Origin of the sequence: Streptomyces sp. KM273126 (assembly GCF_004337435.2) — a bacterium.
Taxonomy (GTDB): domain Bacteria; phylum Actinomycetota; class Actinomycetes; order Streptomycetales; family Streptomycetaceae; genus Streptomyces; species Streptomyces acidicola.
In genome coordinates this window covers 1,385,001-1,607,296 of sequence record NZ_SJXB02000002.1, presented here as the reverse complement: position 1 = coordinate 1,607,296, position 222,296 = coordinate 1,385,001, and the positions used below count along the sequence as shown (strand labels likewise).

The 222,296-nt window shown below is 70.8% G+C and carries 216 protein-coding genes, 2 rRNA genes, 7 pseudogenes and 3 riboswitches (2 of these 228 cut by a window edge); of the genes and pseudogenes, 93 read left to right on the top strand and 132 right to left on the bottom strand.

Annotated features, from left to right (window positions below):
• The 6 genes from E0500_RS37775 to E0500_RS37750 form a co-directional block, all read left to right on the top strand.
• Nucleotides 1–329, top strand: partial view of a type 1 glutamine amidotransferase gene (locus E0500_RS37775; protein WP_131561906.1) — the 3' portion only. Its footprint begins 400 nt before the window's first position; the window shows 329 of its 729 coding nt (coding positions 401–729); its start codon lies off the left edge, out of view; it ends in the stop codon at nt 327–329.
• Nucleotides 330–551: 222 nt separating this feature from the next.
• Complete coding sequence (locus E0500_RS37770) at nt 552–1,577, top strand: 6-phosphofructokinase (RefSeq protein ID WP_131561904.1); 1,026 nt, start codon at nt 552–554, stop codon at nt 1,575–1,577.
• Between the two features lie 231 nt (nt 1,578–1,808).
• Nucleotides 1,809–2,753, top strand: coding sequence for a cytochrome c oxidase assembly protein (locus E0500_RS37765; RefSeq protein WP_131561902.1), 945 nt, complete (start codon nt 1,809–1,811; stop codon nt 2,751–2,753).
• A 155-nt stretch (nt 2,754–2,908) separates the two neighbouring features.
• Nucleotides 2,909–4,384, top strand: a complete 1,476-nt coding sequence (locus E0500_RS37760; RefSeq protein ID WP_258573756.1) for a PASTA domain-containing protein — start codon at nt 2,909–2,911, stop codon at nt 4,382–4,384.
• A gap of 115 nt (nt 4,385–4,499) precedes the next feature.
• Nucleotides 4,500–6,278, top strand: coding sequence for a serine/threonine-protein kinase (locus E0500_RS37755; RefSeq protein WP_131561898.1), 1,779 nt, complete (start codon nt 4,500–4,502; stop codon nt 6,276–6,278).
• A 13-nt stretch (nt 6,279–6,291) separates the two neighbouring features.
• Entirely contained in the window at nt 6,292–6,450 is a 159-nt protein-coding gene (locus tag E0500_RS37750) for a hypothetical protein (protein ID WP_131561896.1), read from the top strand.
• 31 nt (nt 6,451–6,481) lie between these two features.
• Here E0500_RS37750 and E0500_RS37745 read toward each other — a convergent pair whose 3' ends face one another.
• Genes E0500_RS37745 through E0500_RS37730 form a run of 4 tightly spaced genes read right to left on the bottom strand, consistent with a single transcriptional unit; the run spans nt 6,482 to nt 10,617 of the window.
• Nucleotides 6,482–7,657 carry a sensor histidine kinase gene (locus E0500_RS37745; protein WP_131561951.1) on the bottom strand — a complete coding sequence of 392 codons (1,176 nt, stop codon included), beginning with the start codon at nt 7,655–7,657 and terminating at the stop codon, nt 6,482–6,484.
• A 43-nt stretch (nt 7,658–7,700) separates the two neighbouring features.
• A complete protein-coding gene (locus tag E0500_RS37740) occupies nt 7,701–9,479 on the bottom strand; it encodes a cation acetate symporter (RefSeq protein WP_131561894.1) in 1,779 nt (592 codons plus the stop codon).
• Between the two features lie 9 nt (nt 9,480–9,488).
• Nucleotides 9,489–9,848, bottom strand: a complete 360-nt coding sequence (locus tag E0500_RS37735; protein WP_131561892.1) for a hypothetical protein — start codon at nt 9,846–9,848, stop codon at nt 9,489–9,491.
• 13 nt (nt 9,849–9,861) lie between these two features.
• Entirely contained in the window at nt 9,862–10,617 is a 756-nt protein-coding gene (locus E0500_RS37730; protein WP_131561891.1) for a LytTR family DNA-binding domain-containing protein, read from the bottom strand.
• 78 nt (nt 10,618–10,695) lie between these two features.
• Between E0500_RS37730 and E0500_RS37725 the strand changes: the two genes are divergently transcribed.
• The 3 genes from E0500_RS37725 (at nt 10,696) to rocD (ending at nt 13,424) form a co-directional block, all read left to right on the top strand.
• The gene (locus E0500_RS37725; RefSeq protein ID WP_131561889.1) at nt 10,696–11,187 is read left to right on the top strand and encodes an Lrp/AsnC family transcriptional regulator; all 492 of its coding nucleotides are present in this window, start codon (nt 10,696–10,698) and stop codon (nt 11,185–11,187) included.
• A 147-nt stretch (nt 11,188–11,334) separates the two neighbouring features.
• Nucleotides 11,335–12,156, top strand: coding sequence for a dimethylargininase (ddaH, locus tag E0500_RS37720; protein ID WP_131561887.1), 822 nt, complete (start codon nt 11,335–11,337; stop codon nt 12,154–12,156).
• Nucleotides 12,153–13,424, top strand: coding sequence for an ornithine--oxo-acid transaminase (rocD, locus tag E0500_RS37715; protein WP_131561885.1), 1,272 nt, complete (start codon nt 12,153–12,155; stop codon nt 13,422–13,424). Before ddaH ends, rocD begins: the two co-directional genes overlap by 4 nt.
• A 25-nt stretch (nt 13,425–13,449) precedes the next feature.
• Here the strand turns inward: rocD and E0500_RS37710 are convergent.
• The 6 genes and pseudogenes from E0500_RS37710 to E0500_RS37685 all read right to left on the bottom strand — a co-directional run.
• A pseudogene (locus E0500_RS37710) lies at nt 13,450–13,817 on the bottom strand (universal stress protein); the annotation flags it as partial.
• Nucleotides 13,818–13,823: 6 nt separating this feature from the next.
• Nucleotides 13,824–14,717 carry a pyridoxamine 5'-phosphate oxidase family protein gene (locus E0500_RS37705; RefSeq protein WP_131561884.1) on the bottom strand — a complete coding sequence of 298 codons (894 nt, stop codon included), beginning with the start codon at nt 14,715–14,717 and terminating at the stop codon, nt 13,824–13,826.
• A gap of 171 nt (nt 14,718–14,888) precedes the next feature.
• Nucleotides 14,889–15,359 (bottom strand): Hsp20/alpha crystallin family protein, encoded by a 471-nt coding sequence (locus tag E0500_RS37700; RefSeq protein ID WP_131561882.1) that lies wholly within the window; start codon nt 15,357–15,359, stop codon nt 14,889–14,891.
• A gap of 126 nt (nt 15,360–15,485) precedes the next feature.
• A complete protein-coding gene (locus E0500_RS37695; RefSeq protein ID WP_131561880.1) occupies nt 15,486–15,770 on the bottom strand; it encodes a DUF1876 domain-containing protein in 285 nt (94 codons plus the stop codon).
• Nucleotides 15,771–15,781: 11 nt separating this feature from the next.
• Nucleotides 15,782–17,176, bottom strand: coding sequence for a nicotinate phosphoribosyltransferase (locus tag E0500_RS37690; protein WP_131561878.1), 1,395 nt, complete (start codon nt 17,174–17,176; stop codon nt 15,782–15,784).
• Nucleotides 17,177–17,230: 54 nt separating this feature from the next.
• On the bottom strand, nt 17,231–17,836 hold the full coding sequence (locus tag E0500_RS37685; RefSeq protein WP_131561876.1) for a hypothetical protein: 606 nt from the start codon (nt 17,834–17,836) through the stop codon (nt 17,231–17,233).
• Nucleotides 17,837–18,038: 202 nt separating this feature from the next.
• Here E0500_RS37685 and E0500_RS37680 point away from each other — a divergent pair, with 202 nt between their 5' ends.
• A complete protein-coding gene (locus tag E0500_RS37680) occupies nt 18,039–19,064 on the top strand; it encodes a 6-phosphofructokinase (RefSeq protein WP_131561874.1) in 1,026 nt (341 codons plus the stop codon).
• Between the two features lie 72 nt (nt 19,065–19,136).
• Here the strand turns inward: E0500_RS37680 and E0500_RS37675 are convergent, their stop codons facing one another.
• Together E0500_RS37675 and E0500_RS37670 are read right to left on the bottom strand one after the other, a co-directional pair.
• The gene (locus E0500_RS37675; RefSeq protein ID WP_131561873.1) at nt 19,137–20,027 is read right to left on the bottom strand and encodes a universal stress protein; all 891 of its coding nucleotides are present in this window, start codon (nt 20,025–20,027) and stop codon (nt 19,137–19,139) included.
• Between the two features lie 68 nt (nt 20,028–20,095).
• Nucleotides 20,096–21,337, bottom strand: coding sequence for a PP2C family protein-serine/threonine phosphatase (locus tag E0500_RS37670; protein ID WP_131561871.1), 1,242 nt, complete (start codon nt 21,335–21,337; stop codon nt 20,096–20,098).
• Between the two features lie 445 nt (nt 21,338–21,782).
• On the opposite strand from E0500_RS37670, the gene E0500_RS37665 reads away from it, so the two are divergent.
• Nucleotides 21,783–22,523, top strand: a complete 741-nt coding sequence (locus E0500_RS37665) for a 1-acyl-sn-glycerol-3-phosphate acyltransferase (RefSeq protein ID WP_131561869.1) — start codon at nt 21,783–21,785, stop codon at nt 22,521–22,523.
• A gap of 127 nt (nt 22,524–22,650) precedes the next feature.
• On the top strand, nt 22,651–23,673 hold the full coding sequence (locus E0500_RS37660; protein WP_165934940.1) for an NAD-dependent epimerase/dehydratase family protein: 1,023 nt from the start codon (nt 22,651–22,653) through the stop codon (nt 23,671–23,673).
• Nucleotides 23,674–23,742: 69 nt separating this feature from the next.
• On the opposite strand, the gene E0500_RS37655 is transcribed toward E0500_RS37660, so the two are convergent.
• The 8 genes from E0500_RS37655 to E0500_RS37620 all read right to left on the bottom strand — a co-directional run bounded on the left by E0500_RS37655 (nt 23,743) and on the right by E0500_RS37620 (nt 31,044).
• A complete protein-coding gene (locus E0500_RS37655; RefSeq protein ID WP_258573913.1) occupies nt 23,743–25,353 on the bottom strand; it encodes an alpha/beta hydrolase in 1,611 nt (536 codons plus the stop codon).
• 148 nt (nt 25,354–25,501) lie between these two features.
• Nucleotides 25,502–26,263, bottom strand: a complete 762-nt coding sequence (locus E0500_RS37650; RefSeq protein WP_131561945.1) for an urease accessory protein UreD — start codon at nt 26,261–26,263, stop codon at nt 25,502–25,504.
• A complete protein-coding gene (gene ureG, locus E0500_RS37645; RefSeq protein ID WP_131561867.1) occupies nt 26,260–26,949 on the bottom strand; it encodes an urease accessory protein UreG in 690 nt (229 codons plus the stop codon). Before ureG ends, E0500_RS37650 begins: the two co-directional genes overlap by 4 nt.
• Before the next feature lie 290 nt (nt 26,950–27,239).
• Complete coding sequence (locus E0500_RS37640; RefSeq protein ID WP_181587359.1) at nt 27,240–27,923, bottom strand: urease accessory protein UreF; 684 nt, start codon at nt 27,921–27,923, stop codon at nt 27,240–27,242.
• Between the two features lie 10 nt (nt 27,924–27,933).
• Nucleotides 27,934–29,655, bottom strand: coding sequence for an urease subunit alpha (locus tag E0500_RS37635; RefSeq protein ID WP_131563797.1), 1,722 nt, complete (start codon nt 29,653–29,655; stop codon nt 27,934–27,936).
• Nucleotides 29,648–29,959, bottom strand: coding sequence for an urease subunit beta (locus E0500_RS37630; RefSeq protein WP_131563796.1), 312 nt, complete (start codon nt 29,957–29,959; stop codon nt 29,648–29,650). The genes E0500_RS37635 and E0500_RS37630 overlap by 8 nt, the downstream gene beginning before the upstream one ends.
• 17 nt (nt 29,960–29,976) lie before the next feature.
• Complete coding sequence (locus E0500_RS37625) at nt 29,977–30,279, bottom strand: urease subunit gamma (protein WP_010355509.1); 303 nt, start codon at nt 30,277–30,279, stop codon at nt 29,977–29,979.
• A 114-nt stretch (nt 30,280–30,393) separates the two neighbouring features.
• Nucleotides 30,394–31,044, bottom strand: coding sequence for a TetR/AcrR family transcriptional regulator (locus tag E0500_RS37620; protein WP_131563795.1), 651 nt, complete (start codon nt 31,042–31,044; stop codon nt 30,394–30,396).
• A 135-nt stretch (nt 31,045–31,179) separates the two neighbouring features.
• Between E0500_RS37620 and E0500_RS37615 the strand changes: the two genes are divergently transcribed.
• Nucleotides 31,180–32,214, top strand: a complete 1,035-nt coding sequence (locus E0500_RS37615; protein WP_258573754.1) for an ABC transporter permease — start codon at nt 31,180–31,182, stop codon at nt 32,212–32,214.
• A gap of 110 nt (nt 32,215–32,324) precedes the next feature.
• On the opposite strand, the gene E0500_RS37610 is transcribed toward E0500_RS37615, so the two are convergent.
• Nucleotides 32,325–32,600 (bottom strand): type II toxin-antitoxin system Phd/YefM family antitoxin, encoded by a 276-nt coding sequence (locus E0500_RS37610; RefSeq protein ID WP_131563794.1) that lies wholly within the window; start codon nt 32,598–32,600, stop codon nt 32,325–32,327.
• Between the two features lie 250 nt (nt 32,601–32,850).
• Here E0500_RS37610 and E0500_RS37605 point away from each other — a divergent pair, with 250 nt between their 5' ends.
• The 3 genes from E0500_RS37605 to E0500_RS37595 all read left to right on the top strand — a co-directional run bounded on the left by E0500_RS37605 (nt 32,851) and on the right by E0500_RS37595 (nt 34,818).
• Entirely contained in the window at nt 32,851–33,486 is a 636-nt protein-coding gene (locus E0500_RS37605) for an ATP-dependent Clp protease proteolytic subunit (RefSeq protein ID WP_131563793.1), read from the top strand.
• 7 nt (nt 33,487–33,493) lie between these two features.
• Nucleotides 33,494–33,802 carry a hypothetical protein gene (locus tag E0500_RS37600; protein ID WP_131563792.1) on the top strand — a complete coding sequence of 103 codons (309 nt, stop codon included), beginning with the start codon at nt 33,494–33,496 and terminating at the stop codon, nt 33,800–33,802.
• A 336-nt stretch (nt 33,803–34,138) separates the two neighbouring features.
• A riboswitch (cyclic di-AMP (ydaO/yuaA leader) is annotated at nt 34,139–34,341 on the top strand.
• 3 nt (nt 34,342–34,344) lie between these two features.
• Nucleotides 34,345–34,818 (top strand): C40 family peptidase, encoded by a 474-nt coding sequence (locus E0500_RS37595; protein ID WP_131563791.1) that lies wholly within the window; start codon nt 34,345–34,347, stop codon nt 34,816–34,818.
• 295 nt (nt 34,819–35,113) lie between these two features.
• Here the strand turns inward: E0500_RS37595 and E0500_RS37590 are convergent, their stop codons facing one another.
• Entirely contained in the window at nt 35,114–35,572 is a 459-nt protein-coding gene (locus tag E0500_RS37590; RefSeq protein WP_131563790.1) for an ATP-binding protein, read from the bottom strand.
• Between the two features lie 250 nt (nt 35,573–35,822).
• On the opposite strand from E0500_RS37590, the gene E0500_RS37585 reads away from it, so the two are divergent.
• Together E0500_RS37585 and E0500_RS37580 are read left to right on the top strand one after the other, a co-directional pair.
• Nucleotides 35,823–36,683 (top strand): helix-turn-helix transcriptional regulator, encoded by an 861-nt coding sequence (locus tag E0500_RS37585; RefSeq protein WP_131563789.1) that lies wholly within the window; start codon nt 35,823–35,825, stop codon nt 36,681–36,683.
• Between the two features lie 9 nt (nt 36,684–36,692).
• A complete protein-coding gene (locus E0500_RS37580; RefSeq protein WP_131563788.1) occupies nt 36,693–36,923 on the top strand; it encodes a DUF397 domain-containing protein in 231 nt (76 codons plus the stop codon).
• A gap of 97 nt (nt 36,924–37,020) precedes the next feature.
• Here E0500_RS37580 and E0500_RS37575 read toward each other — a convergent pair whose 3' ends face one another.
• Entirely contained in the window at nt 37,021–38,148 is a 1,128-nt protein-coding gene (locus E0500_RS37575) for an 8-amino-7-oxononanoate synthase (protein ID WP_131563787.1), read from the bottom strand.
• A 174-nt stretch (nt 38,149–38,322) separates the two neighbouring features.
• Between E0500_RS37575 and bioB the strand changes: the two genes are divergently transcribed.
• From bioB to E0500_RS37555, 4 genes are all read left to right on the top strand, one after another.
• Nucleotides 38,323–39,486 (top strand): biotin synthase BioB, encoded by a 1,164-nt coding sequence (gene bioB / locus E0500_RS37570; protein WP_131563786.1) that lies wholly within the window; start codon nt 38,323–38,325, stop codon nt 39,484–39,486.
• On the top strand, nt 39,479–40,768 hold the full coding sequence (locus tag E0500_RS37565; protein WP_131563785.1) for an adenosylmethionine--8-amino-7-oxononanoate transaminase: 1,290 nt from the start codon (nt 39,479–39,481) through the stop codon (nt 40,766–40,768). The genes bioB and E0500_RS37565 overlap by 8 nt, the downstream gene beginning before the upstream one ends.
• Before the next feature lies 1 nt (nt 40,769).
• Nucleotides 40,770–41,525 (top strand): dethiobiotin synthase, encoded by a 756-nt coding sequence (gene bioD / locus E0500_RS37560; protein ID WP_131563784.1) that lies wholly within the window; start codon nt 40,770–40,772, stop codon nt 41,523–41,525.
• 321 nt (nt 41,526–41,846) lie between these two features.
• Nucleotides 41,847–42,515 (top strand): class I SAM-dependent methyltransferase, encoded by a 669-nt coding sequence (locus tag E0500_RS37555; RefSeq protein WP_131563783.1) that lies wholly within the window; start codon nt 41,847–41,849, stop codon nt 42,513–42,515.
• Between the two features lie 103 nt (nt 42,516–42,618).
• Here the strand turns inward: E0500_RS37555 and E0500_RS37550 are convergent, their stop codons facing one another.
• Together E0500_RS37550 and E0500_RS37545 are read right to left on the bottom strand one after the other, a co-directional pair.
• Nucleotides 42,619–42,996, bottom strand: a complete 378-nt coding sequence (locus tag E0500_RS37550) for a fic family toxin-antitoxin system, toxin component (RefSeq protein WP_131563782.1) — start codon at nt 42,994–42,996, stop codon at nt 42,619–42,621.
• Nucleotides 42,997–43,000: 4 nt separating this feature from the next.
• Nucleotides 43,001–43,291 (bottom strand): toxin-antitoxin system HicB family antitoxin, encoded by a 291-nt coding sequence (locus tag E0500_RS37545; RefSeq protein WP_131563781.1) that lies wholly within the window; start codon nt 43,289–43,291, stop codon nt 43,001–43,003.
• A gap of 229 nt (nt 43,292–43,520) precedes the next feature.
• Between E0500_RS37545 and E0500_RS37540 the strand changes: the two genes are divergently transcribed.
• From E0500_RS37540 to E0500_RS37525, 4 genes and pseudogenes are all read left to right on the top strand, one after another.
• Complete coding sequence (locus E0500_RS37540; protein WP_131563780.1) at nt 43,521–44,384, top strand: ABC transporter ATP-binding protein; 864 nt, start codon at nt 43,521–43,523, stop codon at nt 44,382–44,384.
• Between the two features lie 4 nt (nt 44,385–44,388).
• Nucleotides 44,389–46,956, top strand: a complete 2,568-nt coding sequence (locus E0500_RS37535; RefSeq protein WP_131563779.1) for an FtsX-like permease family protein — start codon at nt 44,389–44,391, stop codon at nt 46,954–46,956.
• Nucleotides 46,957–47,002: 46 nt separating this feature from the next.
• Nucleotides 47,003–47,884 carry an LLM class F420-dependent oxidoreductase gene (locus E0500_RS37530; RefSeq protein ID WP_131563778.1) on the top strand — a complete coding sequence of 294 codons (882 nt, stop codon included), beginning with the start codon at nt 47,003–47,005 and terminating at the stop codon, nt 47,882–47,884.
• A gap of 84 nt (nt 47,885–47,968) precedes the next feature.
• Nucleotides 47,969–48,171: pseudogene (locus tag E0500_RS37525) on the top strand (GNAT family N-acetyltransferase); the annotation flags it as partial.
• Nucleotides 48,172–48,492: 321 nt separating this feature from the next.
• Here E0500_RS37525 and E0500_RS37520 read toward each other — a convergent pair.
• A complete protein-coding gene (locus tag E0500_RS37520) occupies nt 48,493–48,894 on the bottom strand; it encodes a hypothetical protein (protein WP_309505284.1) in 402 nt (133 codons plus the stop codon).
• Between the two features lie 473 nt (nt 48,895–49,367).
• Between E0500_RS37520 and E0500_RS37515 the strand changes: the two genes are divergently transcribed.
• The 9 genes from E0500_RS37515 to mug all read left to right on the top strand — a co-directional run bounded on the left by E0500_RS37515 (nt 49,368) and on the right by mug (nt 57,025).
• A complete protein-coding gene (locus E0500_RS37515) occupies nt 49,368–49,688 on the top strand; it encodes a hypothetical protein (protein ID WP_131563799.1) in 321 nt (106 codons plus the stop codon).
• 654 nt (nt 49,689–50,342) lie between these two features.
• Nucleotides 50,343–50,762: a GNAT family N-acetyltransferase gene (locus E0500_RS37510; RefSeq protein ID WP_131563775.1), complete on the top strand. Its 420-nt coding sequence runs from the start codon at nt 50,343–50,345 to the stop codon at nt 50,760–50,762.
• Between the two features lie 69 nt (nt 50,763–50,831).
• Entirely contained in the window at nt 50,832–51,011 is a 180-nt protein-coding gene (locus tag E0500_RS37505) for a hypothetical protein (RefSeq protein WP_399120686.1), read from the top strand.
• Between the two features lie 262 nt (nt 51,012–51,273).
• On the top strand, nt 51,274–52,650 hold the full coding sequence (locus tag E0500_RS37500; RefSeq protein ID WP_131563774.1) for a hemolysin family protein: 1,377 nt from the start codon (nt 51,274–51,276) through the stop codon (nt 52,648–52,650).
• Entirely contained in the window at nt 52,647–53,663 is a 1,017-nt protein-coding gene (locus E0500_RS37495) for a hemolysin family protein (protein ID WP_131563773.1), read from the top strand. The genes E0500_RS37500 and E0500_RS37495 overlap by 4 nt, the downstream gene beginning before the upstream one ends.
• Nucleotides 53,664–53,756: 93 nt before the next feature.
• Nucleotides 53,757–54,548, top strand: coding sequence for an SGNH/GDSL hydrolase family protein (locus E0500_RS37490; protein ID WP_131563772.1), 792 nt, complete (start codon nt 53,757–53,759; stop codon nt 54,546–54,548).
• 61 nt (nt 54,549–54,609) lie between these two features.
• Complete coding sequence (locus tag E0500_RS37485; RefSeq protein ID WP_131563771.1) at nt 54,610–54,960, top strand: DUF4326 domain-containing protein; 351 nt, start codon at nt 54,610–54,612, stop codon at nt 54,958–54,960.
• 80 nt (nt 54,961–55,040) lie between these two features.
• Nucleotides 55,041–56,483, top strand: coding sequence for an adenylosuccinate lyase (purB, locus tag E0500_RS37480; RefSeq protein ID WP_131563770.1), 1,443 nt, complete (start codon nt 55,041–55,043; stop codon nt 56,481–56,483).
• On the top strand, nt 56,480–57,025 hold the full coding sequence (gene mug, locus E0500_RS37475; protein WP_131563798.1) for a G/U mismatch-specific DNA glycosylase: 546 nt from the start codon (nt 56,480–56,482) through the stop codon (nt 57,023–57,025). The genes purB and mug overlap by 4 nt, the downstream gene beginning before the upstream one ends.
• Before the next feature lie 85 nt (nt 57,026–57,110).
• Here the strand turns inward: mug and E0500_RS37470 are convergent, their stop codons facing one another.
• The 3 genes from E0500_RS37470 to E0500_RS37460 are packed head-to-tail and all read right to left on the bottom strand — an operon-like array spanning nt 57,111 to nt 59,267.
• Nucleotides 57,111–57,557 (bottom strand): hypothetical protein, encoded by a 447-nt coding sequence (locus E0500_RS37470; protein WP_131563769.1) that lies wholly within the window; start codon nt 57,555–57,557, stop codon nt 57,111–57,113.
• A gap of 58 nt (nt 57,558–57,615) precedes the next feature.
• Nucleotides 57,616–58,335: an ABC transporter permease gene (locus E0500_RS37465; RefSeq protein WP_131563768.1), complete on the bottom strand. Its 720-nt coding sequence runs from the start codon at nt 58,333–58,335 to the stop codon at nt 57,616–57,618.
• 2 nt (nt 58,336–58,337) lie between these two features.
• Nucleotides 58,338–59,267, bottom strand: a complete 930-nt coding sequence (locus E0500_RS37460) for an ATP-binding cassette domain-containing protein (protein ID WP_131563767.1) — start codon at nt 59,265–59,267, stop codon at nt 58,338–58,340.
• A gap of 109 nt (nt 59,268–59,376) precedes the next feature.
• Here E0500_RS37460 and E0500_RS37455 point away from each other — a divergent pair, with 109 nt between their 5' ends.
• The 3 genes from E0500_RS37455 (at nt 59,377) to E0500_RS37445 (ending at nt 62,537) form a co-directional block, all read left to right on the top strand.
• A complete protein-coding gene (locus E0500_RS37455) occupies nt 59,377–60,531 on the top strand; it encodes a sensor histidine kinase (protein WP_131563766.1) in 1,155 nt (384 codons plus the stop codon).
• 65 nt (nt 60,532–60,596) lie between these two features.
• Entirely contained in the window at nt 60,597–61,259 is a 663-nt protein-coding gene (locus E0500_RS37450) for a response regulator transcription factor (RefSeq protein WP_131563765.1), read from the top strand.
• Nucleotides 61,260–61,379: 120 nt separating this feature from the next.
• A complete protein-coding gene (locus tag E0500_RS37445; protein WP_131563764.1) occupies nt 61,380–62,537 on the top strand; it encodes an ROK family transcriptional regulator in 1,158 nt (385 codons plus the stop codon).
• Nucleotides 62,538–62,621: 84 nt separating this feature from the next.
• Here E0500_RS37445 and E0500_RS37440 read toward each other — a convergent pair.
• The 3 genes and pseudogenes from E0500_RS37440 to E0500_RS37430 form a co-directional block, all read right to left on the bottom strand.
• Nucleotides 62,622–63,382: pseudogene (locus tag E0500_RS37440) on the bottom strand (GntR family transcriptional regulator).
• A gap of 146 nt (nt 63,383–63,528) precedes the next feature.
• On the bottom strand, nt 63,529–64,431 hold the full coding sequence (locus tag E0500_RS37435; protein ID WP_131572268.1) for an RNA polymerase sigma-70 factor: 903 nt from the start codon (nt 64,429–64,431) through the stop codon (nt 63,529–63,531).
• Entirely contained in the window at nt 64,428–65,381 is a 954-nt protein-coding gene (locus E0500_RS37430) for a DMT family transporter (RefSeq protein WP_131572269.1), read from the bottom strand. Before E0500_RS37430 ends, E0500_RS37435 begins: the two co-directional genes overlap by 4 nt.
• 47 nt (nt 65,382–65,428) lie before the next feature.
• Between E0500_RS37430 and E0500_RS37425 the strand changes: the two are divergent.
• The 3 genes and pseudogenes from E0500_RS37425 to E0500_RS37415 all read left to right on the top strand — a co-directional run bounded on the left by E0500_RS37425 (nt 65,429) and on the right by E0500_RS37415 (nt 70,269).
• Nucleotides 65,429–66,882: pseudogene (locus tag E0500_RS37425) on the top strand (PLP-dependent aminotransferase family protein).
• A gap of 232 nt (nt 66,883–67,114) precedes the next feature.
• Nucleotides 67,115–68,710: an alkaline phosphatase gene (locus E0500_RS37420; protein ID WP_131561462.1), complete on the top strand. Its 1,596-nt coding sequence runs from the start codon at nt 67,115–67,117 to the stop codon at nt 68,708–68,710.
• Nucleotides 68,711–68,844: 134 nt separating this feature from the next.
• Nucleotides 68,845–70,269, top strand: coding sequence for a GNAT family N-acetyltransferase (locus tag E0500_RS37415; protein ID WP_131561464.1), 1,425 nt, complete (start codon nt 68,845–68,847; stop codon nt 70,267–70,269).
• Here E0500_RS37415 and E0500_RS37410 read toward each other — a convergent pair.
• The gene (locus E0500_RS37410; protein ID WP_131561466.1) at nt 70,202–71,449 is read right to left on the bottom strand and encodes a PLP-dependent aspartate aminotransferase family protein; all 1,248 of its coding nucleotides are present in this window, start codon (nt 71,447–71,449) and stop codon (nt 70,202–70,204) included. The genes E0500_RS37415 and E0500_RS37410 overlap by 68 nt on opposite strands.
• Nucleotides 71,450–71,509: 60 nt before the next feature.
• Here E0500_RS37410 and E0500_RS37405 point away from each other — a divergent pair, with 60 nt between their 5' ends.
• Both E0500_RS37405 and E0500_RS37400 read left to right on the top strand, forming a co-directional pair.
• Nucleotides 71,510–72,001: an Lrp/AsnC family transcriptional regulator gene (locus tag E0500_RS37405; RefSeq protein WP_131561468.1), complete on the top strand. Its 492-nt coding sequence runs from the start codon at nt 71,510–71,512 to the stop codon at nt 71,999–72,001.
• 79 nt (nt 72,002–72,080) lie between these two features.
• On the top strand, nt 72,081–73,772 hold the full coding sequence (locus E0500_RS37400; protein WP_131561469.1) for a DUF885 domain-containing protein: 1,692 nt from the start codon (nt 72,081–72,083) through the stop codon (nt 73,770–73,772).
• 70 nt (nt 73,773–73,842) lie between these two features.
• On the opposite strand, the gene E0500_RS37395 is transcribed toward E0500_RS37400, so the two are convergent.
• The 3 genes from E0500_RS37395 to E0500_RS37385 form a co-directional block, all read right to left on the bottom strand.
• Nucleotides 73,843–74,688: an SDR family oxidoreductase gene (locus E0500_RS37395; RefSeq protein WP_131561471.1), complete on the bottom strand. Its 846-nt coding sequence runs from the start codon at nt 74,686–74,688 to the stop codon at nt 73,843–73,845.
• A gap of 71 nt (nt 74,689–74,759) precedes the next feature.
• On the bottom strand, nt 74,760–75,275 hold the full coding sequence (locus tag E0500_RS37390; RefSeq protein ID WP_131561473.1) for an immunity 21 family protein: 516 nt from the start codon (nt 75,273–75,275) through the stop codon (nt 74,760–74,762).
• 54 nt (nt 75,276–75,329) lie between these two features.
• On the bottom strand, nt 75,330–75,809 hold the full coding sequence (locus tag E0500_RS37385; protein ID WP_131561475.1) for a rhodanese-like domain-containing protein: 480 nt from the start codon (nt 75,807–75,809) through the stop codon (nt 75,330–75,332).
• Between the two features lie 95 nt (nt 75,810–75,904).
• Between E0500_RS37385 and E0500_RS37380 the strand changes: the two genes are divergently transcribed.
• Nucleotides 75,905–76,351 carry an Lrp/AsnC family transcriptional regulator gene (locus tag E0500_RS37380; RefSeq protein ID WP_131561477.1) on the top strand — a complete coding sequence of 149 codons (447 nt, stop codon included), beginning with the start codon at nt 75,905–75,907 and terminating at the stop codon, nt 76,349–76,351.
• A 16-nt stretch (nt 76,352–76,367) separates the two neighbouring features.
• On the opposite strand, the gene E0500_RS37375 is transcribed toward E0500_RS37380, so the two are convergent.
• From E0500_RS37375 to E0500_RS37340, 8 genes are all read right to left on the bottom strand, one after another.
• Entirely contained in the window at nt 76,368–79,361 is a 2,994-nt protein-coding gene (locus E0500_RS37375; protein WP_131561479.1) for an AAA family ATPase, read from the bottom strand.
• Nucleotides 79,358–80,521 carry an exonuclease SbcCD subunit D gene (locus E0500_RS37370; RefSeq protein ID WP_131561481.1) on the bottom strand — a complete coding sequence of 388 codons (1,164 nt, stop codon included), beginning with the start codon at nt 80,519–80,521 and terminating at the stop codon, nt 79,358–79,360. The genes E0500_RS37375 and E0500_RS37370 overlap by 4 nt, the downstream gene beginning before the upstream one ends.
• A gap of 87 nt (nt 80,522–80,608) precedes the next feature.
• Complete coding sequence (locus tag E0500_RS37365) at nt 80,609–81,235, bottom strand: YigZ family protein (RefSeq protein ID WP_131561483.1); 627 nt, start codon at nt 81,233–81,235, stop codon at nt 80,609–80,611.
• Between the two features lie 70 nt (nt 81,236–81,305).
• Complete coding sequence (locus E0500_RS37360; RefSeq protein WP_131561485.1) at nt 81,306–81,857, bottom strand: histidine phosphatase family protein; 552 nt, start codon at nt 81,855–81,857, stop codon at nt 81,306–81,308.
• A complete protein-coding gene (locus E0500_RS37355; RefSeq protein WP_131561487.1) occupies nt 81,854–82,525 on the bottom strand; it encodes a hypothetical protein in 672 nt (223 codons plus the stop codon). The genes E0500_RS37360 and E0500_RS37355 overlap by 4 nt, the downstream gene beginning before the upstream one ends.
• A 269-nt stretch (nt 82,526–82,794) precedes the next feature.
• On the bottom strand, nt 82,795–83,646 hold the full coding sequence (locus E0500_RS37350) for an ABC transporter ATP-binding protein (RefSeq protein WP_131561489.1): 852 nt from the start codon (nt 83,644–83,646) through the stop codon (nt 82,795–82,797).
• A complete protein-coding gene (locus E0500_RS37345; RefSeq protein WP_131561491.1) occupies nt 83,643–84,656 on the bottom strand; it encodes an iron chelate uptake ABC transporter family permease subunit in 1,014 nt (337 codons plus the stop codon). The genes E0500_RS37350 and E0500_RS37345 overlap by 4 nt, the downstream gene beginning before the upstream one ends.
• Nucleotides 84,653–85,678 carry an ABC transporter substrate-binding protein gene (locus tag E0500_RS37340; RefSeq protein WP_131561493.1) on the bottom strand — a complete coding sequence of 342 codons (1,026 nt, stop codon included), beginning with the start codon at nt 85,676–85,678 and terminating at the stop codon, nt 84,653–84,655. The genes E0500_RS37345 and E0500_RS37340 overlap by 4 nt, the downstream gene beginning before the upstream one ends.
• Before the next feature lie 234 nt (nt 85,679–85,912).
• A riboswitch (cobalamin riboswitch) is annotated at nt 85,913–86,099 on the bottom strand.
• Nucleotides 86,100–86,322: 223 nt separating this feature from the next.
• Here E0500_RS37340 and E0500_RS37335 point away from each other — a divergent pair.
• The 4 genes from E0500_RS37335 (at nt 86,323) to E0500_RS37320 (ending at nt 89,850) form a co-directional block, all read left to right on the top strand.
• On the top strand, nt 86,323–87,273 hold the full coding sequence (locus E0500_RS37335; RefSeq protein ID WP_131561495.1) for a TIM barrel protein: 951 nt from the start codon (nt 86,323–86,325) through the stop codon (nt 87,271–87,273).
• 128 nt (nt 87,274–87,401) lie between these two features.
• Nucleotides 87,402–88,421, top strand: coding sequence for a Gfo/Idh/MocA family protein (locus E0500_RS37330; RefSeq protein ID WP_131561496.1), 1,020 nt, complete (start codon nt 87,402–87,404; stop codon nt 88,419–88,421).
• Nucleotides 88,418–89,287 carry a sugar phosphate isomerase/epimerase family protein gene (locus E0500_RS37325; RefSeq protein ID WP_131561498.1) on the top strand — a complete coding sequence of 290 codons (870 nt, stop codon included), beginning with the start codon at nt 88,418–88,420 and terminating at the stop codon, nt 89,285–89,287. Before E0500_RS37330 ends, E0500_RS37325 begins: the two co-directional genes overlap by 4 nt.
• Nucleotides 89,288–89,442: 155 nt before the next feature.
• The gene (locus E0500_RS37320) at nt 89,443–89,850 is read left to right on the top strand and encodes a CoA-binding protein (RefSeq protein ID WP_131561500.1); all 408 of its coding nucleotides are present in this window, start codon (nt 89,443–89,445) and stop codon (nt 89,848–89,850) included.
• A 275-nt stretch (nt 89,851–90,125) separates the two neighbouring features.
• Here the strand turns inward: E0500_RS37320 and E0500_RS37315 are convergent, their stop codons facing one another.
• The 4 genes from E0500_RS37315 to E0500_RS37300 are packed head-to-tail and all read right to left on the bottom strand — an operon-like array spanning nt 90,126 to nt 93,798.
• On the bottom strand, nt 90,126–90,944 hold the full coding sequence (locus tag E0500_RS37315; protein WP_131561502.1) for a fumarylacetoacetate hydrolase family protein: 819 nt from the start codon (nt 90,942–90,944) through the stop codon (nt 90,126–90,128).
• Nucleotides 90,941–92,476: an aldehyde dehydrogenase (NADP(+)) gene (locus E0500_RS37310; RefSeq protein ID WP_131561504.1), complete on the bottom strand. Its 1,536-nt coding sequence runs from the start codon at nt 92,474–92,476 to the stop codon at nt 90,941–90,943. The genes E0500_RS37315 and E0500_RS37310 overlap by 4 nt, the downstream gene beginning before the upstream one ends.
• A gap of 33 nt (nt 92,477–92,509) precedes the next feature.
• Nucleotides 92,510–93,007: a nuclear transport factor 2 family protein gene (locus E0500_RS37305; protein ID WP_131561506.1), complete on the bottom strand. Its 498-nt coding sequence runs from the start codon at nt 93,005–93,007 to the stop codon at nt 92,510–92,512.
• Nucleotides 93,004–93,798 (bottom strand): ribonuclease activity regulator RraA, encoded by a 795-nt coding sequence (locus tag E0500_RS37300; RefSeq protein ID WP_309505283.1) that lies wholly within the window; start codon nt 93,796–93,798, stop codon nt 93,004–93,006. The genes E0500_RS37305 and E0500_RS37300 overlap by 4 nt, the downstream gene beginning before the upstream one ends.
• 227 nt (nt 93,799–94,025) lie before the next feature.
• Between E0500_RS37300 and E0500_RS37295 the strand changes: the two genes are divergently transcribed.
• The 3 genes from E0500_RS37295 (at nt 94,026) to E0500_RS37285 (ending at nt 97,593) form a co-directional block, all read left to right on the top strand.
• The gene (locus tag E0500_RS37295; protein ID WP_220141477.1) at nt 94,026–95,435 is read left to right on the top strand and encodes an MFS transporter; all 1,410 of its coding nucleotides are present in this window, start codon (nt 94,026–94,028) and stop codon (nt 95,433–95,435) included.
• Between the two features lie 127 nt (nt 95,436–95,562).
• On the top strand, nt 95,563–96,696 hold the full coding sequence (locus tag E0500_RS37290) for an L-talarate/galactarate dehydratase (RefSeq protein ID WP_131561538.1): 1,134 nt from the start codon (nt 95,563–95,565) through the stop codon (nt 96,694–96,696).
• 126 nt (nt 96,697–96,822) lie between these two features.
• Nucleotides 96,823–97,593, top strand: a complete 771-nt coding sequence (locus E0500_RS37285; RefSeq protein ID WP_165934918.1) for an IclR family transcriptional regulator — start codon at nt 96,823–96,825, stop codon at nt 97,591–97,593.
• A 324-nt stretch (nt 97,594–97,917) separates the two neighbouring features.
• Here E0500_RS37285 and E0500_RS45620 read toward each other — a convergent pair.
• Nucleotides 97,918–98,036, bottom strand: a pseudogene (locus E0500_RS45620) (IS630 family transposase); the annotation flags it as partial.
• Nucleotides 98,037–98,038: 2 nt separating this feature from the next.
• On the opposite strand from E0500_RS45620, the pseudogene E0500_RS44560 reads away from it, so the two are divergent.
• Nucleotides 98,039–98,182, top strand: a pseudogene (locus E0500_RS44560) (MBL fold metallo-hydrolase); the annotation flags it as partial.
• Nucleotides 98,183–98,366: 184 nt separating this feature from the next.
• Here E0500_RS44560 and E0500_RS37280 read toward each other — a convergent pair.
• The 3 genes from E0500_RS37280 to E0500_RS37270 are packed head-to-tail and all read right to left on the bottom strand — an operon-like array spanning nt 98,367 to nt 101,384.
• Nucleotides 98,367–99,863 (bottom strand): tripartite tricarboxylate transporter permease, encoded by a 1,497-nt coding sequence (locus E0500_RS37280; RefSeq protein WP_131561510.1) that lies wholly within the window; start codon nt 99,861–99,863, stop codon nt 98,367–98,369.
• 1 nt (nt 99,864) lies between these two features.
• The gene (locus E0500_RS37275; protein WP_131561512.1) at nt 99,865–100,404 is read right to left on the bottom strand and encodes a tripartite tricarboxylate transporter TctB family protein; all 540 of its coding nucleotides are present in this window, start codon (nt 100,402–100,404) and stop codon (nt 99,865–99,867) included.
• Complete coding sequence (locus E0500_RS37270) at nt 100,401–101,384, bottom strand: tripartite tricarboxylate transporter substrate binding protein (protein WP_165934920.1); 984 nt, start codon at nt 101,382–101,384, stop codon at nt 100,401–100,403. Before E0500_RS37270 ends, E0500_RS37275 begins: the two co-directional genes overlap by 4 nt.
• Nucleotides 101,385–101,676: 292 nt before the next feature.
• On the opposite strand from E0500_RS37270, the gene E0500_RS37265 reads away from it, so the two are divergent.
• Both E0500_RS37265 and E0500_RS37260 read left to right on the top strand, forming a co-directional pair.
• On the top strand, nt 101,677–103,329 hold the full coding sequence (locus tag E0500_RS37265) for an ATP-binding protein (protein ID WP_131561516.1): 1,653 nt from the start codon (nt 101,677–101,679) through the stop codon (nt 103,327–103,329).
• A gap of 23 nt (nt 103,330–103,352) precedes the next feature.
• On the top strand, nt 103,353–104,072 hold the full coding sequence (locus E0500_RS37260) for a response regulator (protein WP_399121048.1): 720 nt from the start codon (nt 103,353–103,355) through the stop codon (nt 104,070–104,072).
• 33 nt (nt 104,073–104,105) lie between these two features.
• Here the strand turns inward: E0500_RS37260 and E0500_RS37255 are convergent, their stop codons facing one another.
• On the bottom strand, nt 104,106–106,493 hold the full coding sequence (locus E0500_RS37255; protein WP_131561520.1) for a phosphoketolase: 2,388 nt from the start codon (nt 106,491–106,493) through the stop codon (nt 104,106–104,108).
• Between the two features lie 39 nt (nt 106,494–106,532).
• Nucleotides 106,533–107,438, bottom strand: coding sequence for a universal stress protein (locus E0500_RS37250; protein WP_131561522.1), 906 nt, complete (start codon nt 107,436–107,438; stop codon nt 106,533–106,535).
• Nucleotides 107,439–107,628: 190 nt separating this feature from the next.
• Between E0500_RS37250 and E0500_RS37245 the strand changes: the two genes are divergently transcribed.
• A complete protein-coding gene (locus E0500_RS37245; protein ID WP_131561524.1) occupies nt 107,629–108,093 on the top strand; it encodes a cyclic nucleotide-binding domain-containing protein in 465 nt (154 codons plus the stop codon).
• Nucleotides 108,094–108,136: 43 nt separating this feature from the next.
• Nucleotides 108,137–108,802, top strand: coding sequence for a CBS domain-containing protein (locus E0500_RS37240; RefSeq protein ID WP_131561526.1), 666 nt, complete (start codon nt 108,137–108,139; stop codon nt 108,800–108,802).
• Nucleotides 108,803–108,833: 31 nt separating this feature from the next.
• Here the strand turns inward: E0500_RS37240 and E0500_RS37235 are convergent, their stop codons facing one another.
• The 3 genes from E0500_RS37235 to E0500_RS37225 all read right to left on the bottom strand — a co-directional run bounded on the left by E0500_RS37235 (nt 108,834) and on the right by E0500_RS37225 (nt 111,947).
• Nucleotides 108,834–110,285, bottom strand: a complete 1,452-nt coding sequence (locus E0500_RS37235) for a VWA domain-containing protein (RefSeq protein WP_131561527.1) — start codon at nt 110,283–110,285, stop codon at nt 108,834–108,836.
• Complete coding sequence (locus tag E0500_RS37230; RefSeq protein ID WP_131561529.1) at nt 110,282–111,175, bottom strand: MoxR family ATPase; 894 nt, start codon at nt 111,173–111,175, stop codon at nt 110,282–110,284. Before E0500_RS37230 ends, E0500_RS37235 begins: the two co-directional genes overlap by 4 nt.
• 115 nt (nt 111,176–111,290) lie before the next feature.
• Nucleotides 111,291–111,947 (bottom strand): TetR/AcrR family transcriptional regulator, encoded by a 657-nt coding sequence (locus E0500_RS37225; RefSeq protein WP_131561531.1) that lies wholly within the window; start codon nt 111,945–111,947, stop codon nt 111,291–111,293.
• Between the two features lie 128 nt (nt 111,948–112,075).
• On the opposite strand from E0500_RS37225, the gene E0500_RS37220 reads away from it, so the two are divergent.
• Both E0500_RS37220 and E0500_RS37215 read left to right on the top strand, forming a co-directional pair.
• Nucleotides 112,076–112,636 (top strand): NAD(P)H-dependent oxidoreductase, encoded by a 561-nt coding sequence (locus E0500_RS37220; protein ID WP_131561533.1) that lies wholly within the window; start codon nt 112,076–112,078, stop codon nt 112,634–112,636.
• Between the two features lie 182 nt (nt 112,637–112,818).
• Nucleotides 112,819–113,964 carry a cation diffusion facilitator family transporter gene (locus E0500_RS37215; RefSeq protein WP_131561534.1) on the top strand — a complete coding sequence of 382 codons (1,146 nt, stop codon included), beginning with the start codon at nt 112,819–112,821 and terminating at the stop codon, nt 113,962–113,964.
• A 39-nt stretch (nt 113,965–114,003) separates the two neighbouring features.
• Here the strand turns inward: E0500_RS37215 and E0500_RS37210 are convergent, their stop codons facing one another.
• From E0500_RS37210 to E0500_RS37200, 3 genes are all read right to left on the bottom strand, one after another.
• Nucleotides 114,004–114,561, bottom strand: a complete 558-nt coding sequence (locus E0500_RS37210) for a YbaK/EbsC family protein (protein WP_131571992.1) — start codon at nt 114,559–114,561, stop codon at nt 114,004–114,006.
• A gap of 42 nt (nt 114,562–114,603) precedes the next feature.
• Nucleotides 114,604–115,176 carry a helix-turn-helix domain-containing protein gene (locus tag E0500_RS37205; protein ID WP_131571991.1) on the bottom strand — a complete coding sequence of 191 codons (573 nt, stop codon included), beginning with the start codon at nt 115,174–115,176 and terminating at the stop codon, nt 114,604–114,606.
• Nucleotides 115,177–115,349: 173 nt separating this feature from the next.
• Nucleotides 115,350–116,153: an acyltransferase gene (locus E0500_RS37200; protein ID WP_131571990.1), complete on the bottom strand. Its 804-nt coding sequence runs from the start codon at nt 116,151–116,153 to the stop codon at nt 115,350–115,352.
• Between the two features lie 105 nt (nt 116,154–116,258).
• Here E0500_RS37200 and E0500_RS37195 point away from each other — a divergent pair, with 105 nt between their 5' ends.
• On the top strand, nt 116,259–116,789 hold the full coding sequence (locus E0500_RS37195) for a gamma carbonic anhydrase family protein (protein ID WP_131571989.1): 531 nt from the start codon (nt 116,259–116,261) through the stop codon (nt 116,787–116,789).
• 28 nt (nt 116,790–116,817) lie between these two features.
• Here the strand turns inward: E0500_RS37195 and E0500_RS37190 are convergent, their stop codons facing one another.
• Both E0500_RS37190 and E0500_RS37185 read right to left on the bottom strand, forming a co-directional pair.
• Nucleotides 116,818–117,468, bottom strand: coding sequence for a DedA family protein (locus tag E0500_RS37190; RefSeq protein WP_131571988.1), 651 nt, complete (start codon nt 117,466–117,468; stop codon nt 116,818–116,820).
• A 72-nt stretch (nt 117,469–117,540) separates the two neighbouring features.
• The gene (locus E0500_RS37185) at nt 117,541–119,097 is read right to left on the bottom strand and encodes a carboxylesterase/lipase family protein (protein WP_131571994.1); all 1,557 of its coding nucleotides are present in this window, start codon (nt 119,095–119,097) and stop codon (nt 117,541–117,543) included.
• Nucleotides 119,098–119,247: 150 nt separating this feature from the next.
• Between E0500_RS37185 and E0500_RS37180 the strand changes: the two genes are divergently transcribed.
• Nucleotides 119,248–119,664 carry a hypothetical protein gene (locus E0500_RS37180; protein WP_258573751.1) on the top strand — a complete coding sequence of 139 codons (417 nt, stop codon included), beginning with the start codon at nt 119,248–119,250 and terminating at the stop codon, nt 119,662–119,664.
• 110 nt (nt 119,665–119,774) lie between these two features.
• Here the strand turns inward: E0500_RS37180 and tkt are convergent, their stop codons facing one another.
• The 7 genes from tkt to E0500_RS37145 all read right to left on the bottom strand — a co-directional run bounded on the left by tkt (nt 119,775) and on the right by E0500_RS37145 (nt 128,056).
• Entirely contained in the window at nt 119,775–121,874 is a 2,100-nt protein-coding gene (gene tkt / locus E0500_RS37175; RefSeq protein WP_181587358.1) for a transketolase, read from the bottom strand.
• A gap of 118 nt (nt 121,875–121,992) precedes the next feature.
• Nucleotides 121,993–122,868 (bottom strand): phosphogluconate dehydrogenase C-terminal domain-containing protein, encoded by an 876-nt coding sequence (locus tag E0500_RS37170; RefSeq protein ID WP_131564352.1) that lies wholly within the window; start codon nt 122,866–122,868, stop codon nt 121,993–121,995.
• Complete coding sequence (locus E0500_RS37165; protein WP_131564350.1) at nt 122,868–123,668, bottom strand: sugar phosphate isomerase/epimerase; 801 nt, start codon at nt 123,666–123,668, stop codon at nt 122,868–122,870. Before E0500_RS37165 ends, E0500_RS37170 begins: the two co-directional genes overlap by 1 nt.
• Nucleotides 123,668–124,444 (bottom strand): triose-phosphate isomerase family protein, encoded by a 777-nt coding sequence (locus E0500_RS37160; RefSeq protein ID WP_131564348.1) that lies wholly within the window; start codon nt 124,442–124,444, stop codon nt 123,668–123,670. The genes E0500_RS37165 and E0500_RS37160 overlap by 1 nt, the downstream gene beginning before the upstream one ends.
• Nucleotides 124,444–124,944: a ribose-5-phosphate isomerase gene (locus E0500_RS37155; RefSeq protein WP_131564346.1), complete on the bottom strand. Its 501-nt coding sequence runs from the start codon at nt 124,942–124,944 to the stop codon at nt 124,444–124,446. The genes E0500_RS37160 and E0500_RS37155 overlap by 1 nt, the downstream gene beginning before the upstream one ends.
• Before the next feature lie 11 nt (nt 124,945–124,955).
• Nucleotides 124,956–126,692, bottom strand: a complete 1,737-nt coding sequence (locus E0500_RS37150; RefSeq protein ID WP_131564345.1) for a dihydroxyacetone kinase family protein — start codon at nt 126,690–126,692, stop codon at nt 124,956–124,958.
• Nucleotides 126,689–128,056, bottom strand: a complete 1,368-nt coding sequence (locus E0500_RS37145) for an MFS transporter (protein WP_131564343.1) — start codon at nt 128,054–128,056, stop codon at nt 126,689–126,691. The genes E0500_RS37150 and E0500_RS37145 overlap by 4 nt, the downstream gene beginning before the upstream one ends.
• A 233-nt stretch (nt 128,057–128,289) precedes the next feature.
• Between E0500_RS37145 and E0500_RS37140 the strand changes: the two genes are divergently transcribed.
• From E0500_RS37140 to E0500_RS37130, 3 genes are all read left to right on the top strand, one after another.
• Nucleotides 128,290–129,057, top strand: coding sequence for a FadR/GntR family transcriptional regulator (locus E0500_RS37140; protein WP_131564341.1), 768 nt, complete (start codon nt 128,290–128,292; stop codon nt 129,055–129,057).
• A 120-nt stretch (nt 129,058–129,177) separates the two neighbouring features.
• Complete coding sequence (locus E0500_RS37135) at nt 129,178–130,191, top strand: hypothetical protein (protein ID WP_131564339.1); 1,014 nt, start codon at nt 129,178–129,180, stop codon at nt 130,189–130,191.
• A 114-nt stretch (nt 130,192–130,305) separates the two neighbouring features.
• Nucleotides 130,306–131,631 (top strand): MFS transporter, encoded by a 1,326-nt coding sequence (locus tag E0500_RS37130; protein ID WP_131564337.1) that lies wholly within the window; start codon nt 130,306–130,308, stop codon nt 131,629–131,631.
• Here the strand turns inward: E0500_RS37130 and E0500_RS37125 are convergent.
• From E0500_RS37125 to E0500_RS37115, 3 genes are all read right to left on the bottom strand, one after another.
• A complete protein-coding gene (locus E0500_RS37125; protein ID WP_131564335.1) occupies nt 131,593–132,438 on the bottom strand; it encodes a spermidine synthase in 846 nt (281 codons plus the stop codon). The genes E0500_RS37130 and E0500_RS37125 overlap by 39 nt on opposite strands.
• Before the next feature lie 115 nt (nt 132,439–132,553).
• Complete coding sequence (gene tuf, locus E0500_RS37120; protein ID WP_131564333.1) at nt 132,554–133,744, bottom strand: elongation factor Tu; 1,191 nt, start codon at nt 133,742–133,744, stop codon at nt 132,554–132,556.
• 126 nt (nt 133,745–133,870) lie between these two features.
• Nucleotides 133,871–134,116 carry a hypothetical protein gene (locus E0500_RS37115; protein ID WP_131564331.1) on the bottom strand — a complete coding sequence of 82 codons (246 nt, stop codon included), beginning with the start codon at nt 134,114–134,116 and terminating at the stop codon, nt 133,871–133,873.
• A 383-nt stretch (nt 134,117–134,499) separates the two neighbouring features.
• On the opposite strand from E0500_RS37115, the gene E0500_RS37110 reads away from it, so the two are divergent.
• Nucleotides 134,500–135,282: a TVP38/TMEM64 family protein gene (locus tag E0500_RS37110; protein ID WP_131564329.1), complete on the top strand. Its 783-nt coding sequence runs from the start codon at nt 134,500–134,502 to the stop codon at nt 135,280–135,282.
• 14 nt (nt 135,283–135,296) lie between these two features.
• Here E0500_RS37110 and E0500_RS37105 read toward each other — a convergent pair whose 3' ends face one another.
• Nucleotides 135,297–136,466 carry a thiolase family protein gene (locus tag E0500_RS37105; protein WP_131564327.1) on the bottom strand — a complete coding sequence of 390 codons (1,170 nt, stop codon included), beginning with the start codon at nt 136,464–136,466 and terminating at the stop codon, nt 135,297–135,299.
• A 134-nt stretch (nt 136,467–136,600) separates the two neighbouring features.
• On the opposite strand from E0500_RS37105, the gene E0500_RS37100 reads away from it, so the two are divergent.
• Nucleotides 136,601–137,068, top strand: a complete 468-nt coding sequence (locus tag E0500_RS37100) for a helix-turn-helix domain-containing protein (protein ID WP_131564325.1) — start codon at nt 136,601–136,603, stop codon at nt 137,066–137,068.
• 181 nt (nt 137,069–137,249) lie between these two features.
• On the opposite strand, the gene E0500_RS37095 is transcribed toward E0500_RS37100, so the two are convergent.
• The 3 genes from E0500_RS37095 to E0500_RS37085 all read right to left on the bottom strand — a co-directional run bounded on the left by E0500_RS37095 (nt 137,250) and on the right by E0500_RS37085 (nt 140,234).
• The gene (locus E0500_RS37095; RefSeq protein WP_258573908.1) at nt 137,250–137,864 is read right to left on the bottom strand and encodes a cupin; all 615 of its coding nucleotides are present in this window, start codon (nt 137,862–137,864) and stop codon (nt 137,250–137,252) included.
• Between the two features lie 163 nt (nt 137,865–138,027).
• Nucleotides 138,028–138,990, bottom strand: a complete 963-nt coding sequence (locus tag E0500_RS37090; RefSeq protein ID WP_131564321.1) for a PmoA family protein — start codon at nt 138,988–138,990, stop codon at nt 138,028–138,030.
• Nucleotides 138,987–140,234, bottom strand: coding sequence for a Gfo/Idh/MocA family protein (locus E0500_RS37085; protein ID WP_131564319.1), 1,248 nt, complete (start codon nt 140,232–140,234; stop codon nt 138,987–138,989). The genes E0500_RS37090 and E0500_RS37085 overlap by 4 nt, the downstream gene beginning before the upstream one ends.
• Before the next feature lie 574 nt (nt 140,235–140,808).
• Here E0500_RS37085 and E0500_RS37080 point away from each other — a divergent pair.
• Complete coding sequence (locus E0500_RS37080) at nt 140,809–141,684, top strand: undecaprenyl-diphosphate phosphatase (protein ID WP_131564317.1); 876 nt, start codon at nt 140,809–140,811, stop codon at nt 141,682–141,684.
• 508 nt (nt 141,685–142,192) lie between these two features.
• Here the strand turns inward: E0500_RS37080 and E0500_RS37075 are convergent.
• Together E0500_RS37075 and E0500_RS37070 are read right to left on the bottom strand one after the other, a co-directional pair.
• Nucleotides 142,193–142,474 carry a hypothetical protein gene (locus tag E0500_RS37075; protein WP_131564315.1) on the bottom strand — a complete coding sequence of 94 codons (282 nt, stop codon included), beginning with the start codon at nt 142,472–142,474 and terminating at the stop codon, nt 142,193–142,195.
• Between the two features lie 260 nt (nt 142,475–142,734).
• Complete coding sequence (locus E0500_RS37070) at nt 142,735–143,646, bottom strand: N-acetylmuramoyl-L-alanine amidase (RefSeq protein ID WP_131564313.1); 912 nt, start codon at nt 143,644–143,646, stop codon at nt 142,735–142,737.
• Nucleotides 143,647–144,160: 514 nt separating this feature from the next.
• Here E0500_RS37070 and E0500_RS37065 point away from each other — a divergent pair.
• The 3 genes from E0500_RS37065 to E0500_RS37055 are packed head-to-tail and all read left to right on the top strand — an operon-like array spanning nt 144,161 to nt 145,465.
• Nucleotides 144,161–144,610 carry a methyltransferase domain-containing protein gene (locus tag E0500_RS37065; protein WP_131564311.1) on the top strand — a complete coding sequence of 150 codons (450 nt, stop codon included), beginning with the start codon at nt 144,161–144,163 and terminating at the stop codon, nt 144,608–144,610.
• Between the two features lie 45 nt (nt 144,611–144,655).
• Nucleotides 144,656–144,835 carry a hypothetical protein gene (locus tag E0500_RS37060; RefSeq protein ID WP_131564309.1) on the top strand — a complete coding sequence of 60 codons (180 nt, stop codon included), beginning with the start codon at nt 144,656–144,658 and terminating at the stop codon, nt 144,833–144,835.
• 12 nt (nt 144,836–144,847) lie between these two features.
• Nucleotides 144,848–145,465, top strand: a complete 618-nt coding sequence (locus E0500_RS37055) for a chloramphenicol phosphotransferase CPT family protein (RefSeq protein ID WP_131564307.1) — start codon at nt 144,848–144,850, stop codon at nt 145,463–145,465.
• 445 nt (nt 145,466–145,910) lie between these two features.
• Here E0500_RS37055 and E0500_RS37050 read toward each other — a convergent pair whose 3' ends face one another.
• The gene (locus E0500_RS37050) at nt 145,911–146,096 is read right to left on the bottom strand and encodes a hypothetical protein (protein WP_131564305.1); all 186 of its coding nucleotides are present in this window, start codon (nt 146,094–146,096) and stop codon (nt 145,911–145,913) included.
• 263 nt (nt 146,097–146,359) lie between these two features.
• Between E0500_RS37050 and E0500_RS37045 the strand changes: the two genes are divergently transcribed.
• Together E0500_RS37045 and lnt are read left to right on the top strand one after the other, a co-directional pair.
• Nucleotides 146,360–146,839 (top strand): nuclear transport factor 2 family protein, encoded by a 480-nt coding sequence (locus E0500_RS37045; RefSeq protein ID WP_131564303.1) that lies wholly within the window; start codon nt 146,360–146,362, stop codon nt 146,837–146,839.
• A gap of 238 nt (nt 146,840–147,077) precedes the next feature.
• Complete coding sequence (gene lnt, locus E0500_RS37040) at nt 147,078–148,643, top strand: apolipoprotein N-acyltransferase (protein WP_131564301.1); 1,566 nt, start codon at nt 147,078–147,080, stop codon at nt 148,641–148,643.
• Here lnt and E0500_RS37035 read toward each other — a convergent pair.
• Nucleotides 148,567–149,472: a Gfo/Idh/MocA family protein gene (locus tag E0500_RS37035; protein WP_131564299.1), complete on the bottom strand. Its 906-nt coding sequence runs from the start codon at nt 149,470–149,472 to the stop codon at nt 148,567–148,569. The genes lnt and E0500_RS37035 overlap by 77 nt on opposite strands.
• 35 nt (nt 149,473–149,507) lie before the next feature.
• Entirely contained in the window at nt 149,508–150,725 is a 1,218-nt protein-coding gene (locus E0500_RS37030; RefSeq protein ID WP_131564297.1) for an FAD-dependent monooxygenase, read from the bottom strand.
• Nucleotides 150,726–150,828: 103 nt separating this feature from the next.
• Here E0500_RS37030 and E0500_RS37025 point away from each other — a divergent pair, with 103 nt between their 5' ends.
• The 3 genes from E0500_RS37025 (at nt 150,829) to E0500_RS37015 (ending at nt 152,559) form a co-directional block, all read left to right on the top strand.
• Entirely contained in the window at nt 150,829–151,428 is a 600-nt protein-coding gene (locus tag E0500_RS37025; protein WP_131564295.1) for a TetR/AcrR family transcriptional regulator, read from the top strand.
• 80 nt (nt 151,429–151,508) lie between these two features.
• The gene (locus E0500_RS37020) at nt 151,509–152,021 is read left to right on the top strand and encodes a DinB family protein (RefSeq protein ID WP_131564293.1); all 513 of its coding nucleotides are present in this window, start codon (nt 151,509–151,511) and stop codon (nt 152,019–152,021) included.
• A 73-nt stretch (nt 152,022–152,094) separates the two neighbouring features.
• Nucleotides 152,095–152,559, top strand: a complete 465-nt coding sequence (locus E0500_RS37015; protein ID WP_181587357.1) for a hypothetical protein — start codon at nt 152,095–152,097, stop codon at nt 152,557–152,559.
• 32 nt (nt 152,560–152,591) lie between these two features.
• Here the strand turns inward: E0500_RS37015 and E0500_RS37010 are convergent, their stop codons facing one another.
• The 9 genes and pseudogenes from E0500_RS37010 to E0500_RS36970 all read right to left on the bottom strand — a co-directional run.
• Nucleotides 152,592–153,119: a tetratricopeptide repeat protein gene (locus tag E0500_RS37010; RefSeq protein WP_131565210.1), complete on the bottom strand. Its 528-nt coding sequence runs from the start codon at nt 153,117–153,119 to the stop codon at nt 152,592–152,594.
• 141 nt (nt 153,120–153,260) lie between these two features.
• Nucleotides 153,261–153,944 carry a uracil-DNA glycosylase gene (gene ung, locus E0500_RS37005; RefSeq protein WP_131565207.1) on the bottom strand — a complete coding sequence of 228 codons (684 nt, stop codon included), beginning with the start codon at nt 153,942–153,944 and terminating at the stop codon, nt 153,261–153,263.
• Nucleotides 153,945–154,107: 163 nt separating this feature from the next.
• Nucleotides 154,108–155,688, bottom strand: a complete 1,581-nt coding sequence (locus E0500_RS37000; protein WP_131565205.1) for an ABC transporter substrate-binding protein — start codon at nt 155,686–155,688, stop codon at nt 154,108–154,110.
• A gap of 202 nt (nt 155,689–155,890) precedes the next feature.
• Nucleotides 155,891–156,658, bottom strand: coding sequence for an SDR family oxidoreductase (locus E0500_RS36995; protein ID WP_131565203.1), 768 nt, complete (start codon nt 156,656–156,658; stop codon nt 155,891–155,893).
• 17 nt (nt 156,659–156,675) lie between these two features.
• The gene (gene fabG / locus E0500_RS36990; RefSeq protein WP_131565201.1) at nt 156,676–157,437 is read right to left on the bottom strand and encodes a 3-oxoacyl-ACP reductase FabG; all 762 of its coding nucleotides are present in this window, start codon (nt 157,435–157,437) and stop codon (nt 156,676–156,678) included.
• A gap of 182 nt (nt 157,438–157,619) precedes the next feature.
• The gene (locus E0500_RS36985) at nt 157,620–158,030 is read right to left on the bottom strand and encodes a DUF3037 domain-containing protein (RefSeq protein WP_309505280.1); all 411 of its coding nucleotides are present in this window, start codon (nt 158,028–158,030) and stop codon (nt 157,620–157,622) included.
• Nucleotides 158,027–158,782, bottom strand: a complete 756-nt coding sequence (locus E0500_RS36980; protein WP_131565197.1) for a HipA family kinase — start codon at nt 158,780–158,782, stop codon at nt 158,027–158,029. Before E0500_RS36980 ends, E0500_RS36985 begins: the two co-directional genes overlap by 4 nt.
• Before the next feature lie 66 nt (nt 158,783–158,848).
• Complete coding sequence (locus E0500_RS36975) at nt 158,849–159,055, bottom strand: hypothetical protein (RefSeq protein WP_258573903.1); 207 nt, start codon at nt 159,053–159,055, stop codon at nt 158,849–158,851.
• A gap of 209 nt (nt 159,056–159,264) precedes the next feature.
• Nucleotides 159,265–159,571: pseudogene (locus E0500_RS36970) on the bottom strand (IS3 family transposase); the annotation flags it as partial.
• Nucleotides 159,572–160,142: 571 nt separating this feature from the next.
• Here E0500_RS36970 and E0500_RS36965 point away from each other — a divergent pair.
• The 4 genes from E0500_RS36965 (at nt 160,143) to E0500_RS36950 (ending at nt 164,526) form a co-directional block, all read left to right on the top strand.
• Entirely contained in the window at nt 160,143–160,991 is an 849-nt protein-coding gene (locus E0500_RS36965; RefSeq protein ID WP_258573746.1) for an alpha/beta hydrolase, read from the top strand.
• A gap of 501 nt (nt 160,992–161,492) precedes the next feature.
• Entirely contained in the window at nt 161,493–162,695 is a 1,203-nt protein-coding gene (locus tag E0500_RS36960; protein ID WP_181587356.1) for an acyl-CoA dehydrogenase family protein, read from the top strand.
• Nucleotides 162,692–163,720 carry a phosphotransferase family protein gene (locus tag E0500_RS36955; RefSeq protein ID WP_131565189.1) on the top strand — a complete coding sequence of 343 codons (1,029 nt, stop codon included), beginning with the start codon at nt 162,692–162,694 and terminating at the stop codon, nt 163,718–163,720. The genes E0500_RS36960 and E0500_RS36955 overlap by 4 nt, the downstream gene beginning before the upstream one ends.
• A 47-nt stretch (nt 163,721–163,767) precedes the next feature.
• Nucleotides 163,768–164,526, top strand: a complete 759-nt coding sequence (locus E0500_RS36950) for an SDR family NAD(P)-dependent oxidoreductase (protein WP_131565187.1) — start codon at nt 163,768–163,770, stop codon at nt 164,524–164,526.
• A 147-nt stretch (nt 164,527–164,673) separates the two neighbouring features.
• Here the strand turns inward: E0500_RS36950 and E0500_RS36945 are convergent, their stop codons facing one another.
• The 16 genes from E0500_RS36945 to E0500_RS36870 form a co-directional block, all read right to left on the bottom strand.
• Entirely contained in the window at nt 164,674–165,711 is a 1,038-nt protein-coding gene (locus E0500_RS36945) for an MBL fold metallo-hydrolase (protein WP_131565185.1), read from the bottom strand.
• Complete coding sequence (locus E0500_RS36940; RefSeq protein WP_131565183.1) at nt 165,708–167,216, bottom strand: class I adenylate-forming enzyme family protein; 1,509 nt, start codon at nt 167,214–167,216, stop codon at nt 165,708–165,710. Before E0500_RS36940 ends, E0500_RS36945 begins: the two co-directional genes overlap by 4 nt.
• Nucleotides 167,217–167,424: 208 nt before the next feature.
• Nucleotides 167,425–167,745 carry an EthD family reductase gene (locus E0500_RS36935; RefSeq protein ID WP_131565181.1) on the bottom strand — a complete coding sequence of 107 codons (321 nt, stop codon included), beginning with the start codon at nt 167,743–167,745 and terminating at the stop codon, nt 167,425–167,427.
• Nucleotides 167,746–167,763: 18 nt separating this feature from the next.
• Nucleotides 167,764–168,141, bottom strand: a complete 378-nt coding sequence (locus E0500_RS36930; RefSeq protein ID WP_131565179.1) for a hypothetical protein — start codon at nt 168,139–168,141, stop codon at nt 167,764–167,766.
• Nucleotides 168,138–168,491 carry a nuclear transport factor 2 family protein gene (locus tag E0500_RS36925; RefSeq protein WP_309505279.1) on the bottom strand — a complete coding sequence of 118 codons (354 nt, stop codon included), beginning with the start codon at nt 168,489–168,491 and terminating at the stop codon, nt 168,138–168,140. The genes E0500_RS36930 and E0500_RS36925 overlap by 4 nt, the downstream gene beginning before the upstream one ends.
• 375 nt (nt 168,492–168,866) lie before the next feature.
• A complete protein-coding gene (locus E0500_RS36920) occupies nt 168,867–169,490 on the bottom strand; it encodes a TetR/AcrR family transcriptional regulator (RefSeq protein ID WP_131565175.1) in 624 nt (207 codons plus the stop codon).
• A 94-nt stretch (nt 169,491–169,584) separates the two neighbouring features.
• Nucleotides 169,585–170,733, bottom strand: a complete 1,149-nt coding sequence (locus E0500_RS36915; RefSeq protein ID WP_131565173.1) for an acetyl-CoA C-acetyltransferase — start codon at nt 170,731–170,733, stop codon at nt 169,585–169,587.
• Nucleotides 170,734–170,844: 111 nt separating this feature from the next.
• Nucleotides 170,845–171,639 carry an enoyl-CoA hydratase/isomerase family protein gene (locus E0500_RS36910; protein WP_258573744.1) on the bottom strand — a complete coding sequence of 265 codons (795 nt, stop codon included), beginning with the start codon at nt 171,637–171,639 and terminating at the stop codon, nt 170,845–170,847.
• Nucleotides 171,636–172,421, bottom strand: a complete 786-nt coding sequence (locus E0500_RS36905; RefSeq protein ID WP_131565169.1) for an SDR family NAD(P)-dependent oxidoreductase — start codon at nt 172,419–172,421, stop codon at nt 171,636–171,638. Before E0500_RS36905 ends, E0500_RS36910 begins: the two co-directional genes overlap by 4 nt.
• Nucleotides 172,418–173,194, bottom strand: a complete 777-nt coding sequence (locus E0500_RS36900; protein ID WP_131565167.1) for an SDR family oxidoreductase — start codon at nt 173,192–173,194, stop codon at nt 172,418–172,420. The genes E0500_RS36905 and E0500_RS36900 overlap by 4 nt, the downstream gene beginning before the upstream one ends.
• A complete protein-coding gene (locus tag E0500_RS36895) occupies nt 173,191–174,444 on the bottom strand; it encodes an acyl-CoA dehydrogenase family protein (RefSeq protein WP_131565165.1) in 1,254 nt (417 codons plus the stop codon). The genes E0500_RS36900 and E0500_RS36895 overlap by 4 nt, the downstream gene beginning before the upstream one ends.
• Before the next feature lie 92 nt (nt 174,445–174,536).
• On the bottom strand, nt 174,537–175,517 hold the full coding sequence (locus E0500_RS36890; RefSeq protein WP_131565163.1) for a phosphotransferase family protein: 981 nt from the start codon (nt 175,515–175,517) through the stop codon (nt 174,537–174,539).
• Nucleotides 175,514–176,728 (bottom strand): acyl-CoA dehydrogenase family protein, encoded by a 1,215-nt coding sequence (locus tag E0500_RS36885; protein ID WP_181587355.1) that lies wholly within the window; start codon nt 176,726–176,728, stop codon nt 175,514–175,516. The genes E0500_RS36890 and E0500_RS36885 overlap by 4 nt, the downstream gene beginning before the upstream one ends.
• A 61-nt stretch (nt 176,729–176,789) precedes the next feature.
• A complete protein-coding gene (locus E0500_RS36880; protein ID WP_131565159.1) occupies nt 176,790–177,935 on the bottom strand; it encodes a thiolase family protein in 1,146 nt (381 codons plus the stop codon).
• On the bottom strand, nt 177,932–178,333 hold the full coding sequence (locus E0500_RS36875; protein WP_399120654.1) for a Zn-ribbon domain-containing OB-fold protein: 402 nt from the start codon (nt 178,331–178,333) through the stop codon (nt 177,932–177,934). The genes E0500_RS36880 and E0500_RS36875 overlap by 4 nt, the downstream gene beginning before the upstream one ends.
• The gene (locus tag E0500_RS36870; protein WP_131565157.1) at nt 178,318–179,106 is read right to left on the bottom strand and encodes an enoyl-CoA hydratase/isomerase family protein; all 789 of its coding nucleotides are present in this window, start codon (nt 179,104–179,106) and stop codon (nt 178,318–178,320) included. The genes E0500_RS36875 and E0500_RS36870 overlap by 16 nt, the downstream gene beginning before the upstream one ends.
• 254 nt (nt 179,107–179,360) lie before the next feature.
• On the opposite strand from E0500_RS36870, the gene E0500_RS36865 reads away from it, so the two are divergent.
• Entirely contained in the window at nt 179,361–180,224 is an 864-nt protein-coding gene (locus E0500_RS36865) for a 3-hydroxybutyryl-CoA dehydrogenase (protein ID WP_131565155.1), read from the top strand.
• A gap of 187 nt (nt 180,225–180,411) precedes the next feature.
• Here E0500_RS36865 and E0500_RS36860 read toward each other — a convergent pair whose 3' ends face one another.
• Nucleotides 180,412–181,557, bottom strand: coding sequence for an acyl-CoA dehydrogenase family protein (locus E0500_RS36860; protein WP_131565153.1), 1,146 nt, complete (start codon nt 181,555–181,557; stop codon nt 180,412–180,414).
• Between the two features lie 251 nt (nt 181,558–181,808).
• Between E0500_RS36860 and E0500_RS36855 the strand changes: the two genes are divergently transcribed.
• Nucleotides 181,809–182,879, top strand: coding sequence for an NAD(P)-dependent alcohol dehydrogenase (locus tag E0500_RS36855; protein ID WP_131565212.1), 1,071 nt, complete (start codon nt 181,809–181,811; stop codon nt 182,877–182,879).
• A gap of 72 nt (nt 182,880–182,951) precedes the next feature.
• Nucleotides 182,952–183,701 (top strand): SDR family oxidoreductase, encoded by a 750-nt coding sequence (locus E0500_RS36850; protein ID WP_131565151.1) that lies wholly within the window; start codon nt 182,952–182,954, stop codon nt 183,699–183,701.
• 147 nt (nt 183,702–183,848) lie between these two features.
• Here E0500_RS36850 and E0500_RS36845 read toward each other — a convergent pair whose 3' ends face one another.
• The 3 genes from E0500_RS36845 to E0500_RS36835 form a co-directional block, all read right to left on the bottom strand.
• Nucleotides 183,849–185,150, bottom strand: a complete 1,302-nt coding sequence (locus E0500_RS36845) for an MFS transporter (protein WP_131565148.1) — start codon at nt 185,148–185,150, stop codon at nt 183,849–183,851.
• Between the two features lie 297 nt (nt 185,151–185,447).
• Entirely contained in the window at nt 185,448–186,053 is a 606-nt protein-coding gene (locus E0500_RS36840; protein WP_131565146.1) for a TetR/AcrR family transcriptional regulator, read from the bottom strand.
• 500 nt (nt 186,054–186,553) lie between these two features.
• On the bottom strand, nt 186,554–186,694 hold the full coding sequence (locus tag E0500_RS36835; RefSeq protein ID WP_165935046.1) for a hypothetical protein: 141 nt from the start codon (nt 186,692–186,694) through the stop codon (nt 186,554–186,556).
• Nucleotides 186,695–186,892: 198 nt separating this feature from the next.
• Here E0500_RS36835 and E0500_RS36830 point away from each other — a divergent pair, with 198 nt between their 5' ends.
• Entirely contained in the window at nt 186,893–187,390 is a 498-nt protein-coding gene (locus E0500_RS36830; protein WP_131565144.1) for a Rieske (2Fe-2S) protein, read from the top strand.
• A gap of 12 nt (nt 187,391–187,402) precedes the next feature.
• Here E0500_RS36830 and E0500_RS36825 read toward each other — a convergent pair whose 3' ends face one another.
• A complete protein-coding gene (locus tag E0500_RS36825) occupies nt 187,403–188,047 on the bottom strand; it encodes a cysteine hydrolase (RefSeq protein WP_131565142.1) in 645 nt (214 codons plus the stop codon).
• Between the two features lie 117 nt (nt 188,048–188,164).
• On the opposite strand from E0500_RS36825, the gene E0500_RS36820 reads away from it, so the two are divergent.
• Entirely contained in the window at nt 188,165–188,632 is a 468-nt protein-coding gene (locus E0500_RS36820; protein ID WP_131565141.1) for a pyridoxamine 5'-phosphate oxidase family protein, read from the top strand.
• Nucleotides 188,633–188,715: 83 nt separating this feature from the next.
• On the opposite strand, the gene E0500_RS36815 is transcribed toward E0500_RS36820, so the two are convergent.
• Nucleotides 188,716–189,633, bottom strand: a complete 918-nt coding sequence (locus tag E0500_RS36815; protein ID WP_131565139.1) for a LysR family transcriptional regulator — start codon at nt 189,631–189,633, stop codon at nt 188,716–188,718.
• A gap of 75 nt (nt 189,634–189,708) precedes the next feature.
• Here E0500_RS36815 and E0500_RS36810 point away from each other — a divergent pair, with 75 nt between their 5' ends.
• On the top strand, nt 189,709–190,677 hold the full coding sequence (locus E0500_RS36810) for a DMT family transporter (RefSeq protein WP_181587354.1): 969 nt from the start codon (nt 189,709–189,711) through the stop codon (nt 190,675–190,677).
• Between the two features lie 15 nt (nt 190,678–190,692).
• Here the strand turns inward: E0500_RS36810 and E0500_RS36805 are convergent, their stop codons facing one another.
• On the bottom strand, nt 190,693–192,024 hold the full coding sequence (locus E0500_RS36805) for an aminotransferase class I/II-fold pyridoxal phosphate-dependent enzyme (protein WP_131564237.1): 1,332 nt from the start codon (nt 192,022–192,024) through the stop codon (nt 190,693–190,695).
• 35 nt (nt 192,025–192,059) lie between these two features.
• Here E0500_RS36805 and E0500_RS36800 point away from each other — a divergent pair, with 35 nt between their 5' ends.
• Nucleotides 192,060–192,743 (top strand): pyridoxamine 5'-phosphate oxidase family protein, encoded by a 684-nt coding sequence (locus E0500_RS36800; protein ID WP_131564242.1) that lies wholly within the window; start codon nt 192,060–192,062, stop codon nt 192,741–192,743.
• Complete coding sequence (locus E0500_RS36795; protein WP_131564235.1) at nt 192,743–193,417, top strand: FMN-binding negative transcriptional regulator; 675 nt, start codon at nt 192,743–192,745, stop codon at nt 193,415–193,417. The genes E0500_RS36800 and E0500_RS36795 overlap by 1 nt, the downstream gene beginning before the upstream one ends.
• Nucleotides 193,418–193,537: 120 nt before the next feature.
• Here E0500_RS36795 and E0500_RS36790 read toward each other — a convergent pair whose 3' ends face one another.
• The 3 genes from E0500_RS36790 to E0500_RS36780 form a co-directional block, all read right to left on the bottom strand.
• A complete protein-coding gene (locus E0500_RS36790; RefSeq protein ID WP_131564234.1) occupies nt 193,538–194,497 on the bottom strand; it encodes a DMT family transporter in 960 nt (319 codons plus the stop codon).
• 232 nt (nt 194,498–194,729) lie between these two features.
• Nucleotides 194,730–195,785 (bottom strand): DMT family transporter, encoded by a 1,056-nt coding sequence (locus E0500_RS36785; protein ID WP_131564233.1) that lies wholly within the window; start codon nt 195,783–195,785, stop codon nt 194,730–194,732.
• A gap of 112 nt (nt 195,786–195,897) precedes the next feature.
• Nucleotides 195,898–196,449, bottom strand: a complete 552-nt coding sequence (locus tag E0500_RS36780; protein WP_309505278.1) for a Clp protease N-terminal domain-containing protein — start codon at nt 196,447–196,449, stop codon at nt 195,898–195,900.
• Nucleotides 196,450–196,708: 259 nt separating this feature from the next.
• Between E0500_RS36780 and E0500_RS36775 the strand changes: the two genes are divergently transcribed.
• Nucleotides 196,709–197,137 (top strand): SRPBCC family protein, encoded by a 429-nt coding sequence (locus E0500_RS36775; RefSeq protein ID WP_131564231.1) that lies wholly within the window; start codon nt 196,709–196,711, stop codon nt 197,135–197,137.
• Nucleotides 197,138–197,242: 105 nt separating this feature from the next.
• Here E0500_RS36775 and E0500_RS36770 read toward each other — a convergent pair whose 3' ends face one another.
• Nucleotides 197,243–197,881, bottom strand: coding sequence for a PadR family transcriptional regulator (locus tag E0500_RS36770; protein ID WP_131564230.1), 639 nt, complete (start codon nt 197,879–197,881; stop codon nt 197,243–197,245).
• Nucleotides 197,882–198,046: 165 nt separating this feature from the next.
• Here E0500_RS36770 and E0500_RS36765 point away from each other — a divergent pair, with 165 nt between their 5' ends.
• Both E0500_RS36765 and E0500_RS36760 read left to right on the top strand, forming a co-directional pair.
• The gene (locus tag E0500_RS36765) at nt 198,047–198,826 is read left to right on the top strand and encodes an SDR family NAD(P)-dependent oxidoreductase (RefSeq protein WP_131564228.1); all 780 of its coding nucleotides are present in this window, start codon (nt 198,047–198,049) and stop codon (nt 198,824–198,826) included.
• Nucleotides 198,827–199,015: 189 nt separating this feature from the next.
• Nucleotides 199,016–199,825 carry a PhzF family phenazine biosynthesis protein gene (locus E0500_RS36760; protein ID WP_131564227.1) on the top strand — a complete coding sequence of 270 codons (810 nt, stop codon included), beginning with the start codon at nt 199,016–199,018 and terminating at the stop codon, nt 199,823–199,825.
• 51 nt (nt 199,826–199,876) lie between these two features.
• Here the strand turns inward: E0500_RS36760 and E0500_RS36755 are convergent, their stop codons facing one another.
• Nucleotides 199,877–200,677 (bottom strand): CPBP family intramembrane glutamic endopeptidase, encoded by an 801-nt coding sequence (locus tag E0500_RS36755; protein WP_131564226.1) that lies wholly within the window; start codon nt 200,675–200,677, stop codon nt 199,877–199,879.
• A gap of 183 nt (nt 200,678–200,860) precedes the next feature.
• Between E0500_RS36755 and E0500_RS36750 the strand changes: the two genes are divergently transcribed.
• Entirely contained in the window at nt 200,861–202,624 is a 1,764-nt protein-coding gene (locus tag E0500_RS36750) for a substrate-binding and VWA domain-containing protein (RefSeq protein ID WP_131564225.1), read from the top strand.
• A gap of 106 nt (nt 202,625–202,730) precedes the next feature.
• Here E0500_RS36750 and E0500_RS36745 read toward each other — a convergent pair whose 3' ends face one another.
• Entirely contained in the window at nt 202,731–204,251 is a 1,521-nt protein-coding gene (locus tag E0500_RS36745; RefSeq protein ID WP_131564224.1) for a glutamate--cysteine ligase, read from the bottom strand.
• 568 nt (nt 204,252–204,819) lie between these two features.
• On the opposite strand from E0500_RS36745, the gene E0500_RS36740 reads away from it, so the two are divergent.
• Both E0500_RS36740 and E0500_RS43345 read left to right on the top strand, forming a co-directional pair.
• The gene (locus tag E0500_RS36740) at nt 204,820–205,398 is read left to right on the top strand and encodes a hypothetical protein (protein ID WP_131564219.1); all 579 of its coding nucleotides are present in this window, start codon (nt 204,820–204,822) and stop codon (nt 205,396–205,398) included.
• A 391-nt stretch (nt 205,399–205,789) separates the two neighbouring features.
• Nucleotides 205,790–205,984: a DUF5999 family protein gene (locus tag E0500_RS43345; protein WP_131564240.1), complete on the top strand. Its 195-nt coding sequence runs from the start codon at nt 205,790–205,792 to the stop codon at nt 205,982–205,984.
• A gap of 95 nt (nt 205,985–206,079) precedes the next feature.
• Here E0500_RS43345 and gcvP read toward each other — a convergent pair whose 3' ends face one another.
• Nucleotides 206,080–208,965: an aminomethyl-transferring glycine dehydrogenase gene (gcvP, locus tag E0500_RS36735; RefSeq protein WP_131564218.1), complete on the bottom strand. Its 2,886-nt coding sequence runs from the start codon at nt 208,963–208,965 to the stop codon at nt 206,080–206,082.
• A gap of 175 nt (nt 208,966–209,140) precedes the next feature.
• Nucleotides 209,141–209,235: riboswitch (glycine riboswitch) on the bottom strand.
• A 121-nt stretch (nt 209,236–209,356) separates the two neighbouring features.
• Between gcvP and E0500_RS36730 the strand changes: the two genes are divergently transcribed.
• Nucleotides 209,357–209,725, top strand: a complete 369-nt coding sequence (locus E0500_RS36730; protein WP_181587353.1) for a PRC-barrel domain-containing protein — start codon at nt 209,357–209,359, stop codon at nt 209,723–209,725.
• A 159-nt stretch (nt 209,726–209,884) separates the two neighbouring features.
• Here E0500_RS36730 and E0500_RS36725 read toward each other — a convergent pair whose 3' ends face one another.
• The 12 genes from E0500_RS36725 to E0500_RS36670 form a co-directional block, all read right to left on the bottom strand.
• A complete protein-coding gene (locus E0500_RS36725; protein WP_131564214.1) occupies nt 209,885–211,291 on the bottom strand; it encodes a DNA polymerase IV in 1,407 nt (468 codons plus the stop codon).
• A 75-nt stretch (nt 211,292–211,366) separates the two neighbouring features.
• Entirely contained in the window at nt 211,367–212,032 is a 666-nt protein-coding gene (locus tag E0500_RS36720) for a MerR family transcriptional regulator (RefSeq protein WP_131564212.1), read from the bottom strand.
• A 442-nt stretch (nt 212,033–212,474) separates the two neighbouring features.
• The gene (locus E0500_RS36715; protein WP_028797289.1) at nt 212,475–212,948 is read right to left on the bottom strand and encodes a bifunctional nuclease family protein; all 474 of its coding nucleotides are present in this window, start codon (nt 212,946–212,948) and stop codon (nt 212,475–212,477) included.
• Between the two features lie 85 nt (nt 212,949–213,033).
• Nucleotides 213,034–213,792, bottom strand: coding sequence for a MerR family transcriptional regulator (locus E0500_RS36710; protein ID WP_131564210.1), 759 nt, complete (start codon nt 213,790–213,792; stop codon nt 213,034–213,036).
• A 17-nt stretch (nt 213,793–213,809) separates the two neighbouring features.
• Nucleotides 213,810–214,640, bottom strand: coding sequence for an FHA domain-containing protein (locus E0500_RS36705; RefSeq protein ID WP_181587352.1), 831 nt, complete (start codon nt 214,638–214,640; stop codon nt 213,810–213,812).
• A gap of 190 nt (nt 214,641–214,830) precedes the next feature.
• Nucleotides 214,831–215,769, bottom strand: coding sequence for a DUF881 domain-containing protein (locus E0500_RS36700; protein WP_258573740.1), 939 nt, complete (start codon nt 215,767–215,769; stop codon nt 214,831–214,833).
• Nucleotides 215,770–215,774: 5 nt separating this feature from the next.
• A complete protein-coding gene (locus E0500_RS36695; protein ID WP_131564207.1) occupies nt 215,775–216,107 on the bottom strand; it encodes a small basic family protein in 333 nt (110 codons plus the stop codon).
• Nucleotides 216,104–217,009, bottom strand: coding sequence for a DUF881 domain-containing protein (locus tag E0500_RS36690; protein WP_131564205.1), 906 nt, complete (start codon nt 217,007–217,009; stop codon nt 216,104–216,106). Before E0500_RS36690 ends, E0500_RS36695 begins: the two co-directional genes overlap by 4 nt.
• Nucleotides 217,010–217,120: 111 nt before the next feature.
• Complete coding sequence (locus E0500_RS36685) at nt 217,121–219,616, bottom strand: mannose-1-phosphate guanyltransferase (protein WP_131564203.1); 2,496 nt, start codon at nt 219,614–219,616, stop codon at nt 217,121–217,123.
• Nucleotides 219,617–219,731: 115 nt separating this feature from the next.
• Complete coding sequence (locus E0500_RS36680) at nt 219,732–220,340, bottom strand: CDP-alcohol phosphatidyltransferase family protein (protein WP_131564201.1); 609 nt, start codon at nt 220,338–220,340, stop codon at nt 219,732–219,734.
• Between the two features lie 108 nt (nt 220,341–220,448).
• A 5S ribosomal RNA gene (gene rrf, locus E0500_RS36675) occupies nt 220,449–220,565 on the bottom strand.
• 88 nt (nt 220,566–220,653) lie between these two features.
• A 23S ribosomal RNA gene (locus E0500_RS36670) occupies nt 220,654–222,296 on the bottom strand; it runs 1,479 nt beyond the window's last position.

Below are 222,296 nucleotides of genomic sequence, written 5' to 3'. Positions count from 1 at the left end.
TGCTCGCCGACATCGACCCGCGCCTCGGCCTGCCGCCGCTGACCGGCTTCGAGAACCACCAGGGCGTCACGCACCTCGGCCCCACCGCCCGCCCGTTCGCACAGACGCGCATCGGCAAGGGCAACGGCACCGGGGACGGCACAGAGGGCGCGTACAACGACACGGTCTTCGGCACGTACATGCACGGTCCCGTACTCGCCCGCAACCCGCAGATCGCGGACCTGCTGCTGAAGCTGGCGCTCGACGTGAACGCGCTGCCGCCGACCGACGACCGCTGGTACGAGGCCCTGCGCGACGAGCGCATCGCGTCCGCCCAGCAGCCCGCCTGAGACGGCTGAGGCCCCAGGGGGCAGGGATCCGGGGAGCGGTTTTCCGGCCTTCTCGGGGCCCGTGCGACGGCCCGTCTGACAAGGTCACCGCTCAGGTGTGCGGGGGCGTCCAGCAGGCGGACTCCCCGTACGGGCCTGCCCCCTCCCGCCGGTAGGGTGGCCGCGATCCTGCCGGACAGGGTGGTCCGGTTCCCGGCCCACGTGGAGAAGGTGTTTCGGGCTATGCGCATTGGTGTCCTCACGTCGGGCGGCGACTGCCCCGGACTGAACGCCGTCATCCGGTCCGTCGTGCACCGTGCCGTCGTCGACCACGGCGACGAGGTCATCGGCTTCCGGGACGGCTGGAAGGGCCTCCTGGAGTGCGACTACCTCAAGCTCGACCTCGACGCGGTGAGCGGCATCCTCGCTCGCGGCGGCACGATCCTCGGTTCCTCCCGGGTCCGTCCCGAACACCTGCGTGACGGGGTGGAGCGGGCCAAGGGCCATGTCGAGGAACTCGGTCTCGACGCGATCATCCCGATCGGCGGCGAGGGCACCCTCAAGGCCGCCCGCCTGCTGTCCGACAACGGCCTGCCGATCGTCGGCGTGCCGAAGACCATCGACAACGACATCGCCGTCACGGACGTCACCTTCGGCTTCGACACGGCTGTGGGCGTGGCCACCGAGGCCCTGGACCGGCTGAAGACCACCGCCGAGTCCCACCAGCGTGTCCTCATCGTGGAGGTCATGGGCCGCCACACCGGCTGGATCGCGCTCCACTCCGGCATGGCGGCCGGCGCCCACGCCATCGTCGTCCCCGAACGGCCCTTCGACATCGAGGAGTTGACCGCGAGGGTCGCCGAGCGGTTCTCGGCGGGCAAGCGGTTCGCGATTGTCGTGGCTGCCGAGGGGGCCAAGCCCAAGGCGGGCTCCATGGAGTTCGACGAGGGCGGCAAGGACATCTACGGCCACGAGCGGTTCGCCGGGATCGCCCGGCAGCTCTCGGTCGAGCTGGAGCAGCGCCTCGGCAAGGAGGCACGGCCGGTGATCCTCGGGCACGTCCAGCGCGGGGGTACTCCGACGGCGTACGACCGGGTGCTGGCCACCCGCTTCGGGTGGCATGCGGTGGAGGCCGTGCACCGGGGGGAGTTCGGGCGGATGACCGCGTTGCGGGGTACCGACATCGTGCTGGTGCCGCTGGCCGAGGCCGTGGAGACGTTGAAGACGGTGCCGGAGGAGAGGTACGCGGAGGCGGAGTGCGTGCTGTGAGGGTGTGGGCTCGGTAGCGCCGTTGGGGTGCGTGTGTGAGTCCGGCTGCGGGTCCGTTGTGGTTGCTCGCGCCCACGCGGCGAAGCCGCATATGGACACAGTCCCGCGCCCCTTTCAGGAGCGCAGCCCGGCGCGTTGAAAGAACCGCCCCCGGTGGCCGACGCCGCCGGGGGCGGTTCTAGTCTGGTGCGGACAGACGGCGCTCAACCCCCACGAACCAGGAGCAGGCGGATGGATCACAGCGGGCACGGCATGGATCTCCTGCCCTTCACGCTGGGGCGGGGACTCGGATGGTCGGCGGACCCGTTCTTCCTCGTCGGCTGCCTCGTGGCGCTGGGACTGTACGGATGGGGGGTCGCCCGGCTGGTGCGGCGCGGGGACAAGTGGCCCGTGGGGCGGACGGTCGCGTTCGTCTTCGGGGTGCTGCTCGTGCTGCTGGTGACGTGCACCGGGCTGAACGACTACGGGATGGTCATGTTCAGCGTGCACATGGTGCAGCACATGGTGATCAGCATGCTGGCGCCGATCCTGCTGTTGCTCGGCGCGCCGATCACGCTGGCCTTGAGGGCGCTACCGGTCGCGGGAAAGGGGCGCAAAGGGCCGCGCGAGGTGCTGCTGATGCTGCTGCACAGCCGCTATCTGCGGATCGTGACGCACCCCGCGTTCACCATCCCCCTCTTCATCGCCAGCCTGTACGCGCTGTACTTCACGCCGCTGTTCGACTTCCTGATGGGCTCCAGGCCGGGGCACATCGCGATGATGGTGCACTTCCTCGCGGTCGGCCTGGTGTTCTTCTGGCCGATCATGGGCGTCGACCCCGGTCCGCACCGCCCCGGCTATCTGATGCGGATGCTGGAGCTCTTCGCGGGCATGCCGTTCCACGCGTTCTTCGGCATCGCGCTGATGATGGCGTCGGAGCCGATGGTCGAGACGTACCGGAACCCGCCGTCCTCGCTCGGCATCGACGCGCTCGCCGACCAGAACGCGGCGGGCGGCATCGCCTGGGCGTTCAGCGAGATTCCCTCCGTGCTCGTGCTCATCGCGCTGCTCTACCAGTGGTACGGCTCCGAGCAGCGGCAGGCCAAGCGCGCGGACCGCGCCGCCGACCGCGACGGAGACAAGGAGCTGGAGGCCTACAACGCCTATCTGGCCTCACTCAACGCACGCGGTCGCTGAGTCCCGTTTCCCGTCCGGCGTCTCGTTTCTCCTTTCGGTCACTCACTCCTCTTCTGAATTCTCCTTGACTGAAAGGCATTGCCTTTCAGTAGCATGATGCGCGATGCCCTGCCTCCGTTCTGCAGGGTACGGGGGAACCGCTGGGGGGAGCGGTCATGACAATACGCACGTGTCTGGGAAGGGCCGGGAAATCGTCGGCCCGAAGGATCGCCGTGCTACTGGTGGGTGTTCTCGTCGTCGGCGGGTGCGACGCGAAGCCACCCGCGTTCGTGGTGAAGGCCGTCGCTGTCGGACTGCCGTCGCTCGCACCATTTTTCGATGAGGACAGCGGGCTGGGCGACGACGCCGAGATCGCGGCGCAGGAAGCGGTCGGTGGCCTGCAGCAGGGCAATACGCCGGGGCTGTACGGGGGTACGACGAAGGCGACGGTGTGCGACATCGCCCTGCTCAAGAAATTTCTCACCGATCCCAAGAACGTCAAAAAGTCCCGGGAATGGGCCCGGGTCGTGAAGATTGACCCCTTGGAGATCGAGGAATATCTCGACACGCTCACACCCGTCCTGCTGCGTCACGACACCCTCGTACGGAACCATGACTACAAAAAGGGCAGGGCAGTCGCATTCGACGCGTTGCTGGAGGCCGGCATCGCGGTATTGGTGGACCGGGACGGCCTGCCCGCCGTGAAGTGCTCGTGCGGAAATCCGTTGCGGCCCTTCGACAAGGATCCCGAGAACATCTCGGTCGAGTTCACGGACGGCAGCAAGAAGTGGGACGGCTACGACCCGTCCGCACTCGTCAGCGTCAAGGCCGCGCCACAGCCGCTGAAGCGGATCGCTCTCGTCGACGTGCGGGAGCCGGACCGGGGCATCAGCCGCGCGGTCGGCAGCGCCGGCGAGGACGACAAACCGTTCGACGCGGCCAAGCGGCAGGCGGTGCCGGACGTGACCGGGATGACGGTCGACGCGGCCGTCCAGCTGCTGGTGGGGCGGGGCCTCGCGGCGACGTTCTCCGGGGCCGGGGCGCCGCCCGGCGACGCCCGGGTGTCCGGCTCCGAACCCGGACCGGGGACGGAACTGCGGTTCGGGGCCCCGGTGGCCCTGAGCGTGGACCGGGAGACGACCGGCGTGTCCACCACGCCGCCGGCTGAGAAGGCACCACCGGAAGGGAACAGCACCGACTCGCCCACGGCGACTTCGGGCGGCACGACGGGCGAGGGTACGACGGACAAGGGCGCGGCGGACGGCGGCGCAACTGATGAGGGCGCGACGGACGGGGGCGCGCCGGAGGGCGACGCGACGAAGAGCGGGAGCGCGGACGGAAGGGCGACGGACGGGGGCACGGCCGATGGCGGCACAGCCAATGGCGGGGCCACCGAGGGAGGCACGAGTGACGGGGGCACGACCGACGGAGGCACCACCAGCGGGGGCACGACCGACGGAGGCACCACCGGCGGGGGCACGACCGACGGAGGCACCACCAAGGGCAGTACGGCCAATGGCGGGACCACCGACGGAGGCGACGCCAATGGAGGCGCCGGCTCCCCGCCCCCTCCGCCCCCACCCCGTCCCCGCCCGAGCCCTCCTCCCCGCGCCCTCCGCCGAAGACCCGACGTCCGCGATGCCCACGGGTGAGCCGGGATCCGATGACCCGGTGCCGAGCGCACCTACGTCGTCCGGAGGTCCGGCCGTAAGCGGGCTCGCCCAGAAGGCGGCGTAGTCCGGACAGCGCACCGGGGGGAGCGAGCGCATGGCATCTGGAACATCGCAGTCCGGGGTCGGCCGGGTCATCGCCGGCCGGTACCTCCTGCTGAACCAGCTCGGCAGCGGCGGCATGGGCCACGTCTGGCTGGCTCATGACCAGCAGCTGGACTGCGAGGTCGCGCTCAAGGAGATCGTGTTCCGCGATCCGGGCGAGGCCGCGCAGGACCGTACGGCCCGCGTGGCCCGCGCCCGCGCCGAGGCCCGGCACGCCGCCGGGCTGCGCGGCCACCCGCACGTGGTGACCGTGCACGACGTGCTGGAGCACGAGGGCCTGCCCTGGATCGTCATGGAGTACGTGGCGGGCGCGCTCGACCTGCGCGCCCTGGTCAGCCGGCGCGGCCCCCTCGCTCCCGCCGAGTGCGCCCGCATCGGCCTCGCGGTGCTCGACGCGCTGACCGCCGGGCACGAGCGGGGCGTCATGCACCGGGACGTGAAACCGGCGAACATCCTGCTGGCGCCGGACCGCACCGGTTCGCCGTACGCACGCGTCCTGCTGACCGACTACGGCATCTCGGTGCAGCCCGACGGCGACGAGACCCGGTACACGCGCACGCACGTCATCGTCGGCACCGCCGGATACCTGGCACCCGAGCGGACCCAGGGCGGGCCGCCCACCGCCGCGGCGGACCTGTTCTCGCTGGGCTGCACGCTCTACTACGGCGTCGAGGGCTACGCCCCCTTCGAGCGCGACACCGGCCTCGCGACGCTCACCGCCGTCGTACTGGAGGAGCCACGTCCACCGCTGCGGGCCGGTGCGCTGGAGCCGGTGCTGGCCGCCATGCTGGCCAAGGATCCCGTCCACCGGATCACGGCGGCTCGGACCGAGGCCGCGCTCGCCGCGATCCTCACACCCCAGTCGCCTCCGCGTCCCCGGCTCGACCCGGGCTCGGAGCCACCCTGGGCGAGCGGGACGCCCGATCAGGCCGCACAGAGCCGGGGCCGGCGCCGCCGCAGGCGCCCCCGCCTCCTCCTCGGGCTGCTGGCCGGTCTGCTGGGGTTCGTCCTCGCCGGCGGGGGCGCCTGGTACGCCCTGGCGAACCTGCCCGGCACGGGCGACGGGCAGCCGTACGGCAGGGCCGTGGGGCTGGCCCGGCCGCTCAAGGACGGCGACTGCGTCCAGGCCGTCTGGCCGGACGCGCCGTTCACCGGCACACCACGGCTCACCGTCGTACGGTGCCTCGGCAACACCACGGACGGACAGGTCATGACGGTGTACGAGGCCGGGTCCGCGGACGAGGCCAGGACGACCGGCGGCACCCAGTGCGAGCAACGCACCGAGGAGACCCGCGAGAAGCTCGCGGCCGTCCGCACGTACGCCGTCATCCCGACCGGCGACGGCTTCGACGCCGCGGGAGGCCGGGTCGCCTGTCTGCTGCTGGGCACCACCGGGCCGGTGTTCGGCCCGCTCGGGCGGCACCGTGAGATGGGCATGCGGATCCCGGACACGGCCACCCTGCAGAAACAGGACTGTCTCGACCGGGTGTCGGACCACTCCGCCCGGCTGCGCCCGTGCGACGGGCCCCATGGGGAACGCGTGCTCGGCTTCGCCCGGCTGAGCCCTGACACGACGTTCCAGCAGGCCCGGGACGGCGAGGCGCAGGAGGTCTGCGAGGAGAGCCTGCCTCCCCAGGACTACGGATACGACCCCGGCAGTCACGAGAGCGCCTTCTGGGCCAGCAAAAGTGCCTGGAAAACGACCTCGCATTACGTCGTATGCACTGTCAGGCCGCAGAACGGGGGCACCATGGAGGGAGACCAAGTCTGAGGAGGGTGTCGCGATGCCCGGTTCTACGAAGACGATGGGGGTGCTCACCATGGGTGGGCTCGTCGTGGTGACGGCCTACACGGTGGCCCTCGGCTCCAATGGCTGGCTGTGGTTCGGCTGGGTCGTCCTCGGCCTGATCACGCTCGCCATGGTGGCCTCGCACACGACCTGATCCCGCGGCACCCGGTCCGCGCACCCGCGCATCACTCCCGGGGCAGCCGTCCTCCCGAGTGCACGCCCGGCTGGTACTTCGGCAGCCGGGCGGTGATCTTCATGCCCGCGCCCACCGCGGTCTCGATGACGAGGCCGTGGTCGTCGCCGTACACCTGGCGGAGCCGCTCGTCGACGTTGCACAGGCCGATGCCGCCGGAGGGGCTGCCCTCCCCGGCGAGGATGCGGCGCAGGAGTGCGGGGTCCATGCCGACGCCGTCGTCCTCGATGACGACCAGCGCCTCGGCGCCCGCGTCCTGGGCGGTGATGCTGATGTGACTCTTGCCCCCGGCAGTCACGGCCTTGCCCTCCAGGCCGTGCTTGACGGCGTTCTCCACGAGGGGTTGGAGGCAGAGGAAGGGCAGGGCGACCGGGAGGACTTCGGGGGCTATCTGGAGGGTGACCGAGAGGCGCTCGCCGAAGCGGGCCCGGACGAGCGCCAAATAGTGGTCGATGGCGTGGAGTTCGTCCGCGAGAGTGGTGAACTCGCCGTGCCTGCGGAACGAGTAGCGGGTGAAGTCGGCGAATTCCAGGAGGAGTTCACGGGCGCGCTCGGGGTCGGTGCGGACGAACGAGGCGATCACCGCGAGCGAGTTGAAGATGAAGTGCGGGGAGATCTGGGCGCGCAGTGCCTTGATCTCGGCCTCGATCAGGCGGGTGCGGGAGCGGTCGAGATCGGCCAGTTCGAGCTGGACGGAGACCCAGCGGGCGACCTCCCCCGCCGCGCGGACGAGGACGGCGGACTCGCCGGGTGCGCAGGCGACGAGGGCGCCGTGGACGCGGTCGTCGACGGTGAGGGGCGCGACGACGGCCCAGCGCAGCGGGCAGTCGGGCTCGTCGCACTTCAGGCGGAACGCCTCGCCGCGCCCGGTCTCCAGGGGGCCGCCGAGCCGTTCCGTGATCTCGGCGCGGTGGTGCTCGCCCACGCCGTCCCAGGCGAGGACCGTCTCGTCGTCGGTGAGGCAGAGCGCGTCCGTGCCGAGCAGGGTGCGCAGCCGGCGGGCGGACTTGCGGGCCGTCTCCTCGGTGAGTCCGGCGCGCAGCGGGGGCGCCGCGAGCGAGGCGGTGTGCAGGGTCTCGAACGTGGCGTGCTCGACGGGTGTGCCGAGCCCGCCGAGGCTGCGCTGCCGGGCGGTGCGGCGGCCGAGCCAGAACCCGGCGGCCAGCATCGGAAGCACCGCCACGCACAGGCCGGCGAGGAATCCGGTGAGCTCACCCGTTCCCACGTGTTCTCACCCTCCTCCACGAGTCGGCGCCCGCCTCGATCTCCGTGGCCGCGCCGTGCGCCTGGCCACCGGCGAGCGCCTCCGGCAGATGGAAACGCGCCAGTATCGCCGGCGTCCCGGCCGGGACCTTCCCGGGCGTGGCCAGCGACACCAGCACCATCGTCAGGAACCCGAGCGGCACGGACCAGAGCGCGGGCCAGGCCAGCAGTGCGTGCAGGGGCCCGCCGCGGGGGTAGCCCGCCATGGTGGCCGCGACCGCGACGAGCGCCGAGCCGCCGCCGACCAGCATCCCGGCGGCCGCGCCGGGCGGGGTGAGCCGGTGCCACCAGATGCCGAGCACGAGCAACGGGCAGAAGGACGAGGCGGACACGGCGAAGGCGAGGCCCACCGCGTCGGCCACCGGCAGGCCGCCCGCCAGCGCGCTGGCCGCGAGCGGCACCACCATCGCGAGCCCCGTGGCGAACCGGAAGTGCCGCACCCCGCGCGAGGGCAGCACGTCCTGGGTGAGCACGCCCGCCACGGCCATGGTCAGCCCGGACGCGGTGGACAGGAACGCCGCGAACGCCCCGCCGGCCACCAGCGCGCCCAGCAGGTCCCCGCCGAGCCCGCCGATCATGCGGTCGGGCAGGAGCAGTACGGCCGCGTCGGCGTCGCCGGTGAGGGTGAGTTCGGGGGCGTACAGGCGGCCCAGGGCGCCGTAGACGGGCGGCAGGAGGTAGAAGGCGCCGATCAGACCGAGGACGACGACGGTGGTGCGGCGGGCGGCGACGCCGTGCGGGCTGGTGTAGAAGCGGACGACGACGTGGGGCAGTCCCATGGTGCCGAGGAAGGTGGCGAGGATCAGTCCGTAGGTGGCGTACAGCGGGCGTTCCTCGCGGCCCGCGGCGAGCGAGGTCGACATGCCGCCGTTGCTGCCGCGGTCGGCCACGGGGACGGCGTCGCCTTCGGTGAAGGTCAGCCGGGTGCCGCGCTCGACGCGGTGGGTGCCGGCGGAGAGGGCGACGCGCCGGTCCTCGTAGCGGCGGCCGTCGATCGTGCCGGTGGCGGTGACGTCGAGCGGGCGGTCGAGCTTGAGGTCGAGGCTGTCGTCGATGCGGACGACTCGCTGCTCGCGGAACGTGGCGGGTTCGTCGAAGGCGTGGCGCGGGGCGCCGTCGCCCTGCCAGGCGAGGACGAGGAAGAGGGCGGGGACGAGCAGCGCGGTGAGTTTGAGCCAGTACTGGAAGGCCTGCACGAAGGTGATGCTGCGCATGCCTCCGGCGGCGACGGTCGCGACCACGACGACTGCGACGATCACTCCGCCGAGCCAGTCGGGCGCATCGGTGAGTACGGCCAACGTCAGCCCGGCGCCCTGGAGTTGGGGCAGCAGGTACAGCCAGCCGACGCCGACGACGAAGGCCCCCGCAAGCCGCCGTACAGCCGGTGAGGCGAGCCGGGCCTCGGCGAAGTCCGGCAGGGTGTACGCGCCGGAGCGGCGCAGCGGGGCCGCGACGAACAGCAGCAGCACGAGGTAGCCCGCCGTGTAGCCGACCGGGTACCAGAGCATGTCGGGGCCCTGGACCAGGACGAGGCCCGCGATGCCGAGGAAGGAGGCCGCGGACAGGTACTCGCCGCTGATCGCGGCCGCGTTGAGGCGGGGGCCGACGGTGCGGGAGGCGACGTAGAAGTCGGAGGTCGTCCGGGATATGCGCAGGCCGAACGCGCCGACGAGGACGGTCGCCACGACGACGAGGGCGACTGCGGGGACCGCGTAGTTCTCGTTCACGGCCGGCCCTCAGCGGTCCTCGACGAGCCGTACGAAGTCCCGCTCGTTGCGCTCGGCACGGCGTACGTGCCAGCGGGCGAGGAGGACGAGCGGCGGGTAGATGCCGAAGCCGAGGACGACCCATTCGAGGCCGGCGCTGTCGGGCATCGCCAGGAACACCAGCGGCAGCGGCCCGACGAGCAGCACCAGCACCGTGAACACCGTCAGCGCGGTGCGGAGTTGGCTGCGCATGAGGGAGCGGACGTAGGTGTGGCCGAGGGTGGTCTGTTCGTCGATCTCGGTGCGGGGCCGGTAGTAGCCGGAGGTGCGGCGGGTACGGCGGGGCACTCCGGTGACGACGACGCGGCGTTCGGTGGGGTCCTGGGGCATCGGGAAGGCCTCCTCAGCCCGTGGTCCGGCGCATCAGCAGGTCGCGCAGCTCGCGGGCGTGGCGGCGGCTGACCTGGAGTTCGACCTCGCCGACGAGGACGCTCACGGTGCCCGCGTCGAGGCGGAGTTCACCGACGTGGCGGAGGGCGACGAGGTGGCGTCGGTGGATGCGGACGAAACCGCGGGCCCGCCAGCGTTCCTCCAGTGTGGAGAGCGGGATGCGCACGAGGTGGCTGGCCTGGGCGGTGTGCAGCCGGGCGTAGTCGCCCTGGGCCTCGACGTGGGTGATCTCGTCGACGGCCACGAAGCGGGTCACGCCGCCGAGTTCGACGGGTATGTGGTCCGGGTCGGGTTCGTGTACGGGTATCGGCGGGGCGGCGTCGAGGAGTTCGGCGGCGCGGCGGACGGCTTCGGCGAGCCGTTCCCGGCGGACGGGCTTGAGCACGTAGTCGACGGCCTTGAGGTCGAAGGCCTGGACGGCGAAGCCCTCGTGCGCGGTGACGAAGACGACGAGCGGTGGGCGGGCGAAGCCGGTGAGCAGGCGGGCCATGTCGAGCCCGTCGAGGCCGGGCATGTGGATGTCGAGGAAGACGACGTCGATCGCCTCGGGGCCGTCGGGGCCGGACTCCAGCGCCCGGTTGATGCGGCGCAGCGCCTCGGTGGCGTCGCTCGCGCCCTCGGCACTGCTGACCCGGGGGTCGGCCCTGAGCAGGTAGAGCAGTTCCTCAAGGGACGGGTTCTCGTCATCGACGGCGAGCACGCGCAGCATGAACGTGGAGTGTAGGAGTAATTCGTACCCCAGGACATGTGCCGGGCGTGGATGTCCCGGCTGGATAGGGTTCCGACCATGAACAGCAGGCCTGCGCCGTTCGACGAGCTCGACAGGAAGATCATCACCGCCCTCATGGCGAACGCCAGGACCAGCTTCGCCGAGATCGGTGCGGCGATCGGTCTGTCGGCGACGGCGGTCAAGCGGCGCGTGGACCGGTTGCGGGAGACCGGGGTGATCACCGGGTTCTCGGCCACGGTGAAGCCGTCGGCGCTGGGGTGGCGCACGGAGGCGTACGTGGAGGTGTACTGCGAGGGCGCGGCCCCGCCCCGGCGACTGGCCGAGGTCGTGCGCAACCACCCGGAGATCGTGGCCGCCATGACGGTGACGGGTGGCGCGGACGCGTTGCTGCATGTGCGGGCGCGGGACGTCGAGCACTTCGAGGAGGTGCTGGAGCGGATCCGGATCGAGCCGTTCATCCGGAAGACGATCAGCTACATGGTGCTGTCCCACCTCCTCCCGGAAAGCCCGGAAGCGGGCGCCAGCCAGCCGGCACCGGAAGGCATGTGAATAAACGCACCAGTCCTGCGTTGTTCCCGTTCAGAACGCAGTGTTCCTGCGTGAACACGCAATCTTCGGCACTTGTCGGTCGTCTCCGCCGCTTCCTACCTTGGTATCACTCTCCCACCACACCGCAGGAAGCGGAGGAACCCCTCTGTGCCCGAGAGCCGTGTGCCGCGCCGGCGGCGCTTCCTCGTCTGCGAACCCAGACACTTCGCCGTGCAGTATGCGATCAATCCCTGGATGCACCCCGACAAACCCGTCGACATCGATCTCGCCCGCGGCCAGTGGGCGGAGCTGATCCGCGCCTACCGCGATCACGGCCACACCGTGGACACCGTGGAGCCCGTAGCGGACCTCCCGGACATGGTGTTCGCGGCGAACTCCGCGCTCGTCCTCGAGGGCCGTGTGTTCGGCTCCCTCTTCCACGCGCCCGAGCGGCGCCCGGAGTCCACCGCGTACGAGACCTGGTTCCGGGCCGCGGGCCACGACCTGTCCCGGGCGGGCTCGGTGTGCGAGGGCGAGGGCGACCTGGTCCCGGCGGGCCGCTGGGTCCTGGCCGGCACCGGCTTCCGTACGACTCGCGAGGCGCACCACGAGGCGCAGGAGTTCTTCGGTGTCCCCGTGATCAGCCTGCAGTTGGTGGACCCGTACTTCTACCACCTGGACACCGCGCTTTTCGTCCTCGACGAGGGGTACGAAGCAAACATCGCCTACTACCCGGAGGCGTTCTCGCCGGGCAGCCGCAAGGTGCTGGCCCGGCTGTACCCGGACGCGGTTCTCGCCACCCGTCAGGACGCGATGGCGTTCGGGCTGAACTCGGTGTCCGACGGCCGTCACGTCTTCATCGCCCCGCGCGCCAAGGAGCTGGCCGACCAGCTCGCGCGTCAGGGCTACGTTCCCGTCCCCGTCGACCTGTCGGAGTTCCACAAGGCCGGCGGCGGCATCAAGTGCTGCACTCAGGAGATCCGCTCATGAACGCTCCCGTCCGTACGCAGTCCTCCGCCGACTCCCCTGTGCAGTCCTCCGATCCCGCTCGCCGTTCGTCCGCCGAGCTGATCCGCGCCGAGGAGCCGGTCCTCGCGCACAACTACCACCCGCTGCCCGTGGTGGTCGCCCGTGCCGAGGGCACCTGGGTCGAGGACGTCGAGGGCCGCCGCTACCTGGACATGCTGGCGGGTTACTCGGCGCTGAACTTCGGCCACCGCCACCCCGCGCTGATCGAGGCCGCCCACCGCCAGCTCGACCGGCTGACCCTCACCTCGCGCGCCTTCCACAACGACCGGCTCGCCGAGTTCGCCGAGGGCGTGGCCGCGCTGACGGGCCTGGACATGGTGCTGCCGATGAACACGGGCGCCGAGGCCGTGGAGAGCGCCGTGAAGGTGGCCCGGAAGTGGGCGTACGACGTGAAGGGCGTCCCCGACGACCGGGCGACGATCGTCGTGGCGGCCGACAACTTCCACGGCCGTACGACGACGATCGTCAGCTTCTCGACGGACCCGACGGCCCGTACGGGCTTCGGCCCGTTCACGCCGGGCTTCCGCGTGGTCCCGTACAACGACCTGGCCGCGCTGGAGGCCGCCGTCGACGAGACGACCGCGGCCGTGCTGATCGAGCCCATCCAGGGCGAGGCGGGCGTGATCATCCCGGATCAGGGCTATCTCGCCGGAGTCCGCGAGCTGACCCGCCGCACCGGCTGCCTGTTCATCGCGGACGAGATCCAGTCGGGCCTGGGCCGCACCGGCCGCACCCTGGCCGTCGAGCACGAGGGGGTTCTGCCCGACCTCGTGCTGCTCGGCAAGGCGCTGGGCGGCGGCATCGTGCCCGTGTCGGCCGTGGTCGGGCGCCGGGACGTCCTCGGGGTCCTCCGTCCGGGCGAGCACGGGTCGACGTTCGGCGGCAACCCGCTCGCCGCGGCGGTCGGGTCCGCGGTCGTCGAACTGCTGGGGACGGGTGAGTTCCAGCGCCGGGCGACCGAACTGGGCACGGTCCTGACCGACGGCCTGACGGCTCTGCTGGGCAGGGGCGTCCTCGGGTTCCGGGCGCGCGGGCTCTGGGCGGGCGTCGACATCGACCCGGTGTTCGGCACGGGCCGCGGCATCAGCGAGCGCCTGATGGCCGAGGGAGTCCTCGTCAAGGACACCCACGGCTCGACGATCCGCCTCGCCCCGCCGCTCACCATCACCGCCGGGGAACTGCGCTCGGCTCTGGGTGCCCTGGAGAAGGTGCTGGCGCACGGGGCGTGAGAGCCGGGGTGACGGGGTTTCGGGCCCGCTGACGGTTGACGGCGACGACCGGGCAGTCGGAGTGATGCGGCAGGGTGTGGGCGCCCCTGCCGAGTCGGGGACCGAAGTGCCCGTGCCGCCGCAGGGCACCGACGACGATCAGGTCGGCCCGGGCCGACGCGTCCAAGAGGATCCTGTGGGCCGGGCCCTCGGCCGGTCGTCGGTGCACCTCGACGCCTGGGTGCTCACGTACGGCGTCGCGCAGCGCGTCGGTGAGGTGGGCCGATGCCCGTTTCCCGTGGAGACGGGCATGGTCCACGCGGTCGTGAACCGGACAGCGCCATGCGCGCACGGCCTCCAGGGCGCAGCCCCCGCCTCGGCCTCGCGCAGGGCGAACCGTACGGCGGCCGTGCTGGGGGCTCACTCGTCGGCCGGAGTGATGCGGCGGCCCGTGAGGCGGGTGGGCCGGATCGACACCCACATCTCGCGTTCGCCGCCCGGCCAGGGCTCGGAGTGGGCGTGCTCGGCCAGTCGCCGAGCGGCGTCGGGCTCCGCGACGACCCGCGCGGGTCCGACGACGAGGACGCTCCAGCCCTGGCCCATGGCCTCGTCGACGTGGTCGACCTCGAAGGCGACGTCGGTTCCCACGGCCGCCGCGGGCACGGAGCCGGGCGACGTACGGAAGGCGATGGCGTCGTCGACGACCTCGTAGTTGACCGGGACGACCGCCGGGCCTTCGGGCGTGGACACCGCGATGCGCCCCACACCATGCGTGGACAGCAGAGCGCGGCACTCGTCGAAGCCGAGGTCCCGCAGCTGCGGGTGCAGCAGCGCCTGCCCCTGGCCGGGCGGCAGATCGGCGCCGCCGCCGCGCAGGGCCGCGGGGCTGATGCCCAGCGCTGCGGCGAGGTTGATGACCGTTGCCACGGTCGGGTCGGCCGGCTGTTCCTCCAGATACGCCAGGTACTCCGGCGACATGCGGGCGCGGCGGGCCGTCTCCTCCCGGCTCAGCCCCTGCCGCCGCCGCTCGGCCGCCGCGCGCCGGCCGATGTCGCCGGGGTTGGGCGGCTCTGCCGACGGGGACCTGCCGGAGACGCCTTCCGCCGCGTCCGTGCCCGGCCGCCGGGCCGGCTCATGCCGGACGTGCGCGTCGGGCCCGGGGAAGACCAGCGTCACCTCATGGGTGTCCGACCACCGCACGTCATAGGGAGGTGTTCCGTCCTCGTGGTGGAGTCCGACGATCTCGCCGTCACGCCTGGTGGCACCGGTCACCGGGCTCTCGATCACAAGGTGATCGCCGAGATGAGCTCGCATGGTCGCCGTCCCTTCCTCACATCCTCACGATGGTGGCGCAAGTCCGTCGACCACGAAGCCGGCACGGCAGGCCGGGCCGGCCTGCCGTGGTCGGCGTCGGCGTCGGCGTCGGCGTCGGCGTCGGCGGTCCAGGGCGCCCTGCCCCGTCGCCAGGGGGGCTTCTGACGCCCTTTAACCGGAGATCTCGATGCGGTGCGGCTTGGCCTGCTCGGCCTTCGGGACACGCACGCTGAGGACTCCGTTGGTGAGTTCCGCGCTGATGTGCTCGGTGTCGGAGTTCGGCGGCAGACTCGTGCGGTAGTCGAACTCACCGATGTGTCGGCTCTGCTTGCGGACCACGCCGGCGCGATCCCTCGCCTCGATCTGGCCGCGGACGTCGAGTTCGCCCTCGCTGACCTCCACGGTGATCCGGTCCTTGTCCACCCCGGGAAGCTCCAGCTCCACGACGTATGCGTCCTCGGTCTCCTCGACGTCGGACAGCGGCGCCCACGTCTGGGCCGCACCCGGCTCGGTGGAGCCGGCGCCCGCGAAGGGGAAGGTGGAACGCATCAGCTGTTCCATCCGGGTGCGGAGATCCTCGATCTCACGGAAGGGGTCCCACGCGGGGGACGCGCCCCTTCCGCGACGTACGGGAAGCGTCATCGTCTTCCTCCTTGCTTCTGGAGCAGCAGCTGCCCGCCCCTGGAGACGGACCGGCCGCTCACCGGCCGGGCTTCCGGACCGGCGCCCGTCAGTGCGAGGCCGGCCCGGTTGCTTCACCCCCATCGGTCACTTGAGCCATCCGACGACCGGGCGGGAACCGGGGCCTGTCGCACCCATGCCCTCGATGTCGCGCTCGGCGGCGCTCACGAGTTGCTGGGCGAGGTGGTGCATGGCCCTGCCCGCCGCCAGTTCGTCGCCGATCTCCGGCACATCCACGTCCGCCGGATTGCGGTGCGCGGCACCGTGGCCGGTGAGCACCGTGGTTCCGTCGTCGAGTACCACCTGTGCCTTCGTCGTTCCCTCGTCCTCGAAGAGGTACAGACGAACCTTCCATTCCACGGTATGCGGCATCGGCTTTCTCCTCACCTCAGTACGGAACGGCGCGATCCGTACACGGTTCGTTCCGGGCCCCTCAGCCGCGCGGCGATGGCCCGTGTCTCCTCCTCGATGCCACGGCGGATCTGGTCGGCGAGTGCGCTCAGCCGCTCGGAGTGCGTCGCGCGAGGGGCGACCGGTGCGCGGATCCGACGGGCCGCCGGTGGCAACTCGGCCAGATCGGCGGCGAATCGCTCCCGGCACTCGTCGAGCGTGGGGCTCGTACCGGTGCGCTGCCCGCTCCGCATCACCGTCCCCAGCAACGGCCTGCCGACGCCGGCGGCGGGCTCGTCGGCAAGACCGATCACGTCGACGCATCCGGGACGGCGGAACACCTGCTTGGCGCCGGGTGCCGAGGCTTTCGCCGAGGAGAGCTTCATCACCGGCCGGCCGTCGTACTCCACCATCTTGTAGGCGGAGTCGAGATACGGTGCGTCGGCCGAGACCCCGAAGCGGGTGCCGACCGCGTAGACGTCGACGGGCGCGCCGGAGCGCACCAGTTCGTCCACACCGTGCTCGTCGAGGCCGCCGCTGGCGATGATCCGTACGTCCGGCAGGCCCTCGGCATCGAGGACGGCCCGGGCCCGGACGGCCAGGGCTCCGAGGTCACCGCTGTCCAGCCGTACGGCGGATCCGGGCCCGCGGTCCGCCAGGTCCCGCAGCACGCGCGCCGCGACACGGACGCCGGACTCGGTGTCGTAGGTGTCCACCAGCAAGGTCACCGGACCGGGGTGGCAGCGTGCGAAGGCACTGAACGCCTCTTCCTCCGTCGGGAAGGCCTCCACGTAGGAATGGGCCATCGTGCCGACGGCGGGTACGTCCAGGGCCGTGGCCGCGGCCACGTTGCTGGTCCCGGTGAAGCCGGCCATCACACCGAGGCGGGCGGCCTGGAATCCGGCCTGCGGGCCATGGGTCCGCCGCAGGGAGAAGTCCACGACGGGGCGCCCGGCTGCCGCGAGCACGCATCGCGCGGCCTTCGAGGCGATCGTCGTCTGATGGTTGAGCTGGTTGAGCACATACGTTTCGACGAGCTGCGCCTGTGGGAGGGGCGCGGTCACCTCCAGGAGCGGCTCCCCCGCGAGGACGATCCGGCCCTCGGGCACCGCCCGCACCCGGCCGGTGAACTCCAGTCCGAGCAGCGGCTCCAGATCGCGGGGCGGCCGGTGCAGCGCGGACGCGAACGCGTCGACGTCCTCCGGGCCGACCCGGAGACCGGACAGGTAGTCCAGTGCCGACTCCAGCCCCGCGGCAACCAGAAAGCCCCGGTCAGGGGGCAGCTCGCGGACGAAGAGGCTGAACGTCGCGGGGCCGGTCCTGCCCTCCCTCAGATAGGACATGGCCATCGTCACTTCGTACAGATCAGTGGTCGCCGCATCGGACATCAGCACCACCTCCTCGGCTCCCGTGCGTGTCCTGCGCCCGTCACTGCCGGAAGGTCACTGCCGGAAGCGCGCGGACCACAGGGGCTCCACCAGGGCCCACTCGGCTTCCCACCGCGCGTACCTCCTCCGGTCCAGCACCTGGCGCATGCCTGCCCGCGCCGCCAGGAACCCGGCGAACACCCCGGCCGCCGCCGAACTGCCCGCGAACCAGCCCGTGGTCCTCGCGTTGTACTCGGTCATCGGCGGACCGGTGACGATGCCGTCCCGGTCGAGCCAGACGCGGACGGTGGTGCCCTTGGGAGTTCCCGACCTCACGAGAGTGGTCCCGCTCCGCTCCTTGCCGTTCCTGTCGGTCCAGTGGATCTGCGCCTGTCGTGTCCCGTCTCCGGCACCGCCCCCGGCATCCGACGTCAGCCGGGCTGTGACCTGCTGCCGTTGCGCGGTCTGGGCCTGCACGGTGCGCATCGAGGACTCGTATGCCGTCACCCCGGCACTGATCGAGGCCATGGGCAGTCCGAGGGTGAGGACGAGCAGCAGGAAGCGGCAGAACCAGGTCTCGATCTTGTCGGACGTGCGTCGCAGCGGGTTGGCGCCTCTGGACACCCGCTCCCGGTGCGGCGGGTGCGGGTCGGACGCGTACGGCGAACCGTGTGCATTCATGAGCCGGCCTCCAGCGGGTCGCTGGTCCGTTCCCCCACCGCTTCTCCTCTCCACCATCCGACAGCGGCGGCCCGGCTCACAAGTGCCGAAGGTCCCTGACCTTCCTGTCCCTGCGCACCCTGCCGCGCAGGCCCCCGTCGAGTGGCCGGAGCGGATCGAACGGGAGGAGGCTGGAGGGAGGACCGGAGGATGGGAGGAAACCATGAAGGTCGGCGTGCTGACCGGCGGCGGTGACTGCCCCGGCCTCAATGCCGTGATCCGCAGCGTCGTCCGCAAAGGCGTCCAGGAGTACGCCTTCGAGTTCGTCGGCTTGCGGGACGGCTGGCTCGGCGCGCTCCAGGGCAACGTCGTGCCGCTGGACATCCCCAGCGTGCGCGGGATCCTCCCCCGCGGTGGAACCATCCTCGGCTCCTCCCGCACCAACCCGTTCAAGCACGAGGACGGGCTGCGGCGCGTGCAGGACACGCTTGCCGCCCACGACGTGGACGCGCTCGTCGCAATCGGTGGCGAGGACACGCTCGGTGTGGCCGCCGAGCTCAGCCGTCACGGGATCAAGCTGGTCGGTGTGCCGAAGACCATCGACAACGACGTCTCCGGCACCGACTTCACCTTCGGCTTCGACACCGCCGTAGGTATCGCGACCGAGGCCATCGACCGCCTCCACACCACCGCGGAGTCGCACATGCGCACCCTGGTGGTGGAGGTGATGGGGCGGCACTCCGGATGGATCGCGCTGCACGCCGGTGTCGCGGGCGGAGCCAACGTGATCCTCATCCCGGAGCGGCCCTTCGACATCGATCAGGTCTGTGGGTGGGTGACGAGCAGATTCAAGATCAACTACGCGCCGATCGTCGTGGTCGCCGAGGGGGCCGTCCCCAAGGAGGGGCAGATGATCCTCAAGGATCGGACGCTGGACGAGTTCGGCCATGTGCGGCTGTCCGGCATCGGTGAATGGCTGGCGCGGGAGATCTCGCAACGCACCGGCACGGATGCCCGCACCACGGTCCTGGGGCACATCCAGCGCGGTGGCACTCCGAGCGCCTTCGACCGGTGGCTGGCCACACGCTTCGGGCTGCACGCCATCGACGCGGTCAAGGACGGTGCCTTCGGTGTGATGGTCGCCCTGCAGCGTACGCAGATCGTCCGTGTGCCCCTCGCCGATGCCACGGCGAAGACCAAGGTGGTCGAGCCATCGCTGTACGACGAGTTCGGGGTGTTCTTCGGCTGACTGGCCGACTGGCCGACTGGCCGACCGTGGCCGGACACTCGCCGGACCGTCATCGGCGCTGCTGGTCCGCTCTCAGCCGGTGTGCGGTACGACCGCCACCGGGCAGCGGGCGTGGTGCAGTACGGCGTGGGTGACCGGGCCGAGCCGGCCCTCGGACGCCCGTGGATCGGTACGGCGCCCGACGACGAGCAGGTCCGCCGTCCGGGACGTGTTCAGGAGCGCTTCCGCGGGGTGGAGCAGCATGACATCGGTACGGACCGTCACCCGCGGGTACTTCTCCTGCCACGCGCGCACGGCGTCGGAGAGCTGCAGAACCTCCTGGTCCTCCCAGGTGGCGCGGTCCTCCTCGGTCACCACCAGGGTCCGGGGAGACACGGACTCGGCAGGGAGGGCCCAGGCCTGGACCACCCGCAGACGCGCTCCGCGTGCCTCAGCGGCCGAGAACGCGAAGTCCGCCGCCTCACCGACCTGGTGATGGGCGTCGAACCCCAGCACGACCTGGGCAGCACCACGTGCCGTGTGCCTGCCTTCCCCCGAGGCGCCCGGAGACCGCCAGGGCACCAGCACGACGGGGCACGGGGCCGCCGCCGCCATCCGCAGGGCCACCGAGCCGACCGCGAGACCGTCGAAGCCTCCCGTCCCCCGTGTGCCGACGACGAGGAGCCGGGCAGCACGTGCCGCGGCGAGGAGCGCCGGGGCCGGGGCGTCGTCGGCCTGTTCGCCGCGTACGTCGAGGTCCGGGTAGCGGTCGCCGAGCTCGGCGACCGCCCGCTGGAGCATCCGCTCCCCCATGTGACGCAACCTGTCCATGGCCTGGACCGGCACCGCGGTGCCCGGAAGCGGCGGGGAGGCATGGACCAGGCACAGTGGGACGCCACGCAGCACGGCCTCCCGAGCCGCCCAGTCGGCCGCCGCCGAACTCCGCGGAGACCCGTCGACGCCCACCAGCACGGGGTGACTCATCGCGCCCTCCTTCGCCCGGCGTGCACCTCCGCGGCCACCTGATCCTGTTCCGCCACGAGTACCCCGAGTCACAGGCGGATGACGATGAGGGCGACGTCGTCGGGTGCGCCACCGGCGACGCCGAGGCGGTCCAGCAGCCCGTCGGCCAGCTGGTCGGGGGCGAGGGCGTTTTCCTGAGCCAGCGCCGTGGTCAGGCGTGCCAGGCTGACGTCGATGTCCTCGTCGCGGCGCTCGATGAGGCCGTCGGTGTACAGCACGAGGGTGTCTCCAGGGGCGTAGGTCAGACCGGCCTGGGGGCGCGGGACATGGTGCAGACGGGCGCCGAGCGGTGGATCGGTGGCCTGGTCCAGCAGCTCACAGCTCCCGTCGGTGTGGAGCAGGACGGGCGGCGGGTGGCCGGCGTTGCTGTAGATGATCAGTCTGGACCGGGGGTCGATGAGTACCTTGACCGCGGTTGCGGCCGTCGCGCCTTCCAGGGAGCGGGCGTACAGGCCGAGGACCTCCAGAGCCTGGGCAGGGCTGGGGACGGCGCGGATGGCCGCGCTCAGGGCGCTGCGGAGCATGCCCATGACGGCCGCGGCGTGCAGTCCGTGGCCGATGACGTCCCCGACCGCCGCGGCGTAGCGGTCGGGCGGCAGGTCGACGACGTCGTACCAGTCGCCGCACACGTTCAGTGAGGTGGTCGCCGGCAGGTACCGCACGGCGATGTTCTCGTTGTACCGGTGCAGGTCGGGGACGTAGAGCATGGCTTCCTGCAGAGTGACGGCGACCTGTCGTTCACGGGCATGGGCCTCGCGCAGCTCCTGGTTCAGCCGGTGCAGTTCCCGGGCCCGTACGTACAGCTCGGCCGCCATGCCCTTCTCCCGCTCGGTGAAGTCCGCGGAGAGCTCGTGCGCCCGGTGCGAGTGGACGAAGGCGGTGACGTCCTCGGCTCGCTGGACGACCCACTTCACCGTGCCGTCGGGTTCGGACAGCGGGGTGAGGATCTCGGACCACCACCGCTCCTCGAATCCGCCCGGCCGGTCGGGAGCGGGCATGTCGTACCGCTGCAGCACCAGGGTTTCCGATTTCCCCGTGTCCAGGACCCGGCGCAGTGACGTCTTCACGTTCCGTTCCGCGTCGTCGTCGGGGGCGCGGGGGTTTTCCGGCAGGGCGTCGAAGAAGTACTTCCCGATCAGTTCTTCGCTGGTCCGTCCGGTGGACTGCAGGCAGGCCGGGTTGGCGTAGCGGATCACCAGGTCCGTGTCGAGTACCAGGTACGGGCTTGGTGTGGCGTCGAAGAAGGCCGTGAAATCGATGTCCGCTGTCATGACGCGCTCTCCGTGGCCTGCGAGCGCGACTACCCGCATGTCCAGTGTACGAGCGATACAGCGTCCGGGCCCGCCGGTCGGGGATCAACCGGACGGGGGTCGACCGCACGGGGATCAAGACCAGACGCCGACGCGGGGCTCCGGCACGGCTCCCGCCTCGTCGGGCCGACGGTCACCTGACGGGTGGTCATGGCACTTCCCCGAGGTGACAGAGGCGGACCGAGGGCTCCAAGTGGCACGGTGAGTCGGGCTACGATCGCCGTCGAGTACCGCAGGGCGAGCCTCACCAGCACTCAGGCACCTGACGAAGCGCCAGCACAGGCATGAGTACCAACGGACCTGACCACAGGCGGCTGCACCCTCAAAGCGATTGATTCCGTGGTTGTGCGCTGTGACCTGGCAGAACACACCTACAGTGCCCGCCCGGTCGAGTGAGAGGGACACCGTGTTCTACTACGTGCTCAAGTACGTGCTTCTGGGGCCGCTGCTGCGACTGGTCTTCCGGCCCCGAATAGAGGGCCTCGAACACGTGCCGTCGTCAGGCGCGGCCATCATCGCGGGCAACCACCTGTCGTTCTCGGACCACTTCCTGATGCCCGCCGTACTGAAGCGGCGCATCACCTTCCTCGCGAAGGCCGAGTACTTCACGGGCCCCGGCATCAAGGGCCGGCTGACGGCCCACTTCTTCCGCAGCGCCGGGCAGATCCCGGTCGACCGCTCCGGCAAGGACGCGGGCCAGGCCGCGATCCGCGAGGGCCTGGGCGTCCTGAGCAAGAACGAGCTCCTCGGCATCTACCCGGAGGGCACGCGCTCGCACGACGGCCGCCTGTACAAGGGCAAGGTCGGCGTGGCGGTCATGGCGCTGAAGGCCGGGGTCCCGGTCATCCCCTGCGCCATGATCGGCACCTTCGAGGCGCAACCGCCGGGCAAGGTCATCCCGAACATCCACCCGGTCGTCATCCGCTTCGGCAAGCCCCTCGACTTCTCCCGCTATGCCGGCATGGAGAACGAGAAGGCCATCCTGCGCGCCGCCACCGACGAGATCATGTACGCGATCCTCTCGCTCTCCGAGCAGGAGTACGTCGACCAGTACGCGGCCGTGGCCAAGGCGCAGCAGTCCGAAGAGAAGGCGGCGAAGGCGTCGAAGGCGAAGGAACGCAGGTTCCCGCGGATACCGCTCAGCTGACGGGTCGCTCCGCTCGGGGCGCGGGACCGTGTCGGCCGTGTCCCGCCTCACCCGTCGGCTCTGCTCTCGGCAGAGTCGCCTGGGAACGGCGTCGCCGGGCTCGTACGGTCGCCTCATGACACGAGCTGTGGTGATCGGAGCGACGGGACAGATCGGGCGCGTGGCCGTGGGCGCGCTGGCGCGCGACGGCTGGGACGTGACAGCCCTCTCACGGGGCGGTGGACGTGACGACGGGTGGCCCGACGAGGTGCGTGCCGAGGCGGCCGACCGGACGGACGACGCCGCGCTGGCCTCCGTCATCGGCGACGGCTGTGACGTGGTGGTGGACATGGTCGCCTACGGCCCGGAGCACGCACGCCAGTTGACGTCCCTGGCCGACCGGATCGGCTCGGCCGTGGTGGTCTCCAGCATGGCGGTGTACGAGGACGGCAAGGGCCGTAACTTCGACACCCAGGCGGAGCCGGACGGCTTCCCCGAGTACCCCGTGCCCCTCACCGAGGAGCAGCGCACGATCCGGCCGGGCGAGACCTCGTACAGCACCCGCAAGGCGGGCCTGGAGCGTGACCTCCTCGCCGCCGCCGACCGGCTGCCGACCACGCTGCTGCGCGCGGGCGCGATCCACGGACCGCACTGCCGCACGCCCCGCGAGCTGTACTTCGTGAAACGCAACCTGGATGGGTGCCCCGTGCGCGTCCTCGCCTACGGCGGGAAGAGCCGCTTCCATCCGGCGAGCGTCCACAACATCGCCGAACTCATCCGGCTGGCCGCCGCACAGCCGGGCTCACGCGCCCTGAACGCCGTCGATCCCGACGCGCCGACGGTGGCGGAGATCGCGGCGGCGATCGACGCCGTGATGGGCGTCAGCACGGAGAGCGTGCTGGTCGAAGGCCCCGCCCCGTCCCCCACGGTGGGTGACACACCGTGGTCGGTCCCGATGCCCGTGGTCTGCGACATGTCGGCGGCGGAACGGGAGCTGGGCTACCGCCCGGTGGCCCGGTACGCGCAGACGCTCCCGGACACGGTCGCCTGGATCGAGCGCCGGCTGGACGGCCGGGACTGGCGCGAGGCGTACCCCAGGATGGCCGAGGTGTACGGGGATCTCTTCGACTACGCGGCGGAGGACGCCTGGCTGGCCGGCCGGCAGGCGTGAGGAGACCGCAGAAGAAGAGGGAGTAGGGGCGGCCGGAATCCCGGCCGCCCCTACTCCCTCTTCGTGCGCCTACGGCTTGGGCGTGGCGTGCGGCGCGCACGTCACGTCGGCCTTGTCCACCTTGCCGGTGAGCAGGTAGGCGTCCACGCGGTCGTTGACGCACGGGTTCGTCAGCCCGGTGACGCCGTGCGAGCCCGCGTCCTTCTCGGTGATGAGGCGGGAGCCCTTGAACCGCTTGTGCAGTTCGACGCCGCCCTCGTACGGGGTGGCCGCGTCGCGCTCGGCCTGGACGATCAGGACGGGCGGCAGGCCCTTGTTCGTCCTCACCTCGACCGGGGTGCGCTGCTGGGACTTCCAGGTGGCGCAGGGCAGGTTGAGCCAGGCGTTGGCCCAGGTCATGAACGGGTACTTCGCGTGGAGCCGCGTGTTGTCGCGGTCCCAGGTCGTCCAGCTCGTGGGCCACTTGGCGTCGGCGCACTCGACCGCGGTGTAGACGGCGTTCCCGTTCTCGGAGGCGGCGTTGCCCGCGGTGTCGGTGAGGTCCGGTGCGGCGGCGTCGACGAGCGCCTGGGTGTCACCGGCGGCGTACGCGCTCCACACGGTGGCGGTGGGCACCCACGAGGAGTCGTAGTACGGGGCGCTCTGGAAGAAGGAGATCAGCTCGGCCGGGCCGACGAGCCCTCCGATCGGGTCCTTCTTGGCGGTGGCGCGCAACTCCAGCCATTCGGCCTGCACTTCGGCCGGGGTGTCGCCGAGGTGGAACGTCGCGTCGTTCTGCGCGACCCACTGGATCCAATCCTTCCAGCGGCCCTCGAAGGCGACGTCCTGGTCCAGGTTGGCCTGGTACCAGATCTTCTCCCGCGACGGGTTGACGACACTGTCGGCGACCATGCGGCGCACATGGCCCGGGAAGAGCGTGCCGTAGACGGCGGCGATGTACGTGCCGTACGAGACACCGAGGAAGTTGAGCTTCTTCTCCCCCAGCGCGGCCCGGATGACGTCCAGGTCGCGGGCGGTGTTCGGCGTCGTCATGTGCGGCAGCATCGCGCCGCTGCGCTCCTTGCAGCCGTCCGCGTACTCGGCGGCGAGCTTGCGCTGCGCGCGCTTGTCGGCCTCGGAGTCCGGGACCGGGTCCATCTTGGGCGCCTTGACGAACTCCTGGGGGTCGATGCAGGAGATGGGAGCCGAGTGGCCGACGCCGCGGGGGTCGAAGCCCACGAAGTCGTACGCCTTCGCCGTGTTCACCCAGAGCGGGTTCTTGGTGGTGACTCGGCGCGGGAAGCGCAGGCCCGAACCGCCCGGCCCGCCCGGGTTGTAGACGAGAGCGCCCTGCCGCTCGGACTTGGTGCCCGTGTTGCCGATACGGTCGACGGCGAGCTTGATCTGTTTGCCGTACGGCTTGGCGTAGTCGAGCGGCACGGTCACCCAGCCGCACTGGATCGGTTTCTCCAGGCCCCAGTCCGTGGGGCAGTCCTTCCAGTCGATGCCCTTCTTGGCGGCCCTGGCCGCTGCGACGGCCGTACCGCGCGCCTCCGGGTCCTTGACGATGCGGGCGTCCGCGCCCGCCGGGGGCGCGGTGACGACACCTGCTATCAGTGCCGCCGAGACGAGTGCTCCTGCGGAACCGAACGCCGTCGCGCGCCGGGCGGGTCGCTTGCCTCTCCGGCTCATCAGGTTCATCAGGCTCAAGTGAGAACTCCCCCTGCTTCGTTGCGAGTGGTCACGGGGGATCCTCGCCGCTGTGAGGCGGCCGGGAACAGACACGGCGAGGCTTCTTTACTAACCCGATAGCCGGTGTGCGACGTTCCGCCCAGCGGTGAGACCCCTGTCAGTCGAGTGACGCGAGTGCCTCGTCGAGCACGCGCCGCAGCCGCAGCGCATCACCCGCGAGCGCCGTCACGAGAACGGCGGGCCCGACGAGCGGGCTGATCGCCGCGTACTCGCCGAGCGCCCTCGCCTCGGGCAACGACTCCTCGAACTCGGGACGTACGACGACGAGTTGGCCGAGGGCGCGACGCCCCGCGAGCACGGCGGGACCGTCCCATCCCCCGGGAGCGCCCGGCCCGCACGCCATCTCCTGGTCGAGCAACGTCCGCCCGCCCAGCCTGACGGTGAGCCGGCTGGTGAGCCGCCCCGGCTCCTCTCCGGCCCGCCCGAGCACCTGCTCCTCACGAAAGACGAGCCGGGCGCCGGGCGCCAGCTCCACGAGCGAGGACACCTCCAGCTCGCTCCCCTTCGCGGAGATCAACTGCTCGGGCAGCCACCGCAGTTCGCCCCCGGCGGCGACATTGAGCCGCAGGTCGTAACGTGCCTCGCCCTTCCCCTGACCCGGCAGGGCGATCGTGGCGGCGGCCGACCCCACGTGCAACCGGGCCCCCTCCCCGACCTCCGCCTCCACGGCGAAGTGATCCCCACCGAGCGGCCCGCTCATGGCCCCCACGAGCATGACCCGTGCCTCGTCACCACGGGCTGCCCGGGTGCGCCGCAGGGCGAGTGGCCCGTCACCTTCCAGCACGGGGAGCGCGGTCCCGCCCCTCCCGTCGTCCCGCGCCGAGATCCGAGCGGTGGCCCGCACCCCCGCCGTCGTCATGCCGTCCACGCGGCGAGCTGTCCCCGCACCCACGCGGCCACGGCCGCGACGCCTCCCTCGCTCCTCAGCGACTGGAACACCACGGGCAGCTCGGCCCGCTGCGCCTTCGCGTCCGCGGCCATCCGGGCCAGATCGGAGCCGACGTGGGGCGCGAGGTCCGTCTTGTTGACGACGAGCAGGTCGGCGGTGGTGACACCGGGCCCGCCCTTACGCGGAATGTCATCCCCGCCGGCCACATCGATGACGAAGATCTGCGCGTCGACGAGCCCCTTGGAGAACGTCGCCGTCAGGTTGTCACCCCCGGACTCGACAAGAATGAGATCGAGCGGCCCCACCTCGTCCTCCAGATCCTCGACCGCTTCCAGGTTCGCGGAGATGTCGTCCCGGATGGCGGTGTGGGGACACGCACCCGTCTCGACGGCAGTGATCCGCTCGGCCGGCAGCACGGCCTCCCGGAGGAGGAACTCGGCGTCCTCCCTGGTGTAGATGTCGTTGGTGACGACGGCCAGCGACAGCTCGTCCCGCAGGGCACGGCAGAGCGCGGCGACGGTGGCGGTCTTCCCGGAGCCCACCGGACCGCCGAGCCCGATCCGCAGGGCACGACGGGTGCCGTCGGGCCGATGGGCGTCGGCACTGACGGCGGAGGGCCCGTCGTGGGTGTGAGTGTGGGCGTGATCGAGGTGCATGGCAGCGGCTCCTGTCATTCATCCGGGTTGCGACTACTGATGCGGGCTGCGACTACTGGTGGGGGCTGCGACTACTGATGGGGCGCGACTACTGATCCGGGTTCGACCACTGATCCGGGTTCGACCACTGATCCGGTCGCGGCTACCAATCCGGGCTGCGGCATTCAGCCCGGTCCAGCCACACCCAGCCCGTCCGGCGTTTGAGGACGAGGCCGTTCAGGCCGATAGGGGTCTGGGGGCGGAGCCCCAGGCAGGATGAGAATGGGTAAGGGCGGCGGGGGCGACCACCTCTAGGACGCGAACAGCCGCACAGGCCACCCCGCATGAACCTCCGCACTGATCTCCAGCAAGGGAGCCGAACCCGCAGGCAAGGCATCAACCCCTCCGTCGAGGACCCTCCGCCCCGCCTCCACCGCCCGCCGCACCACCAGGTCCATCTCGGGCGCCAACCGAGCCATCACCCCCGTCGCATCGAACGGATCAAGGCTCAGCAACCGCACCGTGGCGGTGGCCGGTCCACTCACGCACTCGTACACGGAGCAGTACGCCGCGTCCTCGGCCTCCAGCCCCGCGGCCCGGGCCGCCAGCCCGAGCACCACCGGCTGATGCGCCCCCTTCGGAAACTGGCGTGCCAGCGCATCGAGTTCCCCTGAGGGCCACGTGGCCCGAGCCGCCCGCATCAGCTGCCGCCCCAGCTTCCGCGCGGCGACCCGCAGAGCGGCCGACGGCGTACGGGCATCGGCGGCGCCGTCCAGCTCCACGGGATCAGCCCCGAGCGCGGCTGCCGCGGCCAGCCCCGCCGACACCAGCCCGGCGGTGTGCAGCCGCCCCCGGCAGAACTCCTCCAGCCCCGCCGCCCCCGAGGCACCGGTGATCCGCCCGGCCTTCACGGCCGCCTCGGCCCCACCGGAGTGCGCGTGGCCCCCGGCGGGAAAGCGGCCGTCGGCCAGGACAAGTAGTGCCGCCCGTGTCATCGACGCCCCCTCAGAAGAGGAAGTACCGCTGGGCCATGGGCAGTTCGGCGGCGGGAGCGGCCTCGACCAGCTCCCCGTCGATGTGCACGGCGAAGCTGTCGGGGTCCACACGCACCTCGGGCCGCGCGTCGTTCTCCCGCATGTCGGCCTTGGTGACCCCGCGCGTCGACTCGATCGCGACGAACCGCTTCCCGAGCGAGAGCCGCTCCGGCAGCCCGTCCTCGATGGCGAGCGGCGCCACGAAGTTGAACGAGTTGGCGGCGGGCGCCCGCCCGATCGCCCCGTACATCGGTCGCGGAAGGACCGGCTGCGGCGTCGGGATCGAGGCGTTCGCGTCGCCCATCTGCGCGTAAGCGATCTGGCCGCCCTTGATGACGAGATGCGGCTTGACCCCGAAGAACGCGGGCTCCCACAGCACCAGGTCGGCGAGCTTGCCGGTCTCGACGGAGCCGATCTCGCGGGCGAGTCCCTGCGCGAGCGCCGGGTTGATCGTGTACTTGGCGACATAGCGACGCACACGACGGTTGTCCGCACGCCCGTCACCGGGCAGCGCGCCCCGCCGCCCCTTCATCACGTGGGCGGTCTGCCAGGTCCGCAGGACGACCTCACCGACGCGCCCCATGGCCTGGGAGTCGGACGAGATGATCGAGATGGCGCCCAGGTCGTGGAGTATGTCCTCGGCCCCGATCGTGGACGGCCGGATCCGGGACTCGGCGAAGGCGAGGTCCTCGGGCACCGCCGGGTTGAGGTGGTGACACACCATCAGCATGTCGAGATGTTCCTCGGCGGTGTTGACGGTGTACGGCCGGGTCGGGTTGGTGGAGCTCGGCAGTACGTACGGCTCGGAGACCACGGTCATGATGTCGGGCGCGTGCCCGCCGCCCGCGCCCTCCGTGTGGTACGCGTGGATGCCGCGCCCGGCGATGGCGGCGAGGGTGTCCCCGACGAACCCGGCCTCGTTCAGTGTGTCCGTGTGGATGGCGACCTGGATGCCGGTCTGGTCGGCGACGGTCAGGGACGCGTCGATGACGGCCGGGGTCGACCCCCAGTCCTCGTGCAGCTTCAGCCCCAGAGCACCGCCGCGGATCTGCGAGAGCATCGCCTCGTGCGAGACGGTGTTGCCCTTGCCGAGGAACCCGATGTTGAGCGGGTACTGCTCCATCGCCTCCAGCATCCGTGCGAGGTGCCAGGGTCCGGGCGTAACGGTGGTGGCCTTGGACCCCTCGGCCGGACCCGTGCCGCCGCCGACCAGCGTCGTGATGCCCGCCGACAGTGCCTCGTCCGCGATCTGGGGGCAGATGAAGTGGACGTGGGCGTCGATGGCGCCGGCCGTCAGGATGCGGCCGTTGCCCGCGATGACCTCGGTCTCCGGGCCGATCACCAGGTCCGGGTGCACCCCGTCCATGGTGTCGGGGTTGCCTGCCTTGCCGATGCCCGTGATCCGGCCGTCGCGGATGCCGACGTCGGCCTTGACGATGCCCCAGTGATCGACGATGACGACGCCGGTGATGACGGTGTCCGGGGTGCCGTCCGCGCGCGTGGCGCGCGACTGGCCCATGGATTCGCGGATGACCTTGCCGCCGCCGAACACGGCTTCGTCACCGGCGAGTCCGGGTCCGCCGCTGCGGTCCTCCTCGATCTCGATCAGCAGATCGGTGTCGGCGAGCCGGATGCGGTCACCGGTCGTGGGCCCGAAGAGGTCGGCGTATGCCGCACGAGAGATCTCAGGCATCGAGGGCACCTCCGGTCTCGCCGCGCAGTCCGGGCACGATACGGGCGCCGGTGAGCGGGACGAGTTCGACGTCGACGGGGATTCCGGGTTCGAAGCGGACGGCGGTGCCCGCGGCGACGTTCAGCCGTCTGCCACGGGCGGCCTCGCGGTCGAACTCCAGGCCGGGGTTGGCCTCGGCGAAGTGATAGTGGGAGCCGACCTGGACTGGGCGGTCGGCGGCGTTGAGGACGGCGAGCCGGGTGACGTCGCGGCCCTCGTTGTAGACGATCGGCCCGTCGTCGAACAGGATCTCTCCGGGAATCATGCGCGGCCCCTCCCTCGTCAGACGATCGGGTCGTGAACGGTGACGAGCTTGGTGCCGTCCGGGAAGGTCGCCTCGACCTGGACGTCGTGGATCATCTCCGGGATGCCCTCCATGACGTCGTCCCGGGTGAGCAGCTTCCGCCCGGACGCCATGAGTTCGGCCACGGTACGGCCGTCGCGGGCGCCTTCGAGGATGTGCGACGTGATGAGCGCGACCGCCTCGGGGTGGTTCAGCTTCAGGCCGCGGGCCCGGCGCTTCTCGGCGACGTCGGCCGCCACATGGATCAGCAGCCTCTCTTGCTCGTGCGGCGTCAGTTGCACGGCGTCCCACCTCACAGTCCTCGCTCCGGACCGTGCGGGGTCCGGCTGCCGCGGCCACCGGGAGAAGGCGCTGGTGGCGTGGGCGCAGGCTAGTTGGGCGGCGTTTCAGCGAGGTTAACCGTCCCTTGGCCCGCTCAGCTCCGCGCGTCCGGATCCCCCCATGCTCATCAGCGCCTCCAGCCCCAGCTCCACCGCCTGCACCGGCACGTCACCGAAGAGGGCGTACTGCGCGGCGAAACCCTGGACCAGCGCGACCATGGTCCGCGCGACGCTGAGGGCGGGAATATCGGCCCGCATCATGCCGGCGTCCTGATAACCCTCGACGATCTTCACCCACAGCACGCGGACCGTCTCGAATCCCTGCCGCAGGACGGCCGCCAACTCGGGGTCACGCAGCGTCTCGGCCCACACCTGGATCATCAGCCGGGGGTAGAGGGAGGCCCATTCCTCACCCTGCGCCGACTTCGCACGGAGCACTCTGCGCAGGACCGTCCCGATGAGGACGTCCGGGGGTGGCGGCGGGCTGGTGCGGGCGGCCTCCTCGAAGGCGCTGCGGATCTCCTCAAGTACCTCGTTGACGACCGCGGCGATCAACTCCTCCTTGCCGGCGAAGTACCGGTAGACGGCACCGGCGGAGAGGCCGGCCTCCTTCAGCACGTCCTGCATCGACGTGGCATGGAACCCGTTGCGGGCGAAGCAGCGGGCCGCAGCTTCGAGAATCTGGCGGCGGCGGGCGTCGAGGCGTTCCTGGGATACGCGGGGCACGCCGCCCAACGTAAAACGAACGTTCCTTTCTTGACAAGCCAGTACGCCGGGAGGATGGTGACCCAAGAAAACGAACGATCCTTCTTTTTAGCGCGGCCCCAAGTCGAGATCCGCCAACCCGAACCGAGGAACGCCATGCCCGCCCCTACTCCACCGCCCCGGCCCGAAGAAACCCTGGAACTCACCCAGCAGCAAAACCGCCGGCTGATCGCGGTCATCGTGCTGGTCCCCGTCCTCGTGACGCTGGCACTCTGGGCCTTCGCCTGGCCGGCCGCCCGCATCGCCCCCCGCGACCTGCCGCTCGGTGTGGCGGGGCCCGCGACCGCCACCGCCCCGGTCCAGCGGCAGCTGGAACAGCGCGACGGCGCCTTCGAGATCCACCGCTACGCCGACGAGGCCTCCGCCCGGGACGCCATCAAGGACCGGACCGTATACGGCGCGGTGGTCGTCACCGCCGAGGGACCCAAACTGCTCACGGCGTCGGCAGCGAGCCCGTCCGTCGCCCAGATGCTGCAGCAGGCGGTGGCCGAGCAGACGCCCGAAGGCACCAAGCCGACGACGATTGACGTCGTGCCCACCTCCGCCGGAGATCCGCGCGGCTCGGCCTTCGCCGCGAGCGTGCTGCCGCTGGCGCTGGCCGGGGTCGCCTCCGGGGCCGTGGTCACCCTGCTCGGACTGCGCGGGACGCGCGCGGCCGGAGCGCTGCTCGGTGCCGCCGCGCTGGTCGGCGTGGTCGCCACCGCGATCACTCACAGCTGGCTGGGCGTCCTGGAGGGGAACTGGTGGACCGAGGCCGGCGTGCTCAGTCTGACGGCGCTGGCCGTGGGCGCCGCCGTAGCCGGGCTCGCCGCGCTGATGGGACCGGCCGGGACGGGGCTGGGCGGGCTGCTGGTGGTTCTACTCGGAAACCCCTTCGCGGGCGCGTCCTCGGCGCCGGAGCTGCTGCCCGAGCCGGCCGGGACCATCGGCCAGTGGCTGCCGCCGGGCGCGAGCGCGTCGCTGCTGCGCTCGGTGTCGTTCTTCGACGGCGCCGCCGCGACCGGTCCCGCACTGACCCTCACCTGGTGGGCGACGCTCGGCCTGGGAGCGGTGCTGCTCGGCAGCGCGCTCACACGACGCCGCAGGACCGGCAACCCGATCCCGAAGCAGGAACCCGCCCTGGCCGGCTGAGCCGGGGGCCCGGAACCAGCACCAGACCGACCGTGCGCTCCCCGCAGTAGCGGACGGGGGCGCACGGTCTTTCTCCGTAACACTGCCCCTGCCAGGAAGCGCTGATTCCGTCAGGAAGCGCCGGTCCCGCGGTGCTCCGCCGTGATCCCGAACCGCTGGCGTTCGCGTGGGGCCGACGCGACGTCCCGGACACCGGAGACCGAGGTGATCACCGGCTCCTCCGCCGAGGCCGACTCCTCCAGCCGCTCCAGATCGGCTGCGGAGACCAGGGCGACGAGGGGCTTCCCGTGCCGCGTCACGACGACGCGCTCGCCGCCGTACACGACGCGGTTGATCAAGTCGGCGAGTTCAGCCCTGGCTTGCGTCACCGGAATCTCGTAGGCCATGCCCCCAGCTTACGGGGCGTCCGCGCGGCACGACCGGGGAACGGCGGCGAAGACCCAGGTCAGAGCCGCTTTGGCGAGCACGTTCCGGATCGCGGCCCGCGGCCTCGACCAGGCAGGGGGATGTGGGCACGGCTATCAGCCGGCAGCCGATCGGAGACTCACGGCAACAGAGCGAAGGCGAAGAAGATGGAGAACGCCAACGTACGTCCTGTACATTTCTTACAGAGACCGCCGTGAGGAGGGGTACCCCATGACCCGACCGACCGCCCGACATGTCCTGCCCGAGTTCACCGAACGCACGACCGCGGGCCACCGGACGATGGATCCGTACTCGAAGCTGCTGGAGGAGCGGATCGTGTTCCTCGGGACGGCGATCGACGACACGGCCGCGAACGACGTGATGGCGCAGTTCATGTACCTCGAACACGCCGCGCCGGACCAGGACATCTCGCTCTACATCAACTCGCCGGGCGGCTCGCTCAGTGCGATGACGGCCATCTACGACACGATCCAGTTCGTCACCTGCGATGTGGAGACCGTCTGTCTGGGCCAGGCGGCGTCGGCCGCCGCGGTGCTACTGGCCGGCGGCACCCCGGGCAAGCGATCCGCGCTGCCGGGCGCCCGCGTGCTCATCCACCAGCCCTCGCTGCCCGAGCCGGTCGAGGGGCAGGCGACCGACCTGGCCATCCAGGCCGACGAACTGATGCGCAACCGCCGGATGCTGGAGGAGATGCTCGTCCGGCACACCGGCCAGAGCGCGGAGCGCGTGCGCGACGACATCGAGCGGGACAAGATCCTGGACGCCGAGGCGGCCGTGGAGTACGGCCTGGTGGACCGGATCATCCCGAGCCGGAAGACCTCTCGCGCCCTGCCCGGTGCGAGGTGAGCCGTCGATGCTCCCGCCCGAACTGCCGCCGCTGCCCGCGCTGACCCGCGCCGAGGCCGAGTTGATCGACCGTTACCTCGACGTGGTCGACCTGCTCGGCCGGATCAACCCGGCTCGCCCCGGTGACACCTATGGCGGGCTGCGGGCGGCCCAGGCCCTGGTCGCCAAGGCGACCGCCCTGCGCAGCGCACTGGAACTGATGCACACCCGGGGTGAAAGCGTGGTGCATGCATCGACTCTCGCGCGGGCCCTGCGGGTCCTTGACGGAGAGCGCCGTGTGGCACGCGTCGCGCTGCCTCCCGGATCGGAGAGTTGACGCAACGACACGGGCCCGGGTCGCGCGCCGAACTGACGAGGCGTCCGATCCGGACCTCGAACGGACCAGACGACGTACCTGCGAACGGGCAGTCTTCGCTCCCGCCGCGGGCCCGGGCGAGTTGCGCGACACGCGTACCGCAACGGCGGAATCCACTGTTTCATCGCTGGTCGGAGGCTCATCGGGCTCCTTGGCTTCCGGACAGGCGAAGGGTTGTCCACCCGAACGGGTGAGTGGTGACCAACCCCACAAACAGCCGATTCCGTTCGCTGCTTCCAACATTCGTGCGCCAAGATCCGTATCTGACGACAAGTCCCCGCCGCAGCGGCGGGGCGGTCCGGGCGGACGCCGAGTCCTGCCGCCGCCCGGATGACCGGTCGACAGGAGTGGATCGGCAGGAGTGGAGGACCCGAGCACGACGGGCCGCCGGAGCGTCAGTTCCGAGCAGTCCTTGGGGTGAAGCCGCGGCAACGCGGCCGGGCAACTTCGCCAGCCCGAATCCGACAGGTCATCCTTCACAGGCGGCTGACGAAGGGTTGCGCATGACTGCGCTCAATCGTGTCCCGTCGCTCATGGCCCGGGCCGGCACGGCCTCGGCTCTCACCATCGCCGCAGTAGGCGGCAGCATCGCGGTCCCTGGCGCCGCGTCGGAGGCCGAGGCGGCCTCACTGGCGTCGAAGGCGCTCAAGGTCGCGGCCTCCAAGAAGGGCTCGCCCTACAAGTGGGGCGCCGTGGGCCCGAAGCGATTCGACTGCTCCGGTCTGACGCTGTACTCGTTCAAGAAGGCGGGCAAGAAGCTCCCCCGTACGGCCGCAGCGCAGTACAACAAGACGAAGCACATCTCCGCCAAGAGCCGCAAGGCCGGGGACCTCGTCTTCTTCCACTCGGGCTCGTACGTCTACCACGTCGGCATCTACGCCGGTAAGGGCAAGATCTGGCACTCCCCGAAGACCGGGGAGGTCGTGAAACTGGAGAGGATCTGGACGAAGAGCGTCTGGTACGGCCGGGTCCGCTGACCCGCCCGAGGGGCGGCGGCCGTGAGGGCAGCCGCCGCCCCTCGGGGCCCCGGCCCGCGATGTGGCTGCTGGGCCGTCTCGCGGCGCATGACACGGTCCTCACTGCACCTCACCCAAGCCAGGTGCAGGTCCTCGTCACCCAGGCTGGGTGCAGCTCCTCTTCGCCTTCCCGCTGCCCCGGCGTTCACCCCGCGGCCGCCGCCCTTCAGGGCCCAGCCCGCGATACCGGCCGCGCACCAGCGCTGAATCCGCCGCCCTGACCCGACGGCAGCCACTCGACGCCCTCCGCGTCAACTCAGGGTTCTTGCTGTCCCCCGGTGGTGACCGGTTGTACGGGGATCGTCCAGGGCAACTCGATGGACACCGTCTTGCCTCCTTCCCGCGTGGGTCTGACGCTGAGTCTGCCGCCGTACTCGGCGGCCAGCCAGCGGATGATGACCATGCCCCGGCCGTTGTCCTGCTGGACGGCCGCGGGCAAACGTTTCGGGAAGCGCGGATGGCTGTCGGTGACGCCGATCCGCAGCTGCTCGTCACGGTCGAGTGCCATGTCCACGGTGAACGTGGGCGACTGCCCGAACGTGTGCTGGACGGCATTGGTGGCGAGTTCGGACACGATCAGCCGTACGGTGTCCGCGACTTCGGTGTCGCTCGGCAGGCCCCATTCGGCCAGCACGGTGGCGACGTATTTTCGAGCCGCGGAGACCGAGGCCGGATCGCTCGGCAGAGTGACGGATGCTTCCTGGTGGTCTGCCATGGCGACGTCGTCCCTTTCCCAGGGGACCGGAGTCCGACACGGAGCGAGTGGATTCGAGTACGGTCCCGGACTGGTGCTTCGCGCCAGATTGCCATCAACCAGGGCCGTCACGGTGCCGATCCACCAAGATATGCATATATCTGTCGCTCGAAGCGGTGAACTATCCGACGACCGACCGTATTTGGGTGGGCCTTTCGGTCCATCCTCTACCGTCGCCCCGACACCGCGGCCGGGCGGAAGGAGACGACCCATGCAATACGGTCCTGCGGTGCGCCGACGCAAGCTCGGCGCTGAACTGCGCGACCTGCGCACCCGCGTCGGCCTCACCAGCATCGAGGCGGCGCGCCTCGTCGGCTGGCACCAGTCGAAGGTGAGCCGTATCGAGACCGGCTCCAGCGGAGTGAAACCGGCCGACGTGCGCCGTCTGCTCGACGCGTACGAAGTCCGGGATCCCGAGTTCCGGGAACTGCTGCTGATCCTCGCGGGCGGGGAGGACGGCGGCGGGCGGCAGAACTGGTGGCACGCCTACCGCGGGGTGCTGCCGGCGGCATACCGCGACTTCATCAGCCTGGAATCCCAGGCCAGCGGCATACGCACCCTGGAGACCTCGGTGGTGCCGGGGCTGCTGCAGACGCCCGAGTACGCCCGCGCGGTGACCCGCGCCGCGGTGGAGGGAGTGCCGGAGGACAAACTGGACGCACTGGTGGAGGTGCGCATCGCCCGGCAGGACGTGCTGCGCTCCGATACTCCGCTGAAGTTGAACGCGCTCCTGGACGAGGCCGTGCTGCGCCGGGAGGTCGGCGGCCCGGAGGTGATGGCGCGGCAGTTGCGACAGCTGCGGGAGGCGGCCCTGCTTCCCCAAGTGCGACTCCAGGTGCTGCCGTTCACTGCTGGGGCGCATGTTGGCGTCACAGGGCCGTTCGTAATCTTTTCATTTTCGAGCGCATCTGATCTGGATGTGGTTGTTCTCGACAACTTGACGAGTAGCCTCTACCTGGAGCGGAAAGAAGACCTCCAGGCGTATGTCGAGGCCTTCAACGCCCTTCAGATCCACGCCCTTTCGCCCGAGGAATCGTTGGATTACATCGCCGGGATAGCCGCCGGCGCGTAAGGAGGCACCATGTTCACCCCCCCACTGCCTCGGAACATCCCCTCAAGTACCGAACTGCACGATGTGCGGTGGCTGCGCAGCAGCCGCAGCACCGGAATGAACAACTGCGTCGAAACGGCCCGTCCAGGCCCCGGCCCCTGGGCCGGACTGGTCGCGGTGCGCGACTCGAAGAACACGGCAGGGCCCGCCCTGCTGTTCCCCCCCAAGGCATGGGAGGGGTTCATCACAGCACTTCGGTGACCGCCCCGACCACCACAGCCACCACAGCCACCACAGCCACGATCACTCCTTCGTGATCATTTCCATCGATCGCGACCCGCGGCCGTGTCACGCCGACTCACGGTCGGGTATCGCCGATCACCCGTACAGCTCGGTCGAGTTGCCCGTCGGTGAGGTCAGCACGGGCGGTCAGCCGCAGCCTTGAGATGCCGTCGGGCACGGACGGTGGGCGGAAGCAGCCGACGGCGAGACCGGCCGCGCGGCAGTCCGCCGCCCACCGCACCGCCTGTTCGGGAGACGGCGCGCGCACGGACACCACGGCGGCGTCGGGCCGCACCGCTTCCAGGCCCGACGTCGTCAGCCGTGTGTGGAGCAGTGTCGCCACCTCGCGCGCCCGCGCGGCGCGCTCCGGCTCGCGGCGCAGCAGCCGCAGCGCCGCGAGGGCCGCGCCGGTCGCGGCGGGGGCCAGACCGGTGTCGAAGATGAAGGTGCGGGCCGCGTTGACCAGGTGGTCGATCACCCGCGCCGGGCCGAGAACGGCGCCGCCCTGGCTGCCCAGCGACTTGGACAGCGTGACGGTCGCGACGACGTCCGGCGCACCGGCGAGCCCCGCCGCGTACGGGGCACCCTGGCCCCCGTCACCCAGGACGCCCAGCCCGTGCGCGTCGTCCACGAGCAGACCGGCCCCGAACTCCCGGCAGACGTACGCCAGTTCGCCCACCGGGGCCGCGTCGCCGTCCACCGAGAACACCGTGTCGGACACGACCACCGCCGGCCCGCTGCCGGTGCCGAGCACCTTACGGACGGCCTCCGGTTCGGCGTGCGCGACCACCTGGGTGGCACCCCGGGCCAGCCGGCACCCATCGATGAGTGAGGCGTGGTTGCCCGCGTCCGAGACGATCAGCGAGCCGTGCGGGGCCAGCGCGGTGACCGCGGCGAGGTTGGCCGCGTACCCGGAGGAGAAGACCAGGGCCGCCTCGAAACCGCAGAAGCCGGCCAGCTCGCGCTCCAGCTCGCCGTGCAACTCGGTCGTGCCGGTGACGAGCCGGGACCCGGTGGCGCCACCGCCCCACCGCCGCGCGGCCTCGGCGGCACCCTCGGTGACCTCGGGGTGCCGGGCCAGGCCCAGGTAGTCGTTGCTCGCGAGGTCCAGGAGAGGCGAGTCGGCGGGGCGCGGGCGCAGGGTCCGCAGCAGTCCCGCGCGGCGGCGCGCTTCCGCCTGCTCGTCGATCCAGCCGAACGCCATGGTTCCTCCGAGCGTGCGTGACGTCTCCTGACGTCTGACGTCTTTGTAGGCAGTGCACAGACCCTAGCGGCGCGGCCGGCCACGCAGGATGTGGCCATACCCACACGTCGAACCGACTCTGTTGTGCGAACCCTCCTTGGCCCGGAGTGCCCGCGTAGGCCAGGATCGGCTCTCATGGACCTGCTGACGACGCTGGTGGACAAGGGGCTTCGGCGCGAGCTGCCGACCCGCGAGGAAGCGCTGGCCGTACTGGCCACCTCCGACGACGACCTGCTCGATGTGGTGGCCGCGGCCGGCAAGCTGCGCCGGCACTGGTTCGGCCGCCGGGTCAAGCTCAACTACCTGGTCAACCTCAAGTCCGGGCTGTGCCCGGAGGACTGCTCCTACTGCTCCCAGCGGCTCGGCTCCACGGCCGGCATCCTCAAGTACAGCTGGCTCAAGCCTGATGAAGCGTCGAAGGCGGCGGCCGCCGGTTTGGCGGGTGGCGCCAAGCGGGTGTGTCTGGTGGCCAGCGGCCGGGGCCCGACGGACCGGGACGTGGACCGGGTCTCCGACACCATCAAGGCGATCAAGGACCAGAACGAGGGCGTCGAGGTGTGCGCCTGTCTCGGCCTGCTCTCCGACGGGCAGGCCGAACGGCTGCGCCAGGCGGGCGCGGACGCCTACAACCACAACCTCAACACCTCCGAGGCCACCTACGGCGACATCACCACCACGCACACCTACGCCGACCGCGTCGACACCGTGCACAAGGCGCACGCGGCCGGTCTGTCCGCCTGCTCCGGGCTGATCGCGGGCATGGGCGAGAGCGACGAGGACCTGGTGGACGTCGTCTTCTCGCTGCGTGAGCTGGACCCGGACTCGGTGCCGGTCAACTTCCTGATCCCGGTCGAGGGCACGCCACTGGCCAAGGAGTGGAACCTCACCCCGCAGCGGTGCCTCAGGATCCTGGCGATGGTGCGGTTCGTCTGCCCGGACGTCGAGGTGCGGATCGCGGGCGGCCGCGAGGTCCATCTGCGCACCATGCAGCCCCTCGCCCTGCACCTGGCCAACTCGATCTTCCTCGGCGACTACCTGACCACCGAGGGCCAGGCGGGCAAGGCCGACCTGGAGATGATCGCGGACGCCGGGTTCGAGGTGGAGGGCGCCGACCAGGTGACGCTGCCCGAGCACCGGGCGCCGGGCGGGGGCGGGTGCGGCTCGCACGAGAGCGACGGTGGCTGCGGGCCCCAGGGAGTGTGCGGTTCCGCCCCCGCGGCCGCGGTCCAGGAAGCCCGTACGGACCTGGTGGCCGTGCGCCGCCGGGGTGCCGGAACGGATCTCGCGCCCAATGCCTGACCTGCCCGTACCGGAGTTGCTGGCCCTCGACCGGCGGCACGTCTGGCACCCGTACGGCCCGATGCCCGGCCGCCAGGAACCGCTCGTCGTGGAGTCGGCGAGCGGCGTACGCCTGAAGCTGCGGACGGCCGACGGAGCCCAGGACGAAGTCGTGGACGGGATGTCGTCCTGGTGGTCGGCCATCCACGGCTACAACCACCCGGTGCTCAACGACGCGGCGCACGAGCAGCTGGCGCGGATGAGCCATGTGATGTTCGGCGGGCTCACCCACGAGCCCGCCGTCCGGCTGGCCAAGCGCCTTGTCGACATCTCGCCCGAGGGCCTGGAGCATGTCTTCCTGGCCGACTCGGGCTCGGTGTCGGTCGAGGTCGCGGTCAAGATGTGCCTGCAGTACTGGCGATCGCTGGGGCGACCGGCCAAGCAGCGGCTGCTGACCTGGCGCGGCGGCTACCACGGCGACACCTGGCAGCCGATGTCCGTGTGCGACCCCGAGGGCGGGATGCACGAGCTGTGGCAGGGCGTGCTGCCCCGGCAGGTGTTCGCGGACCCGCCCCCGGCCACGTACGAGGAGTCGTACGCCGACCAGTTGCGCGAGCTGATCGGGCGGCACGCGGACGAGCTGGCCGCGGTCATCGTGGAGCCGGTGGTGCAGGGCGCGGGCGGCATGCGGTTCCACTCCCCCGCGTATCTGCGGGTGCTGCGTGAGGCGTGCGACGCGCATGACGTGCTGCTGGTGTTCGACGAGATCGCGACCGGGTTCGGGCGCACGGGCGCGCTGTTCGCGGCCGGGCACGCCGGAGTGACGCCGGACGTGATGTGCGTGGGCAAGGCGCTGACCGGCGGCTATCTGACGATGGCGGCGACGCTGTGCACCGCGCGGGTGGCCGAGGGGATCTCGCGGGGCGAGGTGCCGGTGCTCGCCCACGGGCCCACGTTCATGGGCAACCCCCTGGCGGCGGCCGTGGCGTGCGCCTCGATCGATCTGCTCCTCGGCCAGGACTGGGGGACCGAGGTGAAGCGGATCGAGGCCGGCCTGAGGGAGGGGCTCGCCCCGGCGGCGGAGATCGAGGGCGTCCGGGACGTCCGTGTCCTCGGAGCCATCGGCGTCGTGCAGCTCGATCGCGAGGTGGATGTGCGGGCGGCGACGCGGGCCGCCGTGCGGGAGGGCGTGTGGCTGCGGCCGTTCCGCGATCTCGTCTACACGATGCCGCCGTACGTGACCGGCGACGCGGACGTGGCACGGATCGCGCGTGCGGTGTGCGCGGCGGCGCGGGAAGGCTGACATGCCGGTACTGGTGATCACGGGAACGGGCACGGAGGTCGGGAAGACGGTCACCACGGCCGCCGTCGCCGCGGTGGCCGTCCGGGCCGGGCGTTCCGTTGCCGTGCTCAAGCCCGCGCAGACCGGGGTGCGGCCGGACGAGCGCGGCGACGCCGACGAGGTGGCCCGGCTCGCGGGCGCCGTGACGACGCTGGAACTGGCCCGTTATCCCGAGCCGTTGGCTCCGGCGACGGCCGCCCGGCGGGCCGGTCTTCCTCCGGTCCGGCCCGAGGAGGTGGCCGATGCCGCTGCCAAGCTCGCCGTGGACCACGACCTCGTGCTGGTCGAGGGCGCGGGCGGCCTGCTCGTACGGTTCGACGAGGCGGGCGGCACGCTGGCGGACGCGGCCCGGCTGCTGGACGCGCCCGTGCTGGTCGTCGCCTCGTCGGGGCTCGGCACGCTGAACACGACCGAGTTGACGGCGCGTGAACTCCGGGGTCGTGGGCTCGGCCTGGCGGGCCTGGTGATCGGCAGCTGGCCCGCCGAGCCGGACCTGGCGTCCCGGTGCAACCTCGCGGACCTGCCGCTGGTGGCGGGGGCGCCGCTGCTGGGTGCGGTGCCGGCGGGGACGGGAGCGTCCGACCCGGCCGGCTTCCGGGCCGACGCGGCACGTTGGCTCGCGCCCCGGCTGGGCGGGACGTGGGAGGCGGAGACCTTCACGGCTCGGGAAGCCGCCAGGCGCGGGCCGGGTGGGCACGCCGCTGACCCGGCGGTGTGACCTGGCTAGGGCCTGTCGTTCGGATCACGCCGGCTTCGGACCAGGGCTCCTTGTGACCGCCGGTGAGCGGGGCTTGGTGCGTGCAGCTGCAAGGCGGAGGAGGGCGTCAACGCGATGGGGTCCCCCGCGCGAGCGAAGCCGAGCGTGGGGGAGTTGGCAACCGACGACAACGCCGCAGATGTGCGTACCAAGCCCCGCGGCCCAGGCGGGATCCACACGACAGGCCCTGGGCCCGCCGTGTGTTCCCGTCGCGCGAGGGGTGAGCCGGGGCGCGGCGAGGGACAATCGCGGTAACCAGCCGCGCTTCTCGGGAGGTCCGCCATGGCCCGCGCCACCAAGAACGCCGTCCACCACCCCCTCTTCGCCCGGTTCTACGTCCGTCTCAGCGAGGCGGCAGAAAAAGAGGTGGGCCCCCACCGCGGCGAGCTGCTCGCCGGTCTCTCGGGACGGGTCGTCGAGATCGGCGCGGGCAACGGGCTGAACTTCGCGCGCTACCCCTCCACCGTCTCCGAGGTCGTGGCGATCGAGCCGGAGCCCGTGCTGCGCCAGTCGGCCCTGAACGCCGCCCGGCGCGCCGAGGTCCCGATCGACGTCGTGCCCGGCACGGCGGAGGCGCTGCCGGTCAAGAGCGAGGCCTTCGACGCGGCCGTGGTGTCACTGGTGCTGTGCAGCGTGCGGGACGTCCAACGAGCCCTCGCGGAGGCGCGGCGTGTGCTGCGGCCCGGCGGGGAGCTGCGGTTCTTCGAGCACGGCCGGGGCGGCGGGCGCGCTATGACGACGGCTCAGCGAGTGCTGGACCGCACGGTGTGGCCGCTGCTGTTCGGGGGGTGTCACACGGCACGGGACCCGATCGGTTCGATACGGACCGCCGGGTTCGACATGGGCTCGTACCGGAACGTGCTGGTGCCCGGGAAGGGGTTGCGTCTGCCGAGCTCGTACTGCGTGCTCGGTACGGCGCGGAGGCCCGAACCCGAGGAAGCGGGCGGCTGAGCCGTTCGCAGGACGGCGGGCCGTCCGCGGCTGCCGTGGCCGCGCGGCATGGCGGCATGTCCGTATATCCCGTATACCCGTATGCCGACAGGGCCCCGCACCGCTACGGGGTGCTCCACCTCCGGAGCTCGTCCGCGATGTCCCGCAGCGTCGCCTCGCCGCTCTTCACCAGTCTGGCCAGGTCCCGTACCTGCACGGGCGAGGTGATGACCTTGACGCCGCTGGCGACGAGGTAGGCGTACGCGACGGCGGAGGCGAACAGCGCGTTGGAGCGCTCCAGGGCCGGCACGTGCAGGAGGAGCTGGAGCAGCGCGGCGGCGCGGGCGTGCGGAGTGTCGTAGACAGGGACGTCGAAGATCTCGGCCTGGTGCCGGGCGACGGCCGCGACGAGGGCGCCCCAGTCGGTGACCTCGGGGTCTCCGGGTGTCTTCTGCTCGGCGACCATCAGAAGCCAGGCGAGGTCGATGCTGAGATTACTCAAGGGTTCAGAGCTGTCCTCGGCGGCCTTCGCGCTCCTCCCCCGCTCTCGGCTTCTCCCCCACTCTTGACTTCGCTCGAGCGGGGGCACCCCCGTCGAATTCCTCGGCGAAGACGCTCTCGTACTGCTTCATGAAGTCGGCGGCGGCCTCGACGAAGGTGTGTCCCACCTCGCCGGTGTCCTGTCTCACCAGCTCCTCGATGTAGCGGTTGACACTCATCCCACGCTCCAGGGCTCGCTCCCGGGCGGCGCGGGCCGTGTCCTCGTCCACCCGTACGTTCAGCTGGGTCTTGGCCATGTCTCGAAGCTAGCGCCAGAGCGCTAGCAGGGCAAGAGGGCCTGACGCCGCCCCGGAGACCGTATTGGGTGCCCCTTACATGCGCATCGGGGAACCGACCTACGGGGGGAGGGCGTCTGGGCCTTCGGGAGGATACCGAGTGTGTACTGGATCACACTACGCTCGCCGGGAACACCGGGGTCCGTCCCGAAAACACCGGAGTCGTTCTGGTCCGACCAAGGAGGCCGCCTTGCCCACAGCTGCTCCGGAGCACGCCCGCGGCCATGCGGAGGCCGACGGGATCGCCGCCCGCGCGCGGGGGCTGACGAAGGCGTACGGCTCGGGCGAGACGACGGTGCTCGCCCTCGACGCGGTGGACGTGGACATCGCGCGCGGCCGTTTCACCGCCGTGATGGGCCCGTCCGGCTCGGGCAAGTCCACGTTGATGCACTGCCTGGCCGGGCTCGACACCGTCTCGGCCGGTCAGGTGTGGCTCGGCGACATCGAGATAACCGGGCTGAAGGAGCGGGAGCTGACGCGGCTCCGGCGGGACCGGATCGGGTTCATGTTCCAGTCGTTCAACCTGATCCCGACGTTGAACGCGGCCGAGAACATCACGCTCCCCATGGACATCGCGGGCCGGAAGCCCGACCAGAAGTGGCTGGACGAGGTCATCGACACCCTCGGGCTGCGCGCCCGGCTGCGGCACCGGCCCTCCCAACTGTCCGGCGGCCAGCAACAGCGCGTGGCCTGCGCCAGGGCCCTCGCCTCGCGCCCCGAGCTGATCTTCGCGGACGAGCCGACCGGCAACCTCGACTCACGGGCCGGCCTCGAAGTGCTCGGCTTCCTGCGGCAGGCGGTCGACAACCTCGGCCAGACCGTCGTGATGGTCACCCACGACCCCGGCGCCGCCGGCCACTCCGACCTGGTGCTCTTCCTGGCGGACGGGCGCATCGTGGACGAGATGCAGCGCCCCACGGCGGAGGCGGTGCTGGAGCGTATGCGCCTGTTCACCGGGGGAACCGGCACCCCGGCGCAGGTACGCCCCGACGGTGGCGCGCTCCCCGGCGCCATCCCGGAAAAGTCCCCCGAAGGCTCCCCCGACAAGGACTGAGGCCGTGCTCAAGGCGACGCTCCGGAGCTTTCTCGCGCACAAGGGCCGGCTGCTGCTGTCCGCGCTGGCCGTCCTGCTGTCCGTGGCCTTCGTCGCGGGCAGCCTGATCTTCTCGGACACGGTCAGCCGCACCTTCGACCGGCTGTTCGCCTCCACATCGGCCGACGTGACCGTGACACCCAAGGAGGACCTGGAGTCACAGATCCCGTCGGGTGCGACGCCGACGGTGCCCGCGTCGCTCGCGCAGCGGATCGCCCGGATCGACGGCGTCGCGGACACCCATGTCGACGCCTCCGTGGAGAACATCACCGTCGTCGACCGCGACAACGAGCCGGTCGGCCCGACGACGGGCGCCCCCACCATCGCCACCAACTGGTACGTCACCGACCGCAGCCCGGTGAAGCTGACCTCGGGACACGCGCCCGAGGGGCCCGGTCAGGCGCTCCTCGACGCGGACACCGCGAAGAAGAAGGACGTGAAGATCGGCGACACCCTGACGGTGCTCGCCCAGCCGGGCTCCTTCAAGGTGGAGGTCGTCGGGATCGCCACCTTCACCACCACCAACCCGGGTGCCGCACTGGTGTTCCTCGACACCCGGACGGCACAGACCGAGTTGCTCGGTTCGCCCGACGCCGCAACCGGGATCTCGGTGACCGCCGCGCCCGGCGTCGGCGACACGGTGGTCAAGCAGCGCATCGCCGCCGAGCTCGGGCGCACCACGTACGCCTACCAGACCGCCGACGAACAGGCCGAGTCGTCCGCGGCCTCCCTCGGCGGCTTCCTCGACGTCATCAAGTACGTCATGCTCGGCTTCGCCGGGATCGCCACGCTCGTCGGCATCTTCCTGATCGTCAACACCTTCTCGATGCTGATCGCCCAGCGCACCCGCGAGCTGGGCCTGTTGCGGGCGCTGGGTGCCGACCGTCGGCAGGTGCGCCGGTCCGTGCTCACCGAGGCGACACTGCTCGGCCTGGTCGGCTCGACGCTGGGGCTCGCCGCGGGTATCGGGCTCGCCTTCGGGCTGATCGGGCTCATGGGTGCACTCGGGATGAACCTCAAGTCCACGGAGATCGTGATCGGCTGGGCCACTCCCGTCTCGGCGTACGCCGTGGGCGTCGGCGTCACCTTCGTCGCGGCGTACCTCCCGGCGCGGCGCGCGGCGGGCGTCTCGCCGATGGCGGCGCTCGCGGACGCCGAGATCGCCGGTGTGGGACGGCCCCTCAAAGTGCGTGTGGTGGTCGGTTCGGTCGTCGGCGTGGCCGGTGCCGCCGCGCTCGTGGGGTGCGCCGTCTCCACACAGACCGCGTCGGCGGCCTCACTGCTGGGCCTCGGTGTGGTCCTGACGCTCGTCGCGACCGTGACTGCGGGCCCGCTCCTGGTGCGGCCGGTGATCCGGGTGCTGGGCGGGGCCTTCCCCGCGCTGTTCGGCTCCATCGGGCGGATGAGCCAGCGCAACGCCCTGCGCAACCCGCGCCGTACGGGCGCCACCGCGGCCGCGCTGACGGTGGGGCTCGCGCTGGTCTGCGGGATGTCGGTGGCCAGCGCCTCCATGACCAAGTCGTTCGACGACCAGATCGACAGGACGCTGGGCGCCGACTTCATCGTCCAGAACCAGAACTTCACGCCGTTCCCGCGGGAGGTCACCGACAGGATCCGCGCCACGGACGGCGCCGGACTGGTCGTGCGGCAGCGGTTCTCACCGGTCGCGGTACGGCTGCCGGACGGCGAGCGGATCGAGAGCACGGCCGCCGCCTACGACCCGCGGCTCGACGATGTCGCCCACATCACGTACACCGAGGGCGACACCGCGGCAGCACTCGCCGACGGCTCCCTCGCCATGGACGGGAAGTTCGCGAAGGAGCACGGCGTGAGGATCGGCAGCACCATCCCGGTGGAGTTCCCGGCCGGCCGGAAGGCGGACCTGACGGTGGCCGCGCTCACCGACCAGGACACCGGCGACAGCTTCGGGACCCAGGGCGGGTTGTACTTCGGCTTCGGGACCATCGAGAAGTACGTGCCGGACGGGCAGGACTCGGCGCTCTACGTGAACGCCGCCCCCGGAACCACCGCCGACCAGCTGCGCTCTCGGCTGGAGAAGACCCTCGACCCGTATCCGCAGGTGCAGGTCCGCGACCAGGCCGACTACAAGAAGCTGGTCCGCGACCAGATCGCGGTGCTGCTCTACCTGGTGTACGCGCTGCTCGGCCTCGCGATCGTCATCGCGGTGCTCGGCGTGGTCAACACCCTCGCCCTGTCGGTGGTCGAGCGCACCCGCGAGATCGGACTGCTGCGCGCGATCGGGCTCGCCCGGCGGCAACTGCGGCGGATGATCCGACTGGAGTCGGTGGTGATCGCCGTGTTCGGCGCGGTCCTCGGGCTGGCACTGGGGCTGGTCTGGGGCGTGTGCACACAGCAGGTGCTGGCGCTGCAGGGCATGAAGGCGCTGGCGATCCCCTGGGGCACGGTCGTCGCGGTCGTCGTAGGGTCGGCCGTCGTGGGCATCGTGGCGGCGCTGCTGCCCGCGCTGCGCGCATCCCGGATGAACGTGCTGGCGGCCATCGCGCACGAGTGATGTACTCGCCAGGCGCGCTCAAGTCCCTTGAATGTGAGGAGAGTTCATGCCACGGCCGTTCCGCTTCGGGGTCAGTCTGCTGCAGTCCACGACCACCGAGGAGTGGCGCGCGAAGTGCCGCAGGGCCGAGGAGCTCGGGTACGACGTGATCCTGGTCCCCGACCATCTCGGCATGTCGGCACCGTTCCCCGCCCTGGTCGCGGCGGCCGAGGCGACCGAGCGGCCACGCCTCGGTACGTTCGTGCTCAACGCGGGCTTCTGGAATCCCACGCTGCTGGCCCGCGAGGTGGCCACCACGGACGCGCTGACGAACGGCCGTCTCGAACTCGGGCTCGGCACCGGGTACGTGGAGGCGGAGCACGAGACCGTCGGCCTTCCGTGGGGTTCGCCGGGCGAGCGCGTCGACCATCTGCGGCGCACGATCGAGGAGCTCGACCGGCTCCTCGGCTCGGACGAGTTCCGGCCCCGGCCCGTGCAGCGCCCAGGTGTGCCGCTTCTGGTCGGCGCCAACGGCGACCGGATGCTGCGGCTCACCGCCGACCACGCGGACATCGCGGCGTTCACGGGCGCCCGGTCGCTGCCCGGCGGCATGCTCCAGCCGATCACGGCCGAGGAACTCGACGAGCGCGTCGCCCTGTACCAGGAACTGGCCGCCGGACGGAAGGAACCCGCCGAGCTCAATCTGCTCCTCCAGGTGGTCGTCATCACGGACGACCGGAGCGCGGCCGTCCAGGAGTGGCTGCCCCATATCCCGCACCTCACCGAGGAGCAGGCCCTTCAGCTGCCGATCGTGCTGGTGGGGACGCTGAAGGAGATCGCCGACCAGGTGCGTGCGCAGCGCGAGCGGTACGGGATCTCGTATCTGACGGTGCTGGAGCCGAACATGGAGGTGTTCGCGCCGGTCATCGACGCGCTGCGCGACGAGTGAGGTCCCGCTGTCCCGCTCCACCGCGGGCGGTGTGCGGATCCTGGAATTCCGGGTGCGGTGCGGCACGGCTGCTGGGATCACCGCATGACCGACCTGCGCATACGGGCCGCCGCACCCGACGACCTCGACACCGTGCTCGCCTTCCGGAAGGTGGCCGCCGAGGGCACCAGCGTCAGCGACGACCGGGAGGGCGTGGAGCGGCTCCTCGCCCGCGATCCCGAGGCACTCGTCCTGCCGAGCGGGGCGGGGAGCTGGTGGGCACGGTGATCGCGGGCTTAGACGGATACAGCCCCGGACAACGCGGGGCCCCTTCCGCCGAAGGACGGCGCGGGGCCCGCCTCGGCGACGAAGGCAAGGTCCGCGCAGAGCTGACTGGCTTGGGCAGCGCAGGGGTGGAGCGGGACGCGGCCCGTGCACCTCGCCATCGGTGCCGCTGCCACCACCACCCGGGCGGGTGGCTGCCATGGACAGCGCCGACCCACCCGGAGGCCTTTTCGAGGTGTCCGCGCCGCTGCTCACCACCGCGGCGCAGCGAGCCGGGCAGAGCGAGCCCGACCGGCTACGCCGCCAGCCTCGTGCCACGGCGACACTGCGCGGGCAGGGCCCGGTTACCAGCTGTGTGCCACGTCCACCACCAGCCGGTCGGGCAGTACCAGCACCCGGAACGGCAGCTTGGCCCGGACACCGAGTCCGATGTGAGTCCCTCCGTAGTAGTAGCCGCCGAACTTTGCGTCCCGGAAGGTCTGGTAGCCGCTGAAGTCCAGTCCCGGCAGTGGATCCGCGAGTCGGACGGGGTACTGCGAGTCATCGACCGGCGCGGTGAACTCGATTTCGATGACGGCCCCGCCATCGACAGGGATGCCGGTCTGGGACGGCGGGTGGGCGAAGCCGGGGACGTACTGCACCCAGTACAGGGCCGGGTCGTCCGTCGTCATGCCCGGAATATCAAAGACCATCCGGTCGTAGCACGCGTGACGGCCGGTCCTGACGTCCGTCAGGGAACCGGTCATCGCTGTCGACCCCGGTGCCGACTTCGCCATACTCCCCCAGCCCGTCTCGCAAGCGCCGGCCTGCGGCGCGGCAGCAGCAGCCGGCACGGCGCCCGCTCCTGTCAACACCAGTGCCAGCAACGCCAGCAACGTTGCACAGCGTCTCATCGATGAACAACTCCTCTCGCTTTTTGCGTATTACGCATCTGCGTCATGTGAGACAAAGAGGGCAGCGAAAGGGTTGGAGGGGGTGACGGTCAGGTTTCAGACATTTCTGCCTGACGGCCCGTCGCCCGGTACTCCAGTCCGGGTGCGTGATCTGACGTGGGTGCAGTCGCTGATCATGAGTGGGCCCATGAGTTGCCGACGCCGAGCTATTCAACGGGCGGGAATTCTGGCGCAGCGGGGGATATCCCGTTGTGAGGCCGGGAGCGCGGCCATAGGGTCCCGGCATGTCCCTACGTGTTCGTATGCGTCAAGCCCTCCCGGAAGCGATGCGCTCCCGTGACAAGGCCGCGGTGAGCGCCCTGCGCTCGACGCTGGCCGCGCTGGACAACGCGGAGGCGGTCCCCGTGGCCGAAGCCGCGACGCGCGGCCTGGCCCTCGAACAGTCACCGGTCGGTGTCGGCGCCACCGAGGCAGTGCGGCGTGAGCTGAGCGAGTGCACTGTGGCGGACATCGTGCGAGCCGAGGCCACGGAACGACTGGAAGCCGCGGCACAGATGACTGCACCCGCCCACGCCGACCGAGTCGCGCGGCTCCGCGCGGAGGCCGCTGTGCTGCTTCGCTTTCTCGACGGCCACCCCAGCGCGTAGAACACGGCAGGACCGTGTCGTCCCGTGCCCGAATCGGCACCGGAGTACAAGTAGCCCGTGGCCCCGGTTGTGAGCGTGTGGCCATCGCTTGATCATCAGAGGTTGTGCGGACTCCTGCCCGGATGTCCATCCAGGGCAGCCACCCCCGGCCCGTACCCGCCGGGCCCGCCCGGCGTCCCGCTCCACACTGGGGCTGGAGCAGTGGCTGCGCACCGGCGTCCAGGTCAACCTGTACGCGTCGTGGACCTCCCGCGAGGGCTTCGGTGTACGCAAAAGATCGCCGGCCTCGCGCCTGTCGACGAACGCCGCAAGGCGTTCAGGCTGGCTGCCCAGCGTTGCCGAGAAGGCCGCCGGCCCGAACGTGGATCTTCAGGATCTAGGACTGGCCATCCTCCCAGTCCTCGTCCTCGAAGACGTGGGGCCAGGTATCACAGCGGGGGCGTGAGCCATCGTAACGGTGTGTCACCAGACCATCGCCTGGTTCGACTGCTCCCGCTACCCCGTGCCCCTGCACGCAGGACGCATGCCATCGGCGGGACCAGGAGGAGGGGCAGCTCCCCCTGGCCCCGCCGATGACGGTGAGCAGCCCACGATGTCCACACTCGGCACGGAAACCGTTCGCCAGACAGGCCGGCGCTCTGCTTGGCTCACCCCATGAGCGATCTCCACATCCGCCACGCCACCCTCGCGGACATCGACACCGTGCTGCGGTTCTGGCGCGACGCCGCGGAAGGAACGAGCATCAGCGACGACCACGACGGAGTGGCCCGACTCATCACACGAGACCCCGAAGCCCTGCTCCTCGCAGAGCGCGACGGCCTCCTCACCGGAACCGTCATAGCCGGATTCGACGGATGGCGATGCTCCGCCTACCGGCTCGCCGTACACCCCGGCCACCGTCGGCAAGGCATCGCCACCGCCCTGCTGGAAGCAGCAGAACAACGCTTCACCGCCCTGGGCGGGCGACGCGCCGACGCCATGGTCCTGGAAGTCAACGAACAGGCCCACCACACGTGGGCCGCGGGTGGCTACCATCGCGAGGACCACTGGCGACGCTGGGTCAAGCCCCTGTAGATACCGGCAGCGGATGTTGGTGAGCGGCCAAGATTCGACGGCTGGCGCTGCCATCTGTACCGGCTCGCGGTGCACCCGGAGCACCGCCGTCTCGGCATCGGCACGGCGCTGTGGCCGCCGCGGAGGAGCGGTTCGTGCGACTCGGTGGATGGCGCGGGGACGCGATGGCGCTCCAGCGGAACGGGACCGCGCACCATGCGTGGCGTGCGGCGGGGTAAGCGCCCGAGGAGAAGTGGCGGCGGTGGGTAAGCCGCTCGACGACGGGACGGCGTGACACGGCCTGACGCGGACTTGACCCGGAGTAACCCGGACTGACGCGGAAGGCCCCGGACTGATCGGCGCAAGTGGCATTTCCGGTCCTTACCATGGGGGCACCGTCCCAACCCGTACAGAAAGGTTGTGAGCGTCCACCCATGGGCGAGCCTCCCAGTAGCCGGCCCTCCGGTCCGCGCGCCGCTCGGCGTCGCGCGAGCGGTTCATCCCTGCCGGATTCTGGGACGGGGGTGAACCGATGACCGAAGTGCTGCTCCTCCTGGTGGCGGTGCTGCTGTGCCTCATCTGCGGCGCCTTCGTCGCCGCCGAGTTCTCGCTGACCACAGTCGAGCGCAGTGAGCTGGAGCGGGCCGTCGAGCGAGGCGTGCGCGGCGCGCCGGGCGCCCTCAAAGCCGTACGGAACCTGACGTTCCAGCTCTCCGGGGCCCAGCTCGGCATCACCGTCACCAACCTGGTGGTCGGCATGCTCGCCGAGCCGTCGATCGCCCGGCTGATCGCGGGGCCCCTTGAGTCCCTGGGCGTGCCGAGCTCGGCGTCGGGCACGCTCGCGCTGGTCATCGGCACGGGCCTGTCGACCGTCTTCCTGATGGTGGTGGGCGAGCTGGTGCCCAAGAACTGGGCGATCTCGTCCCCGCTCGCCGTGGCGAGGCACGTGGCGAACCCGCAGCGCTGGTTCAGTGCCGCGTTCCGCCCCTTCATCACGCACCTCAACAACACCGCGAACCGTCTCGTGCGCCGCCTCGGCATCGAGCCCGCCGAGGAGCTGGCCTCCGCCCGCGGCCCCCAGGAACTGGCCGCTCTCGCCCGGCACTCCGCCCGGGAGGGCGCCCTGGAGGCGGACACGGCCGAGCTGTTCGTGCGCACGCTGAACCTCGCCGACCTGACCGCGGAGAACGTGATGACCCCGCGCGTCCAGGTCATCGCCCTGGACGCCCAGGCGACCTGCGAGGACGTGACGAACGCGACCCGGGCCACCGGCCTGTCCCGCTTCCCGGTCTACCGGGACAGCCTCGACTCGGTCGTCGGCACGGTCCACATCAAGGACTGCCTGGCCGTGCCCGCCGAGAACCGTCTCCACGTCTTCGTGGCCGAGCTGCTGCGCGAGCCGCTCTTCGTCCCGGAGACACTCACCGTGGACCGGCTCCTGGACCGGCTGGGCGGCAAGCGCACGATGGCGGTCGTCATCGACGAGTACGGAGGCACCGCCGGCGTCGTCACCCTGGAGGACATCGTCGAGGAGGTCGTCGGCGAGGTCCGTGACGAGCACGACCCGCACGAGACGCCCGACCTGGCGCCGGCCGGCACGGACGACGACGGCCGCGCGCTGTACTCGGCCGACGGCTCGGCCCGTACCGACCAGCTAGTGCGCGTGGGGCTGCGCGTGCCGGACGGGCCGTACGAGACGCTCGCGGGTCTCGTCGCGACCGAACTGGGCCGCATACCGGCCGTGGGCGACACCGTCGATATCGCCGGGTGGCAGCTCGACGTGGTGGACGCCTCGGGGCGCCGGGCCGCTCGGGTACTGATGCACGCGCCGCTCCTGTCCGGCGACCCCGGTGACCCCGACGGTCCCGGCTGCCCCGACGACCCTGCCGACGAGGAGGGGCAGCGATGACCGTCCTCCAGTTGCTGATCGGTCTCGCGACGCTGGTCGTCAACGCCTTCTTCGTCGGCGGCGAGTTCGCGCTGATCTCCGTGCGCCGCAGCCAGATCGAACCGCACGCCGACCAGGGCGACCGGCGTGCCCGCAGTGTGCTGTGGGGCCTGCAGCACGTGTCCGCGCTGATGGCGGCCGCGCAGCTCGGCATCACCCTGTGCACGCTGGTCCTGGGTGTGGTGGCGGAGCCCGCGATCGCGCATCTGCTGGAGCCGGTGTTCCACGCGGTCGGCGTCCCGCCGGGCGCCGGGCACGCGGTGTCGTTCGTGATCGCGCTGACCCTGGCCACGTATCTGCACATGCTGCTCGGCGAGATGGTGCCGAAGAACGTCGCGCTCGCGGAACCGGTGCGCAGCGCGCTGCTGCTGGGTCCGCCGCTGGTGACGCTGGCCCGGGCGCTGCGGCCGGTGATCTTCACGGTCAACGCCTTCGCGAACGCGCTGCTCAAGCTGCTGCGGATCGAGACGAAGGACGAGGTGACCGCGACCTTCTCGGACGCCGAGCTCGCCCGTCTCGTCCAGGACTCCGGTGAGGCGGGGCTCATCGACGACCGGGCGCAGGAGCGGCTGCACGACGCGCTGGAGCTCGGCCGCACGGCCGTCCGCAACGTTGCCCTGCCACTGGAACGCGTCGTCTACGCGCGCGTGGGGGTTGTCCCCGAGGAGCTGGAGCGGTTGTCGGCCGAGACCGGCTTCTCCCGGTTCCCCGTGGTGGACGAGGGGCGCCGCATCGTCGGCTATCTGCATGTGAAGGACGCGCTGGACGCGGCGTCGCGTGACGAGCCCTTCCCGGTGAAGGACATGCGGCAGATCGCCCGGGTCCGGGAGACCGCACCGCTCGACGACGTGCTGACGGCGATGCGGCGCAGCCGTACGCACCTGGCGGCCGTGCTGGGCTCGGACGGACGGCTCGCGGGACTGGTGACCATGGAGGATGTGTTGCGGGAGCTGTTCGGGCAGCCGGCCGTCTGAGAGCACGGGCGCCGACCGATTTACGGGTCTCCGGCCGGGCCACGAAGGCCGACCGACCGCCGGGTATGTGCACGGGATACTATCTCTGTCGCCATGCGGACGAACCCCACGAACCCCACGTACACCAGCCTTGTCACGGTCGGCGACTCCTTCACCGAGGGCATGTCGGACCGGTTGCCCGACGGTTCCTACCGGGGCTGGGCGGACCTCCTCGCGGCGCGGATGGCCGCGCGGGCGCCAGGGTTCCGGTACGCCAATCTGGCGGTGCGCGGGAAACTCATCGGACAGATCGTCGACGAGCAGGTGGACACGGCGGCCGCGATGCGGGCGGACGTGGTCACGCTGGTCGGCGGCCTCAACGACACGCTGCGGCCCAAGTGCGACATGGGGCGGGTGCGCGGGCTCCTGGAGGAAGCCGTGGAACGCCTCGCCCCGTCCTGCGGGCAGCTCGTCCTGATGCGCAGCCCCGGCCGTCAGGGCCCGGTGCTGGAGCGGTTCCGGCCGCGGATGGAGGAGCTGTTCGCCTGCGTCGACGAGCTGGCGGCCCGGCACGGCGCGCTGGTCGTCGACCTGTACGGGGCGCCTTCGCTGAGTGATCCCCGGCTGTGGGACGTGGACCGGCTGCACCTCACGGCCGAGGGCCACCGACGGGTCGCCGAGGCGGTCTGGCAGACCCTCGGCCACGAACCGGAGGACCCCGGCTGGCGCACCCCGCCGCCGGTCACGGCACCGCCCGCGTGGGGCGCGCGGCGAGCGGCCGACGTCCGCTTCGCCCGGCAGCATCTGCTGCCCTGGATCGGCCGCCGCCTGACGGGACGCTCATCGGGCGACGGGCGCCCGGCGAAGCGCCCCGAGTTGCTGCCGTACGAGGGTCCGGCAGCCTAGTACTCCAGTCAACGAAGAGCCCGTACGGGACCGCACCGACGCATCGGAGGGAGAGCCGGGCGTGGCCACCACCGTGATCAACCTCAGGGGCCGCATCCGCGAGTTCGGCCCACGGCTGGAGAACGCCCCCGATGATCTGGTCTACGTCGGCCGGCGCTGGACCATGGGCCACTGGGACCTGCCCCGGCACCCGCTCTACAACCCCTTCCAGTACGACACCGCCAAGAAGAAACGGGACGGGACGCGGGCCGAGATCATGGTGAAGTACCGCGCGTACCTCATGGAGCGGCCCGGCCTCCTCGCCCTGGTGCCGGCACTGCGCGGCAGGACGCTGGCGTGCTGGTGCGCGCCGGAGCTGTGCCACGCGGACGTCCTGGCGGAGATCGCGGACGCCGCGGAGCCCGCTTCGTAAGTCCCGTACGGTTTCTCGTAGCTTCCGCCGAAGAACCCCGGGGCGCCGGCCTGCACTAATCGCCAGTAGAATCACGACACGTGACTCCTGCGCCAGCCAAGCCCCGCATCCCGAACGTCCTCGCCGGACGGTACGCCTCCACCGAGCTCGCCACGCTCTGGTCGCCCGAGCAGAAGGTGAGGCTGGAGCGGCAGCTCTGGCTGGCCGTGCTGCGGGCCCAGAAGGACCTCGGGATCGAGGTGCCGGACGCGGCGCTCGCCGACTACGAGCGGGTACTGGACCAGGTCGACCTGGCCTCGATCGCCGAGCGCGAGAAGGTCACCCGGCACGACGTGAAGGCGCGGATCGAGGAGTTCAACGACCTCGCCGGGCACGAGCACGTGCACAAGGGCATGACGTCCCGCGACCTCACCGAGAACGTGGAGCAGCTGCAGATCCGGCTCTCCCTGGAGCTGGTGCGCGACCGTACGGTGGCCGTGCTGGCGCGGCTCGGGAAGCTGGCGGGCGAGCACGGCGAGCTGGTCATGGCCGGCCGCTCGCACAACGTGGCGGCGCAGGCCACCACCCTCGGCAAGCGCTTCGCGACCGCGGCCGACGAGCTGCTCGTGGCGTACGGCCGGGTCGAGGAGCTGCTCGGCCGCTACCCGCTGCGCGGCATCAAGGGCCCGGTCGGTACGGCGCAGGACATGCTGGACCTGCTGGGCGGGGATGCGTCGAAGCTGGCGGACCTGGAGCACCGGATCGCCGGGCACCTGGGCTTCTCGCAGGCGTTCACCTCGGTCGGTCAGGTCTACCCCCGCTCGCTGGACTACGAGGTCGTGACCGCGCTGGTGCAGCTGGCGGCCGCGCCGTCGTCGCTGGCCAAGACAATCCGGCTGATGGCCGGGCACGAGCTGGTGACCGAGGGCTTCAAGCCCGGCCAGGTCGGCTCGTCCGCCATGCCGCACAAGATGAACACCCGCTCCTGCGAGCGCGTCAACGGCCTCATGGTGATCCTGCGCGGCTACGCCTCGATGACCGGCGAGCTGGCCGGCGACCAGTGGAACGAGGGCGACGTGTCGTGCTCGGTGGTACGCCGGGTCGCGCTGCCGGACGCGTTCTTCGCGCTGGACGGGCTGCTGGAGACGTTCCTGACGGTGCTCGACGAGTTCGGTGCGTTCCCGGCGGTCGTGGCGCGGGAGCTGGACCGCTACCTGCCGTTCCTCGCCACGACCAAGGTGCTGATGGGCGCGGTGCGCGCGGGCGTGGGCCGCGAGCTCGCGCACGAGGCCATCAAGGAGAACGCCGTCGCCTCGGCCCTCGCGATGCGCGAGCAGGGTGCCGAGCGCAACGAACTGCTCGACAAGCTGGCGGCGGACGGACGCATCCCACTGGACCGGGCCCAGCTCGACGCGCTGATGGCCGACAAGCTGTCCTTCACGGGCGCCGCCGCCGGCCAGGTCGCCGCCGTCGTCGGCCGCATCGAGGAGATCGTGAAGCAGCGCCCCGAGGCCGCGGGCTACGCGCCGGGGGCGATCCTCTGACGCGGTTCACCGCTGCGGAGCTTCAGGCCGCCCGCGACCGTCTCGTACCGGATGTCGTCGCGGACGGTCTCCGTGTGCTCTTCTGCGGCATCAATCCGGGATTGATGACGGCCGCGACGGGCCATCACTTCGCCCGTCCAGGCAACCGCTTCTGGCCGGTGCTGCACCTGTCCGGCTTCACCCCACGGCTCATGAAGCCGTCCGAGCAGGGCCAGTTGCCCGCGTACGGGCTCGGGATCACGAACGTCGTGGCGCGGGCGACCGCCCGTGCCGACGAGCTGACCGCCGAGGAGTACGCGGAGGGCGGACGTCTGCTCACCGCCAAGGTCGAGCGGCTGCGGCCGCGCTGGCTGGCCGTGGTGGGGGTGACCGCGTACAGGTCGGCGTTCCATGACCGCAAGGCCTCGACAGGTCCTCAGGAGCGGCGGATCGGCGACACGCGTGTGTGGGTGCTGCCCAATCCCAGTGGGCTGAACGCGCACTGGACGGCGGCGACGATGGCGGAGGAGTTCGGGCGGTTGCGGGAGGCGGCGCTCGCCTAGGACTTGTCGTCATGGCCGGACTGTCCACGGGACTGCGGCCGGACTGTCCCCGGGACTATGGCCGGGCTGTCCGGGCTGTCCGGGGCTACGGTTGGGCCGTCTCCGTCACTATGGCCAGGAGCCGTATCTCGTCGTCCGGCTCCCGGTCGGCGACGCCGACGGCGACCCAGCGGCCGGATCCGTCCGCCTGCCACACGTTCAGCTCGTCCACGACGTGGCTCGACGTGTTCCAGGGCTCGGGTATCACCTCGCCACGATCGATGCGCACCCTGAGGGTGAGCATGCCCCAGGGTGGCTGCTGCCGTCCCCAACGGCTGTTCAGCTGCTCGGAGATGGCCTCCTTGACGTCGTGGAAGTCCTCCGCTGTCCCTGTTCGCTCCACCGCGTCGGCCGTCCGTGCCCCGTGGCTCGTCGCTAACTCCGCGATGAAATACCCCGGTCCCGCCAGGCCTACGTCCGACCTGCCGTGCTCTGCCGGGAAGGGGCGGGAGCACACCTCGTCGATCGCGGCCAGGTACCGCTCGATGTCCATGGGGTCCAGTAAACCTGCCGGGACTGACAGTTGGAGGCGGGGGCACCTGCCCTGCAGGTCACGCGTCCCGGCGCCGTATGCTCCAGGCTCCCGCCAGCAGCGCCGCCGCTGTCCAGCACGCCGTCACCGCCAGTCCGCTCCAGGGCCCGAGCGTTCCCTGCTGCGTCTCGTGGAGAACCACCTGTCCCGCCTTGTCGGGCAGGAAGTCGGCGACGGTTCCCGACTTGTCTCCGACCACGAAGGACACGAGGAGCAGAAAGGGGATCAGGATGCCGAGTGTGGCGACACCGCTGCGCAGCAGGGCCGTGAGTCCGGCCGCGAGCAGGGCCATCAGCGCCAGGTAGACGCCACAGCCGACGGCTCCGCGCAGGCCCTCGGTCCAGGTGAGCCCGTTCGCCTTCTCGCCGAGGACCGCCGTGCCCACGGCCAGGCTCACGACGCCCGTGAACAGACCGACGGCCAGAGCCGGTACGCCGACGGCCACCGCCTTGGCCGCGAACCACCGCCCCCGCTGGGGCACGGCGGACAACGAGACGCGCAGGGCGCCGGCCTGGAACTCGGACGAGACGGCCGTCGCGCCGAAGGCGACCGCCGCGACCTGCCCGAAACTGACCCCGAAGAACGCCGCGAACAGCGGGTCGAAGTCCCCGCCTCCGTCGAGTGCGGCGAGCGCCGAGAAGGCCGCGGTGGCGAGAACGATCGTACCGAGGGCCCAGAGCATCGACCGCAGAGTACGGATCTTGATCCACTCGGCGTGGAGTACGGGTGCGAACGCCATGATCAGGCCTCCTGGGGCTGGGCGGGGGTCGAGGTGAACTCGGCTTCTGCGGCCGTCAGATCGAGGTAGGCCTGTTCCAACGTGCCCTCTTCCGCCGAGAGTTCGAGGAGGGGCAGTCCGGCATCCGAGGCGAGGCGGCCGATGTCCTCCACGCGCGCTTGGTGGACGGTCCACCGCCCCTCGTCGTCCACGCTCGCTTCGTAACCGTGCCGCGTGAGGAGCCCCCGCAGTGCGGGGCCGTCGGTGGTGCGTACCCGGACGCGCGGCTCCACGCGCGCGTGGATGAAGTCCCGCATGGGAGTGTCGGCGAGCAGCCGTCCGCGGCCGAGGACGATCAGGTGGTCGGCGAAGGACGCGGTCTCGTTCATGAGGTGACTGGAGACCAGGACGGTGCGGCCCTCGCGGGCGAGGCGGCGCAGCAGTTCGCGGATCCAGATGATGCCCTCGGGGTCCAGACCGTTGGACGGTTCGTCGAGCAGCACCACGGGCGGGTCGCCGAGCAGGGCGGCCGCGATGCCCAGGCGCTGGCGCATCCCCAGGGAGTACGTCTTCACTCGGCGCCGCGCGACCGAGGCCAGTCCGGCCTCCTCCAGGACCTCGTCGACGCGGCCGGCCCCGATGCGGTTGCTTGCCGCGAGCGCCCGCAGATGGTCGCGGGCGGTCCGTGAACCGTGCGGGGCCTGGGCGTCGAGCAGCGCGCCCACGTGGCGCAGGGGTTCGTCGAGGGTGGCGTAGGCGCGGCCGCCGACCGTGGCGGTGCCGGACGTCGGGCGGTCCAGGCCGAGGACGAGGCGCAGGGTGGTGGACTTCCCGGCGCCGTTCGGGCCGAGGAAGCCGGTGACCCGGCCGGGGAGCACGCGGAAGGTGAGGTGGTCCACGGCGCGCTTGCTGCCGTACTCCTTGGTGAGGTCCTGTATGTCGATGCTGGTCATGGTGGACAGCCTGGCCCGGGGAACGGGGTCGGTTCCTCCCCCGCGCGCGGAGATCGTCTCCCCCGCTCGGGGGAGGTCCGTTGTCAGTGGTGGCTGGCAGGATGCCGGAATGGCCCGCTTCCTGCGCCCGCTGTTCCGGGGGACGACGTACACGCGCTGGTTGCACCTGTGGGTGCCGATGCTGTTCGAGAGCGTGTGGCTGTTCATCGACATGTCGAAGCCGTGGGTGCCCGCGCTGCTGCTGATTCCGGTCGGGTTGATCCCGGCCGTGCGGCACGGTGAGGGTGTGCAGGCGCAGTTGCTGCTGGTGCCGGGTGAGCGGGACTCGGGGATCTCCACCGTGCCGTCGGCGACGTGGCGGGACCGGCTGCGTACGGTGCTGTGGCTGGAGGTCCGGATGGCCCTGGGCGCGGTGGCCATGGGCACCACCACCTGGGGACCGTTGCTCACCTTCGACCTGATGGCGGCGGCGTTCGGGCGCGTTCCGTACGACAACCCCCTCCTCGACATCGCGCAACCGCACTGGGTGTACGGCCTGCTGGCACTGCTCCCCCTCATCGCGCTGTACGGCCTCGTGGTCGGTCTCGGTGAGCTGGTCACCGCCATCGCGCGCCGCCTGCTCGGGCCCTCCCCGGCCGAGCGGCTCGCCGCCCTGGAGGAGCGCACCGAGCAGCTGTTGGAGCGCAACCGCATCGCCCGGGAGCTGCACGACTCCATCGGGCACGCGCTGACGGTGGCGGTGGTGCAGGCGGGCGCGGCGCGGGCCGCGGGCGACCCGGAGTTCACGGACCGGGCCCTGGGCGCCATCGAGGACACCGGCCGGGCCGCGCTGGAGGACCTGGAGCGGGTCCTCGGCATCCTGCGCGAGGCGGACCGCCCGGTGAGCAGCCGCCCGACCCTGACCGAGGCCGACCGGCTGCTGGAGTCGGCGCGGGCCTCCGGCGCCAAGGTCGACGCCGAGCTCTCCGGGCCCCTGGAGACCGTGCCCGGCCCGGTCTCCCGCGAGGGTTACCGCATCCTCCAGGAATCGCTGACCAATGTGCTGCGGCATGCGGGCGGCGTGCCCGTCCAGGTCCGCGTCGCGGTGGCGGGCGGCTCGCTCGGCCTGGAGGTCCGCAATCCGCTGACGGCGGAGATACCCGGGCCGGGGCGGGGCAGCGGGCTGCGGGGGATACGGGAGCGTGCAGCGTTGCTCGGTGGCCGGGCGCAGACGGGCCCGGACCGGGGCGACTGGCAGGTGCGGGTCGAGCTGCCGCTGCGCTGACCGGTGGCGGCCCGCGCAGGCCGGAAGCCGACCCTGGTGCCGCACTGTTGATCTAGGCTGGCCGGATGCCGGTCACCGTCCTGCTCGTCGACGACGAGCCCCTCGTGCGCGCTGGGCTGCGAGCCGTACTGGAAGCGCAGCCCGACATCGAGGTCGTCGGGGAGGCGGCCGACGGTGCCGCGGTGATCCCCTTGGTGCGGCAACTGCGGCCGGACGTCGTGGCCATGGACGTCCGCATGCCGCTGCTGGACGGCATCGAGGCCACGCGTGCGGTGCTGCGGACCGTGCCGGAGCCGCCGAAGATCCTCGTGGTGACGACGTTCGAGAACGACGAGTACGTGTACGAGGCGCTGCGGGCGGGCGCCGACGGATTCCTGCTGAAGCGGGCCCGGCCTGCGGAGATCGTGCACGCCGTGCGGCTGGTGGCGGAGGGCGAGTCGCTGCTGTTCCCGGCGTCGGTGCGGCAGTTGGCCGCCGAGTACGGGGACGACGGCGGGAACCGGGAGGCGCGGGCGGCCATGGAGCGGGCCGCGCTGACGGGCCGGGAGGCGGAGGTGCTGCGGCTGATGGCCCGCGGACTGTCGAACGCGGAGATCGCCCGGCGGCTGGTCGTCGGCACGGAGACGGTGAAGTCGCATGTGAGTTCCGTCCTCGCCAAGCTCGGCGCGCGGGACCGTACGCAGGCCGTGATCGCGGCGTACGAGTCGGGGTTCGTGGCTCCAGGCTGACGGGAGCGCTGGTACTGGGCCGTCCGGGCCCGCCACCGGTCCGGACGCTGCGGCCCTCGCCGCTGTCGGCCAGGACGAGTACCATCCGCCCAACACGCGCACGAGCTGGGAGGACGGACGTTGGGGCGGCTGACCGGCGGGGACCCTTCGCTGCTGCGCAGGATCAATTCAGCGGTGGTGCTGCACGCGTTGCGCGCCACGGACCACGCGACGCTGACCGAGATCACCCGGGTGACCGGTCTGTCCCGGCCGACGGTCGAGGGCGTGGTCGAGGGGCTGGTCGAGACGGGACTCGTCGTGGAGCGGGCGGCCGACGAGGGTGCCGCACGGCGGCAGGGGCGGCCCGCGCGACGGTTCCGGTTCCGGGCGGAGGCCGGTCATCTGCTGGGCCTGGACATCGGAGCCCACCGGGTGACGGCGCTCGTCGCGGATCTCGACGGTCAGGTGCTGGGCACCCTGTCCAAGGACGTCGACGAGAAGGCGTCGGCGGACGAACGGCTGGAGCGGCTGCGCACGACGGTCGCCGAACTGCTGCGCCGCGTGGGCGTCTCCCGCGGCTCGCTGCGCGCGGTCGGTGTGGGAAGCCCCGGGGTCGTCGAGACCGACGGCACGGTGCGGCTGGGCACGGCCCTTCCGGAGTGGACGGGGCTGAAGCTGGGCGAGCGGCTGAGCCGTTCGTTCAAGTGCCCGGTGCTGGTCGAGAACGACGCCAACGCGGCGGCGGTCGCCGAGCACTGGAAGGGTGCGGGCACCGACTCCGACGACATGGTGTTCGTGCTGGCGGGCCTCAGCCCCGGCGCCGGTTCGCTGATCGGCGGGCGGCTGCACCGGGGGTTCGGGGGCGCGGCCGGGGAGATCGGCGCGCTGCATCTGCTGGGCCGCGGGGCCAGGCCGGAGGCGTTGCTGTCGACCACCGACGAACCCCTGCATCCCCTGGACGAGCAGGCGGTGGCCGAGGTGTTCGCGCACGCGCGTGAGGGCGACGAGCGGGCCCGCGCGGCCGTCGACCGCTTCGTCGACCGGCTCGTCCACGACGTGGCGACGCTCGTCCTGGCACTCGACCCCGAGGTGGTCGTCATCGGCGGCTGGGCGGCCGGCCTGGACGGTGTGCTCGACCCGCTGCGCGGCGAACTGGCGCGCTGCTGTCTGCGCCCTCCCAGGGTGACGCTCTCCAAGCTGGGTGCGGCGGCCGTCGCGACCGGGGCACTGCGGCTGGCGCTGGACCATGTGGAGGAGGAGTTGTTCGCGGTGGAGAGCACGGTGACGGCGCGGCGCTGAGCGGCATATGAGCCTCGCTCGGTCGGGCACAAAAATCGCGCCCCGGGCATCCCGGGGCGCGACTGGTGCGGTTTCTCGGACGGTTCAGGAGGCGCGGCGCTCCGGACCGTGGTGGATCTCGACGCCGTCGTGGTCACCGAAGGTCAGCCGGCAGGTGTCGGCGCGGTAGGTGGCCACGGAGACCGCCGCGGTGCGCCCCGCGGCGAAGAAGCGGGTCGTGACGACGAGGACCGGGGCGCCGGGCAGCCGGTCGAGCTCCTTGGCGTCCTCCGCGCTGGCGGAGCCGAGCTCCACCGCACGGTCCTGGCCCTCCAGCTCCAGGTGCTGGAGCTCGCGCAGCACGGCACGCGCGCGGGCCGCACCGGAGGGGTGTCTATGGCGGGGAGGGCGGGCACGGAGGATGCCGGGACGTAGACCAGTTCGGCGGCGACGGGCTGGCCTCGGCTCACCCGGGAGCGGCGCACCGTGTGCACCTGCTCGCCATGGACGGACTCCAGGAGGTCTGCCACCGCCGCGGGCGGAGCCGCCACCGTGCAGTCGGCGGGCTGCCAGGCGTCGCCGGCCGCGCCCGGCCAGGTGTGCTCCTCGGTTCCGACGGCCACCCCCATGCGCGGCGGGGCGACAGTGGTGCCGACTCCGCGGCGGCGCTGGAGCCGGCCTTCCAGTTCGAGCTGCTCCAGTGCCTGGCGGAGCGTCGCGCGGGCCACGCCGAAGCGGGCCGCGAGGTCACGCTCGTTGGGCAGGATCTCGCCCACCGAGAACTCGGAGTCCAGTGCTTCACTGAGCACGGTCTTGAGATGCCAGTACTTCGGCTCCGGCGCCGTTTCGAGCTGCGTGGTCCCCACCCTGTCCTCCGCGTTTCGCCGTGGCCGGCGGCGTTTTAGCGCCCTTGTTTATTAAAGGTTGTTGCACTTTCTCTGCGACGATAAGGCGGCCCTCACCCTTGGTCAAGACCAATCCCGGGGAGTAGGACGGCTGCGTGGTGAGGTGGCTAGTCCTGCGACGGCTGGTGGTCGACCGTCAGCGACAGCAGCTTCTCCGGGTTGCGAAGGATGTAGACGCACTGGACCCGGCCGTCCACGACGTCGAGTTGCAACACGCTGTCCACCTTGCCGCCGGACAGGGTGACGAGCGCGGGGCCGCCGTTGATCTCCATGAAGCGGAACGACGCGTCCGGTACGCCCTTCCGGGCCGCACCGTGCAAGAACCGCCCCACCTTGTCGGCCGACTCCAGCACCCGCACGGGCGCCTGCGCGAGGCCGCCGCTGTCGCCCACCAGGCGGACGTCGGGGGCCAGCAGCGACATGAGGTCCTCCAGGTCGCCGCCGGCCGCGGCGGCGAGGAACTTCTCCGTCATCTCGCGGCGCTCGGCCGGGTCCACCTCGTAGCGCGGCCGCCGCTCGTGCACGTGCTTGCGGGCCCGCCCGGCGAGCTGGCGCACGGCGGGCTCGCTGCGGTCGAGGACGGCCGCGATGTCGGCGTACGGGTAGCCGAAGGCCTCGCGGAGGACGAAGACCGCGCGCTCCAGCGGTGACAGGGATTCCAGGACGACGAGGACGGCCAGCGACACGGAGTCGGCGAGCACGGCCCGCTCGGCGGCGTCCGGAACCGTGTCCGCGAAGTCGGTGGCGTACGGCTCGGGCAGCCAGGGGCCGACGTACGCCTCGTTGCGGGACTTCACGTGGCGCAGCCGGTCGATGGCGAGCCGGGTGGTGATCCGGACGAGGTAGCCGCGTGGTGCGCGCACGTCGGAAGGGTCGGTGCCGGACCAGCGCAGCCACGCCTCTTGGACCACGTCCTCCGCGTCGGCCACCCGACCGAGCATGCGGTAGGCGACGCCCATCAGGACGGGCCGGTGTTCTTCGAAGACCTCGGTCGCGGTGTCGGTGGTCACGCCCTCCATCCCATCCGACGGGTGCCGCCCTGTCCAGGCGACGCCCGGCGGCCACTTCGGCGTACCGGACCGGACGTGGCGCGGGCGGGCACCCGCGATCCCAGCGCGACCCCGGCACCGACCAGCGCGCTGCCGAGGGCCTGCGCGAGGCCGTACGAGCCCGTGCCGACGAGGGGGGCGGTGCAGGCGGCGGCCACGGGGATGAGACCGGAGAAGAGCGTGGCGCGCTCCGCGCCGATGCGCTCCATGCCCATGTACCAGCAGACGAAGCCGATGACGGTGACGACCACCGCCTGCCACAGCAGCGCGGCCGTCTCGGTCGGGTCCGGTGTGCGCAGCCAGGCGGTGCCCTCCGTGAGGACGCCGGCCGCCGCCGACTCGACCGCGGCGATCCCGCACACCGTGGCCGACAGCAGCCGTGGTCCGAGCGGGCGCAGCACCGGCACGGCGAGCACCGCGAAACCGACCTCCCCCACCAGGGCGCCCAGGGAGAAGGCGATTCCGGCGCCGTCGGTACGGCCCCACCCCTGGACCGTGAACGCGCCCGCCGCGACGAGCGACGCGCCGTACAGGACGAGCCGCTGCGCTCGACGCCCCTCCATGAGGGGAATGACCACGGCGACGACCACGGGCGCACAGCCCACGAAGACGCCGGGTACGGCGGGTTCCGCGGTGCGCTCGGCCGCGATCACCGCGAGGTTGAACCCGACCATGCCGACGGCCGCGAGCAGCGCCAGCCGCGCCCACTGACGCGGGGCCAGCCGCCGCAGGGGTGCCAAGGCGCCGCGGCCGACCAGCGGGAGGAGCAGCAGACAGGCGAGGCCGTAGCGGAGGAACTGGCCGCCCGCGTACGGGTAGTCGCCGAGGAGGCTGTTGGCGGTGAAGGAGGCGCCGACGAGGACGCAGGCGAGGGCGGTGAGGAGGGTTCCGCGGGTGGTCGTGGCGTTCATGGTGGTGACGCTATGAAGGCGGGCGGTCCGGTTTAAGGTCCACTTCCATGACGTCATCGGGGACCAATCCGGAAGGTCGGCAAGGCCGGCAGGGTCCGCCGTCGGGTTCCGCTCCCTGGGCCGCCGCCTGGGAACTGCTTCTGCCGGCCGCCTCCGCACCGGCACGCGCGCGTGGGCGCACGTTGCAGGCGGCGCTGCGCGAGGCGGTCCGTACGGGACGCCTCGCGCCGGGCACGCGGCTGCCGTCCAGCCGTGAACTGGCCGCCGATCTCGGCGTGTCACGGGGACTGGTGACGGAGGCGTACGAGCAGCTGGCCGCCGAGGGGTATGTGAGGAGCGGGCGGGGCTCGGGCACCTGGGTGGGCGATGCCGTACGGTCCGCACGCCCCCGGGCGCGTGACCTCGCCCCCGTCCCCCCGGGGCCCGCGCCGACTTCCTCCCTGGAACGCCGGACCTGTCACTGTTCCCGCGTGCCGCATGGGCGGCGGCTCAGCGCTCAGTGCTCGCCGAACTCCCGCACCACGCGCTGGGCTACCCCGATCCGCGCGGGCTGCCCCGGCTGCGTACGGCGCTCGCGGAGCTCCTCGCCCGGCGCCGGGGCGTGGTCGCGGACCCGGAACGGATCGTGGTGGTCTCGGGCGTGGCCCAGGCGGCGGCCCTGCTGGGCTTCGTGCTCCACGCGCGCGGGGTACGCGCCGTCGGCGTCGAGGATCCTGGGAGCCCCCAGCACAACGCGCTGTACGCCTCGGCGGGCATCGGCGCCGTACCGCTGCCGCTGGACGCGGAGGGACTGGCCATGGGTCCGCTGCGGGAGGCGGGGGTAGGGGTCGTCGTGACCACGCCCTCCCACCAGTTCCCGTCCGGGATCGCGTACTCGGCGCGTCGACGGGCCGAACTCCTCGACTGGGCACGCTCGTTGGACGGGCTGCTCGTCGAGGACGACTACGACGGGGACTTCCGCTACGACCGGGCCCCCGTGGGTGCGCTTCAAGGCCTCGACCCCGAGCGGGTCGCGTACACCGGGTCCGTCAGCAAGTCCCTCGCCCCGGGGTTGCGGCTCGGCTGGCTACTCGTCCCTCAGACGCTGGCCGAGGAGGTCGTGGAGCGCAAGCGGACCATGGACCTCGGCCATCCGACGCTCGACCAGGCGGTGTTCGCCCGCTTCGTCGAGCGGGGCGACTACGACCGGCAGCTGCGGCGCTGCCAGCGCGCGTACCGGGAGCGGCGCGACGCGCTCGTAGCCGCCCTGGAGGAACACCTTCCCGGCACGGAGGTGTCCGGGATCGCTGCGGGGCTGCACGTCATCGCCACGCTGCCCGACGCGTACGGGCCGTTGGACCTGTTCATGAGGCGGGTGACGGCGGCCGGGGTCTCGGTGCGTCCGCTCGCGGACCACGGGCGGGTTCCGGACGACCGGGTGCGGTTGGTGCTGGGATACGCGCATCTGCCGCCGGGGCGGATTCGTGAGGGTGTGCGACTGATGGCTCGGGCCGCTCCGTGATGGCACGGGCCGCTGCGTCCCATGCCCGAGGACCCGTGCCTGAGGTCACATGCCCGAGGACCCGTGCCTGAGGTTCCGTGAACCGTCTCCCGAGGGCGCGACGCGCCCGGAGTCGCACGCCGGTTCCTTTCTTCGCGGGGTCGGCTGTTCACTTGTGGTTTCCGTGTGAGCCGTGGTGCCCCAGTAGTTGTGGCATTGTCCATTGGCCGGATCCGTCCCTGGAGGCGCATTCATGTCACACCGTTCGCAGAGCCCCCTGCCCGGCCGTCGCAGCGTGCTGCGCGGCTCTCTCGCCGCGTCTGCGGCCCTGGCCGTGCCCGCCACCCTCGGCGCGGCACCGGCGTTCACCCTGTCGGGACGGCCGCAGGCCGGATGGGGCGTGCAGACCGGGGACGTGACCACCGATTCCGGACTGGTGTGGGTGCGTTCCGACCGTCCGGCCCGGATGATCGTCGAGACGTCCGCGACCGAGTCCTTCCGTAACCCGGTCCGCCGGCACGGCCCCCTGCTCGGCTCCGGCACGGACTTCACCGGGACGACCCGGCTGCGCGGCCTGCCGTCGGGCGAGCAGATCCACTACCGCGTCCTGCTGGCCGACCCGGACGACCCGCGCCGCACCGGCGAGCCGGTCACCGGCACGTTCCGTACGGCACCGGTGAAGCGCCGTGACGGAGTGCGCTTCGTGTGGTCGGGCGACCTGGCGGGCCAGGGCTGGGGCATCAACCCGGACATCGGCGGCTACCGCATCTTCGACGCGATGGGCGCGCTGGACCCGGACTTCTTCCTCTGCAGCGGCGACAACATCTACGCCGACGGGCCGATCGCGGCGACGGCGGCGCTTCCCGACGGCAGCGTCTGGCGGAACATCACCACCGAGGAGAAGTCGAAGGTCGCCGAGTCCCTCGCGGAGTTCCGCGGCAACTTCCGCTACAACCTGCTGGACGAGAACCTCAGGAACTTCAACGCCCAGGTGCCGTCCATCATCCAGTGGGACGACCACGAGGTGCGCAACAACTGGTACCCGGGCCAGGTGATCCTGGACTCCGACACCCGCTACACCGAGAAGAGCGTCGACGTCCTGGTGGGGCGCGCGCGGCAGGCGTTCAGCGAGTACTTCCCGATCTCCACGCTGCGGCCGGGCGAGCGGGACGGCCGGGTCCACCGGGTGCTGCACCAGGGCCCGCTGCTGGACGTGTTCGTGCTGGACATGCGCACGTACCGCAACGCGAACTCGCCGGACGACCAGACCACCGACCCGCAGGGCATCCTGGGCGCCGAGCAGCTCGAGTGGCTGAAGCGCGAGCTGTCCCGGTCGCGTGCGGTGTGGAAGGTGATCGCCGCCGACATGCCGCTCGGCCTGGTCGTGCCCGACGCGACCGAGGGCAAGAAGCACATCGAGGCCGTGGCGCAGGGCGACCCGGGCGCGCCGCTGGGCCGTGAGCTGCAGATCGCGGAGCTGCTGCGGTTCATCAAGCACCGCAGGATCACGGGCACGGTGTGGCTGACCGCCGATGTGCACCACACCTCGGCCCAGCACTACCAGCCGTCGCGGGCCGCGTTCACCGACTTCGAGCCGTTCTGGGAGTTCGTCTCCGGCCCGCTCAACGCGGGTGCGTTCCCGGCGAGCGCCCTCGACAACACCTTCGGCCCGGAGCGGGTGTTCGTGAAGGCGCCGACCGCCTCGAACGTCTCGCCTGCCGGCGGCTACCAGTTCTTCGGCGAGGTCGACATCGACGGTGACAGCGGGGAGCTGACGGTACGGCTGCGCGAGCAGGACGGGACCGTGCTGTTCACGAAGGTCCTGCAGCCGGGACGGGTCGGACAGTAACCCTGGGACGACCCTGACACCGATGGCGTCCGCACCTGCGCGCACAAAGAGCAGCAAAAGGTGCGGAACGCCACTTAACCGATCAGTCACAGAGAGTTCGTGATCACGCAACACCCTACTGTCACAGTGATTGCATGACTCCTGACATGACTGGTGTGAAGCGGGCGAGAGACGGTCGCCCCGTCCACCACTGGCGACGGGACGTGGTGGAACTCGCCGCGCTGTTCACGGCCGTGGCGGTTGCCGACGCCGTGGCGAACCTGATCGGACACGGGCCCGACGGTCCGGCGCTGCTGCTGATCTCGGCGTTAGTGCTCATCGCCACGGCCGGCTTCCACATGTGGTGGTCACGCCGCCACGGCCACGCACCGCCGGCGGACGATACCGGCGCCCGGCCGCTCGCCGAGGAGCAGCAGGCCGGGCCGTCCGGGGCCGACGGGGTGTCGGCGCTGTGGCGGATGAGGACGACGGTGAAGGACGAGCCCGGCTCGCTGGCCACGCTGTGCAGCGCGCTGGCCGGTCACCGGGTGGACATCCTCAGTCTGCAGACGCATCCGCTGGCCGAGGGCACGGTGGACGAGTTCCTGCTGCGTTCGCCCGAGGAACTGGCCGCGTCCGAGATCACCCGTGCTGTCTCGCAGGCGGGCGGCGGAGATACGTGGATCGAGCGGGCCGACGCCCATGACCTCGTCGACGCACCCACCCGGGTGCTGGGCCTGGCCACCCGGACGGCACTGGACGCGGCGGAACTCCCGCTCGCCCTGCGCCAGTTGCTCGGCCGGTGCACCATCCGTTCGCTTCCCTCCCCCAAGCTCTCATCTTTGTCCGAGCAGGGGGGACCCTCATCCACCCCCGACGCGGCCCTGCCCCAGGAAGGGGCCCTGGAGGACACGGTGATGCGACTGCGGGCGCCGGAGGGCGGGGAGATCACGGTGGAGCGGCCGTATCTGCCGTTCACGCCGACGGAGTTCGCGCGGGCGCGGGCCCTGGTGGAGCTGGACGCCCGGCTGGGTCCGCGGATTCCGCGCAGCCAGGACGTGCTGAAGCTGGCGGAGGGCAGCGACATAAAGGTACGGCGCGCCGACACGGACGACCTCGACGGGGCGAAGGCGATGCACGCGCGGTGCTCGGCGCGCACGCTGGGCCTGCGCTACCACGGCCCGGTGGGCGACGCCGACCGCTACCTCAACCACCTCCTCAGCCCCCGCTTCGGCCGCACCCTGGCCGTGCAGACGGCCTCGGGGAAGATCGTCGGTCTCGGCCACCTGCTGTGGGACGGCGACGAGACGGAGGTCGCGCTGCTGGTCGAGGACGCGTGGCAGCGGCGCGGCATCGGAAGCGAACTGCTGGGCCGTCTGGTGACGATGGCGGCCGAGGCGGGCTGCGCGAGCGTGTACGCCGTGACGCAGTCCTCCAACACCGGCATGGTCGCCGCGATGCGCGGCCTGGGGCTCCCCCTCGACTACCAGATCGAGGAGGGCACCCTGGTCGTCACCGCCCGCCTGGACGCGACGCCAATGGCCTCCCGTCTGCCGTACGAGAGGGCCCAGGAGCGCTGACGCTCCGCCGGGAGCACCGGTCCGTGCCCAGCGCTCCGTCGAGGTCGCCCCACAGGTCCTCGACGTCCTCCAGGCCCACCGACATACGGAGCAGACGGTCGCTGACCCCGGCCCCGTGCCGGTCCGGCTCCGCCACGATGCGGTGGCTGATGGACGCGGGATGCTGGATCAGCGTGTCGACGCTGCCGAGGCTCACGGCCGGTGTGACGAGGCGCACGCCTGCGATGACCTCGTGGGGGTCGCCGTGGACCTCGAAGGCGACCATGGCGCCGCCGATGCGCGGGTAGTGGACGCGGGCGACGCGCGGGTCGGCGGCGAGCCGCCGGGCGAGTTCCGTGGCGGTCGCGGAGGCCGCGCGGACCCGTACCGGCAGGGTCGCGAGGCCGCGCAGCAGCAGGTAACCGGCGAGCGGGTGGAGGACGCCGCCGGTGGCGAAGCGGACCTGGCGCAGCCGCCCGGCGAACTCCTCGTCGCAGGCCACGACCCCGGCCATGACGTCCCCATGGCCGCCGAGGTACTTGGTGGCGCTGTGCAGGACGAGCCGGGCGCCGTGTTCCACCGGGCGTTGCAGCACGGGCGTGGCGAAGGTGTTGTCCGCGAGGAGCGGCACCGAACCGCAGGCGTGGGCGATGGCCCGCAGGTCGAGTTCGGCGAGGGTCGGGTTGGCCGGGGACTCGACGAGCACCAGCCCGGTGTCGGGGCGCAGGGCGTCCGCGATGCCGGCCGGGTCGACCCAGGTGACCTCCGAGCCGAGCAGTCCCGCGGTCAGGAGATGGTCACTGCACCCGTACAGCGGGCGTACGGCGACGACGTGGCGCAGCCCCGTCGAGGCACGTGCGAGGAGCACGGCGCTCAGCGCGGCCATGCCGCTCGCGAACGCGACCGCGCTCTCGGTGCCTTCGAGCCGGGCGAGGGCCGTCTCGAAGCGGGCGACGGTCGGGTTGCCGAGCCGCCCGTAGACCGGTGTTCCCTCCGGCAGTGCGCCGTCGGCGGCGAAGGCGTCGATACGGGCGGCCTCGCCGCGGCTGTCGTACGAGGGATAGGTGGTCGACAGGTCGATCGGCGGGGCGTGCAGGCCCTGGCGCGCGAGGTCGTCGCGGCCCGCGTGCACGGCTTCGGTGGCCAGCGCGCGCGGCGTGGTGCGTGCGCGGTCGTACGCGTGCGTGCTCGATGGGTTCATGGGCGCCAGGGTGAACATCGAGCGGGCTGTCAGCGGCGAGCCCCGTGTTACGTTCGGCCCATGGCTGAATCCGTCGCACTGGATCCGGTGGATCTCCACCTTCTGCGGTTGCTGCAGAACGACGCCCGGACGACCTACCGCGATCTCGCGGCGCAGGTCGGGGTGGCTCCGTCGACCTGCCTGGACCGGGTGACGCGGCTGCGCCGCTGCGGCGTGATCCTCGGTCATCGGCTGCGGCTCGATCCGGCCAAGCTCGGGCGCGGCCTGGAGGCGCTGCTGTCCGTGCAGGTCAGGCCGCATCGACGGGAACTGGTGGGGCCGTTCGTGGAGCGCATCCGGGCCCTTGAGGAGTCACGGACGGTCTTTCATCTGACCGGGCCGGACGACTATCTCGTGCATGTCGCGGTCGCGGACATGGCGGATCTGCAGCGGCTGGTCCTCGACGAGTTCACCTCGCGTCGGGAAGTGGCGCGGGTGGAGACCCGGTTGATCTTCCAGCAGTGGGACTGCGGGCCACTGCTGCCACCGCGCGCCGACCGCGTCACGCCCTGAGCGGAATCCGGCCGTCCGGCGGCGCGGCCCCCGTTTACCGGGCTGACGCCGCCCCCACCGCCGTACCAGGATGGCCCGTATGTCTGACACCAAGAGCCCACTGCCCCGTGAAGTCGCCGACGCCTACGTCGACGAGCTCGTCGCCCTCGACCCGGTGACCGGTACGTACCTCGGTGTGAAGGAGAGTTCGAGCAAGCTGCCCGACACGTCGCCCGCAGGCCAGGAGGCCGAGGCGGAGCTGATGCGGGCGACGCTCGCCCGGCTGGACGAGGCGGAGCGGCAGCCGGGCGCGGACAGCGACATCGAGCGGCGCTGCGCGCGCCTGCTGCGCGAACGGCTCACCGCGCAACTGGCCGTGCACGAGGCCGAGGAGGGCCTGCGGGCGGTCGGCAACATGTCGACGCCGGCACACCATGTGCGAGACATCTTCACGGTGACCCCCACCGACACGGACGAGGACTGGGCGGCGATCGCCGCCCGGCTGCGCGCGGTGCCGGCCGCGCTGGCGGGCTACCGCGAGTCCCTCTCCCTCGGTCTGGAGCGCAAGCTGTACGCGGCTCCACGCCCCACCGCCACGTTCATCGAGCAGCTCACCGAGTGGGCGGACATGGACGGTTCGGGCCGTGGCTGGTTCGAGGACTTCGCGTCGGCGGGCCCCGACGCGCTGCGCGCCGAACTGGACGAGGCGGCCCGCACGGCGACCGCGGCCGTCGTCGAACTGCGGGACTGGATGCGCGACACGTACGCGCCCGCCGTCGAGGGCGCGCCGAACGTGGTGGGCCGCGAGCGGTACGCACGCTGGTCGCGCTACTTCAACGGTACGGACCTGGACCTGGACGAGGCGTACGCGTACGGCTGGTCGGAGTTCCACCGTCTGCTCGCCGAGATGAAACAGGAGGCCGAGAAGATCCTCCCGGGCGCGAAGACGCCGTGGGAGGCGCTGGCGCACCTCGACGAGCACGGCCGGCACATCGAGGGCGTCGACGAGGTCCGGGAGTGGCTGCAGGGCCTGATGGACCGGGCGGTCGAAAAACTGGACGGCACTCACTTCGAACTCGCCGAGCGGGTACGGAAGGTGGAGTCCCGCATCGCCCCGCCGGGCGGCGCCGCGGCCCCGTACTACATGGCACCGTCCGAGGACTTCTCACGCCCGGGCAGCACCTGGCTGCCCACCATGGGGCTGACCCGCTTCCCGGTGTACGACCTGGTGTCGACCTGGTACCACGAGGGCGTCCCCGGCCACCATCTCCAGCTCGCACAGTGGGTGCACGTCAAGGACGACCTCTCCCGCTACCAGGCCGCCGTCGGCGGCGTGAGCGCGAACGTCGAGGGCTGGGCCCTGTACGCGGAGCGCCTCATGGACGAGCTGGGCTTCCTGACGGACGCGGAGGAGCGGCTCGGCTATCTCGACGCGCAGATGATGCGTGCGGCCCGCGTCATCGTCGACATCGGTATGCACCTGGAGCTGGAGATCCCGGCCGACTCCCCCTTCCGTCCGGGGGAGCGCTGGACGCCTGAGCTGGCCCAGGAGTTCTTCGGTGCGCACAGCAGCCGCCCGGCGGACTTCGTGGAGAGCGAGCTGACCCGCTATCTCACCATCCCCGGCCAGGCCATCGGCTACAAACTCGGCGAGCGCGCCTGGCTGTTGGGCCGCGAGAACGCGCGGCGGCGCCACGGCGACGCCTTCGACCTGAAGGCGTGGCACATGGCGGCCCTGTCCCAGGGTGCCCTGGGCCTGGACGACCTGGTGGACGAACTGTCGCAGCTCTGACGGTGCGGTGGGCGGGGGACGGATGCCGGCGGGTCTCCGCGGCATCCGTCACGCGCCCACGCGTCCCGTCTCAGCGACGGAACCCGCCCTCCGAGTCGATGACCTGCCCGGTGATCCACGCGGCCTCGTCCGTGGCGAGCCAGGAGATGAGGCGGGCGGGGTCGTCGGGCATGCCCCAGCGGCCGGCCGGGAACATCGCGGCGATGGCCGCGTAGTCGTCGCCGGTTCTGTAGTCCGTGTCCACGGGGCCGGGGTTGACGGTGTTCACGGTGACGGCGAGGTCGGCGAGGGTGGTGGACAGAGAGCGGGTGATCGAGGCGAGGGCGCCCTTCTGGAGGGCGTACGCGATCTCGCCCGGCATGCCGCCCGCGATGTCCTGCCCGGAGGTCATCATCATCACGCGCCCGCCCGGCGTGCGCGGCGGGAGCGCGGCCCGGAGCCGGGCGTACGCCTGGACGAGAAGGAGCACCGAGCGGGTGTCGACCGCCCAGTGGGCGTCGAGCATCGCGGAGTCGATGGTGTCGAGTGTGCCGTCCGAGCCGGAGAGGGCGTGGTTGGCGACGAGGATGTCGAGGCGTCCGCCGAGCGCGTCCGCGGCCCGCGAGACCAGTTCGGCGGGCGCGGCCGGGTCGGACAGGTCGCCCGGCCCGTCGATCACCCGCGTGTCCGGGTCGCCCAGCACCTCGCGCACACCGGCGGCCACTTCCTCGGGATGGTCGGCGCCCCAGGGCATGGCGGTGTCGTGCGGCACGTGGTGGTGCAGGTACACGCTCGCCCCGTACGCGGCGAGACGGCGGGCCACGGCGTAACCGATGCCGCCGCGTCTGCTCGCCCCGGTGACAAGGGCCGTGCGACCGCTCAGGGGCAACGGGTCGCGACGCAGTTCTTCCGGCGCGGGGTGTGGGAACTGAGGCATGGGCGACCATGATGCGGGGCGGGCGCGTGCGGCGCATGCGAATTTCGTACGGCCCGCGCCGCGGCTCCGGGTCAGGCGGCGAGCCGTCGCAGGCTGACGAGCCCCAGCCAGGTCTCGGGACCGGCCGACACGTACGCGGCGCTCACCCCGTAGCGCCCCGGCTCCAGTTCGACACGCAGGTGGTCCGTGCGACGCGAACCGTCCCCCGGCCAGGCGGCGTCGAACACGACCACCGAGCCCGGCACCCGCCACTCCACCTCCGGTTCCCACAGCGCGGACTCCAGCGCCGTGGGAACCCCCGCGAGGAGTTCGTCCTCGGAGTTCGCGGCGTACCACCGGACGAAGGTGCCGTGCTCGGGGAGGTAAGCGGTCGAGGCGGGTTCGTCGCCGAGCACGAGAGCCCTGGTGTCACCGACGGGGAGTAAACCGATGGAGCCGTTGATGTCGCAGGCCCGATCGTAGTCGGACGACATCTCGCCGCCGTCCGCTCCCGTCCAGAACGGCAACACCACCTCAGGTACCGCGACGAGCGGTCCCCCGCCCGACTCCACCCACTGCGTCACACCTGGATCCGCGTATCGAGACATGCGAAGAGAAACTACACGGGGCGCACCGGACGAAGATCAGTGTCCCCTACATGTTCAGCAGCCGCAGTCCTCCGCGTCCACCGGTGCGGTCAGCATGTCGGTGGCGCGGCGTTCAGGGCCCTCCCACGTCTCGTACGCGAGACCCTCCCGCACCCAGTACTCGAAGCCGCCGAGCATCTCCTTTACGCAGAAGCCGAGTTCGGCGAGGGCGAGGGCTGCGCGGGTGGCACCGTTGCAGCCCGGACCCCAGCAGTACGTGACGACGGGGACCGCCTTGTCGAGGAGTCGCTCCGCCTGGTCGGCAATGAGGGCTGTGGGCAGGTGGACCGCACCGGGGACATGGCCCTGGTCCCAGGACTCCGTGGAACGGGAGTCGAGGACGACGAAACCGGGGTCGCCGTCGGCGGCGAGGGCGACGGCGACGTCGGACACGTCGGTGTGGAAAGCGAGGCTCGCGCGGAAGTGGACGGCGGCGGCCGCGGGGGACGCCGGGGCGACGCGCAGGACGGGGTTCACAACAGTCGTCGTGGTCATGGCGGGAAATCTATGTCCGGTGATCCAGCTCTCTGAAGAGGCAATCCACGGCGTGGGTCTTGATTGGCCGGGGATTCCCCTGTTGTGTGAGGGACATGACCTCGTATTCCCCGGACGCCACCGACTGGCGCATCCTCGACGTCCTCCAGCGGGAGGGCCGGGCCAGCTTCGCCGAGCTGGCGCGGGCCGTCTCGATGTCCGCGAGCGCGGTCACGGAACGGGTGCGGCGGCTGGAGGAGGCGGGCGTCATCCAGGGGTACGCGGCGGTCGTGGACCCGGAGCGGCTGGGGCTGCCGATCCTGGCGTTCGTACGGCTGAGGTACCCGCACGGCAACTACAAGCCGTTCCACGACCTCGTCGCCGCGACCCCGGAGATCCTGGAGGCGCACCACGTCACGGGCGACGACTGCTTCGTCATCAAGGTCGCGGCCCGTTCGATGCGTCATCTGGAGGAGGTGACGGGGAGGATCGGCGCGCTGGGGTCGGTGACCACGAGCGTCGTCTACTCGTCGCCGCTGCCGCGCCGCCCGCTGGGCCGGTGACCGCGCCCGCCCCGCCTCAGCCGGCACCCCTCTGCCGTACGACCGACCCCGACCTGCCCTTCACGATCTCCAACTGGGCGTGGATGCGCCGTCGGAGGTCCGCGACGTGGCTGACGATGCCGACGCTGCGGTCGCGCTCACGGAGGGCGTCGAGGACGTCCAGGACCTCGTCGAGGGTCTGGTCGTCGAGGCTGCCGAAGCCCTCGTCGATGAAGAGGGTGTCGAGGCGCACGCCGCCCGCCTCGTCGGTGACGACGTCCGCGAGGCCGAGCGCCAGCGCGAGCGACGCGAAGAACGTCTCGCCGCCGGACAGTGTCGCGGTGTCCCGCTCCCGGCCGGTCCAGGCGTCGACGACGTGCAGTCCCAGTCCGCTGCGGCCGCGTCCGGCGCGGTCGGCGGAGTGGACGAGGGTGTAGCGCCCGGCCGACATGCGCCGCAGCCGTACGGTAGCCGCGGCGGCGACCTGTTCCAGGCGGGCGGCGAGCACGTACGCCTCCAGGCGCATCTTGCGTTCGTTGTCCGCGGAGGTGCCGGCCGCGAGGCCGGCCATGCGGGCCACGCGGTCGTACTCCTCGCGCAGCGGCGCGAGCCGCCGGACGGAGACGGCGGCCCGGGCGGACAGCCGGTCGAGTTCGGTGCAGCGGCGCGCGGCCGCGTCCCACGCGGAGACCGTGTCCTGGAGCCGCCTCCCGGCGGCTTCGGCGGCCCGCTCGGCCGTGTGCAGGTCGGCGGGCGGCTGCTGGGCGGCCGCGGCGGTGTCGGCCTCCGCCAGGACGGCGCGCACGGCGGCCTCCTCCGACTGCCAGGCGTCGAGCCGCCGTTGGAGGTCGCGGTGCTCCGCGTCGTCGAGAAGCGCGGCCGCCGCGGCCTGCGGGGTGTCGAACCCGGCGCGGAAGGCGGCGTCGGCGAGACGGGCGTCGGCGTCCTTGAGCCGCTGCGCCGAGTCGTCGGCCGCGCGGGCCGTGTCGGCCGCTTCGGTGAGCAGTGCGGCCTGCCGTTCCAGTTGGGCGGCGCGTGCGGCCACGGAGTCGGCGGTGCCGCGCGCCTCGGCCAACCCGGCTTCCAGGGAGGCCTTCTCGCGGTCCAGCGTGTCCCGCCGGGCGACCCTGGACGCGGCCCGGACCGCGGCCTCCTGCCCGGCGGCGAGCCGTAGCTCCCGCTCGTGCTCGGCCCTGCGCAGCTCCTCCTGCACGGAGTGCAGCCCGGAGGCACCTCGACGGGCCTCGGCGTACCTCTCCTCCAACTCGGCCATCTGCTGGGCGAGTTGCCCGGTGGGCGTGTCTCCCGCCTCGGCGGTGGCCGCGGCCAGCGCCTCGCGTACGACACCGAGGCGCCGCTCGTCCTCGGCGCTCTCGTCCTCGGCGCGCTGGTGGGCGGCGAGGGCCTGCTCCTCGTCCTCGCGGCCGACGTGCCCGGCCACCTTGCGAGCGGGCCTCGGGTGTTCGGTGGCTCCGCAGACGGCACAGGGCTCGCCGTCGGCCAGTTGGGCGGCGAGTTCGGCGGCGATGCCCCGCAGGCGCTGCTCCTTGAGGTCGAGCCAGTGGGCGCGGGCGTCCGCGGCCCGTTCGCGGGAGGCGAGCGCACGCTGGTGAGCCTCGTCCGTGTCGCCGGCCAGCTGGTCGCGCAGCCGCGCGGCGTCCAGCCGCTTGCGCGCGGGTTCGCGCTGCACACCGAGCTGTTCGGCCCGGGTGGCGGCCTCCTGGGCGGACTCGATACGGCTCTGGAGGGCGGCGCGGGCCGTGTCCCAGCCGGAGAGCCAGTTCTCGGCCTCGTGGAGCACGTCCTCGTCCGCCCGCTCCTGGCGGTCCAGGTCGGCGCGCTCGGCGACGAGGCCGGCCAGCCGCTGCTCGGCGCGCCGGGCCGACTCCAGTCCGCCCAGCTCCTCGGCGGCCTTGCGCGCGGCGGCGGCGAGCCCCGCCGCACCGGCCTCGGCGTACGCCCGCGGGAGCAGGGCACGCGCGCGGGTCTCGTCCGTCGCGGCGCGGTGGTGCTCGGCCTCGGCCGCGTCCCGGAGGTCCAGCGCGGGCGCGACGGTCTCGGCCTTGCGGCCGCGCTCCATCCGCGCCTGCGCCCGGCGGTGGGAGTCGGCCCGCTCCTGGAGGAGCCCGGCCCGCTCCCTGGCCTCCGCGAACCGCCGTTGCAGCCGCGCCAGTTCGCGTACCTCGTCGAGGGTGCGTTCGGCGGCGGCCCGTGCCGAGTCGGCGGCGGCCCGTGCGCAGTGCGCGATGGTGAGCCGCTCGCGCGCCGTGCTGCGGGCCACGGCCGCCCAGGCCAGCACCGCCTCGGCGAGCCCCGGGTCGCCCGGCGCCAGCTCGGGCGGGGGCGTCGCGTCACCGGCGGCCTGCTGCATGCGGTGCGCGTCGGCGAGCAACTCCGTGTCGCCCGCGCGGACTTCGGCCTCCGTGGTGCGCCTGCGCTCGGCGAGGCGCTTCTCGACCTCGGCGAAGCGGTGCGTGTCGAAGAGCCGCCCGAGGAGCCTTCCGCGGGCCTCGGCGTCGGCGCGCAGGAAACGCGCGAAGTCCCCCTGGGGCAGCAGCACGACCTGGCAGAACTGCTCGCGGCTCATGCCGAGGAGCTGGGTGATCTCCTCGCCGATCTCCTGGTGGGAGCGGCTGAGGTCCTTCCAGGAGCCCGCCACCGGGTCGTACTCGCGCAGCCAGCTCTGCGCCTTGTCGAGCGTCGTGCCCGTGCCACGCTTCTTGGGGCGCTCCCAGGGCGGCTGCCGGGTGACCTCCAACCGGCGTCCGGCGACGGTGAGTTCGAGCCGGACCTCGGTACGGGTCGTGGGCGCCGCATGGTCGCTGCGCAGCGTCAGCCCCTGGCTGCTGTGCCGGGCGCCCGGCACCGAGCCGTACAGCGCGTAGCAGACGGCGTCGAGGACGGACGTCTTGCCCGCGCCCGTCGGACCGTGCAGCAGGAAGAGCCCGGCCGCGGACAGTTCGTCGAAGTCGACCTGCTGGGAGCCGCCGAACGGCCCGAAGGCCGTGATGTCCAGGTGGTGCAGCCTCACCGGGCGCCCTCCCGCACGGCCTCGTCGGCACGCACCGCGTCGAACGCGTCCTGGAGCACGGCCTGTTCACTCTCGTCGGGCCCCGCGCCGCGCACATGGGCCACGAAGTCCTCCGCGATCTGCCGGTCGTCGCGCCCCGCGAGGCGTCTGGCGTAGGAGACGTCCGGGTCCTCGGGGGACCGCTCAGGGGCGAAGACGAGGCTGAGCGTGTGCGGGAAACGCTCACTCAGCCGTGCCATGGGGTCGGCGGGGCGGACGGGGTCGGTGAGGGTCGCCTCGATCCACGCGTCCTCGTACCGCGCGAGCTCCGGGTCGGCGAGCAGGTCCTCCAGCTCCCCCCGGACACGGGCCAGCGGGCGTGGCACCGGGCAGTCGATCCGCTCGGCCTCGACCGAGCCGTCGGCTCCGAGGTCGACGAGCCACATGCTCTTGCGGTGGTCGGCCTCCGAGAACGAGTACGCCAGAGGGGAGCCCGAGTACCGCACGCGCCCGGTGATGACCTGGCTGCCGTGCAGGTGGCCCAGCGCCACGTAGTCCACGCCGTCGAAGACTCCGGCGGGCACCGAGGCGACTCCTCCCACGGAGATGTCCCGCTCGCTGTCGCTGGCCTCGCCGCCGGTGACGAAGGCGTGGGCGAGCACCACGGAACGCGTACCCCCGGCGCGCGTGGCGAGATCGGCACGGACCCGGTCCATGGCGGCGGCGAGCAGAGCCTCGTGGCCCGGCTTGTCGACCCCGAACTCGTCCTTCACCAGCGCCGGTTCCAGATACGGCAGTCCGTAGAACGCCACGTCGCCGTGCGTGTCGCCGAGCACCACGGGCGTGCCGCACGCCGCGGCGTCGGTCCGCAGATGGATGCCCGCGCGGCCGATGAGCCCGGCGCCGACGCCGAGCCGGCGCGCCGAGTCGTGGTTCCCGGAGATCATCACCGTCGGCACCCCCAGCTCCGCCAGCCGGTGCAGGGCGTCGTCGAACAGCTCGACCGCGGCCAGCGGGGGCACCGCCCGGTCGTACACGTCCCCCGACACGACCACCGCGTCCACCTCGCGCTCGCGCACGCATCGGACGAGGTGGCCGATGAACTCGGCCTGGGCCCCGAGCATGTTCACCCGGTGGAACGCCCGGCCGAGATGCCAGTCGGAAGTGTGCAGCAGCCTCATGATCCCCGAGACTAACGGCCGGGTCGGACAGCACGGGCGGCTACTCCGGTAACGCCCCGTTTTGTGGTGGCTCCGGCCGACAGCTCGTCACCCGTCGCCGTACGCCTCTCCCCCGAGCTCGAACCGCGCCGTGCCCGCGGTCGCGTCGGCGAGCCAGGCGCGGAAGGATTCGACGTCGGCGTCCGGCAGGCCGATCTCGATCGTGACGGCCTCCCCGTACCGCACGTCGCGCACCTCGCGCCCGGTGGACCGCAGGTCGTTCTGCACCTTGCCGGCGCGCTGGTGGTCCACGGTCACGGTCGCCAGGCGGAAACGTCTGCGGGTGATGATCCCGAGGGTGTCCAGGGCTTCGCCCACCGCGCCCCCGTACGCCCTGATGAGTCCGCCCGCGCCCAGTTTGACCCCGCCGTAGTAGCGGGTGACGACGGCGACGACGTACCGCATGTCCCGCCGCAGCAGCATCTGGAGCATGGGGACGCCCGCGGTGCCGCCCGGTTCCCCGTCGTCGCTGGCCTTCTGGACGGCCGCGTCGGCGCCGATGACGTACGCGTAGCAGTTGTGCGTGGCGTCGGCGTGCTCCTTGCGGACGCGTGCGACGAAGTCCTGGGCCTCCCGCTCGGTGGCGGCCGGGGCGAGCGCGCACAGGAAGCGGGAGCGGTTGACCTCGGTCTCGTGCACGCCCGAGCGGGCGACGGTGCGGTACTCGTCCTGCATCGGGCCAGCCTATGCGCACCGCCGGGGCGTCTTCCCCGGGCTCCTCCCAGGGTGCTTCCCAGGGCTGTTCCTAGGAGTGTTTCTTCCCCCTCGGCACGGTCATCGCGGTCAGCAGCGCCGTGCCGGGGGCGAGGTCCTTCCAGGAGTGGCCGTGCCAGTCGAGGACCGCGATCGCGGAGGTGGGGAACTTCGTGCGGACGGCGTCCAGCGCGTCATCGACATCGTCCCCGGCCAGTTCCAGGACGAGTTCCTCCAGGCCCGGGTTGTGCCCGACGAGCAGCAGTGTCGTCACCTCGTCGGGGACCGCGCGCACGGCCGCCAGCAGCTCCGGCACGTCGGCCGCGTACAGCCGCCGCTCGTGTCGTACGGGCGGTGCGGTGCCCCACTGGGCGGCGGCGAGCTCCCAGGTCCGGCGGGCGCGCTCGGCGGTGGAGCAGAGGGCCAGGTCGGGCAGGCGGCCGGCCGCGGCGAGGGCGCGTCCGGCGGCGGGTGCGTCGCGCAGGCCACGGGGGGCGAGCGGGCGGTCGTGGTCGGGGACGCCCGCGGGCCAGGCGGACTTGGCGTGCCGCAGGACGACGAGTCTGCGCGGCGTACACGGGAGTGCGCCGGTCGTGTCGGTCATGGCGCGGCTCCGATGTCGCGGGTGAGGTCGAGGCCGAGGAGGCGGTCGGCGTAGGCGTACGTCTCGAAGCGGGCGCCGTCGGGCAGGTCCTCGGCGCGCTCGACTCGGCGCAGGACGTCGAGCACGGCGGGCACGTCCAGATCGTTCTCCCAGGCGGTGCGCAGGTCGTGTCGTACGGGCTCGGGGACGGGCCGGGAGGGGCGGGTGGCCCAGGTGGCGACGGCCTTGCGCCAGCGCCCGAGGGTGGCGCGGGCCTCGTCGGCGCTCGCGCCCGGGTCGGCGGGTTCGGTGCGGGGAACGGCCAGCAGGGCGAACCGCAGGACGGATTCGTCCGCCGTGCCCGCTGCCGGGGCGACCCGGATGTGGATGCCGCCCTCCGGTGCGGGGGTGTCCGGTCCGGCCACGTGCAGGGTGCGGCCGGTGACCGGGGCGGTGCTCCCGGCCGGTCGGATACCGAGGGCCTCGGCGCGTCTCCGAAGGTCAGGGGGCGGATCGGCGATGGTGAGGGCGGGGATGCGGTCCAGTTCCAGGGCCCGTGCGAGCACGTCGGCGACGAGCAGTACGCGCAGCGCCGAGGTCCCGGCCCCGGTCACGTGCGCCTGGACGCGGGTGAGGGTCCGGCGGACCTCGGTGGGTGCGCCGGTGCGGGCGTCGGTGATACGCAGCACGGGGTGAGCGTAGGACGGAACGGCCCTCGGCGCAGGATCGCGGCAGGCGCGGACCCGGTCGGGTGGTCCGGGCATCTTGCCGGGTCTTCCGGGTATCTGGCCGGGTCTTCCCGGGTGTCCGGCCGGTCTTCCCGGGTGTCCGGCCGGGTCTTACAGGGTGTCCGGCCGGTCTTCCCGGGTGTCCGGCCGGGTCTTACAGGTATCTTGCCGGGTCTTCCGCACACGGCACGGTCTCCTTGGCCCCCGTTCGGGTCTCCCGCGTCACCCGGTCAGCGAAGGGTCCCCAGGTACCGCACGTGCGGCCGGTCCCCCGGGCAGGTGACGGCCGCCCTCACCCCGTACACCTCGGCGATCAGTTCCTCGGTGAGCACGTCGCGCGGTGTGCCCCGGGCCACGACACGCCCTTCGCGGAGCACGAGCAACGCGTCGCAGTACTGGGCCGCGAGGTTGAGGTCGTGCAGGGCGATCACGGTGGTGGCCGGGAGGCCGGTGACGAGGTTCAGCAGCTCCAGCTGGTGCTGGATGTCGAGGTGGTTGGTCGGCTCGTCCAGGAGGAGTTCCCGTGGCTGCTGGGCGAGGGCGCGGGCGATCTGCACGCGTTGGCGCTCGCCGCCCGACAGGGTGTGCCAGGACTGGCCGGCGCGGTCGGTGAGGCCGGTGCGGTCCAGGGCCTCGTGGACGGCCCGTTCGTCCTCGGCGGAGGCGGGCGTCCACGCCCGGCGGTGCGGGACCCGGCCGAGCCGTACGACATCGAGGACGCTCAACTCGACCTGCGTGTCGGCCTGTTGCTCGACCACGGCGACCCGGCGGGCGATGTCCCGGCGGTGCAGCGCGGTGAGCGGGCTGCCGTCGAGCGTCACGACCCCGGAGGCCGGGGCGAGCACTCCGGCGAGCAGGCGCAGGAAGGTGGACTTGCCGGAGCCGTTGGGTCCGAGGAGTCCGACGGTGGAGCCGGGCGCCGGGGCGAGGCTGACACCGTCGAGGATGAGGTGACCGTGGGCGCCGCGGCTGACGCGGTCGGCACACAGGCCCTCGCTGTGCTCCGAGCCCTCATGCGGCCCTTTCGGCCGTTGTGGCCGCTGCGGCCGTTGCAGCCGTTCGTCGCGCGGCCCCGGCCTCATCGTGCCCTCCTCGTCCGGTACAGGACGAGCACGAACGCCGGCACCCCGATCAGCGAGGTCACCACCCCCACGGGGACCTCCTGGGGATCGAGCACGGTCCGGGCCAGCGTGTCCACCCATACGAGGAGCACCGCTCCGGACAGCGCGGCGACCGGCACCAGCCGGGCGTGGCCCGGTCCGACCAGCGCACGCGCGGCATGCGGCAGGACGAGACCGACGAAGCCGATGGCTCCGGCGGAGGCGACCAGCGCGGCCGTGAGCAGCGCCGTCACGCACAGCAGGACGAGGCGGGTGCGGGCGACGGACACGCCCAGCGCGGCCGCCGCGTCCTGCCCGAAGGCGAAGGCGTCGAGCGTGCGCGCGTACCCGAGGCAGACCAGCAGGGCGGCCACGAACACGCCCAGACACACCCACACGTCCGTCCAGCCCGCACCCCCGAGCGAGCCGAGCAGCCAGAACAGCACCCCGCGGGTGGTCTCGGCGTCGGCCGCGGTCAGCACGACGAACGAGGTCAGCGCGGAGAAGAGCTGCATCGACGCCACCCCCGAGAGCACCACCCGGTCGGTCGTGCCGCCGAGCGTGTGGCTGAGCAGCAGCACCAGCGCGAACGACAGCAGCGCGCCCAGGAAGGCACCCGCCGACAGCGACAGGGCCCCGCCGCCGATCCCCAGCACGACCACGGCGACCGCTCCGGTGGACGCCCCGGACGACACCCCGAGCACGAACGGGTCGGCGAGCGGGTTGCGCAGCAGGGACTGCATGACCACCCCGCAGACCGCGAGCCCGGCCCCGCACACGGCGGCCAGCAGGGTGCGCGGCAGCCGCAGCTGCCACACGATCCCGTCCCTGACGGGGCTCAGTCCGGTGCTCCCCCAGCCAACGTGCGCGGCGACGACCGACCACACGTCACCGACGCGGATGTCGGCCGGCCCGATGGTGATCGCCACGGCGAGGGACCCGCAGAGCAGAGCGCCCCCGGTCACTCCGAGGACCAGCCCGCGCGTTGTCACCCGGCGAGCCCGAACTCGCGCAGTCCGGCAGCCACTTGCTCCACACCCTCCACCGTGCGGATGGTCGGGTTCATGGCCTGCCCGCTGAGCAGTACATACCTCTTGTTCTTCACGGCCGTCATGTTCCTGGTGACCGGGTTGGACTCCAGGAACGCGATCTTCCGATCGGCGGACTCGGCGGTTTCCGAGTCGCGCGTCAGGTCGCCGATGACGAGCACGTCGGGATCGCGGTCGGCGACGGTCTCCCAGTTGATCTGGGGCCATTCCTCGTGCGTGTCGTCGAAGACGTTCTTCGCACCCAGGGCCCGGGTGATGACGCCGGGTGCGCCGCAGCAGCCCGCCATGTAGGGGGACTCGGAGTTCGCGAACCAGTACAGGAGAGTCACGTCGGAGGCGTCGATCCCCGAAGTGGCCGTGGCCATGCGCTTCTTGAGGGACGCGACCAGCTTCTCGCCGCGCTGCTCGACTCCGAACACCTTGGCCAGGTCACGGACTTCGCCGTACACGGTGTCGATGGTCAGCGGTTTCGCCCGGGACCCGTCACCGTCGCCCGAGTTGTCCTTGCCCGCACAGTCGGACGGGGAGACGTACGTGGGCACGCCGAGCTTCTCGAACTGGTCGCGGGTGGCCACACCGCCCTTGCCGAGGGTGGAGACGAAGGAGGCGGCGACGAAGTCGGGGTCGGTGTCCAGCACCCGCTCGAAGGAGGGGTTGTTGTCGGCGATGCGCTGCACGCCGCGGTTCGCCTTCTCCAGCCCCTTCATCACGGGGTCCGTCCAGGTCGCCGTGCCCGCCATGCGGTCGGCGAGACCGAGGGAGAGCAGGATCTCGGTGGTGCCCTGGTTGAGGGAGACGGCCCGCTTCGGCGGTGACTCGACGCGCACGGCGTGCCCGCAGTTGGTGAGCGAGACCGCGACGCGTGCGGCCGGGGCGGCGGACGAGCCGGACCCGCATCCGCTGGTCAGGGTGAGCGCGGCGACAGCGAGTGGAACGGCGGGGCGGGCGAAACGTGCGAACGGCACGGGAGTGAGTCCTTGGTCGTCGAGGGCTCTAAGCGGGTCCGGGGAAGTGCGGGTGCGTTTCCGCGTCGTTCGGTGCGTGCTCTCGGCGTGCCGGACGAAGGTCCTCGTAGCGGAGCTACTTGGGCCTTTGGCCGGTGCGGCGAGAGTGCGTGCCGGGCGGCGTGGGGGCGCGCCCCCGCTTCCCCGGGGTCGCTTAGCGCGGAGCCCGGTCGTACGGTGCTCCCCCGCTGTCGTACGACCACGGGGGCCGCCAGCAGGTCTTCGGACTCGGGATCACCCGGACGGAACGCCTTCCCGGACCGTCGTACGGTCCAGTGGCCGATGCCCCGCCCGTCCCCCTCACCGCTGCGCGTCAGCTCCGGATTCGCACCGGATTCCCTGACCCACGCACGTGGGTTCGACTGGCGTCGGCAAGCTATCACGCCGGTCGGCACACCCGACTGACGGGCGGTCCCGAAATCCCCCGGCAACAAGCTATTGACATGACATTCGGACAGGGGTCATCGTACTCGCACACTAGAGCGCGCTAGTAGAGCGCAGCAACCACATCACTGCCGCAACGATCCATCGCCCTGAGGGCATCCGCTTCTCCACCCGCCCCAACGTCGTCACCACCCCCAGTCCCCTTCCGAAGGACGTACACCATGGCAACGACGCCATCCCCCCTCCGCACCGTCGTGGGCAACCTGTGTCTCGGCTCCGCCCCCGACTCCTGGGGCGTCTGGTTCCCCGAGGACGAGCACCAGGTCCCGTACACCCGCTTCCTCGACGAGCTGGCCGAGGCCGGCTACAAGTGGCTCGAACTCGGCCCGTACGGCTACCTCCCCACCGACCCGCAGCGGTTGAGGGAGGAGCTGGACGCCCGTGGACTGAAGGTCTCCGGCGGGACCGCGTTCGGCGCGCTGCACCGCCCCGAGGCGTGGGACGAGATGCTCGCCCACGTCCGGCAGGTGGCCGCCCTGACCGCCGCCGCGGGCGCCCACCACCTCGTCCTCATCCCGCCGATGTACCGGGACGAGAAGACCGGCGCGTTCACCGAGCCGCCGGAACTGACCGCCGCGCAGTGGGCGGGCTTCGGACGGGCCGCCGACCGGCTCGGCACCCTGCTCCTCGACGAGTACGACGTACGGCTCGTCATCCACCCGCACGCCGACAGCCACATCCAGACGCAGCCGGAGATCGAGCGGCTGCTGAACGAGTCCGACTCCCGCTACACGAACCTCTGCCTGGACACCGGGCACGTCGCCTACGGCGGCGGCGACAACCTCGACCTGATCCGCCGTTTCGGCGAGCGCGTCGGCTACGTCCACATCAAGCAGATGGACCCCGAGATCCTCGCCCAGGTCGCCGCCGAGAACCTCTCCTTCGGCGAGGCCGTCAAACGCGGGGTGTGCGTGACGCCTCCGGCGGGCGTACCCAAACCCACCGACGTCGTGGCCGAACTCGCCAGGCTGGACGCCGAGTTGTTCGTGATCGTCGAGCAGGACCTGTACCCGTGCGCTCCCGAGGTGCCGCTGCCCATCGCCGTCCGCACACGTGAGCACCTGGCCGGCTGCGGCCTGACCGGTACCCGGCGCCCCGCCGTGGACAAGTAGGAGGTGGCCCGACGGCTTTGTCATCGCTACCGAGCGCGACGCATCGTAGCGCAACGCGGACGCTCCGCATCCGGCGAGTCCGTTTCCTTCCCGGCCTGCAGACCGGAGTTTCCATACAAGGAGTTTTCATGACCGTACGTGTAGGTGTCATCGGCACCGGAATGATCGGCCAGGACCACATACGACGCCTCACCGACGTCGTCACCGGGGCCGCCGTCACCACCGTGACCGACCTCGACGCCGCCCGCGCCGCCGAGGTCGCCGCCCGCGTCGGCGCCACTGCTCTGCCGACGGGCGCCGACCTGATCAACTCCCCCGAGGTGGACGCCGTCCTCGTCACCTCCTGGGGTCCGACCCACGCCGAGCACGTCCTGAACGCCATCGTGGCCGGGAAGCCCGTGTTCTGCGAGAAACCCCTCGCGACGACCGCCGAGGACTGTCTGCGCGTCGTCGAGGCCGAGCAGGCCCACGGCCGCCGTCTCGTCCAGGTCGGCTTCATGCGTCGCTTCGACGCCGGCTACCGCCAGATGAAGGAGGTCCTCGCCTCCGGCTCCCTCGGTACGCCGCTGATCGTGCACTGCGCGCACCGCAACCCGACCGTGCCCGACGCGTACCACTCCGCGATGGCCGCCCAGGACACGGCCGTGCACGAGATCGACGTACTGCGCTGGCTGCTCGACGACGAGATCGTCTCCGCCCAGGTGATCACCCCACGGGCCACGAGCAAGCGGTTCGCGCATCTGAATGACCCGCAGATCATGCTCTTCGAGACCGCGGGCGGCGTCCGTATCGACCTGGAGGTCTTCGTCAACTGCCAGTACGGATACGACATCCAGTGCGAGGCCGTCGGCGAGGAGGGCCTGGTCCGGCTGCCCGACCCGGCCGCCGTCGCCGTCCGCACCGCCGGGCGGCACAGCACCGCGGTCCTTCCGGACTGGAAGGCCCGCTTCGCCGAGGCCTTCGACACCGAGTTCCGTGAGTGGATCAACGCGGTCGCGGCCGGTGCCGAACCCACCGGGCCGTCCGCCTGGGACGGCTACGCCGCCACGGTCATCACCGACGCCGCCGTCCGTTCCCTCCAGTCCGACGGCACCGTTGTCACCGTCGGCATGAAGCCCCGACCCGCGTTCTACGGAGGCACCGCGTGAAGATCGCCCTCGACCCCTACATGTTCCGCGCCCTGCCGCTCGACGACATGGTGCGCACGGTCGCCGAACTCGGCTACGGGTACATCGAGCTGTCCCCGCGCGAGGACTTCATGCCGTTCTTCCTGCATCCGCGGGCCGACGACGAACGCATCGCCGCACTCAAGAAGTCCCTGCGGGCCCACGGCGTCCAGCTGTCCTCCGTGCTGCCGCTGTACAAGTGGTCCTCGCCCGACGAGACCGAGCGGCAGGCCGCCGTCCGCTACTGGAAGCGGATGATCGAGATCACCGCGGACCTCGGATGCACGCTGATGAACTCGGAGTTCAACGGCCGCCCCGAGCACGCCGCCGAGAGCGAGGCCGCCTTCTGGCGCTCCCTGGAGGAGCTGCTGCCCCTCTTCGAGCGGGAGGGGATCGCCCTGAACCTGGAGGCCCACCCGGACGACTTCTGCGAGGAGAACACCCCCGCGGTCGACCTCGTCCGCGCGATCAACAAACCCTGGGTGAACTACCTCTACTGCGCCCCGCACACCTTCCACCTCTCGGGCCTCGCGCAGACCGGAGCGGACATCGCGTCGATGATGCGCTACGCCGGCGACAAGCTGAGGCACGTGCACATCGCGGACTCCTTCAACCACAAGGGATCCTCCGGCCTGCGCTACATCCTCAACCCGCCCGGCACCCCGGCCCGCATCCACCAGCACCTGGACATCGGCCAGGGCGAGGTCGACTGGGACGTCTTCTTCACCACCCTGCGCGAGCTGAACTTCGACGGGGTCGCCACGGCGTGCGTCTTCGCCTGGGAGGAACGCGCCCGCGAATCCTCCGCGTTCATGCTCGACCGCATCACCAAGGAGCTCGCCACCTGAGTCCGGCCCGGGCGTGTCCGCGCCCGCGCTCCGCACAAAGCCCTGCCGGGCACCGACACCCGCCCGGCAGGGTACGCAGCGCGAGGGAATCACCGCCCGCCGCCTGCTGTTGTGTGGCAGAGCAGGCACCGAAAGAAGCTCTAGGGAGGCCGACCGTGTACGGCGACTCAGCAACGATCCGCAAGATCCTGACCGAGGTCGGAGACACCTGGGCGATCGTCGGCCTCTCGTCGAACCAGAGCCGCGCGGCATACCGCGTCGCCGAGGTCCTCAAGCGCTTCGGCAAGCGCGTCGTCCCCGTCCATCCGAAGGCCGAGACCGTCCACGGAGAGACGGGGTACCCGTCCCTCGACGCGATCCCCTTCGAAGTCGACGTGGTCGACGTCTTCGTCAACAGCGAGCTCGCCGGACCGGTCGCCGACGAGGCCGCCGCCATCGGCGCCAAGGCGGTCTGGTTCCAGCTGGGCGTCGTCGACGAGCAGGCGTACGAGCGCACCCGCGCGGCCGGCCTGGACATGGTCATGGACCGTTGCCCGGCGATTGAACTCAATGCACTGCGTTAGCGAGGCTCGGCGAGCGGTTCCAACCCGCCTTCATCCGCAATCTCCACGACCGCGAAGCGGTAGCGCGAAACGACACCTTGCCGATCACTGTGTTCGGCCGTCACAAGGCGCAGTCTGCAAACGACATCCCGATCTGCCCTCTGCCACGCCGGATCCGCCTGCAGAGCTTTGATCGACTGCACGGCATACGAGACGCCGTGCACACCTGGAACACTCCCGTATCGAAGGCCTCCACGAGACGGAACCACATCGTCACAGCGTGTCCGCGCTTTCACTCAGAGCTCGTGTGGTGTGGGAGCCGAAATGTTGGAGTGCTGGCGGCCGAGTCCGGCGACCTCGACCTCGATGACGTCACCCGGTCGCAGGGCCACAGCCGGAGACCTGAAGTCACCGCAGCCTGCCGGTGTCCCGGTGAGGATGACATCCCCCGGTGCCAAGGTGAAGAACGACGAGCAGTAGGAGACCAGTTCGGCGATGCTGAAGATCATCGAGGCTGTGGACCCGTTCTGCATCAGCTGACCGTTGACCCACGTCCGGATCGCGACCTGTTGCGGGTCCGGCACCTCGTCCTTTGTGAGAATCCAGGGCCCAAGAGGGCAGAAGGTGTCGAGTCCTTTGCCGCGCACCCACTGGCCGTCCTGCTCCTGCAGATCGCGAGCGGAGAGGTCATTGGCCGCGACGTAACCGGCGACGTAGGACATCGCTTCGTTGACGGGCACGGACTTGGCGGGACGGCCTATGACGACGCCGAGTTCCGCTTCCCAGTCTGCTCGGGCGGTCAGTGCCAGGTCCACGACGATGTCGTCATGGGGACCGCATGCAGAGGACGAGAGTTTCGGAAAGAGGTAGGGGGCCGTCGGGGTCTTCCACCCCATCTCGGCCACGGTGTCGGCGTAGTTGAGGCCGATGCCGTGGATCGTCGGGGGCCGGTACGGCAGCAGGTACTCCAGCTGCTCTTCGGCGACCTGGTCGCCGGGCCCGGCGTCGGCTCCGGTGACAACGTCGAGGGCGGGCACCCGGCTGGTGCGCCACCCCTGGCCGCTGTCGACGACCGTTGTGACGACCCCGTCGACGCGGGCGGTGGCAATCCTCATCGTGCATCCTCCTGGCCGGCTGGGGAGGGAACGACGAGTCGCCCGTCGACCCGACGCGGAATGGACGTGTACGCGTCGTGCAGCTCGTGGGGGAGCACCTCCGCCGGGGCCGACTGCCAGGTCACCGGGCGCAGGAAGCGCCTGATCGCAGTGGTGCCGACCGACGTGTGCTGGCTGTTGGTCGCCGGCCACGGGCCACCGTGGTGCTGGGCCCACGAGACCGACACGCCGGTCGGGAACCCGTTGAACAGCAGCCGCCCGGCTATGGGCAGCAGCGCACGGACGATGGCGCGAATGTCCTCGCCGGGCTCGGAGTGGATCGTGGCGGTGAGGGAACCTGGCAGGCTAGCAATGATGTTGGCAAGGTCCACTTCGGCATACCGAACGACGACGGTGGTGGGGCCGAAGCACTCACCGACCTGTGACCCGACCAGGTCACGCGCTTCCACGGCCAGCAGCCGCGGCGCTACGGCGAAGCCACTGCCGGACGGCCTTCCCCCCTCGGCCACCACGCGGAGGCCGGGGATGCGCCGCAGTTCCGCGCTGCTCTGCTCGTATCCGTCGCGAATGCGCTCGTTGAGGAGGGTAGCTGCGGGCCGGTCGGCGATGAGGTCGCCGGCCGCGTTGACCAGGGCGTCACCGGCGGGACCGTGGGGTACCAGCACGAGCCCCGGCTTGGTGCAGAGCTGGCCGCCTGAGCCGGTGAGCGACAGGACGAGGTCTTCGGCGAACGTTGTTCCCCGCGCCGCGGCTGCCGCCTGCGTGACAACGACCGGGTTGAGGCTGGCGAGCTCACCGAAGAAAGGGATCGGCGTCCGGCGTTGCTCGATCAGCCGCATCAGTGCCCGACCACCGTCCAACGAACCCGTGAACCCCACGGCGCTGATGGCGGGGTGCTGCACCAGCCGCGCGCCGGCCTCGCGGCCGTGTACTAGCCCGATCGTCCCGGCGGGCGCCCCGGCGTCGTACGCCGCTGCGCTCAGGATGCCGTGCATCATGACCGACAGGGCCGGGTGGGAATCGTGGGCCTTGACCACGACCGGGCAGCCCGCCGCCAGGGCGGACATGGTGTCGCCGCCGGGCACGGAGAAGGCCAGTGGGAAGTTGCTGGCGCCGAACACCGCGACCGGTCCTGTCGGGACCAGCATCCGGCGCAGGTCGGGCCTTGGACCCATGGGTGTGTCACCGGCGTGGTCGATCGTGACCTCGAGGTGGCCGCCTTCGTCGACGGCATCGGCGAACAGGCGGGCCTGGTACACGGTGCGGGTGAGTTCGCCTTCGAGGCGGGCGCGGGGCAGCCCGGTCTCACGGACGCCCAGCGACACGATGTCCGCGCGCCGGGCCGCCATGGCGTCCGCCATGGTTCGCAGGAGCTCCCCGCGGAAGGCGCGCTCACGCTCTGCGAGCTGCACGAACGCCGCCGCGGCAGAGCGGCACACCTCCTCGAGCTCCTCGTGCGATGTGGCGGTGGCGACTTCCTCGACTTCGGTTCCGGTGGCCGGGTTGATACTGACGATGGTCTCGGCAGTCATGCTGCTCCTGGGGCGTTGGCGGGGGCGGACGCTTCAGCGGGCGGGCGCGTCCGGATGGGGGCGGTCGACCGGCGGGACGAGCTGGTAGCCCTCCGCCTCGTAGTCGAAGCCTTCGAGCGTGACCTCGTCGCGGCCGTCGGAAGCGGCGGCGTAGAAGGCCCTGATCTCGGTGATCAGTCCGGTCTCAGGGTCGAAGCGGTACCACTCGTCACCGCGCAGGTATCCGCCGATCGCGGTCTTCCAGTGGGTCCACTCGATGACCGCCTGCAGTGACTCGGGTTCGGCGATCAGACGCTCGATGCTCCAGGCCGAACCGATGCGCATGACGAGCGCGCGCCAGTTCTCCGCGATGGTGCGGGCACCCCGCCAGGGGCCGTCGAGTCCGGGCGGGAAGTAATGGACGGCCTCGGGGTGGAACGTCGCGGCCATGCCCTGGACGTCCGCGTCGTTGCAGCCCTGGAAGTAGGTCCGGATGGTGGCCTCCATCCGGGTGCGCTGCTCCTCGCGCGGGAGGTCGGCGAAGCGGGTCATCGCGCGGCCTCCGCCCCGGTTGCAGCGGCGGACGTCTGGAGGGCTCCAGGGGTGCCGTCCACGGAGTTCGCCGACCGCCAGGCCTGATAGGAGGCTATGGTCTCCTCGCTGGGCGGATAGGTGCCCCACAGTGGCTCCCCCGCCTTGACCCTGTCGTGGAGGTAGGACTCGAGCCGTTCCTGCTCGGCCGCAGGACCGGCAATCTCGGCTGCCAGGGCGCGGGGCACGACGATGACGCCGTCGCGGTCACCGATGAGGATGTCGCCCGGGTAGACCGCGACTCCCGCGCAGCCGATCGGGACGTCGAGGTCCGCAACGTGGAAGGAGGCCGGTCGCGTCGTCGCGGTGATCGCCCGCGAGTAGGTCGGGAAACCCAGCTCGGCGAGCGCGGCCCCGTCGCGGAAGGCACCGTCGGTCACGAAGGCCGCGGCGCCCCGCTTCATCGCCCGGGTCACGAGCATGTCACCCGCCGAGGCCGCGGTGACGTCGCTGCGCGAGTCCACGACCAGGACATCGCCGGAGCCGAGCCGTTCGACCGCTTCCCACTGGAGGACGTTACCCGTGCGGTAGGGGTCGTCCATCGGATCCACGTCCTCGCGGGCAGGGACGAAGCGCATGGTGCGCGCCTGCCCTACGAAGCCGTCGAAGTGCGTGCCCACAGGGCTGAGGCCGACGAGGAACGGTTGACGGATCCCGCGCCGGTAGAGCTGGGTCGCCAGTGTCGCGGTGCTGGCGCGGCCCAGATCAGCCAGCACGTCCGGGGGAACAGGGGGAAGATCCAGCGCTGTCACGGTCCACCTTCCGCAGGGACTGGGATGAACGACCTCACCCTAGACGGCATCCCATTCAGCGGACAAGCATCCCGTTAATCGGGTCTCACTTCTTGACTTGTTCCAGAACAGACACTTAGCGTCCCCACGTCGGCACACCGATGAACGATAAGTCGTCCCGAAAAATGGGACGAGGATCGTCTGCTGACACGTATCCGAGGCGCAGCGTTGCGAGAGGATCGAGACATATGTCCACCGCCATTGCAGACGAACACCCGGCAGTCGCTACTGCCAGCCGGAAGATCTACCGGCGCATCATCGTGCTGTTCGCGCTGATGATGATGCTCAACCAGATCGACCGCTCGAACATCGGCTTCGTCCAGGAGGACCTGAATGCCCACTTCGGCATCGGGGCGGCCGCGTACGGCCTCGGCGCCGGCCTGTTCTTCGTGGGCTACTTCCTGTTCGAGGTGCCCAGCAACGCACTGATGCAGAAGGTGGGGGCGAAGCTGTGGATCACCCGCATCTGCGTCACCTGGGGCGCCGTCTCGGCTGCGATGATCTTCGTCCGCGGTGAGACCAGCTTCTACATACTCCGCTTCCTGCTCGGCGTGGCCGAGGCCGGGTTCGTTCCAGCGGTACTGTTCTACATCGCCTCCTGGCTCCCCAACCGCTACCAGGGCCGGGCCACCGGCACCTGGGCGGTGGGCGCCCTCTTCGCCTACTCCGCCGGCAGTCTGGTCTCAGGACCGCTGCTCTCGTTGCACGGCTTCCTCGGCCTCGACGGCTGGCAGTGGCTGTTCCTCATCGAGGGCCTGGTCACCATCGGACTCGGCATCGTCGGCTATTTCCTGCTCGACTCCAGGATCAGTGAGGCGAAATGGCTCACCGAGGAGGAGCGCACACAGCTCAGCCTGCAGATCGCCGTGGAACGGACCTCCGACGCCGAGCAGGGCTCGACCGTGCAGACCATCAAGAAACTGCTGCGCAGTCCTGTGATCCATCTCTTCATGTGGATCTACTTCGCCGTGCAGATGTCCATCTACTCCACGACGTTCTGGCTGCCGAGCGTGGTGCGCGACATCGGGGTCAGCAGTGACAACATGGTCGGGCTGTTCTCCGCCCTTCCTTGGCTCTGCACCATCCCGTACCTGTACTTCGTCTCCGGGCGCGGCGACCGTCACCCCGAGCAGCGCTCCACCTTGATGACCACGTCGTTCGTGCTGGCCGCGGCCGGAACCCTGGCTGCGGCCCTCACCGGCTCGTGGCTGGGCCTGGTGTTCATCATCCTGGCCACCCTCGGATTCAAGACCGTCGCACCGGTCTTCTGGCCGCTGCTGCGCGAGCGCACCGACCCCCTGACCGCGGCGACCGCGATCGCCCTGGTCAACTCCGTCGCCAACCTCGGTGGCTTCGTCGCACCGTACGGCTTCGGCCTGGTCAAGGATTCGACCGGCAGCACCAGTCTGGCGATGCTCGGACTCGGAGTGATCATCGCGATCGCGGCCGGGGCCACACTCCTGGTACGCCGCATCCCCCGCCGACCTGCGGCCGGCCAATCGGCCATCGACCGGACGAGCCTCGACCAAGTCGGTCTCCAGACACCACAGGCCATGACGCGTGCGGGTCTCGACGGGCCCGCCCCTGATCCGCGCTGAAGCGCAAGGCCGACCGCACCATTTCCCCGTAGAAAAGAAGAAAGGACACCCGTCCGTGAGTACCGCTTTCCTCAACCGGACCAGCGCCACAGTCACCAGCAAGACCAACGAACGCCACTTCGCGGCGCTGGAGCGCGGCGAAGCCAGCACCGATGCCATCGCCTCGGTCACGCTCTCCCTCGTCAGCCTGCCGCTGGCCGCACCCATCAGTGACGCCAAAGTACTGACCGGCCGCCAGAAGCCCCTCACCGAGATCGCCTTCCTCTTCGCCGAGATCCGCACAGAGGCGGGATTCGAGGGCGTGGGCTACAGCTACTCCAAGCGCGCCGGCGGGCCCGCCCAGTACGTCCACGCGAAGGAAATCGCACCTGAGCTGATCGGCGAGGACCCCAACGACATTCAGCGGATCTGGACCAAGCTCGTCTGGGCCGGCGCCTCCGTCGGCCGCAGCGGGCTGTCGACCCAGGCAATCGCCGCCATCGACATCGCCCTGTGGGACCTCAAGGCCAAGCGCACCCAGCTCCCCCTCGCGAAGCTGCTCGGCGCCCACCGCGACTCGGTGCAGTGTTACAACACCTCCGGCGGCTACCTGTCCATGTCCATCGAGCAGGTGGTCGAGAACACCCGGGCATCCGTCGAGCGCGGCATCGGCGGCATCAAGATCAAGGTCGGCCAGCCCGACACGAACATCGACCTCCAGCGGGTCGCGGCCGTCCGCGAGCAGCTGGGCGACGGCTTCCCGATGATGGTCGACGCCAACCAGCAGTGGAACCGCAGTACGGCAATCCGCATGGGCCGGAAACTGGAGGCGTTCGACCTGACCTGGATCGAGGAGCCGCTCGACGCGTACGACGCTGAAGGCCACGCCGCTCTCGCCGCGGAGCTCGCCACCCCGATCGCCACCGGCGAGATGCTCACCAGCGTCGCCGAGCACGCCGAACTGGTCCGTCACCGCTCGGTCGACTTCCTCCAGCCTGACGCGCCGCGGGTGGGCGGGATCACCCCGTTCCTGAAGATCATGGCCATGGGCGAGCAGGCGAAGATGCGGATGGCGCCGCACTTCGCCATGGAGATCCACCTGCACCTCGCCGCGGCGTACGAGATCGACCCGTGGGTGGAGCACTTCGAATGGCTCGAGCCGATGTTCAACGAACGCCTCGAGATCCGCGACGGACGGATGATCGTGCCCAACCGCCCCGGACTGGGCTTCAGCCTGAGCGAGCAGGCTCGTGCCTGGACCCAGGAGACCGTCACGGTCTGAGACCATCTGCTCCCAGCCCGCCCACGGCAACGTCGTCCCGGAGGGCTGCGAGACTGGCAGCGGACATCACCCGCCCGACCAATGCGGGCGGGCCCACCGCGACCGGCCAAGCAGAGGAACGAGAACGTGACCGAGCAGGACGAAGGCCGCAAAGGCGCACTCGACCGAGGACTCAGCATCCTGAGCCACCTCGCCGACGCGCGAGAGGCGTCCACGGCGGAACTGGCAGCCGCCGCCGACATCAGCCGCAGCGCCGCGTACCGCATCGTCGAAAAGCTCAGCCAGTACGACTTCCTCCACGCCACCTCGAACGGCCGCTGGCGCCTGGGCCCGGCCGCCGCCCGTCTCGCCATGGCCGCCGTCCACTCCACCGACGTGTCCGACGTCGCTCCCGAACTGCTCCGGGTCCTGGTCCAGCAGACCCGCGAAACCGTCAGCCTCGGCGTCCTCAGCGGCGACGAAATGGTGTTCATCTACCGCGAACGCGGCCCCCAGTCGGTCAGCGTCAACGCTGACCTCGGCGCCCGCAGGCCCCTGCACGCCACCTCGGTCGGCAAGGCCTACCTCTCAGGCCTGAACCCCCGCGAGAGAGCAGACCTGCTCCGCACCCTCACACTGACACCCTTCACCCCGCAGACACTCACCACCACCGACGCCCTCGAACACGACATCACCACGGCCCAGGCCCGGGGCTGGACCGAGGAGCACGGCGAGTTCGACCTCGCCAGCGCCTGCTGCGGCGCCCCCATCTTCGATCACACCGGCCATGTCGTGGCCGCCATCAGCGTCGCCGGCCTCAAGGACCGCGTCGAACCCGCCCTCGACCGCCTCGGCCCTCTGACAGCCGCCACAGCAGACGCCATCTCGCGCCGGCTCGGACACAACCCGGGGCTGTAAAGACGTTCGGTGTAACTCCAGATCATGGAAGATGCGTCGATGCCCAGTGAGAACGTGTCCGCTTCCGGGCCGTCGAGCCCACGACGGCTGTGTCGGCGAAGGCCGCGGACGGCCAGTTGATCGATCAGTGCCGCCCTCATCATCTGCTCCCCGCCCGCGGGGATGGTCCCTGGGTGGGCCCGATAGGCTCGTGACCTGGCTCGAAGGTTGTCAGCGATAGGCAGCGACTTTGTCGAGCTTGGCCAGGAACTTCCTGAACTCGGCGGCCCGGTGGCGTCGGTGGAGGGATCCGGTCACCTTGCGCATCATCGAGAGCACGGGCTAGGACCGGTCCAGGGCCTGGACCTGTGATTTCTCGTCCACGCACAGGATCAGGGCCTTCTCCGGCGGGTCGAGGTAGAGCCCACGACTTCGCGGACCTTGTCGATGAACAGCGGGTCCGTGGGCCTCGCGTCGCAGGCTGCTCGGCTCGGTCGCCGACACGGACACCCTCGTCCTGGGCACCCACTTCGCGCCGCCCACCGCCGGCCACGTCGTCAGCCATGAGGGCGCCTACCGGCTCTCGCCGGTCCCCGCCGACTCGCACTGACCCGAGCAGAGCCCTGGTCTGTCGCAGTTTCGGGATGCTGTCCGACGTCGGCGCACGCCTCACCCGCCTCACGAGTTTCACCCGCCTCACGGGCACGGCGCCGGGGGACTCCCGGGCCGCGCACCGTGACGGCGGGTGAGGCGTGGGTCGGCGTGGTGGCTCGCCCGGCCGGGGCACTGCTGCGTCAGGGGCTCGCCACGCGGTTGCGCGTGACCGCCTTCTTCAGCAGGGGCCAGGCCAGCAGCAACACGATCACCGCGTACACGGTCACCGAGAAGGGCGTGTTGACCAGTCCGGTGACACTGCCGTCGCTGATCTGCAGGGCGCGCCGCAGCTGTTGTTCGGCGTTGGGGCCGAGGATCACACCGATGACGGCCGGGAGCACGGGCAGCCCGTAGCGCCGCATGCCGAAGCCGATCAGGCCGATGATCAGCAGGATGATCAGGTCGATCACCTCGCCGCCGACCGCGTACGCCCCGACCGCCGCGAAGAACATGATCCCGGCGTACAGGTACGGCCGCGGAATGCGCAGCAGCTTCGCCCACAGCGGCGCCAGCGGCAGGTTGAGCGCGAGCAGCAGCACCATGCCGACGAACAGGGAGGCGATCAGGCCCCACACCAGCTCGGGTTCACGCTCGAACAGCAGCGGGCCGGGCTGGATGCCGTACTGCTGGAAGGCGGCCAGCATGACGGCCGCGACCGCGGTGGTGGGCAGGCCGAGGGTCAGCATGGACACCAGCGTGCCCGCCGCCGAGGCCGACGCCGCCGACTCCGGTCCCGCCACACCTTCGATGGCGCCCTTGCCCCACTCGTCCTTGTGCTTCGACAGGCGCTTCTCCGTGACGTAGGAGAGGAACGTGGGGATCTCCGCGCCGCCCGCCGGGATCGCGCCGAACGGGAAGCCGATGAACGGGCCGCGCAGCCAGGACTTCCAGGTCCGCTTCACATCGCCGCGGCCGAGCCACGGACGGCCCACCGGGATCGGCTCGCCCGTCGTGCGCCGCAGGTGGGCGGCCACCCACAGGGCCTCGCCGATCGCGAAGAGGCCGACCGCGACGATCACCACGTCGATGCCGTCGGCGAGCTGGAGCGAACCGAAGGTGAGGCGCTGCTGCCCGGTCATCTGGTCGAGGCCGACGAGGCCGATCGTCAGGCCGATGAGCAGGGACGCGAGGCCGCGGATGCGCGACGAGCCGAGTACCGACGTCACGGCGATGAACGCGAGCACCATGATGGCGAAGTAGTCGGGCGCGCCGATGTCCACCGCCAGGTCGGCGACCGTCGGTGCGAGCGCGACCAGCAGGATCGTGCCGACCATGCCGCCCGCGAAGTGGCCGATGGCGGCGGCCGCGAGCGCCTGTGCGCCGCGCCCCGACTTGGCCATGGGGTTGCCCTCCATGGCCGCGACCACGGCCGCGCTCTCGCCAGGGGTGTTGAGCAGGATGGAGGTGGTCGAGCCACCGAACATCGCGCCGTAGTAGATGCCCGCGAACATGATGAACGCGGCGACCGGGTTGAGCCCGTAGGTCACCGGCAGCAGCAGCGCGACCGCCATCGCGGGGCCGATGCCGGGCAGGACACCGATCGCGGTGCCGAGCAGCACGCCGAGCGCCGCCCACAGCAGGTTGACCGGACTGAGGGCCGTGCCGAAGCCGTCCAGGAGGGAGTTGAGGGCATCCATGTCACAGCACTCCCATCAGGGGACCGCCTGGCAGCGGCACTCCGAGCAGGTTGTTGAAGGCGGCGTAGGTGGCCAGGGAGAGGACCGCCGCGATGAGCGGATCGCGGTCGAAGCGGCGGCTGCCGAGAGCGAACGCCGCTCCCCAGAACAGCAGCGCTCCCGCCACGGGGAAGCCGAGGGGGTTGATGAGGACGGCCGCGCCGAGGAAGACCCCGGTGAGCAGGGCCACGGTGCGCCAGTCGGCGGGTTCGGACAGGTCGACGTCCTCACCGGACTCGGCCTGGCCGCGGCCGCCGCGCAGCACGTCCAGGGCGAGCAGGGCGGCGATGACCAGCAGTCCGGCGCCGACCACGATGGGCACGGTCCGCGGTCCGACCGGACCGCGCTGGGCGATGTCGACGTCCATGGTGAGCGCGTCGGTGAGGACGAGCACGCCGAGGGCCAGCAGCAGGACGCAGACGCCGAGTTCGGAGTGGTCGCGCAGCCAGGAGCGGCGCTCGGTCGCGGGTGCCGGGGAGGTGCCGGTCGATTGCGTCGTCACAGCCCGAGCTCCTTCAGCACCGAAACCACACGCTTGTCCTGGGCCTCCAGGAACTCGCCGAACTTGTCACCGGTGAGGAACGCGTCGTCCCAGCCGTTCTGCTTCATGGACTTCTGCCACTCGGGCGAGTCGTGGAGCTCCTCTATCAGCCGGGTGAGCTTGTCGCGCTCGCTGTCGGTGAGGCCGGGCGGGGCGACGATGCCGCGCCAGTTGGTGAAGTTCACGTCGTAGCCCGCCTCTTGGAGCGTGGGCGCGTCGAGACCGTCGACGCGTTCGGGGCCGGTGACCGCGAGGAGGCGCAGCTCACCCGCCTTGATCTGGTCGAGGTACTCGCCGACGCCCGAGACGCCGAAGGCGACCTTGTTGCCGAGGATCGAGGCGAGCAGTTCGCCACCGCCGTCGAAGGGGACGTAGTTGACGTCCTTCGGCGCGATCCCGGCGGCCCGCGCCATCAGCATCGGTGCAAGGTGGTCGGGCCCACCGGGCGACGAACCGCCTCCCACCGGGAGCTTGCCGGGCTTCTCCTTCCAGGCGCCGATGAGGTCGTCGATCGTCTTGTACGGGGAGTCCTTGGCGACCACGACGACGTCCTGCTCCTCGGTGAGCCGGGCGATCGGAGTGGTGTCGGCGAGGGTGCTCGGCGCGTCGTTGGAGCGGACGGCGCCGACGACGCCGAGGCCCATGGACATCGCGAGCTTGCCGTTGCCGTGCTCGCTGACCAGCCGGGTCAGACCGACGGTGCCGCCGGCACCGGGCAGGTTGAACACCTCGATGTTGTGGGTGAGCCCGGCGTCCTCGGCGTTCTTCGCTGCCGTACGGGCCGTGATGTCGTAACCACCGCCGGGTGTGTTGGGGACCATGAAGCGCAGGCCGGGTATCTGCGTGCCGGTCTCGGAGCCACTGCCCGTGGTCAGCAGCGGCGGACCTACGAGTACCAGCACGGCGGCCCCGACCAGGGCGAGAGGGGCGCGCAGGCGCACTAATGCCACCACCTGTCTGAAATTGTTGTTGCGGGTACGGGACCCCTGTGGGGGGAGGGTGATGTGCGCCACATCGTGCCCGCACGTCGGCGGCCTGTCTCTCTTGCGGAACCAACGGAGGTTGTGTTCTTTGCGGTCGGGACGTGCGGCCGTGGGGCGGCAGGTTACCGGGGGCGCGCGTGCCGGAACAGTCCCCGCAAGTCTCTTTCCTCCACCGCAGGCGAGGGCCATGATGGGGCGACTCGGCAGATGAGCCGCCCGGGTCGTGTCAGTGGTGGAGATTGAGTCAACTGTGGTCGCCACGTTTCGTCGCCATACCCTCGCGGGCCAGATGCTGGTGCTGCAGCTCGCCATCGTCGTGGTGGTGCTGTTCGCCGTCGCCGCGGTCTCGCTCGCGCAGTCGGAGGCCACCTTCAACCGGGTCGAGGGCCGCCGGGTCGCCGCGCTGGCCGAACAGCTGGCCGCCAATCCCCTCGTACGGAGCCAGCTCACGCAGCCGGGTCCGCGGGAGGCACTGGACGCGCTGGTGGAGTCCACCCGGGTGCAGTCCGGGGTCACGTCCGTCACCGTGGCCGTCACGGACGGCCGTATCGTCAGCTCGACGAATCCCACGGTGGTCGGCGACCGGATTCCGCTGGGGGCCGGAGTCGCCACGGGCCGTGGCTGGTCCGGCTCGCTTACCTGGGACGACAGCCATGAGCTGGTGGCGCAGGTGCCGGTGCTCGGGGCGCTGGAGGAGAACCTCGGGCAGAACCTGGGCACCGTCATGATCGGCGAGGCGTCCCCGACGGTGTGGCAGCGGCTCAGCGGGGCGTCCTCGTATCTGCTGGCCTATCTCGGCATCGCCAGCGGACTGGGTCTCGCCGGCTCCTGGCTGCTGTCGCGGCACGTCAAGCGGCAGACCCTGGGTCTGGAGCCACGCGAGATCGCCGGTCTCGCCGAGCACCGGGAGGCGATGCTGTACGGCATCGCGGAGGGCGTGGTCGCCCTGGACCCGGGGTCCCGGCTCACCCTGGTGAACGACATGGGCCGGCGCCTGCTGGACCTGCCCGAGGACTGTGTGGGCAAGAGCCTGTCCGACCTCGGTATCGAGGGGCGCCTGCGGGACGTCCTGGTCGGCGCCCGCGACAAGTCGGCGGATCCGCGGGACGCGGTGGTCATACGGCACGGGCGGGTGCTCGTGATGAACCGGATGACCGTCACCAAGGACGGCCGCCTGCTCGGCTCGGTCACCACGCTGCGGGACCGTACGGAACTGGCGCGGCTGGAACGGGAGATCGGCTCCTTCCGCAGCTCCTCCGAGCTGCTGCGCGCCCAGGCCCACGAGTTCGCCAACCAGTTGCACACCATCTCCGGGCTGATCCAGATCGGCGAGCAGGACGAGGTGGTGCGCTACATCCGCGCGCTGAACCAGCACCGCCAGTCGCTCGACATGACGCTGACCCGCCGGGTGCGGGACACCGCGGTCGCCGCCCTGCTGATGGCGAAGACGTCCCTCGCGGCCGAGCGGAAGGTCACCCTGCGTATCTCGGACGACACCGCCCTCGGCCGGCTGGCACCGGAGGACGCCGCCGACGTGGCGACCGTGGTCGGCAACCTGGTCGACAACGCCGTCGACGCGGCCACCGGGGGCGAGTACGCCGACGGGGAGGCGGCCTGGGTGGAGGTCGAGCTGCGGCAGGACGCCGCCAGCGTGGAGATCGTCGTCCGCGACTCCGGCCCCGGCATCGCACCCGAACTCGCCCACGAGGTCTTCGTGCACGGCTTCACCACCAAGGCGGCCGAGGAGGGCGAGCGCGGTATCGGCCTCGCCCTCACCCGGCTCGTCTGCAAACGCCGCGGCGGGGAGATCGCCGTGGCCAACACACCCGACGGCGCCATGTTCACCGCCCGCATGTCCGTGAGCCACCCCACCGGCGCCGTGGCGGAAGGAGCGCCCCGATGAGCTCGTTGCCCGCGACGATTCCGATGATCGGCACGAACCACATGAACAGCACGAACACCGCGAACAACGCCATCGATGTGCTCGTCGTCGACGACGACTTCATGGTGACCCGGGTCCACCGCACCTTCGTCGAACGCGTCCAGCCGTTCCGCGTGGTCGGCACGGCCGGCACCGGCGAGCAGGCGATCGCCGCGGTCGACGACCTCCGCCCTGACCTGGTCCTGCTCGACCTCTACCTCCCGGACATCTTCGGCCTGGACGTCATCCCCCGGCTGCGCACGGCCGGGCACGACTGCGACGTCATGGTCATCAGTGCCGCCCGCGAGGCCGACGCGGTGCGCGGCGCCGTCCGGCACGGGGTGGTGGACTACCTCCTCAAGCCCTTCGAGTACGAGGACCTGCGCGTCCGCCTGGAACGGTACGCCGCGCAGCGCGGCCGGCTGCTCACCACCGTCGTCCGGGGCCAGGCCGACGTGGACCGCGTCCTGGCCGGAGCGTTGGCGCCGAGCCCCGGCAACGCCCTGCCCAAGGGCCTCAGCGTGGAGACGGCCGACCTCATCGAACGGGCCCTCCGCGACACCGACAGCACTCTCTCCGCCACCGAGTGCGCGACCGCCACGGGCATCTCCCGCGTCAGCGCCCGCCGCTATCTGGAGTACTTCCACGCGGCCGGCAGCGCCGACGTGTCCCTGCGCTACGGCGCGGCCGGCCGCCCCGAGCGGCGGTACAGCTGGCGCGGGTGAGGAGCCACGGAAGCATCCGGCCGGGCGCCGGGTTCAGCCGGCCCACGTCCACTCCGCCACCTCCGGCAGGTCCGTGCCGTGCTCGCGGATCCAGGCGTGGTGCCGGGTGCGGGCGTCGGCCATGCGCTGGCGTACGGCGGCGGCGCGGACACCGAGGCCGGGGACCCGGTCGATCACGTCCATGACCAGGCGGTAGCGGTCGAGGTCGTTGCGGACGACCATGTCGAACGGGGTGGTCGTGGTGCCCATCTCCCGGTAACCGCGCACGTGCATGTTGCGGTGGCCGGTGCGGCGGTAGGCGAGGCGGTGGATCAGCCACGGGTAGCCGTGGTAGGCGAAGATCACCGGCTGGTCGGTGGTGAACAGTCCGTCGTACTCGAAGTCGGGCATCCCGTGCGGGTGGTCCTCGCGCGGCAGCAGCCGGGTCATGTCGACGACGTTGACCACGCGCACGGCCAGTTCCGGGAGGTGGCGCCGCAGCAGGTCGGACGCGGCCAGCACCTCCTGGGTGGGCACGTCGCCCGCGCAGGCCAGGACCACGTCGGGGTCGCCGTCGCCGTTCTCGGTGCCCGCCCAGTCCCAGATCCCGGCGCCGCGGGCGCAGTGGGCGCGGGCCTGGTCCAGGGGCAGCCAGTCGAAGCAGGGCTGCTTGCCCGCCACGATCACGTTCACGTAGTCCCGGCTGCGCAGTGCGTGGTCCGTCACGGACAGCAGGGTGTTGGCGTCCGGCGGCAGGTAGACGCGCACGACCTCGGGGCTCTTGTTGAGGACGTGGTCGACGAAGCCGGGGTCCTGGTGGGAGAAGCCGTTGTGGTCCTGGCGCCAGACGTGGGAGGTGAGCAGGTAGTTGAGCGAGGGGACCGGGGCCCGCCACGTCAACTCCCGTGATGTCTTGAGCCACTTGATGTGCTGGCTGACCATGGAGTCGACGATGTGCACGAACGCCTCGTAGCAGGAGAACAGCCCATGCCGTCCGGTCAGCAGATACCCCTCCAGCCAGCCCTGGCAGAGGTGCTCGGAGAGGATCTCCATGACCCGGCCGTGCCGGTCCAGGTGCTCGTCGACCTGGATCGTCTGGGCCTGCCATGCCTTGCCGCTGGCGGCGAAGACCGCGTCCAGCCGGTTGGAGGCGGTCTCGTCGGGGCCGACCAGGCGGAAGTCGCGGCGGGTGGCGGTGTCCCGCATGATCTGCGCGAGGAAGCCGCCGAGGACCCGGGTCGGTTCGTGCAGGGTCACGCCGGGCTTGTCGGCGGGCACGGCGAAGTCGTCGAGGGGCGGCAGCGGCAGTTCACGGGTCCGCAGTCCTCCGTTGGCGTACGGGGTGGCGCCGAGGCGCCTCGCGCCCTCGGGGACGCAGGCGAGCACGTCCGCGGTGGGACGGCCCTCGGCGTCGAAGAGCTCCTCGGGGCGGTACGAGCGCAGCCAGGCCTCCAGCTGCCTCCGGTGCTCCGGGTTCTCGCGGACACCGGCGAGCGGCACCTGGTGGGAGCGCCAGGTGCCCGCCACCGGCTCCCCGTCCACCCAGGCGGGTCCGGTCCAGCCCTTCGGTGTGCGCAGCACGATGACGGGCCAGTGCGGGCGCTCGCTCCCCCGCTCCTGACGTGCCGTGCGCTGCAGCAGCGCGATGCGGTCCAGCGACCGGTCGAAGGCCTCGGCCAGGGCCCGGTGGATCTGGACGGGGTCGTCGCCGGTGACGTGGATGGGCTCGTGGCCGTATCCCTTGAGGAGTTCGTCGAGTTCGGGCTCCGGGAGCCGGGCCAGCACGGCCGGGTTGGCGATCTTGTAGCCGTTGAGGTGGAGGATCGGCAGGACGGCACCGTCGTACACGGGGTCGAGGAACTTGTTCGCGTGCCAGGAGGCGGCCAGCGGCCCGGTCTCGGCCTCGCCGTCGCCGATGACACAGGCGACCAGCAGGTCCGGGTGGTCGAGGGCGGCGCCGTACGCGTGCGCGAGCGAGTAGCCGAGTTCGCCGCCCTCATGGATCGAGCCCGGCGTCTGGGGCGCGATGTGGCTGGGCACCCCGCCGGGGAACGAGAACTGCCGGAAGAGCCGCGCCATGCCCTCGGCGTCACGGGTCACGTCCGGGTACGTCTCGCTGTAGCTGCCCTCCAGCCAGGAGTTCGCGAGGACGGCGGGTCCGCCGTGGCCGGGTCCCCACACGCAGAGCGCGTCGAGACCGCGGGCCTTGATCACCCGGTTGAGGTGCGTGTACACGAGGTTGAGCCCCGGTGACGTGCCCCAGTGGCCGAGGAGCCGCGGCTTGATGTGGGCGCCGGTGAGGGGCTCGGTCAGCAGCGGGTTGGCCAGCAGGTAGATCTGTCCGGCGGTGAGGTAGTTGGCGGCCCGCCAGTGGGCGTCCAGGGCACGCAGTTCCCCGTTGGTCAGGGTGGTGCGGCGGTCCTGGTGCGGGGTCTTCGGCATGGGTGACTCCCTGGGGCGTCGACGGGTCCTCGGACGGGGTCAGCCGTGCGCGACGACGGCGACGGGGGCGGTGGCGTGGTGCAGGACGGCGTGGGTGACGGGCCCGATGTGGGCGCCGATCGGGGAACGGCGGACACGGCGGCCGACGACCACCAGGGACGCCTCGCGGGACGCGTCCACGAGGTGGTGGGCCGGTTTGCCGGGCCGGGAGTCCTCGACGACCTCGACGGAGGGCAGCTTCTGCCGCCAGGGGCGCAGCACGTCGGTCAACGCGACGGCCTCCCACTGGCCCCGCTCGGCTTCGAGCCCCGGGTGCTCGGGGATGCCGTGCGCGAAGTGGGGCGGCGGACTCCAGCCGTGGACGACCTTCAGGGTCGTGTCGCGCCGGGCCGCCGCGTCGAAGGCGAACCCGATCAGTGTGTCGTCCGGGCTGTCGGTGTCGAGGCCGAGGACGACCGGCCGGTACGGGGTGTCGGCGGACGGGTCGCCCGCCGGGTCCCTCAGGTGCTCGTCGGTGGCCTGTTCCCCGGCGCGTACGAGCACGACGGGCACTTCCGAGTGCGCGACGACGGACTGGCCGACGGAGCCGAGCAGGAAGCCGCCGATGCCGCCCAGCCCGCGGGATCCGAGGACCAGGAGCTCGGCGTCCTTCGTCTCCTCGGTCAGCACTTCGGTGGCCGCGCCGAAGAACTGTCCGACGATCACCTCGACCCCTGGGTGGCGCCCCCGGATGCCGTCCGCCGCCTTACGGGGAACGCGATCCCTCCACTCGTGCTCGACGTCCGCGCCCAGCAGGGGAGCCCGCCCCATGGGTTCCGGCACCGGTTCCCAGACGTTGACCAGCCGCAGCGGCACCCCCCTGAGCCCGGCCTCACGCGCCGCCCACTCGGCGGCGGCCAGGCTCTCGGGCGACCCGTCGAGCCCGACGGTGACAGTGCGTGACATGGCGCGCACCTCCCAGTTCGGAGGACTGGTTCCAGCATCGCCGAGGGCGAGTACCCGCGCTCCGCGCGACAAGCCACGACGCGTCCGGAGCCGGGAAAGGGCCCGGGTCGGGGCCGGAAGCCCATGGCGAGGACGGGGGCGCAGAGCGACGCTGGAGGTGGCAGTTCTTACGCTCCGTGGAGGCACCGCCATGAACGCTCCCCCCGCCACCCCCATGTTCCGCGCACTCCCCGCCGAGCACCGCCGGCGCCTGTTGGCCATGGCCAAGCAGGTGTCGTTCCCGCAGGGCGCCCGGCTCTTCGAGGAGGAGGGTCGCGCGGACCGGTTCTGGGTCATCCGCACCGGCACGGTTGACCTCGACATGCGCGTGCCGGGACGTCGCGCGGCGGTGATCGAGACCCTGGGCATCAACGACCTGGTCGGCTGGTCCTGGCTGTTCGCCCCGCACACCTGGCACCTGGGCGCCGAAGCGACGAGCCCGGTCCGGGCGTACGAGTTCGACGCCGTGGGCGTGCGCGCCCTGTGCCGGGAGGATCCTGCGTTCGGGCTGGCCGTCTCCGAGTGGATCGGCAGCATCCTCGCCCACCGGCTGCGGTCGGCGCGGACCCGGCTGCTGGACCTGTACGCCCCCTACGGCAGCGGCGGCGGCCGCTGACCGCGACAGCTCGCACCACCTGGAACGCGTACTGGGAGTCACCGTGCACAGCACCCCCCGCATCGTGAGCGACGTGATGACCCACACGGTCGCGGCCGTCGGCCGTGGGGCGGGCTTCAAGGAGATCGTCCGGCTGCTGGAGCAGTGGAAGGTCAGCGCGCTGCCCGTCCTGGAGGGCGAGGGCCGGGTCGTCGGGGTCGTCTCCCAGGCGGACCTGCTGCCCAAGGAGGAGTTCCGCGACAGCGACTCGGACCGGCCTGTCGGGTTCGGCCGGCTGGCGGACCTGGTCAAGGCCCGGGCGGTGACGGCCGGGCAGCTGATGACCAGTCCGGCTGTCACCGTCCACGCGGACGCGACGCTCGCTGCGGCGGCCCGCACCATGGCGCACGCCAGGGTGAAACGGCTCCCCGTCGTCGACGACCACGGCATGCTGCAGGGCATCGTCAGCCGTGCGGACCTGCTCAAGGTGTTCCTCCGGGACGACGAGGACATCGCCGAGGAGGTGCGGGACGAGGTGGTCTCGTATCTCTTCCCGGCCCCGTTGGCTCCGGTCCATGTGACCGTCCACGACGGCGTCGTCCGAGTCACCGGCCGGGTCAGGGACATCGCGCTGATCCCCGTGGCGGTGCGCATGGTCCGCGCCGTCGAGGGCGTCGTGGACGTCGAGTGCGATCTGACGGGCCCGCAGCGCACCCCCGAGGCGTACTGACCGCGGCGGTGTCCGTCGCCCTGCCCTGACGTCACACGGGCAGCAACCGGGTCACCAGTTCCCCGAGACGCCGGGCGTTGGGGCATGCGTGCATGTCGACGACCTCCGCGTAGACGTGGGCCGCGGAGTCGCCGGTCCCCCAGTGGGCGGGTCCTTCGGGGTTGAGCCAGTGGACGCGGCGGGCGCGGGCGGCGATGCGGCGCAGGGCGGGCACGTTCGGGTCGAAGCCGTTGGTGCGGGCGTCGCCCAGGACGAGCACGGAGGTGCGCGGGCCGACCGCGTCGAGGTGACGCTCGGCGAACTCGCCCAGCGCGGAGCCGTAGTCGCTGCTGCCGTGCCAGCCGGACACGGTGGCCTCGGTGGCGATCCTGTGGCCGAGTCCGGCCGGGTCGGCTCCGCCCGTGGTGATGAGGTGGGTGACCTCGTCGACACGGTTGACGAAGGCGTACACGCGGACCCGGCTGAACTGGTCGCGCATCGCCTGGACGAGCAGCATCGTGAAGTTCGCGAACCCGGCGACCGAGCCGGACACGTCACACAGGAGCACGATCTCCGGGCGGGCGGGCCGGTGCCTGCGGTGGGCCGGGCGCAGGGGCACGCCGCCCGTGGACAGGGAGCGGCGCAGCGTACGGCGGATGTCGATCTGGCCGCGGGCCGCCCTGCGCCGGCGGGCGGCCAGCCGGGTGGCGAGCTTGCGGGCGAGCGGCTGGAGGGTGCGGCGCAGTTCGGCGAGCTGCTCACGGTTCGCGACGAGGAAGTCGACCTGGTCGGCGCTCGGGGCGACGCCCCGCCGGGCGATCTCGTCGGTGCCCCGGCGCTCGGCGACGCGTCGGCGCGCCTCGCCGCGCACCCGGCCGCGGAAGCCCTCGATGCGGCGGCGGATCTCGTCGGCTTCGAGCCGCTCGGTGAAGCCCCCCGATGCACCGGACCCACCGGACCCACCTGATCCACCCGATCCACCCGATCCGCCTGTGCGGCCGGACGCGAGGACGCGGGCCAGGAGCGTCTGGGGGCGGAGCCGGTCGAGTGTCTGGTGGGCCGACCAGCCGCCCGTGCCGGTCGAGCCGCTCGATCCGGTCGGGCCGGTCGATCCGTATCCGCCGAGCATGTCCACGGCCTCGCCCGCGAGCTGGGTCAGCGCGGGCGCGTCGTTCGCGGCCAGAGCCTCGGCGAGGCGGTCGCGCAACTCGGTCAGGTCCGCGGCGGGTGCGGCGCGCGTGGCCGCCAGCTCGCCCGTGCCGAGCGGGAAGTACAGGTCGAAGGTGGCGTCGAACACGGTGCGCTGCCGGTCGGCCCGCAGCAGCGCCGCCGCCAGACCCTCGCGGATCCGCTCCCGGTCGGCCAGGCCCAGCACCTGAAGGACGGCCGCCGCGTCCACGGTCTCGGCCGGACCGACCCGTATCCCGTGGCCGCGCAGTGCCCGTACGAAGGCGGTGAGCCGCTCGGGCAGCACGGTGCTCGCCGGGGCGCCCTGCGTGCTCATACCAGGGTCAACCCCTGGGCGGCCTTGGCGATGTCGTCCTGGTGTTTGAGGACGACGCCCAGGCTGTCGCGTACCACCGACTCGTCGAGGGTGTCCGCGCCGAGCGCCAGCAGGGTGCGCGCCCAGTCGATCGTCTCGGCCACCGAGGGAGCCTTGCGCAGCTCCATCGCGCGCAGGGCGGCGATCACGCGGACGAGCGAGTCGGCGAGCACGGCGTCCAGGCCGGGCACCTTCAGCCGTACGATCCGCTGCTCCAGCTCGGCGTCGGGGAAGTCGAGATGGAGGAACAGGCAGCGGCGGCGCAGGGCCTCGGAGAGCTCGCGGGTCGCGTTCGAGGTGAGGACCGTGAAGGGCCGCCGGGTCGCGGTGATCGTGCCCAGCTCCGGGACGGTGACCTGGAAGTCGCTCAGCACCTCCAGGAGGAGGCCCTCCACCTCGACGTCCGCCTTGTCGGTCTCGTCGATGAGCAGCACGGTCGGCTCGTCGCCGCGGATGGCGGTGAGCAGGGGCCGGGTGAGCAGGAACTCGTCGCTGAAGATGTCGGTGCGGGTGTCGTCCCAGCTCTCGTCGCGGCCGGCGGTGATGCGCAGGAGTTGCTTGGCGTGGTTCCACTCGTACAGGGCGCGGGACTCGTCGATGCCCTCGTAGCACTGGAGCCGGACCAGCCGCGCGCCGCCGACCCGGGCCACCGCCTTGGCCAGCTCGGTCTTGCCGACGCCCGCCGGTCCCTCCACCAGCAGGGGCTTGCCGAGCCGGTCGGCCAGGAACACCGTGGTCGCGACGGCGGTGGAGGCGAGGTACCCCGCCTCCGCCAGCCGTCCGACGACGTCGTCCACGGAGGAGAAGAACCCGGTTCCGTCGCCCCCCGGGCGGTCTTCGTGCTCGGCCATGTGCCCAACTCCCCCTCGCCCGGCGTGCGGTGCGTCGTCCAGCCCTGCGTGCGCTACGTACGCAAGTTACCAAGCGGTCACTTCTGGCGCGCCCCCGGCGGACCGAACGGCGCCGTCACTCCACCGCCACCAGACGCCCGACGAGGTCGCTCCACCCGGCCTCCAGCCGCTCCAGCGTCATCCCGCGGCGCGATATCAGGTGATCGACGAGGGTGATGTCCAGGTACCCCAGCAACGTCTGCGCCAGGAGCTCGATGTCGCCCCGGGCCCCGGCCCGGCGCAGGAGCATGCAGATGTGGCTCAGCCGGAGGAGGGTCGCCGGACTGGTGTGGTGGCGTGAGGCGTCCGCGCTGGCCGCCAGATACAGGTCGCGGTGGGCGTGGTCATGCCGGACCACGGCCGCACCGAAGGCCTTCAGCCGCTCGGTGGGGGGCGCGTCCGGGCCGAGGGGCGGCGGTCCGGTCAGGAAGGCGCTCTGCAGCTCCCGCTCGTGGTGGTCGAGGAGGGCGATGAGCAGCCCGGTGCGGTCGCCGAACCGCCGGAAGACCGTCCCCTTGCCGACCTCGGCGGCGGTGGCGACGCCCTCCATGGTCAGGTTGGCGGCCCCGCACTCCCCCGCGAGCCGCGAGGCCACCTCCAGCAGCCTGGTGCGGTTGCGCGCCGCGTCGGCCCGCAGTCGTGGTGGGTCGTCCGGGGTCGGTATGAGCTCCATGAGCCCGTCGAGGGGGTCGCGCTCCTGAGACACGGGAAGGTGCGGCAGCGGCTCTGTCATGGAGTGAGAGTAACGCTCGCCACAGACAAGTGGACCGCGGTCCGAATAGGTGCTACAAATTTCAACGGACCCCGGTCCGCTTAACCAGCCCCGCCCAGTCTCTCATTGCTTTTGCTAGGAGTCAGTTCATGTCCGTTCGCATCCTCGCGCTCGTCGGCAGCCTCCGCGCCGGTTCGCACAACCGCCAGCTCGCCGAGGCCGCCGCCAAGCACGCCCCCGAAGGCGTCGAGATCGAACTGTTCGCGGGCCTCGCCGACGTGCCGTTCTACAACGAGGACATCGACGTCGAGGGCAGCGTCCCCGCCGCCGCGGCCCGCCTGCGCGAGGCCGCCGGCCAGGCCGACGGCTTCCTGCTCTTCTCCCCCGAGTACAACGGCACGATCCCGGCCGTCCTGAAGAACGCCATCGACTGGCTGTCCCGCCCGTACGGCGCCGGCGCACTGTCCGGCAAGCCGGCCGCCGTGGTGGGCACCGCGTTCGGCCAGTTCGGCGGCGTGTGGGCGCAGGACGAGGCACGCAAGGCCCTCGGCATCGCCGGCGGCACGGTCCTGGAGGACGCCAAGCTCTCCATCCCCGGCTCCGTGACCCGCTTCGCGGAGACCCACCCGGCCGACGACACCGAGGTCGTCACCGGTCTGACCCAGGTCCTGGAGCAGCTCACGGCGTCCACGAACACTGCGGCTGCCTGATTCGACCACGGCCGCGTGATGCACCGGCCGTGACCCACGAACGGTTCCGGGCGGAGGCACGCACCCTCCGCCCGGAACCGTTTTCCGTAGTCCGGTCTCCGACGCGGCACCCAGGTCGAGTCAGCTGTCGGCCCCGCCCTCACTGTGCGACTGCACATCATGCGCAAGTGACAGGTGCATGCATGCGCTCATACGCACATAATGGCCGTAGGGGCACGAGCACGTCCACTCCCGCACACCGGAAGGGGAACGACGTGACCGACCACCGGAACGAACACGCCCGCGACCTCGGGTACGGGGACGGGCCTGCCCATCTCCGCGGGCACGACCACGGCCACTCCCCCGGCCCTCTCACCCGCGTCCGCCATCTCCTCACCCCCCACTCCCACGAGACCGCCGACAAGCTCGACTCCGCGCTGGAGTCCTCCGCTCGCGGCATGAGAGCGCTGTGGGTCTCGCTGACCGTGCTCGGGATGACGGCGGCGATCCAGGCGGTCGTGGTCGTGGTGTCGGGCTCGGTCGCGCTCCTGGGCGACACCGTGCACAACACGGCCGACGCCCTGACCGCCGTTCCGCTGGGCATCGCCTTCGTTCTGGGCCGCCGCGCGGCGACGCGCCGGTTCACGTACGGCTACGGGCGTGCCGAGGACCTGGCGGGCATCGCGATCGTGCTGACGATCGCGGCCTCCGCGGCCTTCGCGGGCTGGATGGCCGTCGACCGGCTGATCGCCCCGCGCCCGATGGATCACGTCCCGGCCGTCGCCGCGGCCGCGGTCATCGGCTTCCTGGGCAACGAGTGGGTGGCCCGCTACCGCATCCGCGTCGGCCGCGCGATCGGCTCGGCCGCGCTCGTCGCGGACGGACTCCACGCGCGGACGGACGGCTACACATCACTGGCGGTCCTGGTGAGCGCGGGCGGCGCCGCGCTCGGCTGGCACCTTGCCGACCCGCTGGTGGGCCTGGCGATCACGGCCGCCATCCTGATGGTGCTGCGCGACGCCGCGAGCGAGGTGTTCGGGCGCGTGCTGGACGCCGTCGATCCGGCGCTGGTGGATCGCGCCGAGCAGGCACTGCGGGACGTGCCGGGTGTACGGGAGGTGGGCGAGCTGCGGCTGCGCTGGGTCGGCCACCGGCTGCGGGCCGAGGTCGCGGTCGTCGTCGACGGCGACGTGACCGCACGTCAGGCGCACCGCACCGCCGTCGAGGCGGAGCACGCCCTGCTGCACGCGGTTCCTGGACTCACCGCGGCCCTGGTCCACGCGGACCCCGCACCGGCACCGGGCGAGGCGGACCCGCACCTCGCGCTGGCCCACCACACGGCGCCGTAGGCCCGCCGGCGCCCGCTCCCGCCCCCGCCCCAGTCCCCGTCAGGCGACCCCGAGCCCCTCCAGCACCACCGCGTTCGGCAGCTCCGCGAACGCCTTCCCGGGCACCAGCAGCTTCCCGCGCCGCCGGCCGCTGCCCACGAGCACGTACGGCAGGTCGACCACCGCGGAGTCCACCAGCACGGGCCACAGACCGGGCAGTCCGATCGGCGTGATGCCGCCGTACTCCATGCCGGTCTCCCCGGTCGCCGTGTCCATGGGGGTGAACGAGGCCTTGCGGGCGCCGAGTTGGCGCCGGACCGCACCGTTCACGTCGACGCGGGTCGTGGACAGGACGACGCACGCGGCCAGCGTCGACTCACCGCCCCGCTTGCCGGCGACGACCACGCAGTTCGCGGACTGTTCGAGCAGCTCCTGCCCGTAGTGCTGGACGAACACCGCGGTGTCGGCCCACTCGGGGTCGGTGTCGACGTACACGATCTGGTCGACAGGGACGCTGCCGCTCCAGTTCCGTACGGCCTCGGCGACCGGGGCGGTGAGGTCGTCCAGACTGTCGGGGGCGGGGGCCGCGTGGTCGAAGTGTCCGATGGGTGCGCGCATGACCGCACGCTAACAGGCCACGCAGGCGGGCAAGTCGGCGTCTCAGTGCACGGGCGGCACCGACACCGTCAGCACCATCTCCGTCGGGACGTCGCCCTGATTGCCGTACATGTGCGTGGCGTTGGCCTCGAAGGTGACGCTGTCGCCGGCCGGGACGCGGTACTCCGTGCCCTCGACGGTGAGCGTCAGCTCGCCCGCCGTGACATGGGCGATCTCGACCGTGCCGACGGGGTGCGGGTCCGACCGGCTGCTCTCGCCCGGCATCAGCCGCCACTCCCACATCTCCAGCGGGCCGGGCGCCTCGGTACCGGCGAGGAGCCTGCTGTAGCTTCCCGCGTCGGTGTGCCACAGCCGTACCACCTGCTTGGCCGGGACGACGCGGACCTTGGGCCCCTGCTCGTAGTCGAGCAGTGTGGTGATGCTGACGCCGAGGGCGTCGCCGATCTTGACGACGGTACCGAGGCTGGGATTGGTGCGGGCCTGCTCGATCTGAATGAGCATGCCGCGGCTGACTCCGGCCCGGGCGGCGAGCGCGTCCAGCGTGAAGCCGCGCTCGGCGCGCCAGCGCTTGACGTTTCGCGCCAGGGACTGGGTCAGCAGGTCGAGGTCCGACACATTCCGTCCAATATTCTGAATGAGATGGTCCAGCATGATGAACTACCGTGTAGTGCACCCTCTGTTCACCGCACTGTACTGCGACGCCCCCATGACAGCGCTGCTCGCAGTCCCTCACGGCGTCGCCGCCGACGGCACCTGAACCGGCCGGGGCCCACGACACTCCCCTGGGACTACGACTCCCCCTGCTGGGCCGGCTCCGCCAGCGCCTTCGCGGCCCCCTCGCCCAGTGCCCCCAGCGCCCGCAACTGCTCCGGCGTCACCCCGTCCGGGATCGGAACCGGTGCCGGCGTCCGCAGCGGAGGCTGCCAGCCCGCCATCGGGTCCCAGCTCCGTACGACCCTGGCGGGCGCCCCGGCCACCACCGAGCGGTCGGGCACGACACCCCGGACGACCGCGCCCGCGGCCACGACCACGTTCCGTCCGATCCGCGCCCCGGGGAGGATCACGGCGCCGGTCCCTATCCAGCAGCCGGGCCCGATCGACACCGGCTCCATGCGCGGCCACTGCTTGCCGATGGGCTCGTGGGGGTCGTCGTACGAGTGGTTCGTGGATGTCACGTACACGTACGGCCCGAAGTAGCAGTCGCTGCCGACGCTGACCGTGGTGTCGGCGATGACGTGGCTGCCGCGGCCGAGGACGACGCCGTCGCCGATGCGCAGGATGGGGTCGGGGCCGAGGTCGAGGTCGGGCATCAGCCCGGCGGTCAGCGTGACCTGCTCACCGACGATGCAGTGGGAGCCGAGGTGGATCCAGGGCTCGCCGAACACCGTGCCGAGCGGGAAAGCCAGCCTGGTACCTGTTCCTATCGCACCGAAACGGAACCGCCCAGGGCAATCGGCGGTCACGGAACCCGTGCGCTGCACCCAGGCCCAGCCCGCGTGGACGGCGCGCTGCGCCAGACGGCGACGCCGGGATGAGAACGTGTTCTTGCGCTCGGGCACCCGCTCACCGTACTCAGCGACAGCCGTGCCCATGAGGCCGTTCGGCTGTGATCTTCGCCCCACGGCGGAGGGCACCGATGGCTTACGGTGCCTCTACCGACGAGCCGACGAGCCGTCGAGACGAGGAGTGAGTGAACGATGACGCACGAGGCCCTGATCGCCGGCGTGGGCGGCAAGGACCCGAAGGTGGATCAGGCGGCGTTCGCGGCGCCGACGTCCGTGGTGCTCGGCGATGTGACGCTGAACCCGGAGGCGAGCGTCTGGTACGGCGCGGTACTGCGTGCTGAGTTCGAACCGATCGTGGTGGGGGCCGGGAGCAACGTGCAGGACAACTGCACGCTCCACGTCGACCCCGGTTTCCCGATCTCCGTCGGCGAGCGCGTCTCGATCGGGCACAACGCGGTGGTGCACGGGGCCACCGTCGAGGACGACTGCCTGATCGGGATGGGGGCGACCGTGCTGAACGGGGCGGTGATCGGCGCGGGGTCTCTTGTCGCCGCTCAGGCCCTTGTGCCCCAGGGCATGCGGGTGCCGCCGGGGTCGCTTGTCGCGGGGGTGCCCGCGAAGGTCAAGCGGGAGCTGACGGAGGAGGAGCGGGAGGGGATCGCGCTCAACGCGGCGGGCTACGTGGAACTGGCTCGGACGCACCGGGAAGCGCATGGGGGGTGACGGCATCGCCGAGTAGGGGCAGTGGCCTCTACTCGGCGGCCGGCACCGGCTCCGGGTCGGTCGCCGAGGCCTGGGCCTGCGTCTTCTTCGCCTTGCGCTTGAGGATCAGCATGGAACCCACACCGAACAGCACCGCCGCCACCAGCCCCAGCCACGAGAACCGCTTGAGCCAGGCCTCGGCGACCACACCCACGTAGTAGATGACCGCGGTCGTGCCGCCCGCCCACAGGATGCCGCCGAGGACGTTGGCGGTCAGGAACTTCCAGTACGGCATCCGGAGCACGCCCGCGAGCGGGCCGGCGAAGATGCGCAGCAGGGCCACGAACCGGCCGAAGAAGACGGCCCACATGCCCCACTTCTCGAAGGACCGCTCGGCGGTCGCGATGTGACCCTCGCTGAAGTGTTTGGGGAACTTCCCACCGAGCCAGGCCAGCAGCGGCCGCCCGCCCTTACGGCCGATCGCGTAGCCGATGGAGTCCCCGATGATCGCGCCCGCGGTGGCGCACGCGCCGAGGACGAACGGGTCGATCTCACCGTGCTGGGAGGCGAGCAACGCCGAGGAGACCAGGATGATCTCACCGGGCAGCGGGATGCCCAGGCTCTCCAGGCCGATGACCAGACCCACGAGCAGATAGATGCTGATCGGGGGCACCGATTCGAGCCATTCCTGGACGTGCAACGCCGCTCCTCCCATGGCAGTGGATCCTGCGTTTCCGGCGTGCGCCCGGCCATGGGCGCACGCCGGGGCAGCCTACCTGTTCACTGTGACGGCGGGGGCGTCCCAGAGGTTGCACTGGTGCTCACCGTGCACGGTGGTGCTCACCACGTTGCCGCCCGCCGAGGCCGTCCGCAGGGAGAGCACGGAATCGCGCCCGTCCGGCGGTGACGGCTGCCCTGCCGCACGCGGCACGCCGTCACGGATGAACGAGCCCCAGTACTGGATCATCTGCCGGGACAGCACCCGCTGCTCGGCGTTCAGCGGGGTGTCGAGGCCGAAGTGCTTGAAGAGGTACTGCACCTCGTTGACATGGGTCGCCCCGAAGTCGAAGTCCGTGCCGAGGTTCCGCAGCGACGCGAAGGGCGGTGAGGTGCGGTCGGCGAACTCGTACGCGTAGACCGGTCCACGGGCGGCGAGCACGTCGTCGAGCCGGAGCGCGGGGCAGGCGAACAGCACGTCGCCCATGGCGGCACCGAACCCGAGGGTCGGTGAGGGGTGCGACGTCAGCGGATAGCGCTCCAGGGCACGCTCACCGAAGGTCGCCCGCATGACGACGGGATACTGCTCGGCGGTGAGCGGGGTGCCGCCCGCGTCGAACTGCCCGAAGGCGAACAGCCGTCCCTCGTCCTTGTTGGCGCCGTTGAGGACGGGTACGCGGGCGGCCGCACCCTTGGCGAACGCCTCGGCGGGCTGGACGGGCAGGAAGTCGCCGCCGGCCACGGGTGCCCAGTCGAAGCCCGCCTGTGCGGCCAGGACCTCCTCGGCGGACTTGTCGCGCAGGCACGCCAGGCTCGCACAGCCGAGCTTCTCCATGAAGGCCGCGCCCTGGTCGGCCGCCTCGTCGTGGGCGCGGGCCGCGCAGTCGCCGTACGCGCCGCTCTGGATGATGCCGGCCCGGAACAGGCCCTTGCCGGCCGGGGAGGCCAGCTGGGAGCAGACCGAGCGGCCTCCCGCCGACTCGCCCGCGATGGTGACGCGGCCCGGATCGCCGCCGAAACGGCCGATGTTGGCGCGCACCCAGCGCAGCGCGGCCTGCTGGTCGAGCATCCCGAAGTTGCCCGAGACGCCATCGCGGGCCTCGGCGTCGAGTCCGGCCGTGGCGAGGTAACCCATGGCGCCCAGGCGGTAGTTGACGGTCACGACGACCGTGCCGGTCTGCCGGGCGAAGGCGTCCGGCACGACGTCCTCGCCGGCGCCCGCGGTGAGCCCGCCTCCGTGCAGCCAGACCATGACCGGACGGCGTACGGAGTCCTCGGGGACGTACACGTTGAGGTCGAGGCAGTCCTCGGTGAGGCTGGGCCGCTCGTAGCCCGGGTCCCAGCTCGCACCCTGTACACACCTGTTGCCGAAGTCCTCCGCGGCACGCACGCCCTGCCACGGGCGGACGGGTCGCGGGTCCTTCCAGCGGAGCTTCCCGACGGGCGGCTGGGCGTAGGGGATCCCGAGGAAGTGCCGTCCCTCACCGGTGGTTTCACCCCGGACCCAGCCCGCGTCGGTGCGTACGACAACAGGGTCCTGAGCCGCCTGGGCGGGCAACGGGGCCACGAGGGCGGCCGCAAGGGCCGTCAGCCCGGTGACGAGTCTGCGCATCGCTGGTCGGCGTAACACTTGATCACCTCCATGGTGGTACACGGTCGCGGATCTCGGACCGAGGCACCGACCGCAACGCAACTTGACAAGCCGTCAGAAACCATGGGTCCGGCGCGAAAGCTATGACCGGGAGTGACTCGTGTCAATGAAGTGAACAAGAGGAACCGCACGGACGGGGCGAACGGCGATCCCGTCCACGCGTCCACTCATGGTTCGTCGATCGCTCAGTGCTCTGCTCGCCGCGGTGGGTCCGCCCTCCTGGTGGCCCTCACTCCGCCCACCGCTCAGGCCGCTCCGTTCCAGGGCGGCAACTACGGGGCCTACGGGTTCGAGGGCCTGTACTCCACCCACGCGCGCTGCGCAGGCTCGTTCCGGCAGACAGGTCCCACCAGGTCGGCCGAGGGAATATCGCTGAAGTACTTCTACTCCGACCGCTGCGGGTCCTTCGCACGGATCGAGAACGCCCGTCAGAACTGTGCCGCGGCGCTGGAGCGTTCGAACGGCCGTGTGTCGCGCGCCCTGCCCGCCTGCGACGGTCACGCCCTGACCAGCACCGCCTGGTACTGACCAGCCCGGTACTGAACAGCAGGCTGAGCAGCAGGCGGGAGGCTGCCGGGACGGCTGGGCCGTCCCGGCAGCCACACACGGGCCGGCCCGTGCCACGGCCGCCTCAATCGTCAGGAGCCCTGGGCGGCGGTGAGGGATTCCTGGGCGGCCGCCGTGATGTTGTCGGCAGTGAAGCCGAACTCGTGGAAGAGGACCTTGCCGTCGGCCGAAGCGCCGAAGTGCTCCAGCGAAACGATGCGGCCCGCGTCCCCGACGTAACGGTGCCAGGTCAGTCCGATCCCGGCCTCGACCGCCACCCGCGCGGTGACGGCCGGCGGCAGGACGCTGTCCCGGTACCCCTGGTCCTGCTCCTCGAACCACTCCACCGACGGCATGGACACCACCCGCGTCGGCACCCCCGCCGCCTGGAGCTGCTCACGCGCAGAGACGGCCAGGTGCACCTCGGAGCCGGTCGCGATCAGGATGACCTGAGGTCCGGTGCTCTGCCCGGCGGCGGTTTCGGCGTCGAAGAGGACGTAACCGCCCTTCGCCGTGCCCTCGTTGGGCTCGTACACCGGCACGCCCTGACGGGTCAGCGCCAGACCGTGCGGGGCGCCCTTGCCGAACTCCTTGGTGTACCGGCGGAGGATCTCCCGCCAGGCGATGACCGTCTCGTTCGCATCCGCCGGACGCACCACGTTCAGGCCCGGGATGGCGCGCAGCGAGGCGAGGTGCTCGACGGGCTGGTGGGTGGGGCCGTCCTCGCCCAGGCCGATGGAGTCGTGCGTCCACACATACGTCACCGGCAGATGCATCAGCGCCGACAGGCGCACCGCGTTGCGCATGTAGTCGGAGAACACCAGGAACGTGCCGCCGTAGATGCGGGTGTGGCCGTGCAGGGCGATCCCGTTCATCTGAGCGGCCATCGCGTGCTCACGGATACCGAAGTGGATCGTCCGCCCGTAGGGGTCCGCCTCCGGCAGCGGGTTGCCGGCCGGGAGGAACGAGGACGTCTTGTCGATGGTGGTGTTGTTGGAGCCGGCGAGGTCGGCGGAGCCGCCCCACAGCTCCGGGATCACCGCGCCGAGCGCCTGCAGGACCTTGCCCGACGCGGCACGCGTGGCAACACCCTTGCCCGGCTCGAACACCGGCAGCCGCTCCTCCCACCCCTCGGGCAGTTCACCGGAGCTGATCCGGTCGAACTCCGCCGCACGGCCGGGGTGGTTGGTGCGCCATTCCTGGAGCTGCTTCTCCCACTGGGCACGCACCTCACGGCCGCGTTCGCCCAGCTCACGGGTGTGGGCGAGGACCTCGTCCGCGACCTCGAAGTGCCGTTCGGGATCGAAGCCCAGGACGCGCTTGGTGGCCGCGACCTCCTCCTCACCCAGAGCGGAGCCGTGCGCGGCCTCGGTGTTCTGCGCGTTCGGAGCGGGCCAGGCGATGATCGACCGCATCGCGATGAACGACGGCCGGTCCGTGACCGCCTTCGCCTCCTCGACCGCCGCGAACAGCGCGGCCACATCGAGGTCACCGTCCGGCTTCGGCTCCACCCGCTGCACATGCCAGCCATACGCCTCATACCGGCCCACGACGTCCTCGGACACGGCCGTCTCGGTGTCGCCCTCGATCGAGATGTGGTTGTCGTCCCACAGCAGGACCAGATTGCCCAGCCTCTGATGCCCGGCCAGCGAGGACGCCTCCGCGGAGATCCCCTCCTGCAGACAGCCGTCCCCCGCGACCACGAACACGTGGTGGTCGAACGGCGAGGCACCCGGCGCGGCGTCCGGATCGAACAGGCCCCGCTCGTACCGGGCGGCCATCGCCATACCCACCGCGTTCGCCACCCCCTGCCCCAACGGGCCGGTCGTGGTCTCCACACCCGCCGTGTGCCCGTACTCCGGATGCCCCGGCGTCTTCGAACCCCACGTACGGAAGGCCTTCAGATCATCCAGCTCCAGCCCGAAACCGCCCAGGAACAACTGGGTGTACAGCGTCAGCGACGAGTGCCCCGCGGACAGCACGAACCGGTCACGGCCCGCCCACTGCGGATCAGCGGGATCATGCCGCATCACCTTCTGGAACAAGGTGTACGCGGCGGGCGCAAGGCTCATCGCCGTACCCGGATGGCCGTTACCGACCCTCTGGACGGCATCGGCGGCCAAAACGCGGGCAGTATCGACGGCCCGCGTGTCCAACTCGGTCCACACGAGATCGGACAGGGCGGAAGGCATGGGTCTCCTTGGGGCGACGGCCGGGAGCGGAGCCTGCGGCCGGTTGCGGTGCGGGTTCACGGCCGGGTCCGTGCCCCTCGGGCGGGGAGGAAGAGCACGGACCCCGGAAGGGGGCAGGTCAGCGCTTGATTTCCTTGATCTTCAGCATGCGCGTGATGACCTTGTCGAGTTCGTCGTCCTCGAAGACCTTCTTCCAGTCGTCGCGCACGATGGACTCACGGCCGTAGTCCATGGCGATCAGACAGGCGTCCGAGAACGGGTTGGAGCCCTTGAGGGTGTTGGCCAGGGCAACCTGGGTGTGTCCGAGGAGCATGGCGCGGGCGGCCTTCTCCGGTACGCCGACGGTGTGCACGGTCTCGTGCAGGGCCTCGGTCAGGAGGGCGCCGACCATGCAGGCGATGGTCTCGACGAGGGTCGGCTCCAGGACGGCGAGCTGCTTGACGGTCACCCAGTGGACGTCGACGACGGGCGCGTACATCACGCGGATGACGGAGTCGGCCAGCTCCTGCTTGGCGTCGTCCCCGCCCTCGTACGCGGCGACGACCTCCTGCGGGGCGGCGATGCCGCCGAAGGTGTCCTGCCACTCCTCCTTGGTGGTGCGCTCCAGGAACACCGACGGGTGGCAGGGGTGGGCGCAGGCGTAGTGGATGTCGTCGCGGGCGAACAGCAGTCCGGCGTAGGCGGCGGCCGGGTCGAGGGTGAGGACGATCGTGCCCGGCTTCATCAGGGGCACGAGTTCCTCGGAGACCTTGCCGAGGACGACGTCGGGGACGGCGAGGATGACCACGTCGGCCTCGGCGGCCGCGGCGGCCGACTCGGTCAGCTCGCGGCCGAGGCCGCGGATGAGTTCCTGACCCTTGGGCGAGGCCTCGCTGAAGAGCACCCGGAAGTCGCTCTTGACCAGGTTGTTGGAGACACGCTGGCCCATCTTGCCTGCGGCCCCGATGACAGCGACGGTCTTGGCGTCGGCCTGGGTCTGGATCTCGGTGGCCATTACTCGCTCCTCAAAAGGGTGTTGATGCTGTGTTGCGTCCACTGGTGTTCGAGCCGGGCGGTGGCGTCGAAGCCCTCGTCCTGCCACGGGAGCCAGTGCTCCACGATCTGGTTGATGCCGCGTTCCTCGGGCCGGACGGCGGCGATCATGGCGTCGTAGTCCAGGAGGCCCTGGCCGAGCGGGCAGCCGGCGTAGGTGAAGCCGACCCAGCCGTCGCGCCGGGTGAAGGCGAAGTCCTTGACGTGGATGTTGACCACGTACGGCGCGGTGGCGTTCACGACGTCCGTCGGGCGTTCCAGCCGGGCGACGCTGTTGCCGGGGTCCAGGACAACGCCGAGATGCTCGCTGTCGACCCCTCGTACGACAGCCAGCAGGTCGTCGGTGGCGACTTGCTCGTAGGTCTCCAGGCCCAGCGTGACGCCGGCGGCGGCGTAGCGGGGTACGGACTCCTTGAGCAGGGCGACCGCCTCGGCCGGATCCGGCTGGTGGTCGGCCGTGTTGAGCATGGAGCGGACCAGCGTGACGCCCAGTTCCTCCGCCAGGTGCAGATAGGTGCGGAGGTGCTCGGTGCGTACGCCCCGGGTGCCGAGCTCAAGGCGCAGTCCGAGGTCGTGCGCGGTGGCGCGGACGTCGGCGAGCTGGGCCGAGTCGTAGGACTCGATGGGGAGGTAGTCGCAGATCTGGAAGACCTGGCCGCCGAGCCGTGCGGTGTCGCGCAGCATGTCGGTGAGGTCCATCGGCCGCGGCGCGCGCCGGGAGATGCGCCAGAAGTAGGCGTAGGTGCTGATGCCGTAGGCCATCACGCCACCTCCGCGGGTGCCGGGGTACGGATCTCGTCCAGGATGGCCGCGACGTTCGCGGGGTCGTGGGCGAACCGGCCGAGGAAGAGGCCTTCCGCCGTGCCCGCGAGCCGGGTGAGCAGGCCGGGGCCCGCGCTGCCGCCGTAGATGACCGTCGAACCGGTGTGCTGGGGGCGGCTGTCGAGCCACTCCCGCAGGGCGGTGCAGACGGTCCCGATGTGCTCGGTGGAGGCGGGCTGGGGCGCGCCGATGGCCCACTGCGGTTCGTAGGCGAGGACCACGGTGCCGTCGAGGCCGTGCAGCAGGCGGGCGGTCTCGGCGACCGTGCGTTCGGCTGCCTCCTGCGGCGTGCCCCGGTCGCTTTCGCCGACGCACAGGACCGGGGTGAGGCCGTTGCGCAGGGCGGCGGCCGTCTTGGCGGCGACGACCGTGTCGTCCTCGCCGTACAGGCGGCGGCGTTCGGCGTGGCCGACCTCGGCGTAGCGGCAGCCGATCTCCTTCAGGGAGGGGCCGCCGACCTCTCCGGTGTAGGGACCGGTGTCCTCGGTGGCGATGTCCTGGGCGCCGACGGAGATCCCGTACGGGTTGAGGATGCCGCCCGCGGGGACGAGGGCCGGGAAGGCCGGAAGGACGAACAGACGGGCGGCGCCGGAGGTGACGGCGGAGTGGTCACGAGCCAGGTCGGCCACCTTGCGCGCCCAGTTGAGGGTCTGGTGGTGGCCGAAGTACATCTTCAGGCTCACCCCCAGCAGGACGGGTGCTGCGGGGCCGGACATCAGGCGGCTGCCCCGGTCTCGGCAGCGCTCTCGGTGTTCTCGGAGTTCTCGTAGTCGCACATCAGCTGGACCTTGTCGGCCGACGGGGAGGTCTCGTCGAAGCGGTAGGTGAGCCACTCGGCGGCCAGTCGGCGGGCGAGTTCGAGGCCGATGACGCGCTGGCCGAAGGTCAGGATCTGCGCGTTGTTGGAGAGGATCGCGCGTTCGACGGAGAAGGAGTCATGGGCGGTGACGGCGCGGATGCCCTTGACCTTGTTGGCGGCTATCGCGACGCCGAGGCCGGTGCCGCACACCAGCAGGGCTCGGTCGGCCTCCCCGCGGGCCACCATTTCGGCGGCGGCGATGGCGATCCTGGGGTAGGCGGTGTGGCCGTCGGCGTCGACGCCGACATCGGTGACCTCGGCGACGAGGGAGCTGCTCTGCAGGTCCTGCTTGAGGGCTTCCTTGTACTGGTGGCCGGCGTCGTCGGATCCGACGACGATGCGAAGCTTGTCGGTCATTTCGGCTTTCCTCAGTGGTGGTCGAGCAGGACGCCGTGGACGGCGCGGGCGATGAGGGCGAGCGAGTGGGCTCCCGCGTCGGGGGTGCCGAGGGACTTCTCGGCGTGCGGGCGGGCCCGGCCCTTGCGGGGCAGGAGGTCGGCGGTGGCGGCGGCCGCGGTTTCGGCAGCGGTGGCGGCGCGGTCCCAGGCCTCGGTCAGCGGGGTTCCGGTGGCCGTGGCGGCGGTGAGCGTGTCGGCGAAGGGCACGAGGACGTCCACCATCGTCTTGTCGCCGACCTCGGCGCCGCCGAGGCGGCGTACGCCGGCGGAGGCCTGCGCGACGCCGTCGGCGACGCGGGTGGCGGTGGGGGCGTCCCGGTCGCCGAGGGCGGTGCCGAGGGCACGCAGCATGGTGCCCCACAGGGCGCCGGAGGTGCCGCCCGCCTCGTCGGCCCAGGCGTCGGCGGCCCGGGCGAGGACCGTGCCGGCTCCCGCGCCCTGTGCGTGGGCGCCGGCGGCGGCCTGCCGGGCGGCGGTGGAACCGCGTTGCATGCCGATGCCGTGGTCGCCGTCGCCGGCGACGGCGTCGATGCGGCCCAGTTCCTCGGCATGGGTGTCGATGATGTCGGCCACCGTGTTCAGCACCGCGAGGACGGTGGCGGCGGCCCCCCGGGAGTCGTCCGACGCCTCGGGGACGACGGTGTCGTCGGTGTCCTCGGCCACGGAGGCGTTGCCCACGCCCGGCGCCTCGGGAGCGTCAAGAGAGCCCTTGCGGTAGGCGGGGGCGTCGGCCGGAGCGCGCCACAGCCGCTCCAGGTAGTCGTCCAGCCAGGTCAGGGTGAGGGAGACACCTGCCATGTCGAAGCTGGTGACGAGTTCGCCGACCTCCGGTTCGACGATGTCGACGCCGGCCTCGCCGAGGAGTTCGGCGACCTTGCGGTAGACGACGAAGAGTTCCTCGTACTTGACCGAGCCGAGCCCGTTGAGGATGACCGCGGCGCGCTGTCCCTCCGGGCGTTCGACGCCCTCGGGCAGTTCCCCGAGCAGGGAGGTGACCAGCAGGCGGGCGGCCTCGTCTGCGGTGGGCAGGGCGTCCTCGCCGATGCCGGGTTCGCCGTGGATGCCGAGGCCGACCGCCATCCGGGCCTCGGGGACGGTGAACAGGGGGTGGTCGGCGCCCGGGAGGGTGCAGCCGGAGAAGGCGATGCCGAAGGAACGGGTGCGGGCGTTGGCATGCCCGGCGACGGCCAGCACCTCGTCCAGCGGCAGGCCCTGCTCGGCCGCGGCAGCGGCAGCCTTGAAGACGGGAAGGTCGCCGGCGATGCCACGCCGCTTGGCGGACTCCTCCGGAGCCGCGCTGGAGATGTCGTCGGTGACGGCGAACGTACGGGCCTCGATGCCGTCGGCGGTCAGGCGCTCGGCGGCCTGGCCGAAGTGGAGGACGTCACCGGCGTAGTTGCCGTACATCAGCAGGACGCCGGCTCCCCCGTGGGCGGCGCGGGCCACGGAGCCGATCCGCCCGGCGGAGGGCGAGGCGAAGACGTTGCCGACGGCGGCTCCGTGGGCCAGGCCGCGGCCGACCAGACCGGAGAAGGCCGGGTAGTGGCCCGAGCCGCCGCCGATGACCACGGCGACCTGCCCGGCCGGGGTGGCCCCGGCCCGGACGACCCCGCCGGTGACCGGGCGGACCCGGTCACGGTGGGCCGCGGCGAAGCCTTCGAGTGCCTCGTCGGCGAAGGCCGCGGGGTCGTTGAACAAGCGGGTCATCGAACGGTCTCCATCTGCTGGTGCTCGGTTCCGGAGGCCGGTTCGGCGGTGTGGCCGCGGGCGGAGAGCCAGATCATCAGGACGGCCGACAGCAGCATGAAGAAGCCGACCATGTAGAGCGGTGCGTAGTAGGTGCCGGTCCAGTCCTTGAGCCAGCCGGTGATGTAACTGGCTGCGAATCCGGCGACGTTGCCCATGGTGTTGATGAGGGCGATACCGGCTGCCGCGGCCGCTCCGGTGAGGAAACGGGAGGGTACCGACCAGAAGACGGGCAGGGCGGCGAAGATGGAGCAGGCGGTCACGGTGATGACGGCGACGGTGGCGGCCGGGGAGCCCATGTAGAGGGCGACCGGGATGCTCAGGCCACCGACGACGGCCGGGCCGGCGATGTGCCAGGTGCGGGTGCCGTGGCGGGTGGCGTGCCGGGTCCAGAAGAACAGCACGATGGCCGCGGGCAGGTAGGGGATGGCGGTGATCCAGGCCTTGTCCATCACGCTGAACGTGGTGTCGTACTGCTCCTGGAAGCCGCTGATGATCGTCGGCAGGAAGTAGGCGAGCGCGTACAGGCCGTAGACGAAGCCGAAGTACACCAGCGCGAGGACCCAGACGCGACCGCTGCTCAGGGCGGTCTTGAGGTCACCCTTGGCGTGCTTGCCGTCGTTGCCGGTCTTGTGCGCGTTCTCCGCGGCCAGCTCGTTCGTCAGCCAGTCACGCTCGGCCGGGGTGAGCCACTTGGCGTCTGCGGGCTTGTCGATCAGGTAGAACCAGGCGACGACGCCCAGGACGATCGCGGGCAGCGAGACGAACAGGAACATCACGCGCCAGCCCTCGAGGCCGAACAGTCCATGGTGCCCGATGAGCCAGCCGGCCAGCGGGGCGCCGAACACGGTGGTGAGGGGCTGGGCCAGGTAGAACAGGCCGAGGATCTTGGTGCGGTGGCGGGAGGGCACCCACTGGCTGAGGAACAGGATGGCGCCGGGGAAGAACCCGGCCTCGGCCACGCCCAGAAGGAAGCGCAGGGTGTAGAGCTCGCCGCTGCTGTTCACCCAGGTGAAGAGCAGGGAGACGATGCCCCAGGTCACCATGATCCGGGCCAGCCAGCGCCGGGCTCCGTAGCGGTGCAGGGCCATGTTGCTGGGGACCTCGAGCACGATGTAGCCGAGGAAGAAGATCCCGGACGCGAAACCGAACTGCGCGGCCGTCAGGGCGAGGTCCTCCCCCATCCCGTTCGGTTCGGCGAACGAGACGGCCGTGCGGTCCAGGTAGTTCACGAAGAACATCAGTGCCACGAACGGCACGAGGCGGACTGAGATCTTCTTGATGGCAGTTCTCTCGACTGCCGTGGATGGCGCGTCGGCGACCATGGCGACTCCTCGGCTCGCCCGGACAACTCCGTCCGGGGTGGGTGCTCCGGCGGCTCGCGTCAGGGCGCGGTCGGCCGGTTCGATGTCACGCTAGGCGCCAGATCTAAATTGGTCACCAATTTACCGGTGTGGCGACGATCATAGACACGACACCGCCCCAACTCTTGACAAACCCGACCCATAGGACTGATGAACTGGCTGGTCAAACTCGCGAGAACCCATCTGGTTGACTGGTGACCGTGACCAGTCAGCCTGATCAGCAGCCCTCCGGCGCCACCTCCGACCTCGCGCAGCTCCTGCGTCCCGTTGTCCGCGAGTCCTCGGTCAGCGAGGTCGCCAAGCGCCTGCTCGACCATCTGTCGGCCGGCGACATCAGCCCCGGCACCCGGCTGCCCGCCGAGCGTCAGCTCGCCGAGGCTCTCGGTGTGGCGCGTTCCAGTGTGCGCGGTGCCCTGTCGGCCCTGGACGTGCTCGGCATCATCGAGATCCGCCCCGGATCCGGCTCGTACGTACGTGAGGGCACCTCGGAGTTTCTGCCCCGCGCGATCAACTGGGGCTTGATGCTGGGCCAGCGCCGGACCCAGGACCTGGTCGAGGTGCGCACCTACATGGAGGCGGTCTCGGCCCGGCTGGCCGCCGAGCGGGCGACGGACGAGGATCTGGCGCTCCTGGAAACGCACCTTCAGCACATGCACGCGGCCGCCGGCGACGCGAAAGCCTTCATCGACGCGGACATCGACTTCCACCTGGAAACGGCCCGTATCGCCCGTAACAGCGTACTCAGCGACATCCTGCACAGCATTCGCGCGCTGCTGCAGGTGTGGATGGAGCGCGTCAGCGACATCGAGGGGACCGTCAGCGGCACCCTGTGCGAGCACGAGGCGGTGCTGCAGGCCATCCGCGCCCGCGACCCCGAGGCGGCGGACCGGGCCATGGCCGAGCACATGCGCATGGCCAGTGCCCGGCTCCGCGCCTCCATGACCGACGAAGCACCGGCATGACGCGCACCCCTCGCCGCGGACGTCCCGCCCCGGGGCGGAGCCGGCGCTGCCCCGGTACAGGGCTGACGTAGGGACGGTACCGAAACGTGTTGCGGGCGACAGGGCCTAAGGTGACTGCCCATGTGGCCAGGACAGCAGCAGCCGCCCGGGGGCGAGCACCACCCGCAGGACCAGAACCCGTACCAGCAGCCGGGTTACCAGCAGCCCAACCCGTACCAGCAACCTGGGTACCAGCAGCCCAGCCCGTACGCGCAACAGCAGTGGGGCACGCAGTCGCCGACGGGTGCCCCGCAGCCACCGAGCGGTGACGCGGGCGGTGACGGGAACAAGACGAAGATCACCGCCATCGTGGCGGCCACGGCTGTCGTGATCGCGGCCGGGGTGACCGGCTTCCTCGTCCTCGGCGGCGACAAGGAGGAGAAGGCCAAGGGCGACAACGGCAAGGAGACGCCACCGGCGAGCGCTCCGGCCGAGCCGCGCGCCTCCACGTCCGCCTCCGACGACAGCACGGACGACTCGCGCAGCGCCGAGGGGGAGAAGCCGACCGTCCCGGGCTGGAAGGTCGTCATCAACCCGAAGTACGGCACGGCGTTCGACGTCCCCGCCGACTGGGAAGTCGGCACCCCGGGCAGGATCACCGGCTTCGAGTGGAAGGAAAACGGCGAGAGGGGCCAGATCAGCGTCAGCTCCCCCGCCTACCTGAAACCCACCTGGTGCACGAGCGAGGACGACGACGGCGCCAAGAACGAGACGGCGCTGGCCATCACCGGGACGAGCGGCGACAACGGCGCCAGTTCCACGGACGAGGCGGCCGAGAACCGGGTGCCGCTGTATGTGTACGGCGGCTACACACAGCCGGACACGAAGAGCATCACGTACACCAGGGCGAAGTCGTACACCACGAAGTCAGGCCTCACCGGCAGTCTCGCCACGGCCTACTCGGCCAACACACCGCACGAGGGCAAGTGCGACAGCGACGGAAAGGCCATCACCTTCGCGTTCAAGAACGGCTCGGGCGATTTCGTGGCCTGGAGCCTGTTCGGCGCCAAGGGCGTCGACGGGGAGATCCCGGAGGCCACGGTCCAGAAGATCCTGAGCACGGTGCGCCTCGCCGAGGGCGAACCCGATCGGTGAGCGCTCCGCCCCGAGCCGCGCTCGGGCCTCGGTCGGCCGGAAGCCGGGCGCTCCCGCCGACCGAGGCCGAAAACATGTTTGGCAAGCGGGCGCCACGGCGGCGATAGTCGCTCGGTGACCTCACCCGCCGCCTCCCGCCTCCGCCCCGCCTGGGCGGGCCGCAACTACACCCTGCTGACCGCCGCCGCGGTCGTCACCAACCTGGGCAGCCACGGCGCCCTGATCGCCGCGGCGTTCGCGGTCCTGGAAACGGGTGGCGACGGTGGTGACGTCGGCCTGGTCGCGGCGGCGCGGACGCTGCCGCTGGTGCTGTTCCTGCTGATCGGCGGCGCCGTCGCGGACCGCATCCCCCGGCACCACGTCATGGTCGCGGCGAACACCCTCAACTTCCTCTCTCAGGGCGCCTTCGCGGTGCTCATCCTGGCCGGCGAGCCGCAGTTGTGGCAGATGATGCTGCTGTCGGCCCTCGGCGGCACCGGGCAGGCGTTCTTCAATCCGGCGGCCGAGGGCATGCTGATGGCCTCGGTCACAGGTGAGCAGGCGGGCCGCGCCTTCGCCCTGTTCCGGTTCGCGTCGCAGGGCGCGACGCTGAGCGGCGCGGCCCTCGGCGGCGTGATGGTGGCCGTGGTCGGGCCCGGCTGGGTGCTGGCGCTGGACGCGGCGGCGTTCGCGGTCGCCGCGGCGATGCGCTCCTTCCTCGATGTGAGCCACATCCCGCCGCGCGAACCGGGAGGCGGCCTGCTCGCCGATCTCCGGGACGGCTGGCGGGAGTTCACCGGCCGTACCTGGCTGTGGGCGATCGTCGTCCAGTTCTCCCTGGTGAACGCGGTCGTCTCCGCGGCCGACGCGGTCTACGGGCCCCAGGTCGCCCGGGACAGTCTGGGCGGGGCGGGACCATGGGGCCTGGCACTGGCCCTGTACGGGGCGGGCATGGCGGCCGGTGCGCTGCTGATGACCCGCTGGAAACCGCGCCGGCTGCTCCTCGTGGGCATCGTGTGCGTCTTCCCCTTCGCCCTGCCGTCCGCCGCGCTCGCCGTGCCCGTGCCGGTCACCCTGCTGTGCGTGGCGATGTTCGTGAGCGGTCTGTCGATCGAGGTGTTCGGCGTCTCATGGATGACCGCATTGCACCAGGAGATCCCGGAGGAGAAGCTGTCCCGCGTCTCCGCGTACGACTGGTTCGGTTCCGTGTCGGTCGTACCCATCGCCACGGCGCTCGCGGGCCCGGCGGAGGGCGCCTTCGGGCGGTCGGGCGCCCTGTGGGGCTGTGCGGCGCTGGTCGTGGTGGCGACGGCGGCGGTGCTGTGCGTGCGGGACGTACGGAATCTGACGCGGCGCAGCAAGCCGGTGGCCCAGGGAGCGCCGGACGGTGGGTCCGGGCCGGAGCCCGCCTCGGCCGGCGGCTCAGCCGATACTGAAGGCCCCGTCGGGCGGCTCGGGTGACGGTACGGCGTCCTCTTCGCGCACGGGCGTGGCGCCGCCGATGAGGTCGCGCAGCGCCCGGCCGTGCTCCACCCGCGCCGGGAAGGCGTCGGCGGCGGTGCGGCGGATGAGCGCGGTGGTGTCGAGCGGGTGGTGGGCGGCGAGGAGCACGGCGTTGCCGAAGCGACGGCCGCGCAGCACGGCAGGCTCGGCGATCAGCACGAGTTCCTCGAACACCGCGGCGAACGTGGCGAGTTGGGATACGAGAAAGGCGAACGGCGCCGCGTCGGCGAGGTTGGCCAGGTAGACGCCGTCGGTGCGCAGCACCCGCTCGGCGGCGCGCGCGTACGCCACGGTCGTCAGGTGCGCCGGGACGCGAGAGCCGCCGAAGACGTCCGCGACCAGGACGTCCACGGAGTCGGCCGGGGCGCTTTCGAGCCATTCCCGGGCGTCCGCGCCGTGCGCCGTGATCCCGTGGCCGTCGGGCAGGGGCAGGTGCTCGACGACGAGGTCCAACAGCCCGCGGTCGAACTCCACCACGTGCTGCCGCGAGCCCGGCCGGGTCGCCGCGACGTACCTCGGCAGGGTGAGTGCTCCCCCGCCGAGGTGCAGCACGTCGAGCGCCCGCCCCGGCGCGGCGACCGTGTCCAGCACGTGCCCCAGCCGCCGCGCGTACTCGAACTCCAGATGCGTGGGCGCGTCCAGGTCGACGTACGACTGCGGCGCCCCGTCCACCGTCAGCAGCCAGGCCCGCTTCCGGTCGACGTCCGGCATGAGCCTGGCGGTCCCCAGGTCGGTGACGCGGGTGACGGGTATGGGTTCGGTCACGGGTCCATTGTGCCGGTACAGGGTCACGATGGGCCGCGCCCGCAAGGGGCGCGGGGAACTGCGCGACCAGCCACAACGGACCCGCAGTCCCCCACACACACGACAACCGCCCCCTTCAGTGGACCGAAGTCACCGTCCCCGCACCAACAGTCCGCCCGCCCTCACGGATGGCGAACCCGAGCCCGGCCTCCAGAGGCACGTCACGTCCCAGTTCCACCGTCATCGTGACGGTGTCACCGGGCCGCGCGACCGCCACCTCACCGAGGTCGACGTCACCCACCACATCCGCGGTGCGGATGTAGAACTGCGGCCGGTACCCCGTGGCAACGGGCGTCGTACGCCCGCCCTCGCGCGTCGACAGCACATACACCTGCGCCGTGAAGCGCCGACGCGGTACGACACTGCCGGGCGCCGCCACGACATGCCCGCGCCGGACGGAACCCCTCGCCACCCCGCGGAGCAGCAGCGCCACGTTGTCCCCGGCCTGGGCCTCCTCCATGGGCTTGCCGAAGGTCTCCAGCCCGGTGACCACGCTCTCCAGCTCGGCGCCGAGCACGTCGACCCGGTCGCCGACGCGGATCGTGCCCCGCTCGACGGCACCGGTGACGACCGTGCCGCGACCGGTGATCGTGAGCACGTTCTCGACCGGCAGCAGGAACGGCGCGTCCAGGTACCGCTCGGGGATGGGTACGTACGTGTCCACCGCGTCGAGCAGCGCCTCGATGGACGCCGTCCAACGAGGGTCGCCCTCCAGGGCCTTGAGGCCGGAGACCCGTACGACGGGTACCGAGTCGCCCCCGTACCCGTGCGCGGTGAGCAGTTCCCGGACCTCCAGCTCCACGAGGTCGGTGAGCACCGTGTCCTCGCCGTCGTCGACGGCGTCGGCCTTGTTGAGCGCCACCACGATGTGGTTCACGCCCACCTGCCGGGCGAGCAGCACGTGTTCGGCGGTCTGCGGCATGATCCCGTCGAGCGCGGAGACGACGAGGATCGCCCCGTCGAGTTGCGCGGCGCCGGTGACCATGTTCTTGACGTAGTCGGCGTGGCCGGGCATGTCGACGTGCGCGTAGTGCCGGGTGTCGGTCTCGTACTCGACGTGCGCGATGTTGATGGTGATCCCGCGCGCGGCCTCCTCCGGGGCGCGGTCGATGCGGTCGAACGGCACGAACCGGGTGCCGGCGCCGGCGCCGCGCTCGGCGAGGACCTTGGTGATGGCGGCGGTCAGGGTGGTCTTGCCGTGGTCGACGTGACCCATCGTGCCGATGTTCAGGTGCGGTTTCGTGCGGACGTAAGCCGTCTTGGGCATGGCGGTACCTCGAAGCCTCTCAGTGATGCTGAGTGAAGGCCCCGGCGCGGGAACGCGGCCGGAACGGGGACCCCGAGGACTTGCCGACCCTCCCCCTGCGGGGTCCGCCGGACGATCCGGGGAGGGTCAGCTTCGGGCGCCGTCCGGGGCGGCCGCGACGATCAGAAGGGCAGCCTTCGGGGCATCCGCGACGGGCGCGGATGCTGCGAGGACGAAGGCGTGCCGGAACATGCCGTCGATCATCGCCGACCCGGCCGTCCGCGTCGAATGGTTTTCGGTGGAGGTGGCGCCTGTCGGGGTGGCCCGTGGTGGGGGTGGTTCTTGGGGGAGGTGGTGCTTGGCGAAGGCGAGTTGGGACGAGAGATGCTTCACATGAACGCTGGGTCGTCTTCTCCGTGGCGCTCTCCGTAGCGGTGGTGCCCACGCACCAGCAGGAGCGGCGGCGCGCGCCACGAACCGCGGTGGCCTCGCTTCGGGACGCGCGGGGGATTTCAGAGCACCGTCCGCGCCAGGCCGGGGTCATCGGACCTGCTCAGGCCCGGTGATCCCGTGACGTCCCGCGGACCCGCGCCCCTGGCGGCGTCCCGCTCCCGGTCGTCCGCGGGTGCGGTGCGCGCCGGCGGTTCGCGTCAGCGCGACGCCCGCGGGGCGACCGTACGGCACTCGGACGGACGTATCCGGCTGTTCCCCTTCCCGTGACGCCGATGAGACGAACCGTACGGCGATCACTCACATTGGTCGGTTAGTGTCGCCGGATGCTCGATGCCACCACCCGCTCTGGAGGCACCGCCACGGCCGATCCCCAGGCCACCGCTGCGGAGCTCGCCGTCGTCCCGGACACCGTCGCCCCTGAGGCGCCGACCGGTCTCGTCGCCCGGTGCACCAGAGTGCTCCGCTCGCCCTGGTCGCGGTTCGCGCTGCTCGTCGCGCTGCTCGCGGGCGCCGCGTCGAGCATGCTGCTGTTCGAGCCGCAGCGCCTGCTGGCCGAGGGCTGGCCGCCACAGCTCGGCGGGGCCGCGGCGGCCGTGGTGTTCGCTGCGGCCTACGGGCTGTGCACGGCCGCGTTCGTGCCCCGGCCGCTGCTCAACCTGGCGGCGGGCGCCGTGTTCGGTTCGGAGCTCGGGCTGGGAACCGCCCTCGTGGGCACGGTCCTCGGGGCAGGGATCTCGTTCGGCCTCGGCCGGCTCCTCGGGCAGGACGCGTTGCGCCCGCTGCTGCGCGCCCGCTTCCTGAAGGTGGCCGACGAACAGCTCAGCCGGCACGGCTTCCGTTCGATGATGGCGTGCAGGCTGTTCCCCGGGTTGCCGTTCTGGGCGGTGAACTACTGCGCGGCTGTCTCCCGCATGGGCTGGCTGCCGTTCCTGCTCGCGACGGCGCTCGGTTCGATCCCGAACACCGCCGCGTACGTCGTCGCCGGCGCCCGTGCCTCGACGCCGACCTCGCCCGTCTTCCTGATCGCCATCGGTGTCATCGCGGTGCCGGCCCTGATCGGCGCGGTCATCGCCTGGCGCAAGCGGCACCACCTGCGCGGGCACTGAAGCCGGCGCCGCGATCAGACGCTCTCCAGCACCATCGCGTTGGCGAGCCCGCCCGCCTCGCACATCGTCTGCAGCGCGTACCGGGCGCCCCGCGCGCGCATGGCGTGCACGAGGGTCGTCGTCAGCCGGGTGCCGCTCGCGCCCAGCGGGTGACCGATCGCGATCGCGCCGCCGTGCACGTTGACCTTGGCGAGGTCGGCGCCCGTCTCCTGCCGCCAGGCAAGGACGACGCTGGAGAAGGCCTCGTTGACCTCGAAGAGGTCGATGTCGTCGAGCGTCAGCCCCGCCCTGCGGAGCACCTTCTCGGTGGCGGGGACGACCCCCGTGAGCATGAGCAGCGGGTCGGAGCCGGTGACGGCGAAGCTGTGCAGCCGGGCGAGGGGGCGCAGGCCGAGGCGGGCCGCCGTCTCGCCGGACGCGATGAGCACGGCGGAGGCGCCGTCGTTGACGGGGCTCGCGTTGCCCGCGGTGACGTTCCACTCGATCTGCGGGAACCGCTCGGCGAATTCCGGGTCGTAGTAGGCGGGCCTGAGTCCGGCGAGGATCTCCGTGGTACTGCCGGGGCGTACGCACTCGTCGCGTGTCACACCCTCCAGGGGCGCGACCTCGGCGTCGAAGAGGCCGCCGTCCCAAGCTGACGCGGCCTTCTGGTGGGAGGACACGGCGAAGGCGTCCATCTGCTCACGTCCGATGGACCACTTGGCGGCGATGAGCTCGGCGCTGATGCCCTGCGGCACCAGGCCCTCCGGGTAGCGGTCGGCGACCCCGGGGCCGAAGGGGTCCTTGCCCGCGGGCACGTTCGACCACATCGGCACACGGCTCATCGACTCCACACCACAGGCGACGGCCAGGTCGTACGCCCCCGACATGACGCCCTGGGCGGCGAAGTGGACCGCCTGCTGGGAGGAGCCGCACTGGCGGTCGACCGTGGTGGCGGGCACCGTCTCGGGGAAACCCGCGGAGAGCACGGCGTACCGGGTGGTGTTCATGGCCTGCTCGCCGACCTGGTCGACGGTGCCGCCGATGACGTCGTCGACGAGTGCCGGGTCCACACCGGAGCGCTCGACGAGGGTGCGCAGGGTGTGGGCGAGGAGCTCCACGGGGTGGACGTGGGCGAGGGCGCCGTTCGGCTTGCCCTTGCCGACGGGGGTGCGTACGGCTTCGACGATGACTGCGTCGCGCATGGTGCGGCCCTCCTTGGCCGGCGGATGCCAGGGCGATTACCAGTGAGTAGGTAATCCAAACCCACCATAGCCGAGCGAGTTGGAAAAACAAACTAGGAGAGTTGGAAAGGCAAACTCTCCCCTAGACTGGGCGTATGCCCGCCGCCAAAGACCCCCGACCCTGTTCGATCGCCGACACCCTGGCGCTCGTCGGGGAGAAGTACTCCCTGCTCGTCCTGCGCGAGGTGTGCCTCGGCAACGGACGGTTCGACCAGCTCGTCCGCAACATCGGCGCCCCGCGCGACGTGCTGGCCACGCGCCTGAAGCGGCTGGTGGACGTCGGCGTGCTGGAGAAGACCCCGTACAGCGAGAAGCCGCTGCGCCATGAGTACCGGCCCACCCCGGCCGGACTGGAACTGGAGCCGGTCCTGGTCACGCTCAAGGAGTGGGGCGACCGCCACCTCAACCCGGAGTCTCCTCCGATGGTGCTGGAGCACGTCTGCGGCCACGAACTCGTCCCTCGCGTCGTCTGCTCGGAGTGCGGCGACGAGATCCGGCACGACGACCTGACGGCTCACCCGCAGACCCCGGGCTGGACGGTGGCGGGCCCGGCGGTGGCGTAACGAGTCGCGGGATGAGAACGAGGGCGAGCGAGAGGGAGAGGAACAAGGGCGAGGGCGAGGGCGACGAGAGGCCCGACGCGTGCGCCGACCGGGCTTTCCCGCCCGCGATTCCGTGGGGAGCCCAGGGACTCCCGGGGCCCCACGGAATCCTCAGGAAGCCCCCTTAGGAGGCCCCCTTGTATCAGGCAGTCCCCTTGTAGACGTCGAGCCGCCCGCACATCCCGAACTTGCCGTACGCCGCGGGCTGTTCGGCCTTCACCACGGCGTCGGAGAGGTGCGACAGATCGCCCCGGTCCAGCCGGTCGAGCTGGTCCCCCGTGGCCGCGGCAGCCGCCTGCGCACCGCGCTGCCAGCGCGCCCGCCACTCGGCGAGCCGGGGCCGTACCAGCGCGGCCGCGGCCCGGTGGAAGGCGGCCAGCGGCTCGGGCCCGTCGGCATCGCGCAGCGCCCGGAAGCCCCGCAGGGCGAGGTCGCGCCTGGCGCGGGCGATCCGCTCCTGCTCCTCCTCGGGCACGTCCGCCGGGACGGCCGTGGCGGCGGCGTACGTCTCCGGGTCGGTGAGGTACTCGGGCGGCAGGGTGAGCACGGCGTCACCCGCCTCGGGGAGCCCGTTGTTCTGCATCAGCACCGTGATGCGCAGGGCGTCCTCGTTCACGAGCCGGTGGATGGTGCCGGGCGTGAACCAGGCGACCGTGCCGGGCACGAGGGGCGTGACCTCGTACCCGGACGTCGTGAGGGTCTGCACCGCGCCGTGCCCGCCCGTGACGACGTACGCCTCCGAACAGGTCAGGTGCATATGGGGAGTTCCGCCGCACACTCCGTCCGCTGCGGGCCAGTCGTAGACGGACAGATGCGAGACCGCGACGGCTCCCGGCAGTCCCGTGAACTCCACAGCACTCACCTCCCGCACCCCTCGCATCCCTCGTACTCGTCGTACCCTTCGTGCTCGTCGCGGGGGCTCACCACGGGTGCTCCTCCAGGTACTTGGCGATCTCCGCCCGCTCCCACGCCCCGTCGGCCACGACAACCCGGTAGCGGCGGGTGAGCGTGTCGCCGGGAGCGAGCTCCAGCTCCTCGAAGAAGGCCCAGGAGGGGGCGACGGCGGCGAAGGGCTCGTTGCGGACGAACCAGTGGGCCGGGTGGGTACCCCCGGTGCCCGCGTGGTCGTTCTCGGGTGCGTGGGCGAAGACGAGGGTCGCGTGCCCGTCCGTGACGTCGTGCTCTCCCGAGTAGGCGAGCCAGGGCGCCTGCTCGCCCATCAGCTCGGGCCCTTCGGAGTCGGGCCCGATGATCCGCCCGTCCCGGAAGGCCCGCGGCCCCCGCCAGAACAGACCCGTGTAACCGGCCATCTCGCGCCCGGCGGTGGTCGGACTGCCGAACCGCAGCGGCTCGTCACGCCTGTTCGTGATGGCGCTCGTCCAGGTCAGCGCCCAGGACCCCGCCGCCGGATCGACGTCGTGCACCTCGATCCGGCGCTCCTCGTCGGCCCACAGCTCCCCGGTGTACGGGTGCCACGTGAGCCGCTCGGCGATCACGACCCGGGTGCCGTCCGAGGCGACCTCGTCGAAGCCGACGTGGGCCATCGACCCCACCCGCTCAGGGAGTTTGAGATATCCCTCTCCGTGAACGTATGTGTTGCCGCCCCACAGGTTCTGGCCGGACAGGTGCGAGGCCGTCAGCTGCAGGCCCTTGTGCCAGCGGTGGTCGTTGGGGCGGTAGTCGGTGACGACGTCGCCGGCCAGGGTCCTGACCGGGTGCAGGTACGGCTTCGGCGCCTCCCAGGCCGCCTCCGGCTGGTAGACGTAGCTGAAGAGCTCGACGCCGGTGGTGGATTCGGTGACGGTGATGCGATCGCCGTGGGCATGGACGATACGCAGACCGCTGGACTCCGGAGCCTGCTGGGCCTGCTGGTTCGCGCTCATGCGGGGATCTCCTCGCTCGGGGCGGTCTCCGATGCCGGTGCCACTACAGGTGCCCAGCCGGGGGCGCCCCCGTGCATGGCGGTGTAGTACGGGTCACCGGGTCCGATCTCGCCGGCCCGCACGGTCGTGTCGGTGAACGCCGACTTGTAGATCGCGGTGATCAGTTCCAGGCTGGTCCGCCCGTCGGCACCGCTGCTGCGCGGCCGCTCCCCCGCACGCATGGCGGCGACCAGGTCCCGCAGCTGCTCCAGGTGCGAGCTCGGCACGTCCGCGCCGAAGTCCTGCCAGGCCGCAGCCTCGGCCTCCGGGACGCCCGGGGCGGCGGTGATCCGCCAGTTGTCGTTGCTGTGGCCGTACAGGTGGGTCAGCTCGACGGTGGCGCGCTCGCAGTCGATGCGGATGCGGCTGACCTCGTCGGGGCTCAGAACGCTGTTCACGATGGTGGCCATCGCACCGTTCTCGAAGCGGACGAGCGCGGTGGAGACGTCCTCGGTCTCCACGTCGTGGACCAGGCGCCCGGCCATGGCCCGTACCTCGCTCCACGGTCCGAGCAGGTCGAGGAGGAGGTCCATCTGGTGGATGCCGTGGCCCATGGCAGGTCCGCCGCCCTCGCTCTGCCAGCGGCCACGCCAGGGCACGGCGTAGTAGGCGGCGTCGCGGTACCAGGTGGTCTGGCAGTGGGCCACCAGCGGGCGCCCCATGGCCTGCTCGGCGATCAGCCGCCGTACGTGCCGCGAGCCCGAACCGAAACGGTGCTGGAAGACGATCGAGGCGTACGGTCCGCCGTCGGTGCCCTCCTCCGCCTCCACTGCGTCGAAGTCCGCGAGCGTGGGCACGGGCGGCTTCTCGCACCACACCCAGGCGCCGGCCCGCAGCGCGGCCACGGTCTGCTCGCGGTGCAGCGTCGGCGGGGTGCAGACACTGACCAGATCGGGCCGCTGCTCCGCCAGCATCCGGTCCAGATCGGTGTACGCGTGGGGAACGCCCCCCGCTTCACAGAACGCCTTCACCGCGTCGGCGTCGATGTCGACCGCGGCGACCACCTCCGTCTCGTCCTCCGCGGCGAGCTGGGCGAGTGCGGGCAGGTGGGAGCCGCGGGCGATGGCACCGGTGCCGATGATCGCGGCCCGGATGCGGCGGCCGTTCAGCGGGGCCGCGGGGTGGTCCGGAGCCGAGCCCGGGGCCGCACCCGGGTCCGGATTCTGGGCGGGATCAGGACTGTGGGCGTTGCTGGGTGTGGGCATGGACGTGATCAGCACTCCATCGGACGGGACGTCAGACGCTGGCCAACGCCTGTTGGCTCCGGGCGGACCGGTGACAGCAAGCGCTTTCTCCTCCGGCTGAAACGTATGTGTCGACATAGTGACCGGTCAACACCGCCGACGCCTCGACCGGCCAGACGGACCGAAGCCCCGCACCGCCGCGGCTCGGGAGCCCCACCGCCGCGGCTCGACCGCCCAGCCGCCCGCGGCCCGGGCGCCCCACCGCCGAGACCGCCGGCCTGCCACCGCCGGTACCGCAGCCCAGCCACTACGGATACCCGCTCAGCCACCGCCGATACGGCCACCCCGTCCACCCCGGCCACGCCTGGGCCACACCTGACGTGCACCTCGACCTCAGCCCCGAGCCCGCACCCGCCCTGCCGCACCCCGTGCCGCTCGGTCACCCCCAGTCCCGGCCGACCGCCCCGGGACGCCCCCGTGACAACCCTGTCACCGGAGGACGCTACGCTGCCCCTCAACACCCGTGATCAGCCGCCCCGCGGCCACGGCGTGTCCGTCGGCCCTCCCACGAGCAGCGCTTGGACCACCTAACTCCATGTCTTGGTTTGAATCCCTCATCCTCGGACTCGTCCAGGGGCTGACGGAGTTCCTCCCCGTCTCCTCAAGTGCGCACCTGCGCCTGACCGCCGCGTTCTCCGGCTGGGAGGACCCCGGTGCCGCCTTCACGGCGATCACACAGATCGGCACGGAAGCCGCTGTGCTGATCTACTTCCGCAAGGACATCGTGAACATCATCTCGGCGTGGTCCCGCTCGCTGGTGAACAAGGAGATGCGCAGCGACCACGATGCCCAGATGGGCTGGCTGGTGATCATCGGCTCCATCCCGATCGGTCTGCTCGGCGTGACGCTCAAGGACCAGATCGAGGGGCCGTTCCGCGATCTGCGCATCACCGCCACGATGCTGATCGTCATGGGTATCGTCCTCGGCGTGGCGGACCGGCTGGCCGCCCGCGACGAGGCGGCCGGGAAGCACCGGGTGCCCAAGCAACGCAAGACGCTCGACCAGCTGACCGTCCGGGACGGCCTGATCTACGGCATGTGCCAGGCCATGGCCCTCATCCCGGGCGTCTCCCGTTCCGGCGCCACGATCAGCGGCGGCCTCCTCATGGGCTACAAGCGTGAGGCCGCGGCCCGCTACTCCTTCCTCCTCGCCATCCCGGCGGTGCTCGCCTCGGGCGGCTACGAACTGAAGGACGCGTTGGAGGGGGGCCACGTCGCCTGGGGCCCGACGCTCTTCGCCACGTTCGTGGCGTTCGCGGTCGGTTATGCGGTGATCGCCTGGTTCATGAAGTTCATCTCCACCAAGAGCTTCATGCCGTTCGTCTGGTACCGCATCGCCCTCGGAGTGGTGATCATTGTGCTGGTCAGCGTGGGTGTACTGAGTCCTCACGCGGCCGACTCGGCGGGCTGATCCGGGAAGTCGATCGCGAGCTTCGCCCAGTCGGGGCTAGAGGCAACTAGAGGAGATTCGCCAACTTTCGAGCCCGCCCGACTGGATCATCTCGCTGTCGTCTCCCGCTCCCAGTCCGGTACGTACGAAAACGGCCCCCTCAGAGCACTCACGCTCTGCGGGGGCCGTAATCATTCGCCAGGAGACCAGGGTGAGGGGAACCACCCGGGAGATGCTCACGGCAGACAGGCGTGTTACGGACCGGGCCCAGCCCGACGGGTACGCCCACGGTCCTCAACGTGCCGCTCACCGATCTGGTGCGGTGACCCGCCGCCGGGCACCGGGGAAGAATGTCGGCGGCGGGCGCGGGCTTCGGCGCCGCCGCTTACCTCCTGTATCTGCTCACGCAGCGCAAGGATTCACGCGCCCCGCCCAGGCAACTGGCACCGTCGAACGTCGCGAAGGCTGAGTCTCCTACGCACCAGTACAGGCTCGGCCACCACGCCTCCAGCGGTCAGATCGGTCCGCGTCACGGCGCACCCCCGAACCGTGTCACCAGCAACCGCAGCCGGCTGGCATCCAGTTCGAGAACCTCGACGCGGGCCTCCGCCTTCGTCTGATCAGCCTCCGCCTGATCCACCTCCGCCTTGTCCCGCTCGGCGATGAGACGCTGAGTGAGGCTGCCGTATCCCGTCGCTGCGCCGGCCTCCCTGGCCCCCCGGTTCGCATCGCGGGTGCCGTATGCGACGGCGATGGCGGCCACGGGCCCCGCGATCAGCGCGCCGATCGCCGTCACCATGGCCGCGTCCACGCCACCGCCCTTTCCCCGACGCGCTCATGAGGCGGAATCAAGCCTCCGACGGAGGCGGCGCGGAGAGCTTCGGTGCCTGCCGGTTCGGTACCGCCCACGTCAGCCAGAGCGCACTGAGCACCGCGATGCCCGCAGTCACCCACTCTCGCAGGCGATCTGACCATCCTGCGCCGCAGCCGTCACAGCAGCCGCACCCGCGGCGAGGCCGCCCACGAGGGCCTCAACTACGCCGAGATCTGTATGGGTTCGTTCTTCCAGGCTCAGGCGACGACGGTGAAGCCGTACGTCTTGCCGAGCTTGGTCAGCGAGGTCTTGCCAGGGATGCCGTCCGCCGCCGGGCCCGAATACCCCAGGCGCCGCTGCCACTTCGCGTACGCGTCGACCGTCGCCGACCCGAAGTGCCCGTCGCTGTACTTCTTTTCGAGCAGCCCGGCATCCACCAACGCCGCCTCCACCACCTTCACGCCGCTGTACGTGACCGGCGTCCCCGACCGTGCCGGGTCGCTCTTGGCCGCCGCGACGAGCTTCGACAGATCCACCACCGGAACCGTGGGCTTCGGCGGCGTGGCCTTCGGCGGGGCCTCGCCGAGCCGCTTCGCGACCCGCTCCCGCATCGAACTCATCGTGAACCCGCGGGGGTCCACCTTGCCCGGCTGCCACTCCAGATGACCGATCACCGAACGCCCCGACCAGCCGTGATGTCGGCAGATCGCCGCCGCCACCTTCTCTATCGCGAGGAGCTGCGCATCCGGCCACGGGTCCTTGCCGTCGCCGAGGTTCTCGCACTCGAAGCCGTAGAAGTGCCGGTTGCCGTCCACGCCGGCCTCGTTGTCTGCCGGCAGGGCGCGCTCGGCGATGACGGCCTGGAGGACATCCGGGTCGCCCAGGCCGGCGTGGTTCGCCCGCCCGTAGCCGACCAGATGGACCTTGCCGTCCTTCGTGATCACCCCGTGGCACAGCGGGCCCGGCAGCGACGAGTGACCGTTGCGGCAGAGCTCCACCGTGCGCGCCGACCCGGACGTCACCGTGTGGTGGACCATCACCCCGTTCACGGGCCCCCACGGGCCCATGCGGTTGCGGTTGTGGGTCTCCCAGTCGCCCACCTCGACGACGTTGGCGCCCTCGTTGAGGAGTGCCTGTCTGAACTGGGCGGCGGTCATCGGTGTAGCCATGGTCAGGGCCCCTTCGTTGGGTGGACGAACGCTTGAACTCGGCGAGCACCAGCAGCCGGGCCACGCCGTCGCTGTGGGAGACGCGCAACGCCAACGGCACGTCCGGGTAGACGAAGATGCCGTGCCCCTTGGTGAGTCACTGCATCCTGGTGCTCGGCGGCCGATGGTCCGTGGCAGTCATGTCCGGCGTCCCGAGCGGGTCCCGGACGAACTGGTCGCGCAACTCGCTGTAGCCGCACGGCCTCCCACTGGACCATCGCGTGCAACTCGCCCCACCCTACGATGCGCTGCCGGATCAGCCCGACCGGTCGTCAGACGCCCAGTCCGAGACCACAGTCCCGTCAGGCTGGTCGGCGGGGAGCATGCCCAACGGGTCATACGACTCGCCCGTCCCGTACGGGAACGCACGATGCGGTAGCCGCCCGGCTCCACGAGCCGCGACGTGTCGATCTTCAAGGAGACGAACCCGGACGCCGGTCACACAGGCCTCCAACATGACGAAGGCCCCGGCCGGATGACACGGGGCAGCGGGCGGAACGGGCCGGACGCCTCGGTGGACGGCTACCGGGCCGACAAGGCGTTCCACGAGCTGGCCCGGCCTGAGCGGGCTTTGACAGAGGCCCGCAGGTCTCTTGTGCCCGGAGGGCGGATCCTGCTGGTGGGCCACGACTGGGACACCGTCGTCATCGACTCCGCCGATCCCGCCCTCGCCCGCACCGTCCTGCACGCCCGCGCAGACCTGGTCGCCATCGCGCGTGCCGCCCGCCGCAACCGCAACCTGCTGCTGAACACCGGCTTCGGCGCCGCGGCGATCGAGGTGCACACGGGCGTGTTCACCGGGTCGACCATGAGACCCGCCAAGAGGGCCGCCGCGTCGTCGTCCGGACCGGCTGACGAACCCCGTGGACCGACCGGCCGAGGGCCCGAAGTCCGCATCGTGACCAACCACATACCACACGAGTAGCGGCGCGGTAGCGCACTGTCAGTCCTTGCCCCTACGCTGGTCGGCATGTCCCCCGATTCCATGACCCCTGGTTCCGTGCGGTCCGCTGCCGACTTAAACGAGCAGATCCGAGCGCTGTGGATGCGTGCGGGCGGCTCGCTGTCCGCGCAGGAGCGGGCCGAGTACGAGCTGCTGGTCGTCAAGTGGGCGGCGGCGATACGCGGAGAGATCATCGAGGCGGCTTGAGGGGGGCACAGTTTGAGCGAGGCGTCCTGCTCGGAGCTCGACGACCGGCATCCGGATCCCGGCGCGTCACGGGGGACCGTCATCTTCCTGAACGGCACGTCCAGCTCGGGCAAGTCGAGCATCGCCAACGAGTTGCTCCGGATCCTCGACGAGCCGTACTTCCACCTGCCGGTAGATGCGTTCCACGCGATGCGGACGCGTCAGGAGATGCCACCCGAGCAGCTCACCACCGTTCTGCACAACACCTGGCGCGGCTATCACCGAGCGGTGGCCGGAATGGCCGCCGCCGGCAACAACGTCGTCGTGGACCACGTGTTGAGCGAGGAGTGGCGGCTGCGGGACTGTCTCGATCTCTTCGTGCCGCAGGACGTCGTGTTCGTAGGAGTGCGCTGCCCGCGCGACGAGGTCGAGCGGCGAGAGCGCAAGCGTGGTGACCGGCCGCCCGGTCTGGCCGTACGGCAGCTGGCGCAGGTCCACGCGCATGGCGTGTACGACGTCGAGTGCGACACCAGTCGCGCCGATCCCGACCAGTGCGCCCGCCTCATCAAGGAGTTCCTGCAGCACCGGCCCATACCCACGGCCTTCCAGCGGCTGCAGGAGAAGAACCCCGATGCCGTGAGCCTCGGCTGAGCCTCCGCGCCCATGGTTCGGTCCAATTTCCTCGGTGAGGCCCGGCGTGAGGGAATCCACGGCCGCATTTGCAACATCTTGATAATGGGAGCAACGGGAAGCGTGGTGGATGGGGAACAGGGACACGCGAACACGCGGACGTGTATACACGCCTCCTCGCCCACCCATCATTACTTCGGAACCACTCATACTCATACAGTCCCGGCCCAGCGGCACAGCGAAATCCCATTCGCCGCCCTCGAAGGCGGGAACCGCACTTTCTTATGCTCCTCCTACACCCCCTGATATCTACATCCCCTGCGATCTGCACCTGCGATCTGCACCCCTTGAGATATCGGTCCGTGCACAGCGGCGACTCATACTCGCCCAGGCCAGACACGGCGGGCGTCGGCGACCTGGCCAGAGTCGGCCGACGCCCCCCTTTACGCCGAACGGCGCCTGTCTCTTACGGAACCTTGAACTCGATCCGGCTGATGGCCGGTCCGTCCCCGGTGACCTGGCCTTCGCTGATCGCTTCACTCCAGGAGCCGTCCTGTTGGAGTTTCGCCAAAACCGCGGGGGAAAGACTGACGGTGATCTGGATGCCGCCCGCGGAAGCGGGGGCACGGTCTATGCGGATTTCATGACTCATAGCGGCGACGTTACCCGCAACGACCGCGCTGGCAACGACGTTTGGACTTTTACCCAGGGTCGTGAAGTTATGGGACGATCAGTCCTGTCTTGTCAGTAGAATTTCGATATTGACGGCGGCCTTTGAGGGCGGCGATATCGAAAGCCGTTCCAGCCGGGTGGCCCGTGCGATCGGAGCCTGCGCCGTCGCAGCACCCCGTTGCCACCGAATATCCCCCTGCAGGCCCCTTGGCGTGGCCCGCCCTCTCCCTCAACACTGAGCCGATGACGCAGCGTGTGGATCTCGCTACCGTGATGGACCGGCTCGCCGTGGACGAGGTGATCACCGAATACGCCGTCGCCGTGGACGACGGCGACTGGGAGACGTACCAAGGGTTGTTCGCCCCGGGCGGGCGCGCGGACTACCGCTCGGCCGGAGGCATCGAGGGGGACGCAGCCGAGGTCGGCGGATGGCTCACGCGGAGCATGGAGCTGTTCCCCATGCGGCAGCACCTGATCGTCAACCGGCGCATCCGCTTCGGCTCCCTGGAGCACGACACGGGCGACACCGCCCGCGTCCAGGCGGACTACATCAACCCGATGCGGTTCGCCGGCCACGACAGCGGGTCCACGGCCCCCGATTTCGTGTGCGGCGGCCGTTACGCCTTCGCCCTGGTGCGTACGTACGAGGGCTGGCGGCTGCGCGAGGTGGTGGTCCGGGAGAAGTGGCGCCACGCGCCCGACCGGCAGCCCGCCATGCCCTGAGCCTGGCCCCCGGCCAAAGGCCCGCCATGCCCTGAACGGCCTCCAAGCCGACCCCAAGCCGCCCCCAGCCGGCCCTGAGCCCACCCCAAGCCGCCCACAGCCGACCCTGAGCCGCCTTCAAGCCGCCCTCACGCGGAGATCGCCGTGGCCGGAGACCACCGTGGCCGGAGACCACCTGTCGGAGATCGTCCGCCGCGCGCACACTGGAGGTACGCACCACCGGGGAGGGAGGCGCTCCATGAAGATGCCCGATCACTGGCTGGCCTCCCCGTGGCGGCGCGGACTGCTGGCCGCGTCGTCCGGGGCCCTGCCGATGTTCGCGTTCCCGGCGCCGTCCCTGTGGTGGTTCGCGTACGTCGCCCTGGTGCCCTGGATGCTGCTGGCCCGCTCGGCGCCCACGGGCAGGCGGGCCGCGTACGACGGCTGGCTGGGCGGTTTCGGTTTCCTGGTGGCCGTGCACCACTGGCTGCTGCCGAGCCTGCACGTGTTCATCTTCGTGATAGCCGCGCTGATGGGTGTGCTGTGGGCGCCCTGGGGCTGGCTGGTGCGCCGGTTCCTGGCCGGTGCGCCCTCGGCCGGGCGGGTGGCGGCCGCAGTGGTCGTGCTGCCGTCGGGCTGGCTGATGGTGGAGCTCGTACGGTCCTGGCAGGGACTGGGCGGGCCGTGGGGGCTGCTCGGGTCCAGCCAGTGGCAGGTGGAGCCCGCGCTGCGGCTGGCCTCGGTCGGCGGTGTGTGGCTGCTCAGCTTCCTGGTGGTGGCGGTCAACGTCGCGGTCACCGTGCTCGTCGCGGTGCGGCGGTCCCGTGTCCCCGCGGTCGCCGGGCTCGCCGCGACCGTCGCCGTCACCTCGGCGGCCTGGGTGTGGTCGCCGCGGCCCGACGTGGTCGGGCAGGCGCGGATCGGCGTCGTGCAGCCCGGTGTCATCGCGGGCCCGGAGCAGCGGTTCGCCCGCGAGGAGGTCCTCACCCGCGGGCTCGCCGGGCGCGACCTGGACCTGATCGTCTGGGGCGAGAGCAGCGTCGGCTACGACCTCACCCACCGCCCCGACCTCGCGGGCCGTGTCGCCGCCCTGTCCCGCGAGACGGGGGCGGACATCCTGGTGAACGTCGACGCCCGCCGCGCCGGCCACCCCGGCATATACAAGAGCTCGGTGCTCGTCGGCCCTCAGGGCCTCACCGGTGACCGCTACGACAAGATGCGGCTGGTCCCCTTCGGCGAGTACATACCCTTCCGTCCGCTCCTCGGCTGGGCCACCTCGGTCGGCAAGGCGGCGGGCGAGGATCGTATGCGCGGGACCAAACAGGTCGTCATGGATGTGGGGCACGGGCTGAAGGTGGGCCCGATGGTGTGCTTCGAGTCGGCCTTCCCCGACATGAGCCGCAATCTCGCGCGGGACGGCGCCGATCTGCTGGTCGCCCAGTCGTCGACGTCCACCTTCCAGCACAGCTGGGCCCCCGAGCAGCACGCGTCGCTGGCCGCGCTGCGGGCCGCCGAGACCGGCCGCCCGATGGTGCACGCGACGCTCACCGGCGTCTCCGCGGTCTACGGCCCGAGCGGCGAACGCATCGGCTTCTGGCTCGGCACGAGCGCGAGCACGGCAGCGGTGTATCAGGTGCCGCTGGCGGACGGTGTCACTCCATACGTCCGGTTCGGCGCCTGGCCGGTGCACGCGTCCGTGCTGGTGCTGGTCGCGCTGGGCGCCGTCGAGGGCGGGCGGGCCGTGCGGCTCAGGAGAACGACTCCTCCACCACCCGCACCACCCGCTCACACAGTTCGTGAGTCGCCAGTGCGTCACGGGCGCTGAGCACTCTGCCCGCGCGGACGGCGTCGAGGAAGGCGAGCACGGCCTGCTCCACCCCCCGCTGCCGGGCGACCGGCACCCAGTCGCCGCGCCGCCGCACGGTCGGCTGCCCCTTGTGGTCGATGACCTCGGCGAGGTTGACGACCTGGCGTTTGGTGTCCTGCCCCGACACCTCCAGGATCTCCTCGGCGGAGCCGCTCAGCCGGTTCATCACCCCGAGCGCCGTGAAGCCGTCGCCGGACAGTTGGAGCACGACGTGGTGCAGCAGTCCGTGCTCGACGCGGGCGCGCACGGTCACGTCGTCGACCGGTCCGGGCGCCAGGAACCGCAGGGTGTCGACGACGTGGATGAAGTCGTCGAGGATCATCGTGCGCGGCGCCTCGGGCAGCCCGACGCGGTTCTTCTGCATCAGGATCAGCTCGCGCGGGTGGTCCGCGCACTGTGCGTACCCGGGTGCGTAACGCCGGTTGAAGCCCACCGCCAGCCCGACGTCGCGCTCCTCGGCGAGCCCCACCAGGCGTTCGGAATCGGCGAGTTCGTACGCGAGCGGCTTGTCGACGTACGTCGGTATGCCCGCCTCAAGGAGCCGCGCGACGATCTCCGGGTGGACCTCGGTGGGCGCGTGGACGAAGGCCGCGTCGAGGTCCTGGGCGAGCAGGGAGTCGAGGTCCGCGTGCCGCTGCGCCGCGGGGAGGTGAAGGCCGTCGGCGACCCGGTCGAGCGTCGCGGGCGTCCGCGTCTGCAGGTGCAGTTCGACCCCGGGCTGGCTGCCGAGCACCGGCAGGTACGCCTTCCGCGCGATGTCGCCGAGTCCGATGCAGCCGACCTTCACAGGGATCTCCCGTCCAGCGCCACCTGGGCGCAGGGCTACTCGTAGGGCTTCCGGGGCGTGCCGGCACGTGCCTCGTCCGAAGCATACGGCGGCTGGGGCGGGCACCAGTCGGCGATCCCGCCGAAGCTCCGCAGGAGGACGCCGGGCGCGGCCTTGGACAGCGCGGCGACCATCGCGTCGCGTACGGCCGTGCCGACCCGGCCGGACATCATGTTGAGCCGGGCGACGCCCACCGCCTTGCGTGCGATCTCCGTCGTACGGGGCAGTCGTGCGGCCGTGTACGCGGCGAGGTCCCCGCTGTGGGCGGCCAGCACGATCGCGTCCTCGACGGCCTGGTTGCCGCCCTGCCCGAGGGTCGGCGGCATGGCGTGCGCGGCGTCCCCGAGCAGCACCACCCGGCCGCGGTGGAAGGCGGGCAGGGGCTCGGCGATGTGGTGGACGTCGTGGCGCAGCACGTCCTCGGGGCGCGCGGCCGCGATGACCTGCGGGATCGGGTCGTGCCAGGTGCCGAACCGGCGCACGAGTACGGCCTGCTCGTCGTCCGGTGCGTGCCCTCCGGCGGGGGTCATGGCGGCGGCGTACGCGTACACCCTGCCGTCCTTGAGGGGGTGAGTGCCCCAGATGCGGCCCCTGCCCCAGGTCTCGTGCGAGGTCACGTTGCCGGGGTGCAGCCCCGGTACGGGGATGACGACGCGCCATGTGGTGAACCCGGCGTAGACGGGGCCGGGGTGGTCAGGGAAGAGCACGCGGCGTACGGCGGAGTGGATGCCGTCGGCCGCGACGACCAGGTCGGCCTCCAGTTCACCGTCGGGAGTGCTGACACGGGCGGGCCGGTCCGGGCCGCCGGGGTCGGTGAGGGCCGCGGGGACGGACACCCGTACGGCGTCCTCGGGGAGCCGGGCCGCGAGTCGGTCGATGAGCGTGGAGCGGTGGAGGAGGACGAGTGGTCCGCCGAAGCGTTCGGTCAGGGCGGCGGTGTCGGCGCGCGACAGCCAGCGGCCGCTCGGTGTGCGCACCCCTCCGTCGCCCTGCCAGGCGGCGAGGCCGCGGATCTCGTCGCCGAGTCCGATGACGTCGAGGGCGCGCAGGGAGTTGGGGGCGAGGGAGATCGCGGCACCCACGGGCTCCAGGGAGCGGGCCCGCTCCAGGACGGTGACGCGCCAGCCGCTCAGATGCAGGGCCACCGCCGCGGTGAGTCCTCCGATGCCGCCTCCGACGATCACGGCGTGGGACCTGCCGCGCTGCTGTGTCATGGCTCCTCCTCGTGCGCTCCGTACCGACGAACGTTTACTACAGCTGTAGTTGGCTTCCCTCTCGACCGTACTACAGGTGTAGTTCGCGGGGTAGGTTGATCTCATGCCCGTACGCAGCCCCGGCCCCTCCCGCGCCGATCTCATCGCCGACACCGCCCTCGTCCTGCTCGCCGAGCGCGGCATGCGCGGCCTCACCCACCGGGCCGTCGACGAGGCGGCGGGGCTCCCTCAGGGCTCGACCTCGAACCATGCGCGCACGCGGCAGGCGCTGCTGGAGATCGCCGTGCGGAGGCTGGCCGAGCGGGAGGCCCAGGTGCTCATGCCGGACGAGATGCCGGCCGCCCAGGAGGGGCACGACGGGGTCGAGGGCATCGTGGACGGGCTGGCTCTCGCCCTGCACCGCTACCTGACCGGTCACCGTGACCTGCTGGTCGCGCGCTACGAACTCGCCCTCGAAGCCACCCGGCGGCCCGGACTGCGGGAGTTCTACGACGCGACCGGGAGTCGCTTTCGTGATCCGCTGACCGCGTGGGTCACCGAGGCGGGTTCGCGGGACCCCGCCCGGCACGTGCTGTCGATGGTGGCGTTCTGCGACGGGTTGATGTTCGCGTGCGTCGCGGGTTCGTTCCACGCGGCCGTGCCGACCCTGGACGAACTGCGGGAGAGCTTCCGGGAGTTGATGAGGGGGATGTTGCGCCGCTGACCCCGGCCGACCGACCGGCTCCCGTCGGCGTTCCGGCAAATGTGTGGTGCCGCGTGAGCCGCTCCAGGAAGATGCGCATCATGACGATCAAGCGCACCGACCCCGCGACCAATGCCGACGAACGGTCCACGCTGGAGGGTTTCCTCGACTACCACCGCCAGACGCTGGAGCTGAAGTGCGCGGACCTGGACGACGCACAGCTCAGGACCGCGTCGGTGCCGCCCTCCGAGCTCTCCCTCATGGGTCTCGTACGGCACATGGCGGACGTGGAGCGCAACTGGTTCCGCAGGGTGCTCGCCAACGAGGACGCGGGGCCCCTCCACTACAGCGACGAGGACCCGGACGGCGAGTTCCACCTCACCGACACGGACACCTGGGAGGACGCGTACGCCGCCTGGCAGGCCGAGATGGCGGCGGCCCGGAGCAACGCGGCACGCTTCGCCCTGGACGACGTCAGTGAGGGCAGGAGCCGGCTCATCGAGGAGCCCATCACCCTGCGGTGGATCTACAACCACATGATCGAGGAATACGCGCGGCACAACGGCCACGCTGATCTGCTCAGGGAGCGCCTCGACGGTGCCACAGGCGAGTGACCCCGTCACTCATGCGGGGCATCCCGGGCCCGTCCTCTCCCGGAATCGGTCCGGACACAGCAGAGTGGCACGGGTGCATCGAACGACGACCACCGCGACGCTGTTGGTCACCGCAGCCGTCTCGGCCCTCTCCGGCTGTGTGACCATCAAGCACCCGGCCCCACCAGAAGTGAAGCCCGCACCCACCCGGCCGTCGGCGCCGCCCTCCGGCGGCCACGCCGAGCCCCAGGTCGTGCAGGCCCCGGCCCAGGAGGCGCTGGAGCGCGTCGGCCCGTCGCGGACGCCCACCCCGAGCGCGTCCGCGGCACCGAAGTCCGTCTCCACCCCGGCGACCGCGCCCTCCGCCAAGCCCCGACGACCGGACCCCGCCCCACCGGGACAGCCGAAGCCCCGTGTGCCGGACCCCCGGACCGCGATCCCCCGGGAGCTGGCCGAACCGCCCAGGACCAGTGATCTGTGTGCCCTCGGCCGCAAGTACGGCGGGTGGCCGGACGACAGCCCGCAGGCCGGTATCTGCCAGAACACCTACGGACGTTGACGACGGGTCCCCCGGCGCCGGGACCTAGCCAGCTAGTGTCGCTGTCCGGGCGGTCCCGGCCGCTCCTCCCGCCCGGCGGCGGAGTCGTGCCCGTTCAGTCGCAGGTCCAGGCGGTTCATCGCCGCGCGGATGCCGTCGCCGTAGCTGTCGTCGCCGAGGGTGTCGACCGCCTCGTACGCGAGGCGGAGGTGGCTGCGGGCGGCCTCCGTCCGGTCGAGCTTCGCGTAGTCAGCGGCGAGGTTCAGGTGCAGCGACGGGTAGAAGGCGCGCACCGCGAGCGAGTGGTGGTGCTCCTCCACCCGCCCGTCGGTCAGCTCCCCGGCGGCCTGCAGGGCCCTCAGGTCCCAGGCGAGTTCGTCGGCGGGGTCCTGCTGCGTGTCCGCCATGTAGTGCGCCAGCGTGCAGCGGTGCAGTGCGTCTCCGTCCTCGCCGATCTCCGCCCACAGCTCCAGGAAGCGGTCCCGGGCCTCGTCGACGTCACCGCCGTGGTGCAGCATGACGACCTGGCCGATCCGGGTCATCACGGCATCCGGCGCCACCTGTTCCTGTTGCTCCGCCACCGCGGCCTCCCTGCTCGTCGTACTCGTCGTCGGTCCCTCAGGACGCTAACGGCAGGCACTGACAATCACTGTCAGGCGGCTCCGTACGGCCACTGGGCCAGGCCGGTGACGGTCCCACTGGCCGTACGGCGGGAAGCCGGGTCAGCCCAGGTTCGGAATCTTCCAGTCGATCGGCTCGTGGCCCTGCGCCGCCACCGCCTCGTTGATCTGCGTGAACGGGCGGGACCCGAAGAACTTCTTCGCGGACAGCGGCGAGGGGTGCGCGCCCTTCACCACCACGTGCCGTTCCTGGTCGATCAGAGGCAGCTTCTTCTGCGCGTAGTTCCCCCACAGCACGAAGACCGCCGGGTCGGACCGGTCCGCGACCGCGCGGATCACCGCGTCGGTGAACTTCTCCCAGCCCCTGCCCTTGTGCGAGTTGGCCTCGCCGGCGCGGACCGTGAGCACCGCGTTGAGCAGCAGCACGCCCTGCTCGGCCCACGACATCAGATAGCCGTTGTCCGGGACGGACGTACCCAGCTCCTCCTGCATCTCCTTGTAGATGTTCCGCAGCGAGGGCGGGGTCTTCACGCCCGGGCGCACCGAGAAGCACAGGCCGTGGCCCTGGCCCTCGCCGTGGTACGGGTCCTGGCCGAGGATCAGCACCTTCACGCGGTCATACGGCGTCGCGTCCAGCGCGGCGAAGACCTCCTCGCGGGGCGGGTAGACGGGACCCTTCGCACGCTCCTCCTCGACGAACTCGGTGAGCTCCTTGAAGTAGGGCTGCTGGAGCTCCTCGCCCAGGACGCCGCGCCAGGACTCGGGCAGCATGGCGATGTCGGTCACGTCAACTTCCTCCGGTGTGCGCTTGCTTCACGGCCGCACAGCGCGCGACCGTGGGCCGCCGCGCGCGAGCACGGCCGCCTTCCGAGCACAGAACCTACAGGCGCCCACTGACAACCGCGCCCGAAAGCGAGGCCACCGGCCGGTCATCGGGATATCGGCGGAGTTACCAGCTGGTCTTCCAGGACAGTGCCCACATCGTCATCATCGTCGCCGGGTCGATGGCCTTCTCGGCGCCGGCGATCTCCTCGTTGGCGGCCACGTACTGCTTGCCCTGCCAGAGCGGCAGCAGCCGGGCGTCGTCCAGGAAGATCTGCTGAGCCTTCTCGAACTCCTCGGCCACGGCCCCGCGGTCGCTCTTGCGGCGCGACTCGGGAAGCAGGTTGCCCGTGATCTCGGGAGCCTCATAGGGGGTACCGAGCGCGTTCTGCTCGCCCACGAAGGGGGCGACGAAGTTGTCGGCGTCGGCGAAGTCGGGGAACCAGCCGCGCCCGAACACCGGGTACTCGCCCTTCTGGTAGCCCTGTACGTACGTCTTCCAGGGTCGGCTCTTGAGCGTCACCGTGAACAGGCCGGAGGCGTCGAGCTGTCGCTTCAGCTCTTCGAAGGCGGGCTTGGTCTGGGAGCCGTAGCGGTCGCTGGTGTACCAGAGGGTGAGCGGGACGCGTTCGGTGATGCCCGCGTCCTCAAGGATCTGCTTGGCCTTCTTCGCGCTGGGGTCCCCGTAGTCGTCGAAGAAGCCCGTGGTGTGGCCGACCAGACCCCTGGGGATCATGGAGTACAGCGGTTCGACGGTGTCCTTGTAGACCTCGTGGGCGAGCGCCGGGCGGTCGACGACCTGGGCGACCGCCTTGCGGACCGCAGGGTTCTTGGCCCAGGGGTCCTTGGGGTTGAACACCAGGTAACTGATCTCGGTGGTGGGGTTCTCGATGAGCTGGAGCCCCTCCTCCTCACCGTTGGCCTGGATGTCGACGGTGTCGGAGGCGGGGAGACCGCGGTAGATGACGTCGATCTGCTTGTTCCTGAGGGCGTCGACCATCTGCGACGACTGCTGGAAGTAGCGGATGGTGACGGCGTTGTTCTTGCGGTCAGCGATACCCTGGTAGCTGTCGTTGCGGACGAGCCGGGCCTTGTCGCCGTCGTCGTAGGACTCCAGGTTGTACGGCCCCGAACCGGTGATCGTGCCGTCCTCCCGGAGCGAGTCCGCGGGGTACTCCTCGGGGTCGACGATCGACATGGCGGGCGTGGACAGTACGAAGGGGAAGGTGGCGTCGGGCTCGGAGAGGTGGAAGACGACCTCGCGGTCCCCCTTCGCCTGCACTCGGGAGAGGGTTCCGAGCAGGCCCGCCGGGCCGCCGTTGACGTTGATCTTCTTGACCCGGTCGATGGAGTACTTGACGGCCTCCGCGTTCAGCTCGTGCCCGTCGGAGAACTTCAGGCCCTCGCGGAGCTTGCAGCTGTACACCGTGCTTGAGCTGTCCGTGAACGCGCAGCTCTCGGCGGCGTCGGGCTGGGGCTCGGCGGCGTCGGGGGAATAGTTCAGCAGGGTCTGGAAGACGTTGCGGAACAACTCCCAGGAGCTGTCCCAGGCAGCCGCCGGATCCAGGGTGCTCGGGGTGCTGGTGGTCCCCACGACGATGGGCCGGTTGTCGTCGGACGAGTCCGAGGAGAGGACGCCACATCCGGCGACCATGGTTATGGATGTGACCGTTGCCAGCTGACGCAGGCGTCTGTCCCGCTTGAACACGCGCACCATCCTCGATCGGGCGTACCGCAAGGGTGGGCAGACCTTACCGCAGTGTTTCGCCCGATTGGACCCCGCCTCTGAAACGGGCCGTGATCAGCGAGTATGTCCGCGCCGTGAAGCAATGGTGTTCTCCGTTTGTGTGCCTCGCACCGGTGGGCGCCCGCGCGTTTCTCCGGTGCCGCGCGGACACCCACCGCCGCCGTCAGTGCACGCCGGCGTTGAGGAAGATGCCGCCGTCGACCACCAGCGTCTGGCCCGTGATCCAGTCGGACTGCTCCGAGGTGAGGAACGCGGCGGCACCGCCGATGTCGGAGGGCACGCCCAGCCGCCCCAGCGGGTAGGAGGCGGCGGTCTCCGCCTCGCGGCCCTCGTAGAGGGCCTGCGCGAACCTGGTCTTCACCACCGCGGGCGCGATCGCGTTGACCCGCGCCTTGGGCGCGTACTCGTGCGCGAGTTGCAGCGTCAGGTTGATCATGGCGGCCTTGCTGATGCCGTAGGCGCCGATGAACGGGGAGGCGGAGACACCGGTGATGGAGGCGATGTTGACGATCGCTCCGCCGTTGTCCTTCTGCCAGGCGTGCCAGGTCTTCTGGGCGAAGCCGAGGGCCGAGACGACGTTGGTCTCGAAGACCTTGCGCGCCACGTTCAGGTCGAGGTCGGCGATCGGGCCGAAGACCGGGTTGGTGCCGGCGTTGTTGACCAGGAAGTCGACGCGGCCGAAGGCCTCCATGGTGCGCTCGACGGCGACGGCCTGGTGGGCCTCGTCGTGGGCCTTGCCGGGGACGCCGATGACGCGGTCGGCGCCGAGCCGCTCGACGGCCTCCTTCAGGGCGTCCTCGTTGCGGCCGGTGATGCACACGCGGTCACCGCGGCGGACGAGCGCCTCGGCGACGCCGTAGCCGATGCCGCGGCTGGCGCCGGTGATGAGCGCGACCTTGCCGGAGGGCTCGGGGAGCTGAGCGGAAGTCATGTTCTGGTTCTCCGGTCTCAGTTGAGCGGTCCGCCGGCGACGTACAGCACCTGGCCGGAGACGAAGCCGGCGGCGTCACCGGTGAAGTAGGCGATGGCGCCCGCGATGTCGTCCGGGGTGCCGACGCGCTGCACGGGGATCTGGGTCGCGGCAGCGGCCTGGAACTCCTCGAAGTCCATGCCGACGCGGGCGGCGGTGGCGGCGGTCATGTCGGTGACGATGAAGCCGGGCGCGACGGCGTTGGCGGTGACGCCGAACTTGCCGAGTTCGATGGCGAGGGTCTTGGTGAAGCCCTGCAGACCTGCCTTGGCGGCCGAGTAGTTGACCTGGCCGCGGTTGCCGAGCGCGGAGGACGAGGAGAGGTTCACCACGCGGCCGAACTTGGCGTCCACCATGTACTTCTGGACGGCCTTGGTCATCAGGAAGGCGCCCCGCAGGTGCACGTTCATGACCGTGTCCCAGTCGGTTGCGCTCATCTTGAACAGCAGGTTGTCGCGGAGGACGCCCGCGTTGTTCACCAGGATCGTCGGGGCCCCGAGCTCCTCGGCGATCCGGGCGACGGCGGCCTCGACCTGTGCCTCGTCGGAGACGTCGCAGCCGACCGCGAGGGCCTTGCCGCCGGCGGCGGTGATCTTCTCCACGGTGTCCTTGCACGCGGACTCGTCGAGGTCGAGCACCGCGACGGCGCGGCCCTCCGCGGCCAGTCGTACGGCGGTCGCGGCGCCGATGCCGCGCGCGGCACCCGTGACCACGGCGACCCGCTGCTCAGTGGTGGACATTGCTGCTTCTCCTCGCCCTCGGAAAGCATGTGGACGGCCCTGGAAGTCCAGGGACACCTTCTGGTGAGCCTGCGGCCCCGCGGTACGCCGTTCCAGTGAGCGACCGCTTAGTACCTTGCCCGGACGTGACGCTAGAAGCCCTGGCAGCCGGTGTCAACGGCACACGAGCGACCTGTGATCCATTACTTGACCAGGAGGTCGAGCAACCGCTCCGCCTCGGAACCGGGGTCGGCGGTGAGCCCGGTGTGCACGGGCCCCGGCTGGACCACTGTGGAACGGGGCGCGATCAGCCAGCGGAAGCGCCGCCCGGCGTCGTCGCGCGCGGCTTGGCCCGCCGCCTCGCCTCCGGCGCACACCCTCTCGACGGCACGCAGAGCGGCCCGTACGCCCGCGACGTCCGCCTCGGGGTCCAGCGCCAGCAGCTTCGTCTCGTCGAGGTGTGTACGTGCGGCCACGAAGGACCGGGCACGGCAGTACACGAGTACGCCCGCATTGAAGCACTCGCCGCGCTCGACGCGGGGCACGACCCGCAGCAGCGCGTACTCGAAGACGTCCTGCTCCCTCGGCCGGGTCCCCAGGGTGCGCTCGCTCACTTGATCCCCTCGATGCGTTCGTGGATGACGGCGGCCCGCGCCAGCAGTTGCTCCGCGTACGCCCGCCGCAGCCCGTCCGGGTCGCCGAACCCCGGTTCGCCGGCCAGCCATACCTCGGGGATCTCGGCGGTGACCTCCGCCAGCAGGTCCTCGGTGACCAGGGGCGCCAACGCGTCGGCGGCGCCCGCGACATCCGGCCCGAAGGGCGCCAGCGCGTGGTCTGAGGCGTCGTACGGCCGCGCGGCCAGGGTCCGGGCGCCGGGCCAGTTGTGGTGCCAGATCATCGTGGCGCCGTGGTCGATGAGCCACAGGTCGCCGTGCCACACCAGGAGGTTGGGATTGCGCCAGGAGCGGTCCACATTGCCCACGAGGGCGTCGAACCAGACGATCCGGCCTGCTTCTTCTGGGCTCACCGGGAAGGCCAGGGCGTCGAAGCCGATCGCGCGGGACAGGAAGTCCATGCCCAGGTTGGCTCCGCCGCTCCCCTTGAGCAGGCCCTGCACCTCCTGGTCGGGCTCGCCGAGGCCCAGCACGGGGTCCAGGTCGATCGTCACCAGGCCGGGCACCCGCAGTCCGAGCCGACGGGCGAGCTCGCCGCAGACGACCTCCGCGACGAGGGTCTTGCGCCCCTGCCCCGCACCGGTGAACTTCATGACATAGGTGCCGCGGTCGTCGGCCTCGACCAGTCCCGGCAGCGACCCGCCCTCACGCAGGGGCGTGATGTACCGGGTCACGGTGACCTCTTTCAGCATTTTCCCAGGCCACCCGTCTCTTCAGCCTTGCAATCCACGACCAACTTAGGAGAGGCGCAGCATCGCCTATCGGTCCTCAACGGCCCTGGGGAGAATCTGGGGAGTTTCGACTGGCATACAGTTCTCCCTGCTTCCCGAGCAGTCCGTCGATGCCAGCGCGCCCCTTGTCTCCAGCCTCCGCATGAAGTGAGCATAGTAACCGAGGGTGATCGCGGGCGAGGAATGCCCGAGCCACCGCGCCAAGGTCACGACGGACGCTCCGGCCTCCAGCATGATCGGAGCACAGGTGTGCCGCAGCACATGGAAGCCGTCCTTCGGCGCAGCCTCCCACTGCCAGTCCTTTGCTCCCTCGACACGCGGCGGGATGGCGCTGACCTTGGCCAACGCGGGCTTCCGGGTGAAGGTGTTCCGCGTGTTCACCGCAATGGCGTTGCCGAATCATGAGGTTGATCCCCAGAAGTGGACACCGGGTTTCATACGGCGATGTCGCCGCACCACTCGGTGTTCAGCGTGTCCGCGGTGAAGTCGCGCATCAGCAGGTCCGGGGTGGGCGGCGCGGTCTTGTCCGCGATCGTGGTGCGCTTATTGCGCCGCAGGTGCCGGCCCACCATATGGTTGACGCGCGTCAGCCGGGCCACGCGCTTGCGGTTGATCTTCCGCCTGCGGAAGCTGAGTTCGGCATGTACGCAGCAGGGCGCCGCAGGCACCGTGGTGTTCGGAGTGGATGACGCGGATCTCCGCGACCGCCCGGTCCTCGGCCGCTTCGCGCTCGACGCAGGCCGGTGCGGTGGGCCTGGTGAGCAGCCGGGCGTTCTCGGCCCGCAGCCAGGACAGCTCCTCAGCCGGACCTTGACCGGCCCCGGGCACGTCTTGCCCGGCCATTGACACCGGCCCCCCACCAGGACGTCCCTTCCTGGACCATCAAGATCCACTGTCAGGGTGTCCACTCCGAAGGATCAGCCTCACAGCGACCATTACTCATGACCGGCACGGCCCGGGTGGTGGAGCGCGGCTGTTGCCGTGGCTGAGGCTACGCGCCACCCGCCGTAAGTGTGCACGCCGACGCCCGTTCACCTTGCGGCCGGAGGCGCCGCAGTGGATCGCCGGCCGGACCGCCGAGTCGCACGTGTCGCCAGCGTGTTCGTCGGCTGAACCCCTGACGTGGCCGGACGGGTCGCAATAGAGCGCGTTGGTCACCGTTCGGGCCCAGATGCTTGTGCGGCGGCGTGGGGCTACCGTCGTGTGGAGAGTCAGGGACGCGTTCGTTCGGCCGCAGCGGGCTTCATCTCGGATCCGCGTGCCAGCCTTTCCTTCTCGTCGGAACGCGTCCTCCGGTGAAGCTGGAACAAGGAGGGTTCCGATGGCGCCCACTGCACGGCGGCGGGATCTCCCCATGACTCTGGCGGCAGCCGCGATCGCCGTCACCACCATGGTTGCCGCGGCCCCTCCGGACGGTGCCGCGAACGCCGGGCACAAGGCCGGCAAACAGACGAAACCCACGGTCATCCTCGTGCACGGGGCGTGGGCGGATACGTCGAGTTGGAACGGCGAGGTCAGTATCCTGCGCCGCGCGGGCTACACGGTGCGTGCCATCGGCAACCCGCTGCAGAACCTGACGACCGACGCGCAGACGGTCAAGTACTTCCTCAAGAGCATCAAGGGCCCGATCGTGCTGGTGGGGCACTCCTACGGCGGATCGGTGATCACAAATGCCGCCCAGGGCGTCAGCAACGTCAAGGCGCTCGTCTACGTCGACGCCGCCGCACCGGCGGTCGGGGAGACAACAGCGCAGCTCAGTGGCCCGACGTCCGTTCTGACCAAGGGGTCGCCGTCCGATCTGTACGACGCCGTGCCGTACCCGAACGCACCGTCCAAGGCGTCCGCGCTGTACCTCAAGGAGAACGTGTTCGTCACGAAGTTCGCGAGCAGTGTGGCTCGTGAGCAGGCGGTCAACCTGTGGGCCACGCAGCGTGCCGCAACCACGGTGGCCTTCAACACCCCCTCCAAATACGCGGCGTGGAAGAAAATCCCCTCCTGGTACTTCATCAGCAGCGGGGACCAGATCATCACTCCGGACTCGGAGAAGAAGATGGCGAGCCGTGCGCGGTCCAAGGTGACCATCTACAACGGCGGTTCGCATCTGACACTCGTGTCGGACCCCGCAGCCGTGACGAAGGTGATCCGGTCGGCGATCTCGTCCGTGCAATGAGGCCGCGGCACCACCTTCCGCTCCCCCGGCACCAACCGGCCCGCCATCGATCACGTCGACCTGGTCCACGAGGGCGGCGAGATCTCGGCACTCGTCGGCGAGAACGGCTCCGGCAAAACCACCCCCTTCCACGCACATCGTCATGACTCAACAGGAATACACCCGCTGGCCGCTCACCGCCGAGAGAACATCACCCTCGGCGCACCACGGACCGGCGGCGACGCCACAGTTCACCAAGCCGCCCGCGCCGGCGGAGCCGACCACGCCCTCAACGGACTCCCCGACGGCCTGGCGGCCGTCCGCGTCCAACTCCGCCGTGGCGAGGCGTCAGTTTTCAGGCCCGGTGCCAGGCGGCGTCGGGGATGCGGCCGTCGCGATGAAGCTATCTGTTGATAGCCATGACCTCGGGATCAGCCCTGTTCTTTTCCTGCACACTCTTGACACGACAGACCGCTCACCCTTGTGATGGCTAATACTCAGTAGCCTAGATCGGGGGCGAAGGTGTCCATCGGGTTCGAGATCGATGAAAGGGTCGCCGACATCGCGCGGCGCACCACCGAGTTCGTACGGAACACCGTGCTGCCAGAGGAAGAAGCCTCCGGTGGGAACGTCCACGCCGGGCCGGAGCCACTGCGGCGCCGATTGCAGGAGGCGGCTCGTGCGGCGGGGGTGTTCGCGCCGCACGCCGGCCGCGCATGGGGCGGGCTCGGCCTCGATCTGTGCGGGCAGGCCGTGGTGTTCGAGGCGGCGGGCTACTCACTGCTGGGACCACTGGCGCTCAACTGCGCGGCTCCCGACGAGGGCAACATGCACCTGCTGGAGGCAGTGGCCACCGAGGAGCAGAAGGAGCGGTATCTGCGTCCGCTCGCGGCCGGTGAGACCCGCTCGTGCTTCGCCATGACCGAGCCGGCGCCAGGGGCCGGCTCGGACCCCCGTGCGCTCTCCACCACCGCGACACGGACGGGGCGCGGCTGGCGGATCGACGGCCGCAAGTGGTTCATCAGCGGCGCGGACGGCGCCGCCTTCGCCATCTGCATGGCCCGCACCAGCGGGACCCCCGGGGACCCCGGCGGGGCCACGATGTTCCTCGTCGACGCCGCCAACCCGGGCATGAAGATCACCCGGAACATCGACACCCTGGACCAGGGCCTGTTCGGCGGGCACAGCGAGATCGTCTTCGACGCGTGCGAGGTCGACGACGACGCGGTGCTGGGCGAACCGGACCAGGGCTTCGCCTACGCGCAGGTACGCCTCGGTCCCGCCCGGATGACCCACTGCATGCGCTGGCTGGGTGCGGCCCGCAGGGCCCAGGACATCGCCCTGGAGCGTGCCGCGGACCGGTCGGCCTTCGGCAGGCCGCTGGCCGAACTGGGCATGGTGCAGCAGTTGCTCGCCGACAGTGAGATCGACATCGAGACCGGCCGCGCGGTGCTCTGGCGGGCCTGCTGGGAACTGGACCAGGGCCGCCCGGCCGCCCAGCACACCTCGATCGCCAAGACCTACGTCTCCGAGGCCGTGAACCGGGTCGTCGACCGTGCCGTGCAGGTGTGCGGCGCACTCGGCATCTCGGGGGACGCCCCGCTGTCGCGGCTGTACCGGGAGGTACGCCCGTTCCGGATCTACGACGGCCCGTCGGAGACGCACCGCTGGGCCATCGCCAAGCGCGCGGTACGCGCGGCGCGCGAACGGAGGGCCGCGCGGTGACCGCGTCCGGGTCGGCCCTGGCGGGCATCGACCAGACCGCCTTGCAGCGCTACTTCGAGCGTCACGTGCCCCGGTGCGCGGGCCCGTTGAGGGTGGCGCTGCTGCAGGGCGGGCGTTCGAATCTCACCTACGAGGTGACCGACGGGACACACCGTTGGGTGCTGCGCAGGCCGCCGCTGGGAGTTCTCACTCCGACGGCGCACGACATGGACCGCGAGTACCGTGTGGTCGCCGCCCTCGGCCCCACCGGAGTGCCGGTGGCCCGGGCCGTGCTGTCGTGCACGGACCCGGCGGTGATAGGCGCGCCGTTCTGTGTCGTCGACTTCGTGGAGGGCACGGTGCTGCGCGACGGTGACGAGGCCACCGCACTGCGGCCCGCCGACGCGCGACGGGCCGCCATGGCCCTCGTGGACGCCTTGGTGGTGCTCCACTCGGTCGACGCCGACGGCGTCGGGCTCGGTGACTTCGGCCGTCCCGAGGGATATCTGGAACGCCAGGTGCGCCGGTGGCGCGGCCAGTGGGAGAGGGTCGCCACACGGACGCTGCCCGAACTCGGCGCGCTGCACGACCGGCTGGCCCGTGCGCTGCCGAAGAGCGGCGCCGCGGCGATCGTGCACGGTGACTACCGTCTGGACAACACCATCCTGGCGCCGGGCGGCTTCGGGCGGATCGCCGCGATCGTGGACTGGGAGATGGCCACCCTCGGTGACCCGCTCGCCGACCTCGGGATGCTCCTCATGTACTGGGAACCGGTGTGCGAACCGGTGCTGGGGTCGGGTCACGTCCCGACGTCCAACCCCGGTTTCCCCTCGGGCCGCGAGCTGGCCGAGCGGTACGCGGAGCGATCCGGCCGGGACATCGGGACCCTGACCTTCTACCAGGCGCTGGCTTGCTTCAAGCTGGCCGTGATCGCCGAAGGCATCCACGCCCGTCATCTCGCGGGGCGGACCGTCGGAACCGGCTTCGAGCGGGTCGGGTCCGCGGTGCCTGCGCTACTGCGCTCGGGGCTGGAGCTGGTGCCGTGAACTGCGACGAGCCGGGTGGAACCGACGAGCTGAGTGAAGGGGAACCCGTGGGTGACCGACTGTCAGGACAGATCGCTCTGATCACAGGCGCGACCGGCGGCATCGGAGACGCCGTCTCGCGTCGGCTGTCCGCCGAGGGCGCGACGGTGGTGGTGACCGACCTGGACGCCGACCGCTGCGAGGCGCTGGCGAAGGAACTGACGGAGGCCGGAGCGAGCGCCCTCGGTCTCGCGCTGGACGTCGCCGACGAGCAGGCGTGGCATGCCGTGGTCGAGCGCGTGACCGCGGAGTTCGGTGGCCTGACCGTGCTCGTCAACAACGCGGGCATCGCCCGGCTGCGGGACGTGGAGACGGAGACCAAGGAGACCTGGGACACGGTCATCGCGGTGACCCAGACCGGTGTCTGGCTCGGCATGAAGCACTCGGGGCCCGCGATCGAGCGCTCCGGTGGCGGCTCGATCGTCAACGTCGCTTCCATCTTCGGTACGGTCGGCGGCTTCGGCAGCCAGTTCTCGTACCACGCCGCGAAGGGCGCGGTGCGGCTGATGACGAAGAACGCGGCACTGCACTGGGCCACGCGCGGTGTACGGGTCAACTCGGTTCACCCCGGCTTCATCGAGACGCCGCGGTCACGCGAACTGTGGCAGGGCACGCCCCGCCACACGGCGATGGTGGAGGGCACGCCCATGGGGCGGCTGGGCCGACCCGACGAGGTCGCCGGGGCGGTGGCTTTTCTCGCCTCCCCCGACGCGACCTTCGTCACCGGCTCCGAGCTGTATGTGGACGGGGGCTGGACGGCACGCTGAGCCGGACGAGAAGGGGCGGGGCGGGAGCACATGCCGCTCCCGCCCCCACGTGTGGAAAGCCCCATGTGGAAAGCCCTGTGCGGAAGACCCCGCAAGAGGTCCTGTGCGGAAGGTCCCGGTCTCTGTTCGTCGCGGTGTCAGGCGCTGTCACCGTACACGCGTGTACTGGTCCACCCCGTTCACGGACGCCGTGGTGACCTGCCCGCGCAGCACGAGGACGTCCAGATGCGCCGCTGTCTCGTTGATCGCGAGCATCTGGTTGAAGGCGCTGAGCTCGCCGAACGGCACGTTTCGGCGGGTCCAGCCCAGTTGGCGTGCCACGGTGTGGGCGTCGGCTGTGCCCTCGCCCAGTGCCGACAGGCTCTTGGCCAGCCGGTCGTCATGGTGGGCGAGCAATTCGGCGACCCGGGTGTGGGCGCTGTCGGCGACCGGCCCGTGCGCCGGGAGCAGCCTGGCGTCGGCGTACCGGGTCATGAGCCGCAGCGAGTCCAGGTAGTCCGCGAGCGGACGGCCGCCGGGCTCGGCGAGCTCGAAGCCGATGGACGGGGTGATGTGCGGCAGAACGTGGTCACCGGAGAACAGCAGTCCTCGCTGCTCGTCCAGAAAGACCACATGCCCCTTGGTGTGTCCCGGGGTCGGGACGACCTTGAGCTCACGGCTGCCGAAGCTCAGGGTTTCGGCGCGGAGCCAGCGGTCGGGTGCCTCCCAGACTCTCGGGTCGTAGCCGCCGTGGTCCATCCGCCGGATGCGCTCGGCGAGTTCTGCCGCGCCGGCTCTGCGCAGCGTGTCCAGTGAGCCGGCGGGTTCGTCGCTGCGCAACCGGCCGAGCATCTCCAGGCCCGGACGTTCGCCGGCGCCGAGATAGACGCGGGAGCCCAGCAGACGACGGAGTTCGACGGCGTTGGTGTAGTGGTCGCGGTGGATGTGGGTGATCAGGATGTGGCTGATGTCGCCGAGGTCGTGGCCGATGGCCGCGAGTGCCTCCTCGAGCGCCTTGCGCGCCTCGGGTATCGCCCATCCTCCGTCGATCATGACGAGGCCGTCCTCCGCCAGGTTCTCCAGCAGATAGACATTGACGGCGTGCAGACCGTCGTTGGGCAGCGGCAACGGGACGCGGTGCACCCCGGACTGTACGGTCCGGACTCCGGGCTCGGCCCATGGACCCTGGTCGAACCGCTGTGTCATCGTCCTCCCCCTGCCGCCGTACGCAACCGGCGAGCAAGTTCGCGGGCCGTACCCCGGTCGAGCTTGCCGACCTTGGTCTGCGGCAACTCCTCCACCCCGTAGACGAATTCCGGCCACTTGGTCTTGGACAGCCCGGTACTTTCCAGATGGCCCGTGATCTCGGCGAGGTCGATGTCGCCGCCGTCCTCCGTGACGACGAGCAGCGCCACGCGTTCGCCGAGCACCTCGTCGGGGACCGCGACGACACAGGCCCTGGCCAGGCGCGGGTAGCGGGCGACGGCGCGTTCTATCTCGGTGATGTCGATGTTGCGGCCACCGCGGATGATGACGTCCTTCTCCCGGCCCATCACGGTGACGGTGCCGTCCTCATGGGTCATCAGCAGATCGCCGGTGGCGAAGTAGCCGTCCTCGGTCAGCGCCGGCGGATCGACCCGCCCGTCACGGGCGTAACCGAGGAAGAGGGACGGTCCGCGTACCTGCGCCGGGCCGGACACACCGGTTCCGGCGGCTCGGCCTTCGGGGGTGACCGCGCGCAGGTCCGTACCGGGAAAGGGCCGGCCGTCCCTGCCGAGCCGGATCTCCTCGGGGTCCTCGGGGCTCGGCGACGTGTGGCCGAGGCACTCGGACATGCCGAAGACGCGGAGGATCTTCGTTCCCAGGGAACGTTCGGCGCGGGCCAGGGCCCCGCGGTCCATGGGACCGCCGCCGACGGTGATCGAGGCGACCGAGCCCAGGACCCCGGAGCCGGCCGCTTCGCTGCCCATCTGCAGCGCCATCGTGGGGACGCACATCGTCCAGCGGACGCCGGTGTCGGCCATCCGCCGCAGGGCGACGGCACGATCCCACTTCGCCGTCAGCACCAGGGGGCCGCGCAGGAGCAGGGACAGGTAGACGCCGAAGCAGTACGCGGCCGTCGACGACAGCGGAACGATCGCGGCGACCGCGTCGCCGGGCGCCAGCCCGTTGACCGTGATGGTGCTCGTGGCGGCGTAGCGCAGTGCCTGCTCGGACTGTACGACGCCCTTGGGCCGACCGGTCGAACCCGAGGTGAGGCCGATCAGGACACCGCCCGACCAGCGCGACGTATCACGCCGCCGGGCTGCGGTGAGGCAGCTGAAGCCGCCGAGTACCGTGGCCGCCTGGCCCGGCAGCAGCCCGGGCACCGACCAGTCGTCCATCGCGGAGGGCTCGGCGACGACGGCGTCCGGCCGGATGTCCTCCCACGCCGCCGTGAACTCGGCTTGCGTGGTGTGCCGGTTGACCACCGCCAGGACCCCGCCGGTCAGACCCACGGCGAGGGTGGCGGCGACGGTGCGCCATGAGTTGTCCGCCTGGACCATGACGGTACAGCCCGCTCCGTCGGCCGCGCCGGCGGACAGCGTCTCGGCCAGCCGGCCCGCCTCGGTGAGCAGTTCCCGCGCCGTATGGGGTCCGGTGTCGTCGATGACGGCAACGAAGTCGGCGTCGTCCGCCTTCTGCTGGAACTCCCGCACTACCTGTCGCATCCCGTCCCTCGCTGTGCTGTGCCGAACTCCGTCTGCCGAACGCTGTCGTGCTTTTCGTGCCCGGTCATGCCTTCCGTGGCCGGTCGTGCTTTTCGTGGCCGGTCATGCCTTCCGTGGCCGGTCGTGCTCGCTGCGCCGGGGCGCGGTGCGCCTCGTCCGTCCTTCGCCGCCGGACCCCCGTTCGGCTCCGACGGCCCCGCCCCCGGCCTCAGGCTGCGAACATCTCCGCCTCACGGCCCATGACCGCGATGCGGCGGCCCCTCATGTCGCCGACCTGGGCGACAGCGTCCGCCCACTCGGGGCTCGCGAGGGCCTTCCTCAGGTCCTCCGGGGAGTCGAAGCTGAGCACGGAGATTCCGTCCCAGCCTTCCGAGCGCCGTTCCAGAGCGGCGTCGATCTCGGTGTGCCGCCAGGCACGCAGTCCCGGCAGGCGGCGGGTCAGCTCCGCGTGATCGTCGCGCCACCAGTCGATGAACCGCTCGTGCGTCCATTCCGGGGGCCGGGCGGCGAGCAGGACGAGGTTGTACATGGCTGCCTTCCGTGGGGGTCAGTCGAAGCGGACCTGTGACGAGCGACCGATGAGCAGACGCTGGAGCCGTCCTTCGTCGTTCACCCGCCCCGCTGCGACGAAGCTGGCCTCGGGGACACCTGAGCGACGGACCTCCCCGAGGAAGAGTTCGTCCTTGCCGAGGGTGGTCGCCGACAACAGATGGTGGGTGCGGGTGCCCTTCTCGCGCTGTTCGAGGTAGCCGACCAGGGCGGCGCGGTCCCCGGCGAAGTCGGTGGCGTTGCCGTCGCCGGCGGAGAAGAGGATGGAGAGCGAGAAGTCGTCGCTGATCAGATCGAGGATCCTGGACGGCTCGTCGCCGTCGAGGATCTCGAACCACGCGGTGAGGAAGGGCGCCGCGGTGGGGGTGTCGGTCACGTCCGGCTCCTGTCGGTGTTCCGGTCGGTGTTCCGGTCGACCAGTTCGAAGTCCGTGGTGAAGAAGGACTGGTACCGCGCCAGGAGCCCGCTCGGCGCGGTCACCGCGGCCGAGAGGAAGGATCCGGTGTACCGCCCGTCCTCCGTCACGATCCCGTACACGGTTTCGAGATCACCGTCACGGCTGTGCCGCAGGATCTTGTGAGCCCGCCGCACCGGGTTGCGCCGGGCGATGTACGCGGCGAAGTCGTCCCTCGATTTCCCCGTGACCTCCTTGCCCGGCAGAGCCAGCAGGAAGCGGAAGCCGGGTTCGAGCAGATCCACTGTCCGCTCCGGATGTGGACTGTCCATGCTGGCAAAATATGCGAGCAACGTCATGATTGAGCCCTTTCGGACGACGGCCGCTCAACGCGCCTCGGAGCCGCACGCCTCGAACCGATGCGTCTCGAACCGATGCGTCTCGGACCAGCGCGTCCCGGATCAATGCGGCCCGGATCAACGCGCCTCAGATCAACCTGAGCCAAGTTCAATTCAGTTTGGATGGTAATCCGGGTGAAACACGCCTGGCAATATCCCTTCACCGACCGATCGCGCCGATCACGCACCGGCAGCATGTGCCGGACCACGGGCAAAGAGAAGCCCCCCGACGGCAAACCGTCAGGGGGCCGGGACACGCGCCGCCGGAGGCCCGGAGGCGCGGCGGACACAGGGGCCGCCGCCGGTGCGTCACATGGCGACCATCCGCACACAGGCGCCCTCGATCAGCTCGCTGATCTCCGACAGCGGTGTCGGCCCCGAGGGGCGGTACCACCGCCAGACGCTGACGATGAGACCGAGCACGCCCGCGCCGAGCAACTGCGCGTCCCGCAGCGGGAAAGCACCCTGGGACATGCCGCGCACCAGGAGGTGCGTCCAGTCCCGTTCGACCAGCTGGACGAGGCGGCGGGCCGCCACCCGCTCGGCCTCCTCGCGCTTGGACTTCCGGGGGCCGGCGAGCAGGTCCATGTGGCTCTGCAGAATGCGCATCTGCAGCACCTCGTGGTCGGAGACGTCGTAGGCCCCCCGGACCGCCGCGCGCAGCGCCTCCACCGGGTCCGCGACGCTCTCGGTCGCCTCCGTGAACTTGTCGTGGGAGCGCTGGAGTTCCAGCCTCATGATGGTGAGCAGGCAGTGCGTCTTGGACTCGAAGTAGTGGTACAGCGCGGTCTGGCCGATACCGACCCGCTCCGCCACGGTGGACCACTTGGTGGCTTCGAAACCTGTCTCACCGAAGCAGTCGACGGCGGCCGTGAGGATGGCCGCGCGCTTGGACCTCGGTCCCGCTTCGGGTTCAACGATCCTTGTCGCCATGAGCTGGTCTCCCGGCTGTCACCTGTCCTGTTCCGTACCGGAGAGTAGACCCAAGCTGAACTCGGTTGCCAATCGGCTCGGCCGGGCGGCCCGGTCACACACGCTCGACCACGGTCGCGTTGGCCATTCCGCCGCCCTCGCACATCGTCTGCAGGCCGTAACGCCCTCCGGTCCTGCTCAGCTGGTGCACGAGCGTGGTCATGAGCCGGGCGCCCGTGGCGCCGAGCGGATGCCCCAGGGCGATGGCGCCTCCGAAGGCGTTCACCCGCTCCGGGTCGGCACCGGTCTCCTTCTGCCAGGCGAGGACGACGGAGGCGAAGGCCTCGTTGATCTCGACCAGGTCGATGTCGTCGATCGCCAGCCCGGCCCTGTCCAGCACTTTCTCCGTGGCGGGGATCGGACCGGTCAGCATGTGGATCGGGTCGGAGCCGACCACGGCCATGGTGTGCACGCGGGCCAGCGGGACCAGACCGTGGCGGCGTACCGCCTCGGCGGAGGCGACCAGCAGGGCGGCGGCACCGTCGGAAATCTGGCTGGAAACGGCAGCGGTCAGCCGACCGTCCTCCGTCAGGGTTTTCAGGTCCGCCATCTTCTCCAGGGTGGTGTCGGCGCGCGGGCCCTCGTCCGCGGTGAGTCCGAAGGACGGGACGATCTCGTCGTCGAAGACGCCCCCGGCCGCGGCTGCGAGGGCACGCTGATGACTGGTGAGGGCGAACCTCTCCATGTCCGCGCGGGAGACGCCCCACTTCTCTGCGATCAGCTCGGCTCCCCGGAACTGCGAGACCTCCTGGTCGCCGAAGTGCTCGCGCCAGCCGTCACCCGCGTAGGGGGAACCCATGCCCGCCTGTTCGCCGACGGTCATCGGACTGGCGATGGGCACCAGGCTCATGACCTCCACACCACCGGCCACCACCAGGTCGGCGGCACCCGATCCGACGGCTTGGGCGGCGAAATGGACGGCCTGCTGGGAGGAGCCGCACTGGCGGTCGATGGTGGTGCCGGGGACGTGCTGCGGCAGCCCCGCCGACAGCCACGCCGTGCGGGCGATGTTCCCGGTCTGTGCGCCGATCTGGCTGACGCAGCCGAAGTACACGTCGTCGACCGCGCCCGGGTCGACGCCGGTCCGCTCCAGCAGCGCGCGCAGCACATGCGCGCCCAGGTCGGCCGGGTGCACGCCGCTGAGCGCGCCTTTACGCCGGCCGACGGGGGTGCGGAGGGCTCCGACGATGAATGCTTCCGACACGGTGGGCTCCATGAGTTCGGGGGAGGGGGCGGAACTGAGGCGTACGGGCCGGTGGGCCGGGCCTGCGGGTCACCCCCGCGTCGTACGGGTCAGGGCCGGGTCAGGGACTGGTCACGGACTGGGCGGCAGGGGCAGGAATTCGGGCCTCCGTTTGGCGAGGAAGGCGGCGACGCCTTCGCGGCCCGTGTCGGAGACCGCCGCGGCGGCGAGGGCGCGGGCCTCCTGGTCCAGATGCGGACCCAGATCGACGGTGAGCCCGGAGGCTACGAGCCTGCGCGTGGCGCCGAACGCGGCGGTGGGTCCCCGGCGCAGGGCCTCGGCCGTGCGCGCGGCCTCCTCGGCCAGTCGCCCGGCGGCGACGACCCGGCTCACCAGTCCGATGGCCGCCGCCTCCGCCGCCGGTACCCGGCGGTTGGTCAGCAGCAGGTCCAGGGCCCTCTTGGGGCCGACGAGACGAGGCAGGAACCAGCTCACTCCGGCGTCCGGCGAGTAGCCGATGCCGGTGTACGCGGCGGTGAACGACGCGTCGTCGGCAGCGAGCGTCACATCGGCCGCCGCGGCCAGGCCGATGCCCGCCCCGGCCACCGCGCCCTGCACGGCGGCCACCATGGGTGCGTCGATGGCGGCGAACGTGCGCAGGGCCTCGTGCAGCGCGTCGGTGACCGCGAGGAGGTGTTGCTGCAGAGCCTCACCCGAGAGCGTGGAGAACTCCCGCAGGTCGCCTCCCACGCAGAACGACCGTCCCTCACCGGTCAGCATGACGGCCCGCACGTCCTGCCGCTCACACTCCCGTGCCGCGTCCAGCAGCGCACGCGCCGTCTCCAGGTCGATGGCGTTGCCCGCCGCGCCCCGGCACAGGGAGACATGGGCCAGGCCGTCGTCGCGGATCTCGGTGCGGACACTCATCGCGCGGTCCATCCGCCGTCGACGGTCAGCACCTGTCCGGTGCAGTACGAGGAGGCGTCCGAGGCCAGGAAGAGCAGCGCGCCGTCGAGTTCGTGGTCATGGCCGCCGCGGCACAGCAGCGTGTTGCGCTCGACCCAGCGGCTGGAGCGGCCGTCGGCGAAGAGGTCCGCGGTCATCTCCGTGCGGAACCACCCTGGAGCCAGGGCGTTGACGCGTGTTCCGCCGCGGCCCCACTGTCCGGCCAGCTCACGGGTCAGACCGATCAGACCCGCCTTGGACGCCGAGTAACTCGCCCCGCCGAGGGGCGCGGCGGTGACCAGGCCGAGGATGGACGAGACGTTGATGATGCTCCTGCCCGCGGGCGGCGGGCAGGCGGGGGCCGGGGCCTCGACGGTGAGCCGGGCCAGATGGAACGGCGCGGTGAGGTTCACCCCGAGAACGCCGGCGAAGGAATCCGGGGACTCGTGCTCGGCGAGCGTCTCGCCGGAAGTGGCCGCGTTGTTGACCAGGACGTCGATACGGCCGGTGGCGCTCAGCGCCGTGTCCACGAGTCTCACGCGGTCGGCCTCCAGGGAGACGTCGCAGGCGACGGGGTGGATGCGCGCGTCGGAGTCGGCGAGTTCCTTCAGGCGGACGGTGCGGCGGGCGGCGGCGAACACGGTGGCGCCGGCGCCGGCGAGGACGGCGGCGAAGCGCGCGCCGAGCCCCGCCGAGGCGCCGGTGACGATCGCCGTCCTGCCGTGCAGCGAGAACAGTTCGGAGGCGGGTCGCGGGGCGCTCATTCGTCCACCCCGATCGGCAGGGCGGTCGCGCCGCCGTCGAGCACCAGCGTCTGTCCGGTCATCCATGAGGAGGCGTCGGAGGCCAGGAACAGCGCCGCGTTCGCCACGTCCTCCACCGTGCCGAGGCGCCGCAGCGGCAGCCTGGCGGTGAGGACGGTTTCGCGTACCTCCCACACCGCCCGTGCCAGCTCCGTCTTGATCAGCCCGGGGGCGATGGCGTTGACACGGACCCGAGGCCCGAGTTCGTAGGCGAGCTGCCGTGTCATGTGCAGCATGGCGGCCTTGGTGGCGTTGTAGTAGCCGATGTGCGGGTCGACGATCAGGCCGCCGACGGAGGCGATGTTGACCACCGTTCCGCCGTGCTGGGCCATCCATGCCTGCCAGACGCAGCGGGTCCAGGCGACCATGCCGTACTGGTTGACGCGGACGGTCTTCTCCGCGCGGGGCAGGTCCAGATCGAGCAGGTCGCCGTGGTAGGGGTTGGTCGCCGCGTTGTTGACGAGGATGTCGACACGGCCGAACCGGGTCATGGTCCCGTCGACGCAGGCCTGGGCCTGTTCGGGTTCGCCGGCGTTGGCGACGACCGTGTGGATGTCGCCGTCGCCCTTGACGCGCGACAGTTCCTCGCGCGCCTCGTCGAGTCCCGCCGCCTTCCGGGCGGCGATCACCACATGGGCGCCCGCGGCCCGGTAGGCGGTGGCGATGCCGAGGCCGATGCCGCGGGATCCGCCGGTGATGACGGCGACCCGGCCCGCCAGGGTGTCGGTGCTCATGCTTCCCCTGCCTTCATGTCGGTCTTTTCGCCCTTTTCGCTCCCGGACTTCCGGTACTTGGCGAGTTCCTGGCGGGCCACCGTCCGCAGATGGACCTCGTCGGGGCCGTCGGCGATGCGCAGCGCCCGCGTGATGGCGTACAGCCGGGCCAGTACGGTGTCGTCGCTGACGCCTGCCGCACCGTGTGCCTGGACGGCGCGGTCGACCACCTTGTGGGCGACCTCCAGCGCGGCCACCTTGATCGCGGCGACCTCCATGCGGGCGGCGACGTTGCCGACGGTGTCCATCAGCCAGGCCGACTTCAGGACGAGGAGGCGCACCTGCTCGATCTCGATGCGGCTGCGGGCGACCCATTCGCGCACCACTCCCCGGTCGGCGAGCGGCCCGCCGAAGGCCATGCGTTCGGTGACGCGTTCGCACATCAGCTGAAGGGCGCGTTCCGCGAAGCCGACGGCGCGCATCGCGTAGTGCATACGGCCGGGGCCGAGCCGCCCCTGGGCGAGCGCGAAGCCCTGCCCCTCCCCGCCGAGGATGTTCTCCGCCGGTACGCGGACGTTGTCGAAGAGCACGTCGCCGTGCCCGAGCCGGTCGGTGTAGCCGAACATGGGAAGGTCCCGCAGGACCCGCACGCCCGGGGTGTCACGCGGGATGAGCACCATGCTCTGCTGCCGGTAGGCCGGCGCCTCCGGGTCCGTCTTGCCCATCAGGATGATCAGTTCGCAGTCGGGGTCGAGGATCCCGGAGGTGTACCACTTGCGGCCGTTGACGACGTAGCTGTCGCCGTCGCGGGTGATGCGCGTGCGGATGTTGCGTGCGTCGGAACTGGCGACCTCGGGCTCGGTCATGGCGAAACAGGAGCGGATCTCGGCGTCCAGGAGGGGCCGCAGCCAGCGCTCCTGCTGCTCGCGGGTGCCGTAGAGCGCCAGCAGTTCCATGTTCCCGGTGTCGGGCGCGGAGCAGTTGAACACCTCGGGGCCGATGACGGAGCGGCCCGCCAGCTCGGCGAGCGGCGCGTACTCGAGGTTGGTCAGTCCCGCGCCCCAGTCGCCGTGTGCCATGAAGAGGTTCCACAGGCCTTCGGCGCGCGCCTTCTCCTTCAGCTCGGCCATCACCGGGGGCAGGGCGTGCGGGTCGTCGGCCTCGGCCAGCTGCCGGTCGTACACGGCTTCCGCCGGGAGGACGTGCTGCTCCATGAACGCCCGCATGCGGTCGGCGAGTTCTCCCGCCCGCGGCGAGTATGCGAAATCCACGGTTGCTCCTGTCTTCACGTGCGGATCGGGTGGTGTCCCCGTGCCGTGGCCATGCCGTGGCAAGTGGGCCGAGTGCCACGGCCCCGGGCCGGTCAGGGCCCGCCGAGGATGTCGCGGGCCGTGCGGATCATCGCGGCGATGGTGGGGGGCAGCCGCTCCTGGTGCGGGTCGTGGTGCTTGCCCTCGCGGTGCCGGCGCAGGTTGTGGCCCATGATCGCGGCCATCTTCATGCGGCCCAGCGCCCTGAACCAGTCCATGGCGGGCAGCGCCGGTCGCCCGTCGAGGTAGGCGTCCAGCAGTTCGGCCTCAGTGGGCAGGCCGGGCACGGGGTGTCCCAGCCGGGGGAAGTTGCGGTGGTCGGCGAAGAGCAGGAACCAGCCGAGGTCGATCCGCGGGTCGCCGACGCTCCAGATCTCCCAGTCGACGACGGCCGCGGCACGCTCGCCGACGCACAGCACATTGCCGAGCCGGAAGTCACCATGCAGCAGGACCGACGCCATGCCGCCCGGTACGTCGTCGGCCAGCCGTCGCAGCAACTCCTCACCGCCCGGCCGCAGTTCCTCGGGCACGGCGTGCATCGTGCGGCTCCATCGCGCCAGCTCACCCGTCGCGTCCAGCGGTTCGGGCGGGTCCAGCCCGGGGCTGTGGACATCGGTCGCGTGCAGCCGCCGCAGTACGCGCGCGATCTCCAGCATCCGCGTACGCGCCGTCGCGGCCGGCACCTCCTGATCGTCGAGTACGGGTTCGACGGCCTCACCCTCGGCGAAGTCCATGGCGAACCAGGCCGGCTGGGTCCTGTCGACGCATGCCACGCCCGGTACCGGTACGTCCGATCCGGCGAGTGCCGTCAGTACCCGCGCCTGGCGCAGCACGTCGTTGCGGCCCACGGGCCGCTGTCCCTCGGGGACCGCCTTCACGACGTACCGGGAGTCACCGGCGGTCACCGAGTACGTCAGACCCGAGTGGCCGCCCGGCAGGGTCCGCAGCTCCCCTATGGACGCTCCCGGATGGCGCTGGGCGAGACGGTCCCGGACCCGTACGGCCAGGTCCGGTACCCGGGTCGCCGTGTTCATCGGACGGGCTCCTTCGGCAGGCCGAGGACGCGCTCGGCGAGGATGTTGTGCTGGATCTCGTCGGTACCGCCCGCGATGCTGTAGCCAGGTGCGCCGAGCAGGTGCTCGGTCCAGGCGTACGTGCCCCACTCCCCCGTGTCCGCGACGAGGCACGGCCCCAGCAGTTCGGACACCAGATCGCTGGTGCGGCGCATGGTCCCGGTGGCGTAGAGCTTGCCGACCGAGGCTTCAGCGCCGGGCTCCCGGCCGGCGACGAGGGCCGCCGTCACCCTCAGCCCGATGAGGCGCTGGACGAGGGTGCGGATGTGCAGATCGGCGGCCCGCTGCCGTTCGCTGCCGGTGAGGGGGCGGTCCAGGTGCCGGGCGAGTTCCAGCGCCCGGTCGGCGTTGTCCAGGCCGAGGCTCCCGGAGTCGAGCCGCTCGGCGGCGAGCACGCTGAGGGTGACCCGCCAGCCCTCCCCCACCGGTCCGAGCCGGTCGGTGTCGGGCACCACCACGCCGTCGAGGTAGACCTCGTTGAAGCTGGACCCTCCGGTCATCTGACGGATCGGCCGCACGGTCACGCCCGGCGCGTCCATGCGGACGAGGAAGACGGTGATGCCCGCGTGCTTGCGCACGTCAGGGTCGGTGCGGCAGACGGCGACGCCCCAGGTCGCGACCCGGGCGCCGGAGGTCCACACCTTGTGACCGCTCAGCACCCAGGTGTCGCCCTCGCGTACGGCTTTCGTCCGCACGGCGGCCAGGTCGGAACCGGCCTCGGTCTCGGAGAAGAGCTGGCAGGCCAGTTCGTCCGCGCGCAGCATGGGCCGCAGCCAGCGCCGCTTCTGCTCCTCGGTGCCCCAGATGCCGATCGCCGGGGCGACGAGCTGCTGCGTCACAGGGAAGATCTCGGTGCGCTGGGGGACGTCGAAGGCCGCCTCCTCCGAGCGGTAGAGCTGCTCGTAGTGCGCGGGCAGGCCGCGCCCTCCGTACTCGGCGGGCCAGGTGAGCGCACCCCACCCCTGGTCGTAGCGGGTCCGTTCCCATTCCTGGGTCCCGGCGGTGTGCTCGCGCTCCTGCCGTTCGCTCCAGTTCTCGAACACGGCGACGGAGTCGGAGCCGCTGCCCCACTCCCCGTCGGCGGCCCGCGGCCGGGCGACCGTGGCGAGCCACTGCCGGGCCTCGGCGCGGAAGTCCTCCGTTTCCGGTGTGCCGCTCAACTCTTCCTCCATCTCAGCTCGGCAGGACGTTCGACGGACGTTTCGCGGGTCGTTCAGAAGGTTCGCGGGTCGTTCAGAGGGAGAGCACCGTGCAGGCGCTGACGCCCGGGGCGCCGTACACGTGGGTGAAGCCGACCCTGGGCCCGCCCGGGACCTGACGGTCGCCGGCCCGGCCGCGCAGTTGCTGGACGACCTCGTAGACCTGACGCAGCCCCGAGGCGCCGATGGGCTCGCCGTTGGCGATGCAGCCGCCGTCGGTGTTGACCGGCAGTACGCCTCCGATCCCGGTGGCACCGGTGGCGATCAGCTTCTCCTGTTCGCCGTCCTCGCAGAATCCGCATTCGGCCATGTGCATGACCTCGGCGCCGCTCTCGGTGTCCTGGAGCTGGCAGACGTCGACGTCACCGGGGCCGATCCCCGCCTCCTCGAAGGCCGCGGCCGAGGCGTCACTGCTGACACTGGTCAGCTCGCCGGCGGGTATCCACGGGCTGAACACCTCGAACGAACCGAACCGCCGGCTGCGCACCACCGCCGACCGCAGGGCGATCGGCCGGGCGTCCAGACGGCGAGCGGCCTCGGGCGAGCAGAGGACGAGCGCGGCGGCGCCCGCTCCGGGCGAGCAGAACATGAAGCGGGTCAGCGGGTCACTGACCATGCCGGAGTCGAGGATGTCCTCGGCGGTGACCGGCTCACGCCGCCACGCCTCGGGGGTCAGGGCCCCGTTGCGGTACGCCTTCTCGGCGACCATCGCGAGGGTGCGCGGGGTGATCCCGTGGTCATGCATATAGCGCTGGATCTTCATGCCGAAGAACTGGGTGGTCACCATGAGGCCGTCGCTGCCGTACTCCGCTGCCAGCCCCCAGTCCTCGGGCCTGGGGTCGAAGGCGCCCCGTGGGTGCTTGTCGAATCCGACGGCGAGGACGACATCCGCCATGCCGGAGCGGATGGCGTTCACCGCGGAGACCAGAGCGCTGCCCCCGGTGGCGCAGCCGTTCTTGACGTTGACGAACGGCAGCCCCGTCAGGCCGAGTCGGGCCACCAGGGTGTCGGCAAGCCCGGCACTGTCACTGCCGCCGAACGCGGCCCGGACGCGTGACCACTCGATCCCCGCGTCCGCCAACGCGGCGTTCACCGCGGCGACGGCCAGCTGTCGGCCGCTCGCCTCCGTCCGGCCGAACGGGGTGCGCCCGGCACCGCAGATCAGCACCTCGGTGCTCATGAGCCCTCCTCACCCGGGTCCAGGGCCCTGGCCCGGGGCACCCCGCGGCCCCCGGTCACCGTGAGGGGCATGCCGATACGGATGTCGTCCAGGTCGTCGACCTCCAGCACGGCAGCCACCCGCACGCCTTCGGCCAGCTCGACGTAGCCGAGCGCGAACGGCGCGAAGCCGCCGGCCGGCGCCCGGTAGGGCGGCGACTTGGGGGCGTACCGCTGTACCGTCCAGGTCCACAGCGTGCCCCTGCCGCTCAGGCCTGCCGGCTCGGCCGGGCCGCCGCAGCGCGGGCACGCCTCGTCCGCGGGGTACACCGTCACCGAGCAGCCGGAGCAGCGCGAGCCTTCCAGGCCCCCGCTCGGGCTCCGCCGGTCCGTGACCATCCGGATCAGCGCCCCCGCCACTTGGGCTCACGCTTCTCCAGGAACGCCGACACGCCTTCGTTGGCGTCCTCGGAGTTGAGGGCCACACCGACGGCGAGATGCTCCATCACCATCAGGGACTGGGTGTCCGCGTCCAGGCTGCGGTCGATCGTCATCTTCGTGAGCCACATCGTGAAGGGGCTCTTGTCGACGAGGTCGCCGATGAAGTCCTGGACGGTCTCGTCCAGCTTGTCGGCCGGGGCGGACTTGTTGATCAGACCGAATTCGGCGGCCTCGACGCCGGAGAGCAGCTTGCCGGTGAGCATCAGCTCCTTCGTCTTGCGGATGCCGATCATGCGCGGCACCCGGTAGATCGGGCCGGCCCCGCCGAACAGCGCGCGGCGGATGTGGAAGTCGCCGATCCTGGCGTCGTCCGCGGCGATGGCGAAGTCGCACGAGATCATGATCTCGAAGCCGCCGGCGGTGACGTGTCCCTCCAGGACCGCGACCGAGGGGGTCTTCATCGAGTAGAGGCGGTCGCACACCTTGGCCGACTTCACCGCCACGTCGATGGCGTTGGACTTGCCGACGTAGTCCGCCTTCAGGCTGTCGAGGTCGAAGCCCGAGCAGAACGTGCCGCCACGGCCGCGGACCACCAGGACCCGCAGCTCGGGGTCCTCGTCGACCTCCGTGATGATCTCGTCGAGTCGGTCCAGGATCGGGACGGTGACGCAGTTCTTCTTCCAGGGACGGTTGAGCCAGACCCGGGCGACGTGACCATCGCGTTCGAACTGGATCTCGTCTTCCACTGCCATCTCCGGCCTCCCGACTCTGGACCTGAACTGAATTCACTACGAGTCTGAGTCGCCCTTGATCCACTGTCAACCCCTTGCGGCAGAATCAAGCCCCGAAGGGGCGGAGCACAGGGCGAAACCCAAGCCGCTTTCGCCCTCAAGCGGGTTGATCAAACCGAACTTGCTTCACATACTCATTCGGACAGGGACCCGGAGGGGCTTGCCTCACCGAGCACCACACCGGCAACCCCACTTCTCGCGAGGAAGGGACATTCATGTCCGACATCTCCCGTCTCGGCGTCGTGGGCTGCGGCCTCATGGGCTCCGGCATCGCGGAGGTCGCCGCACTGCGCGGCCTCGACGTCGTCGTCGCCGAGTCGACACCCGAGCTGGCCGCCGCCGGGCGCGACCGCGTCACCGCCTCCCTGGACCGCGGTCTGAGGCGCGGCAAGCTCACCGAGACCGAACGCGAACAGGCGCTGACCCGGCTCTCCTTCACCCACGACCTGGGCGACCTGGCCGACCGGCAGTTCGTCATCGAGGCCGTCGCGGAGAACCGGGAGATCAAGTCGGAGGTTTTCCGCCGGCTCGACAAGGCGGTGGCCGACCCGGACGCCGTCCTCGCCACCAACACCTCCTCCATCCCCGTCGTCGACCTCGCCGTCACCACCGGCCGGCCCTCCCGCGTCGTGGGCCTGCACTTCTTCAACCCCGTACCGGTGCAGAAGCTGGTGGAGGTGGTCCCCGCCCTCACCACGAGCGCCGACACCGTGGCCCGGACCCGCGGTTTCGCCACCGAGAACCTCGGCAAGGTGGCCGTCCAGGCACCCGACCGCTCCGGTTTCGTCGTCAACGCACTGCTGGTGCCGTATCTGCTCGCCGCGATCCGCATGGTCGAGTCCGCAACGGCGAGTGCGGAGGACATCGACAGCGGTATGGAGCTCGGTTGCGCCCATCCGATGGGTCCGCTGCGGCTGCTGGACCTGATCGGCCTCGACACGGCACAGGCTGTCGCCGAGTCGCTGTACGAGGAACACAAGGAGCCGCTGTACGCCGCTCCCCCGCTGCTGCGGCGCATGGTCGCCGCCGGCCGCCTGGGCCGCAAGAGCGGGCAGGGGTTCTACGTCTACGACGCCTGACACGGCACCTGACACACCCCGCCCCGCCCGACACGGACGGGCCGGTCGCCGGAACACCGGCGCCGGCCCGTTTCCGCGGTGCGCCCGCGCCGGGGCGCCCGGACGCCCGGACGCCCGGGCGCGGTGCGCGGGCGCAGCACGGCGGCACGGTGCCCGACCGGCACGCCCCGCCGGAGCCCGGGTCTCCTCAGGCCGCGGGCTCACCGCCGAGGCCGATGAGTCCGGCGAGCCGCGCCCGGTTCCGGTCCGCGGTGCCGAAGAGGACCTCACTGCCGCGCGCCCGCCGCACGTACAGATGCGCCGGGTGCTCCCAGGTGAAGCCGATCCCCCCGTGCAACTGGACGTACTCGGCCGTCGCGAGGCGGAAGGTCTCGGAGCAGACCACGGCGGCGGCGCCGGCGGCGACCGGCAGCTGCGGCGACGCGGCAGCCACGCAGGCCGTCGCGTACGCGGCCGCCGAACGCGCCGCCTCCTGTGCCACCAGCACGTCGGCCAGCCGGTGCTTGACGGCCTGGAAGGATCCGATGGGGCGTCCGAACTGGTGGCGCTGCGCGACGAACTCAACGGTGGCGTCGAGCGCGTGGCCGCTGCCGCCGACCTGCTCGGCCGCGAGTGCGGCCCGCCCGGCGTCGAGGGTCGCGGCGACCGTGTCCTCGGTGCGCTCCCCCGGGCCCACGGCGGTGGCCGGCGCGCCTCTGAACTCCAACACCGCTTGGCGGCGCGTCTCGTCCAGAACGCGGCGCGGTGTACGGCGGCAGCTGTCCTCGGCCGGCTCGCAGGCGAACAGCCCGATACCACCGGGCGTCCGCGCCCGCACCAGGACCAGCTCCGCACCGGCGCCGTCGAGCACGAAGTCCGCCCGGCCGCGCAGCACCCAGCTCCGGCCCTCCTGCTCGGCGGTGACCTGCGGTTCGCCCTCGTCGAACGCGGCCACGGTCGCGGTGAGCGCACCCTCCGCGATCCGGGGCAGGTAACGCTCGCAGGACGTGCGGTCACCGCTGTACAGCAGGGCGTGAGCGGCGAGGACCACCGTGGGCAGCAGCGGCGCGCAGTACAGTGCGCGTCCGGCTTCCTCAAGGGCGACCGCCAGTTCGACGAACGTGAAACCCGCCCCGCCGTACTCCTCGGGTATCGCCAGCCCGTGGACCCCGATCTCGCCCGCGAGCCGCGCCCACAGCGCTTCGGCGTGTCCGCGCGGGGTGGCCAGATGCTTGCGGACCTCCTCGGGGCCGCTCACCTCGCTGTAGAAGTCCCTCAGGACGGTGCGCAGTTGCCGCTGTTCATCGGTTTCGAAGAGCAACTGGGGGTCGATCTCGGGGCGACCGGGGGGCATGGGGACTCCATCGGGTTCGTGCGGCGAAGAATGATCAACCACTATCTAGAATCGAAGTCAATTCAAACCGTAGACAGCGGCCGCTGACCGGACAAGACCGGAGCGCGCCCTTTCAATCCCAGGAAGCCCGGGAAACTTGCATCGACGGGCAGCTGACGGCGGCTCCGCGCATCGTCACCACAGCATCCTGAATCAACTTCAGCTCTGTTATCCTGCCGCAGTCGGGTACGGACATGACCTGGGCGGTGGAGATGAGGGCGCTGAGGCTGACGGCATGGGGAGAGCCACCGGCATGGTGCGAGGTCGAGCGGCCGGTACCCCGCGGCGCCGAGGTGCTGGTGCGCGTCGAAGCCACCGGGCTGTGCCATTCCGATCTGCATGTCGTCGACGCGGCTCCCGGAGTGCTCCCGTACCGGCTTCCGTTCACCCTCGGCCACGAGATCGCCGGGATCGTCGAGGCACTCGGCCCCGACGCCGACGGCCCGGATGCGGACGGCCTCGACACCGACGGCCTGGCGGCCGGTGACCGCGTGGTGGTGTACGGACCGTGGGGCTGCGACTCCTGCGGTCGCTGTGCTTCGGGCAGGGCCAATTACTGTGACCGGCGGGAGTCCCTCGCCTGGCACGGGGCGGGTCTGGGCCGTGACGGCGGAATGGCCGAGTACGTGCTTGTCCCGTCCGCGCGCCATCTGGCGCCGACAGGGGATCTCGCCGCCGGACAGGCGGCCCCCCTGTCCGATGCGGGCCTGACGTCGTACCACGCCGTGGCCGGGATGCGGCCCGCGCTCGGTGAGGGCACCACCGCCGTCGTCATCGGAGTGGGCGGGCTCGGTCACCTGGCGATCCAGATCCTCCGTGCGACGACCGCGGGCCGCGTGTTCGCGGTTGACGTCCGGGAGGAGGCCCTGGCCCTCGCGCACCGCTGCGGAGCGGAGTTCGGCACGCTGCTGCGGGACGACACGGCCCGGGTGCTCACGGCACGGACGGCGGGCTCCGGGGCGGACGCCGTGCTCGACTTCGTGGGCAGCAGCACGTCGCTGACGCTCGCCACCGGCGTGCTGCGCCCAGGAGGCGAGCTGGCGGTGGTGGGCAGCGGCGGCGGCCATCTGACGGTCCGCAAGCCCGGTGCCCTCCCGCCGGGTCTGAGGCTCTCCCTGCCCTTCTGGGGCACTCGCCCCGAGCTCGCGGACGTCATCTCGCTCGCGCGCTCCGGCGCGATCCATGTGGAAACGGAACCGTTCCCGCTGTCCGCCGCACAGGAGGCGTTCGACCGGCTCCGAGGGGGCCGGGTCCGAGGGCGGGCAGTGCTCGTGCCCGACTGAGACCAGCCCCGGGGCACGTCCCCATGCACCGCTCCCGTTGCCGGATCACCCACTGCAGAAAGGAAGTTCGTCATGCGCTTCCAGGGAAAGGTCGCGATCGTCACCGGCGGGGCCCGGGGCATGGGAGCCTCCCATGCCCGCGGCCTGGCCGCAGAAGGCGCCCGGGTCCTGATCGGCGACGTACTGGACACCGAGGGAAAGGCCCTGGCGGAAGAAGTGCCCGGCGCCCGATACGTCCACCTCGACGTCACCCGTGAGGACTCGTGGCAGCATGCCCTGCACACCGCCGAGGAGGCCCTCGGTCCCGTGGACGTCCTGGTCAACAACGCGGGGATCGTTCACTTCGGCGGTGTCGAGGAGCAGTCTCCGGAGCACTTCCGGCGGATCCTCGACGTCAACCTGGTGGGGTCCTTCCTCGGCATGCACACCGTCCTCCCGGGCATGCGCGACCGCGGCCGGGGAGCGGTCGTCAACGTGTCGTCGGCGGCCGGCCTCGTGGGCTTCGCCGGCGGAGTCGGCTATGTCGCGAGCAAATGGGGCGTGCGCGGCATGACGAAAGCCGCGGCGCTGGACATGGCGGGCAGCGGGGTACGTGTCAACTCCGTACACCCGGGGGTCATCCGGACGCCCATGGGCGAGAGCGCTTCACCCGACCTGTTCGCCCACCAGCCGGTACCGCGCATGGGGGAGCCCGAGGAGGTCACTCGCATGGTGCTCTTCCTGGCCAGTGACGACGCCTCCTTCACCACCGGGGGCGAGTTCCTCATCGACGGCGGCCAGACCATCGGCGTGATCGGTCACGAGCAGGCCCCGGCGCACTGATCTGCTCCGCCGGCCGGCATCCGTCCAGGGCCCGGACGGGTGCCGTGGGCCCTCGCACACAGCAGGCCGGCCTTCCCTGGCACATGGGCGCGCGGGGCCCGGCATGATCGGGAAGACCGGCCTGGAGCGTTGCGGTGGCCGACGCCGCTACACGTCCTTTCGCACGGTGAACAGGGTGCCGATACCGATCAGGCAGACCGTCATGACGAACCACGCCGGGGAGAGCAGGTTGCCGGTCCGCTGAACCAGGTAGGCGGCGATGTAAGGTGCCGTTCCGCCCGCGAGCACGGTGCCGATGTTGTACCCGATGGCCATGCCGGTGTAGCGGACCCGACGGTCGAACAGGTGCGGCCACAGACTTGCGGCCGGAACCTGCACGACGGCGCTGCTCAGCATGTACAGCAGGTAGGCCAGTCCCGCCAGGACCAGGCTGTGGCGGCCCATCAGCATCATCGCCGGGTAGGCGGTCACCAGGAATCCGATCAGCCCGGCCAGCAGAACGCGACGGCAGCCGAACCGTGCGGACAGCCAGCCCGCCGGCACCATGAGCAGGACCGTGACGAAGACGACGCCCGCGCTCAGCCAGAACACGTGTGTGGAGTCGTATCCGAGATCGGTGGTCAGGTAGATGCCGAGGTACGTCAGGCCGAGGAAGATGGCCCCGCCCTGCGCCATCGCCAGACCGATGGACTGCAGCAGCGCCGTACGGTGCGTGGACAGGGTCTCGCGGATCGGAGCCGTGGGGATGTCGGCCTGTTCCGCGGCCTTCTGGAACTCCGGAGTGTCCTCGATGCGCAGCCGGGCCCAGAGGCAGACCAGGGTGAGCGGAATGGCCAGCAGGAAAGGCAGCCTCCAGCCCCAGTCGGCCATCTGTTCCTCGGTGGTGAGCGCGGAGATCGTCCCGGCCGTGGCGGCCGCGAACATGAACCCGAGGTTGGACCCGATGGGAGTGACGGCGCCGAGGAACGCCCTGCGTTTCGGCGGCGCCGACTCGTAGATGTAGGTGTAGGCGCCGACCGACTCGCCGCCGGAGGAGATGCCCTGCACCACGCGGACGAGGAAGAGCAGCACCGTCGCCGTCACACCGATCTGGCCGTAGGTCGGAAGCAGCCCCGTGATGCTGCTGGCCACCCCCATGGCCAGCACCGATGAGACCAGAGCCTTGCGCCGGCCCCACCGGTCGCCCAGCCACCCGAAGAAGACGCCACCGATCGGACGCACCACGAGTCCGGTGGCGAAGACCAGGAGCGCCGCCAGCACGGAGGCCGCCGGATCGTCGCTGGGAAAGAACTGCGGGGCGATCGCCACGGCGAGATAGCCGTAGACACTGAAGTCGTAGTACTCGATCAGGGTGCCGATACTGCCGGCGAGCATCGCACGACGTACCGACCGCGGATCGAGCGACGAGTCCTCCGCCCCTGGCGCGGCGGACCGCTCAGTCGCACTCATGATCCGGCTCTCCTTCCTGCGGCACGGGCCGACCCCTGCCGATGTGCGGGGAGGCTACTCGAACTGAACTCAGTACAGCTAGCCTCGTGCAGCCATGCGTTGGCGGACAGCGGGAATCTAACGATTCACCGAGGCAAGAAGGCTGGCCCGGGCCCGGTTTCGCATCAGGAAGGAGGGGGCGTACTCGCGACTGACTACCGGAGCCGAGTCGAGTTCATGTAAAAGACCACGACGTCGCTCTCAGCGGTCTGGCGCCTGACAGGGACGAGCGGCCGGGCGACGGGTCCACACCCGGACTCAGCGCACGCCGGCCAGTTGCAGGGCGAAATCGCCGTACTGGTAGACGACCTGGTCTTCCGCCAGGTCCCCGTTCTCCCTGTACCAGACCGACACGCCCATCCCGAGGTCCAGGATCGCGTAGGAGGTGAGCTTCACCGAGGTGATCCGGAACCGGCCGGCCTCCACGCCCTCGGTGAGCAGGTTCCGGAAGGCGTGCTCGTAGTCCGCCCGCAGCCGCAGTACGTGCGCCCGGTGGGGCTCCTCCAGACTTCGGATCTCCCCGGTGCCCACGAATGCCTCCAGGCGGTTGCGGGCGTGGAAGCGGACGTGGGCCTCGGCGGCCCGGCGCAGCCGCTCCACGGTGTCCTCGCAGCCCGTCACCGCGTTGCGATGCGAACGCAGCAGGTCCTCCATCGTGCCCGTCATGATCTGCGCGAGCAGTTCCTGCTTGGAACTCACGTGCTTGTACAGGCTCGGGCCTCGCATCCCCACCGCCGCGCCGATGTCGGCCATCGTGGTGGCCGCGTACCCGCGCTCGGCGAAGAGGGCGAGGGCGGCGGTCCGGATCTCCGCCGCGCGCAGACCGGAAGCCGTCGGCGACCGACGGCCGCTCTCTGGCGTCACGCTTCCTCCGCCCTGCCCGTCGGCCGGCGCCCCGTGGGCGGATACGGGAATTCTTTCGCCCCCGACCCTAACGCACCCTGGCCGACTGCCTCCAAGGAAAGCTCGCGAACCCGCTCGCGTGCCCATGCCGCCGCTACCGCGGCGCGGCTCGCCTCGTCTCGCCTCGCCGACGCCGGCCGCCGCCCTGCTGACGTTCCGGAGCCGGAGGAACCCACCCGCTGGAAGAGCTCTCACCGGTCTTGCCGCACCATCCGCTCAACAAGCGCACCAGTCGCCACCCGAGACTGCCGCAGGATCACTGCCAGAAGACCCCTCACCCATTTCAAGATCTCTCAGCCGAGAGCTGTGTCACCAGCCTCCGTGGACAGAACACCTGGGCCGCGAAGCCCTCGACGAGCCGGTCCGTGGTGAGAATGGCCTGGTGCAGGTGGGCCCGTTCCGTTCATGGGCGGCGTACAGCATCGCGGGGAGAAAAGCGGCGGTGGGGTCGCTGACCAGCGTCACGTGGTACCGCTGCCCGTGACGACGGCACTTCTTGCGGAGTACATAGGTGCCGAGGTCGCGGCCTCGACCAGTCCCGGCAGCGACCCGCCCTCACGGAGCGGCGTGATGTACCGGGTCGCGGTGACTTCTTTGAGCATCGCCCCAGGTTACTGAGGCAGGGACGGATGCCGGAGACGGCCCGGGCGCCGGTGCGCGCCCCCCGACAGCGAACCGACAGCTCCGCTTTACCCATGTCTCATCGCATACGGGCGAAGATTTCGGCATCGTCTGAACAGGCGATCTCTGCCGACCGTACCTGTCGGCAGATGCACACCTCCATGGAAGGGAACCCCAGCATGACCAGCGCACCGCACCAGCCCGCATCGAAACCGGCCCGCCGCGCCGTGATCGCAGCAGCCGGCGCGACGGGGCTCGCCGTCGCGCTGACCGCGTGCGGATCGGAAGACGACTCCTCGTCCGCCTCCTCGAACTCCAGCGCCGCCGGCACCGAGCAGGGCGGCAACGCGAGCAGCGGTGGCACGAGCGGCGGCGACGCGGGCTCGGGCGGCACGGAGGTGGCGAAGACCTCCGACATCCCGGAGGGCGGCGGCATGGTCTTCGCCGACCAGAAGATGGTGGTCACGCAGCCGACGGCGGGCGAGTTCAAGGCATTCTCGGCGACGTGCACCCACCAGGGCTGTGCCGTGAAGAGCATCAAGGACGGCGTCATCAACTGCCCCTGTCACAACAGCAACTTCTCGATCACCGACGGCAGCGTGAAGAGCGGCCCGGCGACCAAGCCCCTGCCCGCCATGGAGATCACCGTCGACGGCGACTCGATCAAGATGGCCTGAGCCGGCGAACGCTCATGCCGGCCGGCGGTGCCGCTGGAGACAGCCCAGCACCTCGTCCGTGGTCGCGACCGTGGCGACCAACGCGAGGGTGTTGCGGATCATCGCGGGGGTGTAATCGGAGGGCACCCCCGCGATGGCGTCCCCGGGCACGACGGCCGTGTAGCCGAGGTTGACGGCGTCGAACACCGTGTTCGGGACGGCCACGTTGGCCGAGACACCGGTCACGACCAGTGTGCGGCAGCCGAGGTTGCGCAGCAGCGCGTCGAGGTCGGTGCCGGCGAGCGGTGACAGCCCGTGCAGCCGCCGTACGACCAGGTCCTCCTCGGCGACCTCGACGGGCGGCGCGACGCGCACAGCCGCGGTGCCCGACAACTGTCGGACGGGCAGCCGTTCGGCCGCGCGGAACAGCCTGGCGTTGCGGCTCGCGCCACGGCCGTCGGGCCGCCGCTCGGCGACGGCGTGCACGACCTGTACCCCGTTCTCGTGGGCCGCGGCGACCAGCCGGGCGACGTTCGCCAGCGCACCCGACGAGCGCGCCTCCTCCGCCAGTTCGGGCAGTGCGCTGTCCGGGCCCACGACACCCTGCTGGCACTCGACGGTGAGCAGCACCGTGGTCGCGGGGTCGAGCAGGGCGCTGAGCGCTTCGTACGACGGCATGGCTCCCCTTCGTCCTGCCACCGGCACTCGGGGCGGGCGAGCGTAACGCCCCTTGCGCATGGGCGGAAGACAACTCATGCTGCCTTTCTGACACTACGTCAGAACAGGGGAGGCTTCATGGCCGTCACGCAGCGCCGGGGCCGGAAGATCATGATGGCGCCGGCCGAGCTGGACGAGTTCCTGGCCACGCAGCGCACCTGCCGGGTCGCGACGGTCTCGGCCGACGGAGCGCCGCACGTCAGCCCGCTGTGGTTCGTCTGGGACGGAACCTCGCTGTGGCTGTACTCGATCACGCGCAGCAAGCGGTGGGCCGACCTGCGCCGTGATCCGCGGGTCGCCGTCACGGTCGACGCGGGCGAGGACTACGGCGAACTGCGGGGCGTCGAGCTGTCGGGCACCGTGGACTTCGTCGGGGAGGCTCCTCGTACGGGCGAGCCGGCCCCCGAACTCGCCTCCGTGGAGCGCCTGTTCGCCCGCAAGAACTTCGGCCTGGACGAGATGCCGCACGACGGCCGCCACGCGTGGGTACGGCTGACGCCGGAGTCGATCGCTTCGTGGGACTTCAGGAAGATGGCGTCCTCGTGAAGCCGTCGGCATGGCTGCGAGGCACGGCGTCACGGTGAGGCACGCCGTCTCTGTGACTCACAGCATCACTGTGACTCACGGCATCACTGCGAGGCCGCCGAGCCGATGCTCTCCCCCGCCTTCTGCAGTGCCTCCACCGCCGCCCTGATCGAGGGGCGCCGGTCGGCGTCCGCGCGCCACACCGCGTAGATGCACCGGTGGACACGGTGCCGCAGCGGCACGGCCCGCACCCCCGCCGGCATCGGATCGCGTCCGAGCCGGGGTGCGACACAGACACCCAGCCCGGCGGCGACCAGGGCGAGCTGGGTCTGGTGCTCCTCGGCGCGGTGGGCGATACAGGGCTCGATGCCCTTGCCCCGCAGCGTGTAGAGCAGCCACTCATGACAGAACTCGCCCTCGGCCCAGGCGACCCACTCGTCGTCGGCGAAGTCCTCCAGGTCGACCGCGTCCCGGCCGGCGAGCGGGTGCCCCTCGGGCATCGCGATCTCCACGGGGTCGTCGAGGATCGCCGCCTTGGCGAGCCCTTCGGGCATGGGCAGGGGCTTGTTGTACCAGTCGAGGACGACGGCCAGGTCGGCGTCGCCCCGGATCACCGCGTTGACCCCGAACTCGGGCTCCAGCTCCCGTGACCGCACCCGCAGTGCCGGATGGTCGGCCCGCAGCGTGCTCAGCACCGCCGGGAACAGCCCGCGCATCGCCGTCGGAAACGCGATCAGCCGCAGCTCGCCCACCACCTGCCCGCGCTGCGCCTCCAGATCGGACTGAGCGAGCTCGACCTGGGACAGGATGCGTGCGGCGTGGTCGGCGAGCAGCCGTCCCGCATCGGTGAGGCGCACCCCGCGTCCGTTCCTGGCCAGGAGTTGCTGTCCCACCTCGCGCTCCAGCTTGGCCATCTGCTGGGAGACGGCCGACGTCGTGACGTGCAGCCCCTCGGCCGCTCCGCTGACCGAGCCGTGCCGGGCCAGGGCATCGAGGGTGCGCAGGCGCTCCAGGTTCAACATGTAAGTAATGCTACGAGATTCAGCTCAGCATTTCTCGCTTGTGCTACGAGATCGAGGGGAGGCATCGTTACGCCCATGACCACCGCCACTGGCGCCTCCCGCCCGTCCACCCACGCCCCTCCCCACGCCCCCATCCAGACCCCGGCCACCGCCGAACATCGCCGTCCATCCGTCGACTGGCGCATCCGCTTCGGCTTCCTCGCCCTCATCTGGGGCTTCAGCTTCCTTCTCATCAAGGTCGGTACGGAGGGATACGCCCCCTTCCAGGTGACCTTCGGACGGCTGCTGTTCGGGACGGCGGTACTCGCGGTGGCGATGGCGGTGAAGCGGGAGCGGCTACCGCGCGGCGCCCGCACCTGGGGCCACCTCACGGTCGCGGCCCTGCTGCTGAACGCGCTGCCGTTCTCCCTCTTCGCCTATGCGGAGCTGACGATCCCGTCCACTCTCGCGGGCATCTGCAACGCGACCTCGCCCCTGTGGGGCATGGCCCTGTCACTGGTCGCGCTCTCCGAGGACCGGCCGACGCGAGTGCGGGTCGCCGGGCTCGGACTCGGCTTCCTCGGCGTGCTCACGGTGCTCGGCGCCTGGCAGGGGTTCAACGGCCTGGACGCCTCGGGCACGGCGATGGCCCTGCTGGCCTCGCTCAGCTATCCGATCGGCTGGATCTACGTCCGCCGCACGCTGGCGGGCTCCGGCCACTCGAACCTCTCCCTGACGGGCGCACAGTTGCTGCTGGCCACCGTCCAACTCGCTGTCGTCACCCAGCTGTTCACGTCCCTGCCCGCCACCTTCCCGGTGCTGCCCCTGCTCGCGATCGTCGCGCTCGGTGCCCTCGGCACCGGTCTCGCGATGCTCGTGCAGTACGGCATCGTCGCCGAGGTCGGCCCGACCACCGCCCAGATGGTCACGTACTTCATCCCGGTGATCGCCACGGCCGCGGGCGTCGCGATCCTCGACGAGTCGCTCACCTGGTCCACTCCGGTCGGTGCGGCGATCGTGCTGGCGGGCGCGGCGCTGACCCAGGTGAAGCCCCGCACGCGATGAGCGCCTGACAGGACGTCACACATAACGCCGAGCGGGCGCCGGGCGGATCGCCGAGGCCACGGCGTCCGCCAGGGGCGCGATCTCGCCCTCGGTGAGCGTGGACACCGTGATCCGGATGCCGGGAGGCGCGCTCAGACGGAAGCGGGCGCCGGGTGCCACGGCCCAGCCCGCGTGCAGCAGCCGGGCGACCGCGCCGGTCTCGTCCGGGACGGGGACCCACACGTTCATCCCGCTGTGCCCCTGCGCCACCACCCCGCGGTCCGCGAGCGCACCGATCAGCGCGTCGCGCCTTCGCCCGTACGCTCCCGCCACGGCCCGCGCGTCCACGGCACCGTCGGCCCACAGCCGCACCACCGCCCGCTGCACCAGCCGACTCACCCATCCGGGCCCGAGCCGCTGCCGCCCGCGCACGCGGTCCACGGTCACGGCGTCGCCGGTGAGCACGGCGAGCCGCAGGTCGGGCCCGTAGGCCTTGGCGACGGAGCGGACGAAGGCCCAGTGGTGCGTGACGCCCGCAAGCGGGTGGAGGGGCTGGTCGACGATCCGGTGGCCGTGGTCGTCCTCGATCAGCAGGGTCCCCGGGTGGTCCGCGAGCACGGACCGCAGGGCACGCGCGCGCGTGGCGGTCACCGCGGCGCCGGTCGGGTTCTGCGCCCGGTCCGTGACGATCAGGGCCCGCGCCCCGGTCTCCAGAGCGCGGCGTACGTCGTCGGGGAGCGGCCCTTCGTCGTCGACACCCATGGGGATCGTGCGCAGTCCGAGCGCCGGGGCGAGGTCGAGCACACTGCCCCACCCCGGGTCCTCGATCGCCACCGTGTCGCCCGGCTTGAGGTGCGCGGCCAGGACGCGCTCGATGGCGTCGAGCGAGCCGGAGGTGACGGTGACCGGTCCGTCCGGCACGCTGTCGGCGTCCAGATCCGCGCGCGCGATCCGTGCCAGATCCGGCTCGACCGGGGCCTGACCGTAGAGAACGGGGGCGCGGTCACCCTCCTCGGCAGCCGCCGCGAACGCCTTCGCGAGCGGCGGCAACAGCGCCGGGTCCGGATTGCCGTCGGCGAGGTCGCGTACGCCTTCCGGTACGTCCACCCGGATGTATTCCCGCCCTGTCGTGGCCGGCTTGGACCGCACCCGGCTGCCACGGCGCCCGGCGGTCTCGATGACCCCGCGCTCACGCAGGGTGCGGTAAGCGGCCGCGACCGTATTGGGATTCACACCCAGTTCGGCCGCCAACTCCCGCATCGGCGGCAGCAGTTGCCCCGGCTCCAACTGTCCCGCACCCACCGCACGCTCGACGCTCGCCGCAATCTCTGCTGCGCGACGCCCTTCGATCCGATACTCTCCTAGCACAAAGCAGATTATGCACTAGTGCAATGGAGACCGCAATGCAGGGGACCCCGCAGCCGACCTCGCCGCCCACCGCCTACACCCCGACCGACCGCACCGTCCCCACCCGTTCCGCACAGAGGGCCTCCTACGACAAGGACGTGGTGCACGCGATACTCGACGAGGGCTACGTGTGCCATCTGGGCTTCGTGCGGGACGGCGCCCCGGTCGTGCTGCCCACCCTGTACGCCCGGGTCGGCGAGCGGCTCTACCTTCACGGCTCGACGGGTTCGCGTCCGCTGCGCATGACCGGCCAGGCCGATCCGGGGCTCGCGGTGTGCGTGACGGTCACGCACGTCGACGGGCTGGTCCTCGCCCGGTCCGCCTTCCACCACTCGATCAACTACCGCTCCGTGGTGGTCCACGGCATCGCCCACCAGGTGACCGACCCGGAGGAGAAGCGGCTGGCCCTGGACGCGCTGGTGGACCATGTCGTGCCCGGCCGCTCACGTGACTCCCGGCCCGCCGACACGAAGGAGTCCGCCGCCACCGCGGTGATCCGCCTCGGCCTCGACGAGGTCTCCGCCAAGCTCCGCACGGGCGGTGTCAATGACGAGCCCGAGGACCTCGCCCTCCCTCACTGGGCCGGCGTCGTCCCGGTGCACAAGGGCTACGGCACGCCGTTGCCCGACCCGGACCTGGCGCCCGGCACGGAGCTCCCCGACTACCTGGCGGTGCTGTGATGCTGATCCACCCGTGGGACGCGCCCCGCGACGACGCCGAGTGGCAGGGGTGGCTCGCCGACCACGACTTCGGGCAGCTCGCCGTCAACGGCCTGCCCGGCGAGCCGCCGTACGTCCAGCCGCTGCACTTCGCGTACGACCGCGGGGAGTCCTCCCGGTACAGCGAGGGAGGGTACGGCGAGGTCGTCGCCCACCTCGCCCGACCGAACCCCATGTGGCCCGCGCTGGACGCGAACCCGGAGGTTTTGCTGAGCGTCGTGGACGACTACGTGTTCATCCCCGGCCCCTGGCAGGCTCCGCCGGGCACCCCTCCTGAGCACGGCACCCCGACGAGCTTCTACGCGGCCGTCCAACTGCGGTGCGTCGCCCACATAGTGGACGACCCGGCGGAGAAGGCCCACCTGCTCAACCGCCAGGTGGGCCACTTCCAGCCGGAGGGCGGCTCGGTGGCCGTGGCCGTCGGCGATGCCCCGTACGGCCGGTCCCTCTCCGGTATCCGCGGGCTGCGGCTCGAAGTGACGGACGTGCGGGCGAAGTTCAAGTACGCCGCCCACAAGCCGGAGGAGGTGCAGGACCGCATCGTGACCGGGCTCGCGGCGCGGGGCGCTCCGGGCGACGCCGCGGCGCGGGAGCATCAGCTGCGCCGGCGAGGCGTGTGGGCTGCCGGCAGGTGACGGTGCGGGCCCCGCGAGAGCCGAGAGGCCCGCGAAAGCCGAGAGGCCCGCGAAAGCCGAGAGGCCCGCGAGAGCCGAGTGCCCCCACGAGAGCCCGAGGGGCCCGCACCCACCCGCCCCTCACACGCGTACCGCCTCCTCCACCACCGCGCCCGCACCCCGCGCCTCCGCCACCGCGAGCCCGGCGACCGACCCGAGCATCAGCAGCGTGCCGACGGCTGTCGCCGCCGTCAGCCGCTCACCGAGCAGCACGACCGCGAGCACCGCCGCGCTCACCGGCTCGAGCAGCATGATCACGGACACGGTGGCCGAGCGGACGACGGCCGCGCCGGCGAAGTACAGCGCGTAGGCGAGAGCGGTGGGGATGGCGGCGATGTACGCCAACAGGATCAGAATCAGCGTGGGTTGGGCAGTCGCCGGGACCAGCCCCTCGGCCAGGCCCAAAGGCAGCAGACACAGACTCGCCACGGCGAACGTCCACGCGGTCGTACCGGAGGCGTCGACCCCGCCGTCGCGCCCCCACCACCGGGTGAGCAGCGTCATCACGCAGTAGCCGGCAGCCGACACCACCGCGAGCAGCACGCCCCACGGCCGTACGCTCGTTCCGCCGTTGCCGAGCACGAGGACGGCGAGTCCGACGAGTGCCCCGGCGACGGCTGCGACGCCGCCCCGTCCGAGGCGTTCGCCCATGGTCAGCCGGGCGCCCAGCGCGATCAGTACCGGCCCGGCGCCCAGCGTCACGACGGTCGCCACGGCGAGGCCGGTCTCGTCGACGGCGGCGAAGTAGGCGGTCTGGAAGACGGCCAGCCCGATGCCCGTCGCCCCGGCCCGCAGCGCCTTGCGACCGAGCGGTTCACGGACGGTCCCGAGGGCGACGGCGGGCCGCGGGCGCGGGAGGCGGACGGCCAGCAGCAGGACGAGCCCGGCGGCGCAGCGCCAGAAGGAAAGAGCGACCGGCCCCATGTCACTGGCCCGGTAGACCAGGGATGCGGCCGCGCCCGCGGTGCCCCAGGCGGCACCGGCGACGATCAGATAGAGGAGGCCTCGCCCTGTGGGCAGGCCGGAGGCAGCGTTCGACACGTGTTCTCTCCGCAGAAGCAGAAGTTCGGGAAAGGGCCACGTCGTCGCCGGGGTGAGATGTGCTGGACGCTGATGTGCGCTGGGGCACGGCTCACCGGCGTACGGAAAGGTCCCGGGACTTCGTCTGCGGGCAGCACCGCTCCGCCCCGCCGTCCGGCAGGGCGTGGTTCCCGGAGGCCCGCCTCAGGCGGCCGGGGGAGGAAGAACGAGCGTCGACGGCATGATCCGCATCCTATGGGGCGCTTCCGGGGGCCGACAACTGCCTCTCGGGACCGCCCGCCGCGCTGCCGTCCGTTGCGGCGCCGTTGCTCTGAGCATGCCCCGAGCCGCCCGCGACCGGCCCGTCCGGTGTCCTGGCGGGCGTCGAGGACTGCGCGATGAAGGCGCCGACCAGGACAAGGGCACCGCCGATGAGCTGCGGTGCGGAGAGGTGTTCGCCGAGCAGCACCCAGGCGAGCACGGTCGCGATGACCGCCTCCAGGCAGGCCACGACGCCCGCGACTTGTGGGGAGAGCCTGCGGACGGCGACCACTCCGGTGATGTACGCGAGCACCGTCGCGATCAGCACGACCCAGCCGAGCAGCAGCCAGGCCGCGACGGCCGTGCCGTCCATGCTGACGGTTCCCGCGAGCACGGACCAGTCCATCGTCCAGGGGCGGGTCACCACGGTGAGCACGAGGGCGCCGACGAGCAGTCCGTACGCGATGACGCCGAGCGGGTCCGGTGCCTCCTCGCCCGCGTCGGCGCCCTGGTCGGACAGCACGAAGTAGCCGACCTGGCAGCAGGCGGCGGCGAGGGCGAGCAGCAGACCGAGGGCGTCGAAGCCCATCCCCGACCACACCTCGACGACACAGGCGAGTCCGCCGACCGCGAGCACGACCCCCACGGCCGCGGCACGCGTGACAGGCCGTCGCTGTACGAACCGCACCCAGCCGAGCAGGATCGCGGGCGCCAGGTACTCCACGAGCAGCGCGACACCGACCGGGATCCGTGAGATCGCGGCGAAGTAGCAGGCCTGTACCCCGGCCACGGCGAGCAGGCCGAATCCGGCGAGCAGCGCGGGCCGGCGACGCGGGAGCGCCCGGTGGCGGACGGCCAGCGGCAGCATCACCAGCGCGGCGCCCGCGACCCGCAGCCACACCACGTGGAGCGGGTCGAGGCCCGCCTCGATCAGCGGCTTGGCCGCCACACCCGATCCGCCGAAGGCGATCGCCGACCCGAGCGCGAGCCCGAGGCCGACGCCCCTGCCGCGGTTGCCCTGACTGCCCTGTGAGGTGTGCACCGGCACATGATGACAGGCGATGACATGAGCGTCACCCCCTTTGACACCTGTCTCAGCGTCTGGACGGCCCCGGCGCCGGACGACGTAATCGCGCCGCCCGCACCCGCCCGGCAGCGTCTCAGCTGACGGCGTCCCCGCCCGCCGGGCGCCCCGCCTGCCCGCTCTCGATCCACTCCGACAACTCGTCCGCGTCGATGCCCGCGCGCCCGAGGACCTCCACGGCACGCGACTCGCGGGCCGCGACGATCGCGGCGAGGAGATCGACCCCGCGGGCGCGCTGCCCACCTCGTCGTTCGGCACGCCCGTACGCATCTTCCATCGCCCCGGCCGCCATCGGTGACCAGCCCGCGACGTCGGTGAGCACGGGCACGGCTCCGGAGTCCTCGACGCCGCTCTGCCAGCGCAGTCCGTAGCCGATGCTCCGCTGCACGAGGTATCCGAGCAGCCGGGCGATCTGCGGGCCGCCGCCGAAGACGGCGCGCACCTCGGGGTCGGACTCCAGGAGCGTGTGCAGCAGATGGGCGGTGTCGATCTGCCGATCCCCGTCCCGCAGCGCCCGTCTGCGCGCACCGGCGATCACCGCTGCCAGTTCGTCGGTGAGCCGGGCATCGGGCTCCGCGCCTGTCCGGTCGTGTCCGGCGGCTGACTGCCGGGGAATACGGGGTCGCACATGCCCCACCCCATCAGTCCCTTCCGGCCGGGTCATCCTCGCCCGGCAGCATTTCCACGTCCGACACAGGTTGGGCACGGATGCGCCAGTTCTCCTCCTTACGGATGAGAACACCCCTTCGGGGACGACATCGGAACCTTCGCAACCGGACTCTTTCTGACGGCAACCGGACTTTTTCTGACGGTTCATCAGTATTGAATGTTCCAGGCCGTGCGGCTACGTTCCGCGACACCGCAGCCCGAGACGAAGAGGTGGTCGCATGGCCGAGGTCAGCGCGGAGGCACGCATCGAGGCACCCGCCGAGAAGGTGTGGGCCCAGCTCGTCGACTGGTCGGCGTACGGGGAGTGGAACACGACGCACACCTCCTTCCCCAAGGGTGGTCCGGGGACCCTCGCGGTCGGCGGCACCTTCCAGGAGAACCTGAAGCTCATGGGCTTCCCGGCCGAGGTCGAGTGGACCATCGCGGAACTCGAACCCGCCCGGGTCCTCACCATCCGCGGCAAGGGCCCGATGGCCGTGGACCTCTCCACGAGCTACACGCTCACGCCCGACGGTTCCGCCACCACGGTCCGCATCGACGGCGCGTTCACGGGCGCGGCCGTGGCTCTGATGGCGGGCAAGCTGAAGGACTCGGCGACGGCCGCACTGAACGAGTCACTGCGAAAGCTGGGCGGACTGGTGACGTAGGACGGACGCACGACTCCGCACAGACTGCCCCACTGCCACACAACAGGGTGCCCCGCGGACCACGTCCGAGGGGCACCCCATGCCGCACCACAGGCTTGCCGACCGTCAGTCCTCGTCGGCAAGGATCAGATACAGCTTCTTGCGGGCCTCGTTGATGACCGCCAGCGCCTTGTCGCGCTGATCCTTGCTGCCGGTTTTCCAGACCTGGCCGAACGCCTCCATCAGACCGAAGCCGGCCTGCCGGATCTCGCTCAGCGCCTCCCAGTCGACCCCGCGCGAGGCCTCCTCCCACGGCGCCTCGGGCCCCTCGTCGGCCGCCGTACGGCCCGACTCGGTGAGCGAGAACAGCTTCTTGCCGCCCTCGGTCTCGCTGGCGATGAGGCCCTCGTCCTCCAGTAGCTGGAGGGTGGGGTAGACCGAGCCGGGGCTGGGCTTCCACGCCCCGCCGCTGCGCTCGGCGATCTCCTGGATCATCTCGTAGCCGTGCATGGGCCGGTCCTTGAGGAGCGCCAGGATCGACGCCCGTACGTCACCTCGCCGTGCCCTCCCCCTCGGTCCGCCCCTGCCGCGCCCACCCCACGGGCCCGGACCGAAGCCCGGCCCGAAACCGGGGCCACCGTGCCCCGGGCCGAACGGCCCGAAGGCGCCGCGCAGCGCCTCGAAGTCGGGGCGCCCGTGCGGGCCGCACCCACCGTGACGTCCATGTCCACGCTCGAATCCGTAGTCCTGTCCACGGGAACGCATCGCATTCACTCCATTCCATCGTTGATCTGTCGCGATGCTTCAACGATATATCGGAACAGCTCGCGCGACAAGCCTCGCAGAGCATGCGCACCCCAGTCGGTCTCCCCGTCCGCGGCGCTCCGCCCCGGCCCCCGTAGCCGTGGCCGCGCCCTCTAGGGTTCGGGCATGACGTCGCACAACTACCTCTCCGAACTGTTCTCGCTGGACGGCCGGGTCGCCGTGGTGACCGGCGGCAGCTCCGGCATCGGCCGGGCCATCGCCGGGGCGCTCGCCCGAGCGGGCGCGAGCGTGGTGATCGTGGCGCGCCGGGAGGCGGAGCTGGCCGCCACGGTCGACGAGTTGGTGGCGGACGGTTGCCGGACGGCCTGGGTGAGCGCCGACCTGAGCACCCGCGACGGGGTGCGCGCGGCGGCGGAGCAGGCAGCCGGGGTGTTCGGCGAGCCCGACATTCTCGTCAACAGTGCCGGGATCAACCTGCGGCCACCGATGGGCGAGCTGGGCGAGGACGTGTGGGACACCACGATGGCGGTGAACCTGGAGGCGCCCTACCTGCTGGGCGAGCGGTTCGGGCCCGGCATGGCCGAGCGGGGCTTCGGCCGGATCATCCACATCACCTCACAACAGGCGCACCGGGCGTTCGTCCAGAGCGGCGCCTACGGAGTCTCCAAGGGGGCGCTGGAGTCGCTGGCCCGTTCACAGGCCGAGGCATGGTCGTCGTATGGCGTCACCTGCAACACCCTGGTGCCCGGCTTCGTCATGACCCCGCTCAACGCACGGTTGTCGTCCGACCCGGAGAAGGTGGCCGCGCTGGCCGCGCGCACGATGGTCGGGCGCAACGGCCTGGCCGAGGACTTCGCCGGAGCGGCGGTGTTCCTGGCCGGCCGCGCGTCCGGCTACATCACCGGGCAGTCGATCTTCGTCGACGGCGGGTTCTCCGTTCACTGACCCACCACATCGGGCGACCAGAAACGAGGGCGCGGCCTCGCCACGTCGCCGCGCCCAGCCCTTCGCTCCCTCGAACCGCTCCCCAGCTCCCGCCGAACCACGAACCCCGCTCCCCCGCTCCCCGAAATCGGTCCAGCGCCCCGGAATTGGCCTTGGCCCGCCGCTCCACCCGGCCTCTAGCGTCGGACCATGCGGATACGAATCGTCGACGCCTTCACCGACCGTCCCTTCGCCGGCAACCCGGCCGGGGTCGTCCTCCTCGACGCCTTCGCCGACGACACCTGGCTCCAGCACGTGGCCCGGGAGGTCAACCACCCCGAGACGGCGTTCGCCCACCGGCTGCCCGAGGGCGCCGAGGCGGACTGGGCGCTGCGCTGGTTCACGCCCGCCGTCGAGGTCGCGATGTGCGGCCACGCCACGCTGGCCACGGCGCACGTCCTCGCCACCACCGGAGCCCACACCGGCACCGTCCGGTTCGCCACCCGCAGCGGTGTCCTCGTCGCGACACCCCACGAGGACGGGTCCCTCACCCTGGACTTCCCCACCGCACCCATCGCCCCGGCCGAGCTCCCCGACGGCGTGGCCGAAGCACTGGGCGCCCAGCCGCTCACCGCCCTCGACACCGGCCCCAACATCGGCGACCTGCTGCTCGAACTCGCCGACGAGAAGGGCGTCCGCGGCCTCACCCCCGACCTCAGGGCCCTCGGCCGCTACTCCGAGCGCGGCATCATCGCCACGGCCCGCGCCGAAGACCCCTCCCAGGGCTACGACTTCGTCTCGCGCTGCTTCTTCCCCAACGTCGGTATCGACGAGGACCACGTCACGGGCAGTGCCCACACGGCCCTCGCCCCGTTCTGGTCCGATCGCCTCGGCCGCCCCGCCCTCACCGGCCTCCAGGCCTCATCGCGCTCCGGCCTGGTCCGTACCGAGGTCCGCGGCGACCGCACCCTCCTGACCGGCCGCGCGATCACGGTCATCGAGGGCGAGCTGCTGGCGTGACGGCACCCGAGGGGGGCGTACCGCCGGCTCCGCGCCGACCGTACACCCCCCTCACGCCGTCGGCAGCCAGTCCACCTTGCCCGCCAGCAGCGCATACCCGACGAACGCGCCGATGTCGAGCAGTGAGTGCGCCACCACGAGCGGCCCGACCCGCCCCCAGCGCCGGTACAGGTAGACGAACACCACGCCCATCACCACGTTGCCGATGAAGCCGCCGATGCCCTGGTAGAGGTGGTACGAGCCGCGCAGCAGCGAGCTCGCCATCAGCGCCGACCCCGGACTCCAGCCCAACTGGCCCAGCCGGCGCAGCAGATACCCGACCACGATGACCTCTTCGACGACCGAGTTCTGGATCGCGGAGAGGATCAGGACCGGGAACTTCCACCACACGCTGGGCAGCGCCTCCGGCACCACCGTGAGGTTGAAGCCGAGTCCTCGGGCCGCGAGATAGAACGCGATGCCCGTACTGCCGATCACCGCCGCGACCGCCGCCCCCCACCCGAGGTCGAACCACGGCTTCGTCCGATCGAACCCCAGCGTCCGCAGACCCCTGCCCTCACGCAGCAGGAAGTGCGCGACGAGCGCGACCGGCACCAGCGCCGTCGTGATCCCGAAGAGCTGCCAGGCGAGATCCAGCCATGGACGGCCCGGCGCGGCCGAGGCGTTGAGGGTCGCAGCCTGGTCCTTGAGTCCTCCTGGTTTCGTGACCGATCCGACAAAACTGATCAGAGCGGATACTCCACTCGCACCGAGCGAAAGCCCCAGAACAAGCAGCGTCTCGTTCCGGAGAGTCCGTCGAGCCATCCCCTCCAACGGAGAGGAATCGGCCACCGCCCCTGCCTCCACCTGCACTCCTGCCTCCAGTTCAGTAATCCCACCGCATCCCCATCTTCACCCCGCTAGGGTCTCGAAAAGGAGTTGCGAAGATCGTGTGCGACAGGCCACGGGAGGACGGGCGCCTTCGGCGGGCGTACCTCCCCCGTTCCCGCTTGGCCATGTCACGTCACGAAGTACGAACGCGAAGGGCACCATCCCATGGGACGTCACAGCTTGCCCGATCCTCCCAGGGCCGCCGCACCCGGCCCTCGGCCGCACGCCCGCCGCCGCACCGTCACCGTCGCGACCGCCCTCGTCCTCACCATCGCCGGAGGCACGACGGCCGCCGTCCGCGGCGGACTGCTCTCGTTCGGCGCCTCCTGCCGGGACCAGGCCGTACAGCTCGACCTGGCCGCCTCCCCCGACATCGCGCCCGCGCTCAGGACGGCGGCCGACCGGGCGCGCGACGAGAGCATCACCTCCGACGGCCGCTGCCTCGACATACGCGTGACGGCCCGCGACTCGTACGAGGTCGCGGACGAACTGCGCTCCGGCGGGAAACCCGACGCCCAGGTGTGGGTGCCTGACTCGGACGTGTGGGTGCAGCGCGTCACGGCGGACACGGCATCCACGCGGCTCACCCGGGCGGGCAACGTGGCCTCCTCCCCGGTCGGCATAGCCACGACCCCCTCGGCGGCGAAGTCCCTGGGCTGGCCCGACCGGACGTACACCTGGACCGATCTGGCCGGCGCGACCCTCCAGGACGACCGGCTGAAGCTCGGCGCGGCCGACCCCTCCCGCAGCGCCACCGGTCTGCTCGCGCTGACCCGGCTGACGACCGCCACAGCCGCGGCCAAGGACGGCGGCACCCAGGCGGCGGCGATGGCGAAACTGCTCTCGCAACGCACGGTCGACAGCGACAGCCAGGTCCTGGCCACCCTCCCACGGGACGGCTCGGGCACCGAACAGGGCAACCCCCAACGCAACCAGGCACTGCTCCTGTCCGAGCAGTCCGCATACGCGCACAACGCGTCGGCCGACGGCGGCGAGCGGCTCCGCATCTTCTACCCGGAGGACGGAGCACCCCGGCTCGACTACCCGTTCACGCTGGTCGACGAGGCGCGGCTCACCACGGACGAGAGCCGTGCGGCACTGCGGTTCATGACGCTGCTGGACAGTAAGGAGGAGCGGGCGCTGCTGACGGACCGCGGGTTCCGCACGGAGGGCAGCGGCGCCTCGAAGGCCCTGGTCACCCGGGCCGGGGGCCGCGCCCCGCAGCCGTACGACGACGACCCGCCCGAACCGGACCCCGCGACGGCGGTCCAGGAGGCGCTCGGCGTGTGGACGATCACGGTGCAGAGCGCCCGGATCACCACGGTCGTCGACGCCTCCGCCTCGATGACGGAGCCGGTGCCCGGCACCGACCGGACCCGCATGGACGTGACGAAGGATTCACTGCTCCAGGCCCTCGCCACCTTCACGCCCGAGGACGAGATCGGGCTGTGGGAGTTCGCCACCCGGCTCGACGGAAACCGCGACTACAGGGTTCTGGAGCCGACGAAACGGCTCGGCGACCGAGTCGGCGACGGCATCCAGCGGGACCGGCTGTCCGCCGCGTTCAACAGCCTGGAACCGGTTCCGGGGGGCGCCACCGGCCTGTACGACACCACGCTCGCCGCGTACAAGGAGGCCGTCTCGTCGTACGCGAAGGGCAAGTTCAACGCGCTGGTCGTGCTCACCGACGGCGTGAACGAGGACCCGGACAGCATCTCCCGCTCGGCCCTCGTCTCCGCACTGCAGGAGACCGCCGATCGGGAGCGTCCGGTGCCGCTGATCGCGATCGCCGTGGGCCCGGAGGCGGACAAGGACGAACTGGAGCAGTTCGCCGAGGCAGCCGGCGGTTCCGGCCATCAGGTCAGCGACCCGTCACAGATCCAGTCGGTCATACTCAAGGCCATCACGGAGGCGGGCAGCCAGAGCTGAGCCGTCCAGCCCGTCCGACGCTTGAGGACGAGGCCGGACAGGGGGTCCGGGGCGGCAGCCCCCAGGGATGGGACGGGTAGGGGCGGTGGGGGTGAGACAGGCCCCCTCACCCCAGCGGCACCGGCTCCGGCAACCCCACCGGCCAGGTGTGCACCGGCTCCCCGACATGCATCAGCTCGCAGTACCTCCGCGTGGTCGCGGCCAGCGCGACGTCCCGGTCGAGCCCCTTCTCCAGCGCCCGGTGGAACGTTTCCGCCTGCCAGCTCGCCCCGTTGACCCGCCGTCGGCACCGCTCCTCGATCACTCCGAGGTAGAAGTCCCGGTCCGCCGGCTCGACGCCCCACGCGTCCAGCCCCACCTCGGCCAAGGGCAGCAGCTCGTCGCGTACGAGGCTCACGGCGTCCACCTCCACGGTCCCGCCACCGTAGCGGCCCCGCCGAGGCCACCGCAGACGCGCCTCGATGCCATGACGGCAGGCCGCGTCGAAGTTGGCGGCGGCGGCCTCGAAGGGCAACCGCGTCCACACCGGCCGCGACTCCTCGGCGAGCGCCCGCACGACCCCGTAGTAGAAGGCCGCGTTGGCGATGACGTCGGTGACGGTCGGCCCCGCGGGCAGCACCCGGTTCTCCACTCTCAGGTGCGGTACGCCGTCCGCGATTCCGTACACCGGACGGTTCCACCGGTACACCGTGCCGTTGTGCAGGACGAGTTCGGCGAGCCTGGGCGTGCCTCCCTGGTCGAGGACGCGCAGCGGGTCCTCGTCGTCGCAGATGGGCAGCAGCGCCGGGTAGTAGCGCAGGTTCTCCTCGAAGAGCTCGTACGCCGAGGAGATCCACCGCTCCCCGAACCAAGTGCGCGGCCGCACACCCTGCGCCTGGAGCTCGGGCGGGCGGGTGTCGGTGGACTGCTGGAACAGCGGAGGCCGCGACTCCCGCCACAGCTCGTGCCCGAACAGGAACGGGGCGTTGGCCCCCACGGCGACCTGTACGGCGGCCACCGCCTGCGCCGCGTTCCACACGTCGGCGAACCGGCCCGGGGTGACCTGGAGATGCAGTTGCACAGAGGTGCAGGCGGCTTCGGGCGCGATCGACTTCGACGTGCACACGAGCCGTTCCACACCGTCGATGTCGAGCGCGAAGTCCTCTCCGCGGGCGGCCACGATCTGGTCGTTGAGCAGCGCGTAGCGGTCCACGTCGGAGATGTTCGAGGAGACCAGGTCGTCCCGGCCGAGGGTGGGCAGAATGCCGATCATCACGATGCCCGCGTCGACCTCACTCGCTTTCCGGTCGGCATATGCCAGAGACGTACGGAGCTCCTCGGAAAGTCGGTCGAATACGCGGCCCTCCAATCGATGGGGGGCTATGTTGACTTCCAGATTGAACATGGCCAGTTCTGTTTGGAAATCACGGCTCGCTATACGCTCCAGCACTTGCGCATTCATCATTCTGGGCAGACCGTCGGCACCAGCGAGATTCAGCTCGATCTCCAGCCCCATCAGGTTCTTGGGCCGGTCGAACCGCTTCTCCTCCAACAGTCGCCCGAGCACCGCCAGACACTGACGGAGCTTGTCGCGGTAGCGGTGCCGATCGGACAGGTCGAACGACTCCGCCACGACCTTCTCCCCCATCGAAGCGCCCCCTCCTCGGATGGGCAGGCCGACGAACCGGCCGCTGCTGTCCCGGGTCCACGAGGGATGATGCCCAGGCAGCGCGATCATTAACGTCCCGCGGCGGGTCCCTCGATAGCACCCCCGGGCGGACCCGTAACCCGCTACGCTGAACGAGTGCCCATAGGCACATTCACTAGGCATGAAGTGGCACGCGGTTTCCACGTCTTGCGACCTTGTGAATAACACTGACGAGAACCGGCCGTCCGTTGCCCGGGGAAATTCCGAGGTCATCGCCGCGCACCCCGCCTGCAATCGGGATGAAACCCCGCATTACCGAGGCCGAATAGTGCCTTGCTGCGCATATCCGGGACGGCTAGCAGAAACACTGCCTGAAGACTTCTCGTATAAAATTCGCGAAACGAGGCAGAGAGTTGGCGCTCGGTCCTCGGCCTGCCGTCAGGTGACGTGCGGCAGGCCGCCTCCCGCGCCGGACCCCAAGGCCCCACCTCTCTGAGCCCGAGAGCTGACAGCGCCGTCCGCCCCCGACCTCGCGCCACTGTGCCTGTCGAATGAGAGGCGACCCACCATGCCGCTGCATGTCCCCCCGGCTCCCGCGCCCGCACTGCGCACCGTCCTGACGGCACTCGGATCCCCCACCGCCGTCCGCGAGGCACCCACCCCGTCCCTGCGCAGCACCCAGGGACCAGTGACACCCGAACTGCCGCTGCCCGTCCACGTGCTGGACCGGATCACCCCCGAGGGCGCGTCCGCGACCCGGCTGGCCGGATGGCGTTTCCTGATCCGCAGCGGCGGCCGCGCGGTGGCCGCCGCGGAAACCCGGCTGACGCCCGACGGCTGGGCCTTCTCGCACTTCTTCGAGGGCCCGTACGTCGCCGCCACGGAACTCGCACTGCGCCAGGCGGAGTCCGTGCAGCAGCCGTACCAGGCGCGGCTGCTGTCGGTACCCGAGCTGTACATGCTCACGCTCTGGCTGCACGGCGACTGCACCGCGGACGGCGCCACCGGCCACCCGGCCGCCACGGACGTCCTGGTCCCGCTGACTCCCGCCCCACCCGGCATCGCGGCCAACCGCCCTTACCCGGTCGCGGACCTGCTGCCGGTCCTGACCCACCGGGTAACTCCGGCACCACTGCTCAGCGCCTGACACTTCACACCCGGACAACCCCGTACCCCGCCCCGGAAATGACCGGCGGCGGGGTACGGCTTTCCTGCCGACAGGACTCACCGCTCTTTCGGGCGCGATAACGCTCGTACGAGCCGAAAATGAACCGTCGACCCGCATGGACTAGCCCCATCCGGCCAGGGCGAACCACCCGAAGGGACAGTGCGGTGGGGATGAACCGTCCGCACGTGAGATGCGTCATAAACCTGTGAGAAAACGGTGCCGCAAAACCGCTGCGGATTGACGCTCGTAGGGCAACACTGGGACCGACCGACTTATCACAACGGGGGCGGCCATGAACAACGCTTCAAGCCGCGAGCCGGCCACGACAGCAATCCCACACACCACAACAAACCGAAAGATCCCTACCACCATGTGCCAGCATCAGCCATCGTGTCCGACAGCCGAATCAGCCGACCGGGATTCCGCCCGCCTCGTGGTACACCACCCGGAGCAGGGATGGAGCCTCCTGTGCAATGGCGTTCTGCTCTTCGAGGACACCGGTGAGCTCCTGCCTGACGGCCAGATCATCGCCCCGCACCGCGCACACGTGATGACGGCCGCCTGAGTCGCACACACACGGGCGGGCAACCGCCCGGAGACATGAAGGGGCCGGCCGGAGAAGCACTCTCCGAACCGGCCCCGACGCATGTCCCGGGGTGACTACTCTTCGTAGGCGTCCAGCGGCGGGCAGGAGCAGACCAGGTTCCGGTCGCCGAAGGCCTGATCGATCCGGCGCACCGGCGGCCAGTACTTGTCCGCGGCCGAGACGCCCGCCGGGAACACGGCCTCCTCGCGCGAGTACGCGTGCTCCCACTCCCCGCCGAGCGCGGCAGCCGTGTGCGGGGCACCCCGCAGCGGGTTGTCATCCGCCGGCCACTCCCCCGAACCGACCCGCTCGATCTCCGCGCGGATCGCGATCATGGCCTCGCAGAACCGGTCCAGCTCGATCAGGTCCTCGGACTCGGTCGGCTCGATCATCAGCGTCCCGGCCACCGGGAACGACATCGTCGGCGCGTGGAAGCCGTAGTCGATCAGCCGCTTCGCGACATCGTCGACGCTCACGCCGGTCGCCTTGGTCAGCGGCCGCAGGTCGATGATGCACTCATGCGCGACCAGACCGCCGGGGCCGGTGTACAGCACCGGGTAGTGCGGCTCCAGGCGCTTGGCGATGTAGTTGGCGCTGAGGACCGCCACCTGCGTGGCGCGCTTGAGACCCTCACCGCCCATGAGGCGGACGTACGCCCACGAGATGGGCAGGATGCCCGCGGAGCCCCAGGGGGCTGCCGAGATCGGGCCCACACCCGTCTCCGGACCGGCCGCGGGCTGGAGCGGGTGGTTCGGCAGGTACGGCGCCAGGTGCGCCCGTACACCGACGGGGCCGACACCCGGACCGCCGCCCCCGTGCGGGATGCAGAACGTCTTGTGCAGGTTCAGGTGCGAGACGTCACCGCCGAAGTGACCCGGCTTGGCCAGGCCCACCAGCGCGTTGAGGTTCGCACCGTCGATGTACACCTGACCGCCGGCGTCGTGCACGGCCGCGCAGACGTCGGCGACGTGCTCCTCGAACACGCCGTGCGTCGACGGGTACGTGATCATCAGCACCGCCAGCTCGTCGCGGTACTGCTCGATCTTGGCCCGCAGGTCCTCGACGTCGATCTCGCCGTCCTCGGCGGTCTTCACGACGACGACCTTCATGCCGGCCATCACTGCGCTGGCCGCGTTCGTGCCGTGCGCGGAGGACGGAATGAGGCAGACGGTGCGCTGCTCGTCGCCGTTGGCCCGGTGGTAGCCACGTACGGCGAGCAGACCGGCCAGTTCACCCTGCGAACCCGCGTTCGGCTGCAGCGACACCCTGTCGTACCCGGTGACCTCGGCCAGACGTACCTCCAGCTCGGTGATGAGCGTGAGGTAGCCCTGCGCCTGCTCGGCGGGCGCGAAGGGGTGCATCTGCCCGAACTCCGGCCAGGTGACCGGCTCCATCTCAGTGGTCGCGTTGAGCTTCATCGTGCAGGAGCCCAGCGGGATCATGCCGCGGTCGAGGGCGTAGTCACGGTCGGCCAGCCTGCGCAGGTAGCGCAGCATCGCGGTCTCGGAGCGGTGCTGGTGGAAGACCGGGTGGGTCAGGTAGTCGTCGGTGCGCAGCAGCGCGGCCGGCAGCGTGTCCTCCGCCGCCGCGTCCAGCGCCTCGATGTCGCCCTTGACGCCGAACGCCGTCCACACCGCGCCGAGCTGAGCCCGCGTGGTGGTCTCGTCGCACGCGATCGACACCTGGTCGGCGTCCACGAGCCGCAGGTTCACCCCGTGCTCGCGTGCGGCCGCGACGATCTCGGCGGCCCGCCCCGGCACCCGCGTGGTCAGCGTGTCGAAGTAAGCGCCGTGCACGACCTCGACCCCGCCCGCGGTGAGGCCGGCGGCGAGGATCGTGGCGTACCGGTGAGTGCGCCGGGCGATGGCTTTCAGTCCCTCGGGCCCGTGGTACACGGCGTACATGCCGGCCATCACAGCGAGCAGCACCTGGGCAGTGCAGATGTTGCTGGTCGCCTTCTCACGGCGGATGTGCTGCTCCCGCGTCTGCAGGGCGAGCCGGTACGCCTTGTGCCCGTCCGCGTCCACGGAGACGCCGACGAGCCGCCCGGGCAGGCTGCGGGCGAACTTCTCGTGCACGGCCATGTAGCCGGCGTGCGGCCCGCCGAAGCCCATCGGCACACCGAAGCGCTGCGTCGTCCCGACCGCGATGTCGGCACCCAGCTCTCCGGGCGAGGTCAGCAGCGTGAGCGCTAGCAGGTCGGCAGCCACGGTGACCAGGGCGCCCAGCTCGTGCGCCTGCTTGATGACGGGCTTGAGGTCGCGTACGGCACCGGAGGCGCCGGGGTACTGCAGGAAGACGCCGTTGATCTCGCGCTCGGCGATCCTGGCCGGAATGCCCTCACTCAGATCGGCGACGACGACCTCGACGCCGGTCGGCTCGGCACGCGTCTCGATCACCGCGATGGTCTGCGGCAGCGCGTCCGCGTCGACCAGGAACAGGCCCTTCTTGTTCTTGCCGACGCGCCGCGACAGCGCCATCGCCTCCGCGGCCGCGGTGCCCTCGTCGAGCAACGAGGCACCCGAGGTCGGCAGACCGGTCAGTTCGGCGACCATCGTCTGGAAGTTCAGCAGCGCTTCGAGGCGCCCCTGCGAGATCTCCGGCTGATACGGCGTGTAGGCCGTGTACCAGGCCGGGTTCTCCATGACGTTCCGCAGGATGACGGGCGGCGTGAACGTCCCGTGGTAGCCGAGCCCGATCATGGAGTCCAGCACCTGGTTGCGGTCCGCGAGGGAGCGCAGCTCGGCGAGAACCTCCGCCTCGGTACGCGCGCCCGGCAGCTCCAGCCGGTCGGCGTTCTTGATCACGTCCGGCACCGCGGCGGTGGTCAGCTCGTCGAGCGAGCCGTACCCGACCTGGGCGAGCATCTTCGCCCTGGCCTCCAGGTCGGGGCCTATGTGGCGCTGCTCGAACGGGGTGCCCTGTTCGAGCTCGGAGAGCGGGATGCGATCGGCGGTCATTGCGGAGGCCTCCTGGTCTGACGCGACCTTCGAGGGGCACCACGGCACGGGCGCCCGGACGGCCTCCCCCTCTGTCATCTCAACCTGAGAGCTTCGCCGGGTCACCCGAGGGTCCCGGCTTTCACCGTCGGTGAGAGCGGAAGCCGTTGACACCCGCTCTGCTTTCCAGAGTGACCTCGTCCGTGCGGTACAGGGGCCTGAGAGATTCCGGGGAGGAGTTGCTCCTTCGGCGCCTCCGACGATGCCGGAGGACTCTCCCGCACGGGGTCAGCAGCCGCTGTCAGCCTACCAGCGCGTTCAACGCACGCGTCTTCGAGTGGCCACCTTCCCCAATGTGGCTTTTCGTAGTGTTACGGATGCGTTGCTCCATATGCGATCACTTGGAGGGCCCGTGCAGACCGACATCGATCCGCGCAACCTGATCGGCCGCAAAGCGTTCGACCGCAAGGGCACCAAGATCGGCACCGTCGACGAGGTGTACCTCGACGACGCGACAGGAATCCCCGAGTGGGCGGCGATACGCATGGGCCTGTTCAGCCGAGACGCCTTCGTCCCCCTGGAGCCCAGCGAACTGGTCGAGGGAGCCCTCCGCGTCCCCTTCGACCGCGCCCTCATCAAGGACGCCCCCGACTTCGGCGTCGGCCGCCATCTCTCCCCGGAACAGGAACTCCAGCTCTACCACCACTACGGCCTGGACATCGCCCCTCCTCCCCCGGTGGACAGCGAATTCGGCCGCATCGCGGGCACGGAGGAGGCCTGAGCCGCCACAGCCCCACGACCACGACGACTCGTCCCGCAGCGCCGGGCGGCGGAGCCGGGCAGCCCGCCACCCGGCGCCCTCATGCCCCGACCGTCCGCCCAGCGCCAAACGCACGCCTAGGCGGCTCAGGTCCTGCCACCCGCCTCCCGCCATTCGAGTTCACTCTTTCGCCGCAACGGCCCCTTGCGACCCGGGGCTCGCCTTCCGCCCCACTGCCGTCACCTCCGACTGCCCTGGCCCCGCCGGTATCAGCGGCAGCGGATCGGCCGGCTGCAGGGCCGGATCGTCGGTACGGAAGGTACGGACGCGACCGGGTGCCGAGTCGGGTGTCTCGAAGCGCACGGTGACACGGCCCAGCCCACTGCCCTGCACCCACCCGTGCCCGTACTCGGCATGACATACGTCGTGCCCGGCGGGCCACCGCCGCTCGACGAGTGCGGAATCCTCCCGGGCAGGCTCCTCCAGCGTGTCCTCGTCGTCGAGGTGTGTCTCCCCCGCCGCCTGAGCGAACAGGTCCTCCTGCGTGTAGTCGGCGAGCCCGCTGACGCCCACCCCGAGCAGCCGTACGCCTCCCGTGGTGTCCACGGCCTCCAGCAGTCGCGCCGCCGTCTCCCGCACCACGGCCGGGTCGTCCGTGGGCCCGCGCAGCGTTTCGGACCGGGTGAGCGTCGAGAAGTCGTACCGCCTCACCTTCAGCACTATGGTCCGCCCGGACAGCCGCGCCGCACGCAGCCGCCGCACGCACCGGTCCGCGAGCCGTTGCACCTCCGTGCGGACCCGGACCCGGTCGTGGATGTCCATGTCGTAGGTGTCCTCCACCGAAACGGACTTCGTGTCCCGCTCGGCCACCACGGGACGGTCGTCGTGCGCCAGCGCCATGGCGTACAGGCCGTGCCCGTGGGCCTTCCCCACCAGCCGCACGAGCTCGTCCTCACCGGCCTCCACGATCTCCTCGACCGTCGTGATGCCGGCCCGCCGCAGATGGTCGCCGGTTGTGGGCCCCACTCCTGGCAGGATCCGCACCGACTTGGGCCCGAGCAGCGCCCGCTCGGTCCCGGGCACGATGAGCAAGAGCCCGTCGGGCTTGGCCTCCTCGGACGCGATTTTCGCGAGCATCTTGGACGCGGCGAGCCCCACAGATCCGGTCAGCCCGGTCACGGCCCGGATGTCCGAACGCAGCTTCGTCCCGGTGAGCCGCGCCGACTCCGCGTCCCAGGCCGCTCCCCCGGCCTCCAGGTCGACGAACGCCTCGTCCAGGCTCAGCGGCTCCACCAGCGGCGACAGAGCACGCAGCAGTCCCATGACCTGCTCACTGATCGCGCGGTAGACCTCGAACCGCGGCACGAGATACGCGGCGTTGGGCGCGAGCCGCCGCGCCTGGCCCATGGGCATCGCCGAGTGCACCCCGAAGACCCGCGCCTCGTAGGAGGCGGTGGCGACCACCCCTCGCGGCCCGAGCCCGCCGACGATGACGGCCTTCCCGCGCAGGCTCGGCTTGGAAGCCTGCTCCACCGAGGCGTAGAAGGCATCCATGTCGAGATGCAGGATCGTGGGCGCGGTTCTCACATCTCCGATGCTGCCCTACGCCACTGACAACGCGCCGGTGCGGCAGCGCACAGAACCCCGGCGGGCCCTGTTCGTTCAGACCGCCCGGTTCCGCCGCCGCGCCAGCTCGTCCGCGGGGTTGTGGCCCACGAGCGTCTCACCCGTGTCGACCCGCTCGCCGTGCAGCTGGGACAGCGCGCTCTCCACGTCCCGCCAGACCACGCCCACAGCGATCCCGAAGATGCCCTGCCCGCCCTGCAGCAGGGCGTGGACCTCGTCGGGGGACATGCACTCGTAGACGGTCGCGCCGTCGCTCATCAGCGTCATCCGCTCCAGGTCCCGGAAGCCACGCTCTCTGAGGTGCTGGACAGCGGTGCGGATGTTCTGCAGCGACACACCGGTGTCGAGGAACCGCTTGACGACCTTCAGGACGACGACGTCCCGGAAGCTGTAGAGCCTCTGCGTACCGGAGCCGTAGGCGGGCCGTACGCTCGGCTCGACGAGACCTGTGCGGGCCCAGTAGTCGAGTTGCCGGTAGGTGATGCCCGCGGCCGCGCACGCGGTGGGGCCGCGGTAACCGATCTGTTCTGCCGCCTCGGACGTCGCCCCCGCGTCGGTCGGCACCGGCGCCGGCCTGGGCGAGACGTTGCCGGGGTACCCCCTGCTCGCGCGGAGCCGAGAGCTCGGGGGAGGGTACGGGCCACTCTCCCCCGGGCTGCGTCCCGGGGCGCCCCCAGCCGTACCGTCGCCGCTGTTTCTCACGCCGACCTCCGTCCTTGACCTGCCTTCTCGAAGGTAGGCAGTCACCAGGGGTGCGTCAACGATCGCCACACTCGGCACGCCGAGTGATAATCACCCAAGGAGTGGTTTCCCGTGCCCTCCCGCCGGGAAAGGCTAGCCGAATGCGCTTTCGGCCGGGCGGTGTAACACCGTGCCTCCACCGGTACACACGCCGCACACGACCACTAATCGCCCCGGCCACGTCCGCCTCACGACCAACCGACGGACTGTTTCGCAGCCGACCGTCGGACTGTCCCGCGGTCCACCGGGATTCAGGGCTTCTGAGGGCCACCTGCTGCTCAAGATCGCCACAAGCCATCCCCGCACCGTGGCACACACAGGGCCGACGGCCTGCGCAGCTCGCCAGCTCCGTCGCTGCGGCCCGCCCGCTAAGGCGTACCGCTCTCCGGCCCCTCGAACCGCCTCACTGGCTGCTCGTACCGAAGTCCTCGGGCGAGATCTGGTCGAGGAACTCGCGGAACTTCTCCACCTCGTCCTCCTGCTCGTCCGGGATGGCGATGCCGGCGTCGTCGAGCACTCCATCGCTGCCGAAGATCGGCGTCCCGGTGCGCAGGGCCAGCGCTATGGCGTCGGACGGGCGGGCGCTCACCTCGACGCCGCTGGCGAACACCAGCTCCGCGTAGAAGACGCCCTCACGCAGATCCGTGATGCGCACTTCGGTGAGCTCCTGACCTACGGCCTCCAGCACGTCCTTGAACAGGTCGTGGGTCAGCGGTCGAGCGGGGGCCATGCCCTGCTGGGCGAAAGCGATGGCCGTTGCCTCCCCCGGTCCGATCCAGATGGGGAGGTAGCGGTCGCCTCCCACTTCACGCAGGAGCACGATCGGCTGGTTGGAGGGCATTTCGACCCGGACACCTACGACATCGAGCTCGTTCACACAGCAACCCTAGGCCGTGCGCGGGACGTTTGGGTAGTCGGACAGAGATTGGCCCACGAGACCGGCCCCGTCCCGCCCCGGAGAGTCAGGGCAGCCTCACTCCGAGCGCCGTCTGCACCAGTGCGGCGTGCAGCTTCACCGTGAGCTCCGCCAGCTCCTTCGTACGGGCCTCCGCATGGGCCCTGGTCTGCGGATTGCGGTGGCGTCGCAGGGGCGCCACCACCTGGTCGACGAGGCCCGCCTCACGGTCGGCGGCGGCTTTCATGGCCCGCAGGTGCCGTGGCCCGATCCCGACCCGCCCCAGTTCCACCAGAAGGGTGGCCACGGTCGCCGCCTCCGGGTCGTACGCCCCGTCGGGCAGCGCACAGACGAGTCCGTACGACTCCCACTCGGCCAGCTGGTCCTCGTCGATCTCGGCTGCGGCCAGGAGTTCCGCGCGTCCGAGCCGGACCGCTGCCGGCTCCTCGGGCTCCCCGAAGAGCTCGTCGAGCCGCTGCTCCCCGTCACCCGTGTCACGCTGGCGCCCCAGGACGGGCAGCCGCACCGGCTCACCTCGCTCCAGGGCGTCCAAATGCTCCCGGATCACCTTGAGCGGCAGATAGTGGTCCCGCTGCATCCTCAGCACGTGCCCGAGACGCTCGACGTCCTCGGCGCTGAACTTCCGGTACCCCGAAGGGGTACGCTGCGGCTCGACCAGCCCCTCCGACTCCAGGAAACGGATCTTGGAGATCGTCACTTCGGGGAATTCGTCGCGCAGCACGCTCAGCACCGTGCCGATGCTCATCAGTCCGCTGTCCGTGGCGGCGGCGCCGTTCCCGGCACCACCGCTCGGTGTATGAAGCATGGACCTTCCCTGACGGGTCAGTAGCCCCGCTGGCTCGCGTAGAAGACCAGGCGGTACTTGCCGATCTGCACCTCGTCACCGTTCGAGAGCGCGACCTGGTCGATCCGCTCCCGGTTGACGTACGTGCCGTTCAGGCTGCCGACGTCGGCGACCGTGAAGGAGCCGTCCGGTCCGCGACGGAACTCCACATGACGACGCGAGACGGTCACGTCGTCCAGGAAGATGTCGCTCTGCGGATGACGCCCCGCCGTCGTCAGGTCGCCGTCCAGGAGGAACCGGCTGCCCGAGTTCGGACCGCGGCGCACCACCAGGAGGGCCGAGCCGAGCGGCAGCGCGTCCACAGCCGCCTGCGCCTCGGGTGAGAGGGCCGGGATCGGCGTCTGGCCGGTGGTCTCGGAGTCGTACGCCTCAATGCCCGAGATGGAGATCGTGGAGGTCGTCTCGGACGGACGCTCCGCGGCCGCCCCGGCCCGCAGCGGCGCGCCGCAGTTGGAGCAGAAACGGCTGTTCTCCGCGTTGCGGTTCCCGCACCTCGTACACACCAGGGCCGACATGGACGGATCCTCCTGCCGCGGCTGCCCCGCCGGGGCATTGGACTCGTACGGGCCGGGGCCGAACCCTCCACCCGAACCTGAGGTTGACGGATCTCCGAAACCTATGCGGCCGGACTGGGCAGGGTCAACAGACGGCGCGCCCTGACCTCCGGAAATGTCACCGCCCGGACCAGACACCTGGTCGCGGAACAGAGGGCGCTGGCCCTCTTCGTCGGGCTGTGCCCGATGGCGAGCGGTAGCGTTGCCGCTGTCCTCTCGCGCGCTCTTGCCGAACAACTTCGCAAACAACTTCACGGGCGATTCCCCTTGACCGAAACAGACCCGCCCGTGGGGCAGGACGAACCCTGATTGACCACATCGGTCGACCCGGACATCCTCACAACGTCCGTATCCACCTGACAGTTTCCACCACGCACCACCCGTTTGGTGCGCCGACCCCCCGCAACCTCATGCCCCCGTCGGACCGCCCCCATGCACCCGGGGTTCACTGGGAGGACGACCGAGCGTAGTCAGGCTGCTTCGCCGCCCGCAAGGCGTCCACGATGATCTTGTCTGCCCGCTCCACGATCACGGTGGCCTGCTCCTTCTCCAGCGTCTGCACCACGCCTCCCGGGATGTTCAGTGCGGGCTCCAGGTCCTGCGGCTTGCCGATGACCTTGAAACGATAGGGCTGGGTGATCTTGTTCCCGTCAACGCTGATCCCCTTGCCCGAGTCCGTCAGATACGTGCTGGCGACAACCCGTACACCGTTCACCTGGATCGCCTCCGCGCCGGCCGCGCGCAGCTCCTGGATCGCGTCGAGCAGCATGTCCGCCTCGACCGTTCCCTTCGTGTCATTGATCGTCAACGTGATGCCGGGTCCCTCCGCCGCCACCGTGCCCGCCAGGATGCCGAGTTGTCTCTCCTTCTCGACCGTCTGCTTACGGGCCTCTTCGGCCTGGTCCGAGCTGTTCTCCAGCTCGGTGCGCTGATCTTCGAGACCCTGCTTCTCCTCTTCCAGACGCTGAGTACGGTCGTCCAGTTCATCAAGGATGCGAACAAGATCTGTCTGACGTGCGCCACGCAGGGCGCTGTCGTTGTCGCTGTTGGAGGCCACCTGCACAGCCAGGCCGAAGCCGAGGCCGAACAGCAACAGGGCCACGATGAGTTGGGCGCGTGTGACGCGCGGCGGCCACAGCCCCATCACGAGCCGTTGTCGACCGGTCAGAACAGGCTGCTCCTCCTGATCGGTCTCCTCAGAGGCATCGGCGGGCTCGGGGGCTACCTCTTCGGGAAGTGCCCGGCGCAGTTGCGTCGGCGGCGTCTCCTCCCGGCCGCTGTTCTTCTGGCCGGTCTCCCTCTGGCCGCCGTTCTTCTGGCCGACGATCTTCGGGCCGCCGTCCGAGCGCAGGTTCGTCGTCGGCGTCTCGTCGTGGTCGCTCATCGGCCTCACGCCTGGAAGACGTGCCGGCGGATCGCCGCGGCGTTGGAGAAGATACGGATTCCGAGGACGACCACGACGCCCGTGGACAGCTGGGCGCCGACACCCAGCTTGTCGCCCAGGAACACGATCAGCGCGGCCACGACCACGTTCGACAGGAACGACACCACGAAGACCTTGTCGTCGAAGATGCCGTCCAGCATCGCGCGCAGGCCTCCGAACACGGCGTCGAGCGCCGCCACGACGGCGATGGGGAGGTACGGCTCGACCACCGCCGGAACCTCGGGCCGGACCAAGAGTCCGGCCACGACTCCCACGACGAGGCCCAGTACGGCGATCACGATGTGCCCTTCTCAGTTCTCGGTTCTGCTGTTCGTACGATCACGCTCGGTGCGGCAGGCAGCCGGACGTCGCCCTCGACGGAAATGGCCGTCCGGATCCCGAAGTTCTCCTGCAGCGCATGCAGATACAACCCGTCGGGGCTGTTCTGGAACCGGGTGCTCAACTTCTTCCCGTCCCCCACGGCAAGCACCGTGTACGGCGGCACCAGCGGCTTGTTGTCGACCAGTATCGCGTCACCCGCGGCCCGGATCGCGGACAGCGCCGTCAGCCGCTGCCCGTTGATCGAGATCGCCTCCGCGCCCGACTGCCACATCCCATTGACGACCCGCTGCATGTCGCGGTCACGGACGCGCCCCGTGTCGGAGAACCCGGAGGTCCCACGGGCGTCGCCGCTACCGCCCCAGCTGGCGTCCTTGGCGTCGTTGACGACGAGTTTGACACCGGGACCGTGCACCTCGACGGCCCCTGCCAGGATGCCCACGAGCTCCCCCTGGTCGCCGCCACCGCCCTTTCTCAGCGCCTCGCGCTGCCGCGCGCTCACATCGCCGCGGAGCTCGTCAATGGTGCCTTCCACCTTGTCGGCTGCCGCGGTCTCGCGCTCGATACGGTCGATGAGCTCCTCGCGTTCCTTGGCGACGACGGGGGCCGCCACGCGCGCCTGCGCCGCTCCCAGGGTCACCACGAGGGCCGCGAGAACCAGACCGGCGGCGAGCCCGAGCTTGGCCCGCACGGTCTTGGGCATACCGCTGATGCCCTCGGCCTGCTTGCGGGCAGCGGCCTCGGCGTACCCGTCGTCGAGGCTGTGATCCATGACGTTGGTGAGCAGCGACATGGAGGCGTCCGGGCGCGAGGGTCGCGTAGGGGTACCCCGAACGGGGGTCTGCTGCGGCATGCCGCACATAGTCGCACGTCGCGATCAGTACCTCCGAATGGCCCCACCGATGGCCCGATCGGCGTGCCGGACAAGCCCCGTTGGGGGTACTTGTCCGGCACGCGCGCGTGGCGCGTGTGCTCAGCGCCCGGCGCTGTCCACGACCTCCGCCCACTCGTCCAGGAGGGCCTGCGCGGACGCGTCGTCGGGCCCCTCGGCCCACAGATGCGTGACGGCTTCGGCCGGGTCGGGCAGTACCATCACCCACCGCCCGTCGGTCTCCACGACCCGAACACCGTCGGTCGTGTCGACAAACCGCTCCCCGGCGGCCTCTACGACCCGCCGCATGACCAGTCCCTTCACGGCCCAGGGGGTCGCGAGATCCCGCTTGAGGACATGCGCCCGCGGAATCCGCGCGTCGATCTGGCTGAGCGTGAGCTGCGTCCGGGCCACCAGCCCGATGAGCCGCACGAAGGCCGCAGTTCCGTCGAAGACGCTGCTGAACTCCGGCACGATGAAGCCACCACGTCCGTCACCACCGAAGATCGTGGAGTCGTCGCGCCCGACCCGGGTCAGATCGTCCGGCGAGGTGGTCGTCCACTCCACCTGCGTCCCGTGGTACGCCGCCACCTGCTCGGCGATCCTCGTGGTGGTCACCGGCAACGCCACTCGTCCGCTGCGTCGCTCCGCGGCCACCAGATCGAGCATCACCAACAGTGCCCGGTCGTCCTCGACGATGCGCCCCTTCTCGTCAACGAGGGAGAGCCGCTCACCCACGGGGTCGAACCGCACTCCGAACGCGGCACGCGACGACGCCACTATCTCGCCCAGTCGCACCAGCCCCGACCGCCGCATGTCCGCTGTTTCCGTCGGCCTGGACTCGTTGAGACCGGGATTGATGGTCAGCGAGTCCACCCCGAGCTTGCCGAGCAGGCTGGGCAGTACGAGCCCGGCACTGCCGTTGGACGCGTCCACGACGACCTTGAGGCCCGACTCGGCGATCCCGGTCGTGTCGACGTTCCGCAGCAGCGATCCGGTGTACGAGTCGAAGACGCTCGCCGGGAAGTGCAGGTCACCGATCTCTCCAGGGAACGCCCGCCGGTATTCCTGGCGCGCGAACACACGGTCCAGCTTCCGCTGTCTCGTCTGAGAGAGATCGGCCCCCTGCCCGTCGAAGAACATGATGTCGACGGAGTCCGGCACTCCGGGCGTGGTCCGGATCATGATCCCGCCCGCGCTGCCCCGGGCGGTCTGCTGCCGGGCCACCGGCAGAGGCACGTTCTCCAGGTCGCGTACGTCGATGGCACTGGCCTGGAGGGCCGAAATGACCGCCCGCTTCAGCGCACGGGCACCTCGGGAATGGTCGCGGGCCGTGGTGACGGTGGAGCCCTTCTTCAGGGTCGTCGCATACGCCCCAGCAAGTCGTACGGCCAGCTCTGGCGTGATCTCCACGTTCAGGATGCCGGAGACACCGCGAGCACCGAACAGATGCGCCTGCCCCCGCGATTCCCAGATCACCGAGGTGTTGACGAAGGCGCCGGCCTCGATGGTCTTGAACGGATAGACGCGTACGTTCCCCTGCACAATCGATTCTTCACCGACGAGACACTCATCGCCGATGACGGCACCGTCTTCGATCCGCGCGGCCCGCATGATGTCGGTGTTCTTTCCGACGACACAGCCCCGCAGATTGCTGTGCTGTCCGATGTACACGTTGTCGTGGACGACGGCCTTGTGCAGGAAAGCCCCGCTTTTCACGACGACATTCGACCCGACGACGGTGTGCTCGCGGATTTCGACGTCGGCCTCGACCTTGGCGTAGTCACCGACGTACAACGGCCCTCTCAGTACGGCGTCGGGATGCACCTCGGCACCCTCGGCAACCCACACCCCGGGCGAGAGCTCGAACCCGTCGATCTCGACGTCGACCTTGCCCTCCAGGACGTCGGCCTGTGCCTTCACGTAGCTCTCGTGGGTACCGACGTCCTCCCAGTAGCCCTCGGCGACATAGCCATAGATCGGCTTGCCTTCCTTCATCAGCTGGGGGAAGACATCGCCGGACCAGTCGACGGGAACGTCGGACTCGACATAGTCGAAGACCTCGGGCTCCATCACATAGATGCCGGTGTTCACCGTGTCCGAGAAGACCTGACCCCAGGTGGGCTTCTCCAGGAAGCGCTCCACCTTGCCTTCCTCGTCCACGATGGTGATTCCGAATTCCAGGGGATTCGGTACACGCGTCAGACAAACGGTGACCAGAGCACCCTTTTCCTTGTGGAAATTGATGAGCTCGGTGAGGTCGAAGTCGGTCAGAGCATCGCCGGAGATGACGAGGAACGCGTCGTCCTTCAGCGCCTCCTCGGCGTTCTTGACGCTCCCGGCAGTTCCGAGTGGCTTCTCCTCATTGGCATAGGTGAGCTCCATCCCGAGCTCCTCACCGTCACCGAAGTAGTTCTTGACGAGCGAGGCCAGGAACTGAACAGTTACGACGGTCTCGTTGAGCCCATGCCTTTTGAGCAGCCGCAACACGTGCTCCATGATCGGGCGGTTCGCCACGGGCAGGAGCGGTTTGGGCATGCTTGAGGTCATGGGGCGAAGGCGCGTGCCCTCGCCTCCGGCCATCACGACGGCCTTCATGTCGGAAGCGTCCTCCTCGAAGAGACGACGGTCTAGCCGACTTCACCCGTCCAGATTGTCCCGCACTTTTCCGACACGGGCCATCAGGCCACTACGGCCGCCCAATCGGGCGAGCTCAATCGGCCATGGCGTCCGCCGTGACAAGTCGGCGGACCTGAACCACGTAGAGGATCCCTGCCCACCAGTACAGCGTTGTACCCCATCCGGCGAACGCCCATCCGAAAATAGCAGCGAGTGACGAGATCCATCCACTTCCGTCACTGAGCAACAGCAACGGGAAGGCGTACATCAGGTTGAAGGTAGCGGCTTTCCCCAGGAAGTTCACCTGCGGCGGTGGATAGCCGTGACGCCTGAGGATGCCCACCATCACCAACAGAACCAGCTCTCGCGCCAGCAGTACAGCGGTCAACCAAAGTGGCAGAATCTCGCGCCAGGTGAGACCCACCAGAGTCGACAGAATGTAGAGCCTGTCTGCCGCGGGGTCGAGGAGCCGGCCAAGGCTGCTGATCTGGTTCCAGCGCCGAGCGAGCTTGCCGTCCAGATAGTCGCTGACGCCACTGAGCGCCAACACCAGAAGCGCCCAGCCATCACTCTTGGGACCGCCGAACTCAGGCCAGAGGATCAACCACAGGAAGACGGGCACACCAACGAGCCGCGCCATGCTGAGGATGTTCGGGATGGTGAGGACCCGGTCTGTCTGGATCCGGGTCTCCTGGACCTCCACCCGGGGGCCTCCTGTGGGAAACGAGCCAACTATGCCCCCTGACCTTACCTCACGCAAAAAAGCTCTGGCTCTTGGGCATCTCACCCAAGAGCCAGAGCTCTAAAAGGAGTTCGGCGGTGTCCTACTCTCCCACAGGGTCCCCCCTGCAGTACCATCGGCGCTGTAAGGCTTAGCTTCCGGGTTCGGAATGTAACCGGGCGTTTCCCTCACGCTATGACCACCGAAACACTATGAAACACTCAACCGCACCACGCCTGTGGCAAACGTGGGGTTGTTCGTGGTTTCAGAACCAACACAGTGGACGCGAGCAACTGAGGACAAGCCCTCGGCCTATTAGTACCAGTCACCTCCACCCGTTACCGGGCTTCCAGACCTGGCCTATCAACCCAGTCGTCTACTGGGAGCCTTACCCCATCAAGTGGGTGGGAGTCCTCATCTCGAAGCAGGCTTCCCGCTTAGATGCTTTCAGCGGTTATCCCTCCCGAACGTAGCCAACCAGCCATGCCCTTGGCAGAACAACTGGCACACCAGAGGTTCGTCCGTCCCGGTCCTCTCGTACTAGGGACAGCCCTTCTCAAGACTCCTACGCGCACAGCGGATAGGGACCGAACTGTCTCACGACGTTCTAAACCCAGCTCGCGTACCGCTTTAATGGGCGAACAGCCCAACCCTTGGGACCGACTCCAGCCCCAGGATGCGACGAGCCGACATCGAGGTGCCAAACCATCCCGTCGATATGGACTCTTGGGGAAGATCAGCCTGTTATCCCCGGGGTACCTTTTATCCGTTGAGCGACGGCGCTTCCACAAGCCACCGCCGGATCACTAGTCCCGACTTTCGTCCCTGCTCGACCCGTCGGTCTCACAGTCAAGCTCCCTTGTGCACTTACACTCAACACCTGATTGCCAACCAGGCTGAGGGAACCTTTGGGCGCCTCCGTTACCCTTTAGGAGGCAACCGCCCCAGTTAAACTACCCATCAGACACTGTCCCTGATCCGGATCACGGACCCAGGTTAGACATCCAGCACGACCAGACTGGTATTTCAACGACGACTCCACATGAACTGGCGTCCACGCTTCACAGTCTCCCAGCTATCCTACACAAGCCGAACCGAACACCAATATCAAACTGTAGTAAAGGTCCCGGGGTCTTTCCGTCCTGCTGCGCGAAACGAGCATCTTTACTCGTAGTGCAATTTCACCGGCCTATGGTTGAGACAGTCGAGAAGTCGTTACGCCATTCGTGCAGGTCGGAACTTACCCGACAAGGAATTTCGCTACCTTAGGATGGTTATAGTTACCACCGCCGTTTACTGGCGCTTAAGTTCTCAGCTTCGCCCACCCGAAAGTGAGCTAACCGGTCCCCTTAACGTTCCAGCACCGGGCAGGCGTCAGTCCGTATACATCGCCTTACGGCTTCGCACGGACCTGTGTTTTTAGTAAACAGTCGCTTCTCGCTGGTCTCTGCGGCCACCCCCAGCTCACCAAGAAAATTGGATCACCAGGAATGGCCCCCCTTCTCCCGAAGTTACGGGGGCATTTTGCCGAGTTCCTTAACCATAGTTCACCCGAACGCCTCGGTATTCTCTACCAGACCACCTGAGTCGGTTTAGGGTACGGGCCGCCATAAAACTCGCTAGAGGCTTTTCTCGACAGCATAGGATCATCCACTTCACCACAATCGGCTCGGCATCAGGTCTCACCCTGCAAGAGCGGCGGATTTACCTACCACTCGGGCTACACCCTTACCCCGGGACAACCACCGCCCGGGATGGACTACCTTCCTGCGTCACCCCATCACTCACCTACTAACCGCTTGGTTCAGCGGCTCCACCACTTTCCATTCCCCGAAGGGTCCGGAACGGCTTCACGGCCTTAGCATCACGATGCTCGATGTTTGACGCTTCACAGCGGGTACCGGAATATCAACCGGTTATCCATCGACTACGCCTGTC

What these genes read in the sequence shown, in the direction of transcription:
- E0500_RS37025 (WP_131564295.1), top strand. Translation starts at nt 150,829, where the DNA reads ATGCCCGTACGCAGCCCCGGCCCCTCCCGCGCCGATCTCATCGCCGAC.
- E0500_RS37250 (WP_131561522.1), bottom strand. Translation starts at nt 107,438, where the DNA reads ATGTCACGCACTGTCACCGTCGGGCTCGACGGGTCGCCCGAGAGCCTG.
- E0500_RS37080 (WP_131564317.1), top strand. Translation starts at nt 140,809, where the DNA reads ATGTCTTGGTTTGAATCCCTCATCCTCGGACTCGTCCAGGGGCTGACG.
- E0500_RS36935 (WP_131565181.1), bottom strand. Translation starts at nt 167,745, where the DNA reads ATGTACAACCTCGTCCTGCTCGCCGCCCGGCCCCCGGAATGGACGCAC.
- E0500_RS37575 (WP_131563787.1), bottom strand. Translation starts at nt 38,148, where the DNA reads ATGGCGTTCGGCTGGATCGACGAGCAGGCGGAAGCGCGCCGCCGCGCG.
- E0500_RS37380 (WP_131561477.1), top strand. Translation starts at nt 75,905, where the DNA reads ATGACCTCGTATTCCCCGGACGCCACCGACTGGCGCATCCTCGACGTC.
- E0500_RS37585 (WP_131563789.1), top strand. Translation starts at nt 35,823, where the DNA reads ATGCAATACGGTCCTGCGGTGCGCCGACGCAAGCTCGGCGCTGAACTG.
- E0500_RS37610 (WP_131563794.1), bottom strand. Translation starts at nt 32,600, where the DNA reads ATGGCCTACGAGATTCCGGTGACGCAAGCCAGGGCTGAACTCGCCGAC.
- E0500_RS37315 (WP_131561502.1), bottom strand. Translation starts at nt 90,944, where the DNA reads ATGAGGATTGCCACCGCCCGCGTCGACGGGGTCGTCACAACGGTCGTC.
- E0500_RS36850 (WP_131565151.1), top strand. Translation starts at nt 182,952, where the DNA reads ATGCGCTTCCAGGGAAAGGTCGCGATCGTCACCGGCGGGGCCCGGGGC.
- E0500_RS37420 (WP_131561462.1), top strand. Translation starts at nt 67,115, where the DNA reads ATGTCACACCGTTCGCAGAGCCCCCTGCCCGGCCGTCGCAGCGTGCTG.
- E0500_RS37310 (WP_131561504.1), bottom strand. Translation starts at nt 92,476, where the DNA reads ATGACTGCCGAGACCATCGTCAGTATCAACCCGGCCACCGGAACCGAA.
- E0500_RS37090 (WP_131564321.1), bottom strand. Translation starts at nt 138,990, where the DNA reads ATGAGCGCGAACCAGCAGGCCCAGCAGGCTCCGGAGTCCAGCGGTCTG.
- E0500_RS37155 (WP_131564346.1), bottom strand. Translation starts at nt 124,944, where the DNA reads ATGACCGACAAGCTTCGCATCGTCGTCGGATCCGACGACGCCGGCCAC.
- E0500_RS36710 (WP_131564210.1), bottom strand. Translation starts at nt 213,792, where the DNA reads ATGCTTCATACACCGAGCGGTGGTGCCGGGAACGGCGCCGCCGCCACG.
- E0500_RS37235 (WP_131561527.1), bottom strand. Translation starts at nt 110,285, where the DNA reads ATGAGCACGCAGGGCGCCCCGGCGAGCACCGTGCTGCCCGAGCGGCTC.
- E0500_RS37185 (WP_131571994.1), bottom strand. Translation starts at nt 119,097, where the DNA reads ATGCGCAGACTCGTCACCGGGCTGACGGCCCTTGCGGCCGCCCTCGTG.
- E0500_RS37200 (WP_131571990.1), bottom strand. Translation starts at nt 116,153, where the DNA reads ATGGGCACGGCTGTCGCTGAGTACGGTGAGCGGGTGCCCGAGCGCAAG.
- E0500_RS37165 (WP_131564350.1), bottom strand. Translation starts at nt 123,668, where the DNA reads ATGGCCTACGGCATCAGCACCTACGCCTACTTCTGGCGCATCTCCCGG.
- E0500_RS37405 (WP_131561468.1), top strand. Translation starts at nt 71,510, where the DNA reads ATGGCTGAATCCGTCGCACTGGATCCGGTGGATCTCCACCTTCTGCGG.
- E0500_RS37735 (WP_131561892.1), bottom strand. Translation starts at nt 9,848, where the DNA reads ATGCCCCAGGACCCCACCGAACGCCGCGTCGTCGTCACCGGAGTGCCC.
- E0500_RS37430 (WP_131572269.1), bottom strand. Translation starts at nt 65,381, where the DNA reads ATGAACGCCACGACCACCCGCGGAACCCTCCTCACCGCCCTCGCCTGC.
- gcvP (WP_131564218.1), bottom strand. Translation starts at nt 208,965, where the DNA reads ATGACCGCCGATCGCATCCCGCTCTCCGAGCTCGAACAGGGCACCCCG.
- E0500_RS37110 (WP_131564329.1), top strand. Translation starts at nt 134,500, where the DNA reads ATGCTCGATGCCACCACCCGCTCTGGAGGCACCGCCACGGCCGATCCC.
- E0500_RS36820 (WP_131565141.1), top strand. Translation starts at nt 188,165, where the DNA reads ATGGCCGTCACGCAGCGCCGGGGCCGGAAGATCATGATGGCGCCGGCC.
- E0500_RS37105 (WP_131564327.1), bottom strand. Translation starts at nt 136,466, where the DNA reads ATGCGCGACGCAGTCATCGTCGAAGCCGTACGCACCCCCGTCGGCAAG.
- E0500_RS37510 (WP_131563775.1), top strand. Translation starts at nt 50,343, where the DNA reads ATGAGCGATCTCCACATCCGCCACGCCACCCTCGCGGACATCGACACC.
- E0500_RS37755 (WP_131561898.1), top strand. Translation starts at nt 4,500, where the DNA reads ATGGCATCTGGAACATCGCAGTCCGGGGTCGGCCGGGTCATCGCCGGC.
- E0500_RS37260 (WP_399121048.1), top strand. Translation starts at nt 103,353, where the DNA reads ATGATCGGCACGAACCACATGAACAGCACGAACACCGCGAACAACGCC.
- E0500_RS36770 (WP_131564230.1), bottom strand. Translation starts at nt 197,881, where the DNA reads ATGCGTTCCCGTGGACAGGACTACGGATTCGAGCGTGGACATGGACGT.
- E0500_RS37690 (WP_131561878.1), bottom strand. Translation starts at nt 17,176, where the DNA reads ATGTCCGATGCGGCGACCACTGATCTGTACGAAGTGACGATGGCCATG.
- E0500_RS37210 (WP_131571992.1), bottom strand. Translation starts at nt 114,561, where the DNA reads ATGCGCGCACCCATCGGACACTTCGACCACGCGGCCCCCGCCCCCGAC.
- E0500_RS36885 (WP_181587355.1), bottom strand. Translation starts at nt 176,728, where the DNA reads ATGGAGGAAGAGTTGAGCGGCACACCGGAAACGGAGGACTTCCGCGCC.
- E0500_RS37100 (WP_131564325.1), top strand. Translation starts at nt 136,601, where the DNA reads ATGCCCGCCGCCAAAGACCCCCGACCCTGTTCGATCGCCGACACCCTG.
- E0500_RS36795 (WP_131564235.1), top strand. Translation starts at nt 192,743, where the DNA reads ATGCTGATCCACCCGTGGGACGCGCCCCGCGACGACGCCGAGTGGCAG.
- E0500_RS37385 (WP_131561475.1), bottom strand. Translation starts at nt 75,809, where the DNA reads ATGACCACGACGACTGTTGTGAACCCCGTCCTGCGCGTCGCCCCGGCG.
- E0500_RS37655 (WP_258573913.1), bottom strand. Translation starts at nt 25,353, where the DNA reads ATGAACCTGATGAGCCGGAGAGGCAAGCGACCCGCCCGGCGCGCGACG.
- E0500_RS37595 (WP_131563791.1), top strand. Translation starts at nt 34,345, where the DNA reads ATGACTGCGCTCAATCGTGTCCCGTCGCTCATGGCCCGGGCCGGCACG.
- E0500_RS37695 (WP_131561880.1), bottom strand. Translation starts at nt 15,770, where the DNA reads ATGCCGCATACCGTGGAATGGAAGGTTCGTCTGTACCTCTTCGAGGAC.
- E0500_RS37170 (WP_131564352.1), bottom strand. Translation starts at nt 122,868, where the DNA reads ATGGCCACCGAGATCCAGACCCAGGCCGACGCCAAGACCGTCGCTGTC.
- E0500_RS37765 (WP_131561902.1), top strand. Translation starts at nt 1,809, where the DNA reads ATGGATCACAGCGGGCACGGCATGGATCTCCTGCCCTTCACGCTGGGG.
- E0500_RS36905 (WP_131565169.1), bottom strand. Translation starts at nt 172,421, where the DNA reads ATGAGCGCCCCGCGACCCGCCTCCGAACTGTTCTCGCTGCACGGCAGG.
- E0500_RS37215 (WP_131561534.1), top strand. Translation starts at nt 112,819, where the DNA reads ATGCGCTCATACGCACATAATGGCCGTAGGGGCACGAGCACGTCCACT.
- E0500_RS36815 (WP_131565139.1), bottom strand. Translation starts at nt 189,633, where the DNA reads ATGTTGAACCTGGAGCGCCTGCGCACCCTCGATGCCCTGGCCCGGCAC.
- E0500_RS37670 (WP_131561871.1), bottom strand. Translation starts at nt 21,337, where the DNA reads ATGACAGCGGACATCGATTTCACGGCCTTCTTCGACGCCACACCAAGC.
- E0500_RS36975 (WP_258573903.1), bottom strand. Translation starts at nt 159,055, where the DNA reads ATGCTGGAGGCCGGAGCGTCCGTCGTGACCTTGGCGCGGTGGCTCGGG.
- E0500_RS36870 (WP_131565157.1), bottom strand. Translation starts at nt 179,106, where the DNA reads ATGGCAGTGGAAGACGAGATCCAGTTCGAACGCGATGGTCACGTCGCC.
- E0500_RS37160 (WP_131564348.1), bottom strand. Translation starts at nt 124,444, where the DNA reads ATGTCCGGCCCCGCAGCACCCGTCCTGCTGGGGGTGAGCCTGAAGATG.
- bioB (WP_131563786.1), top strand. Translation starts at nt 38,323, where the DNA reads ATGGACCTGCTGACGACGCTGGTGGACAAGGGGCTTCGGCGCGAGCTG.
- E0500_RS36860 (WP_131565153.1), bottom strand. Translation starts at nt 181,557, where the DNA reads ATGCCCCCCGGTCGCCCCGAGATCGACCCCCAGTTGCTCTTCGAAACC.
- E0500_RS37600 (WP_131563792.1), top strand. Translation starts at nt 33,494, where the DNA reads ATGCTCCCGCCCGAACTGCCGCCGCTGCCCGCGCTGACCCGCGCCGAG.
- E0500_RS37070 (WP_131564313.1), bottom strand. Translation starts at nt 143,646, where the DNA reads ATGGCTACACCGATGACCGCCGCCCAGTTCAGACAGGCACTCCTCAAC.
- E0500_RS36690 (WP_131564205.1), bottom strand. Translation starts at nt 217,009, where the DNA reads ATGTGCGGCATGCCGCAGCAGACCCCCGTTCGGGGTACCCCTACGCGA.
- E0500_RS37760 (WP_258573756.1), top strand. Translation starts at nt 2,909, where the DNA reads ATGACAATACGCACGTGTCTGGGAAGGGCCGGGAAATCGTCGGCCCGA.
- E0500_RS36685 (WP_131564203.1), bottom strand. Translation starts at nt 219,616, where the DNA reads ATGAAGGCCGTCGTGATGGCCGGAGGCGAGGGCACGCGCCTTCGCCCC.
- E0500_RS37530 (WP_131563778.1), top strand. Translation starts at nt 47,003, where the DNA reads ATGCCACGGCCGTTCCGCTTCGGGGTCAGTCTGCTGCAGTCCACGACC.
- ureG (WP_131561867.1), bottom strand. Translation starts at nt 26,949, where the DNA reads ATGCACCTCGATCACGCCCACACTCACACCCACGACGGGCCCTCCGCC.
- E0500_RS37150 (WP_131564345.1), bottom strand. Translation starts at nt 126,692, where the DNA reads ATGACCCGCTTGTTCAACGACCCCGCGGCCTTCGCCGACGAGGCACTC.
- E0500_RS37065 (WP_131564311.1), top strand. Translation starts at nt 144,161, where the DNA reads ATGACACGGGGCAGCGGGCGGAACGGGCCGGACGCCTCGGTGGACGGC.
- E0500_RS37085 (WP_131564319.1), bottom strand. Translation starts at nt 140,234, where the DNA reads ATGCCCACACCCAGCAACGCCCACAGTCCTGATCCCGCCCAGAATCCG.
- E0500_RS37725 (WP_131561889.1), top strand. Translation starts at nt 10,696, where the DNA reads ATGAACAGCAGGCCTGCGCCGTTCGACGAGCTCGACAGGAAGATCATC.
- E0500_RS36920 (WP_131565175.1), bottom strand. Translation starts at nt 169,490, where the DNA reads ATGGCGACAAGGATCGTTGAACCCGAAGCGGGACCGAGGTCCAAGCGC.
- E0500_RS37030 (WP_131564297.1), bottom strand. Translation starts at nt 150,725, where the DNA reads ATGACACAGCAGCGCGGCAGGTCCCACGCCGTGATCGTCGGAGGCGGC.
- E0500_RS37500 (WP_131563774.1), top strand. Translation starts at nt 51,274, where the DNA reads ATGACCGAAGTGCTGCTCCTCCTGGTGGCGGTGCTGCTGTGCCTCATC.
- E0500_RS36825 (WP_131565142.1), bottom strand. Translation starts at nt 188,047, where the DNA reads ATGCCGTCGTACGAAGCGCTCAGCGCCCTGCTCGACCCCGCGACCACG.
- E0500_RS43345 (WP_131564240.1), top strand. Translation starts at nt 205,790, where the DNA reads ATGTGCCAGCATCAGCCATCGTGTCCGACAGCCGAATCAGCCGACCGG.
- E0500_RS37750 (WP_131561896.1), top strand. Translation starts at nt 6,292, where the DNA reads ATGCCCGGTTCTACGAAGACGATGGGGGTGCTCACCATGGGTGGGCTC.
- E0500_RS37335 (WP_131561495.1), top strand. Translation starts at nt 86,323, where the DNA reads ATGGCAACGACGCCATCCCCCCTCCGCACCGTCGTGGGCAACCTGTGT.
- E0500_RS36890 (WP_131565163.1), bottom strand. Translation starts at nt 175,517, where the DNA reads ATGAACACGGCGACCCGGGTACCGGACCTGGCCGTACGGGTCCGGGAC.
- E0500_RS37675 (WP_131561873.1), bottom strand. Translation starts at nt 20,027, where the DNA reads ATGAGTCACCCCGTGCTGGTGGGCGTCGACGGGTCTCCGCGGAGTTCG.
- E0500_RS37770 (WP_131561904.1), top strand. Translation starts at nt 552, where the DNA reads ATGCGCATTGGTGTCCTCACGTCGGGCGGCGACTGCCCCGGACTGAAC.
- E0500_RS36995 (WP_131565203.1), bottom strand. Translation starts at nt 156,658, where the DNA reads ATGACTTCCGCTCAGCTCCCCGAGCCCTCCGGCAAGGTCGCGCTCATC.
- E0500_RS36845 (WP_131565148.1), bottom strand. Translation starts at nt 185,150, where the DNA reads ATGAGTGCGACTGAGCGGTCCGCCGCGCCAGGGGCGGAGGACTCGTCG.
- E0500_RS37630 (WP_131563796.1), bottom strand. Translation starts at nt 29,959, where the DNA reads ATGATTCCCGGAGAGATCCTGTTCGACGACGGGCCGATCGTCTACAAC.
- E0500_RS36925 (WP_309505279.1), bottom strand. Translation starts at nt 168,491, where the DNA reads ATGGACAGTCCACATCCGGAGCGGACAGTGGATCTGCTCGAACCCGGC.
- E0500_RS36810 (WP_181587354.1), top strand. Translation starts at nt 189,709, where the DNA reads ATGACCACCGCCACTGGCGCCTCCCGCCCGTCCACCCACGCCCCTCCC.
- E0500_RS37145 (WP_131564343.1), bottom strand. Translation starts at nt 128,056, where the DNA reads ATGGTCGCCGACGCGCCATCCACGGCAGTCGAGAGAACTGCCATCAAG.
- E0500_RS37615 (WP_258573754.1), top strand. Translation starts at nt 31,180, where the DNA reads ATGCCCGCCCCTACTCCACCGCCCCGGCCCGAAGAAACCCTGGAACTC.
- E0500_RS36700 (WP_258573740.1), bottom strand. Translation starts at nt 215,769, where the DNA reads ATGAGCGACCACGACGAGACGCCGACGACGAACCTGCGCTCGGACGGC.
- E0500_RS37220 (WP_131561533.1), top strand. Translation starts at nt 112,076, where the DNA reads ATGTCCGTTCGCATCCTCGCGCTCGTCGGCAGCCTCCGCGCCGGTTCG.
- E0500_RS37245 (WP_131561524.1), top strand. Translation starts at nt 107,629, where the DNA reads ATGAACGCTCCCCCCGCCACCCCCATGTTCCGCGCACTCCCCGCCGAG.
- E0500_RS36965 (WP_258573746.1), top strand. Translation starts at nt 160,143, where the DNA reads ATGGCGCCCACTGCACGGCGGCGGGATCTCCCCATGACTCTGGCGGCA.
- E0500_RS37370 (WP_131561481.1), bottom strand. Translation starts at nt 80,521, where the DNA reads ATGAGGCTGCTGCACACTTCCGACTGGCATCTCGGCCGGGCGTTCCAC.
- E0500_RS36830 (WP_131565144.1), top strand. Translation starts at nt 186,893, where the DNA reads ATGACCAGCGCACCGCACCAGCCCGCATCGAAACCGGCCCGCCGCGCC.
- E0500_RS36865 (WP_131565155.1), top strand. Translation starts at nt 179,361, where the DNA reads ATGTCCGACATCTCCCGTCTCGGCGTCGTGGGCTGCGGCCTCATGGGC.
- E0500_RS36900 (WP_131565167.1), bottom strand. Translation starts at nt 173,194, where the DNA reads ATGAGCACCGACACCCTGGCGGGCCGGGTCGCCGTCATCACCGGCGGA.
- E0500_RS37605 (WP_131563793.1), top strand. Translation starts at nt 32,851, where the DNA reads ATGACCCGACCGACCGCCCGACATGTCCTGCCCGAGTTCACCGAACGC.
- E0500_RS36880 (WP_131565159.1), bottom strand. Translation starts at nt 177,935, where the DNA reads ATGAGCACCGAGGTGCTGATCTGCGGTGCCGGGCGCACCCCGTTCGGC.
- E0500_RS36940 (WP_131565183.1), bottom strand. Translation starts at nt 167,216, where the DNA reads ATGCGACAGGTAGTGCGGGAGTTCCAGCAGAAGGCGGACGACGCCGAC.
- E0500_RS37700 (WP_131561882.1), bottom strand. Translation starts at nt 15,359, where the DNA reads ATGACGCTTCCCGTACGTCGCGGAAGGGGCGCGTCCCCCGCGTGGGAC.
- E0500_RS37490 (WP_131563772.1), top strand. Translation starts at nt 53,757, where the DNA reads ATGCGGACGAACCCCACGAACCCCACGTACACCAGCCTTGTCACGGTC.
- E0500_RS36980 (WP_131565197.1), bottom strand. Translation starts at nt 158,782, where the DNA reads ATGCTGAAAGAGGTCACCGTGACCCGGTACATCACGCCCCTGCGTGAG.
- E0500_RS37365 (WP_131561483.1), bottom strand. Translation starts at nt 81,235, where the DNA reads ATGCAGGACGAGTACCGCACCGTCGCCCGCTCGGGCGTGCACGAGACC.
- E0500_RS37045 (WP_131564303.1), top strand. Translation starts at nt 146,360, where the DNA reads ATGACGCAGCGTGTGGATCTCGCTACCGTGATGGACCGGCTCGCCGTG.
- E0500_RS36835 (WP_165935046.1), bottom strand. Translation starts at nt 186,694, where the DNA reads ATGCTCAAAGAAGTCACCGCGACCCGGTACATCACGCCGCTCCGTGAG.
- E0500_RS37565 (WP_131563785.1), top strand. Translation starts at nt 39,479, where the DNA reads ATGCCTGACCTGCCCGTACCGGAGTTGCTGGCCCTCGACCGGCGGCAC.
- E0500_RS36800 (WP_131564242.1), top strand. Translation starts at nt 192,060, where the DNA reads ATGCAGGGGACCCCGCAGCCGACCTCGCCGCCCACCGCCTACACCCCG.
- E0500_RS37705 (WP_131561884.1), bottom strand. Translation starts at nt 14,717, where the DNA reads ATGCGAGCTCATCTCGGCGATCACCTTGTGATCGAGAGCCCGGTGACC.
- E0500_RS36760 (WP_131564227.1), top strand. Translation starts at nt 199,016, where the DNA reads ATGCGGATACGAATCGTCGACGCCTTCACCGACCGTCCCTTCGCCGGC.
- E0500_RS37515 (WP_131563799.1), top strand. Translation starts at nt 49,368, where the DNA reads ATGCGCTCCCGTGACAAGGCCGCGGTGAGCGCCCTGCGCTCGACGCTG.
- E0500_RS37460 (WP_131563767.1), bottom strand. Translation starts at nt 59,267, where the DNA reads ATGACCAGCATCGACATACAGGACCTCACCAAGGAGTACGGCAGCAAG.
- E0500_RS36855 (WP_131565212.1), top strand. Translation starts at nt 181,809, where the DNA reads ATGAGGGCGCTGAGGCTGACGGCATGGGGAGAGCCACCGGCATGGTGC.
- E0500_RS37350 (WP_131561489.1), bottom strand. Translation starts at nt 83,646, where the DNA reads ATGAGGCCGGGGCCGCGCGACGAACGGCTGCAACGGCCGCAGCGGCCA.
- E0500_RS36750 (WP_131564225.1), top strand. Translation starts at nt 200,861, where the DNA reads ATGGGACGTCACAGCTTGCCCGATCCTCCCAGGGCCGCCGCACCCGGC.
- E0500_RS37590 (WP_131563790.1), bottom strand. Translation starts at nt 35,572, where the DNA reads ATGGCAGACCACCAGGAAGCATCCGTCACTCTGCCGAGCGATCCGGCC.
- E0500_RS37255 (WP_131561520.1), bottom strand. Translation starts at nt 106,493, where the DNA reads ATGCCGAAGACCCCGCACCAGGACCGCCGCACCACCCTGACCAACGGG.
- E0500_RS37020 (WP_131564293.1), top strand. Translation starts at nt 151,509, where the DNA reads ATGACGATCAAGCGCACCGACCCCGCGACCAATGCCGACGAACGGTCC.
- E0500_RS37390 (WP_131561473.1), bottom strand. Translation starts at nt 75,275, where the DNA reads ATGTCTCGATACGCGGATCCAGGTGTGACGCAGTGGGTGGAGTCGGGC.
- E0500_RS37650 (WP_131561945.1), bottom strand. Translation starts at nt 26,263, where the DNA reads ATGACGACGGCGGGGGTGCGGGCCACCGCTCGGATCTCGGCGCGGGAC.
- E0500_RS36775 (WP_131564231.1), top strand. Translation starts at nt 196,709, where the DNA reads ATGGCCGAGGTCAGCGCGGAGGCACGCATCGAGGCACCCGCCGAGAAG.
- fabG (WP_131565201.1), bottom strand. Translation starts at nt 157,437, where the DNA reads ATGTCCACCACTGAGCAGCGGGTCGCCGTGGTCACGGGTGCCGCGCGC.
- E0500_RS37680 (WP_131561874.1), top strand. Translation starts at nt 18,039, where the DNA reads ATGAAGGTCGGCGTGCTGACCGGCGGCGGTGACTGCCCCGGCCTCAAT.
- E0500_RS37295 (WP_220141477.1), top strand. Translation starts at nt 94,026, where the DNA reads ATGTCCACCGCCATTGCAGACGAACACCCGGCAGTCGCTACTGCCAGC.
- E0500_RS37745 (WP_131561951.1), bottom strand. Translation starts at nt 7,657, where the DNA reads ATGCTGGCCGCCGGGTTCTGGCTCGGCCGCCGCACCGCCCGGCAGCGC.
- E0500_RS37400 (WP_131561469.1), top strand. Translation starts at nt 72,081, where the DNA reads ATGTCTGACACCAAGAGCCCACTGCCCCGTGAAGTCGCCGACGCCTAC.
- E0500_RS36745 (WP_131564224.1), bottom strand. Translation starts at nt 204,251, where the DNA reads ATGGGGGAGAAGGTCGTGGCGGAGTCGTTCGACCTGTCCGATCGGCAC.
- E0500_RS37450 (WP_131563765.1), top strand. Translation starts at nt 60,597, where the DNA reads ATGCCGGTCACCGTCCTGCTCGTCGACGACGAGCCCCTCGTGCGCGCT.
- E0500_RS37195 (WP_131571989.1), top strand. Translation starts at nt 116,259, where the DNA reads ATGACGCACGAGGCCCTGATCGCCGGCGTGGGCGGCAAGGACCCGAAG.
- lnt (WP_131564301.1), top strand. Translation starts at nt 147,078, where the DNA reads ATGAAGATGCCCGATCACTGGCTGGCCTCCCCGTGGCGGCGCGGACTG.
- tuf (WP_131564333.1), bottom strand. Translation starts at nt 133,744, where the DNA reads ATGCCCAAGACGGCTTACGTCCGCACGAAACCGCACCTGAACATCGGC.
- E0500_RS37555 (WP_131563783.1), top strand. Translation starts at nt 41,847, where the DNA reads ATGGCCCGCGCCACCAAGAACGCCGTCCACCACCCCCTCTTCGCCCGG.
- E0500_RS37135 (WP_131564339.1), top strand. Translation starts at nt 129,178, where the DNA reads ATGTGGCCAGGACAGCAGCAGCCGCCCGGGGGCGAGCACCACCCGCAG.
- E0500_RS37330 (WP_131561496.1), top strand. Translation starts at nt 87,402, where the DNA reads ATGACCGTACGTGTAGGTGTCATCGGCACCGGAATGATCGGCCAGGAC.
- E0500_RS37060 (WP_131564309.1), top strand. Translation starts at nt 144,656, where the DNA reads ATGTCCCCCGATTCCATGACCCCTGGTTCCGTGCGGTCCGCTGCCGAC.
- E0500_RS37410 (WP_131561466.1), bottom strand. Translation starts at nt 71,449, where the DNA reads ATGAACCCATCGAGCACGCACGCGTACGACCGCGCACGCACCACGCCG.
- bioD (WP_131563784.1), top strand. Translation starts at nt 40,770, where the DNA reads ATGCCGGTACTGGTGATCACGGGAACGGGCACGGAGGTCGGGAAGACG.
- E0500_RS37095 (WP_258573908.1), bottom strand. Translation starts at nt 137,864, where the DNA reads ATGCACCTGACCTGTTCGGAGGCGTACGTCGTCACGGGCGGGCACGGC.
- E0500_RS37635 (WP_131563797.1), bottom strand. Translation starts at nt 29,655, where the DNA reads ATGCCTGAGATCTCTCGTGCGGCATACGCCGACCTCTTCGGGCCCACG.
- E0500_RS37050 (WP_131564305.1), bottom strand. Translation starts at nt 146,096, where the DNA reads ATGAGTCATGAAATCCGCATAGACCGTGCCCCCGCTTCCGCGGGCGGC.
- E0500_RS37455 (WP_131563766.1), top strand. Translation starts at nt 59,377, where the DNA reads ATGGCCCGCTTCCTGCGCCCGCTGTTCCGGGGGACGACGTACACGCGC.
- E0500_RS37230 (WP_131561529.1), bottom strand. Translation starts at nt 111,175, where the DNA reads ATGGCCGAGCACGAAGACCGCCCGGGGGGCGACGGAACCGGGTTCTTC.
- E0500_RS37305 (WP_131561506.1), bottom strand. Translation starts at nt 93,007, where the DNA reads ATGACCCGCTTCGCCGACCTCCCGCGCGAGGAGCAGCGCACCCGGATG.
- E0500_RS37685 (WP_131561876.1), bottom strand. Translation starts at nt 17,836, where the DNA reads ATGAATGCACACGGTTCGCCGTACGCGTCCGACCCGCACCCGCCGCAC.
- E0500_RS37280 (WP_131561510.1), bottom strand. Translation starts at nt 99,863, where the DNA reads ATGGATGCCCTCAACTCCCTCCTGGACGGCTTCGGCACGGCCCTCAGT.
- E0500_RS37545 (WP_131563781.1), bottom strand. Translation starts at nt 43,291, where the DNA reads ATGGCCAAGACCCAGCTGAACGTACGGGTGGACGAGGACACGGCCCGC.
- E0500_RS36910 (WP_258573744.1), bottom strand. Translation starts at nt 171,639, where the DNA reads ATGAGTGTCCGCACCGAGATCCGCGACGACGGCCTGGCCCATGTCTCC.
- E0500_RS37520 (WP_309505284.1), bottom strand. Translation starts at nt 48,894, where the DNA reads ATGACCGGTTCCCTGACGGACGTCAGGACCGGCCGTCACGCGTGCTAC.
- E0500_RS37470 (WP_131563769.1), bottom strand. Translation starts at nt 57,557, where the DNA reads ATGGACATCGAGCGGTACCTGGCCGCGATCGACGAGGTGTGCTCCCGC.
- tkt (WP_181587358.1), bottom strand. Translation starts at nt 121,874, where the DNA reads ATGCCTTCCGCCCTGTCCGATCTCGTGTGGACCGAGTTGGACACGCGG.
- E0500_RS37465 (WP_131563768.1), bottom strand. Translation starts at nt 58,335, where the DNA reads ATGGCGTTCGCACCCGTACTCCACGCCGAGTGGATCAAGATCCGTACT.
- E0500_RS37580 (WP_131563788.1), top strand. Translation starts at nt 36,693, where the DNA reads ATGTTCACCCCCCCACTGCCTCGGAACATCCCCTCAAGTACCGAACTG.
- E0500_RS37495 (WP_131563773.1), top strand. Translation starts at nt 52,647, where the DNA reads ATGACCGTCCTCCAGTTGCTGATCGGTCTCGCGACGCTGGTCGTCAAC.
- E0500_RS37360 (WP_131561485.1), bottom strand. Translation starts at nt 81,857, where the DNA reads ATGACCGACACGACCGGCGCACTCCCGTGTACGCCGCGCAGACTCGTC.
- E0500_RS36740 (WP_131564219.1), top strand. Translation starts at nt 204,820, where the DNA reads ATGCCGCTGCATGTCCCCCCGGCTCCCGCGCCCGCACTGCGCACCGTC.
- E0500_RS37225 (WP_131561531.1), bottom strand. Translation starts at nt 111,947, where the DNA reads ATGACAGAGCCGCTGCCGCACCTTCCCGTGTCTCAGGAGCGCGACCCC.
- E0500_RS37640 (WP_181587359.1), bottom strand. Translation starts at nt 27,923, where the DNA reads ATGACACGGGCGGCACTACTTGTCCTGGCCGACGGCCGCTTTCCCGCC.
- E0500_RS37415 (WP_131561464.1), top strand. Translation starts at nt 68,845, where the DNA reads ATGACTCCTGACATGACTGGTGTGAAGCGGGCGAGAGACGGTCGCCCC.
- E0500_RS37730 (WP_131561891.1), bottom strand. Translation starts at nt 10,617, where the DNA reads ATGCTGCGCGTGCTCGCCGTCGATGACGAGAACCCGTCCCTTGAGGAA.
- E0500_RS36945 (WP_131565185.1), bottom strand. Translation starts at nt 165,711, where the DNA reads ATGACACAGCGGTTCGACCAGGGTCCATGGGCCGAGCCCGGAGTCCGG.
- E0500_RS36765 (WP_131564228.1), top strand. Translation starts at nt 198,047, where the DNA reads ATGACGTCGCACAACTACCTCTCCGAACTGTTCTCGCTGGACGGCCGG.
- E0500_RS37395 (WP_131561471.1), bottom strand. Translation starts at nt 74,688, where the DNA reads ATGCCTCAGTTCCCACACCCCGCGCCGGAAGAACTGCGTCGCGACCCG.
- rocD (WP_131561885.1), top strand. Translation starts at nt 12,153, where the DNA reads ATGAACGCTCCCGTCCGTACGCAGTCCTCCGCCGACTCCCCTGTGCAG.